The 230686-nt window shown below is 60.0% G+C and carries 216 protein-coding genes, 2 tRNA genes, 15 pseudogenes and 1 riboswitch (2 of these 234 running past the window's edge); of the genes and pseudogenes, 100 read left to right on the top strand and 133 right to left on the bottom strand.

The annotated features are described in order from the left end of the window. Positions 1 to 245: the 5' portion of a DUF883 C-terminal domain-containing protein gene (locus tag NVV72_04960; protein ID MCR6658711.1), read on the bottom strand. It extends 58 nt beyond the left edge of the window; the window shows 245 of its 303 coding nt (coding positions 1-245); it begins with the start codon at positions 243 to 245; its stop codon lies beyond the left edge, outside the window. Positions 246 to 449: 204 nt separating this feature from the next. Here NVV72_04960 and groES point away from each other — a divergent pair, with 204 nt between their 5' ends. From groES to NVV72_04985, 5 genes and pseudogenes are all read left to right on the top strand, one after another. After that, positions 450 to 740 carry a co-chaperone GroES gene (gene groES / locus NVV72_04965; GenBank protein ID MCR6658712.1) on the top strand — a complete coding sequence of 97 codons (291 nt, stop codon included), beginning with the start codon at positions 450 to 452 and terminating at the stop codon, positions 738 to 740. 122 nt (positions 741 to 862) lie between these two features. Beyond that, a pseudogene (gene groL / locus NVV72_04970) lies at positions 863 to 2507 on the top strand (chaperonin GroEL). Between the two features lie 201 nt (positions 2508 to 2708). Beyond that, entirely contained in the window at positions 2709 to 3653 is a 945-nt protein-coding gene (locus tag NVV72_04975; protein ID MCR6658713.1) for a hypothetical protein, read from the top strand. A 76-nt stretch (positions 3654 to 3729) separates the two neighbouring features. Continuing rightward, a complete protein-coding gene (locus NVV72_04980) occupies positions 3730 to 4122 on the top strand; it encodes a type II toxin-antitoxin system RelE/ParE family toxin (protein ID MCR6658714.1) in 393 nt (130 codons plus the stop codon). Continuing rightward, the gene (locus tag NVV72_04985) at positions 4106 to 4432 is read left to right on the top strand and encodes a helix-turn-helix domain-containing protein (GenBank protein MCR6658715.1); all 327 of its coding nucleotides are present in this window, start codon (positions 4106 to 4108) and stop codon (positions 4430 to 4432) included. Before NVV72_04980 ends, NVV72_04985 begins: the two co-directional genes overlap by 17 nt. A gap of 10 nt (positions 4433 to 4442) precedes the next feature. Here the strand turns inward: NVV72_04985 and NVV72_04990 are convergent, their stop codons facing one another. Further along, positions 4443 to 4703, bottom strand: a complete 261-nt coding sequence (locus NVV72_04990; protein ID MCR6658716.1) for a BrnA antitoxin family protein — start codon at positions 4701 to 4703, stop codon at positions 4443 to 4445. Positions 4704 to 4707: 4 nt separating this feature from the next. Further along, on the bottom strand, positions 4708 to 4995 hold the full coding sequence (locus NVV72_04995) for a BrnT family toxin (GenBank protein ID MCR6658717.1): 288 nt from the start codon (positions 4993 to 4995) through the stop codon (positions 4708 to 4710). Between the two features lie 104 nt (positions 4996 to 5099). Between NVV72_04995 and NVV72_05000 the strand changes: the two genes are divergently transcribed. The 6 genes from NVV72_05000 to NVV72_05025 all read left to right on the top strand — a co-directional run bounded on the left by NVV72_05000 (position 5100) and on the right by NVV72_05025 (position 10748). Further along, the gene (locus tag NVV72_05000) at positions 5100 to 5837 is read left to right on the top strand and encodes a hypothetical protein (protein MCR6658718.1); all 738 of its coding nucleotides are present in this window, start codon (positions 5100 to 5102) and stop codon (positions 5835 to 5837) included. A 78-nt stretch (positions 5838 to 5915) separates the two neighbouring features. Next, the gene (locus NVV72_05005) at positions 5916 to 6533 is read left to right on the top strand and encodes a peptidylprolyl isomerase (protein MCR6658719.1); all 618 of its coding nucleotides are present in this window, start codon (positions 5916 to 5918) and stop codon (positions 6531 to 6533) included. A gap of 68 nt (positions 6534 to 6601) precedes the next feature. Next, positions 6602 to 8713, top strand: a complete 2112-nt coding sequence (locus tag NVV72_05010; protein MCR6658720.1) for an AsmA family protein — start codon at positions 6602 to 6604, stop codon at positions 8711 to 8713. 79 nt (positions 8714 to 8792) lie between these two features. Continuing rightward, positions 8793 to 9440 carry a LuxR family transcriptional regulator gene (locus NVV72_05015; protein MCR6658721.1) on the top strand — a complete coding sequence of 216 codons (648 nt, stop codon included), beginning with the start codon at positions 8793 to 8795 and terminating at the stop codon, positions 9438 to 9440. A gap of 152 nt (positions 9441 to 9592) precedes the next feature. After that, positions 9593 to 10027, top strand: a complete 435-nt coding sequence (locus NVV72_05020) for a hypothetical protein (protein ID MCR6658722.1) — start codon at positions 9593 to 9595, stop codon at positions 10025 to 10027. 58 nt (positions 10028 to 10085) lie between these two features. Continuing rightward, entirely contained in the window at positions 10086 to 10748 is a 663-nt protein-coding gene (locus NVV72_05025; protein ID MCR6658723.1) for a hypothetical protein, read from the top strand. Here NVV72_05025 and NVV72_05030 read toward each other — a convergent pair. Further along, positions 10742 to 11440, bottom strand: a complete 699-nt coding sequence (locus NVV72_05030) for a DUF899 domain-containing protein (protein ID MCR6658724.1) — start codon at positions 11438 to 11440, stop codon at positions 10742 to 10744. The two genes, NVV72_05025 and NVV72_05030, sit on opposite strands and share 7 nt — an antisense overlap. Positions 11441 to 11619: 179 nt before the next feature. Between NVV72_05030 and NVV72_05035 the strand changes: the two genes are divergently transcribed. The 4 genes from NVV72_05035 to NVV72_05050 are packed head-to-tail and all read left to right on the top strand — an operon-like array spanning position 11620 to position 16402. Continuing rightward, positions 11620 to 13812 carry a glycoside hydrolase family 3 C-terminal domain-containing protein gene (locus NVV72_05035; protein MCR6658725.1) on the top strand — a complete coding sequence of 731 codons (2193 nt, stop codon included), beginning with the start codon at positions 11620 to 11622 and terminating at the stop codon, positions 13810 to 13812. 56 nt (positions 13813 to 13868) lie between these two features. After that, a complete protein-coding gene (locus NVV72_05040; protein MCR6658726.1) occupies positions 13869 to 14561 on the top strand; it encodes a peptidylprolyl isomerase in 693 nt (230 codons plus the stop codon). A 9-nt stretch (positions 14562 to 14570) separates the two neighbouring features. Next, positions 14571 to 15590, top strand: coding sequence for a nucleotidyltransferase domain-containing protein (locus tag NVV72_05045; protein MCR6658727.1), 1020 nt, complete (start codon positions 14571 to 14573; stop codon positions 15588 to 15590). Beyond that, the gene (locus NVV72_05050) at positions 15587 to 16402 is read left to right on the top strand and encodes a nucleotidyltransferase domain-containing protein (GenBank protein MCR6658728.1); all 816 of its coding nucleotides are present in this window, start codon (positions 15587 to 15589) and stop codon (positions 16400 to 16402) included. The genes NVV72_05045 and NVV72_05050 overlap by 4 nt, the downstream gene beginning before the upstream one ends. A gap of 11 nt (positions 16403 to 16413) precedes the next feature. On the opposite strand, the gene NVV72_05055 is transcribed toward NVV72_05050, so the two are convergent. Then, the gene (locus tag NVV72_05055) at positions 16414 to 17640 is read right to left on the bottom strand and encodes a Xaa-Pro peptidase family protein (GenBank protein MCR6658729.1); all 1227 of its coding nucleotides are present in this window, start codon (positions 17638 to 17640) and stop codon (positions 16414 to 16416) included. Positions 17641 to 17843: 203 nt separating this feature from the next. On the opposite strand from NVV72_05055, the gene NVV72_05060 reads away from it, so the two are divergent. Further along, positions 17844 to 18047, top strand: a complete 204-nt coding sequence (locus tag NVV72_05060) for a hypothetical protein (GenBank protein MCR6658730.1) — start codon at positions 17844 to 17846, stop codon at positions 18045 to 18047. Positions 18048 to 18111: 64 nt separating this feature from the next. On the opposite strand, the gene NVV72_05065 is transcribed toward NVV72_05060, so the two are convergent. Next, on the bottom strand, positions 18112 to 18534 hold the full coding sequence (locus NVV72_05065; GenBank protein ID MCR6658731.1) for an EF-hand domain-containing protein: 423 nt from the start codon (positions 18532 to 18534) through the stop codon (positions 18112 to 18114). A gap of 132 nt (positions 18535 to 18666) precedes the next feature. On the opposite strand from NVV72_05065, the gene NVV72_05070 reads away from it, so the two are divergent. The 3 genes from NVV72_05070 (at position 18667) to NVV72_05080 (ending at position 20770) form a co-directional block, all read left to right on the top strand. After that, positions 18667 to 18852 (top strand): hypothetical protein, encoded by a 186-nt coding sequence (locus NVV72_05070; protein MCR6658732.1) that lies wholly within the window; start codon positions 18667 to 18669, stop codon positions 18850 to 18852. 326 nt (positions 18853 to 19178) lie between these two features. Beyond that, entirely contained in the window at positions 19179 to 19868 is a 690-nt protein-coding gene (locus tag NVV72_05075; GenBank protein MCR6658733.1) for an EF-hand domain-containing protein, read from the top strand. A 143-nt stretch (positions 19869 to 20011) separates the two neighbouring features. Then, the gene (locus NVV72_05080) at positions 20012 to 20770 is read left to right on the top strand and encodes a prephenate dehydrogenase/arogenate dehydrogenase family protein (GenBank protein ID MCR6658734.1); all 759 of its coding nucleotides are present in this window, start codon (positions 20012 to 20014) and stop codon (positions 20768 to 20770) included. Between the two features lie 20 nt (positions 20771 to 20790). Here NVV72_05080 and NVV72_05085 read toward each other — a convergent pair whose 3' ends face one another. Next, on the bottom strand, positions 20791 to 22641 hold the full coding sequence (locus NVV72_05085; protein ID MCR6658735.1) for a cation:proton antiporter: 1851 nt from the start codon (positions 22639 to 22641) through the stop codon (positions 20791 to 20793). Between the two features lie 312 nt (positions 22642 to 22953). On the opposite strand from NVV72_05085, the gene NVV72_05090 reads away from it, so the two are divergent. Beyond that, positions 22954 to 25089, top strand: a complete 2136-nt coding sequence (locus tag NVV72_05090; protein MCR6658736.1) for a peptidase M13 — start codon at positions 22954 to 22956, stop codon at positions 25087 to 25089. A 302-nt stretch (positions 25090 to 25391) separates the two neighbouring features. Continuing rightward, the gene (locus NVV72_05095) at positions 25392 to 26189 is read left to right on the top strand and encodes a response regulator (GenBank protein ID MCR6658737.1); all 798 of its coding nucleotides are present in this window, start codon (positions 25392 to 25394) and stop codon (positions 26187 to 26189) included. Positions 26190 to 26370: 181 nt separating this feature from the next. Here the strand turns inward: NVV72_05095 and NVV72_05100 are convergent, their stop codons facing one another. After that, entirely contained in the window at positions 26371 to 26616 is a 246-nt protein-coding gene (locus NVV72_05100; GenBank protein ID MCR6658738.1) for a hypothetical protein, read from the bottom strand. Beyond that, positions 26589 to 27215, bottom strand: a complete 627-nt coding sequence (locus tag NVV72_05105) for a WHG domain-containing protein (protein ID MCR6658739.1) — start codon at positions 27213 to 27215, stop codon at positions 26589 to 26591. Before NVV72_05105 ends, NVV72_05100 begins: the two co-directional genes overlap by 28 nt. Before the next feature lie 282 nt (positions 27216 to 27497). On the opposite strand from NVV72_05105, the gene NVV72_05110 reads away from it, so the two are divergent. The 7 genes from NVV72_05110 (at position 27498) to gabT (ending at position 33620) form a co-directional block, all read left to right on the top strand. Beyond that, positions 27498 to 27737, top strand: a complete 240-nt coding sequence (locus NVV72_05110; GenBank protein ID MCR6658740.1) for a hypothetical protein — start codon at positions 27498 to 27500, stop codon at positions 27735 to 27737. Between the two features lie 210 nt (positions 27738 to 27947). Beyond that, entirely contained in the window at positions 27948 to 28535 is a 588-nt protein-coding gene (locus NVV72_05115; protein ID MCR6658741.1) for a hypothetical protein, read from the top strand. A gap of 77 nt (positions 28536 to 28612) precedes the next feature. Continuing rightward, positions 28613 to 28864: a hypothetical protein gene (locus NVV72_05120; GenBank protein MCR6658742.1), complete on the top strand. Its 252-nt coding sequence runs from the start codon at positions 28613 to 28615 to the stop codon at positions 28862 to 28864. Then, positions 28848 to 29561: a hypothetical protein gene (locus NVV72_05125; protein MCR6658743.1), complete on the top strand. Its 714-nt coding sequence runs from the start codon at positions 28848 to 28850 to the stop codon at positions 29559 to 29561. The genes NVV72_05120 and NVV72_05125 overlap by 17 nt, the downstream gene beginning before the upstream one ends. A gap of 66 nt (positions 29562 to 29627) precedes the next feature. Beyond that, positions 29628 to 30761: a succinylglutamate desuccinylase/aspartoacylase family protein gene (locus NVV72_05130; protein ID MCR6658744.1), complete on the top strand. Its 1134-nt coding sequence runs from the start codon at positions 29628 to 29630 to the stop codon at positions 30759 to 30761. After that, the gene (locus NVV72_05135; GenBank protein MCR6658745.1) at positions 30762 to 32276 is read left to right on the top strand and encodes a sulfotransferase; all 1515 of its coding nucleotides are present in this window, start codon (positions 30762 to 30764) and stop codon (positions 32274 to 32276) included. It abuts the gene before it with no gap. Positions 32277 to 32342: 66 nt separating this feature from the next. Next, positions 32343 to 33620, top strand: coding sequence for a 4-aminobutyrate--2-oxoglutarate transaminase (gabT, locus tag NVV72_05140; GenBank protein ID MCR6658746.1), 1278 nt, complete (start codon positions 32343 to 32345; stop codon positions 33618 to 33620). Here the strand turns inward: gabT and NVV72_05145 are convergent. Further along, positions 33617 to 34312: a DUF6445 family protein gene (locus NVV72_05145; protein MCR6658747.1), complete on the bottom strand. Its 696-nt coding sequence runs from the start codon at positions 34310 to 34312 to the stop codon at positions 33617 to 33619. The two genes, gabT and NVV72_05145, sit on opposite strands and share 4 nt — an antisense overlap. 98 nt (positions 34313 to 34410) lie before the next feature. Here NVV72_05145 and NVV72_05150 point away from each other — a divergent pair, with 98 nt between their 5' ends. Further along, positions 34411 to 35127, top strand: coding sequence for a DUF6445 family protein (locus tag NVV72_05150; protein ID MCR6658748.1), 717 nt, complete (start codon positions 34411 to 34413; stop codon positions 35125 to 35127). Here the strand turns inward: NVV72_05150 and NVV72_05155 are convergent. The 5 genes from NVV72_05155 to NVV72_05175 form a co-directional block, all read right to left on the bottom strand. Next, a complete protein-coding gene (locus NVV72_05155) occupies positions 35124 to 36656 on the bottom strand; it encodes a tryptophan 7-halogenase (GenBank protein MCR6658749.1) in 1533 nt (510 codons plus the stop codon). The genes NVV72_05150 and NVV72_05155 overlap by 4 nt on opposite strands. Before the next feature lie 75 nt (positions 36657 to 36731). Next, positions 36732 to 37412 carry a tryptophan 7-halogenase gene (locus NVV72_05160; GenBank protein ID MCR6658750.1) on the bottom strand — a complete coding sequence of 227 codons (681 nt, stop codon included), beginning with the start codon at positions 37410 to 37412 and terminating at the stop codon, positions 36732 to 36734. Continuing rightward, positions 37364 to 38233, bottom strand: a complete 870-nt coding sequence (locus NVV72_05165; GenBank protein ID MCR6658751.1) for a tryptophan 7-halogenase — start codon at positions 38231 to 38233, stop codon at positions 37364 to 37366. The genes NVV72_05160 and NVV72_05165 overlap by 49 nt, the downstream gene beginning before the upstream one ends. Beyond that, positions 38226 to 39773 (bottom strand): tryptophan 7-halogenase, encoded by a 1548-nt coding sequence (locus NVV72_05170; GenBank protein MCR6658752.1) that lies wholly within the window; start codon positions 39771 to 39773, stop codon positions 38226 to 38228. The genes NVV72_05165 and NVV72_05170 overlap by 8 nt, the downstream gene beginning before the upstream one ends. Before the next feature lie 182 nt (positions 39774 to 39955). Then, on the bottom strand, positions 39956 to 43342 hold the full coding sequence (locus NVV72_05175; GenBank protein MCR6658753.1) for a TonB-dependent receptor: 3387 nt from the start codon (positions 43340 to 43342) through the stop codon (positions 39956 to 39958). Positions 43343 to 44037: 695 nt separating this feature from the next. Between NVV72_05175 and NVV72_05180 the strand changes: the two genes are divergently transcribed. Then, positions 44038 to 45069 (top strand): cupin-like domain-containing protein, encoded by a 1032-nt coding sequence (locus NVV72_05180; GenBank protein ID MCR6658754.1) that lies wholly within the window; start codon positions 44038 to 44040, stop codon positions 45067 to 45069. Between the two features lie 36 nt (positions 45070 to 45105). Here the strand turns inward: NVV72_05180 and NVV72_05185 are convergent, their stop codons facing one another. From NVV72_05185 to NVV72_05195, 3 genes are all read right to left on the bottom strand, one after another. Then, positions 45106 to 46245 (bottom strand): aminotransferase, encoded by a 1140-nt coding sequence (locus tag NVV72_05185; GenBank protein MCR6658755.1) that lies wholly within the window; start codon positions 46243 to 46245, stop codon positions 45106 to 45108. Positions 46246 to 46269: 24 nt separating this feature from the next. Next, entirely contained in the window at positions 46270 to 47310 is a 1041-nt protein-coding gene (mgrA, locus tag NVV72_05190; protein ID MCR6658756.1) for an L-glyceraldehyde 3-phosphate reductase, read from the bottom strand. A gap of 101 nt (positions 47311 to 47411) precedes the next feature. Beyond that, on the bottom strand, positions 47412 to 48554 hold the full coding sequence (locus tag NVV72_05195) for a sterol desaturase family protein (GenBank protein ID MCR6658757.1): 1143 nt from the start codon (positions 48552 to 48554) through the stop codon (positions 47412 to 47414). A gap of 280 nt (positions 48555 to 48834) precedes the next feature. Between NVV72_05195 and NVV72_05200 the strand changes: the two genes are divergently transcribed. The 4 genes from NVV72_05200 (at position 48835) to rplS (ending at position 52738) form a co-directional block, all read left to right on the top strand. Beyond that, positions 48835 to 51177, top strand: a complete 2343-nt coding sequence (locus NVV72_05200; GenBank protein ID MCR6658758.1) for a TonB-dependent receptor — start codon at positions 48835 to 48837, stop codon at positions 51175 to 51177. Between the two features lie 88 nt (positions 51178 to 51265). After that, on the top strand, positions 51266 to 51490 hold the full coding sequence (gene nrtS, locus NVV72_05205) for a nitrate/nitrite transporter NrtS (GenBank protein ID MCR6658759.1): 225 nt from the start codon (positions 51266 to 51268) through the stop codon (positions 51488 to 51490). 31 nt (positions 51491 to 51521) lie between these two features. After that, a complete protein-coding gene (gene trmD, locus NVV72_05210) occupies positions 51522 to 52244 on the top strand; it encodes a tRNA (guanosine(37)-N1)-methyltransferase TrmD (GenBank protein ID MCR6658760.1) in 723 nt (240 codons plus the stop codon). 53 nt (positions 52245 to 52297) lie between these two features. After that, positions 52298 to 52738, top strand: a complete 441-nt coding sequence (rplS, locus tag NVV72_05215) for a 50S ribosomal protein L19 (protein ID MCR6658761.1) — start codon at positions 52298 to 52300, stop codon at positions 52736 to 52738. Between the two features lie 351 nt (positions 52739 to 53089). Here rplS and NVV72_05220 read toward each other — a convergent pair whose 3' ends face one another. The 7 genes from NVV72_05220 to NVV72_05250 all read right to left on the bottom strand — a co-directional run bounded on the left by NVV72_05220 (position 53090) and on the right by NVV72_05250 (position 58376). Further along, complete coding sequence (locus NVV72_05220) at positions 53090 to 53395, bottom strand: hypothetical protein (GenBank protein MCR6658762.1); 306 nt, start codon at positions 53393 to 53395, stop codon at positions 53090 to 53092. A 125-nt stretch (positions 53396 to 53520) separates the two neighbouring features. Next, the gene (locus NVV72_05225) at positions 53521 to 55149 is read right to left on the bottom strand and encodes an IS66 family transposase (GenBank protein ID MCR6658763.1); all 1629 of its coding nucleotides are present in this window, start codon (positions 55147 to 55149) and stop codon (positions 53521 to 53523) included. Between the two features lie 71 nt (positions 55150 to 55220). Further along, positions 55221 to 55568 carry an IS66 family insertion sequence element accessory protein TnpB gene (gene tnpB / locus NVV72_05230; protein MCR6658764.1) on the bottom strand — a complete coding sequence of 116 codons (348 nt, stop codon included), beginning with the start codon at positions 55566 to 55568 and terminating at the stop codon, positions 55221 to 55223. Beyond that, positions 55565 to 55981, bottom strand: a complete 417-nt coding sequence (locus tag NVV72_05235) for a transposase (GenBank protein ID MCR6658765.1) — start codon at positions 55979 to 55981, stop codon at positions 55565 to 55567. The genes tnpB and NVV72_05235 overlap by 4 nt, the downstream gene beginning before the upstream one ends. A 434-nt stretch (positions 55982 to 56415) precedes the next feature. Further along, a complete protein-coding gene (locus NVV72_05240) occupies positions 56416 to 56937 on the bottom strand; it encodes a hypothetical protein (protein MCR6658766.1) in 522 nt (173 codons plus the stop codon). A gap of 259 nt (positions 56938 to 57196) precedes the next feature. Further along, positions 57197 to 58069: a hypothetical protein gene (locus NVV72_05245; protein ID MCR6658767.1), complete on the bottom strand. Its 873-nt coding sequence runs from the start codon at positions 58067 to 58069 to the stop codon at positions 57197 to 57199. A gap of 142 nt (positions 58070 to 58211) precedes the next feature. Further along, positions 58212 to 58376, bottom strand: a complete 165-nt coding sequence (locus NVV72_05250) for a hypothetical protein (protein ID MCR6658768.1) — start codon at positions 58374 to 58376, stop codon at positions 58212 to 58214. A 92-nt stretch (positions 58377 to 58468) separates the two neighbouring features. Between NVV72_05250 and NVV72_05255 the strand changes: the two genes are divergently transcribed. From NVV72_05255 to trxA, 9 genes are read left to right on the top strand one after another with little or no spacing between them, the layout of a single operon-like run. Continuing rightward, the gene (locus NVV72_05255) at positions 58469 to 59290 is read left to right on the top strand and encodes a 1-acyl-sn-glycerol-3-phosphate acyltransferase (protein ID MCR6658769.1); all 822 of its coding nucleotides are present in this window, start codon (positions 58469 to 58471) and stop codon (positions 59288 to 59290) included. Next, the gene (gene tsaE / locus NVV72_05260; GenBank protein MCR6658770.1) at positions 59283 to 59741 is read left to right on the top strand and encodes a tRNA (adenosine(37)-N6)-threonylcarbamoyltransferase complex ATPase subunit type 1 TsaE; all 459 of its coding nucleotides are present in this window, start codon (positions 59283 to 59285) and stop codon (positions 59739 to 59741) included. Before NVV72_05255 ends, tsaE begins: the two co-directional genes overlap by 8 nt. Beyond that, a complete protein-coding gene (locus tag NVV72_05265) occupies positions 59738 to 60811 on the top strand; it encodes a phosphotransferase (protein MCR6658771.1) in 1074 nt (357 codons plus the stop codon). Before tsaE ends, NVV72_05265 begins: the two co-directional genes overlap by 4 nt. Further along, entirely contained in the window at positions 60808 to 61518 is a 711-nt protein-coding gene (locus tag NVV72_05270; GenBank protein ID MCR6658772.1) for a nucleotidyltransferase family protein, read from the top strand. The genes NVV72_05265 and NVV72_05270 overlap by 4 nt, the downstream gene beginning before the upstream one ends. After that, a complete protein-coding gene (locus tag NVV72_05275; GenBank protein ID MCR6658773.1) occupies positions 61515 to 63155 on the top strand; it encodes a hypothetical protein in 1641 nt (546 codons plus the stop codon). Before NVV72_05270 ends, NVV72_05275 begins: the two co-directional genes overlap by 4 nt. After that, a complete protein-coding gene (locus tag NVV72_05280) occupies positions 63101 to 63877 on the top strand; it encodes a hypothetical protein (protein MCR6658774.1) in 777 nt (258 codons plus the stop codon). Before NVV72_05275 ends, NVV72_05280 begins: the two co-directional genes overlap by 55 nt. Continuing rightward, on the top strand, positions 63864 to 64538 hold the full coding sequence (locus NVV72_05285; protein ID MCR6658775.1) for a PD-(D/E)XK nuclease family protein: 675 nt from the start codon (positions 63864 to 63866) through the stop codon (positions 64536 to 64538). Before NVV72_05280 ends, NVV72_05285 begins: the two co-directional genes overlap by 14 nt. Then, positions 64535 to 68062: a double-strand break repair helicase AddA gene (gene addA, locus NVV72_05290; protein ID MCR6658776.1), complete on the top strand. Its 3528-nt coding sequence runs from the start codon at positions 64535 to 64537 to the stop codon at positions 68060 to 68062. The genes NVV72_05285 and addA overlap by 4 nt, the downstream gene beginning before the upstream one ends. A 53-nt stretch (positions 68063 to 68115) precedes the next feature. Next, positions 68116 to 68442: a thioredoxin gene (trxA, locus tag NVV72_05295; protein ID MCR6658777.1), complete on the top strand. Its 327-nt coding sequence runs from the start codon at positions 68116 to 68118 to the stop codon at positions 68440 to 68442. Positions 68443 to 68674: 232 nt separating this feature from the next. On the opposite strand, the gene NVV72_05300 is transcribed toward trxA, so the two are convergent. From NVV72_05300 to NVV72_05325, 6 genes and pseudogenes are all read right to left on the bottom strand, one after another. Next, entirely contained in the window at positions 68675 to 69976 is a 1302-nt protein-coding gene (locus NVV72_05300) for a bifunctional folylpolyglutamate synthase/dihydrofolate synthase (protein ID MCR6658778.1), read from the bottom strand. A gap of 151 nt (positions 69977 to 70127) precedes the next feature. Continuing rightward, a complete protein-coding gene (locus tag NVV72_05305) occupies positions 70128 to 70643 on the bottom strand; it encodes a hypothetical protein (protein ID MCR6658779.1) in 516 nt (171 codons plus the stop codon). Positions 70644 to 70702: 59 nt separating this feature from the next. Further along, the gene (locus NVV72_05310; protein ID MCR6658780.1) at positions 70703 to 71638 is read right to left on the bottom strand and encodes an acetyl-CoA carboxylase carboxyl transferase subunit beta; all 936 of its coding nucleotides are present in this window, start codon (positions 71636 to 71638) and stop codon (positions 70703 to 70705) included. A gap of 3 nt (positions 71639 to 71641) precedes the next feature. Then, positions 71642 to 72515, bottom strand: a pseudogene (gene trpA, locus NVV72_05315) (tryptophan synthase subunit alpha). Then, on the bottom strand, positions 72512 to 73747 hold the full coding sequence (gene trpB, locus NVV72_05320) for a tryptophan synthase subunit beta (GenBank protein ID MCR6658781.1): 1236 nt from the start codon (positions 73745 to 73747) through the stop codon (positions 72512 to 72514). The pseudogene trpA and the gene trpB overlap by 4 nt, the downstream one beginning before the upstream one ends. A 37-nt stretch (positions 73748 to 73784) precedes the next feature. Continuing rightward, complete coding sequence (locus tag NVV72_05325; GenBank protein ID MCR6658782.1) at positions 73785 to 74435, bottom strand: phosphoribosylanthranilate isomerase; 651 nt, start codon at positions 74433 to 74435, stop codon at positions 73785 to 73787. Between the two features lie 142 nt (positions 74436 to 74577). Here NVV72_05325 and NVV72_05330 point away from each other — a divergent pair, with 142 nt between their 5' ends. Together NVV72_05330 and NVV72_05335 are read left to right on the top strand one after the other, a co-directional pair. Then, positions 74578 to 75054 (top strand): glucokinase, encoded by a 477-nt coding sequence (locus tag NVV72_05330; protein MCR6658783.1) that lies wholly within the window; start codon positions 74578 to 74580, stop codon positions 75052 to 75054. Further along, positions 74954 to 75526: a glucokinase gene (locus tag NVV72_05335; GenBank protein ID MCR6658784.1), complete on the top strand. Its 573-nt coding sequence runs from the start codon at positions 74954 to 74956 to the stop codon at positions 75524 to 75526. The genes NVV72_05330 and NVV72_05335 overlap by 101 nt, the downstream gene beginning before the upstream one ends. Here NVV72_05335 and NVV72_05340 read toward each other — a convergent pair. Genes NVV72_05340 through NVV72_05355 form a run of 4 tightly spaced genes read right to left on the bottom strand, consistent with a single transcriptional unit; the run spans position 75498 to position 77991 of the window. After that, a complete protein-coding gene (locus NVV72_05340) occupies positions 75498 to 76025 on the bottom strand; it encodes a hypothetical protein (GenBank protein ID MCR6658785.1) in 528 nt (175 codons plus the stop codon). The genes NVV72_05335 and NVV72_05340 overlap by 29 nt on opposite strands. Continuing rightward, positions 76022 to 76687 carry a substrate-binding domain-containing protein gene (locus tag NVV72_05345; GenBank protein ID MCR6658786.1) on the bottom strand — a complete coding sequence of 222 codons (666 nt, stop codon included), beginning with the start codon at positions 76685 to 76687 and terminating at the stop codon, positions 76022 to 76024. The genes NVV72_05340 and NVV72_05345 overlap by 4 nt, the downstream gene beginning before the upstream one ends. After that, complete coding sequence (locus tag NVV72_05350) at positions 76605 to 77048, bottom strand: LacI family transcriptional regulator (GenBank protein MCR6658787.1); 444 nt, start codon at positions 77046 to 77048, stop codon at positions 76605 to 76607. Before NVV72_05350 ends, NVV72_05345 begins: the two co-directional genes overlap by 83 nt. A 46-nt stretch (positions 77049 to 77094) precedes the next feature. Further along, complete coding sequence (locus tag NVV72_05355; GenBank protein MCR6658788.1) at positions 77095 to 77991, bottom strand: LysR family transcriptional regulator; 897 nt, start codon at positions 77989 to 77991, stop codon at positions 77095 to 77097. 96 nt (positions 77992 to 78087) lie between these two features. On the opposite strand from NVV72_05355, the gene NVV72_05360 reads away from it, so the two are divergent. Continuing rightward, positions 78088 to 78846 carry an SDR family oxidoreductase gene (locus NVV72_05360; protein MCR6658789.1) on the top strand — a complete coding sequence of 253 codons (759 nt, stop codon included), beginning with the start codon at positions 78088 to 78090 and terminating at the stop codon, positions 78844 to 78846. Here the strand turns inward: NVV72_05360 and rimM are convergent. The 6 genes and pseudogenes from rimM to NVV72_05390 all read right to left on the bottom strand — a co-directional run bounded on the left by rimM (position 78843) and on the right by NVV72_05390 (position 86724). Further along, on the bottom strand, positions 78843 to 79343 hold the full coding sequence (gene rimM, locus NVV72_05365) for a ribosome maturation factor RimM (protein MCR6658790.1): 501 nt from the start codon (positions 79341 to 79343) through the stop codon (positions 78843 to 78845). The two genes, NVV72_05360 and rimM, sit on opposite strands and share 4 nt — an antisense overlap. A gap of 71 nt (positions 79344 to 79414) precedes the next feature. Beyond that, complete coding sequence (gene rpsP / locus NVV72_05370) at positions 79415 to 79864, bottom strand: 30S ribosomal protein S16 (GenBank protein ID MCR6658791.1); 450 nt, start codon at positions 79862 to 79864, stop codon at positions 79415 to 79417. Between the two features lie 24 nt (positions 79865 to 79888). Continuing rightward, positions 79889 to 81476, bottom strand: a pseudogene (gene ffh / locus NVV72_05375) (signal recognition particle protein). Between the two features lie 524 nt (positions 81477 to 82000). Continuing rightward, on the bottom strand, positions 82001 to 82705 hold the full coding sequence (locus NVV72_05380) for a hypothetical protein (protein MCR6658792.1): 705 nt from the start codon (positions 82703 to 82705) through the stop codon (positions 82001 to 82003). Next, on the bottom strand, positions 82650 to 83996 hold the full coding sequence (locus NVV72_05385) for a DEAD/DEAH box helicase (protein ID MCR6658793.1): 1347 nt from the start codon (positions 83994 to 83996) through the stop codon (positions 82650 to 82652). Before NVV72_05385 ends, NVV72_05380 begins: the two co-directional genes overlap by 56 nt. 688 nt (positions 83997 to 84684) lie before the next feature. Continuing rightward, entirely contained in the window at positions 84685 to 86724 is a 2040-nt protein-coding gene (locus NVV72_05390; GenBank protein ID MCR6658794.1) for a hypothetical protein, read from the bottom strand. A 130-nt stretch (positions 86725 to 86854) separates the two neighbouring features. Here NVV72_05390 and NVV72_05395 point away from each other — a divergent pair, with 130 nt between their 5' ends. Beyond that, on the top strand, positions 86855 to 87319 hold the full coding sequence (locus NVV72_05395; GenBank protein MCR6658795.1) for a hypothetical protein: 465 nt from the start codon (positions 86855 to 86857) through the stop codon (positions 87317 to 87319). Beyond that, positions 87279 to 87695, top strand: coding sequence for a LytTR family transcriptional regulator (locus tag NVV72_05400; protein MCR6658796.1), 417 nt, complete (start codon positions 87279 to 87281; stop codon positions 87693 to 87695). Before NVV72_05395 ends, NVV72_05400 begins: the two co-directional genes overlap by 41 nt. A 9-nt stretch (positions 87696 to 87704) precedes the next feature. Here NVV72_05400 and NVV72_05405 read toward each other — a convergent pair whose 3' ends face one another. The 7 genes from NVV72_05405 to glmS form a co-directional block, all read right to left on the bottom strand. Beyond that, entirely contained in the window at positions 87705 to 88952 is a 1248-nt protein-coding gene (locus tag NVV72_05405; protein MCR6658797.1) for a glycosyltransferase, read from the bottom strand. A gap of 44 nt (positions 88953 to 88996) precedes the next feature. Then, a complete protein-coding gene (locus NVV72_05410; protein ID MCR6658798.1) occupies positions 88997 to 89224 on the bottom strand; it encodes a hypothetical protein in 228 nt (75 codons plus the stop codon). Positions 89225 to 89590: 366 nt separating this feature from the next. Continuing rightward, positions 89591 to 90796, bottom strand: a complete 1206-nt coding sequence (locus tag NVV72_05415; protein ID MCR6658799.1) for an LL-diaminopimelate aminotransferase — start codon at positions 90794 to 90796, stop codon at positions 89591 to 89593. Between the two features lie 163 nt (positions 90797 to 90959). Continuing rightward, positions 90960 to 91268: a metalloregulator ArsR/SmtB family transcription factor gene (locus tag NVV72_05420; protein MCR6658800.1), complete on the bottom strand. Its 309-nt coding sequence runs from the start codon at positions 91266 to 91268 to the stop codon at positions 90960 to 90962. After that, positions 91258 to 91737 carry an SRPBCC family protein gene (locus tag NVV72_05425; protein MCR6658801.1) on the bottom strand — a complete coding sequence of 160 codons (480 nt, stop codon included), beginning with the start codon at positions 91735 to 91737 and terminating at the stop codon, positions 91258 to 91260. Before NVV72_05425 ends, NVV72_05420 begins: the two co-directional genes overlap by 11 nt. Positions 91738 to 91798: 61 nt before the next feature. Further along, entirely contained in the window at positions 91799 to 92713 is a 915-nt protein-coding gene (locus NVV72_05430) for an EamA family transporter (protein MCR6658802.1), read from the bottom strand. Between the two features lie 30 nt (positions 92714 to 92743). Continuing rightward, entirely contained in the window at positions 92744 to 94582 is a 1839-nt protein-coding gene (gene glmS / locus NVV72_05435; protein MCR6658803.1) for a glutamine--fructose-6-phosphate transaminase (isomerizing), read from the bottom strand. 557 nt (positions 94583 to 95139) lie between these two features. On the opposite strand from glmS, the gene glmM reads away from it, so the two are divergent. Continuing rightward, complete coding sequence (gene glmM / locus NVV72_05440; GenBank protein ID MCR6658804.1) at positions 95140 to 96492, top strand: phosphoglucosamine mutase; 1353 nt, start codon at positions 95140 to 95142, stop codon at positions 96490 to 96492. Between the two features lie 489 nt (positions 96493 to 96981). Here glmM and NVV72_05445 read toward each other — a convergent pair whose 3' ends face one another. Then, positions 96982 to 98190: a heparan-alpha-glucosaminide N-acetyltransferase domain-containing protein gene (locus NVV72_05445; protein ID MCR6658805.1), complete on the bottom strand. Its 1209-nt coding sequence runs from the start codon at positions 98188 to 98190 to the stop codon at positions 96982 to 96984. Positions 98191 to 98314: 124 nt separating this feature from the next. Here NVV72_05445 and NVV72_05450 point away from each other — a divergent pair, with 124 nt between their 5' ends. Beyond that, positions 98315 to 100231, top strand: coding sequence for a hypothetical protein (locus NVV72_05450; protein MCR6658806.1), 1917 nt, complete (start codon positions 98315 to 98317; stop codon positions 100229 to 100231). Between the two features lie 36 nt (positions 100232 to 100267). On the opposite strand, the gene fsa is transcribed toward NVV72_05450, so the two are convergent. Beyond that, positions 100268 to 100921 carry a fructose-6-phosphate aldolase gene (gene fsa, locus NVV72_05455; protein MCR6658807.1) on the bottom strand — a complete coding sequence of 218 codons (654 nt, stop codon included), beginning with the start codon at positions 100919 to 100921 and terminating at the stop codon, positions 100268 to 100270. A 124-nt stretch (positions 100922 to 101045) separates the two neighbouring features. Here fsa and rimO point away from each other — a divergent pair, with 124 nt between their 5' ends. Beyond that, positions 101046 to 102458, top strand: a complete 1413-nt coding sequence (rimO, locus tag NVV72_05460) for a 30S ribosomal protein S12 methylthiotransferase RimO (protein ID MCR6658808.1) — start codon at positions 101046 to 101048, stop codon at positions 102456 to 102458. Positions 102459 to 102462: 4 nt separating this feature from the next. On the opposite strand, the gene NVV72_05465 is transcribed toward rimO, so the two are convergent. The 3 genes from NVV72_05465 to NVV72_05475 form a co-directional block, all read right to left on the bottom strand. Beyond that, positions 102463 to 103410, bottom strand: coding sequence for a hypothetical protein (locus NVV72_05465; protein MCR6658809.1), 948 nt, complete (start codon positions 103408 to 103410; stop codon positions 102463 to 102465). A gap of 184 nt (positions 103411 to 103594) precedes the next feature. Further along, positions 103595 to 104227, bottom strand: coding sequence for a CatB-related O-acetyltransferase (locus NVV72_05470; GenBank protein ID MCR6658810.1), 633 nt, complete (start codon positions 104225 to 104227; stop codon positions 103595 to 103597). Between the two features lie 9 nt (positions 104228 to 104236). Beyond that, positions 104237 to 104755 (bottom strand): hypothetical protein, encoded by a 519-nt coding sequence (locus NVV72_05475; protein MCR6658811.1) that lies wholly within the window; start codon positions 104753 to 104755, stop codon positions 104237 to 104239. A gap of 259 nt (positions 104756 to 105014) precedes the next feature. Between NVV72_05475 and NVV72_05480 the strand changes: the two genes are divergently transcribed. Then, entirely contained in the window at positions 105015 to 105968 is a 954-nt protein-coding gene (locus NVV72_05480; protein ID MCR6658812.1) for an alpha/beta hydrolase, read from the top strand. 36 nt (positions 105969 to 106004) lie between these two features. Further along, on the top strand, positions 106005 to 106424 hold the full coding sequence (locus NVV72_05485; GenBank protein MCR6658813.1) for an Hsp20 family protein: 420 nt from the start codon (positions 106005 to 106007) through the stop codon (positions 106422 to 106424). Positions 106425 to 106452: 28 nt separating this feature from the next. Here the strand turns inward: NVV72_05485 and NVV72_05490 are convergent. The 14 genes from NVV72_05490 to NVV72_05555 all read right to left on the bottom strand — a co-directional run bounded on the left by NVV72_05490 (position 106453) and on the right by NVV72_05555 (position 115351). Then, positions 106453 to 106525, bottom strand: a tRNA-Ser gene (locus tag NVV72_05490). A gap of 32 nt (positions 106526 to 106557) precedes the next feature. Then, positions 106558 to 107022, bottom strand: coding sequence for a PTS IIA-like nitrogen regulatory protein PtsN (gene ptsN, locus NVV72_05495; GenBank protein MCR6658814.1), 465 nt, complete (start codon positions 107020 to 107022; stop codon positions 106558 to 106560). A gap of 179 nt (positions 107023 to 107201) precedes the next feature. After that, positions 107202 to 107816: a ribosome-associated translation inhibitor RaiA gene (raiA, locus tag NVV72_05500; protein ID MCR6658815.1), complete on the bottom strand. Its 615-nt coding sequence runs from the start codon at positions 107814 to 107816 to the stop codon at positions 107202 to 107204. Positions 107817 to 108069: 253 nt separating this feature from the next. Then, positions 108070 to 109587, bottom strand: coding sequence for an RNA polymerase factor sigma-54 (rpoN, locus tag NVV72_05505; GenBank protein ID MCR6658816.1), 1518 nt, complete (start codon positions 109585 to 109587; stop codon positions 108070 to 108072). Between the two features lie 173 nt (positions 109588 to 109760). Next, positions 109761 to 110528: an LPS export ABC transporter ATP-binding protein gene (lptB, locus tag NVV72_05510; GenBank protein ID MCR6658817.1), complete on the bottom strand. Its 768-nt coding sequence runs from the start codon at positions 110526 to 110528 to the stop codon at positions 109761 to 109763. Between the two features lie 5 nt (positions 110529 to 110533). Further along, a complete protein-coding gene (lptA, locus tag NVV72_05515) occupies positions 110534 to 111046 on the bottom strand; it encodes a lipopolysaccharide transport periplasmic protein LptA (protein ID MCR6658818.1) in 513 nt (170 codons plus the stop codon). A 39-nt stretch (positions 111047 to 111085) separates the two neighbouring features. Then, on the bottom strand, positions 111086 to 111784 hold the full coding sequence (gene lptC / locus NVV72_05520) for an LPS export ABC transporter periplasmic protein LptC (protein ID MCR6658819.1): 699 nt from the start codon (positions 111782 to 111784) through the stop codon (positions 111086 to 111088). A 24-nt stretch (positions 111785 to 111808) separates the two neighbouring features. Continuing rightward, entirely contained in the window at positions 111809 to 112429 is a 621-nt protein-coding gene (locus NVV72_05525; protein ID MCR6658820.1) for a ribonuclease D, read from the bottom strand. Positions 112430 to 112532: 103 nt separating this feature from the next. After that, positions 112533 to 112988 (bottom strand): hypothetical protein, encoded by a 456-nt coding sequence (locus NVV72_05530; GenBank protein MCR6658821.1) that lies wholly within the window; start codon positions 112986 to 112988, stop codon positions 112533 to 112535. 32 nt (positions 112989 to 113020) lie between these two features. Further along, positions 113021 to 113554 carry a hypothetical protein gene (locus tag NVV72_05535; GenBank protein ID MCR6658822.1) on the bottom strand — a complete coding sequence of 178 codons (534 nt, stop codon included), beginning with the start codon at positions 113552 to 113554 and terminating at the stop codon, positions 113021 to 113023. A 21-nt stretch (positions 113555 to 113575) separates the two neighbouring features. Then, a complete protein-coding gene (locus tag NVV72_05540; protein ID MCR6658823.1) occupies positions 113576 to 114238 on the bottom strand; it encodes a dienelactone hydrolase family protein in 663 nt (220 codons plus the stop codon). A gap of 77 nt (positions 114239 to 114315) precedes the next feature. Then, positions 114316 to 114462: a hypothetical protein gene (locus tag NVV72_05545; protein ID MCR6658824.1), complete on the bottom strand. Its 147-nt coding sequence runs from the start codon at positions 114460 to 114462 to the stop codon at positions 114316 to 114318. A 159-nt stretch (positions 114463 to 114621) separates the two neighbouring features. Beyond that, positions 114622 to 114697: transfer RNA gene (locus NVV72_05550), tRNA-Ala, on the bottom strand. Between the two features lie 162 nt (positions 114698 to 114859). After that, positions 114860 to 115351, bottom strand: coding sequence for a TIGR02300 family protein (locus NVV72_05555; GenBank protein MCR6658825.1), 492 nt, complete (start codon positions 115349 to 115351; stop codon positions 114860 to 114862). A gap of 174 nt (positions 115352 to 115525) precedes the next feature. Here NVV72_05555 and aroA point away from each other — a divergent pair, with 174 nt between their 5' ends. The 7 genes and pseudogenes from aroA to mscL all read left to right on the top strand — a co-directional run bounded on the left by aroA (position 115526) and on the right by mscL (position 121106). Next, entirely contained in the window at positions 115526 to 116740 is a 1215-nt protein-coding gene (gene aroA / locus NVV72_05560; GenBank protein ID MCR6658826.1) for a 3-phosphoshikimate 1-carboxyvinyltransferase, read from the top strand. A 55-nt stretch (positions 116741 to 116795) separates the two neighbouring features. Further along, complete coding sequence (locus NVV72_05565) at positions 116796 to 117026, top strand: type II toxin-antitoxin system Phd/YefM family antitoxin (GenBank protein MCR6658827.1); 231 nt, start codon at positions 116796 to 116798, stop codon at positions 117024 to 117026. Beyond that, positions 117023 to 117442, top strand: a complete 420-nt coding sequence (locus tag NVV72_05570; protein MCR6658828.1) for a type II toxin-antitoxin system VapC family toxin — start codon at positions 117023 to 117025, stop codon at positions 117440 to 117442. The genes NVV72_05565 and NVV72_05570 overlap by 4 nt, the downstream gene beginning before the upstream one ends. Beyond that, positions 117439 to 118054, top strand: a pseudogene (locus NVV72_05575) (cytidylate kinase). Before NVV72_05570 ends, NVV72_05575 begins: the two are co-directional and overlap by 4 nt. A 290-nt stretch (positions 118055 to 118344) precedes the next feature. Next, on the top strand, positions 118345 to 120036 hold the full coding sequence (rpsA, locus tag NVV72_05580; protein ID MCR6658829.1) for a 30S ribosomal protein S1: 1692 nt from the start codon (positions 118345 to 118347) through the stop codon (positions 120034 to 120036). Positions 120037 to 120395: 359 nt separating this feature from the next. Further along, positions 120396 to 120692, top strand: a complete 297-nt coding sequence (locus NVV72_05585) for an integration host factor subunit beta (GenBank protein ID MCR6658830.1) — start codon at positions 120396 to 120398, stop codon at positions 120690 to 120692. A gap of 15 nt (positions 120693 to 120707) precedes the next feature. After that, entirely contained in the window at positions 120708 to 121106 is a 399-nt protein-coding gene (mscL, locus tag NVV72_05590) for a large-conductance mechanosensitive channel protein MscL (GenBank protein ID MCR6658831.1), read from the top strand. A gap of 161 nt (positions 121107 to 121267) precedes the next feature. On the opposite strand, the gene NVV72_05595 is transcribed toward mscL, so the two are convergent. Next, complete coding sequence (locus tag NVV72_05595; protein MCR6658832.1) at positions 121268 to 123700, bottom strand: glucan 1,4-alpha-glucosidase; 2433 nt, start codon at positions 123698 to 123700, stop codon at positions 121268 to 121270. Between the two features lie 632 nt (positions 123701 to 124332). On the opposite strand from NVV72_05595, the gene NVV72_05600 reads away from it, so the two are divergent. From NVV72_05600 to NVV72_05620, 5 genes are all read left to right on the top strand, one after another. Next, the gene (locus NVV72_05600) at positions 124333 to 126438 is read left to right on the top strand and encodes a glycoside hydrolase family 97 protein (GenBank protein MCR6658833.1); all 2106 of its coding nucleotides are present in this window, start codon (positions 124333 to 124335) and stop codon (positions 126436 to 126438) included. 1 nt (position 126439) lies between these two features. Next, positions 126440 to 128197, top strand: a complete 1758-nt coding sequence (locus tag NVV72_05605; protein MCR6658834.1) for an alpha/beta hydrolase-fold protein — start codon at positions 126440 to 126442, stop codon at positions 128195 to 128197. A gap of 113 nt (positions 128198 to 128310) precedes the next feature. Then, entirely contained in the window at positions 128311 to 129543 is a 1233-nt protein-coding gene (locus NVV72_05610; GenBank protein MCR6658835.1) for a divergent polysaccharide deacetylase family protein, read from the top strand. After that, complete coding sequence (locus NVV72_05615) at positions 129540 to 130025, top strand: RNA pyrophosphohydrolase (protein MCR6658836.1); 486 nt, start codon at positions 129540 to 129542, stop codon at positions 130023 to 130025. The genes NVV72_05610 and NVV72_05615 overlap by 4 nt, the downstream gene beginning before the upstream one ends. Positions 130026 to 130105: 80 nt before the next feature. Next, entirely contained in the window at positions 130106 to 130468 is a 363-nt protein-coding gene (locus NVV72_05620; protein MCR6658837.1) for a DUF1428 domain-containing protein, read from the top strand. Here NVV72_05620 and NVV72_05625 read toward each other — a convergent pair whose 3' ends face one another. The 6 genes and pseudogenes from NVV72_05625 to atpH all read right to left on the bottom strand — a co-directional run bounded on the left by NVV72_05625 (position 130469) and on the right by atpH (position 136623). After that, entirely contained in the window at positions 130469 to 131683 is a 1215-nt protein-coding gene (locus NVV72_05625; protein ID MCR6658838.1) for a hypothetical protein, read from the bottom strand. Positions 131684 to 131880: 197 nt separating this feature from the next. Further along, on the bottom strand, positions 131881 to 132156 hold the full coding sequence (locus tag NVV72_05630) for an ATP synthase F1 subunit epsilon (protein MCR6658839.1): 276 nt from the start codon (positions 132154 to 132156) through the stop codon (positions 131881 to 131883). A 2-nt stretch (positions 132157 to 132158) separates the two neighbouring features. Further along, positions 132159 to 133608, bottom strand: a pseudogene (atpD, locus tag NVV72_05635) (F0F1 ATP synthase subunit beta). Positions 133609 to 133618: 10 nt separating this feature from the next. Then, the gene (locus NVV72_05640; protein MCR6658840.1) at positions 133619 to 134494 is read right to left on the bottom strand and encodes a F0F1 ATP synthase subunit gamma; all 876 of its coding nucleotides are present in this window, start codon (positions 134492 to 134494) and stop codon (positions 133619 to 133621) included. Positions 134495 to 134518: 24 nt separating this feature from the next. Beyond that, positions 134519 to 136050: pseudogene (atpA, locus tag NVV72_05645) on the bottom strand (F0F1 ATP synthase subunit alpha). Positions 136051 to 136068: 18 nt separating this feature from the next. Beyond that, the gene (gene atpH / locus NVV72_05650) at positions 136069 to 136623 is read right to left on the bottom strand and encodes an ATP synthase F1 subunit delta (GenBank protein ID MCR6658841.1); all 555 of its coding nucleotides are present in this window, start codon (positions 136621 to 136623) and stop codon (positions 136069 to 136071) included. A gap of 302 nt (positions 136624 to 136925) precedes the next feature. Between atpH and NVV72_05655 the strand changes: the two genes are divergently transcribed. Next, positions 136926 to 137672, top strand: a complete 747-nt coding sequence (locus tag NVV72_05655; protein MCR6658842.1) for a TerC family protein — start codon at positions 136926 to 136928, stop codon at positions 137670 to 137672. Between the two features lie 74 nt (positions 137673 to 137746). Continuing rightward, positions 137747 to 139006, top strand: a complete 1260-nt coding sequence (locus tag NVV72_05660) for a beta-lactamase family protein (GenBank protein ID MCR6658843.1) — start codon at positions 137747 to 137749, stop codon at positions 139004 to 139006. Here the strand turns inward: NVV72_05660 and NVV72_05665 are convergent. Then, positions 139007 to 141230, bottom strand: a pseudogene (locus NVV72_05665) (primosomal protein N'). 93 nt (positions 141231 to 141323) lie between these two features. On the opposite strand from NVV72_05665, the gene NVV72_05670 reads away from it, so the two are divergent. The 3 genes and pseudogenes from NVV72_05670 to NVV72_05680 all read left to right on the top strand — a co-directional run bounded on the left by NVV72_05670 (position 141324) and on the right by NVV72_05680 (position 144174). After that, complete coding sequence (locus tag NVV72_05670; protein MCR6658844.1) at positions 141324 to 142007, top strand: DUF484 family protein; 684 nt, start codon at positions 141324 to 141326, stop codon at positions 142005 to 142007. Positions 142008 to 142242: 235 nt separating this feature from the next. Then, a pseudogene (locus NVV72_05675) lies at positions 142243 to 143156 on the top strand (tyrosine recombinase XerC). A gap of 76 nt (positions 143157 to 143232) precedes the next feature. Then, a pseudogene (locus tag NVV72_05680) lies at positions 143233 to 144174 on the top strand (LacI family DNA-binding transcriptional regulator). On the opposite strand, the gene NVV72_05685 reads toward NVV72_05680, so the two are convergent. Beyond that, positions 144114 to 145868 (bottom strand): tryptophan 7-halogenase, encoded by a 1755-nt coding sequence (locus tag NVV72_05685; GenBank protein MCR6658845.1) that lies wholly within the window; start codon positions 145866 to 145868, stop codon positions 144114 to 144116. The pseudogene NVV72_05680 and the gene NVV72_05685 overlap by 61 nt on opposite strands. A 192-nt stretch (positions 145869 to 146060) precedes the next feature. Between NVV72_05685 and NVV72_05690 the strand changes: the two genes are divergently transcribed. From NVV72_05690 to NVV72_05710, 5 genes are all read left to right on the top strand, one after another. Further along, positions 146061 to 146537, top strand: a complete 477-nt coding sequence (locus NVV72_05690; GenBank protein ID MCR6658846.1) for a (2Fe-2S)-binding protein — start codon at positions 146061 to 146063, stop codon at positions 146535 to 146537. A gap of 1 nt (position 146538) precedes the next feature. Further along, positions 146539 to 148689 (top strand): molybdopterin-dependent oxidoreductase, encoded by a 2151-nt coding sequence (locus NVV72_05695; protein MCR6658847.1) that lies wholly within the window; start codon positions 146539 to 146541, stop codon positions 148687 to 148689. After that, a complete protein-coding gene (locus tag NVV72_05700; protein ID MCR6658848.1) occupies positions 148686 to 149573 on the top strand; it encodes an XdhC family protein in 888 nt (295 codons plus the stop codon). The genes NVV72_05695 and NVV72_05700 overlap by 4 nt, the downstream gene beginning before the upstream one ends. Then, positions 149570 to 150121 carry a nucleotidyltransferase family protein gene (locus NVV72_05705; protein MCR6658849.1) on the top strand — a complete coding sequence of 184 codons (552 nt, stop codon included), beginning with the start codon at positions 149570 to 149572 and terminating at the stop codon, positions 150119 to 150121. The genes NVV72_05700 and NVV72_05705 overlap by 4 nt, the downstream gene beginning before the upstream one ends. A gap of 106 nt (positions 150122 to 150227) precedes the next feature. Further along, positions 150228 to 151676: a GH1 family beta-glucosidase gene (locus NVV72_05710; GenBank protein MCR6658850.1), complete on the top strand. Its 1449-nt coding sequence runs from the start codon at positions 150228 to 150230 to the stop codon at positions 151674 to 151676. Positions 151677 to 151915: 239 nt separating this feature from the next. Here the strand turns inward: NVV72_05710 and NVV72_05715 are convergent, their stop codons facing one another. The 7 genes from NVV72_05715 to NVV72_05745 all read right to left on the bottom strand — a co-directional run bounded on the left by NVV72_05715 (position 151916) and on the right by NVV72_05745 (position 155506). Next, positions 151916 to 152545, bottom strand: a complete 630-nt coding sequence (locus NVV72_05715; protein ID MCR6658851.1) for an urea carboxylase-associated family protein — start codon at positions 152543 to 152545, stop codon at positions 151916 to 151918. After that, the gene (locus NVV72_05720) at positions 152535 to 152777 is read right to left on the bottom strand and encodes a YqcI/YcgG family protein (GenBank protein MCR6658852.1); all 243 of its coding nucleotides are present in this window, start codon (positions 152775 to 152777) and stop codon (positions 152535 to 152537) included. Before NVV72_05720 ends, NVV72_05715 begins: the two co-directional genes overlap by 11 nt. Continuing rightward, positions 152737 to 153225, bottom strand: a complete 489-nt coding sequence (locus NVV72_05725) for a YqcI/YcgG family protein (protein MCR6658853.1) — start codon at positions 153223 to 153225, stop codon at positions 152737 to 152739. Before NVV72_05725 ends, NVV72_05720 begins: the two co-directional genes overlap by 41 nt. A gap of 17 nt (positions 153226 to 153242) precedes the next feature. After that, on the bottom strand, positions 153243 to 154169 hold the full coding sequence (locus tag NVV72_05730; GenBank protein MCR6658854.1) for a hypothetical protein: 927 nt from the start codon (positions 154167 to 154169) through the stop codon (positions 153243 to 153245). Next, positions 154114 to 154479, bottom strand: coding sequence for a hypothetical protein (locus NVV72_05735; protein MCR6658855.1), 366 nt, complete (start codon positions 154477 to 154479; stop codon positions 154114 to 154116). The genes NVV72_05730 and NVV72_05735 overlap by 56 nt, the downstream gene beginning before the upstream one ends. Further along, positions 154476 to 154631: a DUF3309 domain-containing protein gene (locus tag NVV72_05740; protein ID MCR6658856.1), complete on the bottom strand. Its 156-nt coding sequence runs from the start codon at positions 154629 to 154631 to the stop codon at positions 154476 to 154478. Before NVV72_05740 ends, NVV72_05735 begins: the two co-directional genes overlap by 4 nt. A gap of 137 nt (positions 154632 to 154768) precedes the next feature. Further along, positions 154769 to 155506: a GntR family transcriptional regulator gene (locus NVV72_05745; protein ID MCR6658857.1), complete on the bottom strand. Its 738-nt coding sequence runs from the start codon at positions 155504 to 155506 to the stop codon at positions 154769 to 154771. A 466-nt stretch (positions 155507 to 155972) separates the two neighbouring features. Here NVV72_05745 and NVV72_05750 point away from each other — a divergent pair, with 466 nt between their 5' ends. The 3 genes from NVV72_05750 to NVV72_05760 all read left to right on the top strand — a co-directional run bounded on the left by NVV72_05750 (position 155973) and on the right by NVV72_05760 (position 160080). Next, positions 155973 to 158489, top strand: a complete 2517-nt coding sequence (locus NVV72_05750; protein ID MCR6658858.1) for a carbohydate-binding domain-containing protein — start codon at positions 155973 to 155975, stop codon at positions 158487 to 158489. Positions 158490 to 158499: 10 nt separating this feature from the next. Beyond that, positions 158500 to 159420: a glycoside hydrolase family 16 protein gene (locus tag NVV72_05755; protein ID MCR6658859.1), complete on the top strand. Its 921-nt coding sequence runs from the start codon at positions 158500 to 158502 to the stop codon at positions 159418 to 159420. Between the two features lie 141 nt (positions 159421 to 159561). Continuing rightward, positions 159562 to 160080 carry a pyridoxamine 5'-phosphate oxidase family protein gene (locus NVV72_05760; GenBank protein ID MCR6658860.1) on the top strand — a complete coding sequence of 173 codons (519 nt, stop codon included), beginning with the start codon at positions 159562 to 159564 and terminating at the stop codon, positions 160078 to 160080. Here the strand turns inward: NVV72_05760 and NVV72_05765 are convergent. The 9 genes and pseudogenes from NVV72_05765 to NVV72_05805 form a co-directional block, all read right to left on the bottom strand. Then, on the bottom strand, positions 160077 to 160922 hold the full coding sequence (locus NVV72_05765; GenBank protein ID MCR6658861.1) for a hypothetical protein: 846 nt from the start codon (positions 160920 to 160922) through the stop codon (positions 160077 to 160079). The two genes, NVV72_05760 and NVV72_05765, sit on opposite strands and share 4 nt — an antisense overlap. A 99-nt stretch (positions 160923 to 161021) precedes the next feature. Continuing rightward, positions 161022 to 162428: a dihydrolipoyl dehydrogenase gene (lpdA, locus tag NVV72_05770; protein MCR6658862.1), complete on the bottom strand. Its 1407-nt coding sequence runs from the start codon at positions 162426 to 162428 to the stop codon at positions 161022 to 161024. Between the two features lie 106 nt (positions 162429 to 162534). Then, positions 162535 to 163077: a hypothetical protein gene (locus NVV72_05775; protein ID MCR6658863.1), complete on the bottom strand. Its 543-nt coding sequence runs from the start codon at positions 163075 to 163077 to the stop codon at positions 162535 to 162537. 79 nt (positions 163078 to 163156) lie between these two features. Then, positions 163157 to 164335, bottom strand: a complete 1179-nt coding sequence (locus NVV72_05780) for a patatin-like phospholipase family protein (GenBank protein MCR6658864.1) — start codon at positions 164333 to 164335, stop codon at positions 163157 to 163159. A gap of 77 nt (positions 164336 to 164412) precedes the next feature. Next, positions 164413 to 165942 carry a 2-oxoglutarate dehydrogenase complex dihydrolipoyllysine-residue succinyltransferase gene (gene odhB, locus NVV72_05785; GenBank protein MCR6658865.1) on the bottom strand — a complete coding sequence of 510 codons (1530 nt, stop codon included), beginning with the start codon at positions 165940 to 165942 and terminating at the stop codon, positions 164413 to 164415. A 76-nt stretch (positions 165943 to 166018) separates the two neighbouring features. After that, positions 166019 to 168994, bottom strand: a complete 2976-nt coding sequence (locus tag NVV72_05790; protein ID MCR6658866.1) for a 2-oxoglutarate dehydrogenase E1 component — start codon at positions 168992 to 168994, stop codon at positions 166019 to 166021. A 240-nt stretch (positions 168995 to 169234) separates the two neighbouring features. After that, positions 169235 to 170121: pseudogene (gene sucD, locus NVV72_05795) on the bottom strand (succinate--CoA ligase subunit alpha). 6 nt (positions 170122 to 170127) lie between these two features. After that, a pseudogene (gene sucC / locus NVV72_05800) lies at positions 170128 to 171334 on the bottom strand (ADP-forming succinate--CoA ligase subunit beta). Positions 171335 to 171639: 305 nt separating this feature from the next. Next, complete coding sequence (locus NVV72_05805) at positions 171640 to 171894, bottom strand: hypothetical protein (protein MCR6658867.1); 255 nt, start codon at positions 171892 to 171894, stop codon at positions 171640 to 171642. A gap of 312 nt (positions 171895 to 172206) precedes the next feature. On the opposite strand from NVV72_05805, the gene NVV72_05810 reads away from it, so the two are divergent. After that, positions 172207 to 172968 (top strand): LytTR family transcriptional regulator, encoded by a 762-nt coding sequence (locus NVV72_05810; protein ID MCR6658868.1) that lies wholly within the window; start codon positions 172207 to 172209, stop codon positions 172966 to 172968. Position 172969: 1 nt separating this feature from the next. Here the strand turns inward: NVV72_05810 and NVV72_05815 are convergent, their stop codons facing one another. The 8 genes and pseudogenes from NVV72_05815 to NVV72_05850 form a co-directional block, all read right to left on the bottom strand. Then, positions 172970 to 173530 (bottom strand): lipocalin family protein, encoded by a 561-nt coding sequence (locus NVV72_05815; GenBank protein ID MCR6658869.1) that lies wholly within the window; start codon positions 173528 to 173530, stop codon positions 172970 to 172972. A gap of 65 nt (positions 173531 to 173595) precedes the next feature. Beyond that, complete coding sequence (locus NVV72_05820) at positions 173596 to 174744, bottom strand: response regulator (GenBank protein ID MCR6658870.1); 1149 nt, start codon at positions 174742 to 174744, stop codon at positions 173596 to 173598. A gap of 212 nt (positions 174745 to 174956) precedes the next feature. After that, on the bottom strand, positions 174957 to 175553 hold the full coding sequence (locus NVV72_05825; GenBank protein ID MCR6658871.1) for a protein phosphatase CheZ: 597 nt from the start codon (positions 175551 to 175553) through the stop codon (positions 174957 to 174959). 10 nt (positions 175554 to 175563) lie between these two features. After that, positions 175564 to 175986, bottom strand: coding sequence for a response regulator (locus NVV72_05830; protein MCR6658872.1), 423 nt, complete (start codon positions 175984 to 175986; stop codon positions 175564 to 175566). A 114-nt stretch (positions 175987 to 176100) separates the two neighbouring features. Continuing rightward, positions 176101 to 180615: a glutamate synthase large subunit gene (gltB, locus tag NVV72_05835; GenBank protein MCR6658873.1), complete on the bottom strand. Its 4515-nt coding sequence runs from the start codon at positions 180613 to 180615 to the stop codon at positions 176101 to 176103. A 1-nt stretch (position 180616) separates the two neighbouring features. Further along, positions 180617 to 182081, bottom strand: a pseudogene (locus tag NVV72_05840) (NAD(P)-dependent oxidoreductase). Positions 182082 to 182470: 389 nt separating this feature from the next. Continuing rightward, a complete protein-coding gene (locus NVV72_05845) occupies positions 182471 to 183775 on the bottom strand; it encodes an ammonium transporter (GenBank protein ID MCR6658874.1) in 1305 nt (434 codons plus the stop codon). Between the two features lie 234 nt (positions 183776 to 184009). Further along, a complete protein-coding gene (locus NVV72_05850) occupies positions 184010 to 185170 on the bottom strand; it encodes a DegT/DnrJ/EryC1/StrS aminotransferase family protein (protein MCR6658875.1) in 1161 nt (386 codons plus the stop codon). 180 nt (positions 185171 to 185350) lie between these two features. Next, a riboswitch (SAM-I-IV-variant riboswitch) is annotated at positions 185351 to 185468 on the top strand. Positions 185469 to 185511: 43 nt separating this feature from the next. Here NVV72_05850 and NVV72_05855 point away from each other — a divergent pair. From NVV72_05855 to NVV72_05865, 3 genes and pseudogenes are all read left to right on the top strand, one after another. Then, positions 185512 to 185865 carry a hypothetical protein gene (locus tag NVV72_05855; protein MCR6658876.1) on the top strand — a complete coding sequence of 118 codons (354 nt, stop codon included), beginning with the start codon at positions 185512 to 185514 and terminating at the stop codon, positions 185863 to 185865. Positions 185866 to 185942: 77 nt separating this feature from the next. Next, positions 185943 to 187376, top strand: a pseudogene (locus NVV72_05860) (aldehyde dehydrogenase family protein). 99 nt (positions 187377 to 187475) lie between these two features. Then, a complete protein-coding gene (locus NVV72_05865; GenBank protein ID MCR6658877.1) occupies positions 187476 to 188768 on the top strand; it encodes a site-2 protease family protein in 1293 nt (430 codons plus the stop codon). On the opposite strand, the gene NVV72_05870 is transcribed toward NVV72_05865, so the two are convergent. Genes NVV72_05870 through NVV72_05925 form a run of 12 tightly spaced genes read right to left on the bottom strand, consistent with a single transcriptional unit; the run spans position 188765 to position 198764 of the window. Beyond that, positions 188765 to 190495 (bottom strand): EAL domain-containing protein, encoded by a 1731-nt coding sequence (locus NVV72_05870; GenBank protein ID MCR6658878.1) that lies wholly within the window; start codon positions 190493 to 190495, stop codon positions 188765 to 188767. The two genes, NVV72_05865 and NVV72_05870, sit on opposite strands and share 4 nt — an antisense overlap. After that, positions 190492 to 190935: a hypothetical protein gene (locus tag NVV72_05875; protein MCR6658879.1), complete on the bottom strand. Its 444-nt coding sequence runs from the start codon at positions 190933 to 190935 to the stop codon at positions 190492 to 190494. The genes NVV72_05870 and NVV72_05875 overlap by 4 nt, the downstream gene beginning before the upstream one ends. Before the next feature lie 52 nt (positions 190936 to 190987). Then, positions 190988 to 191479, bottom strand: a complete 492-nt coding sequence (gene msrB, locus NVV72_05880) for a peptide-methionine (R)-S-oxide reductase MsrB (protein ID MCR6658880.1) — start codon at positions 191477 to 191479, stop codon at positions 190988 to 190990. Positions 191480 to 191491: 12 nt separating this feature from the next. Further along, positions 191492 to 192061 (bottom strand): GNAT family N-acetyltransferase, encoded by a 570-nt coding sequence (locus NVV72_05885; protein ID MCR6658881.1) that lies wholly within the window; start codon positions 192059 to 192061, stop codon positions 191492 to 191494. Then, positions 192054 to 193031 (bottom strand): UDP-2,4-diacetamido-2,4,6-trideoxy-beta-L-altropyranose hydrolase, encoded by a 978-nt coding sequence (gene pseG / locus NVV72_05890; protein ID MCR6658882.1) that lies wholly within the window; start codon positions 193029 to 193031, stop codon positions 192054 to 192056. The genes NVV72_05885 and pseG overlap by 8 nt, the downstream gene beginning before the upstream one ends. Continuing rightward, entirely contained in the window at positions 193031 to 194035 is a 1005-nt protein-coding gene (locus NVV72_05895) for a ketoacyl-ACP synthase III (protein ID MCR6658883.1), read from the bottom strand. The genes pseG and NVV72_05895 overlap by 1 nt, the downstream gene beginning before the upstream one ends. Positions 194036 to 194051: 16 nt before the next feature. Further along, positions 194052 to 194798: an SDR family oxidoreductase gene (locus NVV72_05900; protein MCR6658884.1), complete on the bottom strand. Its 747-nt coding sequence runs from the start codon at positions 194796 to 194798 to the stop codon at positions 194052 to 194054. After that, complete coding sequence (locus tag NVV72_05905; protein MCR6658885.1) at positions 194791 to 195036, bottom strand: phosphopantetheine-binding protein; 246 nt, start codon at positions 195034 to 195036, stop codon at positions 194791 to 194793. The genes NVV72_05900 and NVV72_05905 overlap by 8 nt, the downstream gene beginning before the upstream one ends. After that, on the bottom strand, positions 195033 to 195839 hold the full coding sequence (locus tag NVV72_05910) for an alpha/beta fold hydrolase (protein MCR6658886.1): 807 nt from the start codon (positions 195837 to 195839) through the stop codon (positions 195033 to 195035). The genes NVV72_05905 and NVV72_05910 overlap by 4 nt, the downstream gene beginning before the upstream one ends. Before the next feature lie 8 nt (positions 195840 to 195847). Beyond that, positions 195848 to 196609, bottom strand: a complete 762-nt coding sequence (locus NVV72_05915; protein MCR6658887.1) for an SDR family oxidoreductase — start codon at positions 196607 to 196609, stop codon at positions 195848 to 195850. Beyond that, on the bottom strand, positions 196606 to 197760 hold the full coding sequence (locus NVV72_05920) for an aromatic ring-hydroxylating dioxygenase subunit alpha (protein MCR6658888.1): 1155 nt from the start codon (positions 197758 to 197760) through the stop codon (positions 196606 to 196608). Before NVV72_05920 ends, NVV72_05915 begins: the two co-directional genes overlap by 4 nt. Continuing rightward, complete coding sequence (locus NVV72_05925) at positions 197697 to 198764, bottom strand: ketoacyl-ACP synthase III (GenBank protein ID MCR6658889.1); 1068 nt, start codon at positions 198762 to 198764, stop codon at positions 197697 to 197699. Before NVV72_05925 ends, NVV72_05920 begins: the two co-directional genes overlap by 64 nt. A 135-nt stretch (positions 198765 to 198899) precedes the next feature. Here NVV72_05925 and NVV72_05930 point away from each other — a divergent pair, with 135 nt between their 5' ends. Both NVV72_05930 and pseF read left to right on the top strand, forming a co-directional pair. Next, positions 198900 to 199121, top strand: coding sequence for a phosphopantetheine-binding protein (locus NVV72_05930; protein MCR6658890.1), 222 nt, complete (start codon positions 198900 to 198902; stop codon positions 199119 to 199121). Between the two features lie 5 nt (positions 199122 to 199126). Continuing rightward, positions 199127 to 199810 carry a pseudaminic acid cytidylyltransferase gene (gene pseF / locus NVV72_05935; GenBank protein ID MCR6658891.1) on the top strand — a complete coding sequence of 228 codons (684 nt, stop codon included), beginning with the start codon at positions 199127 to 199129 and terminating at the stop codon, positions 199808 to 199810. Here the strand turns inward: pseF and NVV72_05940 are convergent. Genes NVV72_05940 through NVV72_05950 form a run of 3 tightly spaced genes read right to left on the bottom strand, consistent with a single transcriptional unit; the run spans position 199807 to position 200984 of the window. Next, positions 199807 to 200469: a trimeric intracellular cation channel family protein gene (locus NVV72_05940; GenBank protein ID MCR6658892.1), complete on the bottom strand. Its 663-nt coding sequence runs from the start codon at positions 200467 to 200469 to the stop codon at positions 199807 to 199809. The genes pseF and NVV72_05940 overlap by 4 nt on opposite strands. Positions 200470 to 200488: 19 nt before the next feature. Further along, positions 200489 to 200689 (bottom strand): hypothetical protein, encoded by a 201-nt coding sequence (locus NVV72_05945; protein ID MCR6658893.1) that lies wholly within the window; start codon positions 200687 to 200689, stop codon positions 200489 to 200491. After that, positions 200670 to 200984, bottom strand: coding sequence for a glycine zipper 2TM domain-containing protein (locus NVV72_05950; protein ID MCR6658894.1), 315 nt, complete (start codon positions 200982 to 200984; stop codon positions 200670 to 200672). Before NVV72_05950 ends, NVV72_05945 begins: the two co-directional genes overlap by 20 nt. Before the next feature lie 169 nt (positions 200985 to 201153). Here NVV72_05950 and NVV72_05955 point away from each other — a divergent pair, with 169 nt between their 5' ends. Further along, positions 201154 to 201996, top strand: a complete 843-nt coding sequence (locus tag NVV72_05955) for a pirin family protein (GenBank protein ID MCR6658895.1) — start codon at positions 201154 to 201156, stop codon at positions 201994 to 201996. A 31-nt stretch (positions 201997 to 202027) separates the two neighbouring features. Here the strand turns inward: NVV72_05955 and pseI are convergent, their stop codons facing one another. From pseI to NVV72_05990, 7 genes are all read right to left on the bottom strand, one after another. Then, a complete protein-coding gene (gene pseI, locus NVV72_05960) occupies positions 202028 to 203077 on the bottom strand; it encodes a pseudaminic acid synthase (protein ID MCR6658896.1) in 1050 nt (349 codons plus the stop codon). Then, the gene (gene pseC, locus NVV72_05965) at positions 203074 to 204261 is read right to left on the bottom strand and encodes a UDP-4-amino-4,6-dideoxy-N-acetyl-beta-L-altrosamine transaminase (GenBank protein ID MCR6658897.1); all 1188 of its coding nucleotides are present in this window, start codon (positions 204259 to 204261) and stop codon (positions 203074 to 203076) included. Before pseC ends, pseI begins: the two co-directional genes overlap by 4 nt. Before the next feature lie 154 nt (positions 204262 to 204415). After that, entirely contained in the window at positions 204416 to 205468 is a 1053-nt protein-coding gene (gene pseB, locus NVV72_05970) for a UDP-N-acetylglucosamine 4,6-dehydratase (inverting) (protein ID MCR6658898.1), read from the bottom strand. Between the two features lie 84 nt (positions 205469 to 205552). Continuing rightward, positions 205553 to 206539 (bottom strand): SDR family oxidoreductase, encoded by a 987-nt coding sequence (locus tag NVV72_05975; protein ID MCR6658899.1) that lies wholly within the window; start codon positions 206537 to 206539, stop codon positions 205553 to 205555. 68 nt (positions 206540 to 206607) lie between these two features. Beyond that, positions 206608 to 207372, bottom strand: a complete 765-nt coding sequence (locus NVV72_05980) for a WecB/TagA/CpsF family glycosyltransferase (GenBank protein MCR6658900.1) — start codon at positions 207370 to 207372, stop codon at positions 206608 to 206610. 53 nt (positions 207373 to 207425) lie between these two features. After that, positions 207426 to 208100, bottom strand: coding sequence for an OmpA family protein (locus NVV72_05985; protein MCR6658901.1), 675 nt, complete (start codon positions 208098 to 208100; stop codon positions 207426 to 207428). 226 nt (positions 208101 to 208326) lie between these two features. Continuing rightward, a complete protein-coding gene (locus tag NVV72_05990) occupies positions 208327 to 210096 on the bottom strand; it encodes a serine protease (protein ID MCR6658902.1) in 1770 nt (589 codons plus the stop codon). A 233-nt stretch (positions 210097 to 210329) separates the two neighbouring features. Here NVV72_05990 and NVV72_05995 point away from each other — a divergent pair. Beyond that, positions 210330 to 211282, top strand: a pseudogene (locus tag NVV72_05995) (isopenicillin N synthase family oxygenase). Then, positions 211279 to 211770, top strand: a complete 492-nt coding sequence (locus tag NVV72_06000) for a hypothetical protein (GenBank protein ID MCR6658903.1) — start codon at positions 211279 to 211281, stop codon at positions 211768 to 211770. The pseudogene NVV72_05995 and the gene NVV72_06000 overlap by 4 nt, the downstream one beginning before the upstream one ends. Before the next feature lie 36 nt (positions 211771 to 211806). Here NVV72_06000 and NVV72_06005 read toward each other — a convergent pair. After that, positions 211807 to 212563 (bottom strand): IS5 family transposase gene (locus NVV72_06005; GenBank protein MCR6658904.1). Its coding sequence is split into 2 segments (ribosomal slippage): positions 211807 to 212233 and positions 212232 to 212563, totalling 759 coding nucleotides; the frame shifts between segments, so codons are not numbered across the junction. A 251-nt stretch (positions 212564 to 212814) separates the two neighbouring features. Here NVV72_06005 and NVV72_06010 point away from each other — a divergent pair. The 12 genes from NVV72_06010 to NVV72_06065 all read left to right on the top strand — a co-directional run bounded on the left by NVV72_06010 (position 212815) and on the right by NVV72_06065 (position 222453). Continuing rightward, complete coding sequence (locus NVV72_06010) at positions 212815 to 213768, top strand: transposase (GenBank protein ID MCR6658905.1); 954 nt, start codon at positions 212815 to 212817, stop codon at positions 213766 to 213768. 76 nt (positions 213769 to 213844) lie between these two features. Beyond that, positions 213845 to 214756, top strand: a complete 912-nt coding sequence (locus NVV72_06015) for a diacylglycerol kinase (protein MCR6658906.1) — start codon at positions 213845 to 213847, stop codon at positions 214754 to 214756. After that, positions 214753 to 215559: a phosphatase PAP2 family protein gene (locus tag NVV72_06020; protein MCR6658907.1), complete on the top strand. Its 807-nt coding sequence runs from the start codon at positions 214753 to 214755 to the stop codon at positions 215557 to 215559. The genes NVV72_06015 and NVV72_06020 overlap by 4 nt, the downstream gene beginning before the upstream one ends. After that, entirely contained in the window at positions 215556 to 216017 is a 462-nt protein-coding gene (locus tag NVV72_06025; protein MCR6658908.1) for a metallophosphoesterase, read from the top strand. Before NVV72_06020 ends, NVV72_06025 begins: the two co-directional genes overlap by 4 nt. Then, on the top strand, positions 216017 to 216340 hold the full coding sequence (locus NVV72_06030; GenBank protein MCR6658909.1) for a hypothetical protein: 324 nt from the start codon (positions 216017 to 216019) through the stop codon (positions 216338 to 216340). The genes NVV72_06025 and NVV72_06030 overlap by 1 nt, the downstream gene beginning before the upstream one ends. Positions 216341 to 216371: 31 nt before the next feature. After that, the gene (locus tag NVV72_06035; protein MCR6658910.1) at positions 216372 to 217043 is read left to right on the top strand and encodes a LysE family translocator; all 672 of its coding nucleotides are present in this window, start codon (positions 216372 to 216374) and stop codon (positions 217041 to 217043) included. Between the two features lie 175 nt (positions 217044 to 217218). Beyond that, the gene (locus NVV72_06040; GenBank protein ID MCR6658911.1) at positions 217219 to 217761 is read left to right on the top strand and encodes a hypothetical protein; all 543 of its coding nucleotides are present in this window, start codon (positions 217219 to 217221) and stop codon (positions 217759 to 217761) included. A gap of 132 nt (positions 217762 to 217893) precedes the next feature. Further along, positions 217894 to 218727 (top strand): diaminopimelate epimerase, encoded by an 834-nt coding sequence (dapF, locus tag NVV72_06045; protein ID MCR6658912.1) that lies wholly within the window; start codon positions 217894 to 217896, stop codon positions 218725 to 218727. After that, positions 218724 to 219995, top strand: a complete 1272-nt coding sequence (gene mtaB / locus NVV72_06050) for a tRNA (N(6)-L-threonylcarbamoyladenosine(37)-C(2))-methylthiotransferase MtaB (GenBank protein ID MCR6658913.1) — start codon at positions 218724 to 218726, stop codon at positions 219993 to 219995. Before dapF ends, mtaB begins: the two co-directional genes overlap by 4 nt. Continuing rightward, positions 219992 to 220969 carry a signal recognition particle-docking protein FtsY gene (gene ftsY, locus NVV72_06055; GenBank protein ID MCR6658914.1) on the top strand — a complete coding sequence of 326 codons (978 nt, stop codon included), beginning with the start codon at positions 219992 to 219994 and terminating at the stop codon, positions 220967 to 220969. The genes mtaB and ftsY overlap by 4 nt, the downstream gene beginning before the upstream one ends. Next, complete coding sequence (locus NVV72_06060; GenBank protein MCR6658915.1) at positions 220966 to 221682, top strand: septation protein IspZ; 717 nt, start codon at positions 220966 to 220968, stop codon at positions 221680 to 221682. The genes ftsY and NVV72_06060 overlap by 4 nt, the downstream gene beginning before the upstream one ends. 123 nt (positions 221683 to 221805) lie before the next feature. Then, a complete protein-coding gene (locus NVV72_06065) occupies positions 221806 to 222453 on the top strand; it encodes a MarR family winged helix-turn-helix transcriptional regulator (GenBank protein ID MCR6658916.1) in 648 nt (215 codons plus the stop codon). A gap of 61 nt (positions 222454 to 222514) precedes the next feature. Here NVV72_06065 and NVV72_06070 read toward each other — a convergent pair whose 3' ends face one another. From NVV72_06070 to rplU, 10 genes and pseudogenes are all read right to left on the bottom strand, one after another. Then, the gene (locus NVV72_06070; GenBank protein MCR6658917.1) at positions 222515 to 223975 is read right to left on the bottom strand and encodes a S41 family peptidase; all 1461 of its coding nucleotides are present in this window, start codon (positions 223973 to 223975) and stop codon (positions 222515 to 222517) included. A 91-nt stretch (positions 223976 to 224066) separates the two neighbouring features. Then, on the bottom strand, positions 224067 to 225206 hold the full coding sequence (locus NVV72_06075) for a peptidoglycan DD-metalloendopeptidase family protein (GenBank protein MCR6658918.1): 1140 nt from the start codon (positions 225204 to 225206) through the stop codon (positions 224067 to 224069). Between the two features lie 144 nt (positions 225207 to 225350). After that, positions 225351 to 225842: a 23S rRNA (pseudouridine(1915)-N(3))-methyltransferase RlmH gene (gene rlmH / locus NVV72_06080; protein ID MCR6658919.1), complete on the bottom strand. Its 492-nt coding sequence runs from the start codon at positions 225840 to 225842 to the stop codon at positions 225351 to 225353. Then, positions 225843 to 226316, bottom strand: a complete 474-nt coding sequence (gene rsfS, locus NVV72_06085) for a ribosome silencing factor (GenBank protein ID MCR6658920.1) — start codon at positions 226314 to 226316, stop codon at positions 225843 to 225845. A 141-nt stretch (positions 226317 to 226457) separates the two neighbouring features. Then, the gene (locus NVV72_06090; GenBank protein MCR6658921.1) at positions 226458 to 226895 is read right to left on the bottom strand and encodes a hypothetical protein; all 438 of its coding nucleotides are present in this window, start codon (positions 226893 to 226895) and stop codon (positions 226458 to 226460) included. Continuing rightward, a complete protein-coding gene (locus NVV72_06095; GenBank protein ID MCR6658922.1) occupies positions 226888 to 227553 on the bottom strand; it encodes a nicotinate-nucleotide adenylyltransferase in 666 nt (221 codons plus the stop codon). The genes NVV72_06090 and NVV72_06095 overlap by 8 nt, the downstream gene beginning before the upstream one ends. Positions 227554 to 227555: 2 nt before the next feature. Next, positions 227556 to 228607: pseudogene (obgE, locus tag NVV72_06100) on the bottom strand (GTPase ObgE). A gap of 157 nt (positions 228608 to 228764) precedes the next feature. Continuing rightward, the gene (locus NVV72_06105; GenBank protein MCR6658923.1) at positions 228765 to 229349 is read right to left on the bottom strand and encodes a GNAT family N-acetyltransferase; all 585 of its coding nucleotides are present in this window, start codon (positions 229347 to 229349) and stop codon (positions 228765 to 228767) included. Between the two features lie 226 nt (positions 229350 to 229575). Continuing rightward, positions 229576 to 229845, bottom strand: coding sequence for a 50S ribosomal protein L27 (gene rpmA / locus NVV72_06110; protein MCR6658924.1), 270 nt, complete (start codon positions 229843 to 229845; stop codon positions 229576 to 229578). A 25-nt stretch (positions 229846 to 229870) separates the two neighbouring features. Next, on the bottom strand, positions 229871 to 230395 hold the full coding sequence (gene rplU, locus NVV72_06115) for a 50S ribosomal protein L21 (protein MCR6658925.1): 525 nt from the start codon (positions 230393 to 230395) through the stop codon (positions 229871 to 229873). A 282-nt stretch (positions 230396 to 230677) separates the two neighbouring features. Here rplU and NVV72_06120 point away from each other — a divergent pair, with 282 nt between their 5' ends. After that, a protein-coding gene (locus tag NVV72_06120) for a GTP-binding protein (protein ID MCR6658926.1) crosses the window boundary here: on the top strand, positions 230678 to 230686 show its 5' end (the start). Its footprint extends 1122 nt past the window's final position; only the first 9 of its 1131 coding nucleotides appear in the window; the start codon lies at positions 230678 to 230680; the stop codon falls past the right edge of the window.

The following is a 230686-nucleotide window of genomic DNA, read 5'->3' on the forward strand; positions in this document are numbered from 1 at the left end:
ATCGCCACCGACGGCAGCGGGTTTTCCTCGATCTTGTGGCGGGCCTGGCTGGAATAGCGCTTCACATCATCCGTGGCGTGATCGGTGAAATCGCGCACCTTCGCCTCGGCCTCCTTGGCGCGTTCGGCCACCACATGCGTGGCGTGCTCGACCTCGTGCTTGATCATCTCGGAAATCGACTGGACATCGCCTTCATTCAACGATTCCAGCTTACGGGCGGCGGCCTTGGCCTTGGCAGACAACATAACGGGCTCCTCAGAATTGCGGTTAAGTCAAACCTAGAGTGAATATAGTGATTAAACCGTTCGGATTTCAGGCCGTTTTATAATTTTTTTGTGAGGGGCCGCCCTTGACTCGGCTCTGGCCCGGCACTACTTCAAGGCCGCCTTAGCACTCGCCGACGGCGACTGCTAACACGCAACTCATTAAATGAAAAATGGAGACATCCCATGAGCTTTCGCCCGTTAGGCGACCGCGTTCTGGTCAAGAGAGTCGAAGAAGAAGCCAAGACCAAGGGTGGCATCATCATCCCCGACACCGCCAAGGAAAAGCCGCAGGAAGGCGAAGTCGTCGCCGTCGGCTCCGGCACGCGCAATGACAAGGGCGAAGTTGTCGCTCTCGACGTCAAGGCCGGAGACCGCATCCTGTTCGGCAAGTGGGGCGGCACGGAAGTCAAGATCGACGGCGAAGACCTGCTGATCCTGAAGGAATCCGACGTTCTGGGTATCATCACCCGCTAATCCCCTCTTGTACCTCCCCAACTTGTTGGGGAGGGGGACCGCGCCCGCAGGGCGTGATGGTGGGGCATCTTGCTTCCTCTAAAACCTTTTAAATTCAACGCCAAAAGATAGGAATATCCACAATGGCTGCCAAACAAGTTCTCTTTGGTTCTGACGCGCGTGAAAAGATGCTGCGCGGAGTGAACATCCTCGCCAACGCTGTTAAAGTGACCCTCGGCCCCAAGGGCCGCAACGTCGTGCTCGACAAGTCCTTCGGCGCCCCGCGTTCCACCAAGGACGGCGTCTCCGTCGCCAAGGAAATCGAACTGGAAGACAAGTTCGAAAACATGGGCGCGCAGATGATCCGCGAAGTCGCCTCCAAGACCAACGACAAGGCCGGTGACGGCACCACCACCGCCACCGTTCTGGCCCGGGCCATCGTGCAGGAAGGCCTCAAGGCCGTGGCCGCCGGCATGAACCCGATGGACCTGAAGCGCGGCATCGACAAGGCTGTCACGGTTGTCGTCGAGCAGATCAAGGCGTCCTCCAAGAAGGTCACCACCAACGGCGAAATCGCCCAGGTCGGCACCATCTCGGCCAATGGCGACCTCGAAGTCGGCGAAATGATCGCCAAGGCCATGGAAAAGGTCGGCAATGAAGGCGTCATCACGGTTGAAGAAGCCAAGACCGCCGAAACCGAACTCGACGTCGTCGAAGGCATGCAGTTCGATCGCGGCTACCTGTCGCCCTACTTCATCACCAACCCGGACAAGATGGAAGCGGTCCTCGAAGACCCGTACATCCTGGTGTTCGACAAGAAGATCACCTCGCTCCAGCCCATGCTGCCGATCCTCGAAGCCGTCGTGCAGTCCGGCCGTCCGCTGCTGATCATCGCCGAAGACGTTGAAGGCGAAGCCCTGGCCACCCTCGTCGTCAACCGCCTGCGTGGCGGCCTGCGCGTTGCCGCCGTCAAGGCCCCGGCTTCGGCGACCGCCGCAAGGCCATGCTGGAAGACATCGCCGTCCTGACCAAGGGCGAAGTGATCTCCGAAGACCTCGGTATCAAGCTGGAAACCGTCTCGCTCGACCAGCTCGGCCGCGCCAAGAAGGTGACCATCACCAAGGAAAACACCACCATCGTTGATGGCGTTGGTGAGAAGTCCGACATTGAAGCCCGTATCGGCCAGATCAAGAAGCAGATCGAGGAAACCACCTCGGACTACGACAAGGAAAAGCTGCAGGAACGTCTGGCCAAGCTGGCCGGCGGCGTTGCCGTCATCCGCGTCGGCGGCTCGACCGAAGTCGAAGTCAAGGAAAAGAAGGACCGCGTCGATGACGCCCTGAACGCGACCCGCGCGGCCGTTGAAGAAGGCATCGTCCCCGGCGGCGGCACCGCCCTGCTGAAGGCGTCCAAGGCCCTGGCCGGCACGAAGGCGTCAACTCCGACCAGACCGCCGGTATCGCCATCGTGCGCAAGGCCATCCAGGCGCCGCTGCGTCAGATCGCTGAAAACGCTGGTGTCGAAGGCTCCGTCGTCGTCAACGCCGTTCTCAGCAATGAGAGCGCCGGTTACGGCTTCAACGCCCAGACCGAAAAGTACGTCGACCTGGTAGCTGACGGTGTTATCGATCCGGCCAAGGTTGTCCGCACGGCGCTGCAAGACGCCGCTTCGGTCGCCGGCATCCTGATCACCACGGAAGCCGCTGTCGCCGAAGCCCCCAAGAAAGAAGCCGCGCCGGCCCCGCAAATGGGCGGCGGCATGGGCGGCATGGGCGGCATGGATTTCTAATGTCCTCACCTTGGAATGCCTCAAGGGGGCATTCCAAGGTGGCTCAAGATCGAGACAATTTTCTCGGGCAAAGCCCTGCGAAAATGGTCACAGGTTACATTGAAAGAGCGGGTCGCAAGACCCGCTCTTTTTTTAAGACCATGCGTAACTAAAGAGATAACCGCATTTTCGTGTTATGCTATTGAGTTCCCCGGAGATACCATGTCGCCACTATCGCGCGTCTTGATAAGGCAAGAAATAACAAAGCTGAATCGATTAGACCCTAACAGGGCTTTATATTCTGCGATCAGTGCAACCTATGAAAAAATTACTGAAGGTCTAGCCGTAGTTGTTGGCAAAACAGGAGACGGTGAATTGTTTCACCGCGTGCGCAGGACAGGCGGAAATAAACCTAATTTGATAACCGAACTCCAAGCTCCTCCAGTAGAGTTTGTGCAAGGTTTTCAACGTTGCAATCCGCCGGGAATTCCCATGTTTTACGTGGCATCGAGGAGAATAGGCGCGCTTGTCGAAGCCCGCGTTGAAGTCGGTGAAATTGTGTATTTAAGCCAATGGATTGGTCGTGACGAAATTCCAGTAAACAGGATATTTGACGATGAGGAAAACAAAAAAGTTCCCGGAGTCGATACATCAACTATAAGTGGGCCAAACGACGATATCATCCTTACTTATTTAGACACCCAATTCACAAAGCGAATACACTCAACATTCGCAAATGATTATAAATTTACATCTGCGATTGCACAAAATTTAACTTCAAAATTTCCACCCAACAAATTCCACGATGTTCGTGATGATGGGTATGTTGCTCTAAAATATCCTTGCGTGCTTGGTTTAGAAAATTGCCATAACACAGCGATGCACGCAAGTTTTGCAACCGAACGGCTTGATCTCCTACACGTGATGGAATTGGAAATTATCGAGGTGCAAGGAAATGAGGTATCGGTCCAAGTACTTGACACCGCTATAGATTTTTCTGGCGGCACAATTAATTGGTCAGGAAACCCAAATTTAATCCCTTCGCTTTTAGGAGTCGATGGCGAGCGCAAGGGCGTTCTATTTATTTTTGATGGGCAAAAGTGGAATCTACATCTACATGACGGCCCCATAACCCCCGAGTATATAAAACTTCTATTACTAGATTGAGTTTAAGCTAAATTTCCATTCCCAATTTTAGTAATAACCCGCTTCCATTTTATTACCCAATATGGCATATAATGGCATGAACCAACTTCCACCGCCGCCACATAAGCCGCTCGAATGGGTCGGGCGATCGCTGGAGGAATTGCTGGCCCTACCCGAAGAGGTTCGCCGCAATATGGGCTTTGCGCTTCGGTTCGCGCAGGCTGGCGTAAAGCACGATCACGCCAAGCCCCTGAAAGGCTATACCGGCGCGGGCGTTCTGGAAGTGGTTGAGAACCATGACGGCGACACTTATCGCGCCGTCTATACCGTGAAGCTGGCAGGCATCATCTATGTCCTGCATTGCTTCCAGAAGAAATCGAAGTCAGGGATCGCCACGCCGAAAGCGACTCTTGACCTGATAAACCAGCGGCTGCGCGTCGCCGAGCTGATGCACGCCAAACGGAGTAAAACGCATGACCGACGATATTGAAATGACCACCACGGCCAGCAGCGGCAATGTCTTTGCCGATCTGGGCTTGCCGGATGCCGAAGACCTGTTGGCCAAGGCCAACCTGGCCCTGCATATCCGCCACGCTATTGAGGTCCGCAAACTCACTCAGGTTCAGGCGGCAAAAATCATGGGCCTCGATCAGCCCAAGGTCTCCTCCATCATAAATGGCCGGCTGGAGGGCTATTCGACCGACCGCCTGATGCGCTTCCTCAATGATCTCGGCTGCGATGTCCAGATTCACGTCTCCGCCCCGCATCCCGACACGCGCGGTTATTTGCGACTGGCTTGACAAAAGAAATTCAAGCCCGCTTTTGGCTATGGCTCTCGACATATTCCCGCAGGGCGCGGTTGATGCGCGTCTGGTAGCCGTCACCGGCATCTTTGAACCACGCCACCACATCGGCATCGAGCCGCAGCGATAATTGCTGCTTGACCGGCCGGTACAGCATCCCCCGGCGCGCACCCGACCAGTCACTGACCGGCGCGATATCCGACGTATCGATTGTATCGTCCGGCATCGCTTCCAGCGCTACCAGTTCCGCCTGCAAGACCTCGGACATTGGTTCAGAATTCCCCTTCTTCATAGGCTTTCCTTTCATACGGCAGGGCGCGTCTCGCGCTGATAATGCGGCCACCGTCAAAATCCGCATCGATGATCGTGTGGACTACAAACAAAACAGTCGAACCAGACGCGCTGGGCATGCCGATCGTGCGCCAGCGTTCCTCGTCCTTATAGGGATCAGGCAGGCTGACGGCGAAGGGATCGCCCATAACGCGCGCGGCCAGTTCAAAGGAAACGCCATGCTTGCGCAGATTGGTCGCGGCCTTTTCGCTATCCCACGTCCAGTCCAAATCAGCCCCTGTCTGTATCTACAAAAATGTATCTACAAATTGGGCAAAAGTCAAGTTTTTCGCCTGCCTATCCTCAGCGCTTAAATCACCCGCATAATTGCCAAATGGACGCGGCCCAAACCCATGCAAGCGACATCGAAAACGACCAGACGGAGCTGAAAGCGGCCCGTGCCCGGTTGCGCGCCTTGGCGGCTCTGGTGGCCGAGGCCGTCGAATCCATCGACATGCCCGAAACCTTTCTGGAGGGCGAACGCGCCGCCCGCGCCGTCATCGCCGCTGATCGCATGGTGGCGAGCCTGCCGGTCGCGGAAATTTCCGAAACAGAGGCCGCCCCCCTTATCGCGCCCGCGCGCAAGCGTCTGCGCGTCTATGCCCATCGCCTGCTCGATGCCATCGAAAACCTGACACTGCCCGTCACCTTCCTGGAAGGCGAGCGCGCCGGGCGCTGCGTGCTGGCCACCGACCGTATGTTGTCCCAGCTTTATGAGGCCCCGCGCCCGGAAGCACCCCGCGTGGAATTGGCGGGGCTTAAGGCCACCCGGCCGGCGCCCAAATCCACCAGCCGTTTCGATGACGAAGACGATGATGAAGACCGCGAACTGACCACCGAGGAAGTGCGCGCGATGGTCGCCTTCCGCCTCGATCATATCGTGCGCACGCGCGCCAAACAGAGCGGCCATTGGAATGACGGCCACCCTTATGATCCCGCCGATCCGGACTATGGCTGCATCTATCAGCACTTCGCCATACCGGGCTTCGATCCGCTCGATGGTCTGGGCCCGGCCGACCGCATCGCCCTGTCTCACGCCCGCAAGGTCGGAGACCCGATCGCCCCGCCGTGACGGACGAACAGACCGCGTAAAAAGACTTCACCCGCACGCCGGGATTTGCCAGACTGCGGCCGAACCAGGGAGACATCCATGATCCGGCGGCAATTTCTGACCTTAACCGGCGCGCTCGGCCTTTTCGCCTGTTCGAAACCCACTGAGAAAGCCCCGCCGCCCGCGCCGGCGCCCAAGCGCCTGCCGGAAACCGGCCTCGATGTGCCGCCCGATACGGTGCGCGTGGCGATCGAGACCAGCGAGGGTCAGATCGTCCTCGAACTCGATGGCAAGCACGCGCCACAATCGACCGCCAATTTCCTCCACTATGTCGATACGCATAAGCTGGACGCCGGCACGTTTTACCGCGTCATCCGGGCCGGTGACGCCGGCTTTATCCAGTTCAATAGCGGCGACCGGACCTATCCGCCGATCCCGCACGAACCGACCACACAGACCGGCCTTTCGCATGTCGATGGCGCCATTTCCACCGCACGCTATGCCATCGGCACGGCGTCCAACGAGTTCACCATCTGCGTCGGCGACATGACCTATCTCGATGCCGGCGGCACGGCCACGCCAGACAAGCAGGGCTATGCCGTCTTCGGCCATGTGATTTCCGGCATGGATATCGTCAAACGCATTCTCAAAGGCCGCCTCAAGGGCGAAAACCTGGTAACGCCTGTGGTTATCACCTCGGCACACCGGATGACCTAACCAACTCAGTAGAGTCCGGCACTTATAAACTGATCGATTCCTGATATCGGCCTGCCTACGCTTTGCGCATGATAAGCAAGGCAGACATCGGACGGCATATCGCCGATATCGAGAACCGCGTCCTGGACGGGCTGCGCCGAGCCTGGGTATGGCTGAGGCGCTTGCCGCGGGCCATATGGCTGCGCATCCGTGCCCTGCCGCGCTGGGGCCAGGGCCTGCTGGCGGCGATCGTGCTGCTCATCGGCGCCCTGCTGATCTTCCTGGCGCAACCGAACTGGAACTGGGCGCGGCCGTTTGTGGCGTCCATCGCTTCGGGCAAGCTGCACCGGCCTGTAAAGATCGACGGCAAACTGCGCGTCCATCTGTTCAGCTTCACGCCGTCCGCCACGGTCGGCGGGCTGAAAATCGGCCAGCCGGACTGGGGCGCGAAAGCCGGGCTGAAACCTTATCTGGCGGAGGTCGATCATGTGGCCGTCACCGCCGAACTGATGCCGGTATTTATCGGCCGCATCGTCCTGCCGCGCCTGGAGATCAACCGGCCGATCGTGCAGCTTTTCCAGGACAAGGACGGCCGCGCCAACTGGGATTTCAGCGATGGCCGCAATAAGGGGAAACCGACCAGACTGCCGCCGATCCGGAATTTCATCATCACGGACGGCCACCTGATCCTGACCAGCCTCCAGCGCAAGCTGACCTTTACCGGCTCGGTCAATGCCCATGAGACAGCCAATGCCGGCAGCCAGGCGTTTGCCCTGACCGGTGATGGCAGTCTGAATAATCGTCACTTCGAGCTGAACGCCACCGGCGGGCCATTGCTTAATGTGCGTACCAGCGTGCCCTATCCGTTCGATATGGCGGTACGCGCCGGCGATATGCGGATCACCGCGAAAGGTCGCGTGTTGCATCCGTTCAATCTCGGCGAACTGGCCGGCGCGGTGACGGTGAGTGGCCGCGACCTGGCCGATCTTTATTACCTCACCGGCCTGAGCCTGCCCAATACGCCCGCCTACCGGATCGCAGCTCAAGTGACCCGTAATGACCGCATCTATAATATTACCGGCATCAATGGCCGGGTGGGCGGCAGCGATCTGGAAGGCGCGCTCAAGGTCGATACAAGCCGCAATAACCGGCCTTATCTGACCGGTGACCTGCGGTCACGTTTGCTCGATTTCAAGGACTTAGGCTCGCTGTTTGGCGCAACCGCGGCCAATGCGCCGCAGGGCGCGGAGATTTCAGCCACCCCGACCGCACCGACGGCCGCACGCCACCTGCTGCCGGATGCCACGCTCGATATCGATCGCGTCCGCGGCATGGATGCGAAGGTGCGCTACCGGGCGCTTTCGGTGAAGGCCAGTCCCAAACTGCCTCTGCGAGAGGTCAGCCTGGGCGTCGATCTCGACCACGGTCTGCTGGTGCTCGATCCGGTCGAATTCAGCTTCCCGCAGGGCCGTTTGCAGGGCACGGCGCGGATCGATGCGCGCAAGGCCGTGCAGCAGAACAGCCTCGACATGCGCCTGACCGGCCTGGCCGTGCAGGATTTCGTGCCCAATATCAGCGGATCGAAGCCGCTGGAAGGCATTCTCGATGCGAGGGTGAAGGCTAGCGGCACAGGCAATTCGGTGCATAAGGCCGCCGCCAATGCCAATGGCCAGCTTACCCTGGTCATGCCGAGCGGCACGATCCGCCAGAGCTTCGCCGAACTGATGGGCGTCAATGCTACCAAGGGTCTGTTCCAGCTCCTGACCAAGGATCCGCATGAAACCGAGGTGCGCTGTGGCGTGGCCGATTTCCAGATCCGCAACGGCGTCATGCAGACGAACAATGTGGTTTTCGATACAGGCGTCACGCGGGTCAGCGGCAGCGGCACGATCGATCTCAATGACGAGCGCCTGAAGCTGGTCTTCAAGGGCAAGCCGAAGAAATTCCGTCTGACCCGCATCAATGTACCGATCGTTGTGGGCGGGCATTTATCGGCGCCGAAGTTCGGCGTCGATCCCGGTCCGGCGGTGGTCCAGGGCGGGCTGGCCCTGGCGCTGAATACGCTGCTGCCCTTCGTCGGCATCGACTACGCCAAGAACGCCAACTGCTCGGGCCTGATGGCGGACATGCAGGCAAAAGGAACACCGACGACTACGAAAGCAGCCGCTAAAAAAGCCGTTCCGCCACCAGCCCAGAAATAGGTCTGCTATTACCGTCTGGAAATAGTCCGTCTTTTCAGGCTATGAACGGTTCGGTTAAGGTGCGTACGGGAGATCGGGGATGGAGAACGGAGCGGCAGGCATTGAGGCGCTGACACAGCGCCAAAAGGAAATCCTGCGGCTGGTTTACCAGCACTACCAGACCAAGGAAATTGCGCGCGCTCTGAATATCAGCGAACGCATGGTCAAGACCCATACCGAAGAAATACGCCGCCGGCTGGGCGTGGCCACCAGCCGCGATGCCGCCCGGCTGCTGGCAGCGCGCGAGACCGCCCTCGGTCGTGACGACCGATGGTCAGCGGGACCGATGGCGGGCGATGAAGCAGGCGAAATAGGCTTGCCGCATGAACAAGCCGCTCTCTTCAAACCCGTCACACATGGCGATCCGCTGGGATCAGCTCGAACTGGCGTGGCGCGAGATGGCGACGCCGCAAAAGCAGTCCTCGATCCGGAGCATACTGGAGGATATCCAGACCCTGAATCGGACCAGCGGCACGGAAGCGGCTTTGTTCGACCTGATCGCGGCGACCGCCTGGTTGACCGACGAAGGGAAAGCCTTGAAAAAAGGCTGGCCCGACTGAATGTTTTTCAGTGGCTGGGGCTGATCGTGGTCGTGGGGGTACTCTCTGCCGTTGTGGTCAGCGGGCTCATCGCGGCGGTCATCGGCACGCTGGAAGGTCTTCAGGTTTTGAATCGCCAGATCGGCTGAGGGGGCAGGTCTGGCGATTTCTTTTATGGCCGGGCGCAAAAACACATGACCATCGCGCTTCTTTACCGCACAACCGGCAATGTCCTGCTTTTCACCCCCCTCACCCTGATGGCCGGCATGTGGCAGGCGGAGCGACGAAAGGCGCGCCCGACATGATCATTCACCTTGTCTGGGTCTGGCTCGGCACTATTCTGCTGGTCGGCGGCTGCATCTGGGCGCTGTGGCGTGGCGAGGCGGCGGAGCGCTGGGGTGGTGGCATATTGCTGGCCGCTTTCGGCCTGACCATTGTCGCACAAATTCTCCAACCCAAGGATATCTACGATGGTGTTGGGATTATTACGGTCGATGTCGCCGGACTGATCGCCTATGTCTTGTTATCGCTGTGGTCGAGGCGGATCTGGACGCTGTTCATGGCCGCCTTTCAGCTCAATACCGTGATTTCCCATTTCGCCGTTTACCTGTCCTCGCATGTCGATATGTATACGCAGATTACAGCCGTCGGCCTCTGGGGCGGTTACGCCGTGAGCCTTGCCCTGATCGCCGGGATGTGGGGGGTGGAGCGCGAGCGGCGCCGCTGCCGGAATTAGGTTTACAATACCGCCGAAGCCCCTAAGCTGACCGCCACAATCAAGGGGTTTGACCTGCATGTGTTTTTCCGCACCCGTGAGTTTCGCCGCCAGCGCCTTTGTGGCCGGGGCCGGGGCGCTGGCCCTGCGTGAAACCCGCACCGTAACCGAGCGGCCCTTCGCCAGCGTGCCGCTTCTGTTTGCCATGCAGCAATTCGTCGAGGGTGTTCTGTGGCTCCTGCTGCCGCAGATCGGCACCGGCGGCGCGTCGCACCTGCTGGTCCAGGTTTATGCCTTCTTTATCGGCGTCATCTGGCCGATGGTCATTCCGCTCGGCATATTACTGATCGAGCCTGACCGCCTGCGCAAACGCCTGATGATGGGCGTATTGGCTATCGGTATCATGGTGGCGATCGGCACCTTTATCATCATCCTGCGTTATGGGGTCAATCTGGCGGTCGTCAACCACTGCCTCGTCTACTCCAATCCCTTCGGCGGCGGGCTGCTGGTGCGTTCGGCCTATGTCATCGCCACCTGCGCCGCTTACTTTGTGTCGTCGCATCGCAGCGTGCGCTGGATCGGCGTCGCCATGCTGGGCGGCTTTGGTGTCGCCTACAGTTTCTATCACCTGAACTGGCCGTCGGTGTGGTGCTTCTTCGCGGCCCTGGTCAGTGCGCTGATCTACTACCACTTCCGGCGCGTGCGGATCACGGCAGCGGCAGCGGCGGTGGCGGCTCAATAGTCGAGCTTGGGATACCAGTCTTCACCACGGCCTTCCGGTGTGCAGTCGAGCACATTCCACAGCGGCGACATGTCCGGTGCGCCACGCGGGTCCTGGCCGGGATCGGCGGTCTGGCCGGTCATCTCGCCCGACCAGAAATGACGGATCGTGCCGTCGCGCCGGGTGAAAAAATTGAAGGCCGGAATCTCCGAGCCATCGGGCAGGACACCGAAATAGTCGCGCGAATAAGCGTCGTTCAGGTCGCTGTAGAGCCGCAGATGCTTCCAGCCGCGCGCCTTCTTCCAGGCCGTCAGTTTCTCGATCGGCGAACGTGCGACGACGACCAGCGAGATACGCTGCGCAAAATCCTCGGCATTGGCATCAAGCGGGCCGAGCAAGTTGGTACACATTGGGCAGGGTTTTTCGCGCTGCGGGCCGAACATGTAGGAGTAAATGGCCAAGGTCTGTTTTTCGCCGAACAGGCCGGCAAAATCGACGGCGCCATCCTCTCCCATGAACATGTAATCGCCCTCGACCGGCCCACCCGGCGGCAGGGCGCGGCGCTGGGCGGCGACACGTTCGAGATGACGGCGCAACTCTATCTCCTCAGCCAGCAAGGCGGTGCGGGCGGCACGGTATTCGGCGCTTTCATTGCGGATACGGACGGGGTTCTCGCGCGCCAGTTCGGCGGCGGGGATAAGCGTGTCGGTCACGGCGGTGCCTCCTTTTTGGAACAACTCTACGCCGCCCGGTGTCCGGATATGGCAGCAGTCCGCGACCGAAATGGCGCTTGCCAGCACCATTTTCATATGACAAATTTCACCGATAACTGCCCGTTGCGCCGGTGAAATCGCGCCAACCGAGAAGCGGCCATTTCCAGGAGAAGATACGCATGTCAGGTCATTCGCACCGCCTTGTAGCGGCCATATCCGCTGTCTGTTTGATGGCCATGCCAGCAATGGCGCAGACGGGGGCGCAGGATAAATATCCGTTCCAGAACCCGGACCTCCCAACTGAACAGCGCATCGACAATATCCTGTCGCTGATGACCATCGATGAGAAGATCGACGTTCTCGGCACCCAGACCGGTGTGCCACGCCTCGGTATTGCCAATATCGGCAGTTCCGAAGGCATTCACGGCGTCGTCCAGCGCGGCGGCGGCAAGCGCAACCTGACGCCGATCCCCACCACCCAGTTTCCGCAACCGCCCGGCATGGGCGAGACCTGGGACCCGGAAATTGTGCGCAAGGCCGCCGGCGTCGAGGGCTACGAGGCGCGCTATATCTCCCAGACACCGAAATACGACCGCCAGATTCTGATGCTGTGGGGACCGCAATCCGACTTGGCGCGCGATCCGCGCTGGGGCCGCAGCGAGGAGGTCTATGGCGAAGACCCGTTTTTCAACGGCACCATGGCGACGGCCTTCGTGAAGGGGCTTCAAGGTGATGATCCGAAATACTGGCAGTCCGCCGCCCTGCTGAAGCACTTCCTAGCCAACAGCAATGAAAACGGCCGCGGCGGTTCGTCGTCCGATTTCGACGAGCGGCTATTCTGGGAATATTATTCCATGCCCTTTCGCATGGCTTTCGAGGACGGCGGCGCCAAGGCGGTCATGGCCTCTTACAATGCCTGGAACGGCATACCCATGACGATCCATCCGATCCTCGACAGCCTCCTCACCAAACAGTGGGGCGTCGAGGTGCTGTCATCGGATGGCGGCGCGGTGACCAATCTGGTCAAATGGCACAAGACCTTTCCCAATCAGAAGGACGCCGTGGTGGCCAGCGTCAAGGCCGGCATCAACCAGTTCCTCGATACCTATAAGGACGAGGTCCATGCGGCGCTGGCCGACGGGTCGCTGACCACGGCGGATATCGATTATGCCGTCCGGCGCAAGATGCGGATTGCCATCAAGCTCGGCCTGCTCGATCCGCCGGAGCTGGTGCCCTGGTTGAAAATCCATGACGGGGTTGAGCCGTGGAATACCGACCAGAGCCGCAATGTGTCGAAACAGATCGCGCTGGAATCCCTGGTGCTGCTGAAGAACGAAAAGGGCACGCTGCCGCTGCAAAAATCCGGATTGAAATCGGTAGCGGTGATCGGGCCGCTGGCCGACAGCGTGCATTGGGACTGGTACGGCGGCCTGCCACCCTATACCACAACACCACTGGCGGGTATCAAGGCGGCGCTGGGACCGGAAGCTTCAGTGATCTACGCCGCCGACGATACCGATGGCAAGGCGGTGGCCGCCGCAAAAGCAGCCGATGTCGCCATTGTGGTGGTCGGCAATGACCCGACCTGCGGACCGAACATGGCGCATGACTGGAACGACGCCGGCACCAACCCCTGCGCCGATCCGGGCGATGGCCGCGAGGGCCGCGACCGCGAGACCCTCACCCTGGCGCAGGAAGACCTGGTGAAGGCTGTTTATGCCGCCAATCCGAAGATAATCATGGTGCTGGTTTCCAGCTTTCCTTACACCATCAACTGGTCGCAGGCGCATGTGCCGGCCATCCTGCACATGACGCATTCATCGCAGGACGAAGGCATGGCTTTGGCACAGGTCATTTTCGGCGATTACAATCCCGGCGGCCATCTGGTGACCACCTGGCCGGCGTCTATGGATCAGTTGCCGCCGATGATGGACTATAATATCCGCCATGGCCGCACCTATATGTACGCTAAGGCTAAGCCGCTTTATCCCTTCGGTTACGGCCTGAGCTACACCACCTTCCGCTATACCAAACTGAAAACGAGTGCGCCGCAGATCAATAAGGATGGCGAGATCACGGTCAGTGTCGATGTCAGCAATACGGGCAAGGTGGCCGGCGATACGGTCGTCCAGCTCTATGTCGGTTACCCGAATTCTAAGGTCGAGCGGCCAGCGAAAGAACTGGAAGGCTTCAAGCGCGTCCATCTGGCGGTTGGCGAGACTAAGACCGTGACGATACCGCTGAAGGCGTCGCAACTGGCCTACTGGAATGTCGATACCAAAGCCTTCACGGTCGAGGCCGCGCCGGTCAGTCTGATGGTTGGTGAGTCTTCGGCGGATATCAAACTCACCCAGTCACTTTCGGTCCGGTAGGGCTTGCCAAAGCCGCCGGAATTTCGATACTGCGGCGGCAATCATTGGAGACGCGCATGAAAAGACGGGGATTTATTGGCACCGGACTGGCATTTATGGCCACAGCGATCGCCGCCTGCTCGAAAAAGCCGGAAAAACCCGCCGCTCCGGTCGCTGAAAAGCCAAAGGCGCCGCCCGCCCCACCACCGAAGCCGGAGACCGTCACCGTGCGCCTGACCACTACCAAGGGTGATATCGAGATTCTGCTGGAAGCGAAGAAGGCGCCGCTGACCACCGCTAATTTCCTGCACTATCTCGACGCCGGCAAGATCGTCGGCGCCAATTTCTGGCGCGCCGCCCATGCCGGTCCCAGCGGCTTTATCCAGGCCAGTATCCAGGGACCGACCTTTCCGCCGATCGCCCATGAATCGACCAGGATGACCGGCCTTTCGCATACCAGCGGCGCCATCTCGATGTCGCGCTTCGCCCCCGGCACCGCGACCGGCGATTTCATCCTGTGCGTCGGCGACAATACCTTCCTCGATGCCGGCAAATCCGGTTCCGACGACAAGCTGGGCTATGCCGCTTTCGGCCATGTCACCAAGGGCATGGACGTGGTCAAGGCCATCCTCAAGGGCAGGATCGACAGCCACACGCGCGAGGGCGGCTGGGCCGGCCAGATGCTGGCCGCACCGATCGAAATCACTGGCGCGGAACGCATCGGCGAAACCTTTGCGGACAGTTCAGAGTCCGCCTCGGCTTCGGCCTAGATCGACCTTATCGCCGCGCACTTACGGACTCCAAGAAATGGCAAGGCGATGAAGACCCTGGTCAGGATGTATTTCGGCTCGCACCTCTATGGTACGGAAACGCCGGAATCGGATATCGATATCAAGGCGGTTTATCTGCCTTCGGCGGAAGATATTCTTCTGCAGCACGTACGTGCCGCGATTAATGCAACGCCGTCCAAAAGACCCGGCGAGAAGAACGCGCCAGGCGATGTCGATTTCGAAGCCTACAGCCCGCAGAAGTTCCTTTCCCTGCTGGCAGAGGGGCAGACTGTGGCGTTGGATATGCTGTTTGCTCCGGATAGCGCCTTGCTGGAGCCGCCGCATCCGGTCTGGCGCGATATTCAGGCCCTGGCACCACGCCTTTTCAGCCGCAGGACAACCGCTTTTGTCAGTTACTGCCGTCAGCAGGCCCGCAAGTTCGGCATCAAGGGCGCCCGCCTGGCCGCCGTGCGCCTGGCGCTGGAGGGACTGAGCGCCATCGAGCGGCGCTATGGTTCGCTGAACCGATTGAGCGTGGCGCGCTCCGAACTGGTTGCCCTGGCCGCAAAAGACAAACTGTTGCAGATTGTCGAATTGCCCAATGCAGATGGATCAAGCGCCACCTATTTCGATATCGCTGGCAAGAAGGCGATCTTCTCGGCCTCCATCAAACAAGCGCGCGGCATGGTCGAAAACCTGTTCAACGAATTCGGCGAACGCACCCGCGCCGCCGAAGCACAGGACGGCGTCGACTGGAAGGCCATGTCCCATGCCGTGCGCATTGCCCGGCAGGGGATCGAGTTCCTGCAAACCCAACAACTGGTTTTCCCGCGCCCGGAGGCCGCCCATCTGATGGCAATCCGCAAAGGCCAACTGCCTTACACGCAGGTCGCGGGCGAAATCGAAACCTTGCTGGACGAAATCGAGACCATAGCCGCGCAATCGAACCTGCCCGATGATTACGATCTGGGCCTGATCGACGCCTTCCTGCTCGACCTGCATCGCCGCATTGTGGAGAACCGTATTTGACGGCTTCGTCTGACATTCTGCCTTCCGGCATTCCCTCTGGTGCCCGCGACCATATCGCCGGGCGACTGGCTGATCTGGCGGCTGGCGAAGAGATGCACCTGATGATCGCCATCGAATCCGGAAGCCGCGCCTGGGGCTTTCCTTCGACCGACAGCGATTATGACGTGCGCTTTATCTATGTCCGGCCACGCAGCGCCTATTTGTCAGTCCGCGACCTGCGGGACGTGATTGAAACGCCATTGGTCGACGATCCGGCCCTGGGTGTGCCTTTCGACCTCAATGGCTGGGACGTGCGAAAAGCTTTGCGATTGGCCCTGGGCTCCAATCCGGTGCTGCACGAATGGCTGGTTTCCCCCATCCGTTATGCCGGCGGTGAGATCGCCGACTTGCGCGCCTTCGTGGCAGCGAACGCTGATCCAGCTGTCTATCAGTACCACTATGATCGCCAGTGCCGTGCCGCATGGAACGACATGGAGACCGAGCCTGCGAAGGCAACAATCAAGCGTTACTGCTATGCCCTCAGGCCTGCCCTGATGCGACTATGGCTAAAGCGCCGCGACGACCTGCCGCCGATGGACGTACATAATCTGTGTAATGGCCTGGACCTGTCACAGGAAGCCGTCAACGCAATGGCCGCCCTTTTCGCTCATAAGCGCGACGGTGGCGAAGGCGACACTGTCAGGCACAGTCCGGCGCTCGATGACCTGATCCGTGAGGCGCTGACGGACAAGCCTCCGCGCCCCGCAAAGTGCTATGTCGATCCACGGCAATTGCGTGAGGCGGACGACCTGTTCGCCAGCTTTCTAAGATAGGCCAAGCTTCTTTAAATAGGCTCGTCGATGGACCTGGCAAGGGGTGTGAACAGCTTCGGGCCGGTTTCGGTCATGTGCCAGCAATCCTCCAGGCGGATGCCGAATTCGCCGGAGATATAGAGCCCCGGCTCATCCGAGAAGCACATGCCGTCGGCCAGCGGCGTCAGGTCGCTGTGTACGAGGTAGGGAGACTCGTGGCCGTCCATGCCGATGCCGTGGCCAGTGCGGTGAGGCAGCCCCGGCAGGCGGTAGCCCGGTCCCCAGCCTGCCTTTTCGTAAAAGGCGCGCACCGCGTCATCTATACTACCCACCGGGACACCGATCCGCGCGGTTTCCAGCGCAATTTCCTGTCCGCGCCTGACCGTTTCCCACACCTGACGCTGTTTGGCCGAGGGCGCGCCATAGACCCAGCTTCGGGAAATATCCGACTCGTAGCCATGCACGCTGCACCCGCAATCCATCAGGATCACCGAGCCTTCACGCACGGTCTGTTTCTGTTTCGAGCCGTGCGGATAGGCGCTGGCCTCATTGAGCAGCACCATCGAAAATTCGGGGGCACCGCCGAGCGCTACGGTTGCCTGGTCCATCAGGGCGGAAATATCGTGGCCCGACATGCCGGGCTGGATGGCGGCATGGACCTGGCGCAAGGCCGTGATGGTGATGTCATTGGCCACCTGCATCAGGGCCAGTTCGGCGGGTGATTTGATCTGGCGGCAGGCATTGACCAGTCCCTGACCGGAGATCAGTTCGTAAGCCGGTCCCTGCGCCTTCAGGGCATCGACGATGAAGAAGCGCACATCGGGTTCGATGGCAATACGACCGGACGAGACGCCCCGGTCGTTCAGCGCCTGAACGATCAGGGCTTCCGGGTTTTCATGTTCGTTCCACGGCCGGACATCGGCCTCGATCTGCATGGTTTCGCGGATGCTCGGTTCCTCGAAGGCCGGGGTGACGATAATGGCCGCACCTTTCGCCGGCAAGACCGCCGCCGTGATCCGTTCCGAGGTCCACCACTGGACGCCTGTGAAATAATCGAGCGTCGAGCCGGATTCGACCAGCAGGGCGGCAATGCCCTGCGCCTGCATTAGCCCTTGCAGTTTGTTGATGCGCGCCAGCCGTTCGGCAGCGTCGATCGGTCTCGCATTTGCCGCCAGGGATATGGGGGCTGTTTCTGCCATGGCGGGTCCGGCTATGCCCGCGGCCATAAGCCCCGTCAGGAAAACGCGTTTCGAGATCATATATCCCCCAATGTGGCTTGCCGCGCGTTCGATGCCAGCGGCTTATTGAGAGACGCTAGCACGACCGGCAGCGGGCGCAAATCCCGTTACATCGCCTGACAGGCGAGTTTTTTCGATTGACGCGCGCCCGTTAACCGGTGTTAAGAGATTATAAATCCGGCGATCGTAAAAGTTAAAATGTCATAAGTTGTGGAGACGCGTGCATGTCTTTGACTGAAAAACTGCTGATGCCGAAGAAGCTGATGATCGCGGGCCTGGTGATGATCGCCACCCTGATCCTGTGCATCGGCCTGCAATATTATTTCGATATCCAGACCGTGAAGCTGGTCAAATCCGTCTTCTATTATCTGGTGCTCGACTATATCTGGGCCTCGATCCGCCGCGAATTTTTCCCGGACCGTTCCTGAGATTAACGCCCTTTCTGAAATTAAAAACGCTTCCCCGCCGCCGCAGGGAAGCGTTTTTCGTTGCTTAGGCCGCCACAGACAAGCTGGAAGCCGAGGCCGAGGCCATCGATTTGAGGCTGCCGGAACTGTAAGCCTCGATCGCGCTTTGCAGTTCCTTGAGCAGGCTGGCGATATCCGTCGCGGGGTCAGTACTGCTGAAAGTGCTTGCGGCCGAAGTGGTCGCTGTCGCATCGCCCATGCCGCCGGGCGGTGGCCCCGGTGGCGGACCGCCAGCCCCCTGAGGGCCACCTTGCGGACCATTGGCCTGCATCTGCTCATCGAAGGCCGACTTTTCAGATGAGGTCACCGAGCCGTCACCATTCGTATCCATCGAGGCGAACATCTGATCGGCGCGGGTGGTATCCGTGCTGCCGGTCTTCGACGTGTCGAAGGCTTCCATTTCAGTCTTGCTGATCGCGCCATCGCCATCGCTGTCCATATCGGACAGGGAGGGCGGGCCATTTTCCCCGCCGTGGCCATGACCACCCTGATGGCCTTCAGCCCCTGGCTTTGCAGCAGGGCGCCCATAAGCTGATCGGACATCTGGCTGAGGAAGTAGCTTAAGTCTTCGCTGACACTGGTGGTCGAAGATGCAGAGGTTGTCGAACTGGTCGAGGACGACGCCGCACTGCTGCCAGAAGCACTGGAGGTGCTTGAGGTCGAAGACGCGGAGGACGTTTGGGACGCCAGTCTGGCCTGCATCTGGGATAATAGCTGGCTGAGGGATGCCCCCGCCGTGCTGCCTATCTGCATGTTAATCTCCTGAAAATACCGGAGGAAGAAATCCGGCAAGTTCATAAGAGAAAATATTCAAGTTAACAGGATATTATTTTAATCCATATTTCAATATTGCAACAAAAATACCAAATTCATGACTTGAAATATACAGCAATTCACTCTGAATATATCACGATAAACATACATGCAAGCAAAATTTACTGTAGGCAAAAACGCATCGGCAAGCTTTTCCCTGCAGCAAAGCCCACTTGCCTATCCAACTCATGGCGGTTAATCTAAAAAACGGCCTAAAATTGACCACAAAAAGCCCCTAACCGATCGTTCAGCCCTCCATTCCTTGACAGTGATATCGCCATGCGCCCTTACCGCTTCCTTTTTACGCTTCTCATCGCCGGCGCGGGCCTCGGCACCGCAGCGAACGCGCAGGACTATTTCGGCGTCGGCATGAGCCTGAACGTCTTCTTCTCGCCTTCGGGCCAGCCCTTCCGCGCACCGGCGGGCCAGCCCTATCCGGTAACGAAATGGTTTGAGCAGGCCGATACGGACAAGGACGGCAAGATCAGCCACGATGAATTCCTCAATGATGCCGCCGCCTTCTTCAACAAGCTCGACACCAATCACGACGGCTATATCAACAGCCCGGAAAACAGCGCCTACGAGAATGACGTGGCTCCGGAAATCACGCGCACCGATCCGCGCATCAAACAGCCCAAAAACTATGTTGCCCAGGCGGATGACTCCGGCGAGAACACGGACCCGACCGCCGGGCGCTATCAGAAGCAGATCGTGGGCGCCTCGCAATATGGCATGATCGATGAGCCGCAGCCGATCCGCGCCGCCGACAGCAATCTCGATTTCCGTGTCAAGACCGATGAATGGCTCAACGCGACGAACCAGCGCTTTTCCATTCTCGACAGCAACCAGGACGGCTTTATCACCCCGGACGAACTGCTGAAGACGCCGGCCCAGTTTGCCAGCGAGATGCCGGCGCCGGACGGTAAAAAGGGCAAGGGCGCCAAGAAAAAACGTTTCATGGGAAACTGATTTTTCGACAAATCCGTCCGCATAACCGCGGCGATACAGTTAAATTCGCCCCCGAATATGCACCAGTCAGGATATTTTATCTCGCCTTGCCCGGAGTTTCGTGGTACGCCGCGCGCTTCATTTTTATCTGAGGCAGGGACAAAGTGTCCAAATCGGTTCGCAAATTGGGATTATTTGGTCTGGGGGCGTTCGGCCGCCTGATCGTCAAGCACCTTTCCCCCTATTTCGACATCTATGCCTGCGACCCCGGCCCGGCGGCCCGCGCCTTCGCCCGGCGTCATAATGTCACACTGGTCGACCTGCCAGTGGCCGCGGCCTGCGACATCGTGGTTCTGGCCACACCGATCCGCACGCTTGAAGCCCTAGCCAAATCTATCGCGCCCTATGTAAAGCCTTACGGGCTGGTGATCGATGTCGGCTCGGTCAAGATCAAGCCGGCCAAATGGCTGGTCGACGCCCTGCCCGCCACGGTTTCGATCCTCTGTACCCATCCGTTGTTCGGCCCGCAATCGGCGCGCAAGGGCATTCATGACCTGGAAATCGTCCTGTGCCCGGTGCGCGTGCGTCATATGGACGCCCTGGTGCGCTTTTTCAGCCAGACGCTCGACCTCAAGGTCTCCATCGCCACGCCGGAACAGCACGACAAGGCGCTGGCGGCCGTGCAGGGCCTGACCCATCTGATCGCCAAGGTCCTGAGTGGCCTGGAGCCTCTGCCGACCGTCCACACCACCCGCTCCTACGATCTGATGATGCAGGGCGTTGGCCTGGTTTCGGGCGATTCCGACGAGTTGTTCCTGTCGATCGAGCGCGACAATCCGTTTGCCGCCGAAATCCGCAAGCGCTTCTTCAGCGAGATCGACGCCCTGCGCAACCGGCTGGAAGCCCACGACAGCGGCAAGTAGGCGCCTGTCCGCGAGAGCAATCAGGTGCCGGCGGCTTTTTCAACCGCAGCCGCCGCCACCTCTTCCAGCGACCGCTTCGGTTTGACCGGCGCTTCCGGCTTGCGGATGCCGAACATCTTGCGGAAGACATCGCGGCGTTCATGAACGCTGGCCAGGACCAGCCCCATCGGCACGCCCAGATCGATCAGGGTGTTTTCCGCCAGTTGCAGCGACGCCTCGATCGTTTCCGGCACGGCATCGGTGGCCCCCATCTGATAGAGACGCTGGGCATGGGCGGCATCACGCGCGCGGGCAATGATATGGACATCGGCGCGCATGGCCCGCACCGCCTTGACCACCTCGTCGGTAAAGGCCGGATTGGAGGCCGTGACCACTACGGCGCGGGCGCGCTCGATGCCTAAGCTATGCAGGAATTCCGCCGCCGAGGCATCGCCGTACCAGGCTTCGATATGCTGCGCGCGGGCGCGCTGCGTGACCTGCGGATTGATATCGATCACCATGTAGTCAATATTGTGCAGCTTCAGCATGTCGGTGACCAGCTCGCCGACGCGGCCGAAACCCACCACAATGACCTTGGCGGCCTCGCTCACGATTTCCGGCGCCACGCTCGTGGGCGCTTCGCCGTTTTTCGCCAGCTTTTTCGACAGGCGGGCCGCACCGGCGGCAAGGAAGGGAATGCAAAACAGCGAGATGATCGAGGCCAGGATGACCGTCTGGCCAAATTCGGCATTCAGCACCTTGTGGCCGATCGCCTGATCGATGATGACGAAGGCAAATTCACCCGCCGGCCCCAGCACCGCCGCCGTCTCGATGGCGCTGCGGTTATTGAGGCCGAACAGGCGCGCCACCGGATAGATGACCGCCATCTTCAGGGCGATCAGTGCCGCCGCCAGCCCGAAGACCAGCATCGGCTGGCTGATGACGGCGGCCACTTCGAGACGCGCGCCGACGGTCACGAAGAACAGGCCCAACAGCAGCCCCTTGAAGGGCTCGACCATGTTTTCGATCTCGCGGCGGTATTCGGTTTCGGCCAGCAGCACGCCGGCGACGAAGGCGCCCAGCCCCATGCTGAGGCCGGCCATGACCGATATCTGCCCCGCCACCAGCACGCACAGCAGGCAGGCGGCCATGAACAGTTCGCGCGACCGCGAAAAGGCGACGGAGTTGAACAGCGGCCGCAGCAGCCAGCGGCCGCCGATGACCAGTATGCCGATACCGATCAGGGCCGGGATCAGGGCCAGCAGGCCGGAAAGACTGCGGCCGTCCCCCGCCGCGCCGCCGGCCAGCATGACCACGGTGATCAGGATCGGGGCAACGGCGATATCCTGGGCCAGCAGAACGGCGAAGACGCTGCGGCCGGAGGCGGTCTTGAGCGCCTTGCGATCGGCGAGGACGGGAATGACGACGGCGGTGGACGACAGGGCCAGCGCCATGCCGAGCGCGACCGACGACACGAAGCTGCGTCCGATCAGCAGGAACAGGCCGGTCAGGGCCAGGGCGCATAGGACCACCTGGAGTGCACCAAGCCCGAAGACCAGGCGGCGCATCGATTTCAGGCGCTCGAAGGTCAGTTCCAGACCGATAGAGAACAACAGAAAGACGACGCCTAGTTCGGCAAGCTGGTGGACGGTATGCGAACGCATGACGCTGAAGGCATCAAGTACCGGCCAGGCCGTAGCCAGACGCCCCATGACATCGGGCCCCAGCAGCACGCCGATCAGCAGGAACCCCAGGACGCTGGAGACCTTGTAGCGCTGGAAGATGGGCACGACGACCGCGGAAGCCAGAAGAAAGACGATAATGAAGATGTAATAGCCTTGCGCGTCGGCATTCAGCACCGGCGCAAGGGTTTCTTTCGCAATTGCGGACATCTGACTCGCAGCCGATGCGTTCATCTTCGGGATACCTATCCTCTTTAGGGGTGTGCTCTGACTATAAGGGGAGGGTCGCTTGAATTGTAACCCCCGCAGCGCACGTTTTCGTGAAACATGACGGAAAATTCATGTTGGCTGCGTTCATAAAAGCGCTAAGGTGCAGATAGTATCTTTTTTAATCAATGGACACGACGGCCGAGACCGCCGGTCCTCAGAGCGAACCTTTCGCTCTAAGTTTTTGTTTTGTCGCGCAATATTTCCGAAAAGTGGTGGCCACTTTATCGGATTGCGCTTTAGGGGTGCCTCCACATGAAACTGCTGAAAATTCTTGCCGGCTCGACAGCTCTCACAGCTTTTGCGTTTGGCCTTGCGCCGGCTCACGCCGCCGAGTGCTTCGACGCCTATTGCCATATGCAGAGCCTGGAAAGCGTCGACGCCCTGCTGGCTGCCGACACCTCCACCGGCAGCGACGATGCCGCGCCCAATACGGTGGCGAAAAAATACGGCGCCTGGGGCATCGATATTTCCGGCATGGACACCTCGGTCAAGCCGGGCGACAGCTTCTTCGATTATGTCAACGGCACGGCGGTGAAGGAAATGGTCATCCCGGCCGACCGCACCTCCTATGGCAGCTTCCTGGCCCTGCGGGAACTCTCCGAAAACCGCATGAAGGTGCTGGTAACCGGCCTCGCCTCGCAGACCGGCCTGACTGGCGACGACGCCAGGATCGCCAACCTCTACAACGCCATGATGGACGAGGCGACGATCCAGAAGCTGGATGTCGCGCCGCTGGCCCCGGCCCTGACCGCCATCCGCAACATCAAGACCAAGCCGCAGATGGCCGCCTATATGGGCAAGACCAGTGCCGAGTTCGGCTCCAGCTTCTTCGGCGCTTATATCGATGGCGACGCCAAGAACCCGCAGATGAACGTACTCTATCTCGGCCAGTCGGGCCTGGGCCTGCCGGACCGCGACTACTACCTCAAGGACAGCTTCGCCGACAAGAAGACCAAGTACGAAGCCTATGTGACGAAGATGCTGACTATGGTCGGCTATCCGAACGCCGCTCAGGCCGCCAAGGACATCGTGGCGATGGAAACGAAGATCGCCGAGGTGAGCTGGACCCGCATCGATCGCCGCGACGACACCAAGACCTATAACCCGATGTCGCCGGCCGAACTGGCGAAATACGCCCCCGCCTTTGAATGGAAAGCCTATTTTGAGGGCGCCGACCTGACCAAGGCGAAGAAGATCATCGTCAGTGAAAACACCGCCTTCCCGAAAATCGCCCAGATCTATGCCGATACCCCGCTGGAAACCCTGAAAGCCTGGCAGACCTTCCGCACGGTCGATCAGGCCGCGCCGTATCTTTCCGAACGTTTTGCCACCGCCCAATGGGAATTCCGCTCGCGTGACCTCTCCGGCGCCCAGGCCCAGCGCGAACGCTGGAAGCGCGCCATCAGCGTCACCGACGGCGCGCTCGGTGAAGCCATAGGCCGCGCCTATGTGGCGCAATATTTCCCGGCCGACTCCAAGACCAAGATGGAAGGGCTGGTCGCCGACCTGCGCGCCGCGCTCAAGATCCGCATCGAGAACCTGACCTGGATGAGTGCGCCCACCAAGGAAAAGGCGCTGGAAAAACTCTCCAAGTTCGGCGTCAAGATCGCCTATCCGGACAAGTGGCGCGACTATTCCGCCCTCGATATCAAGCCGGGCGATCTTTACGGCAATGTCGAGCGGTCATCGGCCTTTGAATGGGCCTGGAACGTCGCCAAGATCGACAAGCCGGTCGATCCGCTCGAATGGGGCATGACGCCGCAGACCGTCAATGCCTACTATTCGCCGACGCGCAACGAGATCGTCTTCCCCGCCGCCATCCTGCAACCGCCCTTCTTCGATCCGAACGCCGATATGGCGGTTAATTACGGCGGTATCGGCGGCGTCATCGGTCACGAAATCACCCACGGCTTCGACGACCAGGGCCGCAACTATGACGGCGACGGCTTCCTCAAGAGCTGGTGGACCGACGAGGACTCGGCCAAGTTCAACGCCCAGGCCAAGAAATACGGCGAGCAATATGACGCCTTCGAGCCCCTGCCCGGCGTCCACGTCGAGGGCGGCCTGACCATGGGCGAGAACATCGCCGACCTCGGCGGCAACCTGCTCGGTCTCGACGCCTACCGCATCTCGCTGCATGGCGCCGAAGCGCCTGTGCTGGACGGCTTCACCGGCGACCAGCGCGTCTTCATGGGCTTCGCCCAGGTCTGGCGCTCGAAGTACCGTGACGACGCCGTCAAGCAGCAGGTCGCCACCGATCCGCACTCGCCAGCCGTCTTCCGCGTCATCGGTCCGGTGCGCAATATCGACGACTGGTACAAGGCGTTCAATGTCCAGCCGGGCGAGAAATACTACCTGGCGCCGGAAGACCGCGTCCGCATCTGGTAACCAGGGTCACAGACCCTGGACCCGGAATCGTGATGGTGGATGTGCTTCTCCTCCCCATTTCCTAAATGGGGAGGAGTCGAGCAAGCGCAGCCGTCAGGCGAAGCGCGTCGAGACGGAGGGGCGCCTTGCTTCATTTAATGTAAAGCCCGCCTCGAAAGAGGCGGGCTTTACTGTTGCGATGGGATTTCTTGCTTACTCCCCACATAACAAAAAAACGTCGCGCTCACCCCTGCTTAACACCCCTGTGATAACACCGTTTCCAAATTCATCCGTCTTAAGGCGGTCATACAGGGGCAGACATCATGGCAAACGGCTTGGCGCTGATTATCGAGGACAGCCAGACTCAGGCGCAGATCATCGGGCGTATGCTCGAAGATGAAGACTGGACCTATGTGCTGGCCAAGACCCTGGAAGATGCCGAACATGTCATACAACACCAGCACCCGACCCTGTTGTGTGTCGACGTTTTTCTGGGTGAGGAAAACACCCTGCCGCATCTTGGGCGTCTGCGCGATATGGCGCTGGAGGCAACCATCGCCGTCATGACGGCCGGTGACCGCCGCGAAGCCATCGAGGAAACGCTCAATGCGGCCCGCAAGGCCAAGGTCGATTACATCCTGCGTAAACCTTTCTTCCGCAATCAGGTGCGCGCCATCGTCAAATCGGCCGAACAGGATCAGGCCGAAGGCCGGCACCGCCTGCACGCGCTCGTCATCGATGACAGCCAGACCCTGGGCATCATGACCGGCCAGATGCTGAGTGACGCCGGCTACCGTGTCAGTGTCGTCAAATCGATGGAAGAAGCCCTCGATAATGTCGATATCGCCCACGTCGACCTCGTGCTGTCGGATATCTTCATGCCAGGCATGGGCGGACTGGCCGGCATCAAGATCATCAAGACGACTTGGCCGTGGGTGAAGATCCTCGCCATGTCGGCCGGATTGAACACCCGCATTTCGCCCGAACGCGCCGTTTCGGCTGCGGTCAAGGCGGGCGCCGATGCGGAAATCTGCAAGCCCTTCAAAGCAGCCCAGCTTGTGCATCTGACGCTGGAAATGATGGCCACATCACCTGCGCCCCGCAGCGAGAGGCTGGCTTAAAAAACCTTATACCTCCCCATTTTAATGGGGAGGGGGACCGCGCCTGCAAGGCGTGGTGGTGGGGTTTCTTGCTTACTTAATAGTATCGCGGGTGGTTAGTCAGAAAGAAGAATCCCCACCACCAACGCGCAAAGGGCGCGTCGGTCCCCCTCCCCGGCAAAGCCGGGGAGGTATAAAACCGCTAAGATTTCTTCCGGTTCACAAAACGAACAAGTGCCATAACTATTCCAGTAATCGTCAGGATGCTGCCGATCCCGACAGATACGGGCATGACCGTCATGCCGAACAACGCACCCGCGTTATCGCTTTCATACTCAAAGAAATACCACGTAAGCCATATGCTGCCTCCAATCAGCAGCAAGCCGAGCATAATTAAACTGATTGGCAAAGCTACACGCATTACCGACATCCCGCCCGGATCAGCCATTCGATCTCATCCGCCAGTTTCTGCGGCGGCACGGCGATCAGGCGTTCTTCCAGCCCGATATAGACCACCCCGTGCACCGCCGAAAACAGCGTGCGGGCGCGGATGGTCAGGGCCTCCGGCGGCGCATCCGGCAGGATCACCGATAGCGGCGCCCCGACATGACGGAACAGGCCGAGCTGCGCCTCAACCGCCCATTCCGGCAGCGGCGTCGTGATCCGAACCTCGAACATCATCCGCCACAGGGGCAAATTCTCTCTGGCAAAGCGGAAATAGGTCAGCGCCACCGCTACCAGGCGATCGAGCGCCTCGTCGCGCGTCGTCATCGGCAGGTGCGCCGTCTCACGTTCGAACAGGGCGTCCAGCCGCCCTTGCGTGCGCACGGTGATGCGCAGCAGCAGGTCGTCCATATCCTGCACGATATTATAAAGCCCGCCCAGCGCCACGCCGATATCGGCCGCCAGATCGCGCGCTTTCAGCGTATGCGCCCCCGTATCGCAGATGCGTTTTTCCGCGCCGGCCAGCAGGGCTTCGAGCTGGGCCTGGCGGCGATCGGCGGTGCTTGTGGATATAGGTTTGGCGGATACAGGTTTGGCGGGCATGAACGGCTCACTGAAAATTTTTGAACAAAGTTCATTTTATTGTTGAACGCCGTTCAAATTCACGCTACATAACAATTGTGAACGGCGTTCATATCATGGTTCGCCCCCGTGAGAAAGCGCTGTTTCACACGCACTCTACGCCTCTGGGAGGGGCCGGATGTTTCATCATCCGGAAATGAGGGGGATTTGAGTGACGCGTACCGGGCGGCGGTGGGATAGCGCCGCCGCCCGGCTTCGGCTCCGCCGGTGGGGTTCGCCGGACTTATTTAGGGATTTCGAGAGATGAAACGCCTGATCTTCGCCGTCACCGCCGCGACCCTGCTGACCCTGGCCCTGTGGGTCGCCTTCCAGGCCGCCAGTCCGAATATGCGCGGTTTCGCCTATGCCGACCGTGACTGGAACCGCGACCTGGCCCTGGCCGGCAATGACCTGCCGGTGCTGTTGAAATATAATCCGACCGATGGTGCCAGCTATGCCGGCCAGGTGCGCACCTCGATGAAGCTGACGAGCGTGCAGCCTTAGGCAAACCCCCCACCACCACTGCCTAAGAAGGGGCGCGCGCCCCCCAGTAAACTGGGGAGGTATGTAAGAGTATCGATCCGCCTTAAGGCGCAGAAGCCACACCCGATAGCGGATCGTCACCGGACACTCCCCCGCCAGGGATTATCCTTGCCAGAGCCTGTGGATAGGGCTAGTCTTTAGTCTTAATCTTTGATTAAGCGGAGGGGTGCCGTGTTCGGGCTTAGGTTCAAGGTATTGATACTGGCGGGCGCCGTAAGCGCCATATCCCTGCCCTGCGCCGCGCAGGAAATTGTCGCCGCCGCCCCGTCCAACCAGTACGCCCTCGCCGCCGGCGATGTGGCGGTCAGTGCCGTGGCCCAGCTCAATGACGCCGCAGAAACCGCCCACGTCCAAGAAAAAATAGATCTTTACAAGCAGTTGATGGAACTGAATGGCGTGGCGCGCAATGTGCGCGAGGTCATTAACGCCACCAAGACCGCCACCCGCCTGATCGTCATCGACCGCGCCGGCCTGACCACGCTGACGCCGGAGCAGGACGCGCGCTACAACCAGATAGCCGACAAGATCCTGCTCGAAACGCAGAACAGCCTGATCGAAAACATCGCCGAAGCCCAGGCCCCGGCCTTCAGCTCGGATGAAATCCAGCAGCTTATCACCGCGAATTCGTCGATCGCCGCCGCTAAATACAATGCCGCCAAGTTCATGCAGCAGGATGCATCGGCCAGCGAGGTCCAGACCTACATGGTCGAGGCGGTGATCAAGATCATCAAGACCTTTACGGAATCGCAGGCAAGCTAGGTCACGGCGGCCAATAACAGAGAACTTTTTGGGGGTAGGGTTTGGCGTCGGTATCTTTTAAACGGTTAAGCATCAGTGTGTTTGCCTTGCTCGCCATGCCGGCATTATCCGCGCACGCGCAGACGGCCCTGACCGTCAATCAATCGACGCAGTTTCAAGCCTATCTCAACCAGGGCATAGGCCAGCCAGCGCGCACACCGAGCGATACCCAGGACGAGATCAACCGCGCTGTCATGCAGACGATGAACAGCCTGACGCCTGAGCAACTGGCCAGAATCCACCGCGGCCCCGGTCAACCCGGTCCGCAAGAAGGTGGAGCTTGTCCGTGACGCCGCCGACGCCGGCGTGACCGACGAAACGGCGCCCATAAAGAAAGCCAAAACCAGGGGAATGCTGGCCATTCTCGATCTCGGGGCGCCGGATGCGGGCACGCCCAGCATCGCCTATGGCCTGGCCACCGGTCAGGGCGCGGCGCCGGTTGTGCCGGCATCGGCCAATTTCGACCATGAAACCGCCGCCGCTGTGCTGGCGGCCTTCAAGGCGCCGGCTGGTCAGACACCGAACCCGACCGCCGAAAGCGCGGCAAGCTTCGCCGCCGCACCCGTGCTCGATCCCGCCCTGGAGGAACGCGTCGACCTGGCCCGCGCCGTCTACCGCATCGACGGCACGGATGCGCTGGTGCGCCACTTCATCGCCACCCAGCACATGAAGCTGATCATCGGCGAGGTCGCCAACCATATCGACTTCTCCAAGCTGTCGGACAGCGACAAGTATCGTCTGGCCGCCATCGCTGCCGTGGCCCAGACCGAGCTTGAGGAAAAGGTCATCCGAATGAATGCCCTGGTCCAGGCGCAGACCCTGACGAAGCCGGAACTGCTGCAACTGCTGGCCGCCTACGACAACGACGCCCAGCGCAAGCTGACCGATATGCGCCTGCATGATGACGGCAAGGTCGATCGCGCCGCCGAACTGGATATCCGCCTGGCGCAGTTCCAGATCGTCAAGGACTTCGAGGCGACACATTAAAGCCATACCTTGCGGCACGCCTGAAAACGGCTAAGAATAATGTCTTGACCGTTTGAGAGACTCCGCATGAAACGCCTGACCGCCATCGCCGCCGCCTGTATTGCCCTGTCCACGCCGGCCTTGTTCACCTCGGTAATGGCCCAGACCGTCTATACCGGTGACAAGGTCGATGGCGCGGCGGTGATCGACAAACTGGATGTGGCGGACATGCCCTCCGGCCAGGTGACGAAACTATATTTCCGCGTGACGGATACGTCCATCGGTCAGGGCTGGTATGTGCCGGTGATCGTGGTCAAAGGCGCGAAGCCGGGCCCGAAACTTCTGATCACCGCCGGCATTCATGGTGATGAGTTGAACGGCATTTCCGTTTTGCAGCACCTGGTGCAATCGATCGATCCCAAGACACTTTCAGGCACACTGGTCGCCGTGCCCGGCCTGAATACCCCCGGCCTGCTGCATTCGACGCGCGGCTTCACCGCCGACGAGATCGGTACCAATGGCGACAACCTCAACCGCGCCATGCCGGGCAATACCGAAGGCGGCCCCTCATCGCGCTATGCCGGCCGGCTGTGGCACCAGATCTTCATCGGCAATGCCGATTTCGCCATCGACCTGCACACCCAGTCGCGCGGCGGCGCCTATCCCGGCTATGTTTTTGCCCAGACCGGCGCCGCGCGCCAGATTGCCGACCTCCTGCGGCCCGATGTCATCGGCATGGATGCCGGCGTGGAGGGCACGGTCGAGAACATGCTTAATCCGGCTGGCATCCCGGCAGTGACCTATGAACTGGGCGGTCCGGAAACCTTCAATGACGCCATGATCATCCGCGCCATGCGCGGCGTCCGCAATGTCATGATCGGCAAGGGGATGCTTGAGGGTAAACCAGATCTCAGCGATGCTGCGCCCTTCGTCGGCAATGTCGTCACCGATATCGACAGTCCGCGCGGCGGCTGGACCACGGTGAAGGTGAAGCTGAAGGATGATGTGAAAAAGGGCGATGTGGTGGCCACGGTCAGCAATCCCTTCGGCGAAACCATCGCCACCATCACCGCACCGTCTGACGGCCATGTGCTTTCCATAGCCACCGATCCACGCACCGAACCCGGCGACATGGTCGTGCGCCTGATCGCCTGGTCGGACCAGGGTGTCTGCGCCCAGACCGGCTGCCCGGATACGGCCCCGATGGTCAAGAGCCAGTAAGTGGACGCAGCGACCGCGGACTCAGTCTGGCAGCAGACGACACAAGCGATCGGGCGCTATGATTTTGCTGAAGCCAACAAACGGCTGACGGAAGCGCTAAGCCAGCTTGACGGCTCTGCGCGCATCCCGTTTCTGGCCCAGCAGGGCCGCGTGCTGGGACCGATGGGCCGCCAGGCGGAGGCAGTGGAGGCTGTTCGAGAGGCCGTGGACCTGCTGGAAACACCCGGCACCGAAGGCGATGCCGCCACTTGGCACAGACTCGGCCTGACGCTTTGCAATGCCCGGCGAGAGGCCGAAGCCCTGCCCCTTCTGAAACGCGCCACGGACTTGACTCCAGACTCCGGCCCTTACTGGAAAACGCGCGGCGAGACAGAAGACTTCCTGGGCCTGACCGATGAGGCTGAACGCAGCTATGACGTAGCCGCCCGGACAGGCAACTGGGCGGCGCATCTGGCCCTGGCGCGGCTGAAACGCTGGACTAGGGAGCATAACCACATCGATCGCCTGCTCGCAGCTCCTGCGCAAACCGCACTGCATCAAGCCTGCCGGGGCTATGCCCTTTTCAAGGAATATGACGATATCGACGACCGCGCGAATGCCTGGCGCTGGCTGCAAAAAGGCGCGACCGCCGCGCGCAGCCAACCAGCCACACCGAACCGCCCGCCATGGTCGGCGGCGGCTGAAAGCACTACGACGGACGCCTGGATAACCGCTTTTCCGCCTGAACGTTTCGCCCACGTGCCAGCCATCAGGCGGAACGCGCCACGCCGCATCTTTATCATTGGCCTGCCGCGTTCCGGCACAACCTTGGTCGAACGCATCCTGGGCGCCCACAGCCAGGTACAGGCGTTGGGCGAGTTGCCAACCTTCCCGGCCGCCGTCAAGACCTGTTCCGGTTCGCAGACGCCGGCCTTGCTCGATGCCGAGGCCATTGTTGCCGCCGCCCGGATCGATCCGCAGGCCTTCGCCGATTTTTATGAGCGGGAAACCGTCTGGCGTCATGACGGCTCCCCTTATGTCACCGACAAGCTGCCGCATAATTCGGACTATGCCGGCCTGATCCGGCTGGCCTTTCCTGATGCAGTGATCATCCACGTCCGCCGTGCACCGATGGATGCGCTTTTCGGCGCTTACAAACTCTATTTCGCCGCCGGCTGGTCGTTCGATCAGGCCGATCTCGCCGAACATTATCGCAATTACAGCAATCTGATGGCGCACTGGAAAACCTGCCTGGGTGACGGCCTGATCGATGTCTCGCTTGAAGCCCTGATCCGTGATCCCGATACGGAAATCCGACGGCTACTCGATGCCTGCGGTCTGCCTTTTGAGACCGACTGTCTCCGTCCGCACACCGCAAAAGGCGCGGTGGCGTCGGCCAGTTCTAGCCAGGTACGCAAGCCGATCAACAGCCAAGGAATCGGCGCATGGCGGCGGTATATAGCCGAACTGGCGCCGCTGCGTGCGCGGCTTGAGGTCATGCGATTTGTCGATTCCCATGCCGACACTTTGTCCTGAAAAAGTCACTGGCAAATTGTGATCACAATATGTAGTCTCCGCTAAACCTGATTGCCGGAGCCCCACATGTCCCATAATGCCGATCTCGCCGCCCGCCGCACCGCCGCTGTCGCCCGCGGTATTGGCCACGCCACCACGCTCTATGCCGGCCGCGCCGAAAACGCAGAGCTGTGGGACGCCGATGGCAACCGCTTCATCGATTTCGCCGGCGGCATAGCCGTGCTGAATACTGGCCATCGCCATCCGAAGGTGCAGGCCGCCGCGCTGAAACAGATGGATGCCTTTACCCACACCGCCTTCCAGGTGGTGCCCTATGAATGCTATATCGCCCTCGCCGAAAAGCTGAACGCCCTGGCGCCGATAGACGGGCCGGCCAAGTGCGCCTTCTTCACCACCGGGAGTGAGGCGGTCGAAAATGCCGTCAAGATCGCCCGCTGTCACACGAAGCGCGATGGTGTCATCGCCTTTACGGGCGGCTTCCATGGCCGCACGGCCCTGACCTCGGCCCTGACCGGCAAGGTGGTGCCCTACAAGAAGGATCTCGGCCCGCAGCAGCCCGGCATTTATCACCTGCCCTTCCCGGTGGAAGCGCACGGTATCGATACCGATGACACGCTGAAAATGCTCGACTACCTGTTCAAGGCCGATATCGCGCCGGACGCCGTGGCGGCCATCATCATCGAACCCGTACAGGGCGAAGGCGGCTTCCTGATCACCCCACCGGAACTGATGCGCGCGCTTCGTAAAAAGTGCGACGAACACGGCATCCTGCTGATCGCCGATGAGGTCCAGACCGGCTTCGGCCGTACCGGCAAGCTGTTCGCCATGGAAAACTATGACGTAAGGCCTGACCTGATGACCATGGCCAAGTCGCTGGCCGGCGGCTACCCGCTCTCTGGCGTGGTCGGCCGCGCCGAGGTGATGGACGCGCCCATAGTGGGCGGCCTCGGCGGCACCTATGGCGGCAATCCGGTGGCCTGCGCCGCTGCGCTTGCCGTGCTTGAGGTGATCGAAGAAGAAAAGCTTCTGGAAGCCGCCAACGCCCAAGGCGCCAAGCTGAAGGCCCGGCTTGAAGCCCTGGCCCAGCGCAATGATATCGTGCCGATGGCCGCCATTCGCGGTCTGGGCGCCATGACCGCCTTCGATATCGTCACCGAACGCGGAAGCTTCACGCCGGATGCTGCCACCACCAAGGCGGTGACGACGAAGGCGCAGGCCAATGGCCTGATCCTGCTGTCCTGCGGGGTCTATGCCAACACCATCCGCCTGCTGGCGCCGCTGACGGCTTCTGACGACATTCTCGATGAGGGCCTCGCAAAGCTGGAAGCCGCGCTGAGGATTTAGCGCCAGGCCGTCGCCCGCACAAAGACATTGCCCGTCAAACGGCCGATTCGTGGATCGGGGCTGAAATTGAAATCGTCGGGCAAAACGGCGGAATGCAGAAGTTTGCCCGGATAGATGACGGCGCGGTTGAACCGCGCCTCGACCGAAGCCAGTTCAACAAAGCCGTCCCGATCGCCCTTGTGATAGGCCTGGGTGACGCCGTAAAGCTCGGCATCCTTCATGCGGGCCGCGCTGTAAGCATCCTTGCGTTCGTCCGAAAGGGTTTCGAAGCCGGAACCGAGGTGTCGGTAAAAGGCTGTGCCGCCACCCGGCCGGCGCGACAGGTAGTGCAGGATGGCGAAGCCGTTGGAATCGTGATGGTCGAAATGTGGTACGGTCTGGAGCGGTTGCAGGTCTTCCGGCTTCGTCGTCACCAGAGAATAACCGGCATCGAGAATATCGTATTTGGTAATACCGTAGACGGACGCCATGACCGGGGCCAGCGACTGACAGACGGAGCTGACATAGTCGAAGCTTTCGCCATCCTGCGGCGTGATGCGCCGGCGACGTCCGGGATAATAATGGCCGTTCTGGCTTGGGAAGGGCGCCATATCCACGGCCAGATCGATGATGCGCTCCGGCTCCTGGACGAAATTATCGATCACCACGACAGGCGTTTCTTCCACACCAACCTTGAACACATTTACCGACACGCTATTCCTCCCATTATCCGACTGTTCTGCAACACTTTAAGCCCGGTTGCAATTCTCGACCGTCCGTTTAGGCTGCGGCAAAACAATGGGGAGATACCATGCCGGATACCAGTAATGCCGAACCCATATTGGCGCTCAATCCGCAGGCGCAGATCGAGGTCATCCGCTTCGGAGAGGAAGGCCAGACTGTTCTGGTTGCCGATGATGTGCTGCTCGATCCGGAAGCGCTGATCAGTCACGCCGCACGCTCGCGCTTTGGCACGCCGCCCACCGGCTCGAAATATCCTGGCCTCATGGCGCCGGTGCCGTCTACCTATATCACCTTGCTGGCGGATGTCCTGCGGCAGTCCATGGTTCAGGTCTTCGGGATGCATCCGGATGTGCCGCTGAAAACCTATGGCTTTTTCGGTCTGGCCACGCTTGGCCTGGACCAGATGGCCAGGGCGCAGGCCGCCCCCCATACCGACGCCCATCGGCCGAACAGTTTCGCCACCGTTCATTACCTCAGTCCGCGCCCGCAGGGCGGCACCGCCTTCTACCGCCATAAGGCCAGCGGCCTCGAACTGATCACACCCATCCGCAGCGATAAGTTCAGCTATCTGCGCCGGCAGGAACTGGCCGGCGCGGATAACCAGCCGGTCCGCAATACCTTTTATGATGAGATTCTGAGCATTGAGCCCCGCTTCAACCGGCTGATTCTTTACCGAGCGGGGCAACTGCATTCAGCGAAGCTGGACCCGGCCACGCCTTTGAGCGAGTCGCCAGCGGACGGGCGCCTGACCGCCAACCTTTTCTTCAATACAGAGGGCTTTTAGCCACCCGCCGCTTCCAGACGCTTGAAGGCCTCAGAGGCGCAATTGCGGCGGATAAAGTCCTCCTGGGTCGGCAGCCCCTTGACCCGGTCAAGAACCGCCGATCGCCAGCGCCCAAGATGCAGGCGCAGGTCATCATCATCCATGGCGTCGGCCGCGGGATGGTAATCTTCCGGCACCAGCCCCTGACCGGTGAGGATCGCCACCCAACTGACTTCGCGGAACAGCTCGGAATCGCGCCACAGGGTCTGGCAACTGGCGCGGAAGACATCCAGCCGGTTTTGCAGGCTTTCCGGGATCGCCATCTGCCGCACATGCCGCCAGAAAGGTGTGTCATCACGTTCGGTCACCTTGTAGTGGGCGATAATGAAGTCCTTGATATTGTTATAAGAAAGCTCGACCTCACGGTTATATTCCGCTGCGATATGCGGGTTGAAACCGTGGCGCGGGAACAGCGCCAGGAAGCGGAACAGGCCTGATTGAACCAGATGAATGCTGGTCGATTCCAGCGGCTCCAGAAAACCACTGGCCAGCCCCAGGGCCAGAACATTCTTGTTCCAGGCCAGGTTGCGGCGGCCGGTGACAAAACGCAGGACTTTCGGGTCCGCCATGGGTTTGGCATCCAGCCGGCCCAGCAGGGTTTCGCAGGCCGCGTCTTCGCCGATGAATTCATCACAGAACACATAGCCATTGCCGGTGCGGTGCTGCAACGGGATACGCCACTGCCAGCCGGCCTCACGCGCCGTGGCCCGCGTATAGGGCAGCAGTTCACCGGCACGTTCGCACGGCACGGCGGCGGCGCGGTTCATCGGCAGCCAGTGGCTCCAGTCGGTATAGCCGGTCTTCAGGGTCTGTTCGATCAGCAACCCCCGGAAGCCGGAGCAATCGATGAACAAATCCCCTTCGATCACCCGGCCGTTTTCCATCTGGACCGAGGTAATGAAGCCGGTTTCCGGATGCTGGCTGACCGTGACGATCTTGCCTTCCTGACGCACGACTCCACGCTTTTCGGCGTATTTGCGCAAATACCGGGCATAGAGCGCTGCATCAAACTGAAAGGCATAGTTCACGGGCGGCTTGCCGGGTTCGCGCCGGACGCGGCCAAAGCGCCCCTGAAGCGCGGCTTCTGTCTCGGCATTATATTTGCCGATATCGACCGCGCTCAGGCCGGCCTTGTGGTAATGGCGGAAATAGTAGTGCGGAAAGCTGAAACCGTCGATTTCGGTGCCAAAAAGGCCGAACGGGTGGAAATAGCTATGGCCCAGATGCCGCCAGTCCTGGAATTGAATGCCCAGCTTGAAGGTGGCATTGGTTTCGCGGATGAATTCATCCTCATCGAGACCAAGGAAATAATTATATTCCAGAATCGGCGGGATTGTCGCTTCTCCCACGCCGACCGTGCCGATGTCCTCGGATTCAATCAATGTGATATCGTAGGCATGACTGCCCAGTGCCTTTATCAGCGCCGCCGCCGCCATCCAGCCGGCGGTGCCGCCGCCGACAATTACGATCTTCCTGACCGCTGCTTGCATATCATTTCCCCGGACTCTGATACTATGAACGCATTGTCCCCGATCCTTCTCGCCGCCGGATCGCAGGCCCTGTAACTACACCCGCACGGGCACAATGCCCAAAGTCTCCTCCATCGGCTTCATCGGCTCCACCGCCGCCTTGATGAAGCCAAGCATTTTCTGGAAGTGCTGGATGGCCTCCGCATCGCTGACCTGGTCGGCCAGCGGATCATAGGCTTTCGGGATCAGGCCGTGCCCCAGCAGCATGGACAGCCAGTCATCCTCCTCGAAGGTCTCATCATCATAAACCACCAGGTTGCCGCGCGCCTCGAACAGGTCCAGCTTGTAACGCAGGGCGTCCGGCACCTCGATATTGCGGCAATGATCCCAGAATGGCTGATCGAAACGCTGGTTCAGCACATAGTGGCAGAGCTGGTAATCGCGGATGCGCTCCAGTGATGACTGGACATTGCGGTTATATTCGGTGCTTTCGATGCGGCAGTCCCGATTGATCGGAAACAGCGAGATCAGGTGCGACAGGCCCAGCAGGTTGACGTGCATCCGCACGCTGTCGATGGGGTCGAGCACGGCCGCCGCCTCGCCGATGGCGACGCAGTTCTTCTCCCAGAACCGGCGGCGCGTGCCGGCGGTGAACGGGGTGACCACGGCATCGGGGTTGAGCTTCAGGGAGGTGAAAATGCCCGCCGCCTCGTACGCTGCCTCATCGGTCAGGTCGTGGCTGGTATAGACCTGCTGCACTGCCGTGCAGTTGCGCAACGGGTAAAGCCCGGCCCAGCCGGACCGGAAGGCCGATATCTGGCTGAACGGCGGCAGGGGTGCCGGGGTGCCGCATAGGTGGTCATTATGCGGTCGCAGAGGAACCACTGGCGCCACGAGTCGAAACCGATCTCCAGCCCCTCGCCGAGCAGGGCGCTTTCGGCGCCCGACGCATCGATGAAGAAGTCGCCTTCAATGGTCTGGCCATCGGTCAGGGACACCCCGGTGATATCGCCACTCAGCGGATCGCGCGCGACCTCGGCCAAGCGGCCCGTGATGTGTTTGATTTTTCTATCCAGGGCCACCGTCTTCAGCACATGGCAATAGCCCTGGGCTTCGAGATGATAGGCGTAATCGCAGATGGCAAAGCCATCAACCGCCTCGCCCGGCAGGAAAAAGCGGCCGTATTTCGCCGCCACGGCGTTCAGGGAGAAGTCCTCGAACTCGGCCTTCATGCCTTGCGCGCGCGCCTTGACCCAGTAATGGTGGAAAGACACACGGTTGAGCGGGCGCCCATAGGTCGAATAGCCGTGGATGAAAGGCGGCTTCGTTTTCGACCAGTTATTGAAGCGCTGGCCAAGCGTATAGGTGGCGTGGGCCGCCTTCATCATCGGGCCTTCATTGATGCCGATGAGATTATGGTAGGCTTCCTGCTGTTTCAGCGTGGGGTAAACATCGCCCGGCCGCAGCAGGGAGGGCAGTTCGACCACGGTGATATCGAGCCCCGATTGCCCCAGGGCCCGCCACAGGACATTGGCGCTCAGCCACAGGGCGTCGTCGCGCCCGACGATGACGACCTTTTTGACCGGATGATCAGACATTGCCGGCCTCCTGCATCACCTTGGCCGAAGGATCGAAGCAGTAGTCGCGCAGGAAATCGGCGTGCGTCGGCAGGGCATCGACATTGACGGCCACCCGTTCCTGCATTTCCCGCATCTTTTCGAGCATGGCTTCAGTGCTCATATTATCGACCTGCCGGTCATAATGGCGTGGCAGGATGTTCTGGCCGGTATAGACCGCTACCCAACTCGGTGGCGCGAACAGGCCATCCCGATAGCGATGGATATGACCGCGATGTTTGAAGGTCTCCATCTTCTCGATCAGCGTATCGGGCACCGTCATTTCGCGGACATACCGCCACAGGCCGGTCGGGTCTTCCTCGGCCGGCTTCTGGTTGGCGTGATAGTGCAGAATCAGGAAATCGCGCACCCGGTCATATTCGATATCGATGGTGCGATTGAATTCGGCCACCAGCTTCGGATCGATATCCCTGTCCGGAAAGAGGCGCATGACAAAATCGGACGCCATCTGAGCCAGATAGATGCTCGTCGATTCCAGCGGCTCCAGGAAACCGCTGGCCAGGCCGATGGCGATGCAGTTCTTGTACCAGGACTGCTTGCGGCGGCCGGCGGCAAATTTTATCAGGCGCGGATCAGCCTGGGCCTTGCCGTCCAGGCCACCGAGGAGGACTTCAGCGGCCCGGTCCTCCGTGGTGAAGCGGCTGGAAAAGACATAGCCGTTGCCGGTACGGTGCTGAAGCGGGATACGCCATATCCACCCGGCCTCCCGCGCCGTGACGCGGGTATAGGGCGTGAAATCATCCGTCCGCTCGCAGGGCACGGCCAGGGCGCGATCGCAAGGCAGCCAGGGCGTCCAGTCTTCCCAGGGCACCTTCAGGGTCTGTCCCAGCAGGAGGCTGCGGAAACCGGAGCAATCAATAAACAGATCCCCTTCAACCACTTCGCCTGAGGCCGGGGTCAGCGACCGGATGAAGCCGTCCTCCGGACGCAGGTTGACTTCGACAACCTTGCCCTCGGTTCGCTGCAATCCCTGCCCTTCCGCCCAGCGTCGCAGATAGCGGGCATAGAGGACCGCGTCGAACTGATAGGCATAGGCGAAAGTGGAGCGCACAGACCGATCGTCTTCGGATGGGAAATCGAACTTCAGGTTGCGGCAGGCCATGATCGGGAAGGAATAGGATTCCAGATCGCTGTCATGGCCGCTGGCGCGCGCCTTCAGCCAGTACTGGAACAGGGGCACGCCGTTGATGGCCTGGCCATGGATGCCGAAGGGATGGATGTATCTGTCACCCTCGCGTCCCCAGTTGCGGAAATCGATACCGAGCTTGAAGGTGGCATTGGTGTCGCGCATGAATTCGGGCTCGTTCAGGCCCAGGAAATCATTGAAGCTTTTCAACTGCGGCAGGGTGGCCTCACCCACGCCGACCGTACCGATCTCATCCGATTCAATCAGGCGTACGGAGGCGAATTCCGGCTTGAAGCCCTTGATGAAGCCCGCCGCAGTCATCCATCCCGCGGTTCCGCCGCCCAGGATGACGATTCGGATGGGATCTTTCTGCATGGTGCGACGCGCCTCCACTTTTTCTCTTGTTTCCGGCCAGCATAGCCGGGTTTTTCATGACTGTGCGGTCATTTTCCGCAAGGGTCAAGCGCGTTCAAGGGCATTGGCCGCGACATAATTGCTTACAAAAAAAGACGCGCCGCCACGGGGGCAGCGCGTCTCTTCAAATGCCTTCCGAAGGATTAGTACTTCAGACGGATCTGGGCCTGGATACGCCGGTCGTTCTTGAACCAGGCGTTCGGCAGGAGGAGCAGCGGACGATCCGTACCGTCGCTCATCGGGCCATCGACCTGCTGCATCAGGACCGTTTCGGTGTTGAGCAGGTTGGTGCCTTCCACCGACACTTCGACATTGTCATTGATGCGATAGGCCAGGCGACCATCGAGATAGCCGGCGGCACGCTGCCAGATCGGGAAGGCCACGCAGCAGTCCTGACGGGTCACGAGGTACTTGGAGCGCCAGTTATAGGCCATACGCGCCGACCACTTGCCCTTTTCGTACATACCGACCAAGTTGTAAGTGGTATCCGACAGACCTTCCAGAGGCAGCTTGGTAAAGCCCAGGGCCGCCACCGAAGTACCGCCACCGGACTGACCGGAGGAGCCGTCGCCGGAATTGACGACAACGCCCGTGCTTTCAATACCGTCATTCTTCAGCTTGGTGAAGTTGGCCCGGATGCCAAGGCCATTCCAAGGCGACGGCAGGCTGTCAAAGAAGGTCTGATAGGCCACTTCGAAGCCCTTGATCGCCCCCCCAGCGGCATTGACAGGACCACTGACCTCAACCGGACGGGTAATGCCGGCATTGGTGAACTCCTTCACGTACTTGCCGTAGGTGATATAGTCGTGGAACTGCTTGTAGAAGCCCGTAAAGGTGAACGAACCGGTCTGCGAGAAGTAGTTCTCGATCGAGAGGTCGAACTGGTCGGCGGTGATCGGCTTCAGATACGGGTTGTTGGCATTGGCCGTATACTTGATCCTGGTGCTGACGATATTGCCCGAACTGTCGCAGTTGAATGCTCCCGTAGAGGGATCACAGTCATAGGTCGATGACGCCGTGTTTGGCAGAGACATGCTGACGCTGGTATAAGCCTTCAGGTTGCCGATATCCGGACGCGACATGGCCTTGGAGGCCGCGAAGCGCAGGAACCACTGGTCGGTCAGGCCGAAACGCACGTTGAAGCTGGGCAGCCAGTTCTTATGCGTCACACTCGCCGTTTGCAGGGCGGTGCTGACAGTCGCGGCAAAGGCACGATCTTCCGTCCAGTTGGCCGGGTCATTCACATAAGCATTGCGAGCCGCAACTTCCGCTGCATAACCATCCGGATCCGTATTCGGGTCGGCCGTCACTGCCGGCGGCGTACCGATCACACCTGGGACATAATAGGTAATGCTGGGATGGTCTGGAGCACCGCCCGTACCCGCTGTAATCGGATCAGCGTCATATGTGGTGGTGTTATGGTAATTGACGCCACCCGTGCTTTCATTGACGGTTTCGACATAGCGAACGCCGATATTACCGACCACGGTCACGCCATTGAAGATGGTGGCTTCAGGGCCGCCGAACTTCAACTGGATATAGGCCGCCTTGGTCTTTTCAGAAACGTCGGCGATTTCCGCCGGCAGGAAGCAGCGGCTGTCCTCACCCGCGCGATGGCAGATAGGCGTCCAGGTATTAGAATTACCTCCGCCCACGTATTGCGGCTGGTAATGCGTGGCGTCGAAGGTATTGGCAAAGCCGGCCCGGTCCTTCAGGTTATTGATATTGAAGAACACGCCATCGGTGATGTTGGTGACATCGCCGCCGAAGAAGTGGCTGTCGAAGGTATGGATGCCGTAGGCATTCTGATCCGGGAAGGCCGAACCGGTAATGTAATAGTTATTGGCGTCGTAGTTCGACCAGTTATTGACGACGTTGGCCCAGTTGTAAGTGGTCCAGCGAACGGTCTGCTCGCGGTCGGCATAACGGACGCCGGCCTTCAGGGTATTGAGCCACGGCGAATCGAAGCTGTAAGCCAGGTCGGCGCGGGTGGCGAATTCATGGCCGTCCGAATCCGTTACGTGATCCATGATGAAGTGCTGGCGGTAATTGGCCGGATTGGCGATACCGCCCGGCGCCAGATACCAACCGCTCGTGTTGTCGTTGTCGATCGTGAAGGTCGGAGTATCCCCGGTGAAATTCAAGCCCACATTGGCGTAGGTCGCCAATTCGGTCGAGATATCGTAATTGGTCTGGACGGCATCGACATACTGGATATCGAAATTGGTCTTCAGACGATCAGTCACGTCCCACTTGAAGTTGAACGAGATGTCCTTGGTGTCGTTCAGACTGTCGCTCCAGCGGCTGTCATTGGCATAGCCGCCCGCTCTCTGGACGCCATTGCCGCTCCAGTCATAGTCAGCACGCATCAGTCCGTTCGGCGAGTTAGCACCCGTCGGGGCGGTCCAATCTCCATACCAGACCCCGTTGCCATTGACGAGCGTACCCGACTGGATAAAGCCGTTGTCGTCAAAGCTACAGTTGGAGACGCCACCCAGGCATTGGACGTTGTTGGAGGTATAGACATAGTTGATTGGCTGCGCCCAGGCGTCAACGCCGGTCGAGGAGGTGGCGACGTATTCTTCCCACTGCTCGCGCTTCTTGGACTGATTGTATTGCAGGGTGGCAACCATGGTGTGGTCGTGGTTCTGCCACTGGCCCGCCAGCGAGAGGCCGTCACGGACGCGATAATAGGTATTGTCGCGCAGCGCCGTGTTCATCGGCATGTAGCGGCGGTTCTCATCACCCCAGTACGAATTGACGACCGGGACCATGCGGCCCAGGGCAACGCCTTCGGAATTGGTGTAGATTTCGGAGTGGGCGCCATTGATCATGAAGCCGAATTCACCGGCCGAGGTATCCCAGCGGTCGGCATAGATTCCCGAAACCGTACCGGCGCCCTTCTTGACCAGGTCGCCATAGGTATATTCGGCGGTGGCGGCCAGGACGCGGCCTTTCTGATCGAACGGCAGACGGGTGCGCAGGGAGATCGTGCCGGCGATGCCGCCTTCGATCAGGTCTGCGGTCTGGTTCTTGTAGACATCGACGCCGCCCATCAGTTCCGGCGACACGTCGGACCAGGAGAGGCCGCGCGACGAATCGGCGGTGAAGATGTCACGACCGTTGAATTCCGACCGGACCTGCTGCAGGCCGCGGACGACGACGCCCGACGGTTCGGCCGAGAAGTGCGCCGTATCGCCGGTGGCGGCGAAGCGGTTGACCGTGATGCCGGCGACGCGCTGCAGCGCTTCGGCGACCGACTTGTCCGGGAACGAACCGATGTCGTTGGCAGTGATCGAATCGACCACCGTATCGGCGTTCTTCTTGATATCCTGGGCCGATTTCAGGGCCTTGCGGACACCGACGACGACGACTTCCTGGGCTTCATCGCTTGAAGCGGCAGGTTCAGTGGTATCCTGCGCGTAAGCCGGAGCCACCAGAGTGGCGGCCAGGGCTGTTAGCGCAACCATGGACACGCCGCCCTTCAGAAGAGTCAGCCCCGGCCGGGCCTTAACTCCAAAACTTTTCATACTTTCTTCTCCCTAATTGTCATTGCCGGCAAACCCGAGATTTTGCCGGTGAGACCGCTTAAAATACAAAAAACAATCTGATTGAGCGGATGCGATCCTGACCTGACGGAATTGGCATTACCGCACGCTTGAGCCTTAATTTCGATTTCACTTTTTGACATAAACGTCAAATATCTGCGTTATCAAGGCGGGCGTGTCTTTATAAAATTCCGAAAAGGGCCCCTGGATGCGTCTCAACCTGATTTATTATTTCGTATTTATTTTTTTAGCCAACTGTTGGCCGAATATCCAGCCACATTATGACATTTTGGCCATAATCCATTCTAACAATGGCGCGAATGTCACACATGCTGCAACAGTCTGAAACATTTATGTGGCCTCGACGCTCTGCGGGACACAGGCGAACCGCCGTCCGCGCGCCACATTATCCCATTGTTTTATATAATAATTTAAAAATAAAATGCACGTTGAGGCAAAAAATTCATTGAAATTTCGAAGGCTTTGCAACGCCGCGGGCAATTCAGGCCATCCGTCAGAGATTAATGATTTATGACAGCCTTCTGATAGCTCTCAGGGGGATATAACTGATTTTCCAGACAAGTTTTCATTTGCGCAACGCCTCATTTACCGAAAGATAGACGCCAGAACAGGCGCCATACATCCGCCGCGAACCACTCCAATACGTTTTCATGGTTATGTCAAAAATCGCTTCCCAGCCGCCATTTCCCACCGTTGAGACTCTTTCGCACCCCTCGCCGGAACGCCTTGCAAGCCTTGTCAGCGATGGCAGACCCGTTCTGATGAAGGGGCTTGTCGCGCACTGGCCGGTGGTCAAGGCTGGACAGGACGGAACACAAGCGGTTGCCGCCTATCTGAAGGGGCTGGATAACGGTCACCCGGCCAGCGTGCTGGAGGCAAATAACGCCATCAAGGGCCGCTTCGCCTATGGTCCGGACATGAGCGACTTCAACTTTCATCGCCGCCTCAAGTCCGTCTCGGCCGGGATAGACCAGATACTAGCCGCGGAAGTGCATCCCAATCCCCCCTGGATCTATATTCAGTCAACCGAAACCCGACTGCACCTGCCGCGGTTCGTGGCCGAGAACCCCTGCCCCATCCTGCCACCGGCCATCCAGCCACGCATCTGGATCAGCAATGCGACCCGCGCCCAGACGCATAATGACAATGATCACAATATTGCCTGCGTGGTGGCCGGGCGCCGCCGTTTCACCCTTTTTCCGCCGGAGCAGGTCGCCAACCTTTATATCGGCCCCATGGACCACACCCCTTCGGGGCGCGCCATTTCCCTGGCCAGCCTTGAAGAGCCTGATTTTGAGCACTTCCCCCGGTTTGCCGAAGCTTTGAAAACGGCGGTCGTGGCCGAACTGGAACCGGGCGACGCGCTCTATGTGCCGAAATACTGGTGGCACCACGTCCAGTCGCTCGACACCTTCAATGTGCTGATCAATTACTGGTGGGGCAACAGCGCGCCTACGGCCGAAAATCCGATGGCGCCCTTCCTGGCCGCCCTGCTGGCGCTGAAGGACATTTCCCCGGCCGACAAGCGCTACTGGAAGGCCATGTTCGACCACTATATCTTCCAGACGGATGGCGATCCGGTGGCGCATATCCCGCCAGCGCACCAGGGCGGGCTTGGCAAACCGACGGCGAAGACCCGGGCCGAGATCCTCGCCGCCCTGAAGGCGTTGGTTGACGGACGTGGTTAATATTCAACCGTTGTTTCTGTTAACTATTTACGAAAATCAATAGTTGATTAAAGCGGCCGCACCCCGCTCCAGACTGTCGCGGGACTTGGCAAAACACAGGCGCAGCACCGGCAGGTCACGCCCGCTTTCGCAAAACGCCTGCAGCGGAATGGTGGCCAGGCCGTGATGTTTCACCAGGTCGTAAGCGAAGTCGAGGCCGGAGCCTTGGATGCCTGAGGCGTGCAGGTCGATATTGAGGAAATAGGTGCCCTCGGCCGGCAGGATTTTGAAGCCGCCGCCCGACAGCCGTGCGCTGAGATAGTCGCGCTGGCCTTTGAGTTCCGCAAGCGCCGCATCGAACCGCACCTGAGGCAGGCCCAGGCCAAAGGCCACGGCGTGCTGCAGGGCCGGCGGCGTGGCGAAGGTAATGAACTGGTGCGCCCGCGCCACCTGATCGATCAACGCCTTTTCAGCCACCACAAACCCGACCTTCCAGCCGGTGAGCGCGAATATCTTGCCAGCCGAACCGATCTTAATCGCGCGTCGCGCCAGGCCGGGAATATGCAGGACGCTGACATGGGACCGTTCAAAAACCACCTCCTCCCATACCTCGTCGCTCATTACATAAGCGTCGAACCGATCGCAATAGTCGCCGAGCAGGGTCAGTTGCGGCTGGGTGAAGCAATGCGTGGTCGGGTTGTTCGGCGTGGTGACCAAGACCAATTTCGTCCGGTCACTAAATACGTTTTTCAGGTCGTCATCGCTGAATTGCCAGTGCGGCGGATTAAGCTGGACGATGCGCGGAATGCCGCCGGCGCGCCGGATCAGCGGCACATAGGCGTCGTACATCGGCTCGAACACCACCACCTCGTCACCGGGCGTGATCATGGAAAAAATCGTCGCGCAGATCGCTTCCGTGGCGCCCGAAGTGATCAGCACCTGCGTCTCCGGATCAAGCTCTAACCCCTGACGACGCTCATAGAAGTCCGCCACGGCCTGACGCAGGACCGGCAGTCCGCGCATGGGCGCATACTGGTTGGATTGCTCCATCAAGGCGCGGGCGGCGGCTTCGCGCACCTCCGGAAAACCATCTGTTTCGGGGAAACCCTGCCCCAGGTTGACCGCCCCGCGCGCCTTCGCTTCCAGCGACATGGTCTCGAATATACTGACAGGCAGATCGGCAAAGACAGGGTTCATGTGGGGAATCCGGTATCGGCCAACTTAGAGCGTCGACGACACCTTCCACAGGTCGATGCCGCCTTCAGTGGCGTAGGTGTCGATATCGGCCAGTTCCTGATCACTGAAAGCCAGGTTATCGAGCGATTTCAGCGTATCGGCCAGTTGTTCGACCGTGCGCGCGCCGACCAGAGCGGAGGTGACCCGTGGATCGCGCAGCACCCAGGCGATGGCCATCTGCGCCAGGCTCTGGCCGCGCTTTTGCGCGATCGCGTTGAGCGCCTTGATGCGGCGGATATTGTCGTCCGAGATCATGGCCTGGTTGAAAGACCCGGCCTTGGCGGCGCGGGCATCGGCCGGCACGCCGTTGACATATTTGTTCGACAGCAGCCCTTGCGCCAGCGGCGAGAAGGCGATGCAGCCGGTGCCCAGCTCTGCCAGGGTATCGAGCAGTTCATCCTCGATCCAGCGGTTGAGCATGGAATAGGAAGGCTGATGGATAAGCAGCGGCACGCCTTCGCCTTTCAGGATTTCGGCGGCCTTGCGGGTCAGTTCCGGCGAATAGGAGGAAATGCCAACATAGAGCGCCTTGCCCTGGCGATGTAGTGTGGCCAGTGCCCCCATGGTCTCTTCCAGCGGGGTTTCCGGATCGACACGGTGCGAATAGAAGATATCCACATAGTCCAGGCCCATGCGCTTCAGGCTCTGGTCGCATGAGGCGATCAGGTATTTGCGCGAACCGCCGACATCGCCATAGGGCCCCGGCCACATGTCCCAGCCGGCCTTCGTCGAGATCACCAGCTCATCACGGTGCGCCTTGAAATCGCTGGCCATGACGCGGCCGAAGTTTTCTTCCGCTGAGCCGTAGGGCGGGCCGTAATTATTGGCCAGGTCGAAATGGGTGATACCCTTGTCGAAGGCATATTGCAGAATGGCGCGACCGGTCTCGAAGACATCGGCGCCGCCGAAATTCTGCCACAGGCCCAGGCTGATCGCCGGCAGTTTCAGCCCCGACCGGCCGCAGCGGCGATAGGGCATGGAGATATAACGGTCATGAGCGGCAACATAGGGAACCGGAATAGCCATTTGGACGCCTCTTCTCTGGATATGATTTTCTGGTCCCGTCTCATAAATGGCTTTGCCGGCGCGTGTAAGCCTTTTTGTGCGTCCGCCGTTATTTTAGCGTGTCAGTTTTCTCGCCTGAACGGATACCAGAATTGCTTCCAGTAGCCTTTCGGCACCGGATGGCCGCCAATGCCATAGCCCGAAGGCCACTTCCCGTCCTTTGGCAGGTAGTGCGTGCCGAAGAGCCTGTCGATCCACGGGAAATGGACGGCGAAATTGACGTCGATCGCTTCCTTTTCGATGCCGTGATGCCAGTGATGGAAACGCGGCGTCACCACGAAGGGCGAAAGCCATTTGTCATTGAAGCGCAGATTGGCATGGACATAGGCCGAAACGAGATAGACGAAGAAGATATAGGAATAGAGCGCGCCCTGGCTGAAACCGAGGAGGTACATGGGAATAATGGTGAAGCCGCGCAGCAGCAGGATTTCGATCAGATGCATCCGTGAACCGGCCATCCAATCCATGGCCTGGGCCGAATGGTGGACGGCGTGAAAGCGCCACAGGAACGGCACGGCGTGGAAGGATCGGTGGAAGGCATACTGCATGAAATCGGAAACGATCATCAACTCGATGATCTGGATGAAGAAGGGCTGGCCGGCCACCATGGCGCGGAAACCGCCCCAGCTCCCCGTCTGTTCCATCAGGGCCAGGGTCGGCGCCAGCGAAATGAAGGCCATGGACTGAACAAACAGGCTGGAAATCAGGAAATAGAACAGGTCTTCGCGCCATTCGGTGCGGAAAAGGGGCTGCCTGTGCGCGCCGCTGAACAGCTTTTCCAGCGGCACGAACAGCAGCCCCTTGAGCAGCAGGTTGAGCACGAACCAGTCGATGCCGAGATTGAGCGCGGCGGCGGTGCCCGGCTGGCGGCTGCCGAGCACGCCGAGTGACAGCGTGGCCAGGACGAGCACAATGGCCGTGAAGCCGATGATCTTGTTGCGCCGCAGGATCAGATTCAGGCAGGCCGGGCCGAAGCCCAGAAACGTCATGATCTGCACGGCCACCATATAGAAGGGGTGTTTGTGAACCGCATCGAGCTCATCAACCGAGAACCACGCCGGATATTGCTGGCTGAGAAGCAGCAGCAGGGCGGAGCCGCCAAGCGCCAGGCCCAGTACGCCGCTGATCCAGCCGGAGCCAAAGGCGCGGGCCTCTTCGGCCGCCTCCAGGTCGTTGCGGATGGCCAGACGCAGCTTGTTGATCATGTGATACCCCCATTATGACGCCGCAACCCTAGGCAGCATAACTTAACGTAAGGTTTCAGCAAGAGCCGGTATATCAAGAGGACTGTCCTTTCCGGAGCACAGTCGCGGAAAACCGTGTTTTTAGCCCGACGCCCGATTCCTTGGCACATAAGGCATTGCAGGCTTACCTTACGGAAAGAAAGCCTGCCCACCCGTTTTATGCGCTTGCGAAGGCACCGCAAAGGGCCTAGGGCGGCGGGGCATAGACCCCGAAAATGGGGCTGTAAAAAAGAGGCCAAATATGATTTCCACCCTTTCGTGCCGTCTGCTGACGGGCACGGCACTCGCCGGCGTCCTGCTGGCGGGGCTCACTACCCCTGCATTATCTCAGGATACCGAACCCACTGAGGTTATCGTCACCGCGCAAAAGAAGGCCGAGCCCCTGAGCCGGGCGCCGATCGCCATGTCAGTCGTCTCCGGCGACCAAATGGAGAAGGCCGGGGCGCATGACCTGAAGGACATGCAGACCCTGACGCCTTCGCTGCTGATCACCTCCACCGCCAACGAGGCCCAGACCACGGCGCGCCTGCGCGGGGTTGGTACGGTGGGGGATAATCCCGGCCTCGATTCCTCGGTCGGCATGGTGATCGACGGCGTCTCGCGCGCCCGCACCGCCACGGCGATGAGCGACTTAGGCGTGCTCGACCGCGTGGAAGTGCTGAAAGGCCCGCAATCCGATATCTATGGCAAGGGCGCCTCGGCCGGCGTGATCCAGGTGGTCAGCAAGCTGCCGTCGTTCACGCCGTCGCAAACCCTTGAACTGACGGCCGGCGAGCAGGGCACGCTTGGGATTGCCGGCTATGCAACTGGCAAGATCGCCGACAAGTGGGCCGGATCGCTCTCGCTGGTGAAGCGTCAGCGCGACGGCCAGTATACGGTCCATACCGGCGACGGCCCGCGCACCCGGACGGATGACGGCGACCAGAACTACTGGTCGGCCCGCGGGCAACTGCTTTATGACGGCGACGGCTGGTCGCGCCTGCGCATCATCGGCGACTATACGAAGCGCGATGAATCCTGCTGCGTAGGCACGGCCATCGCCATTGGCGGCACGCGCGCCTATGTCGATCAACTGGCGGCCGATGACGGCACCGCCTCGGTGGTCGATCCCAAGGCCCGCGAAGCCTGGTCCAACCGCCCCACCGATCAGAAACTGATCGATTCCGGACTTTCCGCGCAATGGGATCTGCGCCTGGCAAACAATGTCCAGCTTACATCCATCACCGCCTACCGCCACTGGGATCACACCAATGGTTACGACGCTGATTTTTCGAGCGCCGATATCTATTACCGCGATCCCAATGGTGGTTTCGGCAACCGCATCGATACCTGGTCGCAGGAAATCCGCCTGAATGGCAAGACCAGTCACCTGGAATGGATGACCGGCCTTTACGCCAATTCCGAAGACCTGACACGCCACGACGAAACGCTTTATGGCGCTGATTATGAATCCTATCTCGGCCTGCTCCTGAGCGGCGGCGCCAATATTAACCGCGTGTCGGAACTGACCGGGTTGCCCGTGGGTCAGTCCTTCGTGGCCGGCCAGGGCAATCATGACACCTATCGCCAGCATGAACGCAACATGGCGGTTTTCGGCCATGCGGAATGGTTCATCACCGACACCGTCTCCCTGCTCGGCGGCCTGCGCTATAACCACCAGACCAAAAGCCTGACCTCGGCCTTCACCAACAGCGACGGCGGCATTGCCTGCGCCAACGCCACGGGCTCTCTGGGCGTGCTGTGCCTCCCGTGGTCCAATCCGGCCTTCAACGACCTGACCCTGTCGCAGAAGGATGCCGAAGACGCCACTACCGGCTCGATCAGGCTGAAATGGCAGGCGACGCCCAACCTGATGACCTACGCCACCTACGCCACTGGCTGGAAGGGTACAGGCTTCAATCTCGACCGCGAACAAAAGATCGATTACACGGTGGATACGGATTCATCGTTCAAGGCGGAAACCTCGCGATCTTACGAACTTGGCTTCAAGGGCCGTTTCCTCGATCGACGCCTGGCGGTCGATGTGGCGGCGTTTGACGAAGCCTTCCGCAATTTCCAGCTCAATACCTTCCTCGGCACGACCTTCGTGGTCGATTCGGTGCCGCACCTGCGCTCGAAGGGCATTGAAGTGGAAGGCCGCTATGCCATCGGCGATTTCCGGCTCAATGGCGGCGTGACCTATGACGAAGCCAAGTTCGGGCCGGAAGCGGTGCCCGGCCTGCCCCTGCTGGCCAATGGCACGGCCTCCTTCGCGCCGCGCTGGTCGGGCATCTATGGCCTCGACTATACGCGCGACATCGGCGGTTACCGCTTCAATGCCACCTTCAGCGCCAAGTATAACAGCGACTACAATACCGGCTCCGACCTTTCGCCGATCAAGGTGCAGCCGGCCTATACGCTTTATAATGGCCGCCTCAGTATCGGCGCGCCGGACGAAAGCTGGACGCTGGAACTGTGGGGGCAGAACCTGACGGACGAGACCTATTACCAGGTCGCGTTCGCGGCCCCCTTCCAGAGCGGCACTTACGACGCCTTCATGGGTCAGCCGCGCACGGTGGGCTTGACCCTGCGCCTCAAGCGGTAATACCCTTTTTGTACCTCCCCGGCTCTGCCGGGGAGGGGAACCGCGCCGAAGGCGTGGTGGTGGTGGGGTTTCTTGCCTGGGGTTAAAGATGAACGAGTTCTGGCGGTTGGCGTTCAGTCGCCGTATCGCGGTCAATGCCCTTAAGGTATCCCTGGTAATCGGCACCGTTCTCAATATCATCAATCAGGGTGAAAATGTCCTGCATGGCCTGCCGGTCGCCTGGGCGCATGTGTTTCTCAACTACTTCACGCCGTATTGCGTGGCCACCTGGAGCGCCGCGAAAAACGAACTTGATCGTCGCCGGGCCGGGTGACTCTTGAGGATGTTACGGTTATAGAGCCGCAATGTCCGATACCAAACCCTACGAAGTCACCGTCCTGACCATGTTCCCGGAAGCCTTTCCGGGGCCGCTCGGCGTCTCGCTGATCGGCACGGCGTGGAAAGAATCTGCGCGCTGGGCCTTGGAAACACTGGACATTCGCAACTTTTCAAGCGATAAGCGCGGTTTTCTTGACGATACCCCCGCGGGCGGTGGCCCCGGTCAGGTTCTCAAGGCGGATGTGATCGCACAAGCTCTTGATTCAATTGAGCTTAACGATCGCCCTCTCGTCTATATGAGCGCACGCGGCAGGCCCCTGACGCAGGCGAAGGTCAAGGAATGGGCCACCCGCCCGGGGCTGATTGTCCTGTGCGGCCGGTTCGAAGGGGTGGATCAGCGGGTGCTTGACTCTCGCGGGTTCGAGGAAATCAGCGTCGGCGATGCCGTCCTTGCGGGCGGGGAAGCGGCGGCGATGGTAACGATCGAGGCGGTGGTGCGACTTATTCCGGGGGTTCTCGGCGCATCGGCAAGCCTTGATAATGAGAGCTTTGAGGATGGACTCCTGGAGCAGCCGCAGTTCACAAGACCGCGGACGTTCGAGGGCCTCGACATCCCCGAAGTGCTGCTGAACGGCGATCATAAGAAAGCTGCCAAGTGGCGACAGGAGCAAAGAGAGGCAACCACGAAGGAGCGGCGTCCCGATCTCTGGGAAGCTTATCTTTCCAAATCACAGCTAAAGGGCAAATAAGCCTCAACGAGCGCGAAAGCGTTCATAATTATAGGAGGGTTCACATGAACCTGTTGCAACAGATCGAGGCCGAAGAAGTCGCAAAGATGCGCGCTTCCAAGACCTTCCCCGAATTCCAGCCCGGCGACACCCTGCGCGTCAGCGTCAAGATCAAGGAAGGCGAGCGCGAGCGCGTCCAGGCCTTTGAAGGCGTCTGCATTGCCCGCGCCGGCGCCGGCATCAACGAAACCTTCACGGTCCGCAAGATCTCGTTCGGCGAAGGCGTCGAGCGTAAGTTCCCGCTGCTGTCGCCGCTGATCGAAGGCATCGAAGTCAAGCGCCGCGGTGTCGTCCGTCGCGCCAAGCTCTACTACCTGCGCGATCGCCGCGGCAAATCGGCCCGTATCGTCGAGCGTTCGATGAACTCGACGCGCGGTTCCAAGGGCGCCGAACTGCGCGCCGCCATGGCCGCCGCTGAATCGTCGGGCAATGCCGACGCCGGCACCGAAGCGTAAATTCCACTTTTGTGGACGAAAATAGAACCCGCCCTGGCAACAGGGCGGGTTTTTTTCATGTCTGGTTTTAGGGCCTGGTTTTAAGGAAACCACGGATAAGGCACGGATACGCATCGCAGGCGATGCGGCACGGATAAGGCACGGATTTCAGGATAAGGCCCAGAGGCAGAGCCTGTAACTGTACGCCATCGACGGCGAAGCCGTCATCAGATCAGAACGCGCCAAAAACGCGCCAGACAGGACAATCAACGAAAGAGGCACTGCTGTAAGGACAAAACACAAAATCCGTGCCTTATCCGTGTCGCCGCGCCAGCGGCATCTGTGCCTTATCCGTGGTTCAAAACCTTACTATCAGGGTGGGCCGCGAAACGGCGGCGCGGTGCTTTGCCCTGATTTTGCCGTCCGTCTTTGTGCGGCCAGTTCGGCGCGGGCCGATTCGATGGCGTCGGTGTAATCGACATAGGTGACTTTTTGTGCCGCCAGAGCCGCCTTGAAGGCCGTCTCCGCAATCTGATCTTCCGGCATAGCAGACTTTTGCGGCCGCACCGGCGCTTCAACCACGGCCTTTGTAACGGTTTGGGTAAGCTCCTGGGCGGCGTCCCACCACTGGCCGAGATCGCGGCGACGTTCTTCGCTCCATCTCAGCGTACCGGCCAATGAGACCCTGGCCTTGATCGCCGCTTCTTCATAGGTGGCGCGTTCGGCTTCGACTTTGCGCGGGTCCGACTTTTGGCGTTCGGCGCGGTCGCAGCGTAAGCATTCGGCGTAGGCCGCAGGTGGGGTTATGCCGCCTTCTGTTCGAGTTGGCGGAGCCGCTTCCAGTTCCAGGGCAGGAGGTCGTCTATTCGGTTGGCTGGGTGAGCGGCGATACGGTCGAGGACGTCCGCCAGCCAGGCCTGGGGATCAATGTCGTTGAGCTTTGCCGTGACGATAAGGCTGTACATGGCAGCGGCCCGCTGACCGCCGCGGTCAGAGCCTGCAAACAACCATGATTTTCGACCCAGGGCGATGCCGCGCAGGGCGCGCTCGGCAGCATTGTTGCTGAGGCAGATTCGTCCATCATCGAGGAAGCGCGTGAAGGCCGGCCAGCGCTTCAGCATGTAGTCCATGGCCTTGGCAAGGTCGTTGCCGCGCGCCAGCTTGGCGCGTTGCGTCACCACCCAGGCATGGAGGTCATCGACCAGGGGCGCAGATGAAACCTGACGTACAGCCTTGCGCTCCTCAGCGCTCTTGCCGTTGATCGTGCGCTCGATATCGAACAGGGCATCCATGCGACGCACCATCTCCAGCGCCATAGGCGATAGGACGGAGGCCACCTTGCCTTGCGCCACGCGACGCGCATTTTGCTCTGCATCAGCCATGGCAAAGAAGGGCCGCCTGGCATGAACCCAGCAGGCCGCCTCCAGGATCGGTCCCGGCCTTCGTTCCGAAAGATAGAGCTTGCTGTAACCGCCATAGGCATCGGCCTGAAAGATGCCGTGCCATGTTTTCAGGTGGTCCTGTGGATGCTCCGCCGTTCGATCCCTTGAATAATAAAACATGGCTGACGGCGCCGATGTGCCGCCGAAGGGCTTGTCATCGCGAACATAGATCCATATCCGCCCCGTGTCGGTCTTGCCTTTTGCAAGCACGGGCACCGTCGTATCGTCACCGTGCAGGCGTCCGGCCGCAAAGGTGTGGTCTTCGATCCGGCGGATGAGGGGATCGAGCACGGCGCAACAGGCGCCGACAGCATCGGCGGCCGTGGACAGGCTGATGGGCACGCCTTCCTTCTCGTAGCGCATGATTTGCCGATTCAGGGGCTGATGCTGGCCGAACTTCTCAAACAGCATCATGGCCAACAGGTTCGGCCCGGCCCAGGCTCTGGGGATGGTGTGGAAGGGGGCTGGCGCCTGGCTGATCTTCTCACAGTCCCGGCAGGTGAACGTCTCGCGCACATGCTGGATCACCTTCCACTGGCGCGGAATGACCTCCAGGGTTTCAGTAACGTCCTCGCCAAGCTTGCGCAGACGATCCCCGCCACAACAGGCGCAGGCTGTGGGACCAGGCACGACAACCCGCTCACGCGGCAGATGCTCGGGGAAGGCCCGGCGCGCCGGCTTATTGCGCACGAAGCCTTCGACCGTGGAGGTTTTGGTGGCAGCGGCCTGCGACGCCAGTTCCGCCTCGGTCGCGGTCGCCTCGATCTCTTCGAACGTCATTTCCATCTGATCGATCAGACGGACACTACGTTCCGAGCGCGGACCGTACAGCGCGTTCTGGAGCTTGGCGATGACCAGCTTCTGGTGCGTGATGGTCGCCAGGGCGTCAGCATTTTCCGCCTTGGCGGCCGCCAGCTCGGCTTGCGCATGAAGGAGCTTCGCCTCCAAAGCGACCACATTGTCCGGAGTGATTTGGGGCGTCGTTTCCATGCCGAAGTGAATCACAAAACCCCTATCTTGCAAAGGAATTTTACGGCTCTCAACCCAATAAACATGCCCGTTCAGCCGACACTTTCCGGCTTCCATGTCATCTGCGGATTGCGCCAATCGATCCCTTCCAGGAGATAGCCCAGTTGGGCTGGCGAGATACTGACACTGCCATCCTTGACGGCCGGCCAGATGAAACGGCCCCGGTCCAGACGCTTGTAAAACAGGCAGGCGCCTTGGCCATCGTGCCAGATGATTTTGATCTTGTCGCCCTGGCGGCCACGGAAGACAAACAGGTGCCCGCTCGATGGATCACGCTTCTGGCTCTCCTGGATCATCAGGGCCAAACCGTTATAGCCCTTTCGCATGTCGGTATGGCCCATCGCCAACCACACCCGAACACCGGCCGGAACCGGGATCATAGCCGTCTGGGCGACACCGCCGCCACCACGTCAGCAGCAAATCGAGCGCCGGCTGAGACCGGAATCCGGATCAACGATCCATCGGGCATAACGATCTCGACCATGCCCTTGGTACATCCACTTGCACGCTTCGGCGTCTTGGCCTCCGTGTCCTTGCCAGGACCTGAAAGGGCCGGCACCAAAGCCACGCCAGCCTCCGGCGTCACCGTGACCGCAACGAAATCTCCGGCAGCCTCATTCACACGTTCTGCCGCAAGGCCATCCCGCCAGCGATATATCTGGTGGTTTTGAAGGCCATGCCGCCGTGCTACGGCCGAAACACTGGCCTCTCCCGAAAACGCCTCGTCCACAATTTGACGCTTCTCTTGCCAACTCCAGGTCCGGCGCTGAACATATATCCCGCTTGTAGCCATCGACAAAACTTTCCAGCACCAGTGCCGGCACTACTGCCAGCACTACCTACAGGCAGATAACTGCGCGAAACAAAGGCGAATGAACAAGGCGGCCCTCGCCGGAGGCTTACGTCGCAGCGGCTGTAAACCCGCTCGATAACAGCAGCCACGCGCATGGCCTTTTCAACGCCCGGCAGGTCTGCGGGATCGTCCATGGCGGTGACTTTCAGCAGCATCCGGTCGGCAAACGCGCGCAGAAGCGTGCGGCGCTCGTCTGGGGTTAATTGCTCTTGTGCTGTGTTGTCATCCTGCGACATCCGGATAGGATGCACCGGGAATTTGACAGGGGGATAGATTGGGTAAATTAAAGCGGCAATCAGGCCGCTGAGAAACTACGCAATTGATAACGTGTCAGCGTAATTCGCCCCCCCCGGACGCTCGCAATCCCGCGTATGTCACCGTAATCCTGAATTGGCGCTTTTCCATAATTGCCGCATTTCATCTACCGTCCGGTTGCCGATACAGTATTTATCAGCGTCTGGACTATTCGCTGACAATGCAACAGTGCATTTATTAATACCGTCAGCATGAGAGACAATCCAATGGAATGCAGATACACTTCTCGTACTGTACCCTCCGGAATTATTGGAACTAGCGCCGCGATAAAATTTCTGATCTTCTCTGCCACGTTGGCGCATCGCTTTTGTCCGGTAAATGGACGCTGTCTCAAGGTTTTTATCTTTGCCCCTAAGCCCATAGACATAGAGAATGCTTAGCTCATATTGTGCCTGCCCGTCGTCCGCGGCAGCTCGGCTTTCAATGTCGGCGATTGGCCTTGTAAGCGCTGATACAATAACACCTTGAACCGCCTGATCGTAATCGGATTGAGTTGTAGCGCAACCCACCATCCAAGCACCAAGATAGATTGATGTGAACAATCCCAGTGCTGTTTTTCCGATGTTCATTTTTCTAGCCATTCTTTCGCAATTTTCGCAAGTTACGATGAAAGGATATCAATTACATTATTATTTTTAACAAAGAAGAAGATACCCCACCACCGCATCTAGCCGCTTCGCGTCGTCGTGCGGTCCCCCTCCCCACTAAAGGTGGGGAGGTATAAGGGAAGAATTACCTGCCTGAGTTTCAAGTTTGGGGTCTATATCTGGTGTGGGCAGGCCGATAAAAGATTACGGCGGCACAATAAAAAGCGCAGCCGCGATCAATCCTTGCCTTAAATCAGAAGCTCGATGGTGCCGAATCCGGCCCGTAATTCGTGCCTGAGGTTAGGCCCGGTGCGGGCGCCAGGCTGGAGGACGAGGCCGAGCTTTCGCTGCCCGAAGGCAGGATCTGCTTGGGAAATTTCAACAGGTCACGAACATCGGTTTCCAGATCGCCCGGCAGGCCCAGATCCTCGCGGATAAAGTGATACGCCTTGTTGCTGGTGCAGCTACAGACGCGCAGCTCGTTATTCTTATTGCGCCAGATAATCAGCGGATAGGCGATGGTGACCTTGCTGTTTCGCAAAAGCGGCGCCAGTTCGGTGATGAATTCGCGCGATGCCCAGACCACGCCCGACCGCGCCATGTCGTCATCAGCCACAGCAATGTTTTCCGCCTTCCAGCTCTCGACCGGCGTATTGCGCCATTGCTGGTAAAGCGGCCAGCTCCGGTTCAGCCACAGTTCGGCGATGGTGGAGCGCTCTTCCGGCGTCGACTGCTTCGTGGCGCCATTATCGGCCAGGGCGAAGGGCACGACACGGGTTTCGATTCCCCCGGCCTGGAGGCGCGGAAACTCGATCTCCTCATAGGCGCGGCAGGGCTGGCAGTTACGGAAGGTGACAAGATAGATCCAGCGCTTTGATACCGGCTGGGTGACGGCGGTGGTGACGCCCGAAGCGGGGCCGGTGGTCAGGACGGCCTTCTGAAAATCGGGTGAGACATAGTCGGCGCGATCGAGCAGGCTCTGGATGGCGGCGACATCGGCTGGCGCCGTGATGGTCACGGGGGCATAGCGCTGGAACTGGTCCCAGTAGAACCAGTAGCCCAGCCCGAACAGCGTCGGCAATATGACCACCAGGGCCATGGCCCACAACAGGACTTTTCGGCTCATCATCACCCCCGCAAGCCTCCCCAGGACGTTTGATCGGAACGGACTATAATCCTTAACGCACGTCCCGAAAACCCATCATGGTTAATATAAGAAATCCATGCAAAAGGGCTAAAAATCGCCTGTCTGGTGCGGTTTGCAGGGCTCAGCGCTGCAGGAACATGGCGATGAGTGCAAAAACCACACACAAAACCGTGGCAATCCACAGGCCGGCATAGGGGGCCATGGCCTTTGGCCGCCGGCGGTCTTCGCTGACCGGCGCGGCAGATACGGCTTCCTGACGAAGCGAATGGGACGAGGCGTCGGGCATGGCGGGAGTCATACAGAGACCCGCCCGCTTTGCCAAGCGCAATGCGCGGCGCCCTTGCCGGAAGCAACCGAAGCGGGTTACGGAAAGCAAGCATGACCCTGCATATTGTCGATGAACTGATCCATGAGCGCGCGCCGAAGCTGGTGCGATCGCCGGCATGGCCGGTGGTCAGGCCGGTGCTCTACACGGTTCTCGGACGCAACAAGGCCGTGCGCATGGCCAATGCCATTGCCGGCATGGCGGGGTCTGAGGCGCTCGCTTACGTCTCGAACCTGCTGTCGCTTGAGGTGGCGGCGCGCCACCTCGACCGGCTGCCCGAAAGCGGCCGCTGCCTCATGGTCTGCAATCACCCGACCGGCATCGCCGACGGCATCGCGGTCTATGACGCCATCCTGAGGCGCCGGCCGGACGCCATCTTCTTCGCCAATGCCGATGCGTTGCGCGTCAATCCGCGCTTTACCGAGGCGTTGATCCCGGTGGAATGGGTCGAAGCCAAGCGGACGCGCGAAAAGACACGCCTGACCCTGCAAGGGGCAAGGGACGCGTTCGAGCGTGAACGCTGCGTGGTGATGTTCCCGGCCGGACGGCTGGCGCGGCGCAACGCACAGGGCCAGTTGATCGATCCGCCCTGGGCGCCGACCGCCGTTTCGCTGGCGCAGAAATATGCCGCACCGATCGTGCCGGTGCATGTGGCCGGACCGGACAGCGTCTGGTTTCACCTGTTCAACCGCTTTTCGCAGGAACTGCGCGACATCACGCTCTTCCACGAATTGCTGAACAAGGCCGGCAAGCGCTTCGACCTGACCGTCGGGCCGCTGATCGATCCTCAGGCAGCAGGGCTGGAAACCGACCGCCTGAAAGCCTATGTCGAGTTGCAACTACCGGCCGCGCCGGATAAGGTTTTTCATGCCTGACGCTTTTGATCTCTCCCGCCCGCACAGCCTGTACCTGCCTGACGAAGCTGCCACCATAGCGCTGGGCGGGCGCATCGCGCCTTTGCTGAAAGCCGGTGATGTCATCTACCTGCTGGGTGAACTCGGCATGGGCAAGTCGTCCCTGGCGCGCGCGATCGTCCGTGCGCTGACAAATCCCGATCAGGACGTGCCCTCCCCCACCTTTACCCTGATGCAGACCTATGACGGACCCGGTTTCGAGATTGCCCATCTCGATCTTTACCGGCTGAAATCACCGGAAGAATCCTACGAACTGGCGCTCGACGATGCCCTGCCGCACAGCGTCCTGCTGATCGAATGGCCGCAGCGGCTGGGCTATTTGGGCTTTGAAGATCGTCTCGATATTAACCTGACAGAGGGCCGGGCAGGTGGCCGGCAGGTTGTCATGACTCCGCGGGGACGCTTCCGATGAGCGACCGCGAAACCCTGAAACAATCCTTCCTGGCCACCCACGACTTTGGGAATGCCGAGCGCCATGCCTTGCCGGGCGATGCCTCGACGCGTCGTTATGAACGCCTGGTCTGCCCGGATGGCCGCCGCTTCATGCTGATGGACCAGCCACCGAACGATGCCGTGCCTTGCGCCCCCGGCGATACGCCGGATGAACGGTGCGCCAAGGGCTATTATGCCCTGGCCCGGCTGTCGGGTGGGCGTCTGGAAGCCTTTGTAGCCGTGGCGCAGTATCTGCGGGCGCAAGGGCTTTCCGCGCCGGAAATCATTGCGGCCGATACCGCCAATGGCCTGCTGATCAGCGAGGATTTGGGCGACAGCCTGTTTGTCTCGCTGATCGAAAAGGGCGAGGCTGAGGCGCCGCTCTATCTCGCGGCCATCGAGGTCCAGGCGAAACTGCATGAAACTGCTCCACCCGATATTCTGGCGGGTGGCTGGCCGCTGCTGGTCTATGACGATCTGGCGCTGAAAACCGGCGCGGATGTCTTTACCGAATGGTATCCGCAATATGATCGCTCTACCGCGTTGACCGCGCAGGCCCTGACTGAGTGGGAATCCCTGTGGGCGCCGCGCCGCAAGCGCGCCGAGGCCGGGGCCAGCGTATTTATTCATCGTGACTTCCATGCCGAAAACCTGATCTGGCTGCCGGAACGCAAAGGCGTAGCGCGGGTTGGCCTGATCGATTTCCAGGATGCCCTGCGCGCCCATCCGTCATGGGATCTGCTCTCCCTGTTGCAGGACGCCCGGCGAAATGTCTCTCCGGCGCTGGAGGCGCAGTGCCTCGAACACTATTTCACCCTGCGTCCGCAGGTCGACCGGGTAGCATTCATGCGCGACTATACCGCCCTGGCGACGCTGAACGCCGCGCGCATTCTCGGTGTCTTTGCCCGTCTGGTGACGCGCGACAACAAGCCAAAATATGAAGCCTTTATCCCGCGCATGTGGGGCCATCTGAAACGCAATCTCGCCACCGAAGGCATGGAAGACCTGCGCGGCTGGTTTGTGCACAATGGATTTGGAGACCATCTGTGATCCCTGAAACCGCATTTATCCTTGCCGCCGGTCTGGGCACTCGTATGCGTCCGCTCACTGACGATCGCCCGAAGGCGCTGGTCGAGGTTGGCGGCCGCACCCTGATCGACCATATGCTCGATCGCCTGAGCGCGGCAGGCGCGAAGCGATTCGTGGTCAATGTCCATTATTTCGCCGACCGGCTGGAAGCGCATCTGCAGGCGCGAACCGATCTCGACATCCTTATTTCGGATGAGCGTGACGCCTTGCTGGAAACCGGCGGCGGCCTGAAAAAGGCGCGGCCCTTGCTGGGAGAGGCCCCCATCTGGGTCGCCAATATCGACAGCGTCTGGCGGGAAAGCGCGCCGGACGGCACGGCGCTCAAGGCCCTGTGCGATCAGTGGAACCCGGACGAGATGGATGCCACGCTTCTGGTTACCGCCATGGAGACCAGTCACGGTTTCGATGGGCCGGGCGACTTTTTCATGGAAGACGGTCGGCTGGCCTTCCGCAATGATGCAGCCTCGGCTCCGTGGAACTATATGGGTGTGCATATCACCAGACCGCAGATCGTCGACAGCGAACCGGAAGGCGCATTTTCCCTGTCGCGTATCTGGCGACGGCTGGCGTCTGAAGGCCGGCTGCACGGCACGGTTTTCACCGGCGAATGGATGCACGTCGGTGATCCGGCGGCGCGTGATTTCGCCGAGGCACGGCTCAAGGCATGAACGGGGCCGATATCTTCGCCCGACCAGGGCCGCGCTGGTTCACCATCCCGTCCGGACGCTGTTTCCTGGACGATCTGGCGCGCGGCATCTGCGAGGCCCTGGGTGACCGACTTTCGACCGCGCAAATCCTGACCCCGACGCGGCGCGGCGCGCGGGCCATGGCGCGGTCTTTCTCTCAGGCAGCGCGCAACGGCGCCCTACTCCTGCCGCAGATACGAGCCATCGGCGATCTTGATGAGGGCGAACCGCCGTTCGATCTCGAAGCCCTGGCGCTCGATCTGCCGCCGGCGCTTTCGCCCCTGCGCCGCCGCTTCGAACTGGCGCGCCTGATCACCACGGAATATGACGGGCTTGAGGGCAGAGATGTTTCGACGAAACTGGCGCTCGAACTGGCCGACAGCCTGGCCGGGTTTTTCGATTCGCTTGCCCTGGAAGAGATAGACGCCGCCGACCGGCTGGAGAGCCTCGTTTCCGGCCTGGGCGGCGACCAATACGTGCTGGAAAGCTGGGCCGAGCACTGGCAGATATCGGCCAAATTCCTCAATGTGGCGGTGCGCGCCTGGCCGAAACGTCTGGCCGAACTGGGCCTGATGGACCCCTCGCAGCGGCAGGTCACCCTGATCCGCCGGCTGGTTGATCAGTGGACGGATCATCCGCCGCAAACGCCGCTGATTCTGGCAGGCACGACCGGCTCGGCGCCATCCATGGCCGACCTGATGCACATCGTGGCCACCGCCGAACAGGGCGCTGTGGTGCTGCCAGGGCTCGACCTGCATCTGGATGAAGCGGTCTGGGCGCAGATCGAGGATTCGCACCCGCAGGGCACGATGAAGCGCGCGCTGGACCGTCACGGGATCACGCGGGACCAAGTCCATACCTGGCCGGCATCCATGGAGGCCGATCGCAAGGGCGATGCCCGCCGCCGCCTGCTCAATGAGGCCCTGCGTCCCGCCGAGGCCACGAAGGACTGGCTGGCCCAGATCGCCGTGCTCAAGGCCGAGGAAGGCGATACGCTCACCGAGGGCCTGAAGGGCCTGACCGAAATACATACGGCGCGCGACGAAGAGGCTGCCTCGGTCATTGCGCTGCTGATGCGCGAAGCCCTGGAAGAGGCCGGCAAGGTGGTGGCGCTGATCACGCCGGATATAGCCCTGTCGCGCCGGGTGGCCGCGCGTCTCTCGCGCTGGGGCCTGCAACCGGATTCCTCGGCGGGTGAGCCGCTGGCCAATACGCCGGTCGGGCGGTTCCTGCTGGATGTGCTGGCTCTGCTGGAGACGCCGCACGATCCGGTACGCCTGCTCAGCCTGTTAAATCACCCGTGGTGCCGCTTTGCCGATCATTTCGGTCGCTACGGGCTGGAAAAAGGCGCCTTGCGCGGCGCGGCCCCGGCCAGTATCGACAGCATAACCCACAGGCTGGTGACACCAAACCATGAGGGCCGTGTCGATGAGGCGGCCACGGATCTGTGGGAAAACTATCTGGCCCTGATCGAGCCGGCGCAGGACTATGCCTTCGCCGATCTGGGCCGCTCAGTGGGTCGCATCATCGCCCTGGCGGAAAGCCTGGCGTTGGAAGACGGCAGGTGCTGTGGTCCGGCGCGCCGGGTTTGCAGGCATCGGAACTGCTGGCCGAACTGATCCGCGAAAGCAGCGGTTTTCCGGTTTCCGGTGCGCGCGAGGTCGGCGATATCCTGCGCCACCTCATCAATCAGGGCAAGGTGCGCACCGGCGGCAACACCCATCCACGCCTGCTGATCCTGGGCGCCATCGAGGCGCGCCTGGTCAAGGCCGACCGGCTGATCCTGGCCGGGCTAGAAGAAGGGGTATGGCCGCAGGCGCCGGCGCTAGATCCGTTTCTGTCACGCCCCATGCGCCAGAGCCTGGGTCTGCCAACGCCTGAACGCCGCACGGGTCTTTCCGCACATGATTTTGTCCAGGCTGCCGCCGCGCCGGAAGTCTTTCTGATCAACCGCCACCGCCGCGAAGGCGAGCCGCAGGTGGCCTCGCGCTGGCTGTGGCGGCTGCAAACCCTGTGTGACGGCGCCGGTCTGAAAATCCCAACCGACGGGCGCTATCTTGACTGGGCGCGGGCGATGGATGCGGGCCTGCCGGATAAGCCGGCGCCCCTTAAAGCCGCTACTCGCCCCGCCCCGAAACCGCCTGTGGCTGTGCGGCCGATGTCGATGCCGGTGACGCAGGTCGAGGTGTTCGTGCGCGACCCCTACGCCATCTATGCGCGGCGGATTCTCGGCCTCAAGCCGATGGACCGCCCCAACGAACCGGTGGAGGCCCGCCAGCGCGGCACCGCCATCCACAAGAGCACTGGAACGCTTCGCCGAGACCGGCGTGCTGGGCGATGAGGGCGTGCGCCGGCTGACGGACATGCTGGAGGAGGAACTGACCACGACACATCTGTCACCGGCGCAGATGGCCCTGCAAAGGCCGCTCCTGCCGGGCATGGCGCGGGAATTTATCGCCTTCGAGACCGAACGACGCGCCGCCCGCCCGCGTCTGGTGATCGAGCAGCAGGGCGAACTAAAACTGGCCACGTCCTTGGGGGACTTTACCCTGACGGCCAAGGCCGACCGCATCGAGGTGCGTGACGACGGCGTCGATATTCTCGATTTCAAGACCGGTCAGCCGCCTTCGGCCAAGGCGGTGGCGGCGGGCTTTTACCCGCAACTGACCCTGACCGCCGCCATTATCCGCCACGGCGGTTTTGCAAGCATTGCCCAGGAAAAACCGATCGGCGAATTGCTCTATGTCCAGGTGACCCCGGACAGAACGGCCACGCGTAATGCCGTGCCCAAAGGCGAAATCGCCACCGACCTGGCCGAGAAGGCGCTCGACGGTTTGCGCCGCCGGCTGGAGGATTATGCCGATCCGGGCAAGCCCTATCTGTCATGGACCGCGCCGCAATACCAGAAGGTGCGTGGCGGGGATTACGATCATCTGGCGCGGCTCTACGAATGGAGCGTGCTGGGCGACGAGGAAACGTCCGACGAGGAGGTTTCGGAATGAACGCGCAAAACCCGAACGCCCAGAATATCGCCGCCGATCCGAAAGCCTCGGCCTTCCTGACCGCCAATGCCGGATCAGGCAAGACCTCCACGCTTGTGAACCGCGTGGCCCGTCTGCTGCTGAATGGCGCCGGGCCGGAGCGCATCCTCTGCGTCACCTACACCAAGGCCGCCGCCGCCGAAATGCAGGAGCGCCTGTTCGATCAACTCGGCAAGTGGGCGATCCGCAGCGATGACGACCTGAGTGCCGATCTGGAACGCATCGATGAGTCGCCGCACGACCTGGCCCGCGCGCGCGCCTTGTTCGCCAGGGCGCTGGAAACGCCCGGCGGTTTGAAAATCCAGACCCTGCATGGCTTCTGCGAAAAGCTGCTGCGCCGCTTTCCGCTGGAGGCCGGGCTTTCCCCTGCCTTTCAGGTGCTGGACGACCTGATCGGCGGCGAACTGGCAGCCAAGGCGTCCGCCGATCTATTGACCCTTGAGGCGGCGGAATTTAGCGTCACCACCGAAGCCCGTGACCGATTGATCCGTAAACTGAAGGTTTCCGGTTTCGAGCGGCTGCTGTCACAATTTATCCACCAGCATGATGATCTCAAGGCAGCGTTCGAGGCCCTGATGACGCGGCAAAAGAACTGGGCGCTCGGCATTTTCCAGAGCATGGGGCTGGAAGAGCTGACCTCACCGGATGAGGTTATTTCCGATTATGAAAACAGCCTCTACTGGCCAGGGATAGAAAACCTGGCGCGCTCCATGGCGACGACGGACGGCGCCTACAATCAGAAAACCGGCGCCAAACTGCTGGCCGTGATCGAGGCGCATAATGCCGGCCGTTTCGATATTCAAGACTGGTACAAGTGCTTCTATACCGACAAGGGCACCTTCAGCAGCCATACCTATTCCGGCAAGGCCAGCGAGGCGGACAAACAGGAACTGCATCGCCTTGCTGAGGCCGTGCCGGGGGTGATGGACCGCCAGCGTGCGGCGGAAATCGCCGGCAATACGCTCGATGCCCTGCTGCTCTTCCATGCCTTCAGCAACATCTATCAGAGCCGCAAAGCCGGCGAAGGCGCGCTTGATTTCCAGGATCTGATCAACAAGGCGAAAGACCTGTTGTCGCGCGGCAACATGGCAAGCTGGGTACTTTTCAAGCTCGATGGCGGGCTGGAACATATTCTCGTCGACGAGGCACAGGATACCTCGGAAGACCAGTGGGTGATCGTCAAATCCCTGGCCGAGGATTTCTTCAGCGGGCTTGGTCAGCTTGGGGGTCAGGTCAGAGACGCGCAGCTTCGCACGGTCTTTGCCGTGGGGGATGAAAAGCAGTCTATCTATGGCTTCCAGGGGGCGCGGCCGGACAAGTTCGCCGAAGCGCGCCAGTATTTCATCGGCCGGGCCGTCGCGGCGGGGCAAAGCCCGCGGGTGCCGGAACTGATCCTCTCCTATCGCACCCTCCCGGAAATCCTGGGTTTCGTCGATGCCGTATATGATGCGCAGGATCTCTCCCACGCCCTGACGCTCGATTATAACCACGTCATCACCCACGAAGCCTTCCGCCTGAAGGAAAAAGGACTGGTGGAACTGTGGCCGCAGGTCCAGCCGATCGACGCGCCAGAGACGACGGCGGATGATGTCGATATCGCCCCGGTCGATGCCGGGACGCGTGATCCGGCTGCGAAACGGCTGGCGCGACAACTGGCGGCGACCATCCGCAGCGAGATCGAGCAGGGCCGCGTCGTTTTCAACAAGAAAGGTGATGCGCGGCCGCTTCATGCCGGCGATGTGCTGATCCTGGTGCGCAAGCGCGACGCCCTGTTCGAGCATATCATCCGTGAACTGAAGATGGCCGGCGTGCCGGTTTCCGGCGCCGACCGGCTGAAGCTGGGAGACCATATCGCCTTCCAGGATCTGCGCGCCCTGATGCGCTTTTGTTTGCAGCCGAACGATAATCTCTCTCTGGCCTGCGTGCTGCGCTCGCCGTTATGCGACCTGAGCGAAGACGATCTCTACACCCTGGCGCAGGGCCGAGAAGGCACGCTGTGGGGACGCCTGCGCGATCATCCGGAGACGGAGGGCCGCTTTGCCGAGGCACGGGCCTTCCTGCACTGGGCGCTGGGAACAGCGCGTGATCAGACGGCATTCGATTTCCTGGCGCGCGTTCTTAATCGCCGCGATGGTGGGGGCCGCTCGATCAAGCAGCGTTTCCTGACGCGGCTGGGCGATGAGTGCGAGGATGTGCTGGAAGAAACCCTGGCCCTGGCGCTGAAGGGCGAAGGCATTGGGCTCAATGGTCTTTCCGCCTGCCTGGACCTGTTCGAGTTTCGGGCGGCACAGATCAAACGCGAACAGGAAGAAGGCGGCCGCAGCGTACGGGTTATGACCGTTCATGGCTCCAAGGGGTTGGAAGCGCCGTGGGTCATCCTGCCGATCGGACCGCAGCATACCAGCGCCAGCAAGGATGACCTATTGCTGCGTGGCGAGGATGGCGGCCTCTATCTCTGCGCCAATGGCCGCAAGGGCGATACCGCCGGCATCAGCGAAATCCGCGCGGCCAAATCCCTGAAGGACGAGCAGGAGGGCCTGCGCCTGCTTTACGTGGCCCTGACGCGCGCCCGCGACCGCCTGACGCTTTGCGGCTATGCCGGCAAGAAGACGCCGAAAGGCGTTGCCTTCGATCCCTGGTATGACCTGCTGTGCCATGCCTTCGATAAGCTGGAACACAGCGTGGAGGCCATGCCGCTGAAGGCACCCTTCGATGATCTGGAACAGGCAAACACCGCCGTGATCCGGCTCTATGGCCAGCGCTCGGCGACCTTAGCGGCCGAAGCCGCGATCACGCCGCCGGAGGTTATTTTGCCGGGTTTCGTGACCCGGATCGTGGCTCAGACCGAGGTCGATCTCGAGCGTGGGCGCGAGCGCTGGGCAGCGATTTCGCAGATGGGCGACGAGGACCGCGAAGACGAAGAACGTGCCCCCTCGCCGCTGGAATCGCAAAACGGCCTGGGTCGGTATCGCCGCGGCAACCTGATCCACAAGCTGTTTGAAATCCTGCCGGATATTGCCCCTGAAAAGCGCGATGAGATGGCGGCGCGCTATCTCGACCGCCAGCCAGATCTCAATGCCAGCCAGCGCCGTGAAATGGCCGGGGCGGTGATGGCCGTGCTGACTGATTCGCGCTTCGCCGAAGCCTTCGGACCGGATTCGCGTCCGGAAGTGGCCCTGGCCGGCAGTATCGGCAAATCCGTGCGAGGCGACGCCATCATGCTGTCCGGCCGCATCGACCGCCTGGTGGTGACGCCGGATCGCGTGGTGATCATCGATTACAAGTCCAATCGCCCGGCGCCTGATCGGGCTGAAGATGCCGCCATTGCCTATCAGCGGCAAATGGCCGGCTATGTCGCCCTGCTGCGCCAGATCTATCCGCAAAAGACTGTGGAAGCGGCCCTGCTATGGACCGACGGCCCCAAGCTGACGCCCTTAAGCGAGGCTTTAGTAAATCTCAGGCTTGATGAAATTCTCGTGCGTTGATTTCCGCCACCAATGCTCTTACATATTGGCTAATCGTTTGAAAGGAGCCGAATATGGCGACGCATAAAATTACCGACGAAAGCTTTGAAGCCGACGTTCTGAAGTCCGACACGCCGGTCCTGGTCGATTTCTGGGCCGAATGGTGCGGCCCCTGTAAGCAGATCGCGCCGATTCTCGAAGAACTGGCCGATGGCCTGGGCGGCAAGGTGAAGATCGCCAAGCTCAATATCGAGGATTCGCCGATGACCCCGTCGCGCTTCGGCGTGCGCGGCATCCCGACCATGATGCTGTTCAAGAACGGCCAAATGACCTCGATGAAGGTCGGCGCCATGCCCAAGGCGAAGCTGGTCGAATGGCTTGGCGAGAACGAAATCGCCTAAGCGCAACCCATCTTAAGATCAAAAAAGCCCGTTGCGTCCACGCAGCGGGTTTTTTTTGATCTGGACTCCGGCGATAGCGGTAGCGTGAGAGGATCACGGATATCTGTGTAATCTGTGGATACGCTTCTTGCCAGCGTTGGTGCGCGCGTGAACATCCATTTTTGATCCACAGATTACACAGATATTCAGGGCAACCACACGCTACCGCTATCGTCGGCAGAGGGAAATCAGGTCAACGTGGCCATGTGTCTTCCGAGAGCGCCAGGCAATCGCCCACCAGATAGAGCGAGCCGCAGATCAGTACCCGGACCAGCTCTGGCGGCAACGATTTGATGGCATCGAGAGGGCTTGCAGCCACGCTGGCTTCCAGGCCCTTGCCTTGCGCGGCGGTGGCCAATTCGGCCGGGGGGATGGCGGCCTCGCTGCTGAAACCGACACAGTGGATATGCGCCTCAAGGCCGGCGAAATGACCGAAGAATTCAACGGCATCCTTGGTATTGATCAGTCCACAGATGAGATGCAGCGGCTTCGGATCACGCGCCTGCTGGCGGTCGATAAAGTCGCGCAAGGCTCGTGCGGCATGGGGATTGTGCCCGCCGTCCAGCCACAGTTCGGACGCGGTGTTGCCGAGCGCCTCATACAAAGGGCCGGCCTTAAGCGCTTGCAGACGACCCGGCCATTGCGCGGTTTTCAGGCCGGTTTCGATAGCCTCCGTAGAAAGGCCCAGCATCAATGCGGCCTTGATGGCCAGTCCGGCGTTTTCGATCTGGTGCGCACCGGCCAGCGCCGGCAGCGGCAGGTCATACAGCGCATCCTCATCCTGGAAGATCAGCCGGTCGCCTTCACGCCAGGCGTCAATGCCCTGCCCCATGCTGGTGAGGGAAATGCTGTGTTTCAGCGCCTGCCATTCCAGTGCCTGGGCCGCTTCGTCCGGTTGGCGGGCGCTCAGGGCGGGTGTGCCGCTCTTGAAGATGCCCGCCTTCTGGCGCGCGATCGTCGCCAGATCATTGCCGAGGAAAGCCTGATGATCATAGTCGATAGGGGTGATGATCGTCAGTTTCGGATGGGCGATGATATTGGTGGCGTCGAGCCGGCCACCGAGACCGGTTTCCAGCAGGAGCAGGTCAGCGGGCGTTTCGGAAAAAGCTAGAAAGGCGGCGGCGGTGGTCGATTCGAAGAAAGTCAGGGGTTGCCCGGCATTGGCGGTTTCGACGCGGTTCAGGCAATAGGCCAGATAGTCCTCATCGATCAGGGTGCCGGCCAGACGGATGCGTTCGGCGAAATGCACCAGATGCGGCGAGGTATAGACATGAACGCGCAAGCCCTGCGCCTCGGCCATGGCGCGCAGCAAAGCGATGGTCGAGCCCTTGCCATTGGTGCCGGCGACATGAACAACCGGCGGCAGTCTGTCCTGCGGTCGGCCCAGCGCTTCGCAGACGCCCAGCATCCGGTCGAGATTGAGGTCGATCAGCTTGGGATGCAGGGCTTTCAGGCGCTCAAGCGGCGCGTCGAAGGGCAGTAGGCGGTCGGTCATGTCATACTTCCCCCTCGCCCCGTTTACGGGGAGAGGGTCGGGGTGAGGGGCTGCTAATCGGTAAGGTTGCCCCTCACCCGGCCCTTCGGGCCACCCTCTCCCCGTAAACGGGGCGAGGGGATATATCCGCCCATTAGCACCTCAATCGGATTCAGGGGAGAGGTTTTGCTGCGTCCTTATCCGGTCGGCGGATCAGCCAGAAAATAATCGCACCACTGATAAGATAAAACAGCATGAACCAGCCATTTGCATGCCAGTCTTTCATCTCTGCTACCCTATCTTGCAATTGCGTGAAAAGTGGTTGTCTTGCGTCATCAACACTACTTGACCATGCCTCACCCAACCAGACCCCTATTGGAAATCCGATTAAAACAGCCGTTGCAAGATTGGACAACAAGCCTGTCCAACCAATTTTCTGCAAGAGGGCCTGAATGGGTAGACCAAACGTCAGAGAGGGAATACCCCAACCGATAGTACATAAATATAGGTTAGCAGGGCTCAACGCATAAAAGCTGGGCGTCCGATGCAGAAACAACCCGTCAACAATGCCTTTTAACAGACACATGCTAAGAACACCCCCGACCACTGAAGCGACAGCGACAAATGTCGATTTTGTCAGTCGCCCAAATACTCTGGTGGTAATTTCAAAAATCTCATAGCCTTCCATGGTTCCCCCCGTCACCACGCAAAGAATAACTTACGGGTCCAAGGTCGTTATGACCCTGGCTAAGCCGCCTTACGCTTGCCGCTCATCAGCATCGACATCAGCGCACCCAGCACTTCCGGCAGTTCGGAACGCGGGACGACCCGATCGACCATGCCTTTTTCCACCAGGAATTCCGAGCGCTGGAAACCTTCCGGCAGCTTTTCACGGATGGTGGTCTCGATCACGCGCGGGCCGGCAAAGCAGATCAACGCGCCGGGTTCAGCCAGGTGGATATCACCCAGCATGGCGTAGGAGGCCGTGACGCCGCCGGTGGTCGGGTCGGTCAGGACCACGAGATAGGGCAGTTGCGCCTTCTTCAGTTCCTGAATGGCCAGGGTCGTGCGGGCCATCTGCATCAGCGACAGAGCGCCTTCCTGCATCCGGGCGCCGCCGGCAGCGGTGAAGACGACCAGCGGCACCTGGCGCTCCACGGCGGCCTTGGCGGCGGCGATAAAGCCTTCACCGGCGGCCATGCCGAGCGAACCGCCCATGAAGGCGAAATCCTGAACGAGCACAATACAATCGACGCCCTGAACCTTGCCATAGCCAATCGCCATGACGTCGCGCTCGCCGGTGGCGTTGCGGGCGGCCTTCAGGCGGTCCTTGTAGGGCTTGCCATCAGAGAAATGCAGCGGATCTTCGACCACTTCCGGTGTCGGCAGGCTCTCGAACTGGCCGTCATCGAAGGTGAATTTCATGCGCGCCTTGGGGCCAATGCGCATGTGGCGACCGGACGGCGTCACCCACAGGGCGGCTTCCAGGTCGGAGCGGTAGATCATGTCGCCGGTATCGGGGTCTTTCACCCAAAGGTTTTCCGGCGTTTCGCGTTTGCTGCCGACGAAATTGGAGATGCCGGGGGCGATCTTGGACAGCCAGCCGCCCCGTTCGCGGCGCTCGGCGGATTTTGCGGCGGGGGGCAATTTGGGGCCCTTGTCGGACTTGTCAGCCATAGCCATACGTCATCTTACTCCGGTTACACCTGTGTTGCCGTTTTGGGCCGCCAGCCGAGCAGAATGGACAGCGTCTGCCAAAATGGCGGCCTTTTCCAGCACATTCGTGCGGTTCGGGTTATTTTCTGGTAAATTTTTCGTTTGCGCCAATGCCGCGATCTCGTCCACCAAGGCCGAGCCGACAACGGCGGCGTCGGCAATGCGGGCCACGCTGGCCGCGCTTTCCGGCGTGCGGATACCGAAGCCCACAGCCACCGGCAAGTTGGCGGCTTCGCGCACCCTGGCCACCTGGTCGGCGATGGCGTCGGCATCGACCGCCTTGACGCCGGTGACGCCGGCGACCGAAACATAATAGATGAAGCCGCGCGTGCGCCGGACAATGGTTTGCAGGCGGCTGGCGTCGGTGGTTGGGGTCGCCAGGCGGATCAGGGCGATATCGTTGGCATCGAGCGCATCGGTCAGCTCTTCGGCCTCTTCCGGGGGGCAGTCCACAACAATGAGTCCGTCGGCGCCGGCTTCCGAAGCCGTCCGGGCAAAACGCTCATAGCCGAGGAATTCGACCGGGTTCATATAGCCCATCAGGATGATCGGCGTGTCCTGGTCGGTCTCGCGGAAACGCTTCACCAGCATGAAGACATCACGCAGCTTGGTGCCGGCGGCGAGGCTGCGTTCGGCGGCGCGCTGGATGGTCGGCCCTTCGGCCATCGGGTCGGAGAAGGGGAAGCCCAGTTCGATGATATCGGCGCCCGCCGCGGGCAGGCCCTTCAGGATTTCAAACGTGGTTTCCGAGGTCCGGGTCGCCGGCCATGATATAGGCGATGAAGGCGGATGTGTTTTGCGCTTTCAGGTCGGCGAAGCGCTTGTCGATACGGGCCACACTCATGACAACAGACTCGCTCCCGCTTCACCCATGTGCTTGGCGACCGTGGCGATATCCTTGTCGCCGCGGCCGGAGAGATTAAGCACCACGATCCCACCCTTGCCGACTTCCTTCGCCAGTTCGCCGACACGCGCGATGGCGTGCGACGATTCCAGTGCCGGAATGATGCCTTCCAGTTTGCAGGTGAGCGCAAACGCGGCGAGCGCCTCCTCGTCAGTGGTGGTCACGTACTTGGCGCGGCCGATATCGAAGAGGTAGGCGTGTTCCGGCCCGATGCCCGGATAGTCGAGGCCGGCCGAGATTGAATGGCCTTCGAGGATCTGGCCGTCGTCGTCCTGGAGCAGATAGGTGCGGTTGCCGTGCAGCACGCCGGGGCGGCCGCCATTCAGCGAAGAGGCGTGGCCGTTATAGACGTCGAGGCCGTGGCCCGCCGCTTCCACGCCGACCAGCTTGACGGTGTCGTAGTCAATGAAGGGATGGAACATGCCGATGGCATTCGATCCGCCGCCGACGCAGGCGATCACGGCATCCGGCAGACGGCCTTCTCTTTCGAGGATTTGCGTGCGGGTTTCCTTACCGATCACGGTCTGGAATTCGCGCACCATCTCCGGATAGGGATGCATCCCGGCGGCGGTGCCGATCATGTAATAGGTATCGTGGACATTCGTCACCCAGTCGCGCAGGGCCTCATTCATGGCGTCCTTCAAGGTGCCCTGGCCATTGGTGACCGGGGAAACCGTGGTGCCCAGAAGCTGCATCCGGAAGACGTTCGGCTTTTGCCGCTCCACATCCGTGGCGCCCATATAGACGGTGCAGGGCAAATCAAAGCGGGCGCAGACCGTGGCCGAGGCGACGCCATGCTGGCCGGCGCCGGTTTCGGCGATGATGCGCGTGCGGCCCATGCGCTTTGCCAGCAAAATCTGGCCGATGCAGTTGTTGATCTTGTGCGCGCCGGTGTGGTTCAGTTCTTCGCGCTTGAAATAGATCTTGGCGCCGCCAAAATGCTCGGTCATGCGCTCGGCGAAATAGAGCGGCGACGGCCGGCCGACGAAGTGCGTCATCAGGCTGTGATATTCGGCCCAGAAACTTTCGTCATTCTTGGCGTCATGCCAGGCTTGCGTCAGTTCCAAAACCAGCGGCATCAGGGTTTCGGGGACATAAAGTCCGCCGAACTGGCCAAACCGGCCTCGGGCGTCCGGCTGGCTGTAGCTGTTTCTTAGAACGGGATCGCTCACCGTGAGAATTCCTTTAAGTTTAAGGTTGGGAGCCCGCTTATAGCGACTTTGCCGCTTTTAGGAAGCCCGAAATCAGCGCATTGTCCTTCACGCCGGGCGCGGATTCGACACCGGACGAGATATCCAGCATTGGCGCACCGGACTCTTTTACGGCGGCGCCGATGGTTTCGGATGACAGCCCGCCGGCCAAAAACCAGGGTTTGACTGCGGCGTGATGACGCATGAGCGTCCAGTCAAAGCTCAGGCCCAGGCCGCCCGGCAGGTCCGCAGTCTTCGGCGGCTTGGCGTCGAACATCATATATTCGACATATGGCTCATAGAGGGGCGCCTCATCGAGGTCGCTTTTTTCGCTGACACTGATTGCCTTGATCAGGGGCAAATGGGTTAACGCGGCGATCTCGGCCACGCGCTGCGGCGTCTCCTTGCCGTGGAGCTGGATCAAGTCGGGCTTTACCTCGTCCCGGAGCGTTTCCAGCAGGTCATTTTCCGGATTGACGACAACGCTGACAAGCGGAATGGTAGCGTTAACGCTGCGAATCGCCAGGATCAGGTCTTTCATGGCGTTGAGCGTCAAATGGCGCGGACTTTTGGCGAAATGGATGAAGCCCAAAAAGTCAGCGCTGTCATTGATCGCGGCGATTGCCGCATCCATTGTCCGAATTCCGCAAATTTTTACCGCAGTCGGCATAAAAAGACCTCGATTTGGTGTTGTTTTGGACAGATGCTTTAGTAAAAATCAAGATTTGGAAGTTAATTTCCAAACTTAATTAAGCCGGCCCACAAAAATAAAAAGGCCGGGTATAAAAATAAGAAGATAGGGCAAGGAAATTATGACGGATTACGTGTTGCTGAGTGATATCAGTAATGGCAGCTATCTTAAGCTGGCCATGGCGCGGCGCGGCGAACGCCCGCGGGAATCGACTCATTACGCCTGTAACAGTCTTGAAAGCTACAAGACAGCTATTTCCGACTTTCTGGAAGCGCAGGACAAGCCGCGACTGGCTGGCGCGGCCATTTCGGCGGCGGGCTGGGAACGCGGCGGGGTCATTCAGCTTCCCAATCATGGCTTTTCGATCGACCGTGCCGACATGCGCGGTTTTCTCGATACCCCGCGCATCAACCTGGTCAATGATTTCGTCGCCAAGGCCCTGGCCATTCCGCGCCTGCATGGCAATGAATGTGAAAAAAATCTGCGGTGGCGATGCCGTGGAAGAACAGGTTATCGCCGTGATCGGTCCGCACAACGGCCTGGGCATGTCGGCTCTGGTGCCGGACGGCATGGGCGGCTGGACGGCCATGCCGACTGAAGGCGGCCATTCCGACCTGGCCCCCACCTCGGATATCGAGGAAGCGGTGCTGCGCGTGCTGATCGACAAGTACGGCCATGTGTCACGCGAGCGCGTGATCTCCATTCCCGGCGTGGCCGATATCTGGGCCGCACTGGCACAGATTGAAGGCGATGACGCCAGGGCGCCATCCATCGAGGAAATCATCGCCCTCGCCTCGACCGGCGATCCGCGCGGCAAACAGGCGATCGACCTGAGCATGGGCTGGTTCGCCGCCATGGCCTCGGACGTGGCCCTGATCCTGGGGGCGCGCGGGGGCGTCTATCTGGCCGGCGACCTGCTCGACATGATCGGCGACCTGTTCGATGTGGACGCCTTTGTCCGGCGCTACAGTGACAAGGGCCGCCTGAGCAATTATGTGTCTGAGATTCCGGTCTACCGGACCCTGGCGCCGGATATGGAAATCATCGGCCTGGCGACCCTGTTCGACTGACGCCTAACAGTCCATTCCGGCCCACCAGGAAATGGGTCACTGCCAGATATTTCGGCTCTTCATTCATCTGATTTGAGAGTGTCTCAACACCGCGCTCGCGGGAATAGCTGAAATGAAGGTAGGTATCCCCCTTCTCGGTTACGGAAATAAGCCAAACCTTGTGATCGCCCCCAGTCAGAATTTGAAGGACATGAAAATGTGCCGCCCCTAAATCCCAATTTGACGGCAAATCGCCCATGCTTGGTACAGCAATGGCGTGTCCCGTTATTGAGGCACATAAAAGGCGTTTGGTAGAGCAGTCGGTATATTGGCCACCCTGATCACCACGCTCTTTTATATTGGCGGTTCCCTGATATGAAACGTGCTGTGCAACAGGATCAAAAACTATGAATCGATCGCCAGTATGGCTGACATAGACAATAGGTTTGGCCTCAAAGGCGAAAGTACTGCCCGCCAATAGCCAAAGTCCGAAAATCGAAGCCAGAACAGCATATTTCATCCTTTCCCTCCGCAGGATTCACGGATCACCAGTTGCGTCGGGATGCGCGTCATCTCGACCGGCTCATTATCAATCAGCGCCGCCAGGGTATCGACCAGCACCCGCGCGGCGGTGGTGGTATCCTGGCGCACGGTCGAGAGCGTCGGGTTGATGCAGGTGCAGGCCCACAAGTCATCGAAGCCCATGACGGATACGTCCTTCGGCACGTTCAGCCCTTGCTTTTGCAGGGACTGGATGGCGCCGATGGCCAGCAGGTCGGTCACGGCGAAGACGGCATCGAACGCCACGCCCTCATCGAGCAGGCGATCGATCGCCGCTGCCCCTTCCTCGCGCGAGATAAAGCAGTCGATCGCCAGCCCGGGATCCGGCGTCAGGCCAGCCTCGGCATGAGCACGCTGATAGCCCTTGTAGCGCTCGAAAAATTCCGAATGCGCTTCGGACGCCTCACCGAGAAAGACAATGCGCTTACGCCCCAGCTTGATCAGGTGCGCCACCGCCTCGTGCGCGCCCTCCTCATTCTGCGATCCGATGAACAGGTTGGGCGTTTCCGGCATGACCGGCCCGAAGACCACCCATGGCTCACCGACCTTGGCCAGCACCGCCACCTTGCGCAGATAGGATCTCGAAATCGCGGTAGCCCAGGAAGATGATGCCGTCGGCACGGCGCGAAAAGCCGTAATCGGCGCCCCAGTCGGCATCGGCCTTTTGCAACGACATCAGCACGTCGACGCCCTTGGCATTGGCGTAGTCGAGGATTGAACCGATCAGCGGCAGGAAGAAGGGATTGATGCGGTTATCGGAATGGTCGAGGTCTTCGGATACCAGCACGGCGATGGTGTTGATCTTTTTCGAGCGCAGCTTCCGCGCATTGATATCGACCGTATAGTTGAGCTGCGCAGCCGCATCGAAGACGCGCTGGCGCACCGCCTCGCTGACCGACGACGCACCGGAAAGCGCCCGTGATACGGTGGCCTGGGAGACGCCGGCAAGCGCCGCGATATCGAAGGAGGTGGGGCGTTTCATCGTGATCTTTGTTGTGGTTGTTCAGATGATTACATCTCGTGTGGAATTAGTCCAGATAATCGCGCATGATCTCGCTCACCCAGTCCATGAAGGCGCGGATCCGGCGAGCCTGATGACGGCGGCGGGGATAGACCATGGCGACCGGCAAGGGTTCAGCCTCATATTGCCGCAGAATTTCCACCAGCCGGCCCTCCGCCACATGCTGGCGATTGCCGGTGCGCGGGGATTGCAGGATGCCCAGCCCCGCCAGGGCGGCGGCACTGAAGGCTTCGGTGTTGTTGACCGTGATGCGCCCCGGCATATCCACGACCCTATACTCATCGCCATCGCGGTATTCGAAACCGAATGGCCGGCTGCCGAGCGTCAGGGCATAGTGGATCAGGTGGTGGCTTTTCAGGTCTTCCAGCGTCTTCGGTTCGCCGTGCCGCGCCAGATAGACCGGGCTGGCATAGTTTCCCATGTGCATCAGGCCAAGCGGTCGCGTCATCAGAGCGGAATCGGCCTGCGCCCCGACGCGGATCACACAATCGAAGCCCTCCGCCACCACATCGACCCGCCGATCCGTGCAGGACAGTTCAATCTCCAGTCCCGGATGACGATCGAGGAATGCCGGCAGGCGCGGCACCAGGAAATTGCGCGCCAGGCTGACCGGCATATCGACGCGCAGGGCGCCGGTCAGTTCGCGCGTCTGCGAGAACATCGACTCCAGTTCGTCGAGTTCCGCCAGCACCTCGCGGCAGCGTTCGTAATAGGCTTGCCCGTCATGGGTTAGCTGCACCTTGCGCGTGGTGCGGTATAGGAGCTGAACCTTGAGATGGGCTTCCAACTGGCTGACGGCCTGCGAAGCGCTCGATTTCGGCAGGCCCAGCGACAGCGCCGCCGCCGTGAAGCTTTGCAGCTCCGCGACCCGGACAAACAGGGACATGGCCTCAACGCGATTCATTGTTCCAATTTTCCGAACAGTGATGTCTGATATGGCAAATTTATCATCGAGATGAAAAACAGTAAACCTTGACCGCCCACTCAAAGGAGACTTTCCATGACCAACAAAATAGCTCTTATCACCGGCGGCAGCCGTGGACTCGGCCGCAACATGGCCCATCACCTCGCCGCCAAAGGCACCGACATCCTTTTCACCTACCGTGAGCGCAGGGACGAGGCCGACAGCCTGATTGAGGAACTGAAGCTGATGGGCCGCAAGGCCGTGGCCCTGCCACTCGACACGGGCGTTTCGGGCAGCTTTCCGGCCTTCGCCGCGCAGGTAAAGGACGCGCTGAAGACTAACTGGGGCCATAACGATTTCGATTTCCTGATCAATAATGCCGGCATGGCGCTCTATGCGCCTTTCGCCGAGGTCACGGAGGCGCAGTTCGACGGCATCATCAATGTCCACTTCAAGGGCGTTGTCTTCCTGACCCAAGCCCTGCTGCCGCTAATCAAGGACGGCGGCCGCATCCTCAACCTGTCATCGGGCCTGGCGCGATTCAGCTATCCGGGTTCAAGCATTTACGGCGCCACCAAGGCCGCCATCGATGCCCTGACGCGCTACATGGCGCTGGAACTGGGTCCGCGCCGCATCACGGTCAATGCGATCGCGCCGGGGGCGATCGAGACTGATTTCGGCGGCGGCCGCGTGCGCGACAATGCCGATATCAACGCCGCCATCGCCAAGCAGACCCCGCTCGGCCGCGTCGGCCTGCCGGACGATATCGGTGGCGCGGTGGCACTGCTGCTGTCGGACGAAGCCGGGTGGATCAATGGCCAGCGTATCGAGGTATCAGGCGGGATCCACGCCTAGATGCCAGTGAGGTCGACCACGATGCGCTTAGCTTCGAGGTCGATCTCCGGCACGTTTTCGTCGGTGAAGAGCAGGTAGAAGCTCGGCCCTTCCAGCGGCTTGATATCGAGCAGGTCGCCGGCGCCGAAATTATCGACATTCATCACCCGCCCGACCTCGGCGCCAGAGGCGTCATAGGCCTTCATGCCAATCAGGTCGGTGATGTAGTATTCGCCGTCTTCCACTTCAGGCAGGTCGGCGCGATCGATGTAGAGTTTCAGCCCCTTGATTTTATCGGCGGCGGTGCGATCAGGCACGTCCTCGGCCCTCACCACCAGCGTGCCCTTGTGCTCGCGTGCCTTGGTAATGACCAGGGCCGGTTCGCCCTTGTCGTTCAGCAGGGGGCTGTATTCCAGCACGCTGTAAGGATCTTCCATAAAGCTCAGCAGCTTGAATTCGCCCTGAAGGCCGACGGCAGCGCTCACCTGCGCGACAAAGATCAGATCGGGTTTGGTCATAAGGCGTTCCTATACAGAAAAAGGGCCGGGAGGCAAATCCCGGCCCTTTTCCAATTCCAGATAGCGGACGCTTATTCCGAAGCGGGCGCTTCTTCTTCGGCAGACGGGGCTTCTTCAGCCGGAGCGGCGGCAGCGGCGGCCTTGGCTTCTTCAGCCTCGGCCTTGGCGGCGGCTTCGGCGTCCAGGCGGTCCTGTTCGCGCTGGGCGCGTTCAGCCAGACGCTCCTGAGCCTTCTTGCCCGGCTGGCCCTTGTTCGGGTTGTTGCCGTGCTCCCACTTCACCAGGCCCTCTTGCGACAGGAAGCGCGCGACGCGGTCGGTCGGCTGGGCGCCCTTCTTGAGCCACTCGGCGATACGCTCGACCTTCAGGGTCACGCGCTGCGCGTCCTTCGGCAGCATCGGGTTATAGGTGCCCACCTTTTCGATGAACTTACCGTCGCGCGGGGCGGCGGCGTCAGCGATGACGATGGTGTAGTAGGGGCGCTTCTTGGAGCCACCGCGGGACAGACGAATCTTAAGCATTTCAGTATCCTAAAGTTAAACAGGTTATTTCTTGGTTGGGTCGAATGGCTTTGCACCGGGGAGACCCGGCAGGCCGCCAAACAGGCCCGATGGTGGAGTGGCGCCGGGGAGTTTCCCACCGCCCAAAGCTTTCAGTTTATCGAGATCGAGGGCGGGATTGAGCCCTTCCAGCGGATTGCCGCCGGGCCCAGCCTGCGTATTGACGCCCATCTTCTTGGCGATATCGGCCATGTTGGCCCCAGAACTACCCATGCCGCCGCCACCCATTCCAAACATTTTGGCCATCTGCCCCATGGCGCCTCGGCCATTGGAGCGCGACATCATCTTGAAGGTATCGGCCATCTGGCGGTGCTGCTTGAGCAGGCGGTTGATTTCGGCGACATCGACGCCGGCGCCGGCCGCGATGCGGCGCTTGCGCGAGGCATTGAGCAGGTCCGGCTTCTTGCGCTCCAGCTTGGTCATCGAGGAAATGATGGCCACCTGGCGGTCGAAAATCTTGTCCGAGAAGTTGGATTCCTCGATCTGCTTCTTGACCTTCTGCACGCCGGGCAACATGCCCATTATGCCGGTCATGCCGCCCATCTTCTTCATCTGCTGGAGCTGGGCGGAGAGGTCATCGAGGTCGAACTGGCCCTTGGCCATCTTGCGCGCCATGGCCTCGGCCTTGGAAGCGTCCAGCTCCTGCGCGGCCTTTTCAACGAGGGCGACGATATCGCCCTCGGCCAAGGATGCGGCCGGCGATGCGGCGGGCATCGAAGACATCGAGCGCCTCGACCTTTTCACCGGCGCCGAGATACTTGATCGGCAGGCCGGTGACGGCGCGCATCGATAGCATGGCGCCGCCGCGGCCATCGCCATCGGCGCGGGTCAGGATCAGGCCGGTCAGCGGCAGGCGCTCGTGAAAGGCGGTAGCCGTGCGTACGGCATCCTGGCCGGTGAGGCTGTCGGCGACGAGGAAGGTTTCGGTCGGGTTCGAGATTTTGGCGATCTCGGCGGCCTCGGCCATCAGGGCTTCATCGAGCGTGGTGCGGCCGGCGGTATCGAGGATCAGGACGTCATAGCCCTGGAGCTTGGCCGATTGCAGGGCGCGGCGCGTGATTTCAGCCGGGCTCTGGCCGGCCACGATCGGCAGCACATCGACCCCGGTCTGCTCGCCCAGCAGTTTAAGCTGCTCCATGGCGGCCGGACGGCGCGTATCGAGCGAGGCCATCATGACCTTCTTGCGATCGAACTTCGTCAGGCGCAGAGCCAGCTTGGCCGAGGTCGTCGTTTTACCCGAACCTTGCAGACCAGCCATCAGGATGACGACCGGCGGCACGGCATTGAGATTGACCGGCACCGGCTCCTCACCGCCCAGCATGTCGATCAGGCCGTCATAAACGATCTTGACCACCTGGTCAGCCGGCTTGACCGCTTTGATGATGGCTTCGCCGGTGGCCAGTTCCTTGGCGCGCGTCATGAACTGGCGGACGACCGGCAGGGCGACATCGGCTTCTAGCAGGGCGATGCGCACTTCGCGCAGCGCTTCGTCGACGTCCTTTTCCGAAAGGACGCCGCGGCCGCTGAGGCGGTCAAACAAACCGGAAAGACGGTCGTTCAAGCTGTCGAACATTGCCAAAAACCTTTAATCTGGAGCCGTGCGTTCCCTGAACTTTACGCAAAAACAAAATCCCCGAGGGCGCCACGCGCTGTCGGGGAGCCTTCCCAATCCCCCGTTCGATCCGTGTCGAAGCTTGTATTGGCAAAGGGTTTTTGCATGAAGCGCAAGTCTTGCGCGGATGTGGCGGTGTCTTTGACGGATAACCAGGCCGGAGTCAAGTCCAGCCTTTCGCCGGTAGTGACTCAGTTTGATTTGACCCCGTTGCTGGAACCAGCCCGCTACTGAAAATGCGCCTCGTAACATGCGTCACCCGTACATTTCGGATGACGGAAAGCGAGGCTAAAATGGTCGAAGAAAATCTGATTTTAAAATTCACGGTCCACAATAAGGCATACTGGATTATGCCTGAGGAGCGTTCATGTGGCAACCGACGCTATGAAGGTTATATCGACGGTGTGTATGTGGTCACAGAACCGACAAGGCATGAAGTATGTCGAAGCCTACTTACTCTGGCGAGCTGAATTTATTGGCGAATGTTACCGAATTCGCCTTTGCGGTTGAGGACGGGACGACCTGCGTGCCGGGTCTCTATAGCTGAGCGTATTATAGTCCGAAAAGCAGACCTTGCATTTCTCTGCCATTCCTGGTGCCTTTTCTTCTGCCAGCGCTAAAGCATCACCGACTGTTTCACAAAGCCAGAATTGGCCGGATTGCTTAGAGGAACCTGAGCCATGGCGCGCATTCTTGCAACTCGAATGATGGACCTTGGCGTAGTCACCATCACGGCTCAGATACACAAAATACGACGGTTCAATTACCATTTGAGCTTCCGTACATGTGGGCTCGATCGACTGTTCATCGGTCGGCAGCTTAGCGGCTATCCGTTTTTCAGCCGTATAGGCATCGATGAGATCGAGAAAGTGCTCCCACTCCCACCGCGTGTCGTCAATCCCCGCTGCAATGGCGGGTGTTGTCCCGAGAGTTTTGTGAATACGGCAAAAGTTGTAATGAAAGACGTATAGGGCGATTGTTCGTTTTAGGTTGGTCAGGTTCTTGGAGTAACCTGTGGTCTTTCTGACCATGCGGCGAAGATTCTGGCGCAATTTTTGAAAAAAGCTTTCAATATGATTTGTCGTGGCGAACGCAAGGTCGGGATTTCCAACAACAACTTCGGCAGCAAAATATTCAGCACTTTCTGCGCGGCTTTTTTTCTTTTGATGACGATGCTGCTTGTCCCCCAACTCCTCTCGAAGGCGCTCCTCTTCTGCGTCTTGTTTTTAACTGTCGCATAATCAATATTCGCGCCAAAACTATTTTCAATTGGTCTCCGATAGGAGGCCAAGCTGTCTGTTGTAAGCTGAAACCGACCACTAATTCTCTCAGCCAATCCCTCAATAAAGACTTGCCCGTCGGCGTATGTTCGCGCGCTACCCCTCCGTGAATATCGTCGCCCACACGATCGGCACGGTTCATTTCATTGCGAACGTAGTTGGTGACAGCCGTATATAACGCAGCTTCTTGAGGTGAAAATTCAAAGGTCGCTGTATAGGCCCTGCGTTCAGGAAACAAAGGCGTGCCATCAAAGCGATACAACTCTTCCTTCGTGAGCCTTCGCATCATGTCGCTGACATCTGCTTTGTGAACGCCCTCGCGTGGCTTACCCTCAAACCGGTCACTATCGAGAAGTCCCATGAATAATTGGAAGTCGGCCTCTTTGCCATTGTGTGGCGTAGCCGACATCAACAACAAGTTACGAGTTTTGGCGCCCAGCAGCTTACCTAACCTGTGTCTTTGGGTTTCCTTGACCTCATTGCCAAAGTACGAGGCAGACATGCGGTGCGCTTCGTCACAAATGACGAGGTCCCATTCAGGACCGGCTTCGAGCTTGGCCTTTAATTCATCCGATCGCGCTGCCATATCCAGGCGCATTATGAGGCGCCCGTGATCAACAAAGGGGTTGCCGGTCAACGATGCCTCGATCTGGTCACGCGTAACTATTCTGAAGTCGAGCCCGAATTTCTCCTTAAGTTCGTCCTGCCATTGCTCAACAAGCGATCCAGGCGCGACAATCAAACAACGTTCCAAGTCCCCCCGAATGATCAATTCCTTGATCAGCAGGCCAGCCATAACCGTCTTGCCTGCGCCGGGGTCGTCAGCCAGTAAAAATCTGAGCGGCTGGCGTGGAAGCATTTCGCCATATACGGCTGTGATTTGGTGGGGAAGCGCCTCGATAGTTGACGCGTGCACTGCAAGGTACGGATCAAAAAGATAGGCCAATCGAATTCGAAGTGCCTCTGATGCAAGCCTCAGTAGATCGCCGTCACCTAGAAAACCAAACGCTCGTCCGGTATCAGCCAGCTCTAGACTCAGCTCATCGGTTCGGAAGACAATGCGCTGATCCACTCGCCCATTGACGCGAAATACGACGTCCACTGCTTGGTCCCCGAACCAATTAGCGCTCACAATCTCGACGGGTTCAACGCCGGATATTCCACGAACTCTCGTGCCTGGCTTGAGCTCTTCTAGTTGCATTGAGTTATACGCCTCCCAAGAAATTCATAGCATTGCTTCAACCCTGGCGGCAACCAAAGGGAGAAATTTCTTATTCTTGAGAAGATAAAGAAGCTGATTTGGCAGAAACCAACGTGAACGATATGAAATCGCCTTTTATTTGCGCTTTAGTGCCATGTCCTTAGCCAATGCGAGAATTTTCGCTCTTGAAGGCTGTGAAGAAGTCTCTGGGTAACGTTGGAAGTCTGCCCACAGAATGTTTGCATTGCCAGAAATTGCTCTAAGAGCCGTTAGGGTTGATTTTCTGGTGGACTGCGCTGGCATAATAGTGACCTCTATGGCTGATTATAACCCAGTTTAAAAAAATGTCCTGACCATTTTTTTGTGTTTTTGAGACGATCAGTCGAAGAATCGATGGCTCACACGCCTCAGAAGTGCATGGATCGTTTGTTCACGACTGGGAGTTCTAACGCACCAGTTGCCGTCAATCGCACCAGCGTATTCTACTCGACCACTTACAGTCTCTGGTCGAATTTGAAAATTCTGCCAGGCAGCAGGGATAATGATATTTTCAGTCCTGTTAAACATGTGAAGTCTCCGTTAGTTACACGGATGACTTCTCGCAGAGCTAAGGCTCCAGCAACTGGGGCAAATCAAACTGAGTCACTGCCCTTTCGCCAGGCCACCGCCCTGTCTTAGAACGTCTGCCTCAAAACGTCCGGCTCAGCGATACGGCCAGGGAGACAGGTGTCCGTATCTCCCAGACCTCGCTACCGCTCCACGCGCCGGCACGATTGGGCGTATAAAGGTCGCGGTAATAGGTATTGCGAATGCCGGAGAGCCCGTTGACCTCCACGCGCAGCCGGGCCTGAAAAAAACGGCTGGTTTCGAGGAAAAGATGCAGTTCGGCGGCGTGTTCCTGCAGGCGTGTTTCATCAGCATACCACAGATGCGCCTGATAGCCGTCGCTATAGTCTATGCCCCATGACAGCCTGATCGATGGCAGATCATGGCGGAAAGAGGCCGCGAATTCGTCCGGATGGGTAGCGGTAATGGCGCGCCGCTCGCCGGTTACCGGATCGACAACCTCGGTATCAAGCCAGGCCTGGCGCAGCTTCAGCAGTCCGCCGCGAAACCAGCGATCCACCGGCAGTTCGAGACCGGCCGACAGGCTGCGGACGCGTGCGCTTTTCACATTGACGACGCCGATGCCGCCCGACGGCAGCACCGCGGCTTCCAGTACATTCTGCCGCCAGTCAGAATAGGCATTGAGATTGAAAGCCCCACGTGTGCCGAAGCGCCGGTCAAAATCGAAGGCGAGGGTCGTCCGGCTGTCGGGCCCCAGGTCAGTATTGCCGGCGGAAACGGTGCCCTGGGCCAAGTCGGCGGAAGCGGCGAAATCACCAAAAGACAACTGCCCCACCGAGCGCCGGGCGGACAGGCGCAGGGTGTTGTGGGGATCGGGCGTCCAGGTAACGGCCAAGTGCGGCTTTAGAAAGGCGAAGCAGTTGCTGGTGGCCGCGTCCGCTTCGGCCTTGATCCTTGAAACCTCATAGGCTACCCCAGCCGCGACCGTCCATTTCGGCGCAGCCTGCCAGTTCAGGGCGCCAAAGGCTTCCATACGCGCTTCGGAAACAAAGACACGGCTTGTCGCCCGTCCGCTGAAAAAGGACTGGCTGTCCAGCGTGTTCCAGGCCATTTCCACCCCCGCTTCCGGCCGCCAGATGCCGTTCCCGCCTCTGATCACGGCGGCGCGCAAAATGCGTTCACCTGATGTTGACCGGCTTTCATATCGATCGATCGTTGAAAGGGCATCGCCTGTTTCACCTTCCTGGCTGAGGGATATCAGGTTCAGGTCGGTGCTTCTGGCCATACCCAGCAGTTTCAGGCTGTAGTCATTGCCGAGCCCACGCGTCCAGTCGAAACCGGCCTCGCCCCGCAATCGGGCGGTATGCTTGGGAAAGCGGTCGGTCAGGTCGTCAGTGTGGAAGGCGAAGGCTTCATCCAGGCGGGCGCGCGCCAGCATGAGGTTCATCGTCATCCGACCGGACCCCAGCGGTCCGCTCAGTGTCAGCCGTTGCGACCATTCCGGATAGTTCGTCCGAAATGTCAGGCCGTCGTGGCGTGTCTGCATTCCGGTCGTATCGAACAGGTCACGGTGGCCGCGCGACTGTTCGCCCGTCGCCTCATAGGCGGTCGTCGAAGCCAGATGAAAATCGCCCAGTGTCCGGAGGACCGTCAGACTGGCGCTGCCATACAGGCCATCGTCCAGACGGCTGAGACCCAGACTGCCAGACAGGGCTTGAGGCGCTTCGGCACGAACAATATTGGCCATCAGCGACTGGCCGGACTGGTCTCCGGCGGCGTCTCCGCCCCGGAAAATCTCGATACGTGCCACGGCCTTTGCCGGGATGCCGGCAAGGGCCGCCGTCAGTCCACCGGTCTTGGTAGCCGAGCGCTTTCCATCGATCAGGACATTGCCGCCGGCCTCGCCATAGCCCCGCACGCCCTCATTGCCCGGATCGAAGCTGAATCCCGGCAGGCGCCCCACCATGTCGAGCGCGGTCTGCGGCGAGAAAGGTGAGAACCAGACCGCTGGATAAGATTCAACGGCAGCCGCGGCGGCACCATGAGCCTGCGCATCCTGGGCGGTTACGGACTTGCTTGAAAAGCACATGCTCAGAAGGGCGGCAAACGCCGCTGCGCCCAGCCGCTTGCCGCGATCAGTGCGCTGTTGTAGAGAGAACATCGGTTTGAATCCTTTAGGGTTTTGGAATACCCTTGGATAACCGCCGTCGAAATCCGCGCCAGCGGAGAGGGATATATGGCGAGATGGCTGGGACAGGTCGCCCGCCGTGGGGACGAAAGGTGGAAATCGCGTGACGAGTGACAGTGGCAGATTGCGGCGTCTGGCCTTGCCCGCTGTCGTGGTTGGCCTGCTTGGCATCGCCATCATCGGAAACACAGCCGCCAGCTTCGATCAGGCGGTGCGTTCCGGCCATGCGGCCAATCTCCCGGCCATTCTCATCGATGAAATTTCCAGCGGCGCGATCTGGCTGATGCTCATGGTGGTCATTGTCCGGATATTTCGCTGGGCATCGCCTCACCGCCTGCCTTGGGCGGCGATTCCACTCGTCCATGCCATCGCCATTCCCGCCGTGTCCCTGACCCATTTAGTCCTGACGCGCGCCCTTAGGGTCATCATCTATGCCACCATGGACCAGAGCTATCTCTTCAGGTTCACGTGGCCCGATTTTTTTCAGCGACCTGTACAAGGACGTGCTCAATTATCTGCTGTTTGGCTTGATCTGGCTAGGTCTGGAACGGCTGCTGGCCGGGCGTGAAAAGCAGGAAACCGCCCTGCCCCCGACCACGTCTCCGGTATTGGAAGTGCGCGATGGCGCTCACACCCGGTATGTGCCGATGGCGGATATTCTGTGGGCCGAAGCGGCTGGCAACTATGTCGAACTGCACATGGCCTCGGGCCGCCCTCTTTTGATGCGCACGACCCTGGCAGCCCTGGCCCAACGGTTGAACGAAGCGGGCTTCGTGCGTATCCACCGGTCTCGGCTCGTCAATCCGGCCGCCATTCAGGCCATTGAGAACCTGCCGGCGGGCGATGCGGTCCTGCGCCTGTCCAATGGCGCGACGGTTTCGGTCAGCCGGACCTACCGGACGGACATCGTCCGGCAACTGGCCGCCCGCACGACAACTGCCTGACGCGGTCCGTCAGAGCCAGGCATTGAATGGCAAGTCAGCCAGCTCGTCATGCCGCCACGGCGCGTGCAGGTCGCGGATCGCCTGCACACCGGCCGCGCCCAGAGCCTTGCGCAGGCCCGGCTGGTCGGTCAGTTGCCGGATATCGGTCACCGCTTCAAATATGTGCGGATCGGCCCAGACCTGAATCGGCTCGCGCTTCACCATACTGTAGCCGCCCTCCGGATCGGAAACCGGAATAAGCGATGACTTGATCAGCCGCGAATTCTGCGGCGTCATGAAATCGATATTGCCCGACCAGTCGGTGGCGATCACCGCCACGCCGGCGGCCATGGCCTCGGCCAGGGTCAGGCCGAAGCCCTCAGCGCGATGCAGCGACACAAGGATATCGAAGGCGCCGATATAGGCTTCCATGTCAGCCTCGCTCAGGCGCTGATCCATGATGCGGATATCGCTGCGTTTGGCGGCAATGGCCAGCAGCCGGCGCTCGGTGGCGCGATCATCGGACAGGTCGCTGACCTTGACCGTCAGGCGGGCCACCGGATTTTCTTCGGGGAAGGCTTCCTGCCAGGCGACCAGCACGCCCCAAGGGTTTTTACGCGCCGCCGATGACTTGGTATCGAACAGGCACAGCACCTCGCACAACTCATCGGACAGGCCGAAGCGGGCGCGGGACAGGGCGTGGCGCGCCGGCGGCGGCAGGGGCACCGGATGCGGCATCAGGCGCAGACGCGGGATCAGGTCGGCGCGCAGGGCATCATTAAAGGTGGCCACCAGGGCATCAAACACAAACCGGCTCGGCACCCAGATTTCATGCAGGTAGTCAGCAACCAATATCCAGTCGCGCGGCGCCTTGGGCGTTTCCCACGCCCAGTAGGCGATGCGATAGCGATCGGCCCACTGCACCGGATCATGCGCCATCAGGGCCACCAGCACTTCCGGCGCATTGGCGTGTATATACCAGACCCCGCCCTTACCGGGCAGTTCGGCGCCTTCGCTGATATAGTGTCTGAAGCACGGACGGATATCATGTTCGATCAGATCATAGCCCGCCGCCCTGAAAGCATTGGCACTCAGTCGACCGCCCTGGGCCACGCCGGTGCTTTCATTAAAGAAGGCGGAAACGACCAGAGGCCCTTTTGTCAGGACGGCCTCGGCAGCCTTGGTCCAGCCGCGCGCCTTGGCCCGGCCCAGCAGGTTGAGCGTGCCGTGGATCAGGGGCAGACGATATTTCAGCGGAAGGTGTCGCAGGCCCAGCATGTCATAAACCGGCAGGAAAAGCCTGCCTATACAGGCTTATCGCCTTAAAGGCCAAGCCATTTGCGGCGCTGCGACCAGTAGGACTGGAATTGATCGGCCTGATCCTTGTCCTCGAAGGTCACGACCTTGATTTGATGGTCGCCAGCCGGATCGGAGCGCAGGGCGATGGAATCAGCATCATTTACGGCAGCAGCTTCGACGAATTTGAAAAAAGCCCCAAAGAAGGCATCAGCTTCAGAATCGGTATTCAGATCGAACTCTAAACTGATCACGCTGCACCTCTGACTTCATTTCACTTGCAACAGCTAAGGCGAGGAGGCCCTGACCGCCATGTGGAAACCGGGTAAAAATAATCAGGTTTCTGCAAATGACAGTGCGCCGCACAATAGATAGTGAAACCCATTCATCGCGGCGAGTCAAAAAAATTAAGCAAAACTTAATGCACTCGCCTCCCGGCTGTGACCGTAAAGACGCTTAATGCAGGGATGACAGCCTTGTCACCCCTGCGATCAATTTATTTTGAGACAGTTTTAAAATTGTCCGTGCGCGGACAACGGGCAGAAAAAGTTATACTTTTTCCGCCGCCTTTACCGGCTTATCGTTCGGCAGGAGGAGCTTTTTCACATTCCTGGCGGGCTTTATGCTTTTTCCGCCGCGCGCACTGACTTATCGCTTGGCATTAAAAGCTTCTTCACGTTGCGCGCGGCTTGGCGGATGCGCGCCTCGTTCTCGACCAGGCCGAGACGGACATAACCTTCGCCATATTCGCCGAAGCCGAGACCAGGCGCCACGGCGACGTGGGCTTCCTCGATCAGCATCTTGGCGAATTCCATCGATCCCATATGCTCGAATTTCGGTGGAATTTTCGCCCAGGCGAACATCGAAGCCGGCGGCGGCGGAATATCCCAGCCGGCGCGCTTCATCGAGTCGATCAGCACGTCGCGGCGCGACTTATAGGTGGCGCGGATCTCGGCGACATTATCCTGCGGGCCGTTGAGCGCGGCGGCGGCGGCCACCTGAATCGGGGCGAAACCGCCGTAGTCGAGATAGGATTTCACACGCGCCAGCGCCGCGCAGATCTGGGCATTGCCGACCACCATGCCGACGCGCCAGCCGGCCATGGCATAGGTTTTCGACAGCGAATTGATCTCGACCGAGCGCTCGATGGCGCCCTCGACCTGAAGGATCGACGGCGGCGGATTGTCCTCGAAATAGATTTCCGAATAGGCGATGTCCGACAGCACGATCAGGTCGTGCTTTTTGGCAATGCGGATGACTTCCTTGTAAAAATCGAGATCGACCCACTGCGCGGTTGGATTCGAAGGGTAGGACACAATCATCACGGACGGCGTCGGCACCGAGTGCTTGACCGCCTTTTCAATGCCGGAGAGATATTGTTCCGGCGACAGCGCCGGCACATGGCGGATCACCCCGCCGGCCATCAGGAAACCGAAGGCGTGGATCGGATAGGCCGGATTGGGACAGATCACCGTATCGCCGGGCGCGGTGATCGCCATGGCCAGGTTGGCGAAGCCTTCCTTGGAGCCGAGCGTGGCGACGACCTCGGTATCCGGATTGAGTTTGACGCCATAACGGCGGTCATAATAGCCGGCCATGGCCTTGCGCAGGCCCTGCACACCCTTGGATACCGAATAGCCGTGCGTCTTCGGCTTCTGCACCGTCTCGATCAGCTTGTCGACGATATGCGGCGCCGTCGCCATGTCGGGATTGCCCATGCCGAAATCAATGACATCCGTACCGGCTGCGCGCAGACGTGCCTTCACCTTGTTGACTTCTTCGAAGACATAGGGAGGCAGGCGGCGAATACGGTAAAAGTCACGCATGACGGAAGAAGGGTCCTTGTATGGGCTGAATGGGAGGGGTCATATGACGCATCCCAATTCGTTTGTCATCCCATCACAGCCATTTTTTTCGGAATATTTTGCACAAATGTCGGAAAATTTCCCAAAAAGAGCGCGTATTGCAAAGAGAGCCCCATTCGGGTTCTCATGCCTCGACATGGACACGCAGGCGCTCCAGCGCGCCCTCCCATTGACGGGAGATAATGTCGAGGTAATGGCGAGCGTCATCGAATTTCGGTCGCTCCAATTGCCAGACCGTCGTGCGGCCTATACGCAAGTGAGTTACCAGACCAGCCTTTTCCAGCACATGCAAGTGTTTGGTGACGGCTTGGCGGCTCATATCGGCCTTGCCGGTCAGGCTGACGATCGAAGCGGGGCCATTGCGCAACCGCTCGACCAGGGCCAACCGCGTCTCATCTCCGAGGGCCGCAAAAACCGCCGCCTCAGAGGGCAAGATAGGCCTCGATCAGTCTGATCTGCGCTGTCCAGCCGCCGTCATTGGCGGTAAAGGCCTTGGCGCGACGCTCCAGCGGAATGTTTTCAAAGCCGTTTTCGGTAATGACCAGCCGCACCCCTTCCGGCACTTCGGCAAGCGAAAAGGTGCAAAGCGTCATCGGCTCCTGACTGTAATCGTAGTCCTTCTCGACACCGTAGGGATGCCAGTAAAAGGAAAAGCGCGTCTGTGGCGTGATTTCGCCGACCACGATCTCATACGGTGTGCCCTCATAGGGTTTCTGCATGGCGGCGATCTCGTCATTGACCGTGGTCGGCACAATGACGCCCTTCAGCTTTTCGCCCGCCTCGAAAGGCCCGTCGAAACGCACCCCGAACCACTGGCCGAACTGACCGGCCTCGCTGATCGCCGCCCAGACCTTGCTGAGCGGCGCTTTTAGCACGATTTCCTTGCGTATTTCGTTTTGCATTTTGGCAACTCCCTGGTTGCTTTTTTACGCCTGGCCGCCCAAATACGCAACCAAAAAGTTGCTATTCTATTTTGAGCACTACCGGTTCCTGTTTGCGCAGGGAGAGCGAAATAACTGTGGCCAGGATGAGCGCCGTGCCCAGCCAGTCATATAAGCCAAAGCGCGTACCCAGCCAGATGATGCCGATCAGGGCCGCCGCCAGCGGTTCGGCGCAGGCCAGCAGGCTGGAGGTTTCCGGCCCGACGATCCGCACCGCCGTCAGATAGGCGTAGAAGGGGATCAGGGTGCCGAAGACGATGACGAAGGCGAAGGCGCCAATAGCCGGCGCGTCCCAGATGCCGGCCATCACCCAGGGTGGATGAATGGCACTGAGCGCCAGCCCGCCGATCAGCATTCCCCAGCCGATGACGATGGGCGGTGAATAGCGCGACATAAGCTTGAGCGGCTGGATGGAATAGAAGGCCAGGGCCATCGCCGAGGTCAGCCCCCAGACCAGCGCCATTTTCGAAATCGACAGGCTGTTGAGGCTGCCGTGTGTCACCATGAAGAAGGTGCCGGCCACGGCCATGGCGACACACACCAATTCAAACGGCGTCGGCCAGCGCTTTTTCTGCCAGGCGAACCAGCCGACGATCAGCACCGGTCCGGTATATTGCAGGACGGTCGCCGTGGCGGCATTCGAGGCATTAATGGCGGCAAAGTATGTATATTGCACGGCCAGCATACCAAACAGGCCGAACACAGCCATGCGCAGGGCATCCGTCTTGTTGGTCCAGACAGTGAAAAAATCACGCGGCGCACGCAGGGCCACAAAACCCAACATCAGCACGCCGGCCGACAACATGCGCACCGCCACCAGCCATTCGGTATTGACCCCGCGATGGGCAAAGAGGAACTGCCCGGCCGTGCCCGACACACCCCACAGCATGGCGGCACCAAATGCCAGTCCGCAGCCTTTGAGATAGTCGGGTTTCATGATGCGCGCCTCTATAAACGGCGCGCAGTCCTATTCCACCGTTACCGACTTGGCAAGATTGCGCGGCTGGTCGACATCCGTGCCCTTGTGGACGGCGGTGTGATAGGCCAGAAGCTGGATCGGCACGGAATAGACCAAGGCGGCAGTGAAGGGATCGCAGTCAGGCGCCTGGATCACTTGCAGTGATTTGGCGGCATCGCCGGAAAGCGCCGGCACCTTGTCGGGCGCATTCGTGATCATGATGACCCGGCCGCCGCGCGCCGCCACTTCCTGTACATTCGAGGCGGTCTTCTCGAACAACTCGTCATCCGGCGCGATGACCACCACCGGCGTATTCTCGTCAATCAGGGCGATCGGGCCGTGCTTCAGTTCGCCGGCGGCATAGCCCTCGGCATGGATATAGCTGATTTCCTTGAGCTTAAGCGCACCTTCCAGAGCCAGCGGATAGGTTTCGCCGCGGCCAAGATAGATAACGTCACGCGCCTTCGACAGGTCATTTGTGATGCGGACAATGTCGCCATCCATGCCGAGCGCCTCGGCGATCAGGCCGGGCGCGGCCAGCAGGGTCTGGACCAGGCGGGCTTCCTCGGCGGCATCGATACGGCCACGCTGGGCCGCGGCGGCCACGGCCAGCGACAGCAGGGCCGACAACTGGGCGGTGAAAGCCTTGGTCGAAGCGACGCCGATTTCCGGACCGGCATGGGTCGGCCACAGCAGGTCGGCCTCACGCGCCATGGTCGAGGTATGCACATTCACCACGGCGGCCGTTTTCAGCCCCTGCTCCTTGCACCAGCGCAGGGCGGCCAGGGTATCGGCGGTTTCGCCCGATTGCGAGACGGCGACCGCCAGAACGCCGGGCATCATGGCCGGGCTGCGATAGCGGAATTCTGACGCCACCTCGACATCGACCGGCAAGCCGGCCAGTTTTTCAAAGGCATAGCGCGCGATCGAGCCGGCATAGTAGGCGGTGCCGCAGGCGATGATCTGCAGACGCGAAACGGTGGAAAAATCGATTCCCGCCTTGATGTCGGCGCGCACACGGCCGGTTACCGGATCGAGATAGGCGGCCAGGGTGCGTTGCGTGCTCTCCGGCTGCTCATGCACTTCCTTTTCCATGAAGTGGCGATAGCTGCCCTTTTCGACCAGGGCGGCCGAGGCGGAGACAGTGACGGCCGGGCGATTGACCAGATTGCCCGCGGCATCGCGCACCTCGGCACTGTTCTGGCCAAGGATGACCCAGTCGCCTTCTTCCAGATAGCTGACGCGGTTGGTGAACGGACCAACGGCAAGCGCGTCTGAACCGAGATACATCTCATCGCCGCCCCAGCCGACCACCAGCGGTGACCCCCGACGCGCACCCAAGAGGGTGCGGTCTTCGCCATCGATCAGGATAGCCAGGGCATAGGCGCCATGCAGGCGATCGAGCGTGGCCTTGAAAGCATCGCGCAGGGCTGCGCCGGTGGCCAGTTCGGCATTTAGCAGATGGGCGATGACCTCGGTATCGGTGTCGGAGTAGAACGCCTCGCCCTGCGCCATCAGGCCGGCCTTTAACTCGGCGAAGTTCTCGATGATGCCATTGTGGACCACCGTCACCTTGCCAAAACGGTGCGGGTGGGCGTTCCGCACCGAGGGCGCGCCATGGGTGGCCCAGCGCGTATGGCCGATGCCGACCTCGCCCGCGATGGGCTCCTCTTCGATAACGGTTTCCAGATTGCGGATCTTACCCTCGGCGCGACGGCGCTGGGTGCCGGTTTCGGTCTGCACAGCTATGCCAGCGGAATCGTAGCCGCGATATTCGAGCCTGCGCAGGGATTCCAGCAGACGCGGCGCGACGGGTTCATTGCCGATAATACCGATAATTCCGCACATATGCCGGGCTCCTTTTCGCCAATAGCGCTAAAATGCGACTTTCAAATAGCATATGAAAAATAAATTTGCTATAAATTCGTATTGCGAAAAATTGCTGCCCCGGTATCGAATTTCGCCAAAAATCAGCCACCAATTCAACAAATTTAGCATTTGCTCTCCAGAAGACGCGAAATTTACAATTCGTGACGAGAGGTGGCGCCCATTTACGCAATAAATTAATTGCAAATCAGGCACGGCCGGCTTATCAAGCCATAAATCAGGCGTAAGGAGCCGGTCAGATGGGCGACAATAAGTGGGAAAAATTGCAAGGTGCGGTCAGCGCCTCCGGCATTTCGATCAAGGATGTGGCCGAGGCTGCCTCCATCGCCCAGAGCAGTATTTTCCGCGCCCTGAACGGTTCCACCAAGGCGCCGCGCCCCGAGACCGTCGATAAGCTCGAAGCCGCCTTTGTCTCGCTCCTGACCCAGAAAATGGCCGACTACCGCCAAGCCCTATCCGTTTACGGCTATAACCCCATCCGCAACCGCAATGAAGAAATGGCCACCCATATGCCCGCCATGACCCAGACCCGCAAATATTTCGGCACCGACGGCATCCGCGGCCAAGCCAATACCTTCCCGATGACGGCCGAAGTTGCCTATCGCGTCGGCATGGCCGCCGGCAAGATGTTCATGTCGGAAACCGACCGCCGTCACCTGGTCGTCATCGGCAAGGATACGCGCCTGTCCGGCTATATGATCGAGCCGGCCCTGGTGGCCGGATTCACCTCGGTCGGCATGGATGTGCGCCTGTTTGGCCCCTTGCCCACCCCCGGCGTGGCCATGATGACCCGCTCAATGCGCGCCGATCTCGGCGTCATGATCTCGGCCTCGCACAATGCCTTCGCCGATAACGGCATCAAGCTGTTCGGCCCGGATGGCTACAAGCTGTCCGATGAAGTCGAACTGGCGATCGAAGCGCGCATGGACGGCAATATCCTTCTGGGCGTCGCTGAGCCACAAAAGCTTGGCCGTGTCGCCCGCGTCGATGACGCCCAGTGGCGTTATGTCGAAATCGCCAAGGCCACCTTCCCGCGCCACCTGACCCTGAACGGCCTGCGCATCGTGCTCGATTGCGCCAATGGCGCCGCTTACAAGGTGGCCCCGCTGGCGCTCTATGAACTGGGCGCGGAAGTCTTCCCGCTGGGCGTCACACCCGATGGCCTCAACATCAATGAGAAGTGCGGCTCCACACAGCCAGCCGCGATGGCGCAGAAGGTCAAGGAACTGCGTGCCGATATCGGCATCGCCCTCGATGGTGATGCCGACCGCGTGGTGATCTGCGATGAGCACGGCCAGATCGTCGATGGCGACCAGATCATGGCCATCGTCGCCGGCGCCCTGGCGCGCAAGGGCCTGCTCAAGGGTAATGGCCTGGTGGCCACAGTCATGTCGAACCTCGGTCTGGAACGTCACATGCAAAAGCTCGGCCTGTCGCTAGAACGCACCAAGGTCGGCGACCGCTATGTGATGGAGCGGATGCGCGAAGGCGGTTTCAATATCGGCGGCGAGCAGTCCGGCCACGTCATCCTGAGCGACTATGCCACCACCGGTGATGGTCTGATCGCCGCCCTGCAGGTGCTGGCAGAGCGCGTCGAATCCGGCAAGCCGATGAGCGAATTGGGCCGCCAGTTCGATACCGTGCCGCAACTTCTGAAAAACGTGAAATACACCGGCGCCAATCCGATGGAACGCGACGCGGTCAAGCAGGCCATCCGCGACGGCGAGGAAAAGCTGAAAGGTACGGGCCGCGTTCTGGTGCGCCCCTCCGGCACCGAACCGCTGATCCGCGTAATGGCAGAAGGGGATGATGCGGATCAGGTCAGGGCCGTGGTCAATTCGATAACCGAAGCGATGGCAGCCGGTGCGTAATGCTTCCTGCGCTTATAACTTTACAAATGCTGCTTAAGGCAAGCTGAGGAATTAGTTGTAAAAATCACAAAATCCGGCGATTTACCTGAGAATTTTATAACGGCAAAAGGGGGAGCGAATGGTTTTTGGTATAATTATTTCCTCCCTTTTTTCAGCATTTTGTATTTTTAGAATTGTTTCTGCAATTAAAGCGGGAAAAGTGCGATTAAATTTCAGTTCATACGATAGACGCACGGAGCCTATACTGTACTGGTATGCCGTGTCTGTGTATTTTATTATATCTATAGCTTTCACTGCTGGGTGCGCCGTTCTATTGCTTGGTTTTTTTCACATTATATAGATAAAAGCAGTGCTGACGTTGGAAATGCCGGGCGCGATCTGAATTGCCTTTTCGTAAAATTGGACCGAAGAACATGCTGGGATTTCTGAATAAATTAGCGGCGTTTACATAATCGTCTGCGAAGCATGTCATCTCGTCGTTGGTGACATTTAGAGATAGCTCAGCCACCACTGGCGATGCGTCAGCCGATAGCGGGCATAGGCGCGCGAAACCGGATAGAGCAGGCAGAGAATCACCAGCCAGACAAGATAGACCTGCCACAGGCTGAGGCCCCAGCCGTCCTGCGCCAGTTGCCCCGGATTTCCGAGGAAGTTGCTGAAATGGCTCGCGGGAATCCCCTGTACCAGGCCGAGCAGCAGCGCGCCGCCATGCACAAGATAGATATGCAGCAGATAGGTGAGGAAGGGCGTCCGGCCAAAAGCCAGCAGCGGTAACTGCAACACCCTCGGCAGGTGCGTCAGGGTCAGGGCCAGGCACATGGCGAGGCCAAGGGTCAGCAAGGTATAGTCGAGCGACGGCGGATATTTCGACACGTTGAGGATATCCAGCACCATCAGGCCGGGATTGCTTTGCCACTCCCACGGATTCTGGTCGCCATAGAGATTGGGCAGGCGTAAGGCTAGGAACAGGCCGAGAAAGCCGGCGGCCAGAAGCGTGATAGCCCGCCGCCGCGACAAGTCTCCCAGTTGGAATATAAAGCCCAGACCATAGCCCAGGCACATGATACCGAGCCACGGGATCACCGGATAGACGATCATGCCGGGCAGGCGCCCCAGCCCGCCCGGCTCCATCGCCAGCCGCCAGATGACCTGGTCCGTGCCCTGCAAGGATTCCGCCTTTATCCCGCCCAGCAGGCCATGCCCGGCGATCAGGGCGATGCCGATGATCAGCACCGAGCGGCCCGGCAACCAGTGCAGTACCGCCATCAGGATCATGCCAATGCCGATAGCGAAGATGACCTGCAGGAAAAAGAACGGATAGCCGAAATTGAAACCGAAACTGATCAGCGTGACTTCCAGCGCGATCAGCCACAGGCCGCGCGCCAGCAGGTGCCCAGTGAGCCGCCATTCGGTTTTGCCACGCGCCTGTTGCAGGAAGATCGACACGCCCGACAGAAACACAAAGGTCGGGGCGCAGAGATGCGTGATCCAGCGTGTGAAAAAAAGGATCGGTGTCGTCTTTTCGAGATCGAGCGGATCGAAGACCAGGGCGTCCCTGTGGAAATAGTCACGCGTGTGATCCAGAACCATCAGGATCAGCACCAGCCCGCGCAGCAGGTCGATAATCTCCAGCCGACGCGGCGTGTCCGTCTGGATCGGCGGCGGATCGGACTCGGCCTCTACCCCAGCTTCTGGCATCAGCATTCCCCCAATTATGGATAACACTGTATCGCAAAGACCGGACTTGGCAAGCGGCTGCGGGCCTTGCTTGTGACATGCGCGCTCAGGTGGTATGGATTAACCAAAAAGAGGACGCGGCCCGATGAATACGCAAACGCTTACAGGACTTCTAGCCATGCTTTTCGTGGCCGGGACGGCATCGGCCCAATCGCCGCCCCCCGCAAATCCCGACAGCACAACGGTTATCGTCCAGGGTGAAAAACCGGGCCACCCGCATCCCTGGCTCAAGGCGGAGAGCCCCCATTTCACGGTCTACAGCGATACCAGTCGCGGCCACGTCCGCGAACTGCTCGAAAATCTGGAGCGTTTTCGCTATGTGCTGAATAGCTTATCACATATCGACGAAGAACCGGCGGGCGCACCGAAATTTACCCTCTACTATCTCGCCGATGCCGAAGACCTCGCCATCGTCAATCCGGAGAGGCCCAATCGAGCGGCCGGTCTTTATGAAGCCTGCGAAGAAGGCGTCCAGGGCTTCGCGGTATATCAGCCGGGGCCGGCCTATGCGGAGCACAATGCCGCAGAACAGCCCGAAAATGAAGGCCAGACCCTGATCTTCCAGGCCTATGCCCGCTATTTTTTCCGCAGCCATTTCCCGCAACGCGCCCCGCTCTGGTATATTGAAGGCTATGCGCGTTACGTCTCGACCATGCGGTTCGAGGACAAGACGGCAATCCTGGGCCTGCCGCCCTACTCGACGGATGCCTATCTGCGCGGACTTGACACGCGCTATCCCAGCCGCCTCGATTACAAGGATGTGCTGAACGATAATGACTGGTTCAGCAACCGGCGCGGCGAAACCGGCGCCCTGCAAAATGACGTGGCCGCCAAACGCAACCGGCAGCGTGTCACGGATCAGGGGCCGGCCGAGCTGGCGCGTTCGGAAAATGTGCGCCTGGCCGCTGAATTTACCTCCCGCTCGTGGCTCCTGACCCACTGGATTCTGTCATCGCCGGAGCGGGCGCAAAAGCTGGCGGCGTATGATGCCGCGGTTCAGGCCGGGGAGAGCCGCGTCGATGCGTTCAGTCGTCTGTTTGGCAGCAGCGCCATCAGCCTGGATGTGGTGTTGCGCAAATACCTGCTGAAAGAACTGAAACCAGGCCGGATGGCCGTGCCTGGCCTGCCCTTGCCGGATGTGACTTTTGACGACCTGCCGATATCAGCGGATAATCTGATGCTGGAAGATGCCGCCCTGCAGGGGTGCCCGTCCGCGGCTTATGGCCGCCGTCTGCTGGGCGATATCCGCAATGAGGCGACGGGGCATCCGGATAATCCTGTCGCCCAAATGGTGCTCAGCCGCGCCGAAATTCTTTATGGCGATCCAGGCGCAGCCCTGCCCTGGCTGCAAAAAACGGCGCTGGCTAACCCTTCCGATTTTGAGGCCGGCTATCTTCTGGGACGCGCCGAACTGAAACTGGCGGAAACATCGGACAATCCCGATGCCTATGTGGCCGCCGAATCCGCCCTGACCCGCGCATCCGGACTGCAACCGAACGCCGCCATAAATGCCTTCTGGTACTACCGCGTCCGTGTATCCGGCAATGATCATATTGAGGCGGATGCCGCTGGCGCCGCCGTGCTGGCCTGGCGGCTGGCGCCTGAGGTTGATGCCTATGTCTTCCAAGCCGCGCTTGTTCACGGGCAGGCCGGTGACACGGCAACAGCCCAGCGGCTTTTCAATCAGCTCGCCACTGATCCCCGTCCCGGTCCTTGGGCGAAGCCGGCCAAGGCGTGGCTGGCGCGTCTGAAAGCCGGCGCGGGCAAGGCTGATTTCCTGGCGGCCATCGTCTCGCCGGCGACGCCCGATGGGGGCTGGCAGGGGCAGGTGGACTGGACCCTGAATACCACGGCCGTGCTCGGCGATGTGATCCGCCAGCAGGATGAGGATGACAAGCTGCGGATGCAGGCCAGGGCGTTCTGGTCGCCGCCGGCTGACAATAGCACGCCACAGGGCGGACAAACCCTGCCGAATGCCGCGCAAGAAAAAATCGGAGAGTAGGACGCTCTCCGATTTGATGCCTTGTAGCTCTGAGCCTTACAGGATCGACTGGCCGGTGCTCTTCCAGTCGGACAGGAAGGTTTCCAGGCCCTTGTCGGTCAGCGGATGCTTGAACATGTCGCGGAAGGTCTGCGGCGGCAGGGTGGCGCAGTCGGCGCCGGCGATGGCGGCCTGGGCGACGTGGACATTATTGCGCAGGGAGGCGGCCAGGATTTCGGTGTCGAAATCGTAGTTGTCATAGACGGCGCGGATATCATGGATCAGTTGCATCCCGTCGGCGCCCTGGTCATCGAGACGGCCGACGAACGGCGAGATGTAGGTGGCGCCGGCCTTGGCGGCCAGCAGGGCCTGAGTGGCCGAGAAACACAGGGTGACATTGGTCATCAACCCTTGCGCCGAAAATTCCTTTGTGGCCTTCAGGCCATCGATGGTCAGCGGCACCTTGATGACCACATTGGTGGCGATCTTGGCGAGCTTTTCGCCTTCCAGGATCATGGTCTTGGCGTCAGTGGCGGCGACCTCGGCGGAGATCGGGCCCTCGCACATGTCGCAGATTTCCTTGATGACTTCGAGGATATTGCGGCCGGACTTGGCGATCAGGGTCGGGTTCGTGGTGACGCCGTCGATCAGGCCGGTTTCCAGCAGTTCGGCAAGAACCTTGGTGTCGGCGGTATCGGCAAAAAGCAGCATGAAGGGCTTCCTTGAAATGGGGGACTCGAATAGCCAGTTTCAGGAATGGCTTCCAACCGGCGCGATAATTCTGTATGGGGAGGCTTAATCCCTATTCCCTCCGAAAAAGCAAGTTTTATCTGTAATGAGTGATGCCGTTTTGAAATCGGATGCCCAGCCGAAAGTCGGTTTTGTCTCGCTCGGCTGCCCCAAGGCCCTGGTCGATTCCGAACGCATCCTGACGCGCCTGAAGGGCGAGGGCTACGACACCTCGGCCTCATACGCCGGCGCCGACGTCATTGTCGTCAATACCTGCGGCTTCCTCGACTCCGCCAAGGAAGAAAGCCTGAACGCTATCGGCGAGGCGCTCGCTGAAAACGGCAAGGTCATCGTGACCGGCTGCATGGGCGGTGAGGAAGACCTGATCCGCTCCCGCTTCCCCAATGTCGCCGCGGTCACCGGCGCGCACCAGTATGACGCGGTGATGGATGCCGTTCACACCATCGTGCCACCGAAACCCGATCCCTTCCGCCCTCTCGTCCCGGAAGGGCCCGGCGTGCGTCTGACGCCGAAGCACTATTCGTACCTGAAAATCTCCGAAGGCTGCGATCACCGCTGTTCCTTCTGCATCATCCCGTCTTTGCGCGGCGATCTCGCGTCGCGTCCGGTAGCCGATGTCCTGCGCGAAGCCGAGACCCTGGCCTGGGCGGGCGTCAAGGAACTGCTGGTCGTCAGCCAGGACACCTCAGCCTACGGGCTCGATATCCGTTATGCCCAAAGCGAATGGCGCGGCCAGAACTGGGATGCCAGCTTTGAAGACCTGTCGCGCGGTCTGGGCGAACTCGGCATCTGGGTACGGATGCACTATGTCTACCCCTATCCGCACGTCAATTCGGTCATTCCGCTGATGGCCGAGGGCAAGATCCTGCCCTATCTCGATATTCCGTTCCAGCACGCCTCGCCGAAGATCCTCAAGGCGATGAAGCGCCCAGGCAATCAGGAAAAGACGCTCGACCGCATCCTCTCCTGGCGCGAAATCTGCCCCGACCTGACCCTGCGTTCAACCTTCGTTGTCGGCTTCCCCGGTGAGACCGAGGCCGATTTCAACTTCCTGCTCGACTGGCTGGAAGCGGCGCAGATCGATCGCGTCGGCGCCTTTGCCTATGAGAATGTCGAGGGCGCGGCCGCCAAGCTGCTGCCCGACCATGTGCCCGAAGAGGTCAAGCAGGATCGCCTGGCGCGCTTCATGGCCGTGGCTTCGCGCATTTCGGCGCAGAAGCTGGCCAACAAGGTCGGCACCATCCAGGAAGCCCTGGTCGACGACATCCGCAATGACGGCACCGCCATCGCCCGCACCCGTGGCGACGCGCCGGAAATCGACGGCCATATCTTCCTCAAGGGTTTCAATAGCCTGAAGGCCGGCGATCTGGTCAAGGCGAAGGTCACCAAGGCCGACGCCTATGACTTGTGGGGCGAGCCCGAAGGGCTGATCAAGCTCAACCGCGTACCCGGCGCCCGCCCGGCCGTTCGCCGCCATACGCTTATTTCACGCATCTAATTGATTATTGTGCCGAAGCTGATGCGCTTACGCTAGTCGAGGTGAGGGAATGACTGTTCAGGTCGGTGTCCAGACCAAAATCAGCTTGCAGCAAGCTATATAACTCATAGCGCTGAAAAAGACCCCAGGTATCCCAGCGGATTCCACGATCATTAGTTGGGCCTTGTATCTTCACCACCCGCAAAGGAAAAGGAATGGGGCCGTATGCTGCCATCGAGAAAGCGCTTCTGCGTTCGACTAGCTGCGGTCCGCTGGGCGAAATAATGTAGACTTCGAAGCGCTCGCCGACCTCTCCATAGGTTTGATAAGGCACCGTGAGATCGGCGGTTCGGACGACGAGATCACCCACACGCAAGTGATCATACGACGTTGGTTCACGACAACCTCCACCACGACTGGCACTTTCGTCGCATTTGGAGCTAGGTGTGAAAACGGCATATTGCCGCTTTTCAAAAGGTCCGTCGTCGAATGGATCAGAAGGCTTTAAAACGCTTTCAACGCTCTTGTTTGAGAGGTAGATACCGCAAGACTGATCGCACTCGTCAGGTTTGCCAGAAGCTTTACGAAATAATGCTTCATGGCTTCGATCGTCTACCAGAACTAACCTCGTAAACTTTGGATGAGAGACCAATGTTACATCTAAAGCTTTTAAACGATCGAACTCTTTCTTCCGTTCGCTATTAAGATGCACCGAGACCGCGAATGCTATAAATAAGACCACAATACTGGCTATGCCCCACGTCAACCATGGCTGCCGGCCAGCAACTAAGTCGATAGTGCGCTTCACTAAATAAATAAATAGCCCATAAAACGCAATCGGCAGACTAAATAATATAAAAATACCAAAGACCATATAAAGGGATGCAACCATCAAATATGATGGTAAAATTACACTTAGAATTGCGCTGCCGCCAAATATCGCTACGACCCATAACAATTTTTTTTCTGACATGCGTACCCCTTTAAGGAGGAGTTCTACGTCCCAAGCGTGAAAATCCTGTTACATACGCCTAGACTTTTGGCTTGAAGCAAAAAGCCTTAGACAGAAGGCGCTATTCTAATTTTGCGCCTTCTGTCGGGACAATTTGACCGGCCCTCACCGGCGACATACGCCGCTAAGATTGTGCTTTTTAAAGTCAGGCTTTCAGCGCGTCGATATCCGCCCCTTCGATGGTGGCGAGATGGGCTTCGATTTTATCGATCGGCCAGTCCCACCAGGCGATGCTGAGCAGGTCGGTGATCACCTCGTCACTGAACCGCTGTCGGATGACCTGCGCCGGATTGCCGCCGACAATGGTGTAGGGTGCGACATCCTTCGTCACCACGGCACCGGACGCGATAATCGCGCCAGAACCGATGGTAACGCCCGGCATGATCGTGGCGCCATGGCCGATCCAGACATCGTGTCGTATTACCGTATCGCGCGATGGCAGGTTGATATAGTCGATCATGGTTTCCGGTTTGAAGACCCGGAAGGGATAGGTCGAAAATCCACCCATCGGATGATTGGCCGATGAGGTGATGAAGGTCGTGCCATGGGCGAACTGGCAGAACTTACCAATGATCAGCTTTTCCCTGCTAATCGGAAAGAGATAGGGCGCCAGGGTCTGCGCCCAGTTCGTCTGCGGCGTGAAGTTCGACGCATAGGAATAGGCGCCAACCTCGATGCGCGGGTGGTCGATGACATTTTGCAGGTAAACAGTGTTGGTGATCACCGTGCCATCGGGCGGGGTGATCGGATGGACGGCGTCCACATTCAATAGCGGCATGTGTGATCCTTAAAATTTCGCGGTCAGGCGACGCGACAGACGAGACTTGATGCGCGCCAAAGCGGTTTCAGAGGCAGGACGGATGAAATCGTAGCCGATATCTGCCCAGTCGGGATCGTCCTTTTCATAGCCCAGGCGCGGCAGGATTTCGAGCGAGGTCACGAACGCCTGGGTGCGATAAGGCAACAGCACGCCGCCATTCACCATCTGATGTGCCTTGGCCTCCTCGTAATTGCGGAACCAGTGATTGATCAGATCCTTGAGGCCGGGGGCCGCGAATATTTCGGAGAAATCGACCTCTTCGGCGGCGGATTTCAGCGCCGTCCAGGTCGGGAAACCGGCCTCGTGAGCGATCACGGTCAGGGCGTGCTTCAGTTGCAGGCCGGCTGGTGCATTTTCCAGACGGCTGAAACGCATCCGCGCGTTAGCCTCATCGGCGCGCACCGCTTTCAGCAGGTTCGCGGCGTCACGTTTATACGCATCGATGGGTTTGAGATCATGCGCGGCGTTTTTAGCCATTTTGGGCATGGAAAGTCTCCTTTGTACAAAGGCTTTTCCCCATCCCGGAAAGCCACAAAAGAGCGGATTATGTCTAGCAAATCTCTTGCAGCAGGAGGACGCAAACGTCTTTCGCGGGGCCGAGCCGTCCTGCCGGCTCCGTGGCCTGAATAGTCCACCCGCCTGGTAAAAGCAACCGTGCCCGCTGCATTTGCATTTTTTTCATGATTGGCGCGTGAAGTGATGTTAAGGTTTTGCGACACGAACCCCAGGAAACCGGGCGGGCAGATTGATCAGTCTCAAGGACACGCTTCAGACCTTCAGTCACGGACATGACGCCATGTCTCCGGTCTCCGGCGTATTGAAGAAAGGTCCGCTCTATCACGATCGCTGGTGGCTGACCGAGGATGGTCTGCGTCTCTACGCCCGCGATTATCCCGCTGCCGCCGGACGCGTGCGCCTGCCGGTCATCTGCCTGCATGGCCTGACGCGCAATTCCAGTGATTTCGAAGAGGTGGCGCCCTATATCGCTGCGCTCGACCGTCGCGTCATCGTGCCGGACCTGCGCGGCCGCGGCCTGTCGGAAAATGATCCCGACGTCGCCAATTATCATCTGTGGACCTATGCCAAGGATATCCTCGACCTGTGCGACGCCTTAGGTATAGGCCGGGCGGTCTTTATCGGTAATTCCATGGGCGGACTGGTGGCCATGGTGCTGTCCACCCTGCGGCCCAACCTGATCCAGGCGGCGGTGCTGAATGACATCGGCCCGACGCTGGCGCCAAAGGGCCAGGCGCGGATTTCGGCCCTGGCGGCCATGCAGCGCCGCGCCATGCGCAACTGGCAGGACGCGAGCGCCTTTATCGCCGAACAATACCGGCTGGTCTTTCCCGATAATACGACAGCGGACTGGCTGAAATTCGCCCGGCGGGTCTTCCGCAAGGGCCGCGATGGCAATCTGCATCTCGCCTATGATCCACGCATCACCGACGCCTTCAAGACCCTGACGATGGACTCGCCCGCCTATGACCTGGCGCCCTGCTATGACAGTCTGGCGCATGGCCGCCGGATACTGCTGATCCGCGGCGCCTTGTCGGATGTGCTCGATGCCGCCGAGGCGAAGAAGATGGTGGTCTCGAACGAGGTGTCGCGCGTCGATATCGACCGGGTCGGCCACGCCCCCCTGCTGACCGAACCGCAGGCGCGGCTGGCCATTACCGACTTCCTTGAATCGCAAGCCTAAAGCACCCATATCGCTACCATCAATGCGAGGGTGCTGATGACGCGGACCGTGATTTTTGACAGCCCGTTTTTGCTGGGTTTTGACGATATGCGGCTGCTGATCGACCGCGTCGGGCGCAGCCATGACAATTACCCGCCCTATAATGTCGAATCCTTAAGCTCCGACCATATCCGCATCAGCGTCGCCGTGGCCGGCTTTACAGTCGATCAGTTACGCATCGAGGTGCGCGGCGCCCACCTGACCGTCTCGGCGACGCGCGATCGCGCAGGCGAAGCGCCTGAGCGCGACTATCTGCATCGCGGCATCGCCCTGCGCGGTTTCAACCGCGCCTTCGTGCTGAGCGACGGACTGGAAATCACCGGGGCCAGCCTGGCCTATGGCCTGCTGCATATCGACCTCGTCCGGCCAAAGCCGAGCGATGAGATCAGGATCATTCCGATCGAGGTAGTGGGGTAACTTCCACAATCTAAGGAAGATATAAGGTGGCGACCAGACCTGTCTCGAACAGGTGACCTCCGGATTCGAACCGACGCTCTTCCGCCTGAGCTACAGGCCGCCAACCTTTCAATACCACAAGGTCTACGAAAAATTAAGCCGCGTTTGAATCAGCAATATCGGTCAGGATAGCGTAGATCGCGTCCGGATTTTCCATCTTGCGCAACTGCTCGCGCAGGTCTTTCTGACGCAGCAGGCGTGACACCTTGGCCAGGGCTCTCAGATGCTCGGTGCCGGCATTTTCCGGCGCCAGCAGGGCGAAGATCAGGTCAACCGGCATGTCATCGATGGAATCATAATCGACCGGTACATCGAGACGCACAAAGATGCCGTGCATCCGGTCAAGCCCGGCCAGGGCAGCGTGCGGCACGGCCACGCCCATGCCAACGCCGGTGGAGCCCAGCTTTTCGCGTTCCAGCAGGGCCTGATGCACGTCGGCCGCTTCCAGACCCAACTGGCGCGACGCCACGTCTGCCACCATCTGGAGGGCCTGACGCTTGGAATTGACACTGACATTGCCAAGAATGGCGTGCCGGTCCAGCAGGGTGGTCAAAAACATAGTGTATCCGTGGTCGACATGACTGACTCCCCTCAGCCTGGGCCACTGCGGCCCGCATGGCGACGGGGCGCGCGATGCCCGCCTGCCATAGAGAAGAGACACCCGAAGGTCAACCCATCTCACCTGGCGGGCGCGCACCGACGCACGGCCCCGTCCCCGATTTTCCCCGGATATACGCCTTACTGTGTGGTCACCTTCGCGCGGGTGCGCTCCGGATCGATCCAGCCGATATTACCGTCAGGCCGGCGATAGATGACGGACAGACCGCCATGGGCGGCATTGCGGAACATAATCGCCGGATAGTTGGAAAGTTCCATTTCCGCCACCGCCACCGAGACGGTCATGGTGCGCAGCGCGGTTTCCGTTTCGGCTATGATCATGGAATGCGGCGGCGATGAGTGATCCATGCCGTCATCCAGTTCGATCTCCGCTTCGTCGTCGCCATCGAAGGCGCGCAGGACCGTTACGTTGGCCGTTTCTTCCTTAACCGGTGTGCCATTGTGATGCTGCTTCAATCGTCGTTTATAGCGCCGGACGCGCTTCTCCATATTGTCGAGCGTACCGTCAAAGGCCGAATGGGCATCGCCGCCAAACGCGTGCGCTATAAGCGTCTGGCCCGAAGCGAGCCTGACCCAGCAATCCGCCTTGAACAAATGACCCTGCTTCGAGATGGTCACTTCGGCGTCGCCGCCGCGTTCAAAATATTTGGCGATACCTGAGGTAAGCTCGGTTTCAATGCGCGCGCGCAAGGCGTCACCGACTTCGACCTGTTTTCCACTGACTTGGATTTGCATAGCGATATGTCGCTCCGTTCTTAAAACAAAAAGAACTTCGTCGCCGGCCAAGGACGTAGCCTGGAGGAGCCGGCGGCAATGGGCACCCGGACGTATTTCACGGGTACAAGGACGACTGTACGCCGACTGGCGGGGATGCAAAATCAAGAATTTGTGTAGCGAATTAACCCGCATTCACCTTGATTATTATCAGCAAATTACAGGTCAGGGCACATTATGCGGCCCGTTGATACGCCTGTCGGGCGAAACCGGATCAGCGAATTTGGCGCTTGCGTTCGACGCTCGACGGAATGCGCAGGGCCTCCCGATACTTGGCCACAGTCCGCCGGGCGATATCCACCCCGGCCTCCTTCAGGATTTCGACGATACGGTCATCGGACAGGATTTCACCGGACGATTTTTCGCCATCGATCAGGGTCTTGATCTTGTGGCGCACCGCTTCTGCAGAATGCGCCGAGGTGCCGTCATTCGAGGCGATCGAGGAGGTAAAGAAGAACTTCAGCTCGAAGACGCCACGCGGCGTGGCGACATACTTGTTGGAGGTGACACGCGAAATGGTCGATTCGTGCATCCCCACGGCGTCGGCCACGGTTTTCAGATTCAGCGGCCGCAGATATTCGACGCCATAAACGAAGAAGGCATCCTGCTGACGGACGATTTCAGCGGAGACCTTGAGGATGGTGCGCGCCCGCTGGTCCAGGCTCTTGATCAGCCAGTTGGCCTGGCTCAGGCAGTCATTCAGATAGGATTTTTCGGATTCGGAACGTGCCGAGGTTGCTACCTTGGCGTGGTATTTCTGATCGACCAGGACGCGCGGCAGGGTGTCGGAATTGAGATCGATGCGCCAGCCGCCATTGGCATCCGGCCGCACGAAGACATCGGGCACCACGGTCTGCGAGGGTTCGGCGCCGAATGCGGCCCCCGGCCGGGGATTAAGCGATTTCAGCTCGGCGATCATCTCGCTCATGTCTTCTTCATCGACGCCGCACACCTTGCGTAAGGCGCTGAGATCGCGGCGGGCCAGCAGTTCGAGATTGTCGATCAGGGCCTGCATGGCCGGATCGAAGCGGTTGCGCTCGATGAGTTGCAACTTCAGGCATTCCGGCACGCTGGTGGCCATGATGCCGGTGGGCTCGAAGCCCTGGCAGGCGGTCAGCACCTTTTCCACCAGGGCCAGTTCGCAGCCGAGGCGATCAGCGATTTCGGCCAGAGGCACCCGCATATAGCCGGCCTCATCGACGGCATCGATCAATATCTGCGCGATGGCCATTTCCGGCGCGCTGAAATGAGCGATCAAAGCCTGGTCGGTCAGGTGTTCGGTGAGCGTCTTTTCGCGCGTCAGGGCGCGTTCCATGTCCTCGTCGCCATCGAAGCTGCCGCCGCCCTTGCCGGCTTTCGACCAGTCGACCATCGGGCCTTCGTTGGAATCGGAAACCACCGATTCGCGCTCGCGTATGACCGGTTCGTCGTCGCCGTAAACGTCGGAGGTGGAGGCATCGAGATCGGAATTGGCGGCGATCGTATCGTGGTCGCCCAGTTCCAGTTCACGGGATTCGCCGCTGTCGGACTCTTTGGCCGGTGCATCGGTATCTGTTTCGCTGACCGGATCGGCCTCGTCACGCTGAAGCAGCGGATTACGCTCCAGTTCGGTTTCGATCACCGCCTCAAGCTCAAGGTTCGACAATTGCAGCAGCTTGATCGCCTGCTGCAACTGAGGGGTGATAACCAGCCCCTGCCCCTGCTTGAGTTCTAACCTTTGACCGAGCGCCATTACAGACCTTTAGACCGTTTGCGTCATACTGACTGCAAATCGTCTATATTTCTTTAGCTCCGGCAATTTTTGCGGCAGCCATGCGAAAATCAGCCGCCATTCTGCGTTAACAAGTGCTGTCGAATGGTTAACGCACGCTGGCAATCGGCAAATTATGCCCAGCCATGATGAGGCTAGTTGAAGGACTCGCCGAGATAGACGCGCTTCACTTCCGGATCGTGAGTGATTTCATCCGCCGTGCCTTCGAATAGAACTTCGCCAGAATGGATGATCGAGGCGCGATCGACCAGGTCCAGCGTTTCGCGGACATTGTGATCGGTGATCAGGATGCCGATACCGCGGCTCTTGAGGTACATAACCACTTCGCGGATATCGGAAATCGCCAAGGGATCGATGCCGGCGAAAGGTTCATCGAGCAGCATGAAGGACGGCTTGCCGGCCAGCGCCCGGGCGATCTCCACGCGGCGGCGCTCCCCGCCCGAAAGGGCGGTGGCCGGCGAATGGCGGATATGGGTTATGCGCAGTTCTTCGAGCAAACGATTGACGTCGTCACGGACCTTGTTCGGGTCCTTCTCGTTCAGTTCGAGCACGGCGAGGATATTCTGTTCCACCGACATGCCGCGGAAGATCGAGGCCTCCTGCGGCAGGTAACCCAGACCCATGCGCGCACGCTGGTACATCGGCTGGTAAGTGATATCCTGGCCATCGAGCTTGATCGTGCCGTAATCGGCCTCGATCAGCCCGGTAATCATGTAGAAGCAGGTGGTCTTGCCCGCGCCGTTCGGGCCCAGCAGCCCCACGACCTCACCGCGCCCCAGCCTGAGGCTGACGCTCTTGACAACAGCACGTTCCTTATAGGTCTTGCCGATTCCCTCGACGACGATACCCTCATTTGCAGTATCGACGCTGACGGCGGGATTGAGTTCTTCGACAGCCAGCATAAGACCTACTTCTTGTCCGGGTAGATGATTGCCTTGACGCGGCCGGTGCCAGCATCGAAGGTGGTGGTCTTCTGTGTCAGGTTATAGACCAGCCGCGTGCCTGTCGTAACATTCTGGTTCTGCGTCAGGATGACATCGCCGGTCAGGACCATGTCATCCGTCGCCTTGGTATAGACAGCCTGATCGCCCTTCATGGTGCTTTCCGGCGTGACGTAATAGACATTTCCGGTAGCGACGATGGTGACGACCTCGCCGAAACCGCGGCCATTGGGGCCGGCCTGGCGGGTAATGACCACCTTGTCGGCGCGCAGACGGGCATTGTCCTGAATGACCTCGACCCGGCCGACGAGCGTCTGGGTATGGGCCAGTTCATCCATGTGCATGGAATCGCCGCCGACCATGACGGGGCCGCCTTCACTCGACACCTGGGCCTGTGCGCCGCTGGAGACTGCCAGGCCGCCCGCCGCCGCAATCATACCGGCCGCGATCAGCGCCGTCACAACCGTTTGCTTTTTCATACCGTCTTTGTCCCTTTGAGAGCCGGTCCGTTTGAAGGGCTACTGTTCAGTTATCGTGGCCCAGGCCTTGGTGTCACCGCGTCCCTTGATGTCCAGTGAGTGGCCATTATCGGCCACCAGGAAGGATTCCCCCACTATATGCCCCGCCGATCCGTTTCCATCAACGTGTTTGTCGCCATAGACAATGGATTTATCCATATCCACCACCGCTTGTTCGGTTTTGAGAACGAAATCCGAACCGCCGGCCGCGATCACCACATGCCCCGTCAGGGTAAACTTGTTCGTAGTCTGGTCAAAGATGCCATTGGCGGCCGAAACCCGGGTCGGATTTTCGACATCACTGCTCTTGAATTCCATGCTGGGCGCCTTGAGCGAGATCGTCGTGGCGTTCATGCCCTTGCGCACGGCTTCCAGGCCGCTGATCGTATAGCGGTCGCCATTGCCGCCCTGACCATAATAGCGCGGATTGGTGTAGCGGATTTCGTTCAGATTGCCGTTGTAGACATTCATCGAATTGATAATGGTCTGCGCCACGATCCAGCCGACATTGAACAGGCCGAGCCCGATGATGAGCCCCGGCAGCAAGCGGCGCAGCAGATGGATCAGGCGCGACCGCCGGCGCACAGCCGCCACCTGCTGCGCCAGGCGGACCCGGCGATCGGCGGCTTCGGCCTCTGCATCTATCGGCACCGCCAACCCCAGGGGCTGGAGCGGCTCATGAAGGTCCGTCAGGGTCATTAAAAACCTTGGTTCTTTGGCTGGTTAAGCCCAGCTATGCGCGAAGATATCGCAATCTTCCCAGCCTGCCAAATCGAGTTTGACGCGGTGCGGTAAAAATTCCATTGCGGCCTTCGCCAACTGATCACGGCCTTCGCGCACCAGCATGGCGTCGAGCTTTTCCTTGAGCGCATGCAGGTGCAGCACATCGGAAGCGGCATAGGCCAGTTGCTCAGCCGAAAGCGTGGCCTGGCCCCAGTCGGAGCTTTGCTGCGCCTTGGACAGATCAACCGCCAGCAGTTCGCGGGTCAGGTCCTTCAGGCCGTGGCGGTCGGTATAGGTACGCGCCAGCTTCGAGGCGATCTTGGTGCAATAGACCGGTGCTGTGGTGACGCCGAGATGCAGTTCGAACATGCCGATATCGAAGCGGCCGAAATGAAACAGCTTGAGCACCTTCGGATCGGTCAGCAGGCGCTTCAGGTTCGGGCAGTTGTAATCCGGGCGGCTCATGCGCACGACATGGGCATGGCCGTCGCCGGAAGAGAGTTGCACCACGCACAAAGGATCGCGGCGGAAACGCAGCCCCATGGTCTCGGAATCAATGGCGACGGACGATCCCAGATCGAGCCCGTCCGGCAAATCGCCTTCGTGGTAAAATACGGTCAAAACAAAACCTCTTCGCTGGGACGGTTAACGACGCCCCCTGTGCGGTTTGGCCTAATCCCAAAAAATGGAAAGGTCAATTGCGGGCAGGTTTAAAGCTTGTCGCTTAAACCACGCGCCGGTTTTGGGAGAAAGGTTTCCTGATATTACGCCAGCCAATAATCAAAAAGATTGAAGCGACGAGATAAAAGACAGCCAAATGAGAATCTGCGATATAGACGCTGTTTCCAATCAAGGTCTGCTCAAATCCGAGGCAAGCTTTCAAAGCCAGCCATCCACCGATAAACCTCAAACCCGCTTCCTGCCATTCTTCATAATCGGAAATTTGGATGAGGTCGGTTCCAGATGGCAGCATTTTTTTTGCCAGCCACTCAATGCGAACCCAAAGTACCAAAGACGCGACAATAATTGTGCCGAGGAGCAGCAACATCGACAGAATTATAACTGCTTCGGGCGATCTGAAACCAAGGCCATCACCTTCCCGCATAACTGTAGTTGCGGATAATGCGCCTAACGCGATTTTGGGCGGAAGATAAAGGCACAATATGCCGGTAATCAGCATACGCAATACAAGTTTGGTAAAACAAAAGGGCGTCACCGGTCACTCTCGCCAAAAGCCGGTTTGGCAAACCAGGTAATTAACGCCTTTAAACCCCCTACAATCGAACGGGACCAGGCAATAAGCGAGACACCCGCAACAGCATACAATACGCCACTGATGAGCGTGAATGGTAAAATGCTGCTGAAATCCGGATCATGGCGAGCCATAAGATTGAGAGTCTGGCTAAAAAATTTTGCAGCCGTCAGAATGAATAGGGCACCAATCGCAGCCACGACGAGGCCCTTCCACTGATCTATATTTAGCCCTTCACCATCAGCCTCCGGCGAAGCGCTAACTATTCTCCCCGCGATCCAGCCAGCGCCAAACCAGAAAGCTGCCGCGATCAGCGCAGAAAAAATCGCCGCAAATGTCAATGAACCTGCATAGGCCATTGTATTCTTACCGACCTCAGTCTGATCAGTGATCAATGAAACAATAAGCACTAAGGCATAGTTCAGAACATAAACCAGCATCAGGTAGACAGCGAAAAGCCGGCTGGCGATAAAGGCTACAATACGCGCGTTCATTAAGATCCCCCCTTATTTCAGCTACAGCTTGGCGCGCAGGAAAGCCATCATCCGTGTCCAGGCCAGTTCGGAAGCTTCCGGATCGTAGACTTCCGGGCGCGTCTTGTTGAAGAAGGCATGGTCGGCGTCGTAGCTGTAGACTTCCGGCGGATTGCCGGCCTTCGTCATGGCGGCTTGGAGATCAGCCACCACGGCGGGCGTCACCCAGTCGTCTTTCCTGCCGAAATGACCCTGGAAGGGGATCTTGATATTGGCCGGATCGGCAAAGGCTTTCGGCGGCACACCGTAGAAACAGACCGCCGCCTTGAAGCCTTCGAGGCGGGCGGCCGCGCCGATGGTAAGCGCCCCGCCCATGCAGAAGCCCATGACGGCGACCGACGGATTGATGGTTTTCAGGTAATCGAAGGCCGCGGCGATATCCTGATGGACCGCACCAGGAAAATCGAGGCCGTCCATCATGTGGCTGGCCTCATCGGCGTCTTTCGTGATGCGGCCATGATAGAGATCGGGCGCCAGGGCATTGAAGCCCTCGAATTCAAAGCGATCGACGATCGACTTGATATGATCGTTCAGGCCCCACCATTCCTGAATGACGATAACGCAGTGCCGGCCCTTATCGATATCGGACAGGTAAGCATCGAGATGGCCGCCATCGGGACGGCTGAGAGTGATCATGCGGCCCATTTGGCGGCTCCTTTGCGGCTTTGCGGGTCCGTCTTACACCCGAAATGCCGCTATTGGGAAGCCAGCAACCGCGGTGATCAGCGCGCGTTAAGCGGCTGGCGTGGGCTTTCACTGTCAGCGCGATGACGCGGCGTCGCCATGGCCGAAACGAAGGCGGCGGCGCATTGAGCCGGCGCACAGGCGCGGGCGGCTGAAATCCAGTTTACGGCGTCAATCTTCTGCATGATGCGTATCCTCAGGCGACTCTGCGGCCGCCCTTAATTATGAACCTGTCTTTTGTTTATAGCGGATAATTGTCAAGATTCGATGATGAAGACCTGAATCGGGCGTTAACCCTGCCGGGCGGGCAACAAAAAAGCCACCCCAAGGGATGGCTGCTTTATTGGTGGAGCATAGCGGAGTCGAACCGCTGACCTCTTGCATGCCATGCAAGCGCTCTACCAGCTGAGCTAATGCCCCATCTCTAAGATGGTCCCGGACCGGGTGGCCCCGTCCGAGGCGGCGACTTCTAGTTCAGGGTTTGCGGCGACGCAAGCCCTTTTGCGAACTTTTTTGAACTTTTTCACAGGTCTCGCGCGACACAAGAAAAAAGCCGCCGGAACATACCGGCGGCTTAATCTTTTAGCGGTCGTCTTCGTCTTCGCCGGGAAGGCCGTCGATCTCTTCGTCGAAATCGGCGTCCTCGTCGTCTTCGAGGAAGGGCACGTCATCGGCATCATCATCACCCAGGTCGGCGTCTTCGATGTCCATGTCGACGGCTTCACCGGGCGCACCGACACGGGCCGGATCGGCCGGATCGAGGTCTTCGTCCTCGTCGATGAGCAGGGCGTCGTCGGTGACCACTTCGTCGATTTCCGGCGTGACGGTTTCCGGCTCTTCGTCTTCGTCGTCCTCGCCAGCGGTCTTGCCCTTGACCTGATCCTCGGACTCCTCGTCGGTATCTTCATAATCAGGGGCGGTGGTCCGGACGCGCGACCGGCGCGTACGGACGACTTCTTCCTGGTCGAATTCAGTGTCGCAGCGCGGGCAGTGCGCCGGGTGTTTGTTCAGGTCGTAGAACTTTGCCGTGCAGTTGGGGCAAACTTGTTTGGTACCTAAGGCAGGATCAGCCACGAGACGTCCTTCTTTCAGTCTTTAGAAAATTTCGATTGCGTCGGCCCCCTTGCCACTAGATAAGCCTCCTGTCAAAGCCCCTTTTGCGGGCAGAGTTCATTTTTTCGTTTAAACCGAGACTTTCCCGTGTCCAGCCAGCCGAATGCCGTCAGACTTTTACCGCCTAAAGGCAGCTTGACCGGAAAGATAGCGCTTCCCGGTTCGAAATCGATCACCAACCGGGTATTGCTGATCGCGGCGCTGGCGCGCGGCCGCAGCCACATCAGCGGCGCGCTGAAAAGCGACGACACCAAATATATGGCGCAGGCGCTGCGGCAGCTTGGCGTAAGCGTGGAAGAAACGGGCGATACCAATTTCGTGGTGACGAGCACCGGCACATTGACCCCTTCGCCTGAGCCGTTGTTTCTCGGCAATGCCGGCACGGCGGTGCGGTTTCTTACGGCCGCCGCGGCCAATATCACAGGCACCACCGTCCTGACCGGCGACGAACACATGCAGAAACGTCCGATCGCGCCTTTGGTCGAAGCTCTAAATGCGGCCGGCGTCACGGCCACAGCGCCGACCGGCTGCCCGCCAGTGACGGTCACCAGCGCCAGCGGCTTTGCCAATCGCTCGGTCGAGGTCGATGCCAGCCTGTCGAGCCAGTATGTCTCGGCCCTGATGATGGCCGGCACGAAAGGCGATGCACCGTTCAGCCTGAAGGTCAAGGACGGCGATATTGGCGCACGCGGCTATATCGATATCACGCTTGAATGCATGAAGGCGTTCGGCGCTAACATCACGCAAACGGCGCCTCTAAGCTGGGATATCGCCAATACGTCTTACGCGGCCCGTGATTACTGGGTGGAGCCGGACGCCAGCGCCGCCACCTATATCTGGGGCATCAATGCCTTGCTGGGCACCAGCATCGATATCGGCATAGCACCCGAAGCCATGATGCAGCCCGACGCCCGCGCCTATAACTTTATCAAGCAGTTCCCCAACCTGCCGGCCGAAATCGACGGCAGTCAGATGCAGGACGCCATCCCCACCATTGCCGTGCTGGCCGCTTTCAACAATCATCCGGTGCGCTTTGTCGGCATCGCCAATCTGCGCGTCAAGGAATGCGACCGCATCAATGCCGTGGCCACCGAACTGAACCGCATCCAGCCGGGCCTGGCAGAGGAGATCGGCGACGACCTGCTGGTAACGCCGGACCGCGGCCTGATCGGCAAGCGGGTTGAAGCCGATATTCATACCTATGCCGACCACCGCATCGCCATGGCCTTTGCCCAGGCCGCTTTGGTGATCAATGGCATCCGCATCCTTGACCCTGGCTGCACCGCCAAGACCTATCCCGGCTACTGGCGCGACCTGCAAAGCGTCGGCGTGGAAATGACTTTTGATTGAAAGCGGTCGTCGCCTGTGATAATATGACCATAGAACGTGACTATGGACAAACATCATGGATGACGCCTCAATCGGTGCCGGTGACTTCAAGGCCAAATGCCTCAAATTGCTGGATGAAGTGGCCGAAACGCGCCAACCCCTTATCATTACCAAGCACGGAAAGCCTGTAGCGAAACTTATCCCAATGCCGCCAAAGAAGAGCCTCTTCGGGTTAATGGCAGGCAGCGTGGTTTACGAAGGCGATATCATTTCACCCATAGATGTTGAGTGGGATGCAAATAAGTGAGTCTTGTTCTGTTGGACACGCATGTCCTGATCTGGACAATCACTCAATCAAATCGCATCGGCCGGCAGACGCAAATATTGCTTGAGCGCGCATCGTCAGATGGAAATGTTTGTATCTCCGCCATAACCGTATGGGAAATCGCCATGCTTGAATCCAAGGGTCGGCTTAATCTGGATCGGGATGCGGAAAAATGGCTTGATACCATTTTCGATGAGGGCGGCCTTTCGCTCATTCCCCTGGCGCCAGCAATATCTTTTGGCAGCACACGGCTCCCCGGAAGTTTTCATAGCGATCCTTCCGACCGAATTATTGTTGCAACAGCACGATATCTTAACGCGCAACTCATTACCGAGGACCAATCCATCCTGGCCTATGCTGGTCAGGGACACGTAAAAGCCGTGAGTCCAGGTCTGTGAAATCTCCCCTCCTCATAGCTTTTGATGGCCCGGCCGCCTCCGGCAAGGGCACGCTCGCCTCGGTAATCGCCGCTGATTACGGCTTGCCGTTTCTCGATACCGGCCTGCTGTATCGCGCCGTCGGCCATCTGGCGCACGTCCGCCAGATCGATCCGGCACTTGCCGCCTCATTGATCGACGCGGAAACCCTGGCCGACGAAGTTTTGCGCGGCCGAGATGCCGGCGAACGCGCCTCTCAGGTGGCCGCCATCCCGGACGTACGGGCAGCCCTCTTTAAATACCAGCAGGATTTCGCCAACCAGCCCTCCGGCGCCGTGCTTGACGGCCGCGATATCGGCACGGTCATCGCGCCTCATGCGCCGGTCAAGCTGTTCGTTACCGCCCGTCCGGAGGTGCGCGCCCACCGCCGCTGGCTGCAACTGGTGAAGCTCAATCCGGACCTTACGGAAGCCGATGTTCTGGAGGATATCCGCATCCGTGATGCGCGTGATCTCGTCACGGTCAAGCGCCCCTCTGGAAAAAGCCGCGGATGCGCTCTTGCTAGATACCTCCGACTTGGGTATAGACGCAGCCATCGCAACTGCGCGATCCCTTGTGAAAAGCCGTCTGTGACGCTCCGAAGTCTCATGCCAAAAAGTGGCCACCACTTTTTTGGATAAACATGAGGCGTCATCAATGCGTTAAATCCAACAGCGGTTTTATTAGAGGCAGCACACGGGACGTCTTCGGGGCTGAAAAGCCTGTGGTTCACCTGATTGGGGCCGGTCATGCACCGCCTCCCAGCAACTATTCACAAAATCCAAAGCCGCCCCCCGCGCCCTTTCCCCGTCAAACGCCACGGCCTCACCGGCGTTTCCGGAACCTGAAAGACGGGACACGCGCCAACACACAAAAGAGACTCTATGAGCGATTACAATCCGTCGCGCGACGATTTCGCCGCCCTGCTTGACGAATCCATGCACGGCCGCGACATGCTGGAAGGCCAGGTCATTCACGGCCTCGTCGTCGGCGTCGAAAAAGAATATGTCATGGTCGATGTCGGTCTGAAGACCGAAGGCCGTATTTCCCTGAAGGAATTCGGCCTCGCTGACGGCCAGACCCTGAAGGTCGGCGACACCGTCGAAGTTTACCTGGAACGCGTTGAAAACGCCATGGGCGAAGCGGTCATCAGCCGCGAGAAGGCCCGCCGCGAAGAAGCCTGGACCCGCCCGGAAGTTATCTTCAACAAGGGCGAGCCGGTCATGGGTACGATCGTCGGTCGCGTCAAGGGCGGCTTCACGGTCGATATGGACGGCGCTTCGGGCTTCCTGCCCGGCTCCCAGGTCGATATCCGCCCCGTGCGCGATGTCGCCCCGCTGATGGGCAAGGAACAGCCCTTCGCCATCCTGAAGATGGACCGTCCACGCGGCAATATCGTCGTGTCGCGTCGCGCCATCCTCGAAGAAGCCCGTGCCGAACAGCGCACCGAGCTGGTCGGCCAGCTGGCCGAAGGCGAAATCCGTGACGGCGTCGTCAAGAACATCACCGATTACGGTGCGTTCGTTGATCTCGGCGGCATCGACGGCCTGCTGCACGTGACCGACATGTCGTGGAAGCGCGTTTCGCATCCGTCGCAGGTCCTCAACGTCGGCGATGCTGTCAAGGTTCAGATCATCAAGATCAACCCGGATACGCAACGCATCAGCCTCGGCATGAAGCAACTGCAGTCCGATCCGTGGGATGGTGTCGACTCCAAGTATCCGGTCGGCGGCAAGTTCTCCGGTCGCATCACCAACATCACTGACTACGGCGCCTTCGTGGAGCTGGAATCGGGCGTTGAAGGTCTGGTTCACGTTTCGGAAATGTCGTGGACCAAGAAGAACGTCCATCCGGGCAAGATCGTCTCCACGTCTCAGGAAGTTGAAGTTGTCGTGCTCGAAGTCGACGCCTCGAAGCGCCGCGTTTCGCTCGGCCTGAAGCAGGCCCAGAACAACCCCTGGACGACTTCCTCGGCTCAGCATCCGGTCGGTTCGACGATCGAAGGCGAAGTCAAGAACGCCACCGAGTTCGGCCTGTTCATCGGCTTCGAAAACGACATCGACGGCATGGTCCACCTGTCGGATCTCGACTGGAACGTGGCCGGCGAAGAAGCCATCGCCAAGTACAAGAAGGGCGATGTCGTCAAGTCCAAGGTTCTGGACGTGGACGTCGAAAAGGAACGCATCAGCCTGGGCATCAAGCAGCTCGGCAGCGATCCGATGACCGGCGACACCTACCGCAAGGGCCAGAACATCACCGTCACCGTTACCGAAGTGACTTCGGGCGGTATCGAAGTGAAGTTCGGTGAAGACGACGCCCCGATGTCGGCCTTCATCCGCAAGTCCGACCTGTCGCGCGACCGCAACGAGCAACGCGTTGAGCGTTTTGCCGTCGGCGACCGCATCGACGCCCAGGTGACCAATGTCGACAAGGCGGCCCGCAAGGTCTCCGTTTCGATCAAGGCCCTGGAAATGGCTTCGGAAAAGGAAGCCATCGAGCAGTACGGCTCGCAGGATTCCGGCGCTTCGCTGGGCGATATCCTGGGTGCTGCCCTGCGCGACAAGGCCGGTTCGTAAGTACGGGCCTCTTAAATCGCTATAATGCGAAGGCACATAAGCGATTTAAGGCAAAGCTAAAAATCAGGCCGGAGCCTCTCACGGGGCTCCGGCTTTTTTATGCCGCCAAACCGGACGGATACCGCTTGGCACTCATAAGCCCCCGTGATGTAAGGTTTTTTTGTGAACCTTGTCATTGCCGGGGTTTTTTATATGATGAACGTCCGTCTTGCGCTTCCCAGGCAGGAAAATATTCTGATCCCGATGAAAAATCTTAATATGTTAGCGCTACCAGCGCGTTAATCTATCAACAAGCCCTTGAACTCATTTTAATTTTCGGACATGCTTGCCTTCTCAGATTTACCGCGTGAGGGAGATCAATGCTCAAGTCTGAACTTATTGAACGTTTGGCTTCCGAATACCCGCATTTGACGCAGAAGGATGTCGAGCGCGCGGTAAACCTCATTCTGGAATCCATGATCAGCACGCTGGAAAAAGGCGGCCGCGTCGAGCTTCGCGGCTTTGGCGCCCTGTCGGTACGTTCCCGCCCTGCCCGTGCCGGCCGTAATCCGCGTACCGGGGAATCGGTCAAGGTGCCGGCCAAGCATGTGCCTTTCTTCAAGAGCGGCAAGGAACTGCGCGAACGCCTGAACCTTTCCGGCGACGACAACGCCTAACCAGGAGCGCCCGGCATGAGCATTGCCTCCGAATTCAAGACCTTCCTGATGCGCGGCAATGTCATCGACCTGGCGGTCGGTGTTGTGATCGGCGGCGCCTTCGGCAAGATTGTCACCTCGCTCGTCGATAATATCATCATGCCGCCGATCGGCTATATCACCGGTGGCGTCGATTTCTCCAGTCTCAAGCTGATCTTGAAGCCGGCCGATGTGGCCACCAAGACGGCCGAGGTCGCCATCTCCTATGGCGTCTTCATCAATACGGTCATCCAGTTCCTGATCATTGGCGCGGCCATATTCCTGGTGGTCAAGGCGATCAACAGGCTGATGCCGCCACCGCCGGCGCCACCGCCGCCCGGCCCTTCGCAGGAAGAACTGCTGGCCGATATCCTGGCTGAGCTGAAGAAGAAGTAAGCACTTTCCAAAAAGTGTAACGCACCTTTTTGGATTAAAAAGTGCGCAAAACAAAGCAAAGGCCGGGGTTCCGCTCCGACCTTTTTTGTTATCCGCCAGCGCATTAAAAAAGCCCCCCGCGCGTAAGCACCGGGGGCCGAGTTGGGTCAAAGGGGTTGAGACTAATCTTTGACCTTGTCTGAAAAGCGCTGATACGTGGCCGGGTTGCGGTCCCAGACCTGGCGGTCACGCACACTGCGCAGAAGCTTGACATATTCGGCATGTGACCAGGCCAGCGGCGTGGCGCTGTCCGTGCCTTCGCCGACCGTATAGTCATGAGCGGTCTTCGAACCGACGCCATCGAACACCTGTTCGGGGATCATCAGCCCCTCATTGGCGAACAGTTCCATTCCCTTCACATAGGTGCCGCGAATGGCCGCGATATCGCCGTCCGTCGCGCCACCGGCTTTCAGGCTGTCGAGCGCCAGTTCGTAATGGCCGCGTTCACCGGTGAAGATTGGCCAGACGCGCCCGCGCTGGTCGGGCGACATCGGGCCGTAATTGCCGCCTTCCGTGCCTTCGCCATAGCCGTCATTGCCATAACGGCGGAAGCCGGGGACGGTCACATCCGTGCCGGGGAAATGAAAATCGTAACGCACGCGCAGATTTTCCGGCAGGGTCTGGTCATCGATCACGGCCAGCGAAGCGGTGATGTCCTTGTCATCGGCCGGACGCACGCCATAGCGCACCAGTTCGAGGAAGCCGGCGTCGACCATCAGGTCCGAGGGCATGGCCGGACGGCCGTTGCGGCTGTCCTGGCTGCCCGGATTATTGGCGTCTTCCGAACGCGAGATGCGCAGGAAGTAGCTGGCCGGCTTGTCCTCGCCGCGTACCTTGCCCGACGTGGTGAAAAGGCGTTGTTCCAGTTTTCCGGAATAATCGGCGGCCTTTTCGCTGTAAAGCTTGGCGCCATCGGCATCGCCCGCCTGGGTGGCGATATCGGCCGCCGCCGTCAGGCCGGCGATCACCGCCGCGGTGGTCGAAGGGGAGTGGCCTTCCTGCTCCTCCCAGCGTTCCTGCTGGCTGTAGGGCGGGGTGATGGTGGCATGGTTCCAGTCTAGCCCCACCGTGCCGCCGTGGCTGAGGAAATCGGCGGCGGGCTTCAGCATGCTATGGTAGGATGACAGCAGTTCGGCCTTCGAGATCAGGCCCAGTTGCTCCAGCCGTTCACCGAGCAGGATCGGCATGGCGGTCTGGTCAAGCTGGACACCGACCCATTCCGGCGTGCCGTCAACGTGGGCCTTCTGCATGAACCAGCCGGTGGCGCCGGTATTGCCGGGCGTCGTCGACCTGACCTGCACGGTCGGCAGGTAACGGAAGGCGGCGACCGGCGTTTCGCGGTCGCCCAGAGCGGCCAGGGCCATGGAAACCTGGTAGAAATCGCGCGGCCAGACGGCCTTGTAGCCGGTCGAGGAGACATCGGTGGTCACCGTATCGCCCCACGGATTGCTCAGCGAAGCGATCATGGCGCCGGCAGAGGTATGGTCTTCCTGCACCTTCAGCGCCAGGGCCGAGGCATAGAGCAGTTTGCCATTGTCCTCTGATACCGGGATCAGGCTTTTCAGTTCGGACAGCGAGGCGAGATAGTCTTCCCAGCCAACCGCCTTGCCTTCACCGTTATAATTGGCCAGCACTTTCGCATAGCCGGCTTTCAGGGTGGCAGCGGATCTGACGCTGGCAGCCTCGGTGTTTGCGCCAAAGCCCAGGGCTAGGTCGAAGGTGGCCGTTTGGCTGACCGTCGGCAATTGCCCGACCAGCACGATATTGCCCTTCTGGTCGGCGGCGCTGTGCAGCGCACCAAGCGACTGCGTGGCGGTCAGTTCCTTTATACCGTCGCTGACGCCGGTATAACCGACCGTGGCCTTTTTGAACGGCACATTGGCGGACAGATTGAGCGCGACGTTTCCTTGCCAGGCTTGCAGGTTGGTCACATTGGCATGGCCCTCGTCATCGCCGGAGGTATTGGCCATCGAGGGATCGAGAATAACGTAAGGTGTCACCGGGCCTTTGAGCGCCTTGACCGTGACACGCACCATCAGGGTCTGGTGATCGGGATCGGTGAAGACATCCTTGATAATGACAAAGCGACCCTGCTTGTCGGTATTGGTCAGACGGTAGGCTGGCGAGAGCGGACGGCCGGCAGCATCGGTATGGATATATTCAACATGGCTGGTTGTATCGGTACGCTCGAAGGCGGTCCATCCGGCTCCCGTGACGGCGATCTGCATTTCACGGATCTGCGCCTCGTGGATGCGGCCGTACATGGTTTCGGTCACCACGCCCTCGGCCAGTGAGAACCATACCTTCGAGACGGTGCCTGTTGCGGCCTGATCGGAGAACTGATAGTCCTTGTAAGCCTCATAGGCGCTGCCGATACCCTGCTTGCCGGAATAGGCCCAGGGCGAAGCGAGGCCCGGACCATTGGTGGCCTTGGCGTCAGCAATGACGGTGGGGTTATGGTTGGGCGTCTCTTCCTGCGCCAGGGCCGCGCCACCTGCCAAGGCCAGTACGCTTGCACAACCGGCCAGTACATATTTACGCATACGCAGTTCCATTACCCTCTCCTGCCGTCGCGCGGCCATTCCCGGCGCACGAACCTTATTGATTTTGATCGGGCCAAATCGTTTAGCCCGTCTTTTCATCACTATGGCAAAGAGAGAGGACTTCGTCGCGCTGCATACGTATTCACGGCGGCAAAATCCGCATGAATACGAATTCGCTACAGCGCGGGGCAAAAAAAACGCCCTTTGATCCGAAAGGATCAAAGGGCAGTTTATGTTGAGAAGATACCACTTACAAAGCAAGAGCCTGTAATTGGTGTATTCCGGCCGCGTCACAACAGCCGAAATAGGAGCGCCGGTTTTCAGCCGAAGCGCCAGCGACGCTTACGGCAAATGACCGGAAACCAATGTGTAAACGTTTGCATGGCCGGAGGGCAACAGAAAAAGCGCAATAGGCGAAATTTTGCGTCAATTTCCAGAGCCGGGCAGCCAGAGCAAGGTTCACCGAAGTTGCCGTCAGCCTATGCGTGCTTTTTAAGGTGCGCAATCCTGAATACGTATTCAGCTATTATGTGGCCCTCTGAATACGTATGCATGCCCTTCAACCGCAGATAAGGTCTTTTGCGCGCCGGCCATTTGGCATAAGCCTGGGTTAGAAAACGATTACAGGAATAAGGAAACTCTCCATGCATACCGGGCCGAGCCTGAAGGCGCTTGCTTTTTCACTCCTGGCGGTAACGGCCGCCAGCCCCGCCCTGGCCCAGGACGCCGCTCCGGCCGCCGATGTCTCGCAATCCTCGCAGGCGGCGCCGAAATACCAGACCATTGCCAGCGCGGACTCACCCGACAAGGTGCTGCATGTCGATGTCATGCTGAGCGGGGATGGCAATCTGTCCTATCAGGTGTCGCGCAACGGTCAGGTCATCGTTAATCCGTCGCGGCTGGGCCTGATCCTGGCCAATGCGCCGAAGTTCGATCGCTATTTCTCACTGGATAAGACAGAAACGACGTCGCACGACGACACCTGGGAGCAGCCGTGGGGCGAGCGCCGCTATGTGCGCAACCATTATAATGAACTGCGCGTCGACGTGGTCCAGAAGACCTGGGATGACCGCAAGATGACCGTGGTCTTCCGCATCTATGATGACGGCCTGGGCTTCCGCTATGAGTTCCCCGACCAGCCGCAGCTTCACAAGCTGGAGATCATGGACGAACTGACCGAGTTCGCCATCGCCGATCCGGCCACCGCCTGGTGGGATGTCGCCGGTGAATGGAACCGCGAGGAATATCTCTATAACAAAACGCCGCTGGACGAGGTCAGCGAGGCCCAGACGCCCATGACGATAAAGACGGACAAGGGGCTCTATATCTCTTTCCATGAGGCGGCCCTGGTCGATTACGCCGCCTACTGGCTGCGTCGCGTCGATGGCCAGCGGTTGAAAACACGCCTGGCGCCTTCGGCCATGGGCGCGCCAGTGGTGCGTGACGCGCCCTTCCCGACGCCGTGGCGGACCATGGAAATCACCGATACCGCCGCCGGACTTTATAACGCATCCGACCTGATCCTGAATCTCAACGAACCCAACAAGCTGGGCGATGTGTCGTGGGTCAAGCCGTATAAATATGTCGGCATCTGGTGGGGGATGCACCTCAACAAGTGGACCTGGGAAGCCGGTCCGCGCCACGGCGCCACCACCAAAAACACCGAGGACTATATCGACTTCGCGGCGAAGAATGGTTTCCGCGGCGTGTTGGTCGAGGGCTGGAACAAGGGCTGGGAAGACTGGTTCGGCAAGGGCTGGAACTTCTCCTTCACCGAAAGCTACCCGGATTTCGACTTAGCCGCGATTTCCGCCTATGGCCTGAAGAAGGGCATCCATCTGGTCGGCCATAACGAGACCTCCGGCAATGTCGCCAACTACGAGCCGCAAATGGCGGCGGGCTTCGCGCAATACGAAAAATATGGCGTGGATTCGGTCAAGACCGGCTATGTCGCCGATGCCGGCGGCGCCCGCGTCAAGGCGGCCGACGGCGAAGTCCGCTACACCTTCAACGACAGCCAGGAAATGGTTCGTCACTATCTGCTGAACGTGACGACCGCGGCCAAATACCATATCGCCATCGATACCCACGAGCCGATCAAGGATACCGGCCTGCGCCGCACCTATCCAAACTGGGTGTCGCGCGAAGGCCAGCGCGGCATGGAATATAACGCCTGGGGCGATCCGCAGAATCCGCCGGAACACGAGGCCAATCTCGTCTTCACCCGCATGCTCTCCGGCCCGATGGATTTCACGCCGGGAATCCTCAGCCTCGAAGGGCAGGGCAAGCCGATCCCGTCCACTCAGGCCAAGCAACTGGCGCTCTACGTCGTCCTCTATTCGCCGATCCAGATGGCCGCTGACCTGCCGGAAAACTACGCTAAATATCCGAAGCCCTTCCAGTTCATCAAGGACGTGCCGACAGACTGGGACCAGTCGATTGCCCTCAATGGCGAGCCGGGTGATTTCGCCACTATCGTGCGCAAGGACCGCCACTCCGACAACTGGTATCTCGGCAGCGTGACCGATGAAAACGAACGCAGCGTCGATGTGCCGCTGAGCTTCCTGGAGGCCGGCCGCACCTACAAGGCGCAGATCTATCGCGATGGTCCGAAGGCCGGCATGGAAGGCGAGGCCCGCTTCGATATCGTCATCGAGGAAAAGACGGTGACGGCTGGCGATACGCTCACCCTGCGCATGGCCCCCGGCGGCGGCGAGGCGATCCGCTTCGTGGCCCAGAAGAAGAAGTAAGATGTGGCGCGGGATACTGATCGGCCTGGCCGTTCTCTTCGCCCTGCCCGCCTGGGCGGACGGGCGGCTGGATCACTATCCCGCCTTCGCCTCGAAATTCATTACCCCTCGCCAGGTCACGGTCTGGCTGCCGGAAGGCTATGACCCGGCGCATCCCCTGCCGGTGCTTTACATGCAGGACGGCCAGAATGTCTTTGAGGCCAGCCGGGCCTATGGCAGCCACACCTGGGGCATTATTGACATGCTCAGCACACGGATCAAATCCGGCGACCTGCCGCCGGTGATCGTGGTGGCCATCGATAATGGCGGGACCTTGCGCGGCCGCGAATACCTGCCGCGAAAAATCTATGACCGAATGCCACCGGAGGCTCGTGCCCGCCTGGCGAAGAACTGGGGCGGCCCGCCGCTTTCCGATCAGTACCTGCGCTTCCTTGTTACCGAACTAAAGCCCTTTATCGACAAGACCTACGCCACTCAAGGCGATGCGGCCCACACCTCTGTCATGGGGTCGTCGATGGGCGGCCTGATCTCGTTTTACGCGCAAGCCGAATACCCGCAGGTCTTCGGCGCCTCGGCCTCGCTCTCGATGCACTGGGTGCTTGATAATCCATGGATCAGTACGCCGGACGACGCCGTTAATGCACCGCTGGTGATCCAGGCATTTGATGACTATCTCGCCATATCGCCCCTGAATCCCACAACCAGCCATGTCTATATGGACCAGGGCACGGAGACACTCGATGCGCACTACCGCCCCTACAGCCTGGGCGTGGCGGCGGCGATGAAGGCGCGCGGCTGGCAGGACGGCCCGCATTTTTCCTCGCAGATATTCCCCGGCGCCGATCACAGCGAAACATCCTGGGCGAAGCGCCTGGATATTCCGCTGAACTTCCTTTTGAAGCAGAAAGTGGTGGCCAGCGGCACATTGATCACCCTGCCACAGGTGACTTCGGCCTATGTCATCCCGCGCGATATTCATGTCTGGCTGCCGGATGATTACGACCCGGCGAAAACCTACAAGACCCTCTACATGATGGATGGCCAGAACCTGTTTTCGCCCAGCCAGTACAGCGGTGCCGATTGGGGCGTGGCCGAGGTGCTGCCGAAACTGATCGATGACGGCAAGGTGTCACCAGCGATCATTATCGGCATCGACAACATCCCAGACCGGACGCGCGAATACATGCCGCAGAAGGTCTATGACCATATGCCGGCGGATTACCAGGTGCGCATCCGCGCCTTCGAGGATGGCAAAACACCGAATGCGGATAACTTCCTGAAATTCGTCGTCACCGAACTGAAACCGATGATCGACAAGACCTACCACACCGCCCCCGGCCCGGAAAACACCTCGATCATGGGGTCTTCTATGGGCGCCCATATCGCGCTTTATGCGCAAGGGGAATATCCAGATATTTTCGGCGCCTCGGCCTCCCTCTCCATGCCGTGGCTGATGGCCGATCCGGCCAAAGACCCGACCGCGATCGAAGCCGACGCCGAAACCGTGGCCGCCGGCTGGACGGCCTGGCTGAAGACAACGAAGATGGTCCCCGGCCGCAATCGCATCTACAGCGATCAGGGCACGGTGGGGCTCGATGGCCTGTTCACGCCCTATGAGGAAAAGGCCGTGGCGGCTTTCCGCGCCAATGGCTGGAGCGAGGCCAATTTCCACGCCCCCGTTTATGAAGGGGCCGAGCACAGCGAAAAGGATTGGCGCCAGCGCGTGGATATACCGCTTGTCTTCCTGCTGAACCGTTGAAAAGACAGCGCCATATCGCGTAAATTCAGTTTCTGTTAGGGTTTGTTAACCGTGATCCGTCACACTCCGGACTATCGTATGCCAGTTCAGACGGACCCTGTTCGCCAAGCCCCATGTTTGCCAAGCCAAAGCCCTCGTCAGACCTGCCCGGCCGCCCGCGCTTCGATCCACCGCGCGGCGCCCGTCCGCACATGCGTGAACTGCCGAAGATCTGGGCCGGACGGATCGTCGAGACCTTCAAAAAGCCCTATGTCGCGCCGGTTTCGGCCCTGGCCGTTTTCACCATCGCCGCCTTCGCCTTCCTGAACCTGGCCGGTGACCCCGACGCGGCTTCGCCCTCGGTCCGCATCAACCTCGCCAAGGACAAGGCCCCGGCCGCCAGCGCGCACGCCGCGACAGGCGACAGCCAGGCCGGTATGCAGTCCTTCACGCTCGACAGCCTGGGCCTCTTCGGCGATGCCAGCGCCGATACCTTCACCGATCCAGATGCACCGCCGGTCCAGGGCACGGCCGTGATCACCCTTCCGGGAGATGACGGCAACGGCGCCATGCCCGCGCCGAAATTCACCGTCTCTCCTCTGCCCCCGGCGCCGATCGGCGGACTGACCCAGACGACGGACAACGGTCCGCTGCCGATCATCGCCCCCAATGGCCAGACCCCGGCCTCGGCCTATGCCCGTCCGTTCAAAGGCGATGGCCGGCCGATGGTGGCGCTCGTCGTCGGTGGGCTGGGCCTCAATCCGGCCACCACGAAGCAAGCCATCGAGCAACTGCCGCCGCAGGTTACCCTGTCCTTCGTGCCTTATGTTTCCGGGCTCCAGGGCTGGATCGACCAGGCGCGCGCCGCTGGTCATGAGGTCATGATAGAGGTGCCTATGCAGCCGACCAACTATCCGGACAATGACCCCGGCCCGCAGACCCTGCTCGCCAATGCCCGCACCGACGACCTGATCGGCCACCTGAACTGGGCGCTGTCGCGCGCCACGGGCTATTTCGCCGTCTCTAATTACCAGGGCGGCGCGTTCTTCAAGGACAAGGCCGGCACCACGGTCTTCCTGCAAAACCTCAAGAACCGCGGCGTCAGCTTCATCGATGACGGCCAGGCGCGCGGATTGCAAGGCGCCTGGGGACGTGCCTCGGCCGACCGCATCATTGACAACCAGATCAACTCGACCGCCATTTTTGCCCAGTTGGGCGGGCTGGAAGCCACCGCCAAAAGCCGCGGTTCCGCACTCGGCACCGGCTTCGCCTATCCGGTAACGCTCGCCGTGGCGCTCAAATGGACGCAAGGCCTGGACGCGAAAGGGATACAACTCGCGCCCGCCTCGGCGATCACCCACCAATGACCACTACAGACAAAGGCCCGGAAGGGTATCGCCCCAATGTCGGGCTTGTCGTTTTCAATACCGCCGGAAAGGTGTGGATCGGGCATCGCTTCGGCGTGAGCGGCGACCACGCCTGGCAGTTCCCTCAGGGCGGGGTGGATGAAGGCGAGGAACTGGAAACCGCCGCCCTGCGCGAGCTTTATGAGGAAACCGGTATTCGCTCGGTGACGCCCCTGGGCCGCACAAAGGACTGGATCGTCTATGATTTTCCGCCCGAAGTGCTGGCCAACAAGCGGATCGGCAAGAATTTCAGGGGGCAGAAGCAGATATGGTTCGCCTATCGCTTCACCGGCCAGGATTCTGAGGTCAACCTGACAACCCACGGTGAGCAGGAGTTTTCGCGCTGGGAATGGTGTGATCTCGATGCCGTCATCGACCGCGTGGTCCATTTCAAGCGCGACAGCTATCGCAAGGTTATCGCCGAACTGCGCACCCTGGTCTGACATCACACCATCGTGTTATCGCTGCTGCCTCTTCCTGACAAATGCGGGATGATAGGATGGGCTCACAAGAGGAGCGCATCATGAGTGAAACCACCTATATCGATGGATTTGTCATCCCCGTCCGCAATGCCGATAAAGACGCCTATCTGGCCATGGCGAAAAAGGCCGCGGCGGTCTGGCGCGACCATGGCGCGCTGGAAGTGATCGAATGCTGGGGCGATGATGTGCCCGATGGCAAGGTCACCTCATTCCCGATGGCCGTGAAGCTGGAACCTAATGAAGTGGTCGTCTTCTCATGGGTCACCTGGCCTTCCAAAGCAGCCCGCGATGCCGGCAACGAAAAGGTCATGGCCGATCCGCGCATGAGTCCGGAAAACATGGAGATGGTCTTCGACGGCAAGCGCCTGATCTTCGGCGGCTTTTCGCTGCTTAACCGGGGCTGATCAGCGCGCGATCTCAACAATCACCGGATAATCAGGCACATCGACCGTCAGTGCGGATTCACCGCTGAACTGATGGATGGCATCTGGTTGCTGCATGGGATCGTACAGCGCCCTGGCGTGGGCGCCAGACGGCAGGGTCAGCCTTACCGGCACCGGCGCATTCTGGACAGGTTTGCCATGCTCGCGGTCCCAGAAAGCAATCTCATTCCACAGCAGTATCTGGGTTTCGCCCGACGCCTTCTGGATCGCCAGTACACGGAGCGTTTGGGGTGCGCCCTGCAATATCATATCCAGCGGTTGAGGCGTAAAGGTCAGGGCCGCCGGATCCGGATCGCCGATGATCCGCAGCAGATTGCGCAAGGCTTTCGCCGCCGGCTTCGGTTTAATATCGGTCGTGAACAGGCCAAAGTGCATTTCATTGGATTTGCTTTTTGGATCAGGCTTTTCATCAAGTAATTCATACAGATAGATGCGCGAGGCCCCATTTTGCATGGCGTCGAGGATACCGTTTAGCAATCCCTTCGCCTGCCCCGCTTCATCGACGCCTATCACCTGCCAGCCGCTCTGCGGATTGGTGGCGTAGCCGAATTCGGTAATAGCCCACGGTTTGCCATCCGCCCAATGACCATCCTGATCCATCCACTTGCCCGGTTGATGGCCGTTCTGCGCATAGACGTGCGTATTGTGGTAATCGCCCCGGTCTCCGAGCGTCTCCGGGACATCGTTACCCGTCAGGTCAAGGATGGGAATATGATTTAAGGTCAGGTGCGCCCTCAGCAACCTGACCGTCTCAGCCTGCGCTGCAAGCGCGGCTTCGAGGCTTGTCTTGCCCATATAGGTCACCGGCTCGTTATGAACCTCGTTGAACCCCTCGATAAGCTCTATCGCGCCCGGCCGGGCCACTTCGAGCTTTTCCAGACCACCGATCGTATTGGCCGGATCATAGTCCCCGCCCCGGATCATCAGATTGAAACGCACATTCGCCTTGTTCAGCCAGATATATTCGGCCAGTGGGAGCGGACGGTCAGGACGGGCGCGCGGCGCGCTGTCACGGATATGGCGGATATCGAGATAATCCAGCGCGCTGATCACATCTTCCATGCGCCTGTAGGCGCCATCCTTATAGAGGATATGGGTGTTGATGCCAACGGACTGCCGCACGACCTCCGCCCGCAGAGGCACATAGGTTTCAGCCATTGCGGTGCTGGCGGACATGACAGCCGCCCCGCACAGTGCCCCTATGATGATGTCCCGCCACTTGCCCATGCCCCACCATAACAAAAAAGCCCGCCGAGTAAACTCAGCGGGCTTTAATCTCTCACCACTCAATTGATTTCCAAAGCGAAGCTTTGGCAAGCCCGACCGGGCGCCGCGCACGTTTGCGCGTAAGCCCCGCGGCGCTTGAGCGAAAACTAGTGAATATTTTCACCATATTCGTTGGCGTGTTCAGCCAGGATGGTCATGCCGTCCTCGTTGACGTCGGCAAAGCCGCCGCGCACCTGGAAGACGCGCTTCGTCACGCCGTCGAGGATGGTGACATCCCCTTCGGCCAGCGTGGTCATGAAGGGCGCGTGGTGCGCCAGAACGCCGAATTCACCTTCGACACCCGGCGCCACGACCTGATCGACCTCGCCCGCGAACAGTTCGCGTTCGGGCGTCACCAGCGAAACATGCAGCTTATCGCTCATGATCACTTACCTTCGCCGGCCAGCTTTTCAGCCTTGGCGATGGCGTCTTCGATGGTGCCGACCATATAGAAGGCGGCTTCCGGCAGGTGATCATAATCACCGTTGCAGATGCCCTTGAAGCCCTTGATGGTATCTTCGATCGACATCAGAACACCGGGCGTGCCGGTGAAGATTTCGGCGACGTGGAAAGGCTGCGACATGAAGCGCTGGATCTTGCGGGCGCGGGCGACGGTCGCCTTGTCTTCTTCCGACAGTTCGTCCATGCCGAGGATGGCGATGATGTCCTTCAGCGCCTTGTACTGCTGGAGGATTTCCTGAACGCGCGTGGCGGTTTCGTAGTGTTCCTGGCCAACGACGCGCGGATCAAGGATACGCGAGGTCGAATCGAGCGGATCGACGGCCGGATAGATGCCCTGTTCGGCGATCGAACGCGACAGAACGGTGGTGGCGTCCAGGTGGGCGAACGAAGCGGCAGGCGCCGGGTCGGTCAGGTCGTCGGCCGGGACGTACACGGCCTGAACCGAGGTGATCGAACCCTTGTTGGTCGAGGTGATGCGTTCCTGCAGACGGCCCATTTCGGTGGCGAGCGTCGGCTGATAGCCAACGGCCGAAGGAATACGGCCCAGCAGGGCGGACACTTCGGAACCGGCTTGCGTGAAGCGGAAGATGTTGTCGACGAAGAACAGAACGTCCTTGCCTTCGACATCGCGGAAATATTCAGCTTGGGCCAGCCCCGTCAGGGCGACGCGGGCGCGGGCGCCGGGAGGCTCGTTCATCTGGCCGTAAACCAGCGTACAGCGCGAGGTGCCCCCGCCGCCGTGCTCGTTCACCTTGGACTCGATCATTTCGTGATAGAGGTCGTTGCCTTCACGGGTACGTTCACCCACGCCGGCGAACACCGAGTAGCCGCCGTAAGCCTTGGCGATGTTGTTGATCAGTTCCTGGATGGTGACGGTCTTGCCGACGCCGGCACCGCCGAACAGGCCGATCTTGCCGCCCTTGGAATAGGGGCAGATCAGGTCGATGACCTTGATGCCGGTGACGAGGATTTCGGCCGAGGTGGCCTGATCGGCGAACGAAGGCGCGTCAGCGTGGATCGGATTGAAGAACTTGGTTTCGATCGGACCGGCTTCGTCGATCGGCTCGCCGATGACGTTCATGATACGGCCGAGCGTGGCGGGACCGACCGGCACGGTGATCGGGGTGCCGAGGTCGGTAACCGGCTGGCCGCGGACGAGACCTTCGGTGGCGTCCATGGCAATGGTACGGACGGTGTTTTCACCGAGGTGCTGGGCGACTTCCAGAACCAGACGCGCGCCGGTGGCGGTGTTGGTGGTTTCCAGGGGCGTTCAGGATGGCGGGCATACCACCGTCGAACGACACGTCGACGACAGCGCCGATGATCTGGGTGATCTTGCCGGTAGCGGCAGTAATCTTTTGGGGTGCGGACATGGGTCTGTTCCTACAGGGCTTCGGCGCCGGCGATGATCTCGATCAGTTCAGTCGTGATCTGGGCCTGGCGTTTACGGTTATATTTCAGGGTCATGGCGTTGATCATTTCGCCGGCATTACGCGTGGCGTTATCCATGGCGCTCATCTGCGAGGCGTAGAAGCCGGCATTGTTCTCCAGCAGGCTGGCCAGAAGCTGCACCGACAGGTTACGCGGCAGGAGCGTCTCTAAAAGCTCCTCCTCGGACGGCTCGTATTCGTAAACCGCACCGTGGGTATCTTCCAGGGCGGAGAGATCGACATCAGCCGGGATCAGGCGCTTAGCGGAAGGCACCTGGGCGATGACCGACTGGAAGCGCGAATAGAAGAGGGTCACGACATCGGCGCGGCCTTCGGAGAATTCGCGGGCGATCAGGTCGGCGATCGGGGCCACGACATCGATCGTCAGCACCTTGGTGCCGGACAGGTCGAAGCTCTCGACGATCTTGTCGCCGAACTGGCGCTTCAACTGGTCACGACCCTTGCGGCCGATGGTGATGAGGCGGACCTTGTTACCGGCGGCGGTTTGCTGGGCGATGAATTCGCGGGCGGCGCGGACGATGTTTGAATTGAACCCGCCGGCCAGGCCGCGGTCAGCGGTGGCGACGACGACCAGTTGATGGGTCGTAGCGCCATTGCCGACCAGCATCTGCGGGGCGGAATCACCGGTGATGCCACGGGCCAGGTTGGCGATGACCGCTGCCATGCGTTTGGCGTAGGGCCGGGCGTTTTCAGCCGAATCCTGCGCGCGCTTGAGCTTGGCGGCCGCCACCATCTGCATCGCTTTCGTGATCTTCTGCGTCGCCTTGACGCTTCCGATCTGCGTGCGCATGTCCTTTAAGCTTGCCATTTGTTCTGACTAACTCTCTGGATCTTAAGCGAAGTTGGCGGTGAAATCGACGATGACGGCCTTCAGTTGCTCTTCGAGCTCAGCCGACAGGGCCTTCTTGTCGCGGATGGTGTTCAAGAGATCGACGTGGCGCGTACGCAGGGCCGACAGCAGTTCCTTTTCATAGCGACCGACATCGCCGACAGCGATGGTATCGAGATAACCGCGCGTACCGGCATAGATCACGGCCACCTGTTCTTCGACCTTCAAGGGCGAATACTGCGGCTGCTTCAGCAGTTCGGTCAGGCGGGCGCCACGGGCCAGCAGGCGTTGGGTAGCGGCATCGAGATCCGAACCGAACTTGGCGAAGGCGGCCATTTCACGATACTGGGCCAGGTCACCCTTGATGGCGCCGGCAACCTGCTTCATCGCCTTGATCTGGGCCGACGAACCGACGCGCGACACCGACAGACCGACGTTCACGGCCGGACGGATGCCCTGATAGAACAGGTCGGTTTCGAGGAAGATCTGGCCGTCGGTGATCGAGATCACGTTGGTCGGGATATAGGCCGACACGTCGTTGGCTTGCGTCTCAATAACCGGCAGGGCGGTCATGGAGCCAGCGCCGTTTTCTTCATTAAGCTTGGCGGCGCGTTCGAGCAGGCGGGAGTGCAGGTAGAAGACGTCGCCCGGATAGGCTTCGCGGCCGGGCGGGCGGCGCAGCAACAGGGACATCTGGCGGTAGGCGACGGCCTGCTTCGACAGATCGTCATAGATGATCAGCGAGTGCATGCCGTTGTCGCGGAAATATTCGCCCATGGCGCAACCGGCGAACGGGGCCAGATATTGCAGCGGGGCCGGTTCCGAAGCCGAGGCGACGACGACGGTCGTATATTCAGGGCGCCGTTTTCTTCCAGAGCCTTGACGATCTGGGCGACGGTCGAGCGCTTCTGGCCGATGGCGACGTAGATGCAGTACAGCTTGGCCGACTCGTCGGTGCCGGCGTTGACGGCCTTCTGGTTCAGGATGGCGTCGATGGCGACGGCGGTCTTGCCGGTCTGGCGGTCACCGATGATCAGTTCGCGCTGGCCGCGGCCGACGGGGATCAGGGTGTCGATGGCCTTGATGCCGGTCTGGACAGGCTCGTGGACCGACTTGCGCGGGATGATGCCCGGCGCCTTCAGGTCGGTACGGCGACGTTCGGTGGAGACGATCGGGCCCTTGCCGTCGATCGGCTCACCCAGCGGATTGACGACGCGGCCCAGCAGGCCCTTGCCGACCGGCACGTCGACGATTTCGCCGAGACGGCGGCATTCGTCGCCTTCGGCGATTTCACGGTCTTCGCCGAAGATAACGACGCCGACATTGTCCTTTTCCAGGTTCAGGGCCATGCCCTTCACGCCGGCCTTCGGGAACACGACCATTTCACCGGCCTGCACCTTGTCGAGGCCGTAGACGCGGGCGATACCGTCGCCGACGCTGAGTACGGAACCTACGTCGGAGACGTCGGCTTCTTCACCGAAACCGGCGATTTGAGCTTTGAGGATGGCCGAGATTTCGGCTGCGCGAATGTCCATTTTTCGTCTCTTGGTGTCTTACGCTTTTTTAAGGGCGAATTTAAGGGAATCGAGTTTTGTCTTGAGGGAGGCGTCGAAGAGACGCGAGCCTACGCGGACCTTGAGCCCGCCCAGGAGCGCCGGATCAACACGGGTGCTGATTTCGGCAGATTGACCCAGCGTCTTGGCCAGGGTCTTTTTGAGGTCTTCCAACTGCGCATCGGAAAGCGCGACAGCCGAGGTCACTTCCGCGCTGACAATGCCCTTTTCGGCGTCGTACAGCTTGTTGAAAGCGGTGATGAAGGGGAACAGATGGTCCATGCGACCATTGGCGGCCAGGACGCCGAGCGCCTTTTGGGTCAGGGCGTTGAGCTTCAGGCTTTTGGCGACGGCCAACAGGCCGTTCAGCTTGACGTCCGACTTATAGACCTGGCTGGCGACGAAAATACGCAGTTCGGCGCTGGAATTAAGGAGCGCCTTCAGATTCGCCAGATCGCCATGCACCTTTTCGAGAACCTTGCCGTCCTGGGCGAGGTCAAAGGCAGCACGGGCATAACGCTCGCCGGCTTCCGTTTCTCGGTATTGATCGTTCACACCGTATTCCTAAACTGTGTCCAATAATTGCGTATGCGACGCCAAAAACATGGCTTCGGATAATGGGCATAAGCTCACGGGCGCTGAAACAAGCGCCTCTGCTGGCTATAGCCGCGGGCTCCTTAGCATAGGGTTTTTGCCATCGCAACCAAACAGGCCGAGATTCTTGAGGCTTAAGTCCACTTATGAGATCAAAGTTACGCGACCCACTGATTTGTTGACCCGCACGTCTTGAGATTCGACCTAATTCTTTTATTTATAATGGATATTGCCGCCGCCTCCATTCCAAGAGACCAGACACCATGGCCGACCTGACAGCCCTTGCGACCAATCCTGCCGCCTGGGCAGCCCTCCTGACCCTGATCGTCATGGAGGTGGTACTGGGGATCGACAACCTGATCTTCATCTCGATCCTGACCAACAAGCTGCCCGAATCGATGCGGGCACGGGCACGGGCCGTCGGCCTGTCCGGCGCGCTGCTGATGCGGATCGCCCTGTTGTTCACCTTGTCGCACCTGGCCGGCATGAAGGACCCGGTCATCTGGCTGTTTGGTCATGGCTTTTCGTGGCGTGACCTCATCCTGCTCGGCGGCGGCCTGTTCCTGGTTTACAAGGCGACCAGCGAAATCAACCACTCGACCGAGCATAGGGGCGAGGACGGTGACAATAAGCCGCAGGGCAAGTCACTGGGCTTTGCCGCCGCCATCGCCCAGATCCTGATGCTCGATCTCGTCTTCTCCATCGATTCCATCCTGACCGCTGTCGGCATGACCGATCACCTGCCGATCATGATCATCTCGGTCCTCGTCGCCGTCTTCCTGATGTTCGTGGCCTCGGGTCCGATCTCGGCCTTCATCAACCGCCATCCGTCCATCGTCATGTTGGCACTCGGCTTCCTGCTGATGATCGGTACGGTGCTCATCGCCGAAGGCTTCGGCTTCCATATCGAAAAGGGCTATATCTACGCCGCCATGGCCTTCGCCGCCTTTATCGAGGCCCTGCAGATGTTCGCGCGCGGCCGGGCAAAGAAGAGCGGCGATCACCACTAATTTTACTGACACGGCGGCTTTACGCGGGCGCTGAAATGGGCAAACAATCGGCCTGACGCGATTTTGGAGTCAGAATGACCGAGCCTACGCCCCGCGCCCTGTTGATGCGCCGTGACGTCCTGACGGGCATTGGCACCGGCCTGACCGGCGGCGCCCTGACCCTGTGGGCCGGCGCCACCCTGCTGCCGAACGCGGCCGTTCATGTCCCCGAACTGTCGCCGCCCCATGCCGAACCGGTTGCACCCCCGCCGCCGCCGCCCCTGCTGAACTGGCCGTCGCTCGATGCCATGGCCGGACAGATGATCGAACGCCATGTCACGCCCGGCCTGTCCTTGAGCGTCATGAAGGCTGGCGTGATGCTCTATTCGGCCGGATTCGGCAATGCGCAACTGGCGCCGAAACATCCGGTCGACACGAATACCGGCTTCCGCATTGCCTCGATCAGCAAGCAGTTCACCGCCGCGGCCATCCTGCTTTTGAGGGAGGCAGGCGAGCTCAGGCTCGGCGATCCGCTGGCGCGTTTTATTCCGGATTTCCCGCGCGCCGATGTCATGACCCTGCGCGAACTTTTGAGCCATACCTCCGGTCTGGATGACTATCTCAGCGGCCGCCACGCCGACATGCTGACGACGGCGCAGACGCATGACTACACACAGCAGGGACTTCTGGAGGCGATCAAGGGCGCCGATCCCTTGTTTCGCTGTCCGCCCGGCCTGAAATGGGTCTACAGTAATACCGGATTCGCCCTGCTCGGCATTGTGGTTGAACGCCTGAGCGGCCTGCCTCTCGCCGAATTCTGCCGCCAGCGCCTCTTTGGCCCCGCCGGCATGACGCGCACCTCTATCGATCCGCTCAATGCCGGCGATCCGGATATCTGCGAAGGCCACCGCGCCAATCGTCGCTTGCGCGATGGTTTCGGCGAGGTCTGGCCGGTCTCGGCCAGCTTCGCCGGCGGTTCCGGGGGCTTGCGTTCGACTTCGGCGGATCTCTGCCGCTGGCATTCGGCCCTGATGACCGGCAAGATTCTGAAAACAGAAAGCCTGACGGAAATGCTGACCCCGGTGCGGCTGAAGGACGGCGCCTTCGCCATCGACCGCGAAAGCACGCATTCACCGGGTTATGGACTGGGGATGCGGTTGGGATTTATCGATGGCCAGCCGTTTTTCACCCACAGCGGCCGCATCAATGGCTTTACCGGCCAATTGCTGAGCCTGCCGTTTGAACAACTGACCGTGGCGATGCTGTATAATTGCGACGGCGCCAATGACGGCGGTTTCTTCCCGTCGCACGCCGCCCTGCGCGAAGAAGCGGTACGGCTGGGGCGGAAAGCCTGATCACAGAAAACTATAGGGGTCGATATCGACCACCAGCCGGATGGCATTGGGCCGCTTGATCGCCGCCAGCCAGTGACTGACGAATGCCTGCAGATCGCGGTTGCGGTCGGCCCGCACCAGGAAGCGCTTGCGCCATTGGCCACGCACTAACGCCAGTGGCGCATCGGCCGGGCCATAGACATCGACGCCTTCGGTATTCGGGATAAACAAAGCCAGTTCGCGCGAAAATTTGTTGAGCAGGTTCTGGTCCTTGGCCGACAGGATCAGCGCCGCCAGCCGTCCGAATGGCGGAAATTTCGCCACTTCGCGTGACATCGATTCATAGGCGTAGAAGGCGTCACGATCCTGATGCTGGAGGGCCTGCATGACCGGATGCTCCGGCGTATAGGTTTGCAGTACGGCCCGCCCCGGCTTGAGCTTGCGGCCCGCCCGCCCGGTGGCCTGCGCCAATAGCTGGAAAGTGCGCTCCGCGGCGCGCAGGTCGCCACCCTTTAGCCCAAGATCGGCATCGACAATCCCCACAAGCGTCAGGTTCGGGAAATTGTGTCCCTTGGCCGCCGCTTGCGTGGCGATGACGATATCGACTTCGTTATCCTCAATCCGTTTGATCAGCGAAGCCGAGGAAGCGGCATCGGGCGTGGTGTCAGAGGAAAAGACCTCTGCCCGCGCGTCGGGGAAACGACTTTGCACTTCTTCCAGAATGCGTTCCACGCCCGGCCCGACCGAAATCAAACTATCCTGCGCGCCGCAATGCGGACAGGTCTTCGGCTTGCGCATGGAAAAGCCGGTCAGGTGACAGACCAGCCGGCCTGACGCGCGGTGCTCGACCAGCCGAGGAATCGGTCTTGGGCGAGGTCATCTTCTCACCGCACGCCTTGCACAGCACGAGCGGCGCATAGCCCCGGCGATTGAGGAACAGCAGGGTCTGCTCGCCGCGCTTCAGGGTGGCCAGTATTTCACCAACCAGCGGATCACTCAGCCAGCGGGTTTCCCCATTCGGGCCCTTCTCCGGCGGATGCGCCTTCATATCGATCAATGAAATATCAGGCAGGACCGCCGTGCCGTGGCGCTGCTCCAGCCGGATCCAGGCATAGCGGCCCTTTTCGGCATTGGTCAGGCTTTCCAGCGAGGGCGTGGCCGAAGCGAGTATGACCATGGCGCCATCGAGCCGCGCCCGGAACACCGCCAGATCGCGGGCATGATAGCGCGCGCCCTCTTCCTGCTTGTAGGAGCCGTCATGCTCTTCATCAACCACGATCAGGCCCAGTCGCTGATAGGGCAGAAAAAGCGCCGAACGCGCCCCGACCACCAGCCGCACATGGCCTTTCGCCACGCCCTCCCAGATGCGCCGGCGATTGCCGTTGGAGATATTGGCGTGCCATTGCGCCACCTCGACACCGAAACGCGCCTCAAGCCGGCCGAGCACCGCCTGGGTCAGGGCGATTTCCGGCAGCAGGATCAGTACCTGGGCTTCGGGATCAGAACGCAGGATATCCGCGACGGATTCCAGATAGACCTCGGTCTTGCCGGAACCGGTGACGCCATCCAGCAGGACCGGCGCGAAGGCGCGTTTGGCCTGCTCCATCTGCAAAAGCTGATGCGCCGCCGATTGTGAGTCGTTCAGGCGTGCCGGTGCGAAATCGGGATTGGGCTGCGGCCAGATTTCTTCCCGCGCCAGATCGACCTTTTGCAGCACGCCTTCCTTTTCCAGCGCCGTCACCACGCCGGTCGAAACGCCAGCCGCCATAGCCAGGTCCGTGGCGCTCATCGGCACCAGGGCGGTATCGAGTACGGCCTGTCGCGCCTTGGTCATACGGCCTGGCTGTTCGCCGGTCAGCACATAGCCCTGCTTCGGGACGGCGCGCGGAATTTTCAGCGCCCGGATACAGCCATTGAGGAAAACACCCGGCGGGGTCAGGGTCCAGCCGGCGGCCCACAGCCAGAAGTTAAGGCTCGCCTCTGGAACAATGGGATCGTCAAGTTTTGCGACGACCGCCTTGACGCGCGACAGATCTTCGTCCGCTTCCGGCGTCTCAAAGCCGATCACCAGGCCGCGCACCTTGGCATGGCCCAGCGGCACGATCACATGTTCACCGGCCCTCAGGGTCATGCCGGCAGGCACGGCATAATCAAGCGCCTCGGCCATGGGCGCGAGCACAACGACCTTGGCGATTAAGGTTACTTTTTCTGAGGGTTCAAACAAATCGGAGGCGGCCGGACTCATGATTTTAGCCTCTAACACGAAATCCCCCGCTTTGTCATAGCCGGAAGCGGAAACCGCTTCACAGACGCGAAAAGCCACATTATGGTGCTGATTATGAGCACCGAAGGCGGCATAACCTTTCCCGATCTCGATAGCTGGCAGGCCATGCGCCGCTATCTGATCGAACACGCCGATGATATCCGGCGCGATACCGCCCTTTTGGAAACGCTGGGCCTGCAAAGCAAGACCAAACATCTGATCGATTTCGGCCCGGCCGCCCTGTCGCGCCTGGAGGCCCGCGCGCTCAAGGATTTCGATATCCGCCGCCAGCTTGAAATGACCGCCCGCGCCAATTTCGACGCCCAGAGCCAGACGCACGGTTTGGTCTTAAGCCTCATGGAAGCGCGCAATCATTCCGACCTGGCGCGCCGGCTGAATGAAGAGGTGCGCCATCGCTTCGGGCTGGTGGCCGCCACCATTGCGCTGGAAGATACCGCGCCGGTGCCGCTCGGCTGGAAAACCCTCGATTACGGCGGCGTTGACTATATCATCGGCGAAACGGGCCTGAGCCTTCTCGGCCCGGATGGCGTGTGCCGCGTGCTTTTCGATGACGATGTCAAGCGTGTCAAATCGGCGGCCGTGCTGCGCATCGCCCTGTGGCGCGAAGGCCGTCCGGGTCTCGTCGCCTTCGGTTCAAACGATTTTGACGGCTTCTCGCCGGATATGGGCGCCGAACTGGTCGCCTTTGTCGCCCGCGTCGTGGAACGCGTGGCCGACCGCTGGCCGGTCCTCAGCTAGGTTTTACCGTAATTTTTTCCAACCCGATCAACCGGGTAAAGGATTCCTTACGGTTTGATCTTAAAATTGTCCACATGCCTTCCTATATTCAAAATTCAAGGATGCTACCCTGCGTCTATGAGGCTTCCTTCTCCGACGCCCCCCTGCGGTCCGGCATGGAGAAAGCCCTCTCACCACTCCTACCCTTCCAAAAGGACGGGGAGGGAAGCCGCCCCGGCGCAGGGGAGCATTTCTCTTGACCCTTTTCGATGCCCAGATCGCCTGGGTGAACTGGCTGAAAGACCAGAAGCGGTGTTCGCCGCGCACGCTGGACGCCTATGCCCACGCCCTGCGTTATTATCTCGACCATCTCGGCAAGTCCGTTCCAAACGACCTGACGCTTGATGATATAGTCGCCGTGTCTTCCGGCGATATCCGCGCCTGGATGGCGCATCTGCGCAGCAAAGATCCCCCCTGTCGGCGCGCTCCCTGGCCCAGCATCTTTCGGCCATAAAATCCTTTCACGGTTTCCTCGATCTGCATTTCGACCGGCCCAATGCCCAGGTGGCGCTGATGCGCGGCCCCCGCCTGAAAGCCACCCTGCCGCGCCCGCTCAATATCGACCAGATGCAGGGCCTGCTCAACGAAACCCAGATGGATTCGGATCGGGACGACTGGGAAAACGCCCGCGATGAGGCCATTTACATGCTGCTCTATGGTCTCGGCCTGCGGATTTCCGAAGCCCTGTCGCTGCGCGTAAAAGATGCACCGCTCGGCGACTCTTTACGTATTGTTGGTAAGGGCAACAAGATGCGCGCCCTGCCGGTCATCACGGCGGTGCGCGAAGCGGTGGAGACCTATCGCCGCCAGCAGCCGTTCGTCCTCCAGCCGGAAGACAGGCTGTTCCGCGCCAAACGTGGCGGCGAACTCTCACCGCGTCACGTCCAGGCCAGCATCCAGCACCTGCGTTCGCGCCTGGGCCTTTCCGACCGCGCCACGCCGCACGCCCTGCGCCACTCGTTTGCCACCCACCTGCTTGGTTCCGGCGCCGACCTGCGCTCGATCCAGGAACTGCTCGGCCATGTGTCGCTGTCCACCACGCAGAAATATACCCAGGTCGATACCGAACGCCTGCTCTCCGCCTATGCCGCCGCGCATCCCAAGGGATAAGGCTGCCTGAAGGCCGATCTTGCGTGAACGCTAACATAGGGCTAAGCTCCCGATAAACCGGGGTTTTTACGTAATCATGTCAACCATCTACGATGTCGCCGAACTGGCCGGTGTTTCGGCGAAGACCGTGTCGCGCGTGGTCAATGAAGACAAGGCCGTCAAGGCCAGCACGCGTGAAAAGGTGCTGGCCGCGATGGCCCAGCTCGAATACCGCCCCAATGCCCAGGCGCGCAGCCTTCGCATGGGTGGCAAGACCTCCATCGGCCTGCTGCTGGAAGACCCGACCAGCGGCTATCAGGGCCGTTTTCACCAGGCCATGCTCGCCGCCTGCATGGAATCGCGCAAATATCTGGCCGTTGAGCTGTACGAGCAGGGAATGCCTGACTGGCAAGCCTATCTCGACCGCTTCATTACCGATGCGCAGATCAGGGACATGATCCTGCTGCCAACCCTGTGCGATTTCGGGCCACTCAAAAGTTTCCTGAAAAGTCGAAATATAAACTGTGTACTGATCTCGCCCTCCACGCCGGACAGTCATTACGCCTCCGTGGCCATGGATGACAGGCTGGCGGCGCGCGATGTCGTCGAATACCTGTTCAGCATGGGCCATACGAAGATTGCGCATATCGGCGGCCATCCGGATCACGCCGCCTCGATCCTGCGCCGCAATGGCTTTTATGAAGCCTTCGACGCGGCTGGCATTGCGCGGCCACCGGCGGCCTATATGGAATCCGGATATTTTTCGTTCAAGTCCGGCTTCGAGGCCGCCGAACGCCTGCTGGCCCTGCCCGACCGCCCGACCGCCATCTTCGCCTGCAATGATGAAATGGCGGCCGCCACCTGCTCGGTGGCGCACAAGGCCGGCCTGCGTATCCCCGATGATCTGGCCGTGGTCGGTTTCGACGATGCCCCGATCTCCTCGGCGGTCTGGCCCGCCCTGACGACCGTGCGTCAGCCCTATCTCGAAATGGCCCGCCGCAGCATCCAGATTCTCGATGATTCCCCGGACAAGGTCACAGCCAGCGATCGCCAGATCCGCCATATCATTCCGCATGAACTGATCGTGCGCGAAACCACGATCACATCTTGACCCCGCGCATACGGGGCGGTGGCGCCCCGGCGCTCAACGAAGCCTTCCCTGTAGACGGCATCGACCAGATCGCGATGGCTGATCAGATCCTTTGAAGCCTGTTCGCCGAAGGCGGCGATCCGGGCGAAAAGCTGATCAGCCAGTTCCGTCTCACGCAGGGAAGGGCGGGCGGCCTCGTAGTTGGTTTCGAAATTCATGCCGTACAGAATATACTGGTAGCTGAAGAAGGCGAAACTCTCATGATCCAGTACGAAATCAAAGCGTGACGGCGGGCGGAATTTCCACAGGGCCAGCAGATCGCGCAGATGCGACGGTATTGTCTCAGGCTTCGTATTGTCCACCCAAAAGGGCTCCGGGCGCTTGCTCAGGCAGTAGTGCAGCTTGATGAAGCCGATTATGGTCTCATAACGCCGCGTCATGGACTCATTGAAAATCGTCGCCGACGCATCCGCCGGACCACTGAACGGGAAAAACTCGACGATCTTGTTGACGGCCGACTCGATCAGCACCATGCCCGTCGATTCCAGCGGCTCCAGGAAGCCGGCGGACAGGCCCACCGCGACGCAATTCTTCACCCACTGCTGCTCACGATACCCCGCGGTGAAGCTGATGTGTCGCGGAGAAATTTCGGCTTTGCTGGTCCGGCCGATATATTCGCGCAAAACGGCTTCGGCGCGCTCGTCCGTTGTATAGTCAGACGCATAGACATAGCCTATCCCCCGGCGGTCGCTGAGGGCAATATCCCACGTCCAGCCGGCTTCATGGGCCGACGAGACCGTGTAACTTTCGAGTTGGCAATCCGTACAGTCATGCGGCACCTGGGCGGTGACCGCACGGTCAGTGAACAGGATATCGCGGATCGGCCTGAATGGCACCCGGAGCGCCTTTCCGATCAGTTCGGCACGAAAGCCCGAGCAATCGACATAAAGCCCGGCTTTCAGGTCGCCATGCTCCGCCGTGGCCACATGGTCGATAGCGCCATCGGCCGCAAGGCCAACACCGGTCAGATTGCCGTAGAGATGATGAACGCCCAGCCCCTTGGCAAATTTCGCCAGCACACCAGCAAACCGGTAGGCATCAAAATGGTAGGCGTAGTTCAAAGGCCCCTGATAGTGCCCCTGATGGATGGCCTTCGGCGCCAGGCCGGCATCGGCCACTTTTTTCTGGAAGGTGACCGCCTGGGCGAAGGGCGGGCGCTTATCTCGGTCTTTCAGGAGCCAGTACGGCACCAGATTCAGTTCTTCGCGCGACCAGTAAGGCGCTTCGAAGGGATGAAAGTAATGGCTGTGTTTCAACTGGCCGTTGGGTTCGTGCTGCGGCGGCGTCTCCCAGTCATCAAAGCGGATGCCTTGTTTGAAAGTGGCATGGCTTTCACGCATGAATTCCGCTTCATCTATGCCAAGCGAACGCAGAATATTACGGATGGTCGGAAACGTGCCCTCGCCTACCCCTATGATGCTGATGTCCGGCGATTCCAAGACGGTGATCCTTGGACCACCCGTCCGGTCCGTACCGAGATTTTTAGCCAGATAGGCGGCCGTCATCCAGCCCGCCGCCCCGCCGCCGACGATCAGAACCTCGCGCGCTTTTCTTTCAGAGGCTGACGTATCAGTGTGGCTCATCTCGATTGTTTCGCTGTTTTGTTATTGGGCGCATCGGCACCATTCTCTTATATGATACGGTTTTGTATAAGTTTTCAAGCACGTTCAGGGCTTTCGGCCGCTTCGTAACCGGAAGTAGCCCCATCGCATCAATCCGCTTGCGCGATCTGCACACGCGGGCTTAATCTGGCCGTAACAAAAGGGAGAAACCGCATGATCACCCTGACCGTCAACGGAAAACGTCGTGAGGTCGATGCGCCGGAAGAGATGCCGCTTCTGTGGGCCCTGCGCGACGAACTCGATCTCAAGGGCACCAAGTTCGGCTGCGGCGTGGCGCAGTGCGGCGCCTGCACCGTCCATGTCGATGGCGAGGCGGCACGCGCCTGCGTCACGCCGATCGGCTCCTTGGACGGTGCGAAAATCACCACCATCGAAGGCATAGGCGACACCCGTGAAGGGCAGGCGCTGCAAACGGCCTGGCTGGAACTGGATGTCATGCAGTGCGGCTATTGCCAGGCCGGCCAGATCATGACCGCCGCCGCCCTGCTGGCCAAAACCCCGAAACCGGATGACGCGGCAATCGATGAAGCCATGGAGGGCAATCTCTGCCGCTGCGCCACCTATAAGCGTATCCGCGCCGCCATAAAATCGGCTTCGGGCCAGCCGGTCGATGACTTGAGGAGCGCCTGACATGGAAACGACACGCAGACTGTTCCTCCAGGCGGGCGCCGGTATCGGCGGCGGCCTGATGCTCGGCTTCGGCTTTGCGAAGGCAGAAGGTACACAAGCCCTCACCGACTATATAAGCATCGCGCCTGGCGGCCTGGTTACGATCATGGCCAAGAACCCGGAAATTGGCCAGGGCGCAAAGACCATGCTCCCCATCCTGATCGCCGAGGAACTGGACGCCGACTGGACGAAGGTCCGCATTGAAACCGCCCCTTCGGATGAGGCGCGTTACGGCGCGCAATTCGCCGGCGGCAGCATGACCACGACGATGAACTGGGAACCGATGCGCCAGGTCGGCGCGGCGGCACGCTGGCTGTTGATCGAGGCGGCGGCGCGGAAATTGTCAGCCCCGCATGACGCTTTCACCACCGCTAAGGGCCAGGTGATCCACGAAAGTGGCAAGACCTTCGTTTATGGCGAACTGGCGGCTGACGCAGCAAAACCGACGCCGCCGGCATTGGAAAACCTAAAGCTGAAAGACCCGAAAGACTTCAAGCTGATCGGCCAGTCACAGAATGGCTATGACAGTCCGAAAATCGTCAGGGGCGAGCCGATCTTCGGTATCGACATGACCCTGCCGGGGATGCTCTACGCCGTCTATGTCAAGTCGCCGGTCTATGGCGCGCGGCTGCAAACCTGCGACCTGACGGCGGCGAAGGCCATGCCGGGCGTGACCGATGTTTTCATCCTGAAAGGCACGGACTGGCACGGCTTGCAGGATGGTATCGCCATCCTGGCCAAAAGCTGGTGGTATGCGCAAAATGCCCGTACCGCACTGGAACCGGTGTGGGACGACGCCATCGGCGCCACGCACGACAGCGCCATTTATCTCGAAAAGGCGAAGGCGCTGGTCAAGGGCAAGGGAGACGTCAAGCAACATAGCGGCGATATCGATGCCGCATTGAAAAGCGCGGCGAAGACCATCGACGCCTTTTACGATGTGCCCTTCCTGGCCCATGTGCCGATGGAACCGCAGAACTGCACGGCTCGCGTAACCGCCACTGGCGTCGAAATCTGGGCGCCAACCCAGGTGCCAAACAGCGGCAAGGAACTGGTCGGCAAGACGCTCGGCGTCGCCCCGGAAACCGTCACCGTCCATATGCGGCGCGCCGGCGGCGGCTTCGGCCGGCGGCTGGAAAACGACTACATGGCCGAGGTCGCCGCCATTGCGCAAAAGGCCGGCAAGCCGGTCAAGCTGGTCTGGTCGCGTGAGGACGATGTCGCCCACGATTTCTTCCGGCCCGGCTGCTATCACAGCTTACGCGCCGGCGTGGATGCGGCGGGCAGGCTCACCGCCTATGCCTGCCACAGCGTCACCTTCAGCCGCGACGGCCAGGTGGCCCAGGGCGCCGGCATCGACGGTAACGCCTTCGCGCCGCTGGTGACGCCCAATTTCCGGCTGGAGCAATCGCTGATCGAGACCACCATCCCCACCGGCTATCTGCGCGCGCCGTCGTCCAATGCCCTGGCCTTCGTGCATGAAAGCTTCTGGGACGAGATCGCCCATGCGGCGGGCCAGGATCCGGTGGCCTTCCGGCTGGCGCAGCTCGACGCACATCTGAGCGACAAGGCCAATTACAATCCGGCGCGGATGCGGGCCGTGTTGCAAACCGTCGCCGAACGCTCGAACTGGGGCAAGGCGTCACTTCCCAAGGGAGAAGGTTTGGGCGTCGCCACCTATTTCAGCCATCGCGGCTATTTTGCCGAGGTGGCGCATGTCCGCGTAGCGGCTGACGGCCAGTGGCGCGTGCTCAAGGTCTGGGCGGTCGGCGATGTCGGCTCGCACATCATCAATCCGACCGGCGCGTTCAATCAGGTTGAAGGCTCCGTCATGGACGGCATCGGCTCGATGGAGGCCGGGATCACCTTTGAAAAGGGCCGCGCCGTCCAGAGCAATTTCCACGACATCCCGATGATGCGGATGCCGAAGGCGCCGCAAGTCGATGTCCATTTCGTCACCAACGATTTCCCGCCGACCGGCCTGGGTGAACCCGCCCTGCCGCCGGTCATTCCCGCCGTCGCCAACGCCATTTTCGCCGCCACTGGCATCCGGATCCGTAAACTACCGATCCTGCCGGAAACCCTGGCCACCAAACAAGTGGCCAACGCTTGATCCTGCCTGCGCCTGTCTATCGTGATTTTGTGCTGCCGGCGCTGAGGAACTGGCGCAAGGCCGGTCACCAGACCGCCCTGCTCACCCTGATCAGCACCACCGGTCAGTCACCGCGCCCGGTCGGCAGCCAGTTGGCCGTCTGCGACACCGGCGAGGCGTGCGGCCTCATCACCGGTGGCTGCGCCGAGGGTACATTGGTGCTCGATGCCCTGGAGGCCATGCGGCTTGGCGAAAACCGCACCGAGCTTTACGGCGAAGGGTCGCGCTTCAAGGATATCACCCTGCCGTGCGGGTCTGGCCTGAAGGTGTTTTTCGATGTCAGGATCAGCGACGTCGACATCGAACGGATCATCGCCTGCCGGGAAGCCCGCCAACCGGCTTCGATGATCATTTCCGCACCTTGTGAACCTGAGTATACGCGCCACTATCTGCCCGCCTGTCGGCTGGTCGCCGTCGGGCAGGGACCAATCATGGAGGCACTGGCGCAACTGGCGCCGACTTTGGAAATCGAACTGGATATCTGGTCGCCGGATGCAGCCCTGGTGGCACGGCTGACTGGCCGCCACCTGACCGCGGCAGAGGACTTTGACGCTATCCTTGATCGCTATTGCGGCGTGGTAACGGTTTTCCATGACCACAGCTATGAACCGCCAGTTCTGCTGAAAGCCCTGCAATGCGAGGGCTTCTTTATCGGCGCGCTCGGCAGCCGCAAGGCCCAAGCCCGGCGTCTGGAAATTCTGGAAGACATGGGCGCGGAACCCCACATGCTCAGGCGCATCCACGGCCCGGTCGGCCTCGATATCGCGGCTGCCTCACCGCCGGAAATCGCCCTGTCGATCCTGGCGCAGGTCGTGGAACACTGGCGCCGCATGGTGACGGCATGAAGCGGTTTTCGGCGGTCGTGCTGGCAGCGGGGGCATCGCGGCGGTTCGGGGAAGAGGACAAGCTGCGCGCAGAGTTTGATGGCAAACCGCTCCTCAGACATGTGCTCGACGGCCTGGCAGGTCTCGGACTTGACGAAGTGCTCGTGGTGACCCGCGCACCGCTTTCGGGCGTGCATCACATCATCAATCCCCATCCGGAAGCAGGCATGGGCCATTCGCTGGCCCTGGGCGTGGCGGCGCTGAAACCCTGTGACGCCGCCTTTATCGTGCTGGCCGACATGCCCCTGATCGTGCCTGATCTCTACTGCGACATGGCCGCCGCCCTGCCCGGTCATGATATCGTTGTCCCTGTCCATGACGGCCAAAACGGCCACCCCGTTCTATTCTCATCCACCTGTTTCGATGAACTGCGTTGCCTTTCCGGCGATCATGGCGCCCGTGACCTGCTGCAATCAGGTCGCTATCGGTTGCGCCATATCGAGACCGGCGGCTTTATCCTGGCCGATATTGACACACCCGAAGACCTCAACCGGCTAAAAACGTCCTGACTCCCAACCAGGCATAAAATTTCATTCCGCCCCGTTGACATCGATGTCAGTTTCAATCACCTGTTGAACAAATACTGAAAAAACACTGCTCCCACAGGAAACCCTCATGAATCGCCGCGAACTTCTTACCTCCGCCCTGGCCCTGGGTGCAGCGACCCTGGCCCCCGCCGCCCATGCCAAAAAGCCCGGAAAGTTCGTCGAAGGCACCTTTCCCGAAGGCTTCATCTGGGGCGCGGCAACAGCCGCCTATCAGGTGGAAGGCGCCTGGAATGAAGACGGCAAGGGCGAATCCATCTGGGACCGCTTCACCCTGGTGCCCGGCAAGATCCTGAACGGCGATACCGGCCGCGTGGCCTGCGACAGCTATCACAAATACCTGGAAGACGTGGCCCTGCTGAAGGCCATGAACCTGAAATCCTACCGCTTCTCGACTGCCTGGACGCGCATCCAGCCCGATGGCACCGGCCCGGCCAATCAGAAGGGCCTCGACTATTATTCCCGCCTGACCGATGCCCTGCTCGAAGCCGGCATCCGCCCCCTGCCGACCCTCTATCACTGGGATCTGCCGCAGGAACTGGAAGACCGTGGCGGCTGGCCAAGCCGCGACACCGCCCAGCGCTTCGCCGACTATGCTGATATCATGGCGCGTGCCCTGGGTGACCGCGTCCAAAGCTGGTCGCTGTTCAACGAATCCAAAGCGTTCACCCAGATCGGTTACTGGCAGGGCGCGTGGGCGCCGGGCCGCAAGGATCCGCTGGCCTTTTTCAAGGCGACCCATACGGTCAACCTGGCGCACGGCATGGGGTTCAAGGCGATGAAAGCGGTGAATCCAGGCTTGAAAATCGGCTCGGTGTTTGACGTCTCGCCACAGATCGCCTCGACCGAATCAGACGCCGATAAGGCCGCCGCCGTCTTCATGGACAAGCTGTCGAACCTGTGGTTCGTCCAGTCCGTTCTGACCGGCGCCTATCCGGACGGCGTTCTGCCAGCGGACAGGCAAAATGAGCTTCTGGGCTTTCTGCCCGGCGACGACAAGCTGATGCAGGCCGACCTCGATTTCATCGGTATCAACTACTATTCGCGCACCCGCGTCTGGGATGCGCAAAAGCCTTCGGGCGTACCCGGCCTGCTGTTACCCGATACCGAATGGGCCTTCGGCGACCACGAAAAGACCGATTTCGGCTGGGATATCTATCCGCAGGGCTTCTACGACATCCTGAAGCGGATACAGGCCGTCACCGGCAGCCGTCCTATCGAGATCACCGAAAACGGCGCCGCCTATAATGTCGGGCCCGACGCCACAGGCGCGGTTCACGACCCCAAACGCATCGCCTATTACAAAGGCCATCTCGACGCCCTGTCGCGCGCCATCCATGACGGCGTGCCGGTACGCGGGTATCATGCCTGGAGCCTGATGGACAATTTTGAATGGGCCGCCGGTTACTCCCAAAGGTTCGGCCTGACTTACGTCGATTTCGCCAACGACCAGAAGCGCACGATCAAGGACTCCGGCCGCTGGTACGGACAGGTCGCCAAGGCCAACCGCACGATATAAAACGCGCCTCGCCGGGAGTGGTCGCGCTGGATTAAAATTATGACATCGATGACAATTGTGCTTGACGGCCGGCACGGACTACGGGAAAACTCCCTGCTATAGCCGCGAGGCTATGCTTGAAGGGTGCCGTGCCTGCTGTTTCGCGCAGGGTACGGCCCGTTCTTCCCCAACTGGCTGTTTCGGTCTCAACCCCGAACACAATATTCCCGTGAAGCCCCTGGTCTTCACGGGCTTTTTTTTTAAATCGCATCCAGTTGCACAGTCTCGATGACATAATGGATAGGCTTGAAGGCATAGTTGTTGGATTGCAGGGCCGAGCAGGCGGTCAGGGCGACGATCAGGTCCATATGGGCCTCAAAAAGGATGTGATCCCCGGCTTTGCTCTTAGGCGCGTCAACCGTGAATGAGCCATCTGGCGCGATATTGACGTTCATGAAAATATTGAACGCGGTTGGGATCTGGTCAGGGGTCACGCCATAGGGTTCAAGCGCATGAGCCAGATTGCCGAAGCAGCCCTGGTGCGGATGTTCATCGCCATAGATGATGCGGAACGTATCCTTCGAGCAGGGCGTCAGCAGGAAATCATGCCGTCCGACCGTATCCTCCATGATTTTCAGCATGATGTTGGAGCGATTGGAATAGAGCGGATCACCCGTCGTCAGGAACAGCTTGGAGGCATAGTCGAGCGACCGGCCGGACGAGATCACTTCGTTGATATCGTGGGCATTGAAGGCCAGCATGTCCGATACCTGCTCGCCCTGGGGGTCAATCACCCGCAGGCGCTGGCCACGGTTCAGCCGGAAGGCGGCGCCGTGACGGGCGGGAATTTCAATGCGACGGCCTTCGGTGGTCATATCATCAGCGATCATGGTTCAATGCCTCATGGTGCGGTTCAAAAGGGCACCGCCAGTTTTCGGAAACGGCTCGCCCGCTGTATTGTCGGGCGGCGGATACATCGCCATGCACGGCCAGCATCGGATTAGGTGTACCGGCGAGGGCGATATCGCGGCTGATAATCGCCTGACTCAAGGTTTCATAACGTCCCTGGGCACGCAGGCGTTCAAACTGGTCGTGCGGATTGAAAACCAGGGCCGGCGTCATGAAGCGCCGCGCCGGGCGGCTGCTTTTGCGGGTTCAGGCCAATGAGAAAAAAGGCTTCGCCGCCGAAGCTGAGCGAAAAATGCGGATCGCCGGCATCGGGGCTTACACGCGGGTCGTAGGGTTGGTGCTTCGCGGCATCGATATCAGACAGAGCCTGCACCCTCTGCCACAGGGCCTGCTCGAACCCCTTTTCCGATAAATCTTCCGGACCACGAAACAGCACCGCCAGACTTTGAAACGGTTGCGGATCAGCCTTGTAGCGCGCGGCGAACCCGGCCAGGGCGGAATGAATGCGGGCGTCGTCCGCCGGGCAGCGGATATCCACGGCCACGAGGATATCGATGTGGTCGTGATTGAGCGCCGATTTGGCGCCGACACAAGGGTATTTTGCCTCACGGATCATGGCGCGGAATTGCGCGGTCAGGTCATCAGCTTTGATATCAGTCATAAACATGGCGGTACTCTTTATGTAATCAGTCTTTTCAAGGCCGCGGACAGGCGGTTCATGGAAATGATCTTGTCTCGCCACGACAAGGCGATGACCGGGCCGACATCGGTCTTGTTGACGTCGACGATATAGAGGCGGCCATCGCGGTCGCGCAGGATGTCCAGTCCGCCCCAATCGAGGCCCATCCGCGCATTGAACGCCGTAATCAGCGCCAGTTCCTCAGGTGAATAGACCTCGGCTGGATCGCGCAGCACGGCCTTGCGGTTATGGATGGCGAAGCGGCTGCCTTCCGGTTTGAGCTTGATCCAGACAACTACGGGGCGTCCGCCGACACAGGGTGTGCGCAGGTCGCGGCAATAGCCGTCCGGCCCGGCCGTGTCGATCAGGCGCTGGTAGCAAAAGCCATCACGACGCTGTGTTGGCGCCGTAACAATGCGCCCGTCATGGACGCCGTTCGTCTCGGATTTGGCAACGATATTCCCCTGAGCCGTTTCCGGGTCGACCAGCAGCGGATAGCCGAAAACCTCTTCAAAAACCCTGGCGACATGGCCCTTGCTGATATCGGTGCAGGCAAAATTCAGCCGACGCGCATTGAGGCTGGCCGGCGGCTGGCCCGACGTGACATCATCAAAATAAACCACCGCGTCGGCCTCAGCCTGACGTCCCCCGCATTCGATGCCTGCCCAGCGCGCCGCGCCGCCGAGCAGATACCACGGGCGCGGCCGATCCGGCACGAAGGCCAGGCGCTTCACGGTCCGGCACGTCAGCCGAGCCCAGGTAGCCACCGTCATCAGAATGGCCAGCCACACCACCCAGGAAGCGATTTCAGCCACCAGATGGCGATCGAGTCGCAACCGTATGGCGGTCTTGCGGATTTCCAGGTGTCCGTCACGCCAGGTAAAATCCCGATACCATGGCGGGACTGGCGCGGGCGCGTGGCCCACGGACGCGCCAGGCGGATGTCTTGCGTCTGACACAAGGCCCATTGAAATCAGCTCCGTTTAACACGATGCGCGCCGTTAAAATCTGAAAATCTAGTTGGTTTTCTTTTCGATGGCGTCGCCCGCCTTTTTCGACCGGGTTGCGATCCTTGAGCTGGTCGCCGGCCTTGTCGACGCCCTGAGGCAGGGCTTCCACCGCGTCACCGACGCGTTCGGGGCCGCTGCGCTTATCCGGCATGTTGAGCAGGAAAATGACGACGATGGCCAGGAGCGCCGCGCCACAGAGAATATAGATGCCGTTTTTGCCCATCACGGTCGCCCCGTCAGGACGAGAATGATGACAATGACAGCGACCAGGCCGAGGCCACCGCTTGGCCCATATCCCCAGCTCCGGCTGTGATTCCACGACGGCAGTGCGCCGATCAACAGCAGGATCAGGACGACAATCAGTATGGTGCCCAACATGGCGCAAACTCCCTCAAATCTGTGTGTGAGGTCGAGCATACTGACGCGCACGTAAGGATTACATGCGCAGCCCCGCCGCGAATTGTAAGTGAGGGATGGCCGGCTATGGCTCGCCGGAGCGCGCGATAACCGCCGGATCAAACGCGATTAAGCTCTGCCACCACGTCATAGGCGTCGCCGCGATACCAGCTCTGGGTAAATTCGGCGGCGCGGCCATCAGCGAGAAAGCCGCGGCGTTCGATGAAGAGGCCGGCATCTCCCGGACGGATGCCAAGGATTTCCGCCTGGTCGGCGCTGAAGGAGATGGCGCGCAGGCGTTGCAGGGCGCGCACCGGCCGATTGCCAGCAGCATCGAGCGCGGCATAGAGCGAATCCTCGACCACGCCCGGCGCCGGCAGGCAATAACCGGGAATGGTCGAACTTTCGAGCGCCATGGTCTGGCCGTCGGCATAGCGCAGGCGCTGGAAACGATAGACGAGCGTGCCGGGGGAGAGGCCCAGCGACAGCGATTCTTCGGGCGTTACCGCCCCGGCGGATTTAGACAGCCACTCCGAATGCGGCACGCGGCCGCGCGAGATCATGTCCTCGGAAAAGGACGACAGCTTGGAGAAGCTTTTTTCAACCCGGCTGGCGACAAAGGTGCCGGCGCCGCGGCGGCGCGTGATCAGCCCCTCACTGACCAGGCCATCGACCGCCTTGCGCACGGTGAGGCGCGAGACGCCAAACTCCTCCGCCAGGTCGCGCTCCGGCGGGATGGCGGCCTCGGGGCTGAGAACGCGCGACAGGATGGCATCCCGCAGCACCTTCTGAAGCTGCATATACAGGGGCGCCGGATCGTCGCTGACCAGCCTGCCGACGGTTTCAATAAATGACATCTGTTCTTCCCAATTGTTTTAGGTCTGTTTTTGGTCGGCAATCCATAAAAGGCCGGATCTGAATCACCGCTCAAAAAAACGCCGTTTTGAATGTGCAATCTATTGCACTGGTATTATCTCGTCAATCCTTGGCAAAGGCGAATTGATATAGAGCCGTATCAAATGCAAAGTCATATGACGACAAAATCCTCCTTGAAAAACAGTTATATAAAAATACTCTATTCTGAATTTTACGGGCGACCGCAAAGTCCCCCTCACTACGCAGTGATCTGCGAAAGAAATTGGTATTATCAGGGAGCGTCATCAAATAAGGCAATAAAATCAATTTGAAATAAGATCAGATAGCGGCCATTGGTTCTATATTGGATACTTAAATATCCATCACAGGTCTTGTCTAAGAATTGACAAGGTGCCGGCAGTGCGCCAACCTGCGACGAGAACAAAAAGCTTGGGGAGAGGCATGGACATGCAGCATACATCACACAGCCTGAAAAGCCTGCTTGCCGCTACCCTGCTATCGGCTACCGCGCTCATGCCGGCCAGGGCAGCCATCGCAGCACCGGCTGTAGCCAGTTTCGCCGATCAACTTGGCTACAAACTGACCGTGGTGCCCAATGCCACTCAGGACGGTTTCAATACCCGCCTCGACCTGACCCTACCCAGGAGCGACGCCCCAAAAAATGCCTGGGCACTCTATTTCGGCTCGGTCAGTCCAGTGGAGCCTGTTGGCGACAGCGTGTTCGACCTCACCCATATCAATGGCGACAACTATAAACTGACGCCAAAGGCCGGTGCCACCTTCACGCCTGGCGAGACCTATTCGTTCACCTGGGCCGGCCATGCGCCCTCCGAATATCTGGCCATGCCCAATGCCTATATCGTGACGGATGGCGCGGCTCCCGCCACTATCGCCGCCTCGCGCACCACATTCGATCCGGCGACCGGCCTCGAATCCCTGCCTTTTGTGACGCCGATCACAGACGAGGCCACCACCCGCAAAGGCCCGAAAGACGCCACACAATGGCTGACGCCGGAGCGCGCCTTCGTGCAGAATGCTTCCCGTCAGGTGGCACAGGCCAAGCCCGACATTATCATCCTGCCGACTCCGGTTTCAGCGAAGCACCTGGGAGGCCAGGCCCTCAATCTGACGACTGGTATGACTGTCAAACTCAATGGCCTGGCTATTCCGGATATCAAAGCGGCGCTCGATGCTTCCCACCTGAAGCTGACCTCGCGCGGCGTGCCTGTCGAAATCACCATTGGTGCGGGCCAGCCGGAATCCTATCACTTGCTGGCGCAAAACGGTAAAATCGCCATCACCGCGGCCGATGCCGCCGGCGCCGCCTACGCTATAGAAAGCCTGTCACAGCAGGCGGCTTTCGAGCATAACCGCCTGAAGCCGATCGAGATCAGCGACGCGCCGCGCTTCGGTTTCCGCGGCCTGCATATCGACCTGGCGCGCAACTTCCATTCCAAGGCCTTTATCCTCAACACCATCGATCAGATGGCCGAGTACAAGCTCAACCGTCTGCACCTGCATCTTGGCGATGACGAGGGCTGGCGGCTGGCCATCGGCGCCCTGCCGGAACTGACCGAGATCGGCAGTCATCGCTGCCATGACCTGAAGGAAGACACCTGCCTGCTGCCGCAGTTAGGCGCTGGTCCGCAAGGCTCGAAAATCGTCGATGGCTACTTAAGTCGCGCCGACTATATCGAGATCGTCAAGGCCGCTGCCGCCCGTCATATCGAGGTCATTCCCTCGTTCGACATGCCGGGCCATTCGCGCGCCGCCGTGCGTTCGATGGAGGCGCGTTACCGCCGCCTGATGGCCGAGGGCAAGCCGGACGCCGCCAATGAATTCCGCCTGCAGGATCCGGACGACAAAACGGTCTACGACTCGATCCAGCACTATAACGACAATACGCTGAACGTCTGTATCCCCTCGACCTATCATTTCATCGAAACCGTGATCGACGATATCAAGGCGATGCACGATGAGGCCGGCGTACCGCTGAAAATCTACCATATCGGCGCCGATGAAACCGCCGGCGCCTGGACCAATTCCCCCGGCTGTCAGGCGCTGGTGAAGGCAAAGGGCCTCGACCCGGCACATATGACCCCCTATTTCATCACCCAGGTATCGCAGATGCTGGGCCGAAAAGGGATAGAGCCCGCCGGCTGGAGCGACGGCATGGGCCATGTGAAGCCTGATGAGATGCCGAAGCAGGTGCAGTCCAATAGCTGGGGCGGCCTGTTCAGCGGTGGCGTGGCCGAAGCCTACCGCCAGGCCAACCGCGGCTGGGATATCGTGATGTCGACGCCCGAAGTCCTCTATCTCGACATGCCCTATGCACCCGATCCGAAAGAGCGCGGCATGGACTGGGCGTCGCGCGGCACCGACCTCTTCAAGGTCTTCGCCTTCATGCCGGAAAACCTGGCGGCCAATGCCAGCATCATGACCGATATCCAGGCCCACGGCCAGACCATCGCCGATACCGAGCCGCTGGAGGCCGGCCGTAAGATCACCGGGATGCAGGGCCAATTGTGGAGCGAGGGTGTGCGCGCCGACAGCATCGCCGACTACATGTTCTATCCGCGCGTGCTGGCGCTCGCTGAACGCGCCTGGCATACCGGCGCCTGGGAACCCGCCTATGTCCCCGGCAAGTCCTACAGCTATGGCGACCGCCAGGTCGATGGGAAAGCACTGCTGGCCGACTGGCAGACTTTCAATGACCGCCTGACGCCACGCCTGGCCGAACTGGACCGGGAACAGGTCGCCTATCGTCTGCCGCCGCCAGGCGCCCGCATCACCGGCGGCATTTTCGAAGCCAACCTGGCCTATGGTGATCTTAAAATTCAATACCGCACCCACGGCGGCAATTGGCGGACCTATCATGACGCCGTGGAGGTGAAGGGGCCGGTCGAAGTGCGGTCGGTGGCGCCGGATGACCAGCGGTTCAGCCGGATCGTTACAGTAAAATAGGGGGAAACACATGCACAGACAAAAGATCATCGGCGCGGCCGCTTTTATCGTCCTGACCGCCAGCGCGCTTTCGGCCTGTGGCGGCGGGGGCGGCGGCGGGATCAGCACCGGCGGTGGTGGCAGTTCGTCTTCATCCGCCTCCTCGTCGTCATCATCGTCTTCTTCCAGCAGCTCATCCTCATCCAGTTCGATCGGTGCGCCGGCAGGTTATAGTCTCGTTTGGGAAGATGACTTCTCGACCGACGGCCTGCCGGATTCCACCGTCTGGTCCTATGATACCCAGGCCAATGCCACCGGCTGGTACAATAACGAAAAGCAGTATTACGCCGCAAACCGGCTGGAAAATTCCAGCATCACCGGCGGCATCCTGTCGATCACCGCGCGCAAGGAAGACCTGACCTCGGCTGCCGATTACGGCGGCCAGCATTATACTTCGGCCCGCCTGATCACCCAGGGCAAGAAGAGCTGGACCTACGGCTATTTCGAGGTCCGCGCCAAGCTGCCTTGCGGTCAGGGCACCTGGCCGGCCATCTGGATGCTGGGGGAAAACGGTTCCTGGCCGGGCGCCGGCGAGATCGACATCATGGAACAGGTCAATTCCGATACCACCATCTACGGCACGCTCCATAACCAGCAGACGGTCAATACCGGCGTCACTGGCGGCACGCATATTTCCGTGCCCACGGCCTGCACGGATTTCCACATCTACCAGATGACATGGACGGCGGAGAAGATCGAGATCGGCGTCGACGGCACGGTCTACCAGACCTATACCAACGCCCATACCGGCCACGACCAATGGCCCTTCGACGAACCGCAGTTCCTGCTGCTCAACCTGGCGATTGGTGGCGACTGGCCGGGAACGGTCGATGACACCATCTTCCCCAAAACCTTCCAGATCGATTATGTGAAGGTTTATCAGAAGCCTTAAGCGCTCAGAGGCCGCGCAGGCTCGACGCAAAGGCGTCGACGGGCCTTGCCCTTGCCAAATCCCGACATCGGGATTTGGAGGTTCTGATCGTATCCTTATGACCCAAAGCCCATGGTGAGCCTCTTTCCAAGGAGGTTTCACATGGACACGCTGCATGGCGCCGAGGCGCGCGAAAAAATCTGGTCGCTGATCAAGGATATCCGCGTGGCGCAACTGGCCACGACCGATGACTCAGGCCGCATCTTCCACGCCCGGCCGATGATCGCCCAGAACCTGAAGGATTCGCAGGATGAGTTTGATGGCACACTGTGGTTTTTCACCTCCGGCGACAGCCGCAAAGCCCACGAGATCGCGCAAAATCCACATGCCCTGCTGACCTATGCCGATAACGGCAAACAAGCCTATGTGTCGGTTTCCGGCCAGGCCTATCTGGAACGCGACCGCGCAGTCATCGACGAATATTGGAATGACGCCAACAAGGCGTGGTTCCCGGAAGGCAAGGATGATCCGCATCTGGTCCTGATCCGCTTTGAAGCCGAGGACGCCGAATTCTGGCATGGCCCCGGCCCGGTTATCATGGGCCTGGCCTATTTGAAGACGCTGGTAACCGGCGACCAGCCGGATGTCGGCAAATTTGGCAAAGCCAATTTACAGATTTAGGGTGCTGCCTCCGCAGTTAGTTCGGCTTTTCTCAACGTCTCGGCATACATCTGGAACTGCGCTGCTGTACCACAAGCATCAGCCCCTCGTACATATTCCGTGAATTCCTTAGATCGGATTTCGTCGTTTGCAAGGATATTGTCGATATCTAGATAAGGAAATTTACGCATGAGCACCACAATAGTAGGCAAATCTCGTGGCCCTCTATACTTCAATCCAGCGGCTATGCGTACAGATTGTACACATGCGGCAGCGGTCATTAGAATATCTTTCTTGATTACAAAATCGGTATTGTACAATGCGGAAGAACCTTGCGTGGGGTGACCGCCACCGCCGCCGGTGGTTCTACCAGTGCCCATAACGTTAAATCTTCCGGCAGAATAGACCGGCATATTCCGATATGTCAGAGCCAGACCCAACCAGTAGTCCGCCGAGTAATGTTGTTGATAATGCGCAACTGTCAGCAACTCAGCGGGTGTCGGCTCCAGTACCCGTACCCAATTCACTGTCCGAATATCTATACCTGGATGCGCTTCCAGATAGGCATCCGATTGCGGTAAAAGACGCACTTCCATATCCTCAAGCTGCTGAGTGACCATGACCTCCTGGATATCGTCCAGCTGAGGACGTCCGGCTAACATGGCCAAACCTAGAATAGCTTCATCGCGTGCAGCCGGCTCTTTGGCGGCTTTTGTCGTCAGCGTATCTATAGGCGTATTGAGGGCCGCCTCGACATAGGGTTTCGACGCCACCACCAGCTTTTCCATGCGGATCTTAGATTGGGCCTCCAACGGCGCGGCCACGAAACCGCACAGCAAAGCACAAGCCAGCATCGTACGCATTCTTTCCCCCCAAACAAACTGAGCCGGCCCTCCCGGACCGGCTCATATCCCTATCTGCCTTTTTTAAACCTTTTGTGATGGCTGTTTAGTCCCACCCGCCTACATCTGCATGGTCCAGTTTTCGACGCCCATGGCCGCCTGGCGCACCGCTTCGGAACGGGTCGGGTGCGGATGGCAGGTGCGCGCCAAGTCTTCCGATGCGCCGCCAAAGGCCATCAGCACGCAGACTTCGCCGACCATTTCGCCGACCTGCGGGCCCATCATGTGCACGCCCAGCACCTTATCGGTCTTGGCATCGGCGATGAACTTCACAAAGCCCTCTGTCTCGTGGTTGATCTTGGCGCGGCTGTTGGCCATGAAGGGGAACTTGCCGGTCTTGTAGGCCACGCCTGATGCCTTGACCTGCTCTTCGGTCTGGCCGACCCGGGCGACTTCCGGGAAGGTATAGACGACCGACGGCACCAGGTTGTAATCGACGTGACCGGCCTTGCCAGCGATCAGTTCGATACAGGCAACCGCGTCTTCCTCAGCCTTGTGCGCCAGCATTGGCCCCAGAATCACGTCGCCAATGGCCCAGACGCCCGGCGCCGAGGTCTTGAAGTGGTTGGTCGGGATAAAGCCGCGCTGGTCCGGCGTAACGCCCACCGATTCCAGCCCCAGGCCCTTGGTGTACGGACGGCGGCCGATGGCCACCAGCACCACATCGGCATTGAGCTTTTCCTGTGCGCCACCGGCGGCGGGCTCCAGCGTCAGTTCCACACCCTTCGCGCCGGTTTTGGCCGAGGTGACCTTGGTGCCGAGCTTAAACGTGAAGCCCTGCTTGGTGAGGGTCTTCTGGAAGGCGGTCGCCGTTTCCGTATCCATGCCCGGCGTGATGCGATCGAGGAACTCGACCACCGTCACCTGCGCGCCGAGGCGGCGCCAGACGGAACCCAGTTCGAGGCCGATAATGCCGGCGCCGACGACAACCAGCGACTTCGGCACGGCGGGCAGCGACAGGGCGCCGGTGGAATCGACAATCTGCTTCTGGTCGACATCGACGCCCGGCAGCGGGGTCGGCTCCGAGCCGGTGGCGATGACGATGTTCTTCGTGGTCAGGTTCGAAGTCGTGCCGTCATTACCGGTCACGGTCACTTTTCCGGGGCCGGCGATCTTGCCGAAGCCGGTATAGTAGGTGACCTTGTTCTTCTTCATCAGGAACTCGACGCCCTTGGTAAGCGCCGTGACGCTGTCCTGCTTGGCCTTCATCATCTGGACGAGATTGAGCTTCGGCGCCGGCACATCGATGCCGATGGTGCTGAACTCATGACCGGCCGCTTCGAACAGTTCCGAAGCGTGCAGCAGGGCCTTTGAGGGCATACAGCCGACATTCAGGCAGGTGCCGCCCAGCACGCCGCGCGACTCGACGATGGCGGTTTTCAGGCCAAGCTGGCCGGCGCGGACGGCCGCATTATAGCCGCCGGGACCACCGCCGATGATCACTACGTCGAAATTGTCGTCAGCCATGCGAAAGCCCTCTCACATAAGGAAATCTGTTGAGCGTTAGCTAGGAGCCTCGCCCCTTCGGGTCAAGTCAATTACGCAAGGCTTGAGGACTTTTTTGCGCCCCGGATCAGGACAGCGCGGCGCGCCCGACCTTCGGTATCGGCCGGAAGCGCGACATGTAGATGAAAAAGCCCAGAACCAGGGCCACCAGGGTCAGGGTATAGCGCGGATCCCAGCCGGACAGCACGTTGAACAGCTTGTCGGCCAGGCCCAGGCTGCGGTCACCATTGGTCAGATAGGTCAGGATCAGGTCGGCCGCGAACCCCAGCATGTAGATAAAGGCGGCGCGGAAATTGCCGTTGGCATGAAGAAAGGCCGCCAGCAGGTACAGCGTAATCACCGCGCCCCACAGCCAGACCACGGGCTGGTTGTCCGTGACGATCGCCGTCACCGCCGTATCGCCCTGGATGGAATCGGTCATCGGCGCGACCTGTTCACCAGGCATAGGCGCATTGAAACCGCCGGAATAATCGGTGGAATCCATAGACCGCGACGCGATCGTCGGGCCGTTATCGACCGGTGGAAACAGAAAGGCTTTGACGACCGGGAAAGCGATCCAGGCGACGTAAACAATCACCACCAGAACGAGGAAGCCCCTAACATACTTCATCCTGTCACCTGTCCATGGGTTTATGATTAAGATGAGCTTAACCCAAAGGACGGGCATTGGCCAGTCCTGCAACTGTGGCTTATTTATCGGTCCAGTTCTGCGGTGACAGGCCGAGAGCGTAGCCTTTGTCAAAGACCTTGTTCATGCTTTCGGTATCGAAGGCCAGCATCCCGCCATCGATGAAGTCATCCGGCATGGCCGTAACCGACATGCTGAGATCATTGCGCTTGGCAAAGGCTTTCAGCGCCACCAGGGTGACGCGCGCCTGGGCCTTGGTAATGGTTTCCAGGCTGCGGGCGGCAATGGTGACGGCATTGTTCTTCGTCACCGCATAGGCCGGATTGATCTTGCCATTGACCAGCACATAGACATGGCCGCCGTGGCGCAGATCGGCCGGCACAGTCCAGTCGAGCATCGATTCCGGCAGGATGAAGAACGGCAGAGTCACGCTGCCATCGACGTGCATTTCCTGCAGCGGATGGCCCTTCGGCCCCATGGCATCCGGATTCTGGTCGCCAACCGTATCGGTCTCGATCATCACCGGCGCGAAGGCTCCAGGCACGCTGGCCGAGGCCACCAGCACCTTGCAGAATAACTCGCGCGCTGCCACCCGCTTATAAGGGTGGGTCTGCGCTTCCAGGGCGATGGCGCCCAGATCCCAGACCACGCCTTCCTGGCTGTCGAGATTGGTAGTGGCGACGAACAGCCGCCGGCCTTTCAGATGTTCGCGGGCAATGGCAGCCAGCAGGTCGTCATCGATATAGCGCGCCACCAGATCACGCAGTTGGCCAGCTTGGAAAATGCCCGGCGTGAAGGCGGCGTAAAGGCCGCGCTTGTGCGTCAGCTTGGCCGCCGCACCGCTGGTATAGGCATCGCGCAGCCGGGCGTCATAGTCCGGGCCAAGAAAAGCAAACGGCGCGATGAGGGCGCCGGTCGAGACACCGGTCACGACATTGAACTGCGGCCGGTCGCCCCGTTCGGTCCAGCCGATCAGCACCCCGGCGCCAAAAGCGCCATCCGCGCCACCGCCGGACAGGGCCAGTATCTGGTAGGGGCCACTGGCGGGCGTCTTGGCGGCCGTGGCGCGCATGTCTGTTTCCAGCCGGCCGGCCAGGGTCGGATCATCGGCATTGAAGCGGGCATTGGGAAATTCCGGCACACTGGCCGCCGCCGCTTCATTCAATACGGTGGCATCGCGCGGTACGGTCAGGCAACCGGTCAGACCGGTGAACAGCAATACGACGAAAAGACGCTTCATTTGCACATTCCACAACGAAAACCCGCCGTCACGGATTACCATGACGGCGGGCCAAACGCACTCAAAACTATGGTGACTTAGACGTCGAGGATAAAGCGCTGCGGGTCTTCCAGACCTTCCTTGATGCGAACCAGGAAGGTGACCGCTTCCTTGCCATCGACGATACGGTGATCATAGGAGAGCGCCAGGTACATCATCGGGCGGGCGACGATCTGGCCATTCACCACCATCGGACGCTGCACGATGTTGTGCATACCCAGGATACCGACCTGGGGCATGTTGAGGATCGGCGTCGACATCAGCGACCCGTAGATGCCGCCGTTAGTGATCGTGAAGGTGCCACCCTGCAACTGATCGATGGTCAGCGTGCCGTCACGGGCCTGCTTTCCGAGCGCGGCAATGCCCTTTTCGATGCCGGCGAGCGACAGGGTATCGACATCGCGCAGGACCGGAACCACCAGGCCCTTTTCGGTGCCGACGGCGATGCCGAGGTCATAGTGGTTCTTGTAGATGATATCGGTGCCGTCGATCTCGGCATTGACCGCCGGGATATCCTTCAGGGCAGCGACGACGGCCTTGGCGAAGAACGACATGAAGCCGAGCTTGACACCGTGACGCTTTTCAAAAGCGTCCTTGTAGGTATTGCGCAGGGCCATGACCGTGGTCATGTCGACCTCGTTGAAGGTCGTCAACTGGGCGGCCGTATTCTGCGACTCTTTCAGGCGGCGGGCGATGGTCTGGCGCAGGCGGGTCATCTTCACGCGTTCTTCGCGCGGACCGGTGGCGCGCGGCGCGACCGGGGCGGTAGCAACCGGCGCCGGAACCGGCGCCGAAGCGGCCGGTGCCGGGGTCGAGAGGGCAGCCAGGGCGTCGCCCTTGGTGATGCGGCCATCCTTGCCGGTGCCCGAAACGCTGTTCGGATCGAGGCCGGTTTCGGAAACAATGCGCTGCACGGCGGGCGACAGCGGCTTGTCAGTGGAAGTAGCGGCGGCAGCCGGGGCGGCGGGTGCAGCCCCGGCCGGGGCCGAGGCGACAACGGCGGCCTTGCCGTCGGTCGAGATGCGGGCGATGGTCTGGCCCGGTGTGACCGTGGCACCATTGGCGGCAACGATCTCGACCAGCACACCATCGGCGGGGGCGGAGACTTCGACCGCGACCTTGTCGGTCTCGATCTCGACCAGGACTTCGTCCTTCTTCACGGCGTCCCCGGCATTCTTCGACCAGGTGCTGATCGTGCCTTCGGCCACCGATTCACCCATGACCGGGGTCTTGACCTCGATCAGAGCCGCGCCTGAAGCCGCAGGGGCTGCCGGAGCAGGTGCGGCCGGGGCCGCAGCAGGAACCGCAGCCGCTTTCGGGGCGGCCGCAACAGCGCCAGCGCCACCGACCGTGCCGAGCACGACGCCCGGCGTGACGGTTTCGCCTTCACCAACGAGGATTTGCAGGACGCCATCCGAAGGCGAGGCCACTTCGAGCGAAACCTTGTCGGTTTCCAGCTCGACGAGGATCTCGTCCTTCTTGACGGTGTCGCCGGACTTTTTCGTCCACTTGGCGATTGTGGCTTCGGTTACGGATTCTCCCAGGACGGGAACGAGGATGTCAGCCATAGGTCAGGCTCCAGTTTTGAATTTTTGTGTGCTGTTCAGCGAATGGAATGAGAAACGTGAAAGGAAACCTCCGCCCTTAGGCGAAGGCTTCATTCAAGAAGGTTTCGAGTTCTTTGAGGTGGCGGCTCATCGTGCCGGCGGCGGTCGAGGCCGAGGCCGGACGACCGACATAACGGGCGCGCTTGGCCTTGACGTTCAGGCGGTCGAGCGTCAGTTCCAGCCACGGCTCGACAAACGTCCAGCCGCCCATGTTCTTCGGCTCTTCCTGGCACCAGACCAGCTCGGCATTTTTGAAGCGGCCCAGTTCGGTCATCAGCGACTTCATCGGCCACGGATAAAACTGCTCAAGGCGCATCAGGTAGACGTCCTTGATCTGCTTCTTTTCGCGGTCTTCGAGCAGGTCGTAATAGACCTTGCCGGAGCACAGCACCACGCGGCGGATCTTGTCGTCCGCGGCGATCTTGATGCCGGAAACCTCTGGCCTGCGCTCGGCATCATCGTGCAGCACGCGGTGGAAGGACGAGCCCTCGGCGATTTCCGACAGCGACGAGACGGCCTTCTTGTGACGCAGCAGCGATTTCGGCGTCATCAGGATCAGCGGCTTGCGGAACGGCCGGTGGATCTGGCGGCGCAGGATGTGGAAGTAGTTCGATGGCGTCGTGCAGTTGGCGACCTGCATATTGTCTTCGGCGCACATTTGCAGGAAACGCTCCAGGCGGGCCGAGGAGTGCTCCGGCCCCTGGCCTTCGTAGCCGTGCGGCAGCAGCATGACGAGACCCGACATACGCAGCCACTTGCGCTCACCCGAAGAGATGAACTGGTCGATGACGACCTGGGCGCCATTGACGAAGTCGCCGAACTGGCCTTCCCACAGGGTCAGCGTGTTCGGGTCGGCCAGCGAGTAGCCGTATTCGTAACCGAGGACCGCCTCTTCCGACAGGGCCGAATCGATGCCTTCATAGAGGGCCTGGCCGTCACGGATGTGGTTGAACGGGAAGTAGCGGTTTTCCGTGCGCTGATCGACAAAGGCCGAATGACGTTGGGAGAAGGTGCCGCGGATCGAGTCCTGACCTGACAGGCGGACCGGGAAGCCTTCATCCAGCAGCGAGGTGAAGGCGAGCGACTCGGCGGTGGCCCAGTCGAGGTTCTCGCCGGTCTCGATCATCTGGCGGCGCGCTTCCATGACGCGGCGCAGGGTCTTGTGGGCGTCGACATCGTTCGGGATCGTGGTGATCTTGGTGCCGAGTTCGACGAGCTTGGCGCGCGGCACCGAAGTGCTGCCCCGGCGCTCGTCTTCTTCCGGCAGGCCGAGGCCCGACCACTTGCCGTCCAGCCAGTCGGCCTTGGTGGCCTTGTAGGTCTTGCCGGCTTCGAATTCGGCATCAAGGAAGGCATCAAACTCGGCGATGAAGCCATCGACCTCACCTTGAGTCAGCACGCCCTCGGCGATCAGGCGCGACGAATAGAGTTCGCGCGTCGACGGATGGTCCTTGATCTTGGCGTACATCAGCGGCTGGGTGAATGTGGGGTCATCGCCTTCGTTATGGCCGAAGCGGCGATAACAGAACATATCGATGACCACGTCCTTGGCGAACTTCTGGCGGAACTCGGTCGCCATCTTGGCGGCGAAAACCACGGCTTCCGGATCGTCACCATTACAGTGCAGGATCGGCGCCCGGGCCATCAGGGCCACATCCGACGGATAGGGCGACGAGCGCGAATAGCGCGGCGCCGTGGTGAAGCCGATCTGGTTGTTGATGACGAAGTGCAGGGTGCCGCCGGTGCGGTAGCCCTTCAGGTCCATCAGGGCCAGACATTCCATGCCGACGCCCTGGCCGGCGAAGGCCGCGTCGCCGTGGATCAGCAGGCCCATGGCCATGCCGCGATCCGGCCCCTTTTCAGAAGCCAGGGTGGCGGCATCGGTCTGGCCGCGCAGATGGAAGGCTTGTTTGGCGCGCGTCTTGCCGAGCACGACCGGATTGACGATTTCAAGGTGCGACGGGTTGGCGGTTAGCGACAGGTGGACGGTGTTGCCGTCAAAGGCGCGGTCCGAAGAGGCGCCCATGTGGTACTTCACGTCCGACGAACCTTCGATATCGGCCGGCAGGGAAGACCCACCCTCGAATTCGTGGAACATGGCGCGGTAGGACTTGCCCATGACCGCCGTCAGGGTGTTCAGGCGGCCGCGGTGGGCCATGCCGAAGATGATGTCCTTAACGCCGAGCGCGCCGCCGCGCTTGATGATCTGCTCCAACGCCGGGATCATGGCCTCACCGCCATCGAGACCGAAGCGCTTGGTGCCGGGGAAGCGACGATGACAGAAGCGCTCGAAGCCCTCGGCCTCGATCAGCTTCTTGAGGATGGCGATCTTGCCTTCTTTCGTGAAGGAGATTTCCTTGTCGCGGCCTTCGATGCGTTCCTGGACCCACGCCTTTTCGGCCGGATCGGCGATATGCATGTACTGCACGCCGACATTGCCGCAATAGGTGCGGCGCACGATGGTGAGAATTTCCTTAAGGGTGGCCGATTCCAGGCCCAGCACGCCATCGATGAAGATGCTGCGGTCCATGTCGGCGGCAGTGAAACCCCAGTATTCCGGCGTCAGTTCCGGATTCTGATGCACCGGCTCCAGGCCGAGCGGATCGAGGTTCGATTGCAGGTGGCCGCGGATACGGAAGGCGCGGATCAGCATCAAAGCGCGGATCGAATCGCGCGAGGCGGCCTGCAGGTCAGCCGGCGAAACGCCCGGCGTCTTGGCGGCGATGGCCTTTTCGACCTTGGCCTGAACCGCCGGCCACACGCCATCCATCGCCGACATCAGCTCGTCGCGCGGCGTGTTGACCGGGTTCGCCCAGCCACCGACATTCGCGTTGGCGGCGACGTTTTCCGGCCGGTCCATGAGGGAATCGAAAAAGGCGCGCCATTCGGGAGAAACCGAATTGGGATCCTGCGCCCAGCGCTCCTGCATCATCTCGATGAAGATCGCGTTTGTGCCGTAGAGAAACGAGGTCTCGGCAAAGACCTGATTAAGCCGACTGGAATCGTCCGCCATGTGTGCAACCATCGAGACGGCCAATTACGACACCGTCTCCCTTTCGCAATATGTAGTGTCCAACCACCCTTGGGGCTTGAGGACGATGTGGACCGTGGCCAATAACGACACCACGCTCCGGTTTTTTGGCCGGTTTTGGGCCGGCTATTTATATGCTGCCTGGCAAGCCACGCAGCAATAACCCTATTACACGAAAATATGCCCCAGGGCCATAAGGCTCTGGGGCATAAATCAGACTATTTAAAGACCCTTTAAAACGCTCAGAAGCGTTTCACCGAGCGCTGCCGGAGACGGGGCCACCTTGATGCCCGCCGCTTCCATGGCTGCGATCTTGTCTTCCGCGCCGCCCTTGCCGCCGGAGATGATGGCGCCGGCATGGCCCATACGGCGGCCCGGGGGGCCGTGCGCCCGGCGATGAAGCCGGCCATCGGCTTCTTGCGCCCGCGCTTGGCTTCGTCACGCAGGAACTGCGCGGCGTCTTCTTCGGCCGACCCGCCGATTTCGCCGATCATGATGATCGACTTGGTAGCTTCGTCGGCCAGGAACATTTCGGGGACGTCGATGAACTCGGTGCCCTTCACCGGATCGCCGCCGATGCCGACAGCGGTGGTCTGGCCGAGGCCGGCGTTCGTGGTCTGGAACACGGCTTCATAGGTGAGCGTGCCCGAGCGCGACACAACGCCGACCGAACCGGCCGAGAAGATGTTGCCCGGCATGATGCCGATCTTGCACTGGTTCGGCGTCAGCACGCCGGGGCAGTTCGGCCCGATCAGGCGCGACTTGGAGCCTTGCAGCGCCTTCTTGACCTTGACCATGTCCAGCACCGGAATGCCTTCGGTGATACAGACGATCAGTTCCATCTCGGCTTCGATCGCTTCGAGGATCGAGTCAGCGGCGAAGGGAGGCGGCACATAAATGGCGGTGGCGGTAGCGCCGGTGCGATCCTTGGCTTCGGCAACGGTGTCGAAGACCGGCAGACCGATATGGGTCTGGCCGCCCTTGCCCGGCGTAACGCCACCCATGACCTGGGTGCCGTAGGCGATCGCTTGCTCAGAGTGGAAGGTGCCTTGCGCGCCGGTGAAGCCCTGCGTGATGACCTTGGTGTTTTTATCGATAAGAACGGACATTGTGACTTAACCCTTCACAGCCTTGACGATCTTGGCGGCCGCATCGGCCAGATCGTTGGCGGCGATGACATTGAGGCCGCTCTCGTTGATGATCTTTTTGCCGAGTTCGACATTGGTGCCTTCGAGGCGAACCACGAGCGGCACCTTCAGGCCCACTTCCTTGACGGCGGCGATGACGCCCTGCGCGATGATATCGCACTTCATGATACCGCCGAAGATGTTGACCAGGATGCCCTTCACCTTCGGATCGGAGGTGATGATCTTGAAGGCCGCGGTGACTTTTTCAGTGGTCGCGCCGCCGCCGACGTCGAGGAAGTTGGCGGGCTCGGAACCGTAGAGCTTGATGATGTCGAGCGTGGCCATGGCCAAACCGGCGCCATTGACCATGCAGCCGATTTCGCCGTCGAGGGCGATGTAGCTGAGGTCGAATTTCGAGGCTTCGATTTCCTTCTGGTCCTCTTCCGTTTCGTCGCGCAGGGCAACGATATCCGGATGGCGGAACAGGGCGTTGGAATCGAACGATACCTTGGCGTCAAGCACGATCAGCTTTTCATCACCCGTGATGATCAGCGGGTTGATTTCCAGCATGTCCATGTCCTTGGCATTGAACGCCGCGTACAGTTGCTGGAGAAGCTTGGCGCCCTGCTTGGCGACATCGCCCTTGAGGTTAAGGGCCTTGGCGAGCGCACGGGTGTGGGTCGGCCAGACGCCGGTGGCGGGATCGATGGTGAAGGTGTGGATCTTCTCGGGCGTATTGTGGGCCACGTCTTCGATGTCCATGCCGCCTTCGGTCGAAGCGACGACCGAGACCTTGGAAGACACGCGGTCAACCAGGAGCGACAGGTACAGTTCCTTGGCGATGTCGGCGCCTTCTTCGATATAGAGGCGGTTGACCTGCTTGCCGGCAGCACCGGTCTGGTGGGTGACCAGCACGCGGCCAAGCATTTCATCGGCATTGGCCTTGACATCTTCCGGCGACTTGACGACGCGGACGCCGCCCTTGGCGTCAGCGCCCAGGCCCTCGAAGCGGCCCTTGCCGCGCCCGCCAGCGTGAATTTGCGATTTGACGACGAAAACCTTGGAGCCGGCTTCCGAAGCCAGTGGTCTTGGCGGCCTTCAGGGCCTCGTCGGGGGAGAAGGCGGCATATCCGCGCGGAACGGCAACGCCGAACTCTTTGAGGACGGCCTTGGCTTGATGCTCGTGAATGTTCATGGAACCGATCTTGGCAATTTGCAGAACTTAGGGAAGTGCCCGCCAGACCAACCGAAATTGGCGCGACCGGCCCTGATGAGAGGGCGAACTCCGTTGTCCGTCCTAAGTGATCGGGCCGCTTTATAGAGAGCCGCGCGTCTGTGTGCAACTGCTCACACACATAAAATTGATGTTCGACGTGATTTTGATTGCGTGATCTTTTGCTTGCCGCACAAACAATGGTAGCGCTACCGCAATGCCAGCCACGGCGACAGCGTTGTCAGACCGCTATCACCACATCGCTGAAAACGTATACGATTTAAGGCTCAACCAAAGACCATCTGCCACATCAGGCGTCCCGGCAGGAAGGTGAAGAGGCCAGCCACCAGCAGGGCACCGACATAGAGGTTGATCGCCTGCTTGCGATGGGTGCGGATATCCTTTTTCCGCGCGGCATAGACCAGCAGCGGCACCACCACCAGGGTGATGCCCGATAGGATATGGATAAAGCTGAACTGGCCGTGATTGATGATCTTGATAAAGAGGAGGACACCGCCACCGTCATCATGAAGATCACCCACGTCCAGCCGAGGATGCGATGCAGGCCGGTGCCCTTGGGGCCGAATATCTGGATGGTGCCGATGACAAAGGCCGCCAGCGCCGCCAGAAGGTGAATCTGGATCACCAGCGGCACATGGCCGATCAGGGCCAGGTTCGGCAAGTGCGGATGGGCGTAGTGGTCGAGGAATGTCATGGAATATCCGTGAAAATGGGATGGCCTTTGAAAAGCGGATGCCCCATAAGACAGCGTTCAGTTCTGGATGCCCGGCCCCATGCGTGAATCGCCCGACCTAATTCGTGAAATGCCGCCCCGCGCCGCTGGCGCTTCGTCAATGACACGCCTGATCATGACCATTGTCGGCCCTTACTGGCTGCGCACCTATGGCATCGCACTCGGCATGGCGTTGCTGCTCACCTTCACGGCCGCCAACGGGACGGACAGCGTGCCGCTGGTGGTCCGCTTCCCCTACTGGCTGATCCTGATGGTTTTCGGCACGCTGATCGCGCAGGTGACCGGCCGGATGCTCGACCGCTTTGCCAGCCTGAATCTGTGGCAGACCATAGCGGTGATGATCGTCATCACCACGCCGCTGATCTCTGTCATGGTCTGGCTGGTGACGGCGACCTTCAACAGCGATCATGCGCTCGATCCGTCACGCCTCGTTCGGCTGGTGGAACCCGTCCTGGTGATCACGGTGGCCATGGCGGCGCTGCACGTCCTGGTCAACGGCACACCCGCCCAGAGCCACGCCTTTGCGCCGGATGTGCAGACTGAACCGGGCGCGACTTTTCGTGAACGCCTGCCGTTCAAATTCCGCCATGCTGAAATTCACGCCCTGGAGGCCGAGGACCATTATCTGCGTGTCCATACAGCCGCCGGCGACACCCTGATCCTGATGCGGCTTTATGATGCCATCCGCGAACTCGATGGCATCGAAGGCTCGCAGACACACCGGTCCTGGTGGGTGGCCAAGGCCGCCGTCATCGAAACGGTCCGCAGCAATGGCCGCGTCAGTTTCATGCTCAAGGACGGTCTGTCGGCACCCGTCAGCCGCGGCTTCGCCAAGGCCCTGAAACTGGACGGCTGGCTGTAAATCAGTGCTGCGTCATCCGCACCATTGACCAGTCATAGCCGAGCGCGCGGGTCCGCGCCTCGATCGTATTGCGCGTCAGTTCGTCCGGCTGGGCGGTGCGGCTGAGGAGCCATAGATAGCGGCCGGAAGGCTCACCGACGATCGACCATGAATAGTCATCCGCATGGTCGAGCACCCAGTAATCGCCGACATAGAACGGGCCGAAGAAGGAGACCTTGAGCTTGGCATTATCGCTGCCGGGCACAATTTTGGCCTTGCCGTGGGCTGTCTTCACCGGTCCCGTGATGCTGCCTTTGCGGCAGGTGTTGATGACATCGATGCCACCATCGTCACGCTTGCGGTATTCGGCGGTCACGCCTTCGCAGTCCGTCTCGAAGCGGTTCTCATAGCGGCCGATCTCGTACCACAGGCCGATATAGCGCGTCGTGTCGACCGGCTTGGCCGGCTGCGGCACCGCCGCGTTGCCGACCGGCCCACCGGACACAAGGCTGGCGCAGGCGGTCAGGGCGAGGAAAGCGCCGCCGGCCACGGCGAGCGGAAATATCAGGCGGTTTGGCTTCATCACGACTCTCCGGATTATGCAGTTGCGCGAAAGGTCCGGTTTCCGCAATAAATATTCAATGTGGTCTATTCACCCTTATCCGGCAGGGTAAAGCTGAACACGCTGCCCTCGCCCGGCTTGGAGCGCAGGCTGATATCACCGCCGCACAGCCGCACGAACTTGCGGCAGGTCGAAAGCCCGATGCCCGTGCCGATATAGTCGTCGAAGCTGTGCAGGCGCTGGAAGACCTGGAAAATGCGCTCATGGAACACCGGATCGATGCCGATACCGTTATCCGCCACGTCGAAGCGCCAGACCTTGCCCTCCTTGCGGGCCGAAACCGTGATTTGCGGTGTCTGGCTGCCGTCCTGGAACTTGAGCGCATTGCCGATCAGGTTTTGCAGCAGAACCCGCATCAGGGTCGGGCTGGTCCTGATCACCGGCAGGCTGGCGGCGGTCACCCGCGCCTGTTTTTCGGCAATCACATCGGCGAAATCCGGGATCAGTCCATCGAAAATTTTCTGGCAATCGACCGTTTCCAGCTTGACCTCTTCGCGGCCGATACGTGAAAACCCGAGGATGTCGCGGATCATCGTCTGTACACGGACGGCATTGTCGCGGATGTATTCGGCATAGCCCAGGGCTGCGTCATCAAGCTGCCCGGCCACGCCTTCGGCCAGCAGGCCGGCATAGGCGTTCATCATGCGGACCGGTTCCTGCATGTCGTGCGAGCAGACATAGGCGAAGCGTTCCAGTTCCTCGTTCGACTGGCGCAGATGGGCGTTAAGTTGCAGGATCTGCTGGCGCTGGGTGTAAAGGTCGAGATAGACCTTGACCTTGCTTTTCAGGATATCGGAATTGATCGGCTTGAAAATGTAATCGACGGCGCCGATCTCGGCGGCCTCAGTGGCGAAATGGTCTTCCTTGCTGATGGCGGTGACAAAGATGATAGGCACAGTCTGCATCGAGGGTCGCGTCTTCATCAGGCGGGCGGTCTCGAACCCATCCATTACCGGCATCTGAACATCGAGCAGGACAATGGCGAAGTCTTCTTTCAGCACCAGGTCCAGCGCCTTTTCACCCGAATCAACCGTGGCGATATCTGCACCCAGCGGTTTCAGCAGGGCTTCAGTCGCCAGCAGGTTTTCCCAGCGGTCATCGACAATCAGGATTTTAGGTTTGGCCACGCCGAAGCTGTCCTGGGCGTCGCCGCGAAGGCTGTTCATTGCGCTCATAGGGTCTCTCACCAGCACTTTAAGCCGACTCACACCCCGGCTTGCGGCGGCCCCGCGCAGACTATGCTACCGCAACCTGGCGGTGAAATCACAATTTGGTTTTCAGGTCGTAAGGATTAATTCGGGTTGTGATGGGCCTACCTCATCGCAACCCACAGCGTGCGACCGCGCGCCGCCGCCAGTGCAGCGAGCCTGCGCGGCCTCTGAGCGCATTAAGCGAACAGGACGTCGATATCCGCCTGATTCGTTTCAGGCCCATCCAGCGCCGGGCCATTGAGCAGCAAATTCTGGGCACGGAGTTCGGCAGCCGTCAGATCGGCGGCGGCCACTTCCTCGCCGATGCCGACCACGGCGGCCAGGTCAGCCACCCGCGCCTCGATCTGATTCAGCAACCGGACGATCTTGGAAATACGCTGGCCGGTGATGTCCTGGAAGGCGCAGGCCTCGAACATCTTCATCACCTCGTCGGTGATGCGGCCGGCCAGTTGCGGATCCGCAGCATCGAGCGCCATCACGCTTTCCGCCGCCGTCATGATGGTATTGGTGGCGCTTTCCGTATCCTGTGTGATGGCCGCCAGTTCGGCGCCGGCGTTAGAAAAAGCGCCATTGGGGTTCAGGTCGCTGATCTCCGCCCGCGCCTGGGCAATGGAATCGGCAATCGCCTGGAAATCCTGCGAGCGGCGGGTATCGAGCTTGAGGTAGAATCTGTGCAGCAAGCCGACCAGGGTTTCTGAGTGCTGCATCAGATCCATCAGGCGGGACAGGTCGCCGTCGGGATCGAGGCGGCGGAGGGGTATACACGAGGACATGGGAACAAACTTACTGCGCGGCGGCCGTGATTTCAGCGCTTTCGGACTGCGTCCAGTAGGCATCGACATCGCCGCACACCTGCTTCACGTCATCAAAATAGAAAGGCTTGGGCAGCAGGAATTTGACGCGGGCACGACGGGCCTTGTTAAGCGCCGCGGCACCGGCATCTGGATTATTGAGCTGGCCGGCCGTCATGATGGCGATCGGCACATCCGGCGCCAGATCACGGTAAGCGTCGAGATCATCCAGCGTATTATGGCTCTCGATAAAGACATCGAGCACTAAAAGATCAAATTTCTGCGCGCTGAGTTGTGCCAGAGCTTCCGGCATATCGACGACGCAAACGGCCTCGTATCCGGCGCGCTGGAACATTTTACTGATAATGATCGCCTGGGTCCGGCTGTCTTCCAGTATCAGCACCTGTCTCGCCATAACTCGCCCCTTGCACACTAAACGTATACTATTAGAGCGGGTAATGCCTAATATATGGTTAGGGGCGCGTATAACATCATACAAAAAAGCGGCCCTTTTGGGACCGCTTTCTGTTTAGGCTCTCAATGCTTCCTTGGCCGCCTGTATCGCCAGTATCTCATTGGGCATGACCTCAACGAAGGCTTTCAGGCTGTTATCCCAGTCATCAAGAATAGCCTGGGCGCGCGGCGACAGGGTCTTCTCAAGGTGGGTGATGATCAGCTCTCTCAGGCGGGCCACATTCTCATCCGGAACGGTGCGCAGCGTAATGCCTTCGGGGTTGATATACTGGGCGAAGGTCTGGTCCGGATCATAGACATAGGCGACACCGCCGGTCATGCCCGCGCCGAAATTGGCACCGGCCTTGCCGAGGATAACGACTTCGCCGCCGGTCATATATTCGCAGCCATGCGCGCCGACGCCTTCGACCACGGTGGTCGCGCCGGAATTACGGACCGCGAAACGCTCACCCACCGTGCCCGCGATATAGAGCTGGCCGGAGGTGGCGCCATAGAGGATGGTGTTGCCGGCCAGGGCCTGGTTTTCCTGCCAGACCTTCGGACGGACGACGATGGTGGCGCCCGAAAGCCCCTTGCCGACATAGTCATTGGCCTCGCCGATCAGGTTGATGGTCAGGCCCTTGACAGCGAAGGCGCCGAGCGACTGGCCGACCGAGCCGAGCAATTCGAGCTTGAGGTGGCCTTCATCGAGCGAATTGCCGTACTTGCTGACAATATGGGACGAGGTGCGGGTGCCGACGGCGCGCATGGTATTGCGCACATCGTAGGTCAGTTGCATCTTTTCCTTACGTTCCAGCATGTAGGCGGCATCACGGACGATCTGGGCGTCGAGCGTATCGGCCACTTCATTGATCTCGTCATAACGCGTGATGGTGGCGCCCGGATCGAGATCGACGCGAACCAGCAGCGGGTTCAGGTCGAGGTCATCGAGATGCGCGCCACCGCGCGACACCTGCTGAAGCAGGTCGGTGCGGCCCGTGGCTTCACCCAGCGACCGCAGGCCGAGCGAGGCGAGGATTTCGCGCACTTCGCGGGCGATGAAGGTGAACAGGTTGATCACCTTGTCCGGCGTGCCGGTGAACTTGGCGCGCAGGCGTTCGTCCTGAACGCAGACCCCGACCGGGCAGGTGTTGGACTGGCACTGGCGCACCATCAGACAGCCCATGGCGACCAGCGAGGCCGTGCCGATACCGAATTCGTCGGCGCCGAGCATGGCAGCGATGACGATATCACGGCCCGTACGCATACCGCCATCGGCGCGCAGGCGGATCTGGCCGCGCAGGTTATTGAGCGTCAGCACCTGGTGGGCTTCCGACAGACCGAGTTCGAACGGGAGGCCGGCGAACTTGACCGAGGTGAGCGGCGAAGCCCCGGTACCGCCGACATTGCCCGCCACAAGGATGGCGTCGGCTTTTGCCTTCGCCACGCCGGCCGCGACCGCGCCGATGCCCGACTGCGACACCAGCTTGACGGTGACGCGGGCGCGCGGATTGATCTGCTTCAGGTCATAGATCAACTGCGCCAGGTCCTCGATCGAATAGATGTCGTGGTGCGGCGGCGGCGAGATCAGGCCCACACCCGGCGTCGAGTGACGCATACGGGCGATGAACTCGGTGACCTTGAAGCCGGGGAGTTGCCCGCCTTCGCCGGGCTTGGCGCCCTGGGCCACCTTGATTTCGATTTCGCGGCACTGGTTGAGATATTCCGCGGTAACGCCGAAACGGCCCGAGGCGATCTGCTTGATCTGCGAGTTCGGGTTGTCGCCGTTCGGACGGCGGTGATAGCGTTCCGGGTCTTCCCCGCCCTCACCCGATACCGAACGGGCGCCGATGCGGTTCATGGCGATGTTCAGGGTCTCGTGGGCTTCGGGGCTGAGCGCGCCCAGCGACATGCCCGGCGTGACGAAACGCTTGCGGATTTCGTTGACTGATTCCACTTCCTCGATGGCGATCGGGGCGGCCTTCGCCTCGCGTGCCAGCAGGTCACGCGGGCTGGTGGGCGCCGTCTTGGACATGCCGGCGATCAGGGCCGAGTACTTCTTGAAGACCTCGTAATCGTCACGCGTCGTGGCATCCTGAAGCAGGTGGATCAGTTTCGGCTGATAGTAGTGGGTCTCGCCGGCGGCGCGCATCTTGTAGAAGCCGCCAATCGGGGTGACCGGCTTTTTCGCCCACGCATTGAGATGCAGCTTCGCCAGCTTCTGCTCGATACCGCTGAGGCCGATACCCGAGATGCGCGAGGTCACGCCGGGGAAATATTCCGCCACCAGCGCACGCGACAGGCCGAGCGCCTCGAATTCATAACCCCCGCGATAGGAGGAGATAACCGAAATGCCCTTCTTGGCCAGGATCTTCATCAGGCCGGCCTCGATGGCCTTCTTGTAGTTCGAGAACGCCTTGTGTTCGTTGAACCCTTCATAACGGCCCTGGGCCAGGCGTTCCTGAAGGATTTCCAGCGTCAGATAGGGGTTGATCGCCGTGGCGCCGACGCCGACCAGAACCGCGAAGGTGTGCGGGTCCATGGCTTCCGAGGTACGGACGATGATCGAGACGAAGGAGCGCAGGCCCTTTTGCACCAGCCGCGAGTGAACAGCGGCGGCAGCCAGGATCATCGGCACGCCCATCAGTTCGGCGGAAAGCGCCTCGTCGCTGAGGACGATCATGCTGGCCTTGTCCTCGCTGACGGCCTTGACGGCTTCGTCGCGCAGACGCTCCAGCGCGGCCTTGAGGCCGGCACCCGGCATTGCGTCTTCAGCCGGTACAGCAAAGGTGCAGTCCAGCTTGGCGACATGGCCAACATTCTCGAACGTCACCATGCGTTCATACATCAGCGTGCTGAGGAACGGGCTTTCCAGCACGAAGACGTCGGTCTGGGCTTCATCTTCAGCCAGGATATTGCCGAGGTTCTTGAAGCGCGTCTTGAGCGACATGCCCTGCGCTTCGCGCAAGGGATCGATCGGCGGGTTCGTGACCTGGGCGAAGTTCTGGCGGAAATAGTGGGCCAGCGGGCGCCACTGCTCGGAAAGCACGGCCAGGGGCGTATCGTCGCCCATCGAGCCGATGGCCTCCTTGCCGTCCTTGACCATGGCGTCGAGCACGGTATCGAGGTCTTCAAGCGTGAAGCCGGCGGCGATCTGGCGGCGGTGCAGTTCCTCGCCATGATAGGCGCGCGGCTCCGGCCCCGGCATGATCAGGGGCTCCAGCTCAACCATGTTTTCCAGCCAGCCCTTGTAATCGTGCTTCTGGGCCAGGGCGTCGATGATTTCGTCTTCACCATACAGCTTGCCGCCTTCGAGATCGACCGCGATCATGCGGCCCGGCGCGATATGGATACGGCGCGCGACGCGTTCCTCGGCCACGCCGGTCATGCCGGCTTCCGAGCCGACGATCAGCAGGCCGTCCCTGGTTTCGGTGACGCGCAGCGGGCGCAGGCCGTTGCGGTCCTTGCCGGCGATGACCCAGCGGCCATCGGTGGCGCAGATGGCAGCGGGGCCATCCCACGGTTCCATCACGGCGTTGCAGTAAGCGTAAAGCGCCTTGTTGGCCTCGGAAACCGTGGCGTCCTTGGCAGTGGCTTCGGGAATCAGCAGGGCCTTGGCCATGGGTGCCGAACGGCCGGCGCGGACCAGCAGCTCGAAGACATTGTCGAGCGCGGCGGAATCGGAGCCGCGCGGCTGGATCACCGGTTTCACGTCGGACGCCTGGTCGCCGAAGGTGGTGGCGGCCATACGGATTTCGTGCGACTTCATCCAGTTGATGTTGCCGCGCAGGGTGTTGATTTCGCCGTTGTGCGCCAGCATCCGGAAGGGCTGGGCCAGGCGCCATTCGGGGAAGGTGTTGGTCGAGAAGCGTTGGTGGAAGATGGCCACCGACGAGGTGAAGTCCGGATCCTTCAAATCGAGATAGAAGTCATCGACCGACTCGGCGCGGAACATGCCCTTGTAGATCAGGGTCTTGGCCGAGAAGGAACACAGGTAGAAATCACCGAGATTGGCTTCGTCGACACGCTTTTCAATGCGACGGCGGCAGAGGAACATGGCGCGTTCCAGCGCCTCGCCTTCCAGACCTTCCGGCGCGGCCATCATGATCTGCTCGATTTCCGGGCGCGTGGCCGAGGCGCGTTCACCCAGTTGCGTCACGTCTACCGGCGGCTGGCGCCAGCCATAGAGATAGAAGCCGGAGCGCAGGATTTCGGATTCGACGATGGTCCGCGCCGTTTCCTGGGCGCCGAGATCGGTGCGCGGCAGGAAGACCTGGCCGACGAGGATCGGGCCCGAACGCGGCTTGTGGCCGATATTTTCAACCTGCTTGCGGAAGAAAGCTTGCGGCACATTGATCATGATGCCCGCGCCATCGCCCGACTTGCCGTCGGCATCGACCGCGCCGCGGTGGAACAGGGCCTTCAGCGCCTTGACGGCCAGTTCGACGACTTCGCGCTTTTGCGAGCCGTCGATCGAACAGACAACACCAACGCCACAGGCGGAGATTTCGGACGCCGGATCATAGGCATGGCCCTCGATAAGGCGGGCGCGCTGATCCTGGTAGTGCTTGTAAGAATCGAATTTGGTCATTTTATTCCGCGGCTCCCAGTTGGAGCTCTTCGTTGGCATTCGCCGGGACAAGGAGTTCGGTTTGCAGATAATGATGAATGTCGGCGGCGGCATCCTGGCCTTCGCGCACGGCCCAGACGACGAGCGACGCGCCGCGGACGATATCGCCCGCCGCGAATACGCCATCGACCATGGTGCGGAACTCACCGGCATGAACCTTGATCGTGCCCCAGCGTGTCACTTCGAGCCTGGGCTCGTTGAACATCACCGGCATGTTTTTCCGGTTCGAAGCCGAGGGCTTCGATGATCAGGTCGGCCGGCAGGTCGGATTCGGCGCCGGCGATATCCTCGATGCCCTGGCGGCCTTGCGCGTCCGGCGTGGTCAGGCGCATCCGCTGAATCTTCAGGCCGGTGACGGTTTCGGCATCGCCCAAAACGGCCTTGGGGGCCGATAGCCACTCGAAGCGGACGCCTTCTTCCTCGGCATTGGCGACTTCGCGGTCGGAACCCGGCATATTGGCGCGGTCACGGCGATAGATACACGAGACCGACTTCGCGCCCTGGCGGATGGCGGTGCGCACGCAGTCCATGGCGGTATCGCCGCCGCCGATAACGACGACGGTCTTGCCCTTGGCGTCGAGGTGCGCCTCTGCGGCGGGATCAACTTCGTAACCGAAGCCCTGACGGTTCGACATTGTGAGGTAGTCGAGCGCGGCGACCACGCCCTTCGAACCACAGCCGGGCACGCTGAGGGCGCGGCCCTTGTAGACGCCGGTGGCGATCAGGATGGCATCGTGCTTTTCACGCAGTTCCTCGAAGCTGACATCATTGCCGATATCGCAGTTCAGCACATATTCGACGCCCGAATCCGCCAGACGATCGGTGCGGCGGGCCACGACGTGCTTTTCCAGCTTGAAGGACGGGATGCCGTAGACCAGCAGGCCGCCGGCGCGGTCATAGCGGTCATAGATGGTGACCTTGTAACCGAGGGTGCGCAGGCGGTCGGCGGCGGCGATGCCGGCCGGACCGGCGCCGATGATGCCGATCGACTGCGCGCGCACGACTTCCGGCCTGATCGGTTCGATCCAGCCGTTTTCAAACGCCATGTCGCCGAGATAGCGCTCGACGCTGCCGATGGTGACGTTTTGCCAGCCGGATTGCTCCAGCACGCAGGAGCCTTCGCACAGGCGATCCTGCGGGCAGATGCGACCGCAGATTTCCGGCAGGGTGGAGGTGGCCGATGACAGTTCCCAGGCTTCCCGCGGACGGCCTTCGGCGGTCAGGCGCAGCCAGTCGGGGATGTTATTCGACAGCGGGCAGCCATGCTGGCAGAAGGGCACGCCGCACTGCGCGCAGCGCGATGCCTGGTGCGACGCCTGTGTCGGTGTGAAGTCGGCATAGATTTCATTGAAGTTGCCGGTGCGTGTCTTCGCATCGGACTTCGCCGGCGTCTTTTTGACTTCAATCACGAAACGGTTCGTATCCATCTCACTACCTTCTTACTCGAAGCGACCCACTAAGGCCCGATACTCTCAGCAGAGGGTGCTAAAACGCAAAACCCCGGCAAAGAAAAGTTCAAATCTCATATCGGGCAAAGGTCTGTCAGGTTTTTTACCACAGATGACATATTTACCGCGATGGTATCATTAGATACTTGTAGCTCAATCGCCGCATGGCTTCCCTCGCCCAAAAAACGTTTCTTGGCTCGGGCGGCCACTTGGCCTTGCCGAAACGCGAGCGTTTCGGAGGTTGTTCTTCTGCACATCTATACCCCGACATGCAAACCCCCTCGGCTGATCCCGTGGCCGCCCCGCGTGGGGTGGGCCTGAAATCAATCACGAGGGGGGAATTTCAATCCGGCTTTTCAGCCTTCTGATTATCCGTGCAGGGTCTCCCCGTGCTGTGATTGATCCAGGCCCTCGATCTCCTCTTCCTCTGTTACGCGAAGGCCTGTTGTGTATTTGCAGACCATGAGGATCAGGAATGTAAGCACCGCGCTCCAGCCGATGACCACCACGAGGCCGAGCAACTGTTTGAGTACGCTGGCGCCGGCACCGGCCGGATTTATGTCTGTATTGGCGAAGACCGCTGTCAGGAGCGCGCCGGTAAAGCCGCCCACGGCATGGACGCCGAACGCATCCAGGCTGTCATCATAGCGGAACATGTTCTTGACGTAGGTCGAACCGAGATAGCAGATCGGGCCGGTGATCAGGCCCATCAGCAGGGCGCCGCCCGGCGTGACGAAACCTGCCGCAGGCGTTATGGCAACCAGGCCAGCAATAAGACCCGAAACCATGCCGAGCAGGGTCGGCTGCTTGCGCTCGAACCATTCCGGAATGATCCAGCCGATCGCGCCAGTCATCGCGGCGACGATGGTATTGAGCATGGCCACCGAGGCGCGGCTGTCGGCGGCCCATTCCGAACCGGCATTGAAGCCGATCCAGCCAACCAGCAGCATCGAGGCGCCGATCATGGTATAGCCGAGATTATGCGGCGCCATGTTGTCGCGGCCGAAGCCCTTGCGCTTGCCGATCACCAGACAGGCGACCAGGCCGGCGACACCGGAATTGACGTGAACCACCGCACCGCCGGCGAAATCGAGCACGCCCATCTGGCCAAGGAAGCCGCCACCCCAGACCCAGTGCGCCACCGGGGCATAGACCAGCACGCTCCACAGGGCCATGAAGACGCAGAAGGCCGAAAACTTCATGCGCTCGACGATCGACCCCATGATCAGGGCCGGGGTAATGATGGCGAAGGTCATCTGGTAGGCGACCCACAGATATTCCGGCAGGTTCGGGGCGGCCTTGTAAGCCGTATCGAGCCGGACGCCATTCAGCAGGGCAATATCGAAACCACCGATGATCTTGTTGAGGAAACTGCCGTCAGAACCGCCGCCAACACCGAAGGCCAGGCTGTAGCCGATGAAGATCCAGATTACAGAGGCGATCACCGACACGGCGACCGATTGCGCCAGCACCGACAACAGGTTCTTTTTGCGCACCATGCCGCCGTAAAACAGCGCCAGACCCGGCAAGGTCATGAACAGGACCAGGCAGGTGGCGACAATCATCCAGCCGGCATCGCCGCCATTCAGGTTGAGCGCAGCCTGATGCGCCAGCAGAACGGGCTTCGCCGCCTCTGCCGTTGCCGCCGCTGCACTGACCTGCCAGATCGCCATGTCACATCCTTAGAAATTCAAAGCTTTACTCAACACACCGCAGTCCGGGCACGGACAAAGTCCGTGTGTTTGCACACGCGAGATAGAGGGTATTTTTTGTCCATAGCGGAAGATTGTCGGGATTAAAAGACAAATTTTTCCCGCACGCCTGCAAAATTTGAGAAATTTTACGACCGCACGACAAAATACCGCTTCCGGCCGTCATATTGCCCGCCAGAGACAGCAATCTGTCATTTACCCCTTGAACGACAACACCGCGGCGACGATTTCATCCTGCGTCGCTTCATCCAGATACGGGCTGAACGGCAGGCTGATGACGGTCTTCGACTTGGCCTCCGAGACCGCCAGGTCGCCGGTGCCGGAGGTGAACATCGCATAGCCCGGTTGCTGGTGCAGCGGGATCGGATAATAGACCGCCGAAGGCACGCCCTTTTCACGCAGGTGCGCCTGAAGGCCATCGCGGTTTTCGTGCTCGATGGTATATTGCGCCCAGGTCGAAACGTAACCTTCTTTGACGAAAGGCACCGAGATCACCTTGCCGCCGAGCAGGTCATTATAGCGTGCCGCCACCTTCTGGCGCAGGGCGATTTCCTCGCCGAAAATGGCCAGTTTCTCGACCAGGACCGCCGCCTGGATGGTATCGAGGCGCGAATTCATGCCGATGCGGACGTTCAGATACTTGGCTTCGTGCGTGTAGTTCATCGTCGCCGCGTCGGTCGGCGTGGCGCCGCCGTGGACGCGGAACGAGATCAGACGCTCCAACAGGGCATCGTCATTAGTCACCACCGCGCCGCCATCGCCATAGCAGCCGAGCGGCTTGGCCGGATAGAAACTGGTGGCCGTCGCTACCGCCCATTCCAGCGGCTGCCTGCCATTGATGGTGCCGCCGAACCCTTGGGCGGAATCGCTGATCAGGTGGAGGCCGTACTTTTTCGCAATGACCGACAGGGCCGGATAGTCAGCCGGCTGGCCGAACAGATCGACGGCGATGATGGCGGCAGGCTTCAGGCGGCCTTCCTTTATAACCGCTTCAATGGCCGCCTCCAGCTTCATCGGATCGATATTGTAGGTATCGGCCTGGATATCGACAAACACCGGCTCCGCGCCGGTCATCGGCACCACTTCGGCGGTGGCGACAAAGGTAAAGGCCGGCACAAAAACCGCGTCGCCCTTACCTACCCCTAACCCCAGCAGGATCAGCTCGATGGCGTCGGTGCCGTTGGCGCAGGAAAGCGTGTGCTTGGATTTGGCAAAGGCCGACATATTGGCTTCAAAGGTCTTGACTTCCGGCCCCATGATATAGGCGCCGTGCTTGATCACCTTGAGAACGGCGTCCTCGATCTTCGCGCCGATACGTTCGCGCTGGATGCCGAGGTCGATAAACGGAATAGCCATGGGAACACGCCTCAATAACTGCCGCGCCGGATTTCGGCGTCACATGCGCTTTACCAGCATATGAAAGCAATGCACCTCAAAAGGCGTTTCCCAAAATTTCACTAAAGGCTTTCAGTAAACAGTCGTTAATAAAATTGTATACGATTTTACTTGAAGCCGTCACGGAGCGGCGATATAGAGGCCGCGCATCAAGAGCAGGCCAAAAAGAAATACGGCCCGCGCCAACCTGCCTTCCCCGGCAAGGTGGCAGCCTTCAAAAAGGCGATGCGGCCGATGTCCGGCAACGAAACGGGACCGTCTTCACCTCCCTTTCGAGACACCTGTTCCTAAAGGACCAGACCTTGAACGCCCGCACCCTCTTTACCGAACCCGACGACCGGATGGCCGCTGAGTTGGCGGGGCATCTGCATCACATCATCACCCTGACCGCTCTTGAACCCTTCGACATCGCGGTCTGGCTGGGCAAACCGATCAGCGGGTATAAGCAATCGCGCTTCGCCGATACATTCCAGTATCGCTTCCGCCTGACAGGCTTGACGCCGGGAGAGGCGCGGCGCATGACGGACCGGCTCGCCGCCCTGCCGGCGGTCGCAGGCGCTCAGGTCGAGCACATGATATTTTCAGAATCTTCGGCCCGCGCCGATGACAAAGCCCTATTGTCTGACTATATAGAGGCGCACAACACCCCCTTGTGAGCGCTACCATAACGGCCTATAGAGCCGTCCCAGTGCTTTTAATAATGCCACACACATCCCTCAGGAGAGCTTCGGCCATGACCACTAAAGGCAATCTGATCAATGGCGAATGGGTCGTCATCGACAAGACCTTCAACAACATCAACCCGTCCGACACCAACGACATCATCGGCGTCTATTCGACCGCCGGCGAAGCCGAGGTTTCCGCCGCCATTGCCGCCGCCCGCGAAGCCTTCAAGACCTGGCAGTTCTCGACCCCGCAGCAACGCTTCGACGTGCTCGACAATGCCGGCACCGAGATCCTGGCCCGCAAGGCCGAACTCGGCGCCCTTCTGTCGCGCGAAGAAGGCAAGACCCTGCCGGAAGGCATCGGCGAAGTCACCCGCGCCGGTCATATCTTCAAGTTCTTTGCGGGCGAAGCCCTGCGCGCCCACGGCGAGGTGCTCGATTCGGTCCGTCCAGGCGTGAAGGTGGAAATCACTCGTGAGCCGGTCGGCGTCATTGGCCTGATCTGCCCGTGGAACTTCCCGATCGCCATCCCCGCCTGGAAGATGGCCCCGGCCATCGCGTTCGGCAACACGGTCGTCTGCAAGCCGGCCGAACTGACACCGGGCTGCGCCGGGAACTGGCCGACATCCTCAACCGCGCCGGCCTGCCCAAGGGCGTGCTGAACGTGATCTTCGCCCGCGGTTCGGTGGCCGGTCCGCTGCTGATCGACGGTTGTGACGCCATCTCCTTCACCGGCTCCGTGCCCACCGGCACCCGCGTGCGTGACCAGGGCCGTGGCCAAGGGCAAGCGCATCCAGGCCGAAATGGGCGGCAAGAACCCCGTCGTCGTGCTCGATGACGCCGACCTCAACATCGCCGTCAATTCGGTGCTGAACTCGTCCTTCTTCTCGACCGGCCACCGCTGCACGGCGTCATCACGCATTATCGTCACCGAAGGCATTGCCGATAAGTTCGTCGAAGAACTGGCCAAGGCCGCCGGGGCCATCAAGGTCGGCGATTCGCGCGCTGACGGTGTCCAGATGGGTCCGATCGCGTCGCAGGAACAGCTTCAGATCGCCCGCGACGCGGTCGCCAAGGCCAAGGCTGAAGGCGGCGTCGTCCTTTCCGGCGGCGAAGACCTGACCTTCGGCACCCCCGGCTACTATTACGCCCCGACCCTGATCGACAAGACCACCCCGGACATGGCGATCAACAAGGAAGAAGTGTTCGGACCCGTAGCTTCGGTCATCCGCGTCAAGGATCTGGAAGAAGCCATCAAGGTGGCCAATGACACCGAATTCGGCCTGTCGGCGGGCATCTGCACCACTTCGCTGAAGTCGGCCGAGACCTTCAAGCGCCGGTCGGAAGCCGGCATGGTCATGGTCAACCTGCCGACCGCCGGTGTGGATTACCATGTGCCGTTCGGCGGCCGTAAGGGCTCGTCCTACGGTCCGCGCGAACAAGGCGCCTATGCGAAGGAATTCTACACGATCGTGAAGACGGCCTATCAGTTCGCCGGCTAAACCGTCCGAACACGGATAAAAGAAGAGCGGCTCCGAAAGGGGCCGCTTTTTTTATTGCTTAGTTGGCGACAGACCGCATATTAAAAACAAGGGGACAATATGGGCAGTAAGTGTAGCCAGTGTGGCTTTAAAACAAACGACAAGACCTTTTACAGGCGGGAAAAGGGAGGTGTCTTCGGCCAGCAACAAACGGTTTGCGAAGCCTGCACCGTTTACACGCCCAACCTAGCTGAGTATCGCGCTTTTTATTTTAACCTTTTCAATGCGGCTACATGGTCATTTCTTGTGTTATTCCATTTCCGCGACACGCCAGATATCGGCTTGTGTGTGGCCATCATGTTCACCACAACAATCCTGACTACACGTTATCAAACCTTTATTCATGAAGCTGGCCATGCCTTCGCGGCACATTTTTCGGGACAGGATATATGGCGAGTAGATATTGGCAGCGGACCACTGTTACGTCGCATTCGTGTCGCGGGCATCAACTTCGACATGCGCCGCTACGGGCACACGGGCGGTGAGGCTGCTTATTTCTCGCCCAATGCACCCGTATCGCGCACCACGCAAATGTTTATTGTCGCGGCTGGACCACTGGCAAATCTACTGACGTCCGCCCTCTGCTTCGCAGCAGGGTATGCAATCAGCCATTGGGCAATACCAGGACTTATTGGAACTGCAATCTTCAGCGGGTTTGGCCTTGCCAACCTGACAATGGCTTTTCGCAATCTCTGGCCAAGGAAATCTACTGACAGGGCAGGTCTTCCGTCTGATGGCTTTCAATTGCTGAAAGTATTGAACAATTCCGCCATTGATTACCGATCAGATCCAGAACTTGCCGCGAATATGATTTGGTTTCACGTCAATGGCTTAAGGCATCAAGAAAGACATCGGGATGCGATAGATATCGCCACGGCTCATTTGCAGTCGTCCCCCTATCGCCTGAGTTTGGCAAGCATGATTATGGACTCCCTGTCTTATGCCGAAGGCAATCAAGCAGTAGTCGACTTCTACCTGCAACATGATGCCGAACTAACAGAAGGCGTTTCAGAAGATGTAAGCGCCTTGGCTTACATTCATGCAAATGCAGCCTGGAGCGCCATTAAACTCAATGCACCCTCACTTCTTAATCTTGCAGGCTCCTGGTCCAAGAAAGCTTTCACGACTCTGCCGGAAAGGCCAGAAATAGCTGGCACACAGGGCGCCTATTTGATTGTTACCGGCCAGCCGGAAGAGGGTATCGCCCTCATGCTCCCCGCCATACGCTCAGTTAATGTCCAAGCGGATAAGGCTGATTTTTGCAAATACATAGCGCAAGGCTATAAACGCCTAAGTCAGATCCATCGCGCAGAGATTTTTGATGCTTTGGCTGAACATCTCAAGCCCGCTTAAGCTACTTCCCGCGCCTTACAAATATCCAACGCCAAAACCTCCGCCAGCGGCTTCGGGCGGCTGTAGAGATAACCCTGCAAATACTGACAGCCCGCCAGCCTGAGTAGACGCGCCTGGTCTTCGGTCTCGACGCCCTCGGCCGTCACCGAGATATTCAGCGCCTGGGCGATGGCCACTGTGCCCGCCACCAGCGCAGCCGCTTGGGGATCGCGGTCTACCGTGCCGGCCAGCGACTTGTCGATCTTGATCTTGTCGAACGCATAGCGACGCAGATAGCCGATGCTGGAATAGCCGGTGCCAAAATCATCCAGCGCCATGGAAACACCCAGCGCCTTGAGATTACCTATGGCAGCCACGGCGCGCGCCGGATTTTCGATCAGGTAACCCTCAGTCACCTCCAGTTCGAGGCGGTCGGTCGGGAAGCCGGTTTCTTCCAGGGTTTTCGCCACCTTGACCTCAAGCTCCGGATCACGGAACTGCGCCGGCGACAGGTTGACGCTCAGGCGCAGGCCCGGCACCTCACGCAGGTCATGGCACGCCTTTTTCAGCACAAACTGTCCCAGCGGATGGATCAGGCCGCTGGCTTCCGCCACATCGATGAACTGATCGGGCATCAGCGCGCCTTCGGGCCGGCGTGGCCAGCGCACCAGAGCCTCGACGCTGCTGATCACGCCGTTGCGCGCCTCGACGATCGGCTGGTAAACGACATCGAACTCGTCATTATCCAGACCCTTGCGGATGCCAGCCTCGATCGCGGCCTTGCGCAGGCGCTCGGCGTCGAGTTCGGCGTCATAGAGCGTGATGCGGTTCTTGCCGGCGCTTTTGGATTCATACATTGCCATGTCGGCACGGCGGAAAAGCTCCTGGCTGCGCACCGTCTTGATATCCGCAGCGGCGATACCGATACTGGCCCCGACCTGCAAACTGCGCTCACCGATGCGCACCGGTTTGGCGAAGAAATCGAGAATGGCTTTGGCAAAATCAAGACACGGCTTCATAGTCTCCGGCCCGGTCAGCACCATGGCGAATTCGTCGCCCCCCATGCGCGCCAGCAGGGCGCCTTCGGGCATAATGCCCTTCAGCATGGCCGCCACGATCATGATCAGCTTGTCGCCGGTGGCATGGCCATAGATGTCGTTGACTTCCTTGAAACCGTCGAGGTCGAGATAGACGACGGTTTTATGCACCGGTCCGCGACCGGATTTCGCCTTCTGCACCAGTTCAAACAGGGCCCGGCGATTGGGCAGGCCGCTCAGGCCATCGGTCAGGGCAAATGACCGCGCCAGCTTCTCGCTTTTGGACAGGCGATAAAGTCCGAAGGCGCTGGCGGCGGTGAACATCAGGATGAGCAGGGCCGTGACCAGGCCCACCTTGCGGATGCCCCATGCGGCGGCGCGGGCCGCTTCCATGCCGGGCTTGCGCGGCGTCCAGGTCAGTTGGCCGATATCCCCGGCGGCGCTGCGCAATCTCTTCGCCGGGGCCACGGCTTCGCCGGAAGCCACCAGGCGCAGATTGGCCAGTCCGAAGGTTGTGCCGATGGGTTTCAGCAAGGCCGGGGTCAGGTGGCGGGTCATGACCAGATAGCGTCGGGCGGTACCCAGGCTGGCAATGCCGGAATCCGAGCGGCGGATCAGGCTGATGCCGACAATGGCCGGTCCCTTCCAGGTTTCGGACAGGCCCACCACTACGCGCTCGCCTGAGGAAATTTGCGACGGATCGGCCTTCACCAGGGTATTGAAGCCGGCGCCGAAGCGCGCAAGGCTGCCCCCGGATAGGGCTTGCCGTCGATATAGCCCCACAAGACACGGTAATCACCATCAAGCACAAACGCGCCATCATAGGCGTTCCGGTCGCTGGCCTTATTGCCCCAGGTCGAATAGAGCCAGTCCGGCTCAATACCCTTATGGTAGATTTCCTCCTGGCCGCCATTCCATACGGCATTGTCGGTCAGGGTGGCGGTGAGATTGTCGATGGTGGTGGTAATGGCGGCCTGCGCGGTTTCCTCGGCGCGGCGTGTATCCAGTTCATTGGTCTTCTCAGCGACCATACCGAGCGAGGAATGCAGCAGAATCAGGATCGCCAGCAGCAGGCCGAAACCCGCAGCGAACACCAGCCCGAACAGGGTCCGGGCCTTCAGATTCATCACTCCGTGCAATAGCTTCTGCATTTGCGCCCCCTGAGAGAGGGCGCATCATGCGGTAAAATCGTGAATTTCTTCCTTACGCGGACGGTATTTTCAGCGGCTGGCCTTCCGGAGCGCCACGACCCAGGCGATCCGGCAGGGGCTGGCCTTCCGGCACGAATTCCATCGCCACGGAATTGAGGCAATAACGCAGGCCGGTGGGGCGCGGGCCGTCCTCGAACACATGGCCGAGATGGGAATCACAGCGCGCGCAGCGAATTTCGATGCGCGTCATGCCGTGCGAGCGATCGATAATATTGCGGATATGGTCCTTGTCTATGCCTTGATAAAAGCTTGGCCAGCCGGAACCGGAATGGAACTTGGCGTGGCTGTCGAACAGCGGCAAATCGCAGAGATTGCAGACATAGGTGCCTTCTTCTTCATACTCATCGAACTTGCCGCAGAAGGCGGGTTCGGTGCCGGCATTCAGCAGGATGCGGCGGGCTTCCGGATCGAGCCGCGCGGCCAGTTCGTGCTTTTGCGCCTCCGTCGGCGGGGTGAGATCAAAGCCAAGGGCAGATTTGGTCATCGGATATCTCCTTCAACCCCTATATACGGTCTCTTCGCCCCACCAGTTACGGTTATCTTTAAATTTCTGGCCAAATTTCGCCCAGTGCGCCGCCGATTGCTCGAAAATATGCAGGTCGTGGCGGATGCCGTCCTTCAGCGTGTGATCCTTCAGCACCCCGACCGCGCGATAGCCATTGAAGGCTTGCAGGCGCACCGTGCGATCATTCCACGCCACCACATGATTGACGATCTTGTGCAGTCCCATGGTGAAGAAGGCGTGGTTGAGCGTGCCGACAAAATTATAGATGGTCAGCTCCTTCGGTGCGGCCGCATCGCCGATATAGACACCGATTTCACCAATGCCGGAATGCCGGTCGGTCACCGTAATCGAGGCATAGCCAACATCGCGGCCTTCGATCCGGATAATGCAATGTTCGTAGTCGTCGCGGGCGTTACAACGCTCAATCCAGGCGGTCTGGCGCGCGATATCATAGGGCACATCGGTCAGCATATATTTTGTGATATGCGGCGCCGTGCGCCAGTCGAGCAACAGACGGGCATCCTCAGGTGTGATCCGGCGATAGGACAGGAAATCATACACGGCGCAGTGCCTCCACGATGCGTTTCGGCCCCAGCCCATCGACCACGGCATGACCCTTGCGCGCAATATCCGCGCGGGCGGCCGGATCATCCATCAGCGCCTTGACGCGCGCACCCAGATCATCGGGCAGGCCGTTGCGGGCATCGATCACCGGAAACGGGCACGCTTTCAGCGCCGCCGCCTGATTGTCATAGACCACCAGCACCAGGGCCGGCAGCCCCATGGCGGCCACCTCGCCGACACTGCCGCCGGCGGCGGTGATCACCAGTTCGGATTTCGTCAGAGCACGGGCAACGCTATGCGGAGAGACCAGAACCCGCAACCTCGGCAAATAAGACATCATACCCGTCAAGACTTCGGCCTGCAAATTTGCCGGACCGGCAATTACCTTAATAAGACGGCTTGGCAATAAATGATGAAGTTGCCTTGCTACAATCCCGCTAAGCCCTGTTGGGTCACTACCACCAAACATAATGGCAATGGACGGCTCCAGAATAAGAGGTGCGTTTGATTTGCGAAATTCCCGGCGAATAAGTGCGTATTTCGCTCCAAGCAGCAAACGCGCGGATGTTTTTTTTACATATGAATCCTGGGGAGCAGCTATCGCCGGATTTATTAGCAGATCACAATCAAAATGTGCCAAAGCATCGAGGTCATCAATAACTGCAAGCCGAGCAAAACGACGCAACGAGGAAAGATAATCGGCTGTTGCCTTGTAACTATCGACCAAAACCGATTCATGCGGCATAATTACCGATCGCATCGAAGCAACGTCAGATCCAAAATCCGATACAGGCTCGGTTATAATACCCAATGGCTGGCAGCGATTACGTATCGTTTCATCCACGTGGTTCAAAAGAAAAGTGACCGGGATCTTCTGACGACGCGCTTCTTCGGCAATGGCGAAACAGCGCATGAAATGGCCCATGCCGATCTCAGACGAGGCTTCCGTGCGGATGAAGAGGCGCATTACGGCACCCGGATGATATCATGAACTGTCGGCGCTTCCGTCTGCCACACGGCCGTGGCCCATGACCAGCCGACGCCGAACCCGCACAGCAGAAAGGACATGTTCGGCTGGGGCCGTATCCGGTTCAGGTGATCGCAGATGGCCAGCGGGATCGACGCGGAGGACGTATTGCCGAAATCGCGCACGGCATAAACCATCTGGTCGTCGCGCGCCTTGATCTTATGGCCCAGGGTACGGATCATCATGGCATTGGCCTGGTGCAGGATCACATGATCGACGTCAGCGATCGTCCGTCCCGCCGAGGCCAGGGCACGCTCGATCGATGGCGCCACCTGTTTCAACGAAAAGGCCATGACCTGGGTGCCGTCCATGAAAAGCTCTGCCGCGCCCGGCTCGGCCAGGCCGCCGGTTTTCGAGATCAGCCAGGGCGCCCCGGAACCATCAGACCCCAGATCGAAGGAAATTGATCCGTCTTCGGATAATTCCAGCGCCGTCACCGCCACGCCGTCACCAAAAAGCGGCGCCAGCGAACGGTTGCTGTCAGAAATCATGTGGGTGGTGATATCGCCGGTGACCAGCAAGGCCCGGAAGATGCCGCCCGACTGCATCAGGGCATTGGCGACGGAAAGCCCGTAGACATAACCCGAACAGCCCAGTCCCAGATCGAAGGCGGCCGTCTCTTTCACCAGTCCGAGCGCGTTCTGCATGACGCAGGCCGTGCTCGGCAGAGGATAATCCGGCGTTTGCGTCACCACGATCAGCAGGCCGATAGTTTCGCGCGCCCAGTTGAGCTTTTCCAGCAGGACTTCCGCCGCCGCCACGCCCAACTGGCTGACCGTATGACGATCGGCCACCGGCCGGCGCTCGATACCCGTGGCGGCGATGATCTTGGCCATGGTTTCCGCGCCGAAGCTGGCGGCCAGGTCGGTATTCTCGCTGACAGCCTCCGGTAGCGCGGTGACGATCCCGCACAATCTCGGCGCTCTGGCGGTAAAGCTTACCATTATGAGGTCTTCTTTTTCACGAAGTCAGGCCCCCATCAACCACCAGGATCTGCCCGGTAATGAAACCAGCCTCTTCCGACAGCAGGAAGCGGATCAAGTGGACGATATCCGCCACTTCGCACAGCCGGCCCAGCGGTGTGCGCCGGACGATCTGATCGAGCTGCCTGTCATCCAGGCCTTCGGAAAGCCGGGTTTTCATATAGCCGGGCGCCACCGAATTGACGGTAATGCCGACCCGGCCTACCTCACGAGACAGGGCCCGTGAAAAGCCATCCATGCCCGCCTTGGAAGCCGCATAGGCGGTCAGGCCGGTATAACCACGCAGGCCGGTGATAGAGGAGATATTGATGATCCGGCCCGGTTTGCGTGTCTTCATCATCTGGCGCAGGGCCGACCGCGCCAGGCAGATGGCCCCCGTCAGGTTGACCTGTAAGACCCGCTCAATGTCGCTGACAGGCAGGGTAGACAAAATACCTTCGACCGACATGCCGGCATTATTGACTACGCCCCACAGGCGATGACCGTCGAACGCTTTGGTCGCGTCGATGACAAAGCGTTCGATCGCCGCCGTATCGGCCATATCCACGCCCTGCCAGAAGAACCAGTCGCCGTGAACATCCTTCAGCGCCTGCAAATCCGCACCAAAGGTGGTGCTGCACCCGGCCACGCCATAGCCCTGCGCCAGCAGATCGCGCGTCAGGGCCAGACCAAGCCCGCGACTGACACCACTTACCAGTACCCATTTGCGCGGCACGTCAGTCATGACCATCACCAAAAAGCGCCGCCAGTTCGCCCGCTGTATGGAACAGGACAAACCCCTCAGCAAAGGGCGTCAGGCCGGTCTTTTCCTCCAGAATGACAACGAGCGTCGCCAGATCGAGGCTGTCGATATCGAGCGGGCCATTCAGCAGCGGCGTATCGGCAGTAACCTCACTGGGTGCCGCGCCCTTGTCGGCGAGGATTTGCGTCAGTTCTTCACGGATGAGGTCGAGAGCGGTCACGGCAGGAATTCCTTGAGATGGGCGATGACGGCGGCGGGCGCCTCCATATGCGGCAAGTGGCCGGCGCCTTCGATCAGATGCAGCGGCGCGGATTTGGGCAGGCGGTGTGCCTCCGGCATGGGAATCAGGCGGTCATGATCACCCCACAGGACCTGCACCGGGCAGGCCACGCGTGACCAGTCGAAGCCTTCGGGCGAAAGCGCCAAGCCGTATGTCTTGGCATTACCCAGCAGCGCCTTGAGCGCGTCACTGCGCGCCGGATCGGCGGCAGCATTCGATAGCGAGGCCGTCAGGGACGCACCAAGCGACTGCCCTTTTGGCCCGAGCAACTGCAGAGCTAAGACTTCAGCATCATGGCCCTCAAGGAAGGCATCCAGCGTCTCGTGGTGAAATTCACCACCCAATCCGGCCGGCGAAATCAGCGACAGGGATTTCACACGCGACGCATGGCTGACAGCGAAGCCCAACGCAATCTTGGCGCCCATCGAATGACCAATCATATGCGCGCGATCGATATCCAGCACATCAAGGGCCTCATCGAGCCAATGGGCCATGAAGGCCAGGTCCGCCGCGCCGACATCGGGCGTACTCCGGCCATGTCCCGGCAGGTCGAGCGCGATAATACGATAACGCGAGGCCAGCGGCACCAGGCAGAATTGCCAGGTCAAGAGGTCGGCGCCAAAGCCATGCACGAACACGACGGTTTCACCCGCCGGATTACCGATTTCGAGATAACCGAGCGGGCCATGACTGTGCGCCTCACTGACGGACAGTGAAATCTTGCGTGACGGTTTAATGGGCACTTGCGCATTCACGCCAAAAACCCTCCGTCTACGGACAATATAGAACCGGTGATCCAGCGCGAGGTATCCGCCAGCAAGAAGGCGATGGCGGCGGCGACATCATCAGGCTGCCCCAGGCCCAGCGGGTGCATGTCCACGACGCGCTGGAAATTCTCTTCGGAAAGGATGGTGCGGAACTGATCGGACATCGGCGTATCGACCATGGCCGGGGCCACGGCATTGACGCGCACACCATCGCGCACCAGCTCGACGCCCAACCCCTTGACCGCCGAAACGATACCGCCCTTGGAGGCCGCATAGACGACATTGCCCGGCGCGGTTTTCAGCGCGGCCGAGGACGAGCAATAGACCAGAGAAGCCGGATTACCGTGGCACGCCTTGAGGCGGAAGCCTTGGGCCAGCATCAGGGCTGCGCCGAGGTTCTGCGTCAGCACATCCATGACGAAATCAGGCTTCACTGCCTGGATGGGGCGCGTGGCCTGTACGCCGGCGCAATGGGCGATGCCGTTCAGCGGGCCAATCTCGGCACACAGCGCCTTCAGCCACGGTACGATAGCGTCAAGGTCAGCTAGGTCGAAAAGGCGACCGATATGGCCCTCGCCTTCGAACGCCGCCAGAGTTTCATCCAGGCGCGCCTGGTTGCGGCCGGAAGCCACGACGCGCGCGCCTAGTTTCGACAGATAGATGGCCGTCGCCCTGCCTATGCCGCTGGTGGCGCCGGTGACCAGGATAGTGCGGCCAGCCAAAGACATGGGGTTGAAACCGGTCATATGACGCCCTTCATGCGCTTGGCATATGCCCGCTGGAAATGGGCGATGCGGCCTTCCAGTTCACCCAGCACCGGCGGACGCTGCGGCGGCGCATCGCGGGTGCCCAGTTGCGCGGTGGCGCAGATATCGCGGTCTTCGTTGCGCACCTGCTCGGAAAAGCTTTTCAGACTGTCGATCACCATGCCGCGGGCTGCCCGGCCATTATTCTTCGCCAACCATGAGGTCGAATGGATGCGCAGGGTTTGCGGCCCCGTCGGCTCGAAGGTCTGGAAGGTCAGGAAGGCACCGGCCGAAAAAGTGACGACAATATTAGGGAAGATCAGGAAGTTGCCATATTGCGGATAGCGCTCTGATGCCTCCAGTTTGATACTTTTCGCTACCTGGCCCCACCATTTCAGCGAACGCTCCTTAAGATTGCCGACATAGCGGCTGTGGTCGCCATCAGTCGAAATCTTCAGGTCGATGCTCAGGATCAGTCCGAAGCTGTCGGCATGGACCAGCGGTACGTGATAGCCCTCTGCGGCATTGTCCATGCCCAGCTTCCAGTTGGCCGCCCAGTCATAGCTTTCCTGCTCGAACTGATCCGGACAGATGTCGCTGACGTGTTTCAGATCATCATAAAAGCTGCCGAGAAACTCGGCCAGCGAGGGCCCGCCCGGTTTCATCCGCACAAAGACGAAATGGCCGACGATTTCCAGTTCATAGGCTTCCAGCGCCAGCCTGGTCTTGTCCGCCTCATCAAAACCAAAGCTCTGATTATTGAGCGGAATGCCGATCGGCTTGCCGGCGCCATCATAGGTCCAGCCGTGATAGGGGCATTGCAGGACGCGATTGCCCTTGCCGCACTGGATTTTCGAGAACCGGTGCGAACAGACATTGCGGAAGGCCTTCAGTTCGCCGCCAAAGTTCTGCACCACGATCGAATGCGGGCCGATCTGCGCGGTGATGAAGTCCTTGTCGTTTTTCAGGTCATGCACAAAACCGACGCACAGCCAGGACGGCCTGAACACATGCTCGATCTCGGCGGCGAGAATGTCCTCGCGCCAGTAATGATCCGCCGGTATCTGGCCAAGCCGTTCCTGGTACATCAGGCCAGTTCCACGACCTGCGGGGCCGGCATTGGCCCAACGGTCATCTTGATGGCGCTCCACGACCAGCCGACGCCAAAGCCCATCATCACCAGACTTTGCGGTTTATCGAACTTGTCCGCCAGTCTGGCCGCGATGGTCAGCGGGATCGAGGCCGAGGAGGTATTACCGTAGGTTTCCATGGCGATCGGCACCTTGTCCTCCGGCAGGCCGGATTTCTTGCGCAGGTGATTGAGCATGAAGACATTGGCCTGGTGGAACAGGACATAATCGACATCATCGATCGTCGTATTGGCGGTTTCCAGTATGCCCTTCACCAGCGGCGGCACATTCTTCAGCGTGAAATTGAACACCTCTGTGCCGTTCAGATGCAGCCGTGCCTTGCGGTACAGGTCTTCGGCCTTTTCCGGCGGATGCGGTTCCTTCGGCGGCAATAACGGATGCTTCAGCGCGCCGGCCTCAACCATGATATGGGCCGCGCCTGAACCATCCGTGCCAAAGACACCATACATTTCGTCCGTTTTCGGATCAATTTCCAGCGCCGTGGCCGTACCGGCATCGCCAAACAGCGGAATCGTCGCCCGGTCGCCTTCCAGAAGCTTGGAAGTCGAGACATCGCCGGCCAGAACCAGGGCCCGCGCTGGCCGACCTGAGACCTTCAGGGTCTGCATCAGCGAGGCGGCGGTCCACAGGCCGTAGGCATAGCCCGAACAACCGAGATTGATATCGAAAGCGAGGCAGGAACCGAGCCCCAGCCGCGATTGCAGGGCGCAGGCGGTGGCCGGAATAACGTAATCGGCGCTTTGCGTCACCATGATCAGAACATCAATGCTGTCACGCGCCCAACCAAGCTCCTCAAGCAGGCCATCGGCGGCCTTCTGGCACAGGTCCGAGGTGAGGATGTCAGGGCGGGCAATATGGCGCGAACGCACCCCAATCGAGCCGATCAGGCGTTCGCGTTCGGCTTCATCCGGGATCAGGTTTTCGGCGGCCAGATCGCGCGTCTCGGCCGGCACACAGGCGCGAATACCGCGGATACTGACGCCTTTCATTGTCGCTTCGGTCATGACCGCTTCCTCGATTACGCCACGCTTATCGGTGATTCGCCGGAGCGCCACCAATCACAACCCTGCGCATCAAGAATTTAAGGGAATATTGACGGAATCAGGATTTCCTTAAGCCCAGTATATCAGGAGCATATCATGGATAAGTCCGCCTTCTTCGCCGCCGTCGCCGAAATTCTCGAAGCCGATCCGGCCGGCCTGACCGGCGACGAACTGATCAGCGATGTTGGCAACTGGGATAGTCTGTCAGTCATCTCCTTCGTCGCCATGGTCGACAGCGACATGGACCAGATCGTAGATGGCGAACAGCTCAAGGGCGCCAAGACCCTGAATGATTTGGCGGCACTGGTCGGCCTCTAAACTCCATGAAAAGGGTCGCCATCATCCCGGCGCGCGGCGGCTCAAAACGTATTCCGCGCAAGAATATCAAGCCCTTCTTCGGCCGGCCGATGATCAGCTATTCGATCCGGGCGGCCTTGGAGTCGGGCTTGTTTGACAGCGTCGTCGTCTCGACCGATGATGAAGAGATCGCCGAAGTGGCGCGGTCCTTCGGCGCCGACATCCCTTTTATGCGCCCGGCGGACCTGGCCAATGATCACGCCGGCACCGGCGCAGTCATCATTCACGCCCTGCAATGGTTTGCAGAAAACGGCGTTGATTACGACGCCGCGTGCTGCATCTATGCCACCGCCCCCCTGATCGATCCGGAACGGCTGAAGGAAGGCTGGGAGAAGCTGCAAGGCAAGCGCTTTGCCTTTTCAGTAACTTCCTACGCCTTTCCTATCCAGCGCGCCCTGCGCCAGACACCCGACGGCAGTGTCGATATGTTCTGGCCGGAAAACCTGACCAGGCGCTCTCAGGATCTGGAACCGGCCTATCATGACGCCGCGCAGTTTTACTGGGGCTGGCGCGATGCCTGGCTGAACGGCGAGATCGCCTTTTCGCCTATTTCCGCTCCCGTTATCCTGCCGCGCACCCAGGTTGTTGATATCGATACACCGGAAGACTGGGAGGTGGCCGAGGTTACCTATCGCGTTTTAAAGGGCTAATACTCCGTATCGCCACCACCCTGAGCAAAGCCCGGCAGGCGCAGATTGTACTTGATGGCGCACGACCGCAAGGCTAGGCCGGCAAAGAAACCAACTAGCGCCGCCAGCCAGAAATCGGCGCCCATTAGTTTCAGAATAGCAAAGACGCCGGCGCTCAGCAGCGCTGCCGTCACATAGATTTCCCGGCTCATCAAAAGGTTAGGCTCGCCGGCCAGCACATCGCGGATCACCCCACCGAAACAGGCGGTCAAAACACCCATGATGACCGCCGAAAAGGGATGGACGCCCAATCCCATCGCCTTCGCCGTACCGACCACCGCATAGGCCGCCAGACCGATGGCATCGAGCCACAAAAGCGCGCGAAACCGCCAGCCGCGCCTGGCAAATATCCAGACTGCCACAGCCGCCACCAGACAGGCCATGACATAGCCCGGCCGCTGCACCCAGAAGACCGGCGCGCCGATCAGCAGGTCGCGCATGGTGCCCCCGCCGACGCCGGTGATGGCGGCGAAAAAGCCGAAGGTGACGATATCCTGACGGCTGCGCGCCGCCGCCAACGCGCCAGTCATGGCGAAAACGGCCACGGCGGCATAATCCAGCCAGAACAGGGCCAGGGAAATCTGGGCGGTGAGGGATGCAGGCGAGGTCAGGGTATCCATGACCGCGCCATATCACATCTTACCAGTGACGCCCATAGTAAGACCGACCATGGTAATGATGGTAGCTGTAACGATAGCCGGGACTGCTGGAGAAGAAGACAGTGACATAGCCGCGCGGTGGCGGTGGCGGCGCGTAATAGCCGTCATCATAGCTGTAATAAGCGTTCTGATAGCACTGCACGCTGTCCGAACCGACCGCATTACCGAGCAGACCCCCCAACCATGGCGCCGCCGATGGTATTGCCGCCGCGGTTCCAGCGGTTGGACAGGCCGTTGCCGACCACGCCGCCCAGCACAGCACCGACGATCGTGCCGGTGGCGCGGGCGCTGGCCTGGCGCTGATAGCAATAACCGGCGGGTTCACGGCCCGGCGAGGCCGCGGAAGGATATCCGCTGTCGCGGGCTTGATCGGCACGTCCCTGCTCATAGGCGCGGCGCAGTTCCTGCTGGCTGTAGGGGCGCAGGTTGTCGCTTTGCGTGTCATTTGTTTGCGCCAGCACCGGTTGGGCCAGCATCAGGGCAACGCCTGCAAAAAAGCAGGACTTTGTGATCAAGAATTTCATCTACGCCTTACTCCGCTCTGTCGGTTCTTATTTACCTCAAAATTATGTTCGGTGCATGGCCAAAAGCTTGACCGCATGACATCAGAGGTTCAAGCCTGCGTGTAGCCAAGGAGCGCGTGGAATGTCCGAAATGAAACCTGTAATCGCCCTGCACAGCGCCTATCGTGACGATATCGGCGATCTGGTGACGCGCCGGCCGGTGCCCAATCGGCAGCTCAACAATATCGGCGCCTTCCTGTTCCTCAATCACCACGGCCCGCAGACCTATGCGCCGAATAATCGCGGCCTGCCCTTTGGCCCGCATCCGCATCGCGGTTTCGAGACCGTCACCTTCATCCTGGAAGGTGATCTGGCGCACCGCGACACCGGCGGCCATGAGAGCATTATCCATGCCGGCGGCGTGCAGTGGATGACGGCGGGCAGCGGATTGGTGCATGAGGAGGTCTCGCCCGAAGCCTTCAAGCGCGCTGGCGGACCAATGGAAATCTTGCAGCTCTGGGTCAATCTGCCGGCGCGACTGAAAATGACCGCGCCGCGCTATACGGGCATACAGAAGCCGGAAATCCCGACCATTGAGGCCGACGACGTGACGCTCAACCTGATCTCCGGTCACTGGCGCGGCCTCGACGGCCCGATTACGTCGCTGACCGGTGTTTTCATGACGACGCTGGAGATGAAAGCTGGCGGCCGGATCAGCTTCGATGGGCTCGAAGGCCGCGATGTGTTTTTGTATGTCGTACGCGGCGATCTGGCGGTCAATGGCGCCGATGTGCCGCACTGGAATCTGGTGCAGTTTGGTGCGGGCGGGCTGGTCGATATCGAGGCGGTGGAAGACAGCGTCGTGTTATTCGGTCATGCCGAACCAATCGACGAGCCGATCGTGGCGCACGGGCCGTTTGTGATGAATACGGTACAGGAAATCCACCAAGCCTATGCCGATTACCAGGCAGGGAAGTTTGGGTAACGTCTCCTCCCCACTTCGTAGGGAGGAGACGTTAGGCTATCATATCCATTGCCAGCGGCTCACCACGGGCTATATCCCGGCTGGCGGTCTTGCCGAGCACGTTCCAAAGGTGCGAGGGCGGCAGGCCCAAGCCCGGACGGATCGAGCGGATATTGTCATTGGTCAGCACCTCGCCGGCCTTGATATCCTTAATCACATATAGCGAGCGGCGGAAGGTCTTCGAGCCCTGCTCCGTGCCTAATGTCTCATAGTGAACACGGCCGAGCGCCTTCCAGGCGTCCTTGCAATCGCGCACCAGCGCTGTGAATTCCGCCGGCTCCAGCGAGAAGCCGGAATCCGGTCCGCCATCGGCGCGGGCTAATGTAAAGTGCTTCTCGATCACACAGCCGCCCAGCGCTACCGCGGCCACACTGGCGGCCGTACCGAAGGTATGATCGGACAGACCGGACACGCACCCGAACTTGCGGCCAAGATCGGGAACCGTGCGGACATTGGCATCGGCGATATTGGCCGGGTATTCCGACACACAGTGCAGCAGGATGATCTCGCCGGAGCCGAATTTGCGCGCCGTCTGCACCGCCGCATCGATCTCGCTGGCATTGGCCATACCGGTGGACATGATCATCGGCTTGCCCTGCTGCGCCACATAGGCCACCAGCGGCAGGTCCACGAGTTCGAACGAGGCGATCTTGTAGGCCGGCGCGCCAAGGCTTTCCAGCAGGTCGACGGCGGTATTATCAAAAGGCGAGGAAAACATCGTCACGCCGCGCTGTTTCGCCCGCTCGAAAAGCGCCGGATGCCAGTCCCATGGTGTGTGCGCTTCCTGATAGAGATCATAGAGCGAATACCCATCCCACAGTCCGCCCTTGAGCTGGAATTCCGGCCGGTCGGATTTCAGGGTGATGGTGTCGGCGGTATAGGTCTGAAGCTTGATGGCGTCACAGCCGGTATCGGCGGCGGCATCGATCATCTTCAGCGCGCGGTCGAGCGAGCCGTTATGATTGCCCGACAGTTCGCAGATGATATAGGGCTCGTGATCGGCGCCGATTTTGCGGCCGGCAATCGTGACTTCCAGACTCATAATACCTCGCTTAATGCAGCGATGACCCGCGCGGGGTCGTCATCCGCCATATCAGCATAGAGCGGTAAAGAGAGTGTGTTCTGGTAGAAGCGATCGGCGCCTGGCAGGTCACGCTGCGCCAGGGCACGGGTCTGCCAATAAGGCTGGCGATGCACCGGCGCATAATGCACCTGCGTGCCGATGCCGCGCTCGCGCAAACCAGCCATGACGGTAGTGCGGGTCGTACCGAGGGCAGCAAAATCGATATTCACCGCAAACAGGTGGAAGACGGTATCATAGTCCGAATGCTTCCAATTAACCGGAATATTGGCCGCCGCCAGCGCCGCCTGATAGGCCGCCACCAGCGCCTTGCGCCGCGCGGCAAATTCCGGCAGGCGCTTCAGTTGCGACAGACCGAGCGCGCAATTGATATCCGGCAGGCGGTAATTATAGCCCAGGCATTGCTGTTCATAGACCCAGGGACCGGTATCACCTTCGCCATCGTAGCGCAGGCCGACAAAGTGTGCCGGATCACGCTCGATTCCATGTGAACGCAAGGCACGCAGCCGCCGCGCCAGCACCGGATCGTTGGTGGTGATGGCCCCGCCCTCGCCGGTGGTCAGGGTCTTGACGGGATGGAAGGAGAAACACGCCGCCGTCGAGCCTTGGCACGACCCGACCGGCCCTTGCGGCCCCACTGTGCCGATAGCATGGCAGGCGTCCTCGATCACAAAAGAGCCATGCTCCTCGCACACTTCCCGAACATGTGAAAGATCAATGGGCCGGCCGGCATAATGGACGGGAATGACGCCGCCCAGGCGATGGCCGTGATAATCGCGCTCCAGTATGGCCAATGCGTCATCGAAGGTCTCGTCGGTGATCAGGCCGGTGACCGGATCGACATCGGCGAAGATCACTGGCGCCCCGCAATAGGCGACACAATTGGCCGAAGCTGCAAAAGTGATGGCCGGTACGATGACGGCACAGCGCGGCGACAATTCCTCGCTCATTACCGCCAGATGCAGGGCCGCCGTGCCATTGGCAACCACCACGGCTTCCCTGGCGCCGACCGTCTCGGCCAGCGCGGTTTCAAAGCGTTCGACCATCGGCCCCGTGGTCAGGAAATCGGAGCGCAGGGTCTCGACCACGGCCTCGATATCGGCCTCGCTGATCGACTGGCGGCCATAGGGGAGAAATTTCACCATCCCATCTCCTCCCCTGCAAAGCGGGGGAGGTGGCGCGGCGCAGTCCGCGACGGAGGGGGCGATTTCGCCCGTATATAACGCCCCCTCCGGCGAGACAAGCTCGCCACCTCCCCCGTACGCCGCGCTACAGGGGAGGAGAAGGTGGAACGGTTCCTCATGCCAGATACGCCTTCATCATAGCCCTGATGCCGTCCGCGTCCAGACGCTCCTCATTGTTATCCGAGGCATAGGAAAAACCTTCCGGCACCTTCTTGATACCGCGCACCTTGGCAAAGCTCTTGCGGGTATATTCGGCGAATTCCGGCTCAATGACGTAGCGGTCATCCAGTTCAAAGGTCGAGCGCGCGTCATCGGCCGAGATCATCATTTCATGCAGCTTCTCGCCGGGGCGGATGCCGATGACCGCCTGCTTCGCCTTCGGCGCCATGGCGGTGGCCGGGTCGGTGACCAAGGTGGCCGGAATCTTCGGAACGAAAATTTCACCGCCTTGGGTCAGTTCCATGCAGGACAGCACAAAGGCCACGCCCTGATCGAGCGAAATCCAGAAGCGCGTCATGCGCGGATCGGTGATCGGCAATTCGCTGGCGCCCTTTTCCAGGAGACGCCTGAAGAACGGCACCACCGATCCGCGCGAACCGACGACATTGCCATAGCGCACCACGCAGAAACGCGTACCGATATCGCCCGACATATTGTTTGCGGCGACGAAAATTTTGTCCGAGGCGAGCTTGGTGGCGCCGTAGAGATTGATCGGCGAGCACGCCTTGTCTGTGGAGAGCGCCACCACCTGTTTGACGTGCGTGGCGAAGGCGGCGGCCACGACGTTTTCCGCGCCGTTGATATTGGTGGCAATACATTCCGACGGGTTATATTCCGCCGCCGGCACCTGTTTCAACGCCGCGGCATGGATGACGATATCGACGCCGCGGAAAGCCATCACGAGGCGTTCGCGGTCGCGCACATCACCCAGAAAGAAACGCAGTTTGGAGAGTTGCAGCTTGTCGAAGCGCTCCTCCAGTTCGTTCTTCATCTCGTATTGCTTGAGTTCGTCACGCGACAGGATGATCACCTTGCGCGGATCATAGATCTCCAGCAGGGTCTGGACCATACGACGGCCAAACGAACCTGTACCGCCGGTAATCAGCACAACCTTGTTTTTGACCGGGTCGGTCTGTGGCGAAAAATCACGATGAATAAGGTCGGTCATGCAGCCCTGCGATTGGTAATCCGGACATTACCCGTCCGTGGCCCGCATGGTGCCCTGCCCCGGTTAAAGGGGCGTTAACCCAGGTTAACCACCGCCATAGCCGCCAACCACAGGCAGTATTTCACCGGTGATATAGGAGGACATCTGCGCCGAGGCCAGGAAGACATAGGCCGGGGCCAGTTCCTCCGGCTGGGCCGGGCGCTTCATCGCCGTCTGGGCACCGAATTGCGATACCTCATCCGGCGTCTTGTCGGCCGGATTGAGCGGCGTCCACACCGGCCCCGGCGCCACCGCATTGACGCGGATACCGCGTTCAAGCAACTGACCGGACAGCGCCCGCGTGAAGGCGTGAATGCCGCCCTTGGTCATCGAATAATCAACCAGGGAAGGGCTGCCCTCGATGCCGGTCACCGAGCCGGTATTCACGATCGCCCCGCCATAAGGCAGATGCTCGACCGCCGCCTGGGCCATCTGGAAATAACCGTAGAGATTGGTTTTAAGCGTCCTGTCGAACTGGTCTTCGCTGATGTCTTCAAACCGGGCGTGAAGCTGGAAGGCCGCATTATTGACGAGCACATCCAGCTTGCCGAGCATGGCCACGGTCTGCGCCACAGCTTCGCGGGCAAAGGTCCGGTCCGACACATCGCCTGAAATCAGCAGGCACCGCCGGCCTTCCGCTTCCACGAGGCTGCGCGTCAGCTCAGCATCCTCATGCTCATCGAGGAAGACAATGGCGACATCGGCGCCTTCTCGGGCATAGAGGATAGCCACGGCGCGGCCAATGCCGGAATCGCCACCGGTGATCAGCGCCACTTTTCCTTCCAGCTTTCCGGAACCTTTATAGAAGGGGGCGTCGTAAAAGGGCCTTAGCGCCATATCGGCTTCACTGCCCGGCTTGTCCAGCGCCTGATCCGGCAGGGGCGGCTCCGGGTATTTACGGGCGCCGGCCTGCATGGCCTTGTGCGACTTTTCCAGCGGATGGTTTTTATCGGTCTGGCGGCGCTCCGCCTGCAGGGCGCGCTGGACGGCGGCGGTATCTTCCGCCTCGTCCTGATAATCGAGTGGCGTCATGGTCACATCACCTAATCGCTAGGCCCCTGCCCGCTGTCGATTAAGACCCGCTGATCATTAAAAATCGATCAGGCAGTATGTTGGCGCCGCCATACATCGCGTAAGGCTTGCGGTATAAGCCACCACGGCTCGATGAAATAACGCTCGAACAGGCGTCTCGGCTCATGGAAGAACCGCACCAGCCACTCGATGCCCAGTCGGCCGGTCCAGCGCGGCGGGGTATACATGACGCCGGCCTCATAATCGAAAGCCGCCCCCACCGGCAGGATGACGCAGTCAGGCAAATGATCGAGATTATTGAGTATCCAGGTTTCCTGACGTGGCATTCCCATGCCGACCAGCAGGACATCCGGCTTCTTGTCCCTGAGATCGGCCAGCAGTAGCGCATTGACCGGGCCATTGAGATCGAAAAAGCCAGTGTGCAGGTCGAGATGCACCTGCGGATAACGGGCCAGGATCGCCGCCTTGGAAGCCGCGTTGTGCGCCGCTTCACCACCCACATGATAGACCCGCCAGCCGTTCTTTTGCGCCAGCATCCAGAAATCTTCGCGGAAATCGAGATAGGTGCAGCGATGGGCGCGTGAGACCTTGTGGCCCATCAACTTCGCCCAGGCGATCATCGGCGTGGAATCTATCTCGATCAGGTCGGCTTTTGCATAAAAGGCACGCATATCGGCGCGGCGTTGGAAGAGGTAGAGGCTGTGCAGGTTATGATTGGCCACGATGGCGCGCTCTTTCGCGGCCACCTTGCGGCCGACGAAATCCATGACATCGGCCGGGGTGATCACGTCAACCTCGGCCCCCAATAAGAACAGGCGGCACGGTTTATCCATGCCGCCTGTCTTACAGGACTAACCTTGATATTCCCCGAAGGGACAGGGTTAATTTATTCCACCGGGCGCAGGGTGATTTCGACGCGGCGGTTCTTGGCGCGGCCTTCCGGCGTGGCGTTGCTGGCGATCGGCTGGGTGTCGCCAGCCCCGGCGATGTAGATGCGTTCGGCCTTGACCTTCTGGCCGACCAGATAACCGGCCACGGCGTTGGCGCGGCGCTCGGAAAGCTCCATATTGCTGGCGGCGTTACCGGTGCTGTCGGCATGACCGACCACGTCGATATAGGTCGAGGGGTACTGGTTCAGGATGACGCCAACATCATTCAGCACCGGCATAAAGCTGGACGACAGGTCGGCGCTGCCCGACGAGAAGGTGACATCACCCGGCATGTTCAGGATGATATTATCGCCCGAACGGGTGATATAGACGCCGCGGCCTTCCAGCTTGGCGCGCAGATCCTTGTTCTGGCGGTCCATATAGGCGCCCACGCCCGCGCCAGCCAGGGCACCGATACCCGCACCGATGACGGCGTTCTTGCGGCGGTCATTCTTGTTGGACAGGGCACCGAGCACCGCGCCAGCACCCGCGCCGATCAGGGCGCCCGACTTGGTATTGCTGCTGGTCTTGACGCCATTGCTGGTATCGACGGTTTCACAACCGGCCAGCAGGAAGGCTACACCGGTCAGGGCCAGGATGGTTTTGCGGCCGGACAGATTAAAACGACGCATGAATAAACTCCTCAGATGAATTGGTGGCCGATCTTATCCGCCGCACAGGCAGGAAGATCAGGCCCTCTCCCTATCCATGGCATAGCCGGGATAAGGAGGTTGAATGAAACACCGCGCAATCTCATTAGAAACCTGTAAAGCACTCAAGCCTTTAAGAGATCACGGATCAAGCTTTACTGATCGCCAACTGAACACAGGATGAAGGCGGCTGTGTGACGCCATTAACCTAAACCGCCTTGCAGCGCCAGACCGTCTTGGTTTCCGGCGCCATGGTCAGGTAGGACTGGGACAGTGTCCGGATGCGGGCGAGGTTTTCACCCAGTGCCGCCAATGCGCCGGCATCGGCATTGGCCGAGCAGCGCAGGGAGCCGAGCGCGGCCTTTTGGGCCACGAAGGTTTTATACTGCGCCGGATCGATACGGTAATCATAGCGGGTGAACAGGGTGCCGTCAGCCGTCAGTTCCATGCGTGCCGCCACCGGATTGGCATCGCCCGTGGTAAAACGCAGCAGGTTGCCGTCGGCCTGGCGTTCATAGGGTGTGCGGCCATTGACGCAGGCATGAACCAGGTCGAAATCGAACTCGATATGGCCGGCATCGGGCAGCGGATTGGCGGACATCGATTTGTCGACATCACACGCCATATGCTGGATGGCGGCGGTCGCCACGGGCGCGGCCACCTTCGGCTTACTGAGGCGGCTGTCGATCTCGCGTTCCTTGATCAGGAAGCCGACTACGGCCACGATGATGATCAGGGCGAGTGCGATCCAACCCCAGGGAATCGGATGCTTGATGCCGGGCAGCTTGACGCGGTCATGCGGCACCCATTCCGCCTTTGCCTTTTCCGGCTTCGGTGGCTTCACCTTCTCCGGCCGGATCGGTTCATCAAAAGCCGTCGGTGCCAAGGGTTCCTTGTTGTGAATCTCGGTGCGGTGGCGGATTTCGCGGCGGATAATCAGGCCGATCAGGATCAGGACCAGTACGGACAGCACGATCATGGCGCCTAGTTGCCAAATTTCCATGGCGGCACGATCGGCCTCGGCCTTCTTCTGCTCGGCCAGGCGCTGGACCTGGGCTTCGGCGGCGGCGGCCAGGACGCGCGACAGGGCGTCGTCCTTGACGATTTCATCCTCGCTTTTGGCGTAGCAGGGCGTGGTCACCACGGTGGGGGTGACGCTGGCCGAACTCAGGAAGCTATTCAGCGCCGACACATGCGTGGCGACATACTGCCCGGCGGAGACATCGAGATTGCCGGCGGTCGAAACGGAAGACGGCGCCGTCCAGGTGTTGACGCCCACCACCTGGCCGCATTCATTGAGCAGCGGCCCGCCGGAATTACCGTGATTGATCGGCGCTGTGTGGAACAGAGTCTCGACGCGGCTGCCGTCCGGATTGGTGGAGGCAAACAGGGCGATAGAGCCTTGCGTCACATAGGCATCGGCCGGCTCCAGCAGGGCGGTGCCGGAGCGGTTCAGCAGGTGATCCGTCACATCCGGATAGCCCATGGTGACGACGCGTTCGTTCTTGTAAGGCGTCAGGTAGAGCTTGAGCGGGGGCACCTTAAGGCCGGGCGCGGCCAGCAGGGCCAGATCGCCCTCTACCCATTTCTTTACAAGTTGCACCGGCTGGTAGGTCGCGCCGGAATCCTTGTGCGGCACGATATAGATATCGGCGCTGGAGGCTTCGGGCGGCACCTCGACCACATGGTAATTGGTGACGATATAGCCGGGTGCGACCACAAAACCGGAGCCCATGCCGACCGTATCGAGCGGCACGCCGCCATAGCCGCGATAGACGACCAGTACGCGCACCACCGATTGCTCGGAGGTCTTCAGCGCCTTGGTGGAATTGACCGGCTGGAGATCCCCATCCACCAGATCGGACAGGGACTGATTTGCGGAGGAACTATCCTGGGCGGCGGCCAGATGCGGCAGGACACACAGAAGCGTCGTGACGGCCGCCAGCAGCGCCGCCGAGCCCATCACCCATTTCCGCATGTGGCGCCCCGCGCCCGTACCCGCAAACACTGAACTTTGCCTTATAGCCGAAACAAAACACCACGGTCTCTTGCGAGTCGCGGCAACTTCAAGGGTCATAACCGAGTTTGTGGCAAAAATCACCCCTGCCGACGCGCTTATTCTTGGTTGTGGGATTTAAGAAACGAATTGCCCGGAAGCGGCGATGTACGCTAGATTCAGTCCTGATTTCCCTCCCTTTTAAAGTTCCCAACATGCCCGATTCCGCTATGCCGCCCGTTTCCGCCATTCCGCCGGTGCCTCTGGCGCTTTATGAGACTGATTTTTCAGCGTTTTCGCAAAATCTGGGAGCGGCGTTCGAGCGCTATGGCTTTGCCGTTCTGGGCGGCCACGGGCTCGATCCGGCCCTGCTCAACCGCGCGCTTTCGGCCACCAAAGCCTTCTTCGCCCTGCCGGAAGAAACCAAGCGGAAATACAAGACCGGTATCGGGGGGCACGCGGCTATACCCCTTTCGGCATCGAAACCGCCAAGGGTGCCGCGCACCACGATCTCAAGGAATTCTGGCATATCGGCCGCGAACTTCCGGCCGATCATCCGTATACGGAATATATGCCGCCAAATGTCTGGCCGCAGGAGATCGCCGACTTTCACGCCAGTACCTATGCGCTTTATGAGGCGCTTGATGCCCTGGGCAAGAAGGTGCTGCGCGCTATCGCCGTTTATCTGAAGCTCGATGCCGATTTCTTCGAGGCGCCGGTGAAGGAAGGCAACAGCGTCCTGCGTCTGCTGCATTATCCGCCGGTGGCAACGCCAGGTGAGTCTGTCCGCGCCGGGGCGCATGGCGATATCAATGTCATTACCCTGCTGCTGGGCGCCGAGGAGCCTGGCCTGCAACTGCTTGATCGCGATGGTCAGTGGCTGCCGATCACCCCGCCGGCCGATTGCATCGTCTGCAATATCGGCGACATGCTGTCACGCCTGACCAATGGGGTTTTGCCTTCGACCCAGCATCGGGTGATCAATCCGGCGGAGGCGCGCAAGGATTTCGCCCGTTATTCGACGCCGTTCTTCCTGCATTTCGAGCCGCCCTACCTGATCAAAACCCTGCCGAATTGCATCACGGCTGACCATTTAGACGTCGGCGCGGAACCAATCACCGCGCAGGATTTCCTGATGCAGCGGTTGCGGGAGATTAAACTGGCATGAGCGATCCGATTGTCGAAAATTTGGAAACAGCGTTTAGCCTCTTTTTGAATGGGATATCCGAACCTGGCTCCAATGTATTAAGTATTTCACTTTCATCGGGGTGCTTATCAGATGATACCGTTGTCGATCCCAACATAAACGCACCTTGCAGAGCAGTAGAAGTAACAGAAAAAAGCCAGCACTTTGAAGTCTCTTTCGAGACTTATGTTTTCTATGCGATCATAAATGAGTCACATGGATTAATTGAACCTGATGCGATTTTTACTGGAAAGAAAATTCGAAAATATGAACGATCAAACTTGTTGGAAGCAGTAGAAAAAATCAGTTGCCCCTACGATATTTTTGGCGAACGGCCATTAAAGCATTTTGAAATCCTAACCGAAAATCATCTGGTTAATGTTGTAAGCTACGATGACCCGCAGATCACGTTTCTACCCCATCCTCTCCATCAAGCTTTTAAAAACGCGCAAGTCTGGCAGAGATCGTAGCTTACGAGGCGTGGGGTCCGCGGGTCCGGACTCATATTATTTTGCCCACCAGTTGACGATGGCTGCGATGGTTATGGTTGCGATGAAGGTTTCAATCTTTCGGTCGTACCGCATGGCCACTCGCCTCCAATCTTTGAAGCGGCAGAACATGCGCTCGATTACGTTACGTTGCTTGTAGACACGTTTGTCATAGGCGAACTGGATGCGGCGATGACGCATAGGCGGGATGACCGCCTTTGTCCCACGCTCCGCCAGCCATTCACGCAGGGCGTTGGCGTCATATCCCTTGTCCGCCACCAACTCACCTGTCGGTGCCAGAGAACCTATGCACTGCTGAGCGACGGCGACATCGGGAATATTCCCAGGCGTTACGACGAGCGTCCAGGGTCTGCCATATGCGTCGCATAGAGCGTGGATCTTGCTCTGGCGTCCGATCTGGGTACGGCCGATACCATTGGCCAAAGCCCCCTTTTGCACCGCCGGCTGAGCGGTGGGCTCGCACCAGAGTCGCGTCGAGGAACAATCGGTCAGGCAAGGCTTCCTGACCGGCCAGGGCATGGAAAATTGCCTCCCACACGCCCTGATCGGCCCAGCGCACGAAGCGATTGTAAAGCGTCTTCTTCGGGCCATAGGCTGGCGGACAATCACTCCAGCGGCCACCCGATTTCAAAGCATGAACAATCCCGGATAAAACCCGCCGGTCGTCCACACGCGGCTTTCCAGGACGTCCTTTGGGTAGCAAAGGCTCGATCCGCGCCCACTGCTCATCAGAAAACCAAAACAAATCAGACATGATCCACCTCCTGGCAAAGAAAGTGAATCACATCCGCAGGCTCAAAGGAATCCCAAATATGAGTCCGGACCCGCAGGCCCCAAACCCTGTCTGTTGTGGGTATGCTATTGTGAAGATCGCCGCCGGGAGACTGTCCAAACCCCGATCCCTTAGAGATCGTTTCTGGGCTCAGTCCCCGGCAGCTTCACACCAAACCTGAACAGTTGCCAGGGGCGGTCGCCACCGACCCCGTATTGACAAGGACAGGCCCCATGACCTTGCACCAATTTCCCATTGGCGTCGATGTTTCCAAAGCGACACTCGACATCTTCGACAGTCAAACTTCGCGTTACTTTCAGATCGATAACCACACTGATGCCATCACAGCCTGGCTGGATGGCCTCGACACCCAACGTCTTGTCGTGTTCGAAGCTACAAGCCGTGTTGACCAGACCCTGCACACAGAACTGGAGCGGCGTCAGGGTGCCTTTGTCCGCGTAAACCCCAGAGACGCCAGAGACTTTGCTAAAGCCTCAGGCCGACGCGCCAAGACAGACCGCGTTGATGCAGCCATGCTGGCCCATATGGCGCAGGCCCTAAAGCCGGCACCGTCACAACCTCGCTCGACCGAACGGGTTAGGCTCAGCCTGTATCTCAGCAGGCGCCGGCAGATGGTCGAAATGCGCAAGCAGGAACGTACCCGTAGACATCAGTTCTGCAATGATCCCTGGATATGCCAAAGCCTCGACCACATGCTCAGCATCCTTGATCAGCAAATCCGCAGCATTGAAGCCGTAATCCGCGAACTGATCGAGGCCAACTCTGACTTCCGCAAAGCCTCTGTCTGCCTGCAAAGTGCGCCAGGCATCGGACCGGTTACCGCAGCAACCCTGATCGCGGATTTGCCTGAGCTCGGACACAGAAACCGAAAACAGATCGCAAGCCTGACCGGACTGGCCCCTCATCCAAGGGATAGCGGAACATTCAGGGGAAAAAGAACCATCTGGGGCGGAAGGCGCCACATCCGCCACCTCCTCTTCGCCGCTGCCGTAACCGCAAGCCGATCAAAAGCCGACGTAAAAGACCGCTATCAGGCCCTCACAAGCAGAGGAAAACAAAAGAAGTGCCCCCTCATTGCCATTGCGAGGTGGATGATCACAGCACTCAACGCTATGATCGCTAAAAACTCAAACTGGCACACAAAAGAAATGGCGCAGATCACCTGATCCGCGCCACACTCAAACACAGTTGCCCGTAAGTTACCACATTGAATCCTTGCATCTCTCGCGTTCATTTATTCGCATGGGCGAAGGTTTCAATATCCTCATCAATCGCAAATCCGGCACGGTACTCAATATGGGCGAACCGTCGGTCGAGGCCGCCATCACGGCCAGTGAAATCCCGGTGGGCGAACTCTGTATGTCCGAACCCGAGGACATGCAGACCAATCTCGAACGCCTGAGCAAAAAACCCGAGCGCCTGCTGATCGGTGGTGGCGACGGCACCATCCGCGAAACCGCCAAATATCTGGCCACGCACAAGAAAGCCTTTGGCGTCCTGCCCTTCGGCACCATGAACCTGCTGGCGGTGGACTTGGGGCTTACCTCCCTGACACAGGCGCTGGACGCCTATGCCAGCGGAACACGAGAGCAGACCATGGACGCCGGCTTCGTCAATGGTGAAATCTTTCTGTGCTGCGCCAGTATCGGCACCATGCCGCAGGCTTCGGTTTATCGGGAGGCGCGGCGCATGACCAACAAGTTCCTGCTGCTGCCGCAAATGTTTCTGTTCGTGGCCGACAATATGAAGCGTCATCGCCGCGAACGCATCGTGCTGGAAGAAAACGGCAAAATGACCCGATACCGTGCGCCGGCTGTCGTTGTCTCGGTCAACCGCTTCGCCGACACGGAAAAGCTGACCGAGAGCAATTTCAAGCGGATTTCGCTTTCCGGCGGCGAACTGGCGGCCTATATTTTCAGCACCAAATCGCCGACCGCCCATATCCGCCTGCTGTGGCGGCTGATCTTCGGTCACTGGCTGAAAGACCCCGACCTGATCGAACGCACCGCCCCGCACTTCCGGATCTGGAGCCAGCACCACAAGCCGCTGGTCTCGATCGATGGTGAGGTCATGAAGCTGAAATCGCCGCTGGCCTTCACACTGAAACCCGATTTTGTTCACCTGCTGATGCCAGACGAACAGGTGTCGTCATGATGGCGCGGCAGTGGCTGGACTCGCGGATCAGGCGTTTGCCGGCGCCTTTCCGTCAGGAATGGCGCGCGCTTCTGCTGTTCGGCCTTATCTTCCTCGTCGCCGCCTGGCTGTGTTTCGAGGTCATCGAGGAAGTCTTTCTCGAAAACAGTGTGTTTGCACCCGATCAGGCGGTTTACGCCGGCCTGCAGCACCTGCGGACGCCCTGGCTGGACCGGGTGATGATCACCATTACCGAACTCGGCGACACGCCCGTGGTGATCGCGGTTGCGGTTGTGGTGGCGCTGTGGCTTATCCATGAACGCGCCTGGCATACCCTGACCTACTGGCTGATGGCGATTGGCGGCGGGTCGCTGATCAATTCCGCCATCAAGCTCGGCCTGCATCGCGCCCGGCCCGGCGACATGCATTATGACGGCGTCAGCGTCTTTTCCTTCCCAAGCGGACATTCCACCACCAATGCAGTGCTGTACGGTTTTCTGATCATCATCATGTCGCGGAAACTGCCTTTTGTGGCGCGGATTCCCGTGGTTATAACGCTCGTACTACTGGTTGGCCTGATCGCCTTTTCGCGGCTGTATCTGGGGGCGCACTGGCTGTCCGATGTGGCCGGCGGGCTGTTCTTCGGTTCCGGCTGGCTGGCCTTGCTGGGCCTGTTCTATATGTGGCGGCCGGCCGAACCGGTTGAACACGTCAAACTGCTTCTGGTGGCGATGTCGGCGCTGATTTTGGCCGGCGGCCTGAATATCGGGCTTCATCACGGCGCCGATATGACCCGCTATGCGGTGCAAAGGGGGCCGGCATGAAGATAGCCCACATTTCCGACCTGCATTTTGGCGCCCACGATCCCGCCGTACTTGAGGCGCTGGTGGCGCACCTGACCGAGGCCGGGCCCCATCTGGTCATCGCCAGCGGCGACATCACTCAGTCAGCGACCGAGGCTGAATTTGCTGCGGCACGGGCGTTTTTCGACGCCCTGCCGATGGAGGTCTTCGTTATTCCCGGCAACCATGACCTGCCGGGGATGGACCTGACCCGCTTTATCAATCCCTTCGGTCGTTACAGGCGGCATCTGATCGATGAGCTAAATCCGGAACTGGCCGCCGGGCCGGTGCATATCAAGGGCATCAATACCGCCCGCCGCATCCTGCCGCACTGGAACTGGGCCAATGGGGCGGTCAGCGCTAAGCAGCGCCGTGAAATTGCCCGGACCTTCGAGGCGGCCAGTGCTCCCTGGCGCATTCTCGTGCTGCATCACCCCTGATGAGTCCGAAGGAGTTTCCCCTGGATGTGGCCGTCTTCAACAAAAGGCCGCTGCTGGAGACCATATCCGAACAGCGCATCGATATCGTGCTCGCCGGTCACCAGCACCATGCCTATATCGAGACGCGCCAGGAAGAAGCGCACAAGACCCTGTTTGTCAGCGCTTCGACCGGTACGTCCACCCGCATTCGCCGCCAGCCCCAGGGCTTCAATCTGCTGGAATTTACCGACACCACCCTGCGCATCGATCAGTTACGCTATGCCGACGGGCGTTTCACCACATTCGAGGCCCATACGCATACAAAACCGTCCTCCTCCCTGTAGCGCTTATCTATAAGTATGCTATGGCCTCGGTATGGCCTTCCCGATCGATCCGCATACCTACTGGGCGTTTTTAGTCACCATGTTCTTCATGGCCATAACCCCCGGCCCGGCCAACCTGTTCGCCATCCGCACCGGCCTTGGTCGGCGCAAGAGCCACGTCATCGCCGCTGTGATCGGGCTGAACTGCGCCTCGCTGATCTGGTTCATTGCCTGCGCCTTTGGCCTGCAAATCCTGCTGACGGCTTTTCCGCTGCTGTTCCAGATCGTAGCCGTGGCCGGTGGGCTCTATCTCGGCTGGATGGCCTTCAGGGGATTCCGCTCGGCGCTTGATATCCGCAATGAAAACATCGGCAAAAGCCTGACGGCAGCGCCCGATCCAGGCAAAACCATCGCCGCCACCTTCAAGGATGGCTTCCTGGTCCAGTTGCTCAATCCCAAAGTGACCCTGTTTTTCACCGCCGTCCTGCCGCCGTTCGTCGATATCCACCGCGCCGTGCCGCCGCAGATGGTGGCCTTCGCCGCCACCGCCATCGGCATGGATACAATCACCATGACCACCTATGGACTGGCCGCCGTCACCCTGTCGCATACCCTGAGCGATCCGAGGAAAAAGCAGGTCTTCGATCTCGGCGTCTGCCTGATCCTGATGGCCATCGCCGCCCTGATCATCTGGCACGCCGGCATGGAACTGCTGCGGCTGTAACACAGGCTTTGTTTGGCGCGCATCTTAATCCAAAAAGCAGGTCGCTCGCGCGATGCGTCACACTTTTTGGGATGCGCTTATTCTCGCATTACGGACGGCCTAATATTGCCACATTGACGGCACAGTCTCGAAGGTTAATATGTGCAAAAGTTTTGCATATGTGGGGAGTTACACCATGAAGTATTTGAGCCTCGCCCTGGCCGCCGCCAGCCTGACCGTGCTGTCGGCCTGCGCCACGCCCACCCCTTATCAACCCGTCGCGGCGAACGTCTCGCCCGCCAACCAGCGGGGCTATTCCGAAACGCGCATCGAGGAAAACCGTTACCGTCTGAGCTTTGCCGGCAACGACATGACCAAGCGCGAAACGGTGGAAAATTACCTGCTTTACCGCGCCGCCGAACTGACGGTCAGATCCGGTTACGACTGGTTCGAGGTGGTCAGCCGTAATACCGATGAAAAGAAGCGCGCCACCACCTTTGAAGACCCCTATATGAGCAGCTTCTCCTGGCGTTTCTACAGCCGCAATCGCTGGAGCCGCTGGGGCGCTTTCGGCGCCGATTGGGGCACGGATACCGTCGTCTATTCGCGGTATGAAGCCAATGCCGAAATTCTGATGCACAAGGGCGCCAAGCCTGACAGCGATCCGAACGCCTATGACGCCCGCGCGGTCAAGGCCAATCTGGAATCGAAGATCATCCGGCCGGGCACGACGCACTGATCGGGGCAAATCACCGTTAGCCTTACGGCATTCGGCCTACGTAGAATGCCGTAGTCAGGCCTTCGGGGCTGATTGATGCTGAAGTGAACAAAGCACTACATTTTCTGCGTTATTGCGACTATATAGGCCGCAATGAGCAGACCTTTTCTCAAGATGAACGGCCTCGGCAATGATTTCATTGTCGTTGACGCCCGCGATACCGCCTTTGCACCGGCGCCGGAACAGGTCCGCGCCTGGGGTGATCGCGCGTCCGGTATTGGCTTTGACCAGTTGATCGCCATTGAAGGCAGCACAAGTGGCGATGCCTTTATGCGCGTCTGGAACAATGATGGCGGCACGGTCGAAACCTGCGGTAATGCCCTGCGCTGCGTGGGCTGGTATCTGAACCCCAAGGCTGCCAAAAAGACGCTGAAGATCGATACGCTCGGCGGCGCGACAAAGGCCATTGTGATCAGGGCCGATGAAAAGACCGGCACCGTGGCGGTCGATATGGGCAAGCCGCGCCTGGACTGGCGCGAGATTCCGCTGTCCGAAGAGATGGATACCCTGCGGCTGGAACTGAAGGTCGGGCCTTACGACGCGCCGCTCTACCATACGCCCTGTGCCGTCAGCATGGGCAATCCGCATGTCGTCTTCTTTGTCGATGACATATCGAAGGTCGATGTCGCCGCCACCGGCTCGCTGATCGAAAATCATCCGCTCTTCCCCGAAGGCGTCAATGTCGAGTTCGCGCAGGTGATTGACCGCCAGACGATCCGCATGCGTGTCTGGGAACGCGGCGCCGGCATCACCAAAGCTTGCGGCACCGGGGCCTGCGCCACGCTCGTGGCTACCGCCCGTCGCGGCCTGACCGACCGCGCCGCCACCGTCATCATGGATGGTGGTCCTCTGCACATTGCGTGGGCTGAGAACGATCACGTCATCATGACCGGCCCGATAGAGGTCGAGTTCGAGGGCACGTTGTGAGTAAGGTTGATGTCGTTACCTTCGGCTGTCGCCTGAACAGTTACGAGAGCGAGGTCATCCGCAAGACCGCCGCCGAGGACGGGCTCGACAACGCCATCATCTTCAATACCTGCGCCGTTACTGGCGAGGCCGTGCGCCAGGCGCGCCAAGCCATCCGCCGCGCCCGCAAGGAAAATCCTGAGGCGAAGCTGATCGTCACCGGCTGCGCCGCCCAGACCGATCCGGATACCTTCGCCAGCATGGCCGAGGTCGATTTCATCATCGGCAATGGCGACAAGCAGAAGGCCGGCAGCTACAAACTGACGCCCGACAGTGCCCGTATCGTCGTTAACGACATCTTTTCAGTGCAGGAAACCGCCGGTCACCTGATCGATGGCCTGAAGGATCGTGCCCGCGCCTTTGTCGAGGTGCAGAACGGTTGCGACCACCGCTGCACCTTCTGCATCATCCCCTATGGCCGCGGCAATTCGCGCTCGGCGGCGGCGGGTGACGTCATCAGCCAGACGCAAAAGCTGGTGGCTCAGGGCTATAACGAAGTGGTGCTGACCGGCGTCGATCTCACCTCCTGGGGCGGCGACCTGCCCGGCAATCCGCAGCTTGGCCATCTGGTGACGCGCATCCTCAAGCTGGTGCCCGACCTCAAGCGCCTGCGCCTCAGCTCCATCGATGCGGCCGAAATCGACGACACGCTGCTGCGCGCCTTTGCCGAGGAAGAGCGCCTCGCCCCCTATCTGCACCTCAGTCTTCAGCATGGAGACGACATGATCCTTAAGCGGATGAAACGGCGGCACCTGCGCGACGATTCCATCCGTCTGGTAGAAAAGGTGCGCAACGTCCGTCCGGATATCAGCTTCGGCGCCGATATGATCGCCGGCTTCCCGACCGAGACCGAAGAGATGTTCGCCAATGCCGTGTCGCTGGTCGATGCCTGTGACCTGTCCTTTGTCCACGTCTTCCCCTATTCGCCACGCCCGCAGACCCCGGCCGCCAAGATGCCGCAACTGGCCCGCCCGCTGATCAAGGAACGCGCCGCCCGGCTTCGTGCCAAGGCTGAGGAAGCCCTGACCCGGCACCTCACCCGTCAACAGGGCCGTATCCTGTCCTGTGTCGTCGAAAAAGCCGGCTTTGCTCGTGCCGCCGATTTCACCGAGGTCGTCTTTGACGGTGACGCTGCCGTTGGCGGTATCAGCGACATCCGTATCCACGGCCATGATGGCAAACATGTCATTGGCAGCCTTGCCCAAAACGCGTTACAGCAAGCGGTATGACTGAAGAAGAGAAAAAAGGCCAAAAAAAGGGATGGTTCCAGCGGCTGACGCAGGGCCTTTCCCGCACCTCGCAAAATCTGACCGAGTCGGTCACGCAAGTCTTCCAGCAAAAGGAAGCGCTGGACGATGCCGCGCTGGAGGAACTGGAGGACCTGCTGGTCGAAAGCGACCTGGGGCCACAGATCGCCGCCACCATCGCCGGCAAGATGGCGCAACAGAAGTTCAATTCTGCCAAGGATTCAAACGCCGTGCGCGCCGCGCTTGCCGAGGCCTTGGCGGATGAACTGGTCGGGCATGAAGGCACGTTCGAGCCACTCTCCGGTCCGCGTCCCTATGTCGTTCTGTTCGTCGGTGTCAACGGCTCCGGCAAGACGACCACGCTCGGCAAGATTGCCGCCAAGCTGGTCAAGAGTGGCGCCAAGGTGCTGATCGTCGCCGGTGATACCTTCCGCGCCGCCGCCGTCGAACAGCTCAAGGTGTGGTCCGAGCGCGCCGGCGCCGACTTCATGGGCCGCAAGACCGGCGCTGATGCGGCGGGTCTGGCCTATGACAGCTTCGTCAGGGCCAAGGAAGAAGGCTATGATGTCGTCCTGATCGATACCGCCGGCCGCCTTCAAAACAAGCAGGCCCTGATGGACGAACTCCTGAAAGTCGTCCGGGTCATCAAGAAGGTCGATCCGGAGGCGCCGCATGAGACCCTGCTGGTGCTGGACGCGACCGTGGGCCGCAATGCGCTCAGCCAGGAACAGATTTTCGGCCGCCAGGCGTTTGTATCCGGGCTGGTCATGACCAAGCTCGACGGCACGGCGCGTGGCGGTATCCTGATCCCGATTGCCAAGGCTTCCGACGCGCCGATCAAGCTGATCGGCGTCGGCGAGGATATCGAGGACCTGCACGAGTTCAGGGCGCGCGATTTCGCCCGATCCATGGTCGGCCTTGAACCGCTTGGAGACAAGACCGGAGATACACAATGACCGAGGAACCGAAGCTGGGCGATGAGATCCGCGAAGGCGACAAGGTGGTTGATCGCGCTCTGGGCATAGCCGCTGAAAAACTCGGCGAGACCAATCCCGAACTGGCGCTGAAGCCGGGCCAGCCGAAGCAGAACACCGTCAAGATGGTGGTCGATTACGGTCCGCTGATCGCTTTCGGCTTGACCTTTTTCGCCTGCAAATTCCTCAAGCTGGTGCCGGCGGCAGATTGCCTGATCTGGGCATCCGGCGTGCTGGGCGCGGCGTCGGTCCTGGCTCTCATCGGCGGGTTGATCGCCGAAAAGCGCATCGCCTGGATTCCGCTGGTCTCCTGCCTGATCACCATTCCGATGACGGTCCTGACCGTCGTTTTCCACGACGCCACCTTCGTCAAGATCAAGATGACCATTGTCGATGTGCTGATCGGCGGCATCCTGCTGGGCGCTCTGGTTCTGAAAAAGCAGCCGCTTAAGGCGCTTCTGGGCGATACGTTGAAGTTGAAAGACGCCGCCTGGCCGCGCCTGACCCTCTATTACGCCCTGTTCTATCTCGCCATGGCCGGCGTGAATGAAGCCATCTGGCGGACGCAGAGCGATGAATTCTGGCTGACCTGGAAGCTGGCCTCGATGATCGGCGGGCCGATCCTGCTGTCCATCTGCCTGCTGCCCTTCCTGATGAAAAACATGATCACCGAACCCGAAAGTGACGCGCGCTGACGGTCATTCCTCCGTGTTCGGATTGAATTGTCGTAAAAGCGACATATAATGATGACACTATCCCCTTGGCTGATTGCACATCGGGAGGGCGTCGTGAAGAAGTCAAAGTCAGGCGAAAAGACCATGTCTAAAAACGGACTCGATGAGTCGCCCTCGCACCTGCTGCACCGCGTGTTGCAGATTGCCCTTGATATCTATAATGCCGAAGCCGGCGAAGATGCGCTTTCCCAGCGGCAATATGCCGTCCTGAAAGCGCTGGAAGGCACGGAGGGGCTGTCGCAGACTGATCTGGTCAAGGTGACCGGCATCGATCGCTCGACGCTCGCCGATCTGGTGTCGCGGATGCTCGCCAAGGCACTGGTGGCGCGCGAACGTTCCGCCACCGATGCCCGCGCCAATCTGGTCCGGATCGCCGACGCCGGCAAGACAGCACTGGCCGAGATGGAGCCGCGCGTCCTGGCGGCTGACGAGAAGATCCTCAGCCTGCTGTCGCCGCCCAAGCGGGAGAGCTTCGTCAAGCTGCTGCGCAAACTCACCCATGCGCGTGAAACCGAATTGTCCGGCGATGCAAAACCGCGCAAGGAAAAAACGCTCAAGCCGCCGAAGGCCGAGAAGGCCCCCAAGGCGGAAAAGAAAAAGAAGGTGAAGACCAAGCTCAGTGCGCGCAAGCTGAAGAAGCTGCCCTTCCCGCCGCTGTCGGAAGGGGTTTCCGAGGCGGCGGACAGCGAAGACCTGGTGCATTCACCGGTGGTCAAGACGGACGTGGTTTAAGGATAAAAAAGCGCCGATCCATATGAATCGGCGCTCTTTTTGCGTCTGGTGATCCGTCGGTTTATTTCTTCTCAGCGGAAGCCGCCGAACTGGAAGATGACGCGCTGGATGATGACGATCCCGAAACCGTGCCCGCTGGCGTGGCCGCTTTCATCTTGGCTTCGATCTTGGCGCCGGGCTTATCGACCAGATCGCTGTCGGCCAGCTTGGCGCCTCGCGGATGGGCCGCGGCCAGCTTGACGTCACCGTTGTATTTCAGCACGTCGAGCGCACGGGTCAGTTCAAAATCACCGGTCTTGGTGTCGAAATCCTCCGGCGGCACTTCCTGGACGGCGTGGGCCGAACGGCGGACCTTGCCTTCATCGGCATCCAGCGCATTGCCATAGGCGGCTTCGGTATATTGCATGGCGGCCGTGGCGATATATTTCGCCTGTTCCTTGCTCATCGCCACTTCGAGATCGGGTTCGATGCCGGTTTTCTGGATCGAACGACCTGAAGGCGTATAGTAACGCGCGGTGGTCAGCTTGACGGCGCGATTGTCGCCCAGGTCGATGACGCTCTGCACCGAGCCCTTGCCGAAGGTGGTCAGGCCGACGATGGTGGCGCGCTTCTGGTCCTGCAGGGCGCCGGAGACGATTTCCGCCGCCGAGGCCGTGCCCGGATTGGTCAGGACGACGATCGGCTTGCCGTTCAGCATGTCGCCCTTCTTGGCCTGATAGCGGATGATGTCCTTGGGGTCACGCCCGCGCTGGCTGACGATCTCGCCGCCATCGAGGAACAGATCGGCTACGCCGACCGATTGTTCCAGCAGGCCGCCGGGATTATTGCGCAGGTCGAGCACCAGCCCCTTCATGTTGGGGTTCTTGGCCATCAGGTCGGCCAGCGCCGTCTTGGTATCGTTGGCGGTGGTCTCCGAGAAGGAAGCGATGCGCAGGTAGCCGTAATCGCCCTCCATGCGGGTCTTGACTGACTTCACCACAATGATTTCACGCGTCAGGGCCACATCGAACGGCGCGTCCTTGCCGGTGCGGACAATAGTGACGGTCAGCTTGGTATTGGGCTCGCCCTTCATCTTGGAAATGGCGTCATTGAGCGGCAGGCCGAGGATCGAGGTGCCGTCAATGGCGGTGATATAGTCGCCGGATTCGATACCCGCCTTTTGGGCCGGCGTGTCGTCCATAGGGGTGACGACCTTGACCGCGCCGTCTTCACCGGTCACTTCCAGGCCGATGCCGCCATAGGAGCCGCGCGTCTTTTCCTTCAGGTCGGTATAGTCGTCGTCCGAGAGATAGTTGGAATGCGGATCGAGCGAGGCCAGCATCCCTTCCAGGGCGGCATTGATCAGCTTCTTGGAATCGACCGGCACGACATAGTCCTGCTGGACGATGGCGAGCACATTGCCGAACAGCTCCAGTTGCTTATAGGTATCCGAGCGAGGCGAGAAGGCCGGCTGGCTGGCATAGGCGACAGCCCCGATGCTCAGGGCGACAGCGGCGGCGCCGGCAAGGTAAATATTCTTCATTTCATCCTCGGTGGGCATACAATCAGTCTAGCATATAAGAGTGAGAACATGGCGTAAACGGGGCGCGGTTATTTAGTTTTAAAGGCCATCTCTACCGACTGGAAAGCTGGAGCGTCGTGGCGGGATTGACCGGCGTTTCGCCCTTGCGCAGTTCCATGTAGAGAAGCGCTTTCTTGTCGGAGAGGTTGGGCATCCGCCCCAGCGGTTCATGGCGGCCGACAGTCTGCCCCTGCTGGACATAGATGCGGCCGATCCCGGTGACCACGACGCGATAATCATGGCCGATGCTGAGAACGACCACCTGTCCGTAGGACTCGAGCGGGCCGGCATATTCGACCTCGCCTTCCGCCGGTGCGGTGACCTGGCTGCCCGGCAGGGCGGCATAGGAGACGCCGCGACTGGCGGGACCATTGCCTTCAACCTGACCAAAATTGCGGGTGATGTCGCCGACCACAGGCGGTTGCAGATGGGTATTGTCGATCGCCGGGGAGCCAAAGAATTTCAGCGGGAGGTCGCCGGTCAGGCGGTTTTCGCGTGCCTTCAGCTCGGCGGCGCGGGCATCCATCTGGTCGGCCTGGTTCAGCAACTGGTCTTCCAGGTCCATCTTCTGCTGGATCAGGCGCTCAATCTCGCTGCGCTGCTCGGAAACCTCGCTTTCGGAGATGAAGATGGCCTCGTTCTGCAGGGCGGCCTGACGGCGCAGATTGACGAGCTGGCTGTTCTGCCGGACGAGGCTTTCGGTGCGCTTTTTCAGTTCCGGCGTTATGGCGCGCATGATGATGGCAGCCAGCACGGCATCGTTGGCCTTGCGCGGCGTCACGAACAGCGCCGGCGGCGGATTGCGCGAATAAATTTGCAGGGCGGAAAGCAGGCGGGTCTGCTTGTCGCGTTCTGCGATCAGGCGTCGGGAAATATCGGTTTCCTGCTGGTTGATGGTTTCCAGCTTGGCGCGGTAGATGGCGGAGCGCGTTTCGCCGGTGCCCTGTTTGCGCGAAATCTCGATGATCTGCTCACGCAGGGCCTCGACCTCCTGGGCAATCTGGCGGGCGGAGCGGCGCTGGGTGTCGCTCTTGCGTTCCTCGGCACGGCGCTGAGCCGACAGGGTATCGAGCGTGGCGCGATCGGCTTCGGAAAGGTCATGTGTCCGCTGTTGCGCATCACTCTGCGCCGCCCCGGCAAGGGCGAGCACGGCCAGGCCGGTCAGAAGCAGATGGCGCGAGGAAGCGAGCATATCCTTGAGATAAGGTGGTTCGGCTTAATTCTCAATAAACACATTTTTCAGCTCAAGCGCCGGACTAGGCGTCCCTCACGACTTTCCTCGCATCAGCTCGGGCGGCCGCTTGGCCTTGCCGGACACATGGCATGTGCCCGGAGATCAGTCCCGATGATACGGCAGACCGGCCAATATGGTGGTGGCGCGGTACATCTGTTCGGCCAACATGACGCGGACCAGGGCGTGTGGCCAGGTTTGCGGGCCAAAAGCCAGCGAGAAGGCGGATGATTTCAGCAAAGCCGGATCAAGGCCATCTGCCCCGCCGATCAGGAAGGTGACGCGACGCTCACCGCGATCCTTGTATATATTGAGGCGCTGGGCGATCTGGCGCGAGGTCAGTTGTTCGCCATGCTCGTCGCAGGCGATCAGGATGCCGCCATCACTTAAGGCTGCCTTGACCGCTTCCATTTCCTGTGCCTTCAGCAGGGCGGAGGTGGCGGCCTTGGCACCTTTCTTGGCTTCTACTTCCAGCAAATCGACAGGTGAAATGCCTAAACCGCGCCCGGTTAAACTGGCGCGGTTCAGATAGTCTTTGACAAGAGTGTTTTCGACCGTCGCGCCGAGCTTGCCAACGGCGCAGAGCGTCAGCTTCATTTAGACGGAGACAGTGTGGCCTGTGCCTTCGGGCGACAGCGACCAGATCTTCTCGATATTGTAGAAGCTGCGGACTTCCGGGCGGAAGATATGCACGACGACATCGCCGACATCGATCAGCACCCAGTCGCAGGCCGGCAGGCCCTCGATCTTGGCCTTGCCATGGCCGGCTTCCTTGAGCGCGCGGACGACGTGATCGGCCAGGGCGCCGACGTGGCGGTGCGAACGGCCGGAGGCGATGATCAGGGTGTCGGCGACCGAGGATTTGCCCTTCAGGTCTATGCAGACGATATCCTGCGCCTTGTCGTCATCGAGCTTGTTGACGATCAGGGTTTCCAGAGGCTCAAGGCCTTCGGTAGACGGAGCTTCATCGTGGGAGGTCTGACCTTGGTCAGGCGTAGCCTCATACAGAGGGGTTTCAGGCGCGGTTTGCGCGGGTTGGCGAGACAGGGCTTCAGTTCCTTTATGATCCACAATGGATGATGCATAGCACAAAATGTGCTGGCGGTCACCCTTTGATGGAATTTTACTGCTGTGGAGATTTCGTCTTAGATTTCAAACGCAAGGCGGTGGAGGAGTGTCCATGTAACGGACCTTTGATAAAAGGGCCTCTGTTTAGATTGGTTTGCCACCTGTCCATGGGCGATCTGAAACGCCATATCGCCAGCCTTCTTTTGCGGTGTATCCGACAAAAATTTGGTTGGGCAAAAAGGCGTAAAAAATATCGTCATCCATATTACGGTCAGAGAACTCGATATAGTGGCCAAAAGATAATTGAAGTCTTACCTTGCCGCCAACCATCTTAAGGCATTCAAATGTTCCGAGGTTCATATTTGGAATGGCAGTGGCGTCGGCTCGTCCGACGAGATGATTTTCCTCTCGGTCAAATATATTCCAATCCTCAAACCACGTGCCAAGACGGTATGTAGCGTTTGCGTCCTGTGATTCAAATGTCAGCGAGAGGGCGTTGTATTCCGCGGTTTTGACAGCAATCAGAGGAAGCCCATTTAGCGATGACAGCAGGTCTTTCAATTCTGAACTTATTTCACTCATGATCGTTCACTTGAGGTGCCGCCTGATGTCTGCGAATGGCGGTCGACGAATGGCCGTGTAACGGACCTTTGATATAGGCCCAGGCCGGGGCGTGGCGATAGGGCAGGGTCTGGGCTGCCCGTTCATCGACCTTGTAGTGGGCAAAGCGCAGGGTGGCTGGCGAGAAGCGCGCCTTCATCAGGGCGCCCGGTCGGGAAACGACGGCGATCGGCACCATGTGCATAAGCTGCACCCAGCCGCGCCAGCGATGGAAGCCGGCCAGGCTGTCGCCGCCCATGATCCAGACGAAATGGACGCCGGGATAGCGGGCTTTCAGGGCGCGCAGGGTATCGAGCGTATAGGTGGCGTGGATGCGGGTCTCGAAATCCGAGATGACATCTTTCGGGCCGGTGAAGGGCCGGACCTGGGCGATGCGGTCCGCCAGTGGCGCGGTCTCGGTCTTCGATTTCAGCGGATTCTGTGGTGATACCAGCCAGATGATCCGGTCGAGGCCCAGTTGCTGGCGCGCCGTTTCAGCGACATGGCGATGGCCGGCGTGCGCCGGATTGAACGAGCCGCCGAACAGGCCAACCGTCATGCCGCGTTCCAGATGGAAGCCGCTGCGCAAACCGCCCGCGGGGACTGCGGGCCGCATCGGGGCCGGACCGGCGAACCACATCCTCAGGCGTTATCCCACGGATTATAGGCGGACGCGGCCTCCGCTCTGGCGGTTTCCGGCTTTTCCCCCTGGATGGTTTCCAGCGCGGCAAACAGCAGGTCACGCACACCTTCTCCGGTCACGCCGGAGATCAGGAAGGGCGTCTGGCCGGAGACCTTCTTGATTTTGGTCACCAGCTTCTTGCGGGCATCGGCATCGAGCGAGATCCACCTTGTTGATGGCCACCAGTTCGGTTTTCGAGCCCGAGGATCTCGTCATAGGCGTTCAGCTCCTTGCGGATGGTCTTGTACGCCTTGACCGGGTCTTCCTGGGTGCCGTCGATCAGATGGAGCAGCACCTTGGTGCGCTCGACGTGGCCCGAGGAACTTGGTGCCGAGGCCGGCGCCTTCGAAGCGCCTTCGATCAGGCCGGGAATATCGGCCAATACAAAACGCTGCTCAGGCCCTAAGTCGATCACGCCGAGATTGGGCACCAGCGTGGTGAAGGGATAGTCGGCGATCTTCGGTTTGGCCGAGGATGAGGCGGCCAGAAAGGTCGACTTGCCGGCATTGGGCAGGCCCACCAGGCCGGCATCGGCGATCAGTTTGAGCCGCAGCCAGATCCACTTTTCCTCGCCATCCTGACCGGGCAGGGCAAATTTCGGCGCCTGGTTGATCGGGCCCTTGAAGCGGGTATTGCCCCAGCCGCCATTGCCGCCCTGGGCCAGCAGATGGCGTTTGCCGGGTTGATCGAGATCGACGATCAGGGTTTCATGGTCTTCCTCGAAAACCTCGGTGCCAACTGGCACATAGAGCACGATATCCTCTGCATTGGCGCCGTGCATCTGGCGGCCCATGCCGTGGGTGCCGGTTTTGGCCTTGAAATGCTGCTGGTAGCGGTAGTCGATCAGGGTATTGAGGCCGTCCTTGGCTTCGATCCACACATTTCCGCCCTTGCCGCCATCACCACCATCGGGGCCGCCATTGGGGATGAACTTTTCACGGCGAAACGAGACGGCGCCGGCGCCGCCGTTGCCGGAACGGATAAAGATTTTGCACTGATCGAGGAATTTCATAAGCCAAAGCGTTTTCGAAAAAGTGGTTGCCGGTTTTTCGTCTAAAAACGCGTCTTACCAAAAAGATGTTCTTTGACGGAAAACGGTCTAAAAAGCAAGAAACCCCGGCGACGCCATGAATAATGGCGTGCCGGGGCTCTCAGGTCGGCGGCTTAAACTACAGTATGCGGATCATATGGAGCGCCAGATGCTCGCCTTCGCGCGCCAGCGAGGTCTCCATCGTGCGGCGGCCGGTATAGAGGAAATCGGCCTTGATCAGGGCCGAGGCCGAAGGTTCGTTATCCGCGAAATGCGCCGCATGGATGATGCGGTGCAGTTTGCGCTTCTTGCACCAGCGCAGCAGGCCATCGGTCGCCTCAATGGCATAGCCCTGACCCTGCCATTGCGGTGCGATGAAGACGCTTAGGTTAGGCCCGAACGAGTGGATGCCACCGGTCGTGCCGCAGGCCGACTTGGTCAGGCTGATAATCCCTATCAGGCGCTCATCATCCAGGCGGATCGCCCAATGCGTAAAGGGCGTGGCGGCCATATCGGCCAGCAGGCGCTCAGCATCGCTGCGATCCAGCGGATGCGGGATGGCGTGGGTCATCCGCGCCGAGTTCTTGTCGGCGAAGACGGCCAGGAAGGCATCGAGATCGGAAGGTTTCAGTGCCGTCAGGCTCAGACGCGTCGTCTCGACGCTGATCTGGTCTGGCTTGTGCGGGCCGATGACGGCCCTGTGGGCTTCATTGCGCGTGATCATGTCTGTCACTCCTTGACCCCGGCGGCATGGATGGCACCACCTTGAGGTCTATTTAGGGTGAAACTGTGTCAGTTCCACCACAGGTCCTGAAAGAGCGGGATCACGTTTGGTTTATGCCAAAACCAAAAACGAAAAACGGGAGCCAGGTCTAACCCGGACTCCCGCTCTAAACTCGGTCCGGATCGGCTTAAAATCTTAAGCACGATCCGAAAATGTCGAATTGTGCTTATTCGGCAGCCGCGGCTACCGGCAGGATCGAGACGTAACAACGCTCGTCGCGCTTGGTGGTGAACTTCACATTGCCTGTCGCCGTGGCGAAGAGGGTATGGTCGCGGCCGAGGCCGACATTTTCACCGGCAAAGAACTTGGTGCCGCGCTGACGGACAAGGATGTTGCCGGCGAGAACGAGTTCACCACCGAACTTCTTGACGCCGAGGCGCTTGGATTGTGAGTCGCGGCCGTTGCGGGACGAACCACCGGATTTTTTGTGTGCCATGGGAGGTGCTCCTTAGGTTCTGTAATTACGCTTCGTCAGCCGAGGTTTCAGCAGCGGCCTTCTTCTTCGGCGCGGCCTTCTTCTTGGCGGGGGCTTCTTCGGCGACAACCGGAACCGAAACCACTTCCGGGGTCTCGATAGCGGCGGCCAGGTTACGCGGCGCCAGGTTACGGGCGCGGGCGTCCAGTTCGGCCTTCGTGGTCAGCGAGACGGTGCCTTCCCACTTCGCCGACTTACCGGCACCAAGGATCGAGGTGACGCGCAGAACCGACTGGAGCTGACGATGGCCGCGGGTACGGCGATAGCCCTGACGGCGGGTCTTCTTGAAGATGCGGACCTTCTCACCCTTGCGGGTTTCGATCAGGGTGGCTTCGACCACGGCGCCATCAACGAGCGGCGCACCGACAACGGCACCGGCCGCATCGCCGAGCATCAGCACGTCGTTGAACTTCACAGCCGCGCCGGCTTCGCCTTCGAGCTTCTCGACAACGATCAGATCGCCAGCCGAAACGCGGTATTGCTTACCGCCTGTTTTGATGACCGCGTACATGGTCAGGAACCTTATGCCGTGGCGCGCGGCTTTAAACGTAGTGCCTTGCGCGGGAGAATGGAAAAACGCCCCAGGAACCACAAGGCTCCGGGCGAGAGGCGGCGACTTATACAAGGATATCTCGGTGAGTCAACGGGTTTATGGGGCGCAAACGGCTATTTTCTGCCTTCGGCGGTCCAAAACAAATCACCTGCTTCATTCTATATATTTGAAAGCTTGATTTCAATGCGCGAAGGCTTAACTAAGCGGCAGATCATTCCACCTTTATAAAGTAACACCCTCATGGCCGAT

It is taken from the genome of Asticcacaulis sp. (assembly GCA_024707255.1).
Classification (GTDB): Bacteria; Pseudomonadota; Alphaproteobacteria; order Caulobacterales; family Caulobacteraceae; genus Asticcacaulis.

Excerpts from the sequence above, each read along its gene's own strand:
- NVV72_05990 (MCR6658902.1), bottom strand. The coding sequence starts at position 210,096 with ATGCGGAAATGGGTGATGGGCTCGGCGGCGCTGCTGGCGGCCGTCACG.
- fsa (MCR6658807.1), bottom strand. The coding sequence starts at position 100,921 with ATGCTGCTTTTTGCCGATACCGCCGACACCAAGGTTCTTGCCGAACTG.
- lptA (MCR6658818.1), bottom strand. The coding sequence starts at position 111,046 with ATGAAAAAGCAAACGGTTGTGACGGCGCTGATCGCGGCCGGTATGATT.
- NVV72_05820 (MCR6658870.1), bottom strand. The coding sequence starts at position 174,744 with ATGAGCGCAATGAACAGCCTTCGCGGCGACGCCCAGGACAGCTTCGGC.
- NVV72_05625 (MCR6658838.1), bottom strand. The coding sequence starts at position 131,683 with ATGTCCGCCAGCACCGCAATGGCTGAAACCTATGTGCCTCTGCGGGCG.
- NVV72_05975 (MCR6658899.1), bottom strand. The coding sequence starts at position 206,539 with ATGACGCCACTCGATTATCAGGACGAGGCGGAAGATACCGCCGCCGTC.
- NVV72_05350 (MCR6658787.1), bottom strand. The coding sequence starts at position 77,048 with ATGAAACGCCCCACCTCCTTCGATATCGCGGCGCTTGCCGGCGTCTCC.
- NVV72_05940 (MCR6658892.1), bottom strand. The coding sequence starts at position 200,469 with ATGGATACCCTGACCTCGCCTGCATCCCTCACCGCCCAGATTTCCCTG.
- glmM (MCR6658804.1), top strand. The coding sequence starts at position 95,140 with ATGACCCAGACCCGCAAATATTTCGGCACCGACGGCATCCGCGGCCAA.
- NVV72_05540 (MCR6658823.1), bottom strand. The coding sequence starts at position 114,238 with ATGGGCCGCATGATCACTCTCAGCCGTCCCGATGGCGGCCATCTCGAT.
- NVV72_05605 (MCR6658834.1), top strand. The coding sequence starts at position 126,440 with ATGTGGCGCGGGATACTGATCGGCCTGGCCGTTCTCTTCGCCCTGCCC.
- NVV72_05750 (MCR6658858.1), top strand. The coding sequence starts at position 155,973 with ATGCAGCATACATCACACAGCCTGAAAAGCCTGCTTGCCGCTACCCTG.
- NVV72_05090 (MCR6658736.1), top strand. The coding sequence starts at position 22,954 with ATGAAACTGCTGAAAATTCTTGCCGGCTCGACAGCTCTCACAGCTTTT.
- NVV72_05485 (MCR6658813.1), top strand. The coding sequence starts at position 106,005 with ATGACGCGGACCGTGATTTTTGACAGCCCGTTTTTGCTGGGTTTTGAC.
- NVV72_05620 (MCR6658837.1), top strand. The coding sequence starts at position 130,106 with ATGAGTGAAACCACCTATATCGATGGATTTGTCATCCCCGTCCGCAAT.
- lptB (MCR6658817.1), bottom strand. The coding sequence starts at position 110,528 with ATGCTGGCTGTCGAAGAACTCAATCCCGCCGTCAGCGTCGATACTGCA.
- NVV72_05630 (MCR6658839.1), bottom strand. The coding sequence starts at position 132,156 with ATGAGCGATAAGCTGCATGTTTCGCTGGTGACGCCCGAACGCGAACTG.
- NVV72_06090 (MCR6658921.1), bottom strand. The coding sequence starts at position 226,895 with ATGAGTGAAATAAGTTCAGAATTGAAAGACCTGCTGTCATCGCTAAAT.
- NVV72_05025 (MCR6658723.1), top strand. The coding sequence starts at position 10,086 with ATGTGTTTTTCCGCACCCGTGAGTTTCGCCGCCAGCGCCTTTGTGGCC.
- NVV72_05040 (MCR6658726.1), top strand. The coding sequence starts at position 13,869 with ATGAAAAGACGGGGATTTATTGGCACCGGACTGGCATTTATGGCCACA.
- lptC (MCR6658819.1), bottom strand. The coding sequence starts at position 111,784 with ATGACCCTGACGGACCTTCATGAGCCGCTCCAGCCCCTGGGGTTGGCG.
- pseG (MCR6658882.1), bottom strand. The coding sequence starts at position 193,031 with ATGCGCCTCTTCATCCGCACGGAAGCCTCGTCTGAGATCGGCATGGGC.
- NVV72_05300 (MCR6658778.1), bottom strand. The coding sequence starts at position 69,976 with ATGACCGACCGCCTACTGCCCTTCGACGCGCCGCTTGAGCGCCTGAAA.
- NVV72_05310 (MCR6658780.1), bottom strand. The coding sequence starts at position 71,638 with ATGGCTATGGCTGACAAGTCCGACAAGGGCCCCAAATTGCCCCCCGCC.
- NVV72_05405 (MCR6658797.1), bottom strand. The coding sequence starts at position 88,952 with ATGCTGGGCCTGCGACACCTTCCGCTGAAATATCGTCTGCCCCTGATC.
- NVV72_05640 (MCR6658840.1), bottom strand. The coding sequence starts at position 134,494 with ATGGCAAGCTTAAAGGACATGCGCACGCAGATCGGAAGCGTCAAGGCG.
- NVV72_05850 (MCR6658875.1), bottom strand. The coding sequence starts at position 185,170 with ATGGCTATTCCGTTTATCGACCTCGGCATCCAGCGCGAACGTATCGGC.
- NVV72_05005 (MCR6658719.1), top strand. The coding sequence starts at position 5,916 with ATGATCCGGCGGCAATTTCTGACCTTAACCGGCGCGCTCGGCCTTTTC.
- mscL (MCR6658831.1), top strand. The coding sequence starts at position 120,708 with ATGAGCATTGCCTCCGAATTCAAGACCTTCCTGATGCGCGGCAATGTC.
- nrtS (MCR6658759.1), top strand. The coding sequence starts at position 51,266 with ATGAACGAGTTCTGGCGGTTGGCGTTCAGTCGCCGTATCGCGGTCAAT.
- NVV72_06010 (MCR6658905.1), top strand. The coding sequence starts at position 212,815 with ATGACCTTGCACCAATTTCCCATTGGCGTCGATGTTTCCAAAGCGACA.
- NVV72_05275 (MCR6658773.1), top strand. The coding sequence starts at position 61,515 with ATGAACGGGGCCGATATCTTCGCCCGACCAGGGCCGCGCTGGTTCACC.
- rlmH (MCR6658919.1), bottom strand. The coding sequence starts at position 225,842 with ATGAAGCTGACGCTCTGCGCCGTTGGCAAGCTCGGCGCGACGGTCGAA.
- NVV72_05185 (MCR6658755.1), bottom strand. The coding sequence starts at position 46,245 with ATGAACCCTGTCTTTGCCGATCTGCCTGTCAGTATATTCGAGACCATG.
- NVV72_05075 (MCR6658733.1), top strand. The coding sequence starts at position 19,179 with ATGCGCCCTTACCGCTTCCTTTTTACGCTTCTCATCGCCGGCGCGGGC.
- NVV72_05725 (MCR6658853.1), bottom strand. The coding sequence starts at position 153,225 with ATGACTGATATCAAAGCTGATGACCTGACCGCGCAATTCCGCGCCATG.
- msrB (MCR6658880.1), bottom strand. The coding sequence starts at position 191,479 with ATGACCAAATCTGCCCTTGGCTTTGATCTCACCCCGCCGACGGAGGCG.
- NVV72_05265 (MCR6658771.1), top strand. The coding sequence starts at position 59,738 with ATGAGCGACCGCGAAACCCTGAAACAATCCTTCCTGGCCACCCACGAC.
- gltB (MCR6658873.1), bottom strand. The coding sequence starts at position 180,615 with ATGACCAAATTCGATTCTTACAAGCACTACCAGGATCAGCGCGCCCGC.
- NVV72_05415 (MCR6658799.1), bottom strand. The coding sequence starts at position 90,796 with ATGCGTGACTTTTACCGTATTCGCCGCCTGCCTCCCTATGTCTTCGAA.
- rimO (MCR6658808.1), top strand. The coding sequence starts at position 101,046 with ATGAGTGATGCCGTTTTGAAATCGGATGCCCAGCCGAAAGTCGGTTTT.
- NVV72_06035 (MCR6658910.1), top strand. The coding sequence starts at position 216,372 with ATGGCCTTCCCGATCGATCCGCATACCTACTGGGCGTTTTTAGTCACC.
- NVV72_05895 (MCR6658883.1), bottom strand. The coding sequence starts at position 194,035 with ATGGTAAGCTTTACCGCCAGAGCGCCGAGATTGTGCGGGATCGTCACC.
- rpmA (MCR6658924.1), bottom strand. The coding sequence starts at position 229,845 with ATGGCACACAAAAAATCCGGTGGTTCGTCCCGCAACGGCCGCGACTCA.
- NVV72_05470 (MCR6658810.1), bottom strand. The coding sequence starts at position 104,227 with ATGCCGCTATTGAATGTGGACGCCGTCCATCCGATCACCCCGCCCGAT.
- NVV72_05545 (MCR6658824.1), bottom strand. The coding sequence starts at position 114,462 with ATGCAGAAGATTGACGCCGTAAACTGGATTTCAGCCGCCCGCGCCTGT.
- NVV72_05955 (MCR6658895.1), top strand. The coding sequence starts at position 201,154 with ATGTCCGAAATGAAACCTGTAATCGCCCTGCACAGCGCCTATCGTGAC.
- NVV72_05765 (MCR6658861.1), bottom strand. The coding sequence starts at position 160,922 with ATGCGTACGATGCTGGCTTGTGCTTTGCTGTGCGGTTTCGTGGCCGCG.
- NVV72_04985 (MCR6658715.1), top strand. The coding sequence starts at position 4,106 with ATGACCGACGATATTGAAATGACCACCACGGCCAGCAGCGGCAATGTC.
- NVV72_05875 (MCR6658879.1), bottom strand. The coding sequence starts at position 190,935 with ATGCAGAAGCTATTGCACGGAGTGATGAATCTGAAGGCCCGGACCCTG.
- NVV72_05710 (MCR6658850.1), top strand. The coding sequence starts at position 150,228 with ATGAATCGCCGCGAACTTCTTACCTCCGCCCTGGCCCTGGGTGCAGCG.
- NVV72_05055 (MCR6658729.1), bottom strand. The coding sequence starts at position 17,640 with ATGATCTCGAAACGCGTTTTCCTGACGGGGCTTATGGCCGCGGGCATA.
- pseB (MCR6658898.1), bottom strand. The coding sequence starts at position 205,468 with ATGACCGACCTTATTCATCGTGATTTTTCGCCACAGACCGACCCGGTC.
- NVV72_05535 (MCR6658822.1), bottom strand. The coding sequence starts at position 113,554 with ATGAACGCGCGTATTGTAGCCTTTATCGCCAGCCGGCTTTTCGCTGTC.
- NVV72_05325 (MCR6658782.1), bottom strand. The coding sequence starts at position 74,435 with ATGCCGACTGCGGTAAAAATTTGCGGAATTCGGACAATGGATGCGGCA.
- rpsP (MCR6658791.1), bottom strand. The coding sequence starts at position 79,864 with ATGCTTAAGATTCGTCTGTCCCGCGGTGGCTCCAAGAAGCGCCCCTAC.
- NVV72_05720 (MCR6658852.1), bottom strand. The coding sequence starts at position 152,777 with ATGACGCCGGCCCTGGTTTTCAATCCGCACGACCAGTTTGAACGCCTG.
- NVV72_05170 (MCR6658752.1), bottom strand. The coding sequence starts at position 39,773 with ATGCAGAAAGATCCCATCCGAATCGTCATCCTGGGCGGCGGAACCGCG.
- NVV72_05360 (MCR6658789.1), top strand. The coding sequence starts at position 78,088 with ATGACCAACAAAATAGCTCTTATCACCGGCGGCAGCCGTGGACTCGGC.
- NVV72_05330 (MCR6658783.1), top strand. The coding sequence starts at position 74,578 with ATGACGGATTACGTGTTGCTGAGTGATATCAGTAATGGCAGCTATCTT.
- NVV72_05105 (MCR6658739.1), bottom strand. The coding sequence starts at position 27,215 with ATGCCCGCCAAACCTGTATCCGCCAAACCTATATCCACAAGCACCGCC.
- NVV72_05925 (MCR6658889.1), bottom strand. The coding sequence starts at position 198,764 with ATGACCGAAGCGACAATGAAAGGCGTCAGTATCCGCGGTATTCGCGCC.
- ptsN (MCR6658814.1), bottom strand. The coding sequence starts at position 107,022 with ATGTTTTTGACCACCCTGCTGGACCGGCACGCCATTCTTGGCAATGTC.
- NVV72_05615 (MCR6658836.1), top strand. The coding sequence starts at position 129,540 with ATGACCACTACAGACAAAGGCCCGGAAGGGTATCGCCCCAATGTCGGG.
- NVV72_05950 (MCR6658894.1), bottom strand. The coding sequence starts at position 200,984 with ATGCTGGCCCAACCGGTGCTGGCGCAAACAAATGACACGCAAAGCGAC.
- NVV72_05565 (MCR6658827.1), top strand. The coding sequence starts at position 116,796 with ATGGATGACGCCTCAATCGGTGCCGGTGACTTCAAGGCCAAATGCCTC.
- NVV72_05865 (MCR6658877.1), top strand. The coding sequence starts at position 187,476 with ATGGGCAGTAAGTGTAGCCAGTGTGGCTTTAAAACAAACGACAAGACC.
- NVV72_05110 (MCR6658740.1), top strand. The coding sequence starts at position 27,498 with ATGAAACGCCTGATCTTCGCCGTCACCGCCGCGACCCTGCTGACCCTG.
- pseC (MCR6658897.1), bottom strand. The coding sequence starts at position 204,261 with ATGGTGAAATTTCTCCCCTATGGCCGCCAGTCGATCAGCGAGGCCGAT.
- NVV72_04990 (MCR6658716.1), bottom strand. The coding sequence starts at position 4,703 with ATGTCCGAGGTCTTGCAGGCGGAACTGGTAGCGCTGGAAGCGATGCCG.
- NVV72_05475 (MCR6658811.1), bottom strand. The coding sequence starts at position 104,755 with ATGCCCAAAATGGCTAAAAACGCCGCGCATGATCTCAAACCCATCGAT.
- NVV72_05915 (MCR6658887.1), bottom strand. The coding sequence starts at position 196,609 with ATGACCGGTTTCAACCCCATGTCTTTGGCTGGCCGCACTATCCTGGTC.
- NVV72_05020 (MCR6658722.1), top strand. The coding sequence starts at position 9,593 with ATGATCATTCACCTTGTCTGGGTCTGGCTCGGCACTATTCTGCTGGTC.
- tsaE (MCR6658770.1), top strand. The coding sequence starts at position 59,283 with ATGCCTGACGCTTTTGATCTCTCCCGCCCGCACAGCCTGTACCTGCCT.
- NVV72_05715 (MCR6658851.1), bottom strand. The coding sequence starts at position 152,545 with ATGATCGCTGATGATATGACCACCGAAGGCCGTCGCATTGAAATTCCC.
- NVV72_05150 (MCR6658748.1), top strand. The coding sequence starts at position 34,411 with ATGCCGGATACCAGTAATGCCGAACCCATATTGGCGCTCAATCCGCAG.
- NVV72_05810 (MCR6658868.1), top strand. The coding sequence starts at position 172,207 with ATGACACGCCTGATCATGACCATTGTCGGCCCTTACTGGCTGCGCACC.
- NVV72_05155 (MCR6658749.1), bottom strand. The coding sequence starts at position 36,656 with ATGCAAGCAGCGGTCAGGAAGATCGTAATTGTCGGCGGCGGCACCGCC.
- NVV72_06000 (MCR6658903.1), top strand. The coding sequence starts at position 211,279 with ATGAGCGATCCGATTGTCGAAAATTTGGAAACAGCGTTTAGCCTCTTT.
- NVV72_05390 (MCR6658794.1), bottom strand. The coding sequence starts at position 86,724 with ATGTTCTCTCTACAACAGCGCACTGATCGCGGCAAGCGGCTGGGCGCA.
- NVV72_05670 (MCR6658844.1), top strand. The coding sequence starts at position 141,324 with ATGAGCACCGAAGGCGGCATAACCTTTCCCGATCTCGATAGCTGGCAG.
- NVV72_06065 (MCR6658916.1), top strand. The coding sequence starts at position 221,806 with ATGTCTAAAAACGGACTCGATGAGTCGCCCTCGCACCTGCTGCACCGC.
- NVV72_04980 (MCR6658714.1), top strand. The coding sequence starts at position 3,730 with ATGAACCAACTTCCACCGCCGCCACATAAGCCGCTCGAATGGGTCGGG.
- ftsY (MCR6658914.1), top strand. The coding sequence starts at position 219,992 with ATGACTGAAGAAGAGAAAAAAGGCCAAAAAAAGGGATGGTTCCAGCGG.
- NVV72_05060 (MCR6658730.1), top strand. The coding sequence starts at position 17,844 with ATGTCTTTGACTGAAAAACTGCTGATGCCGAAGAAGCTGATGATCGCG.
- NVV72_05245 (MCR6658767.1), bottom strand. The coding sequence starts at position 58,069 with ATGAGCCGAAAAGTCCTGTTGTGGGCCATGGCCCTGGTGGTCATATTG.
- NVV72_05175 (MCR6658753.1), bottom strand. The coding sequence starts at position 43,342 with ATGAAAAGTTTTGGAGTTAAGGCCCGGCCGGGGCTGACTCTTCTGAAG.
- NVV72_06105 (MCR6658923.1), bottom strand. The coding sequence starts at position 229,349 with ATGATCACGCGCAATGAAGCCCACAGGGCCGTCATCGGCCCGCACAAG.
- NVV72_05095 (MCR6658737.1), top strand. The coding sequence starts at position 25,392 with ATGGCAAACGGCTTGGCGCTGATTATCGAGGACAGCCAGACTCAGGCG.
- NVV72_05195 (MCR6658757.1), bottom strand. The coding sequence starts at position 48,554 with ATGATCAACAAGCTGCGTCTGGCCATCCGCAACGACCTGGAGGCGGCC.
- NVV72_05830 (MCR6658872.1), bottom strand. The coding sequence starts at position 175,986 with ATGGCGAGACAGGTGCTGATACTGGAAGACAGCCGGACCCAGGCGATC.
- odhB (MCR6658865.1), bottom strand. The coding sequence starts at position 165,942 with ATGGCTGACATCCTCGTTCCCGTCCTGGGAGAATCCGTAACCGAAGCC.
- NVV72_05760 (MCR6658860.1), top strand. The coding sequence starts at position 159,562 with ATGGACACGCTGCATGGCGCCGAGGCGCGCGAAAAAATCTGGTCGCTG.
- NVV72_05035 (MCR6658725.1), top strand. The coding sequence starts at position 11,620 with ATGTCAGGTCATTCGCACCGCCTTGTAGCGGCCATATCCGCTGTCTGT.
- NVV72_05385 (MCR6658793.1), bottom strand. The coding sequence starts at position 83,996 with ATGCAACTAGAAGAGCTCAAGCCAGGCACGAGAGTTCGTGGAATATCC.
- trxA (MCR6658777.1), top strand. The coding sequence starts at position 68,116 with ATGGCGACGCATAAAATTACCGACGAAAGCTTTGAAGCCGACGTTCTG.
- NVV72_06025 (MCR6658908.1), top strand. The coding sequence starts at position 215,556 with ATGAAGATAGCCCACATTTCCGACCTGCATTTTGGCGCCCACGATCCC.
- NVV72_05780 (MCR6658864.1), bottom strand. The coding sequence starts at position 164,335 with ATGAAGCGTCTTTTCGTCGTATTGCTGTTCACCGGTCTGACCGGTTGC.
- NVV72_05225 (MCR6658763.1), bottom strand. The coding sequence starts at position 55,149 with ATGGAAACGACGCCCCAAATCACTCCGGACAATGTGGTCGCTTTGGAG.
- NVV72_05655 (MCR6658842.1), top strand. The coding sequence starts at position 136,926 with ATGGCCGACCTGACAGCCCTTGCGACCAATCCTGCCGCCTGGGCAGCC.
- NVV72_05900 (MCR6658884.1), bottom strand. The coding sequence starts at position 194,798 with ATGACTGACGTGCCGCGCAAATGGGTACTGGTAAGTGGTGTCAGTCGC.
- NVV72_05825 (MCR6658871.1), bottom strand. The coding sequence starts at position 175,553 with ATGTCCTCGTGTATACCCCTCCGCCGCCTCGATCCCGACGGCGACCTG.
- NVV72_05085 (MCR6658735.1), bottom strand. The coding sequence starts at position 22,641 with ATGTCCGCAATTGCGAAAGAAACCCTTGCGCCGGTGCTGAATGCCGAC.
- NVV72_05235 (MCR6658765.1), bottom strand. The coding sequence starts at position 55,981 with ATGGCTACAAGCGGGATATATGTTCAGCGCCGGACCTGGAGTTGGCAA.
- NVV72_05340 (MCR6658785.1), bottom strand. The coding sequence starts at position 76,025 with ATGAAATATGCTGTTCTGGCTTCGATTTTCGGACTTTGGCTATTGGCG.
- NVV72_05685 (MCR6658845.1), bottom strand. The coding sequence starts at position 145,868 with ATGAGCCACACTGATACGTCAGCCTCTGAAAGAAAAGCGCGCGAGGTT.
- NVV72_06095 (MCR6658922.1), bottom strand. The coding sequence starts at position 227,553 with ATGTGGTTCGCCGGTCCGGCCCCGATGCGGCCCGCAGTCCCCGCGGGC.
- NVV72_06040 (MCR6658911.1), top strand. The coding sequence starts at position 217,219 with ATGAAGTATTTGAGCCTCGCCCTGGCCGCCGCCAGCCTGACCGTGCTG.
- groES (MCR6658712.1), top strand. The coding sequence starts at position 450 with ATGAGCTTTCGCCCGTTAGGCGACCGCGTTCTGGTCAAGAGAGTCGAA.
- lpdA (MCR6658862.1), bottom strand. The coding sequence starts at position 162,428 with ATGGCTGACGACAATTTCGACGTAGTGATCATCGGCGGTGGTCCCGGC.
- NVV72_05845 (MCR6658874.1), bottom strand. The coding sequence starts at position 183,775 with ATGGCGATCTGGCAGGTCAGTGCAGCGGCGGCAACGGCAGAGGCGGCG.
- NVV72_05100 (MCR6658738.1), bottom strand. The coding sequence starts at position 26,616 with ATGGCTGATCCGGGCGGGATGTCGGTAATGCGTGTAGCTTTGCCAATC.
- NVV72_05740 (MCR6658856.1), bottom strand. The coding sequence starts at position 154,631 with ATGTTGGGCACCATACTGATTGTCGTCCTGATCCTGCTGTTGATCGGC.
- NVV72_05165 (MCR6658751.1), bottom strand. The coding sequence starts at position 38,233 with ATGTCTGATCATCCGGTCAAAAAGGTCGTCATCGTCGGGCGCGACGAC.
- NVV72_05930 (MCR6658890.1), top strand. The coding sequence starts at position 198,900 with ATGGATAAGTCCGCCTTCTTCGCCGCCGTCGCCGAAATTCTCGAAGCC.
- NVV72_05695 (MCR6658847.1), top strand. The coding sequence starts at position 146,539 with ATGGAAACGACACGCAGACTGTTCCTCCAGGCGGGCGCCGGTATCGGC.
- mgrA (MCR6658756.1), bottom strand. The coding sequence starts at position 47,310 with ATGGCTATTCCGGTTCCCTATGTTGCCGCTCATGACCGTTATATCTCC.
- rpoN (MCR6658816.1), bottom strand. The coding sequence starts at position 109,587 with ATGGCGCTCGGTCAAAGGTTAGAACTCAAGCAGGGGCAGGGGCTGGTT.
- raiA (MCR6658815.1), bottom strand. The coding sequence starts at position 107,816 with ATGCAAATCCAAGTCAGTGGAAAACAGGTCGAAGTCGGTGACGCCTTG.
- NVV72_06015 (MCR6658906.1), top strand. The coding sequence starts at position 213,845 with ATGGGCGAAGGTTTCAATATCCTCATCAATCGCAAATCCGGCACGGTA.
- NVV72_06030 (MCR6658909.1), top strand. The coding sequence starts at position 216,017 with ATGAGTCCGAAGGAGTTTCCCCTGGATGTGGCCGTCTTCAACAAAAGG.
- NVV72_05980 (MCR6658900.1), bottom strand. The coding sequence starts at position 207,372 with ATGGATAAACCGTGCCGCCTGTTCTTATTGGGGGCCGAGGTTGACGTG.
- NVV72_05755 (MCR6658859.1), top strand. The coding sequence starts at position 158,500 with ATGCACAGACAAAAGATCATCGGCGCGGCCGCTTTTATCGTCCTGACC.
- NVV72_04975 (MCR6658713.1), top strand. The coding sequence starts at position 2,709 with ATGTCGCCACTATCGCGCGTCTTGATAAGGCAAGAAATAACAAAGCTG.
- NVV72_05430 (MCR6658802.1), bottom strand. The coding sequence starts at position 92,713 with ATGAAACCCGACTATCTCAAAGGCTGCGGACTGGCATTTGGTGCCGCC.
- NVV72_06060 (MCR6658915.1), top strand. The coding sequence starts at position 220,966 with ATGACCGAGGAACCGAAGCTGGGCGATGAGATCCGCGAAGGCGACAAG.
- NVV72_05610 (MCR6658835.1), top strand. The coding sequence starts at position 128,311 with ATGTTTGCCAAGCCAAAGCCCTCGTCAGACCTGCCCGGCCGCCCGCGC.
- NVV72_05660 (MCR6658843.1), top strand. The coding sequence starts at position 137,747 with ATGACCGAGCCTACGCCCCGCGCCCTGTTGATGCGCCGTGACGTCCTG.
- NVV72_05200 (MCR6658758.1), top strand. The coding sequence starts at position 48,835 with ATGATTTCCACCCTTTCGTGCCGTCTGCTGACGGGCACGGCACTCGCC.
- NVV72_06070 (MCR6658917.1), bottom strand. The coding sequence starts at position 223,975 with ATGAAGAATATTTACCTTGCCGGCGCCGCCGCTGTCGCCCTGAGCATC.
- NVV72_05130 (MCR6658744.1), top strand. The coding sequence starts at position 29,628 with ATGAAACGCCTGACCGCCATCGCCGCCGCCTGTATTGCCCTGTCCACG.
- NVV72_05250 (MCR6658768.1), bottom strand. The coding sequence starts at position 58,376 with ATGCCCGACGCCTCGTCCCATTCGCTTCGTCAGGAAGCCGTATCTGCC.
- NVV72_05010 (MCR6658720.1), top strand. The coding sequence starts at position 6,602 with ATGATAAGCAAGGCAGACATCGGACGGCATATCGCCGATATCGAGAAC.
- NVV72_05305 (MCR6658779.1), bottom strand. The coding sequence starts at position 70,643 with ATGGAAGGCTATGAGATTTTTGAAATTACCACCAGAGTATTTGGGCGA.
- NVV72_05690 (MCR6658846.1), top strand. The coding sequence starts at position 146,061 with ATGATCACCCTGACCGTCAACGGAAAACGTCGTGAGGTCGATGCGCCG.
- NVV72_05705 (MCR6658849.1), top strand. The coding sequence starts at position 149,570 with ATGAAGCGGTTTTCGGCGGTCGTGCTGGCAGCGGGGGCATCGCGGCGG.
- NVV72_05450 (MCR6658806.1), top strand. The coding sequence starts at position 98,315 with ATGAATACGCAAACGCTTACAGGACTTCTAGCCATGCTTTTCGTGGCC.
- NVV72_05255 (MCR6658769.1), top strand. The coding sequence starts at position 58,469 with ATGACCCTGCATATTGTCGATGAACTGATCCATGAGCGCGCGCCGAAG.
- rimM (MCR6658790.1), bottom strand. The coding sequence starts at position 79,343 with ATGACCAAACCCGATCTGATCTTTGTCGCGCAGGTGAGCGCTGCCGTC.
- NVV72_05000 (MCR6658718.1), top strand. The coding sequence starts at position 5,100 with ATGGACGCGGCCCAAACCCATGCAAGCGACATCGAAAACGACCAGACG.
- NVV72_06075 (MCR6658918.1), bottom strand. The coding sequence starts at position 225,206 with ATGCTCGCTTCCTCGCGCCATCTGCTTCTGACCGGCCTGGCCGTGCTC.
- NVV72_05775 (MCR6658863.1), bottom strand. The coding sequence starts at position 163,077 with ATGAAGTATGTTAGGGGCTTCCTCGTTCTGGTGGTGATTGTTTACGTC.
- NVV72_05180 (MCR6658754.1), top strand. The coding sequence starts at position 44,038 with ATGTCAAAAATCGCTTCCCAGCCGCCATTTCCCACCGTTGAGACTCTT.
- pseF (MCR6658891.1), top strand. The coding sequence starts at position 199,127 with ATGAAAAGGGTCGCCATCATCCCGGCGCGCGGCGGCTCAAAACGTATT.
- NVV72_05355 (MCR6658788.1), bottom strand. The coding sequence starts at position 77,991 with ATGAATCGCGTTGAGGCCATGTCCCTGTTTGTCCGGGTCGCGGAGCTG.
- gabT (MCR6658746.1), top strand. The coding sequence starts at position 32,343 with ATGTCCCATAATGCCGATCTCGCCGCCCGCCGCACCGCCGCTGTCGCC.
- NVV72_05240 (MCR6658766.1), bottom strand. The coding sequence starts at position 56,937 with ATGGCTAGAAAAATGAACATCGGAAAAACAGCACTGGGATTGTTCACA.
- NVV72_06020 (MCR6658907.1), top strand. The coding sequence starts at position 214,753 with ATGATGGCGCGGCAGTGGCTGGACTCGCGGATCAGGCGTTTGCCGGCG.
- NVV72_05985 (MCR6658901.1), bottom strand. The coding sequence starts at position 208,100 with ATGCGTCGTTTTAATCTGTCCGGCCGCAAAACCATCCTGGCCCTGACC.
- tnpB (MCR6658764.1), bottom strand. The coding sequence starts at position 55,568 with ATGATCCCGGTTCCGGCCGGTGTTCGGGTGTGGTTGGCGATGGGCCAT.
- NVV72_05425 (MCR6658801.1), bottom strand. The coding sequence starts at position 91,737 with ATGCAAAACGAAATACGCAAGGAAATCGTGCTAAAAGCGCCGCTCAGC.
- pseI (MCR6658896.1), bottom strand. The coding sequence starts at position 203,077 with ATGAGTCTGGAAGTCACGATTGCCGGCCGCAAAATCGGCGCCGATCAC.
- NVV72_05445 (MCR6658805.1), bottom strand. The coding sequence starts at position 98,190 with ATGCCAGAAGCTGGGGTAGAGGCCGAGTCCGATCCGCCGCCGATCCAG.
- trmD (MCR6658760.1), top strand. The coding sequence starts at position 51,522 with ATGTCCGATACCAAACCCTACGAAGTCACCGTCCTGACCATGTTCCCG.
- rpsA (MCR6658829.1), top strand. The coding sequence starts at position 118,345 with ATGAGCGATTACAATCCGTCGCGCGACGATTTCGCCGCCCTGCTTGAC.
- NVV72_05465 (MCR6658809.1), bottom strand. The coding sequence starts at position 103,410 with ATGTCAGAAAAAAAATTGTTATGGGTCGTAGCGATATTTGGCGGCAGC.
- glmS (MCR6658803.1), bottom strand. The coding sequence starts at position 94,582 with ATGTGCGGAATTATCGGTATTATCGGCAATGAACCCGTCGCGCCGCGT.
- NVV72_05815 (MCR6658869.1), bottom strand. The coding sequence starts at position 173,530 with ATGAAGCCAAACCGCCTGATATTTCCGCTCGCCGTGGCCGGCGGCGCT.
- NVV72_05595 (MCR6658832.1), bottom strand. The coding sequence starts at position 123,700 with ATGGAACTGCGTATGCGTAAATATGTACTGGCCGGTTGTGCAAGCGTA.
- NVV72_05745 (MCR6658857.1), bottom strand. The coding sequence starts at position 155,506 with ATGTCATTTATTGAAACCGTCGGCAGGCTGGTCAGCGACGATCCGGCG.
- NVV72_05790 (MCR6658866.1), bottom strand. The coding sequence starts at position 168,994 with ATGGCGGACGATTCCAGTCGGCTTAATCAGGTCTTTGCCGAGACCTCG.
- dapF (MCR6658912.1), top strand. The coding sequence starts at position 217,894 with ATGAGCAGACCTTTTCTCAAGATGAACGGCCTCGGCAATGATTTCATT.
- NVV72_05585 (MCR6658830.1), top strand. The coding sequence starts at position 120,396 with ATGCTCAAGTCTGAACTTATTGAACGTTTGGCTTCCGAATACCCGCAT.
- addA (MCR6658776.1), top strand. The coding sequence starts at position 64,535 with ATGAACGCGCAAAACCCGAACGCCCAGAATATCGCCGCCGATCCGAAA.
- NVV72_05600 (MCR6658833.1), top strand. The coding sequence starts at position 124,333 with ATGCATACCGGGCCGAGCCTGAAGGCGCTTGCTTTTTCACTCCTGGCG.
- NVV72_05530 (MCR6658821.1), bottom strand. The coding sequence starts at position 112,988 with ATGCTGATTACCGGCATATTGTGCCTTTATCTTCCGCCCAAAATCGCG.
- NVV72_05015 (MCR6658721.1), top strand. The coding sequence starts at position 8,793 with ATGGAGAACGGAGCGGCAGGCATTGAGGCGCTGACACAGCGCCAAAAG.
- rplU (MCR6658925.1), bottom strand. The coding sequence starts at position 230,395 with ATGTACGCGGTCATCAAAACAGGCGGTAAGCAATACCGCGTTTCGGCT.